This window comes from Ruegeria sp. YTSC003, from assembly GCF_059609785.1.
In genome coordinates, this window is the sequence record NZ_JBXWMK010000001.1 from 1 (window position 1) to 228,533 (window position 228,533).

Sequence of the window (228,533 nt, forward strand, 5' to 3'; positions counted from 1 at the left end):
GCCCGTTCGTCTATCGGTTAGGACGCCAGGTTTTCAACCTGGAAAGAGGGGTTCGATTCCCCTACGGGCTACCACTTCTCTGACTTACACCCCAAATTTTTCGCGGCAAAGATCCTGAATCTGTCCCCACAGCGATTTGAATTCCGGTGTATTTTCTGCAGCATAATGGAAATTCTTCATCAAACCGGTAAGCTGTGTAAAGACTTGACGGACTTCACCCTTATCCGCAAATTCCGCGGTCGATTGCGTGACATCGTAGACCAGTTTGAACGTCATCTTCTGACGCTCCAGCGGAACGGTGGCATCCACTTTGTCGAATGCGTCCTGCTGCAGATAGACCATGTCCACGAACAGGCCCTTTTGCTGGATCACGAAATCCTCGATCGTGACGCCCTCTTCACCAGTGACCTGCATCATCTGATCGACCTGCTCGCCTTTTTCGATCAGCGCCAGCAGATCGCCCACCTTGCCTGTCCAACCAGCCTCGGCGTTCTTGTCATACCAATCCGAGAGTTGTTCAGTATAGCGCGACCAACTGAGCAAGGGATCGACGGCGGGATAGAACCGTTTGTAGGCTCGTTCCGAGGACAGCCCAAGAAAGCACTTCACCGTTGACAGCGTGGACTGCGTCACTGGTTCGTCAAAATTGCCTCCCGCTGGTGACACAGTGCCGATCAACGTCAGGCTACCCAGGTCGCCATCGTTTGTTTTCAGCGCCCCAGCACGCTCGTACAGGCCCTTGATCGAACTCTCCAGGTAGGCAGGAAAACCCTCTTCACCCGGAATTTCCTCCAGCTTGCCGGAAGTCTCGCGCATGGCCTGCGCCCAGCGACTGGTACTGTCCGCGATCAGCAGAACATCATACCCCATCTGACGGTAGTATTCGCCCAGCGTGATTCCGGTGAAAATCGACGCCTCGCGAGCCGCAACGGGCATGGAAGAGGTGTTGCAAATGATGATCGTCCGATCCATCAGACTTCCGCCCGACATCGGATCGGTCATCTTGGGGAATTCGTGGATCGTTTCAACAACCTCGCCCGCGCGTTCACCACAGGCAACGACGATCACGATATCCACTTTGGAGTTCCGCGCGATAAGGTTTTGAAGCACAGTCTTACCCGCCCCGAACGGGCCGGGAATACAGGCCGTACCACCACGCGCGATGGGAAAGAACGTATCAATCAAGCGTTGCGAGGTCAGCACAGGTTCAGTCGGGTACAAGCGTTCGGACAGGGCACGTTTCAGAACCGTTTCAGGCAAGGGCCGCCGAACTGGCCACTTCTGACACAGCGTCAAAGTGTGCTCACCCCCCTGCTCGTCTTCAAGTCGGGCAACAATCTCATGGATTGACGCGGCCCCTTTCTGAACCCAAACGACCTTGTATTCGCCAACCCAATTGAAGGGCAGCATAATTTTATGGGTGAACCGGCCTTCCGGAACAGTTCCGATGCTGTCGCCTGCCGTGACTGTATCTCCAACCTTAACCGAGGGCGTGAAGGACCATTTCGCCTGATCGTCCAACGGTGCTACATCGGCCCCCCGCGGCAAGAAGGTTCCAAATTCGGAAGCAACTTTGGGCAAAGGCGATTGCAGGCCGTCAAAGACCTGACCCAACAGCCCCGGCCCCAGTTCTACAGACAGCAACTGACCCGATTGTTCCACCGGATCGCCAACGGCCACGCCGTCTGTGCTTTCATACACCTGTACATCAGCTGTGTCCCCGCGCACGCGCAGCACCTCGGCTTTGAGCCGTTCCTGACGCCCGCCCGGTCCAGCACGGGTCGGCAGGATGAACACCACCTCGTTTTTGACCAATTGGCCCGGAACTCCGGCGGCATCTTGGTTGGCCTGAATCTGCACCAGCCCTTCCTGGACCGAGACGACACGGGCGGTTGCGGTTTGAACCGGTGGTGTTTGGGCAGTCATGCGCTTACTCTCTCAAAATCGAATTCTGCGACATTGGCCATGGCCTGCTGGGCCAGTTTCTCAAATCTTGTGGCTGCGTCCTGAGCGTTGCTTTGCGCCCATCGATCAAAAATGTTCCAGATCAGGACGTATATTGCCACGGCCTCAAAATCGAACAGGTGGCGGGCGGCGTACCGTTTCAGTTGCTTATGGCTGACCGATAACAACAGTCGCTCCAGCCCCAAAGGGTCCTCGGCTTCTAACAGCTGACGCGCGTCCTTGATCCACGGCATCGGCACCAAAAGTCGGAAATCCGGGTCCCCCCAGTTGGCTGGAATATGGCGGCTCCAACGTCCAATGCCGTACGCTCCCGAGGGCGGATTGCCTCCACGCGCGCGCAGGCGCAGTGCAGCAACTACAGTGCGCAAGTCCATCCGCTCAAGGAACAGTCTACGCAAGGTTGGTTGCGGAATTTTGCCCAACGCCTGATTGCATCGCTGTACTGCCTGCGCATCCGTGACATCCATGTCATATGCACTCCAGTTCAGCGCCTGCTCCAACGCTTTCAGAACACGCGCATCCTCAGATGCAAGCGCGGTCAGGCGACGATCCAACCGCAGCCGTGACAGCGGTGGCTGCTTGGCCACAAACAGCCGTTCAGATCCCGGCAGGCTGCTGATCAGCGCGATATAGGCGTCAGGGTCTGACATCTCAGCGGATCACACCTTCCAGCACGGCACGGAACCGCGGCTGAAGATGCTCCATCAGCAGTGAGGCGACCGCCTTGTCCGTCAGGTCCAGCACAACGCCCTGATCTTCGGCCCGAACGCGGATACCATCTTGGTTGTCGTCCGATGCATGCAGCTCTACCTGTTCGCGCAACATTTCAGCTGTCAGCCCAAGAACATATTTGGTCAGCTTGCCAGACTGGATGTCATCCGCGTTCTGCTTGATGTCTTCCTGCGTCGCGACTTTGGCAGGCAGAATGACCTGGACCTTGCCATCCAGATTGACGCCATCAGCCTCTTGACCGACGACCTCCAAAATCATCTGTTTCAGCAATTTCGGGTCAGCCATTTCCTTGGTCACCAGACGTTCGACATCTTCACGAAACCGGTCGGTCAATCCACCTTTCATGGTCAGAACTGCATCACGCATGGCGGTATTCAACGCCTCTTCTCCCGCCGCGCGGTATTTGTCGGAATCGCTGCGCGCCTTTTTCTGATAGTCGTCCGCTTCGCGTTTCGCGTCAGCCAAGATTTTGGCGGCTTCGGCCTTGGCCTCTGACCGCAGTTTTTCAGCGTCAGCCTGACCAGCCGCCACGCCATCATTTCGCAGCTTATCGATCAGGGCATCCACACCGTGTGAAATCATGCCATCCTGCGCCATCAGCTGATCCCCGCGCTGATCACCAGAGCAAAGACAAAGGCAAAGACGCCGAACCCTTCGATGATCGCCGCCGGAGCCAGTGCCAGGCCAAAGATCTCGGGCTTTTCCTTGGTGGCGTTGATCGCCGCAGCACAGGCCCGACCCTGCCAGATCCCGCAATACATCAATGCGATGCCTGACAGGATACCTATCCCGAACAAGCCGCCCGCGTTTTCGGGTGTCACATCTCGGTTCAAGGTAAACATGATGACGATGCCGTAAATCACCATGGTCGACGGAAAGGCTGATACGCCAACAAAGCGCCCATAGCCGCCTTCAGTTTCTGTCATGGCGCCAATACTGGCCATGCCGGCGATGGAGCACCCGATCGCGCTGGAGGCCGCGCCCAACGCCATAGGCGCGTAAATGCCCAGCCAACCCAATGTCAAAACAAGCTCATTCATTCCTGAACCTCCTTGCGGGCGAACGGGCGAAAGACAACGCCTTCGTCCGGCAGACCCCATTTAAAGAATTCGATGTAATTGAGACGTAATCCGTGGACGACGCCGCTCATCATGGCGAGGGCGAAGTTGAGAATGTGGCCAGTGATCAGGATCAGCAGCGCAAAAAGAACGCCCAGCCCTTTGAGCGAATGCATGACTGAAACCGCCAGATCGTTGAAGGTGATCGCCAATGAGGCTGAGGCCAGACCTAACGCAAACAGGCGCATGTAGCTTAGCACGTCTCCGAACGCCCCCATGGCCCCGGCAAGGCTTTGCAGCCCTTCGATCAGGCACCAAACCCAGTCGGTTGGTTTCTTGATGACCCGCTCGCTTGAGAACCAGACGATGGCCAGAACCCCGATCCCCATCAAGGCCGCACCCGGCACCGGAGAATTGCCCTTCATGTAGCTAAGCCACAAAATGAATCCTCCAATCAGCGCCGCGATCCAGCCCAGATTGGCAATGGCGTTTCGGTGCCCCCAAGCCGCGCGGGCGGCAAGCGCATTGGCCAGCACCAGATGCAATACGCCAACGACAATCGAAACCATCATCATCGCGCCGAAATTGTTCAGGTCGAGCAGTTTGAGCTTGGACCAGAACGACCCCTCAGTTGGCGATACGCCGAAATAGCTGCCGACCAATATGCCGTACAGGATCGTCGCCCCCGAGATGATCACGCCAAAGCGTCGCCAGGAACGCTCATGTGGTGTGCGATCAAGGCGTTTCCAAAACAACAAGAGCCCCGCCAAGATAATTGCCCCGTACCCGGCATCGGCCACGATCATCGCAAAGAAGATCGCGAACGAAACGGCGACGATGACGCTAGGGTCCCAATCCTTGTAACCCGGCACTTGATAAAACAGTGCCAAGTCTACAGCAGCACTGCGCTTTTCTGGTTGTTCTAACAAGGTGGGCGGGCTGTCTTCGGGGCCGGGTTCTTCGATCAGCACAGCGGCATCCTTGGCGTTTGCCATGTCCAGAACCGCATCTATACGATCCTCGGGCACCCAGCCCTGAAGGGCAAACATCGCCTCTTCGTCGCGCACCTTTTGGGTAGCATGGGCCAGCTCAGCCGCACTTTCGGCAACCGACAGGTTCCGGCGCATCAGTGTCAGGTATCGGGTCTGCGCGACGCGCTCAGCCTCAAGCGCTTCGATGGCGATCTCAGCCTCTTCCAGTTGCGCCTCAAGCTCGTGAATGGGCAGCGATCCTGTGTGCGTGCGCGGGACTGGAAGGATATCGTCATCCGGCTCATCCGGGTCGATCAGCACGGCATAGATGAACCTATGGTCCTGCTCGAGTATAGCCCAGGGCATATCCAGGGCTTCCAACGCATCGCGATGCTTGAGCGGCAGTTGATAGAACCACAATCGGTTCCCTGCTAATACATCGTCGGGTGGAAAATCCAGGTCACCCCAAGGGCGAACCTGCGCGATCCGGTTGGCCAGAAAATCCCTTTGGTCCGTCATGTCACGGGTCCGTTGCATCAGGTCCAGCACATCCTTGACGAACTGCTCCATGTCAAAACCGGGGTCGCGCTGGATTTGTCGGCGCGGTTCGGACACGTCATGCAGGAACCGCAGCGCCTTATAGGCGTCCCGCGCACCACGCTCGCTGATCTTTTCCGGTTCAGAGGGCGGCGGGACCAGCGGCAGGACGTGCATGCATCCCAATTCCTGCAGCGCCTCAAGCGTTTCGGTCTTTTGATTTGATCGCCCGACCAGTGACAGTTTCTTGAGGCGCGCGACACTCATGACACCGCCTCCTGCGCATGTTTGCGCTTTGAGATTTTCGACCGGACCACGGCCTGCATCTGTTCATCACTCAGATAAATGCGGATTTTCTTTATGTTCGCTTTGGCGCGCGGGATCAGAACCTTTTCGAACAGATTGACACGCTGGGTGATGGTGGCCACAGCCCTATCGAATATCTTCACCCGCTCTTCGGCCACTTTGACCCGTAGACGCGCCTCGATCATATCGTGCAGCAACCGGGCCGCCGCATCGACCCAATGAGGTTTGGCCAGATAGGAATACAGACGCACCGCGACCTCGATCCGGTCTAGCGCAGGCATCTTTACGCCCACGACGTTGACCTCTTTGACTTTGTAGTCTTTCAGCGCGACCAACCCGTCCAGATCAACGCCTTGCTGCGCCAGCATCGGCAGTTTTTCTCCAACCTTTTGCGCCAGTTCCTGCACCTCATCCTGAAGGCGCTGCACATCTTCGCGCGCCTTCGCGCGCTCGGCCATCAATTGCTGACGCTTAAGGTCCAGCGATGGCAAGAACCGCTCATAGCTTTTCAGCTGCGTCTGCTCGCGCGCGAGCGACGATTTATTCAGCTGCAACCGCGCCATCGGCATCCTTTGGGAAATACTTTTCGATCAGGGCCTGTTTCATCAGTAGCTGCTCAGGTGCGAAACACTCGGCCAGAGTTTTCCACCCCAAATCCAGCGCATCTTCCAGCGAGATTGAAACGTTGATGTCCATGAACCGGGTCTTGAACAGGTCACCAAACTTCAACAACTGATGGTCGTAATCCGAAAGGTCGAACGCCATTGCCTGTTTCTGCGCGGCGTCGCGACTTTCGGAATAGAACCGGATCATCGTGTTCATGATCTGCCCGTGATCCTCGCGCGTCGTCTTGCCGATCACGTTCTGCTTGAGCCGCGAGAGGCTGCCGAACGGGTCAATCACTCCCGAGTGCAAATAGATCTGCCCCTCGGTGATATAGCCCGTGTTGTCGGGCACCGGATGGGTCACGTCATTGCCGGGCATCGTCGTAACGGTGAGCACAGTGACCGATCCGCCCTTGGCATAGTCGCAGGCTTTTTCGTATCGGCGGGCCAGCTGGGAATAGAGGTCGCCCATATAGCCACGCTGCGACGGTACGCGCTCTTGGCTGATACCAACTTCCTTCATCGCGTCGGCATAAGCGGTCATATCAGTCAGTAGAACCAGCACGCGTTTGCCCTCTTCCACCGCGAATTTTTCGGCCACGGCCAGCGCCATATCGGGTACCAGCAGCCGTTCGACCAGCGGGTCCATCGCCTGGTTGACGAACATCACTGTCCGGGAAAATACGCCCGCATCCTCGAAGGACGTCCTGAAAGTAAAGTAGTCGTCAAAGATCAGCCCCAGCCCGCCAAACACCACGATATCCGCATCCGCCTGAATACCAATTCTGCTGAGGAACGCGTTGAACGGCTCACCCGAGACCGAAAAAATCGGGATTTTCTGACTTTCGACCAACGTGTTGAACACGTCGATCATCGGCACATCCGTTCGGATCATCTTGTTGGGAACGGCGCGTTCCGCAGGGTTCACGGTCGGCCCGCCAATATCCACGCGCGGTTCGGATGACAGGTCGGGTCCGCCATCGATTGAAACGCCCGCGCCATCAAAAACGCGGCCCAGAATGTTCTGCGAATACGGCGTCTGCATCGGGTGGCCCAGAAACGTCGCCGTCGCCTCGGTCGAGATGCCCTTGGTGCCGGAAAACACCTGCAGGGTGACAACATCTCGGTCAATGAAAATCGCCTGCGCAAGTGTCTTGTGGCCGTCCACGGTTTCGATCACGGCCAGATCGTTGAAACGCACCGCTGCGTCGGTCGATCCGCCCAGAGGCACCCTGACTTTGATCGTGTCTCCAACAATCTCAAGAACACGCGTGTACTTCAAAAGACTTCCGGACATTGCTCATCCTCGGTCGTTAAAGGTGTTTTTTGAAGTCAACGCCCCGAAATAACTTGGCGTTTTTTGCAATCATAAGCTCAGCTTACAACGAATTCATAAATTGGCAAACGAGGATGTCTTCGTTGCGACAAAGGAGACGAAAACCGCCCCTGGTGACCAAAACCGTTGGTATTCAAACGCGCTGGGAGGGCTCACCACCCCCTTCGCCCGAACAGGGATTGCAGCCGGCTTTGCCCGGCAAAAGGATCGACCTCTGATGGCGCAGTCAGGCCCGAGACAACGCGGCGCACCATTACCCAGCAGATTGCAGCAAATATCACACCGCCCAGCGCCTGCCCCAACAACACTCCCGGAGCGCCTGCGAAATAGGCTCCGGCCACTGCAAATGGCCACGTGCCCAGCGTATGTCGCCCCCAGTTAACCCACGTGGAGTAAATGGGATAGCCAAGGTTGTTGAAGCTGGCATTCGCAACAAAGATCACCCCGTTGAAGAAGGACGCAAGGGCCAGCGGCCCGCAAAACAGATAGATCAGCGCCCGCGTCTCGCCCTGGGCCTGAAACAAGTTGGCGATGGGGGCACGCAGTATGAACAACACCGCCGCCATCAGAACCACATAGACGGCAGTAAATTTCACGCCCGCCAGGAATGCGCCCTTCACCCTGTCATACTGCCCTGCCCCAAAGTTCTGCCCGACAATCGGGCCTATGGCCCCGGACAGTGCAAACACGACGGAAAAGGCGACAGGCATCAACCGCCCTATTACCGCCATGCCAGCCACGGCGTCTGTTCCAAACTGTGCAACCTCACGGATCACGATGGCGTTGCCGACCGGCGTGGCGACATTGGTCAGAACTGCCGGTATTGCAATCGCCCGAACCGGTTGGAGGTCATCCATCACTTGCCTCAGCGACGGTCGCGCAAATCCATGGTGCACGCGCACTGCGGGCCGGACCGCCGCTATCAGCATACAGATACGTGCAATAACCGAGGCAATCGCCGCCCCGTCCAGGCCAAGACCGACAGCGAAAATCAGGATCGGATCCAAAATCGCGTTGGCCAGCCCGCCGTAAATCGTGGCCTGCATGGACCGGCGCGCATCGCCATGTGCACGCAGCACGGCCATACCCGTCATTGCCACTGCCATAACCCACATGGTTGGCAGAATAATGCTGACATACCGTGCGGCCAGTTGCAGAACTTCGCCCTGCGCGCCCAGCAAGGACAGAAAAAACTTGATATTGATCATGACGATAGCAGACACAATCAACCCAATCAGAATCCCAAGAAGGGCAACGCTGGTCCCAAATTGCCGGGCTTTTTCGGGCCGCCCGGCCCCCAACTCGCGGGCGACTAGAGCCCCGGCTGCGATGGACAGCCCCACATTGATCGAGTTGGTGAAAAACAAAAGCGTGCCCGCATAGCCGACCGCTGCGGCCAAGGCGTCATTGCCCAGCATTGAGATGAACACCATGTCCACGAAATCCACGGCAAAGATTGCCATAAGACCAATGCTGGTGGTCAGCGACATTCGGGTCACATGCCCCATCAGACTGCCGGTCAAAAAGACAGCCATGCCCGTGGATTGTTGTGTCATTGGCTGGTCCGTCCCTTTGTCCTGGAAATCAATCTGCCCGCCATGGGCACCAGTCAGCAACCTCAAACTTGTGCAGTGCGCGACGAATACTGCCCTACCTTTTTGGCAATCCGCATTTTGCGCCGCTGCGATGATGTTGCAGTACGAAAATCCTTGCCGCTTTGCATATCGGCATCCAGCGCTGCGTCCACTGGCGCCTCGCATCCAGCATTCTAAGTCAACGATTTTGCCGGAAATGCCTGATCGACGGGAAGGTTGCCGTTCTCAACGAACAGGACAAACTCACCCATCCCGGCGCGTACTACCTTTTCGGCGCATACGTTTGCGCAGTGTATGTCGAGGGCGGGCACGCATGTGGCCGCCGTGTGAAACGGTCGATGGCGGTGAGGTACTCTGACCGCGGGTACCGCCATGCGGGGTACCAGCCTGCACTGGACGCGGGTCTCATGGTAGAAAAATCAGTACCAAAACTCGCTCAATACATTATAAGAAATGAATATACTGAGTTTACGATATTCGATTAGCGCGAAGACCTGGGGAGGATTCAATGCTTCGACTTACAACCTGTTTGATCTCTTTGCTGACACTACCAGCGCTTGTTTGGGCAGACGCGGTCCCCAGCAAAGAGGCTGCTGAAGGCACCTTTGCTGACCGCCCATATTCGCCCTACGCCAACCGATCGTTCCCCGAACGGCCGCTTTGGGGTGATACACACCTGCACACCGGTTTGTCGCTGGATGCGGGCGCATTCGGAAACACCTTGCTTCCTGATGAGGCATGGCGGTTCGCAAAGGGGGAACAAGTTATTTCGTCAACCGGTCAGGCCGTCAGGCTGGCGCGGCCCCTGGATTGGATGGTGCTGACGGATCATACTGATTTGATGGGTTTCGCCCCGGACCTGCAGGCCGGTAAACCTGGCGTTATTGGTGACCCAAAAGGCTTGGAGTGGTACGAGGGATACAAAGCAGGCGGTGAAGAAGCCGGGAAAGCGGCCTTCGACATTATTACAAATTTCTCTCAAATGACCCTGCCGGAAATCCTACTTGAGTCATACAGCCCGGGCGCGGACGCATTCGCATTTACATGGGAAAACATCGTTATGGCAGCGGAACGGCACAACGACCCCGGCAATTTCACCGCCTTTATTGGGTTTGAATGGACGTCCGTTCCCAAGGGGTTCAACCTGCACCGCAATGTCATGCTACGTGACGGGCCAATTCGGGCACTGCAAATGGTGCCACCCGTGACTCAGCCTCCTTACGGCGACACCGACCCCAAGGCGCTTTATGCGTGGCTTGAAGAATATCAGGGTAAAACCGGCGGTCGCGCGGTTGCTTTTGCACATAACGGCAACCTGTCAAATGGCTGGATGTTCCCCACTGAAGATACTTATCACGGCGGCAAGGTAGACGAAGAATACGTGCAGAACCGCGCCAAGTGGGAGCCGCATTATGAGGTCACCCAAATCAAAGGCGACGGAGAAGCACACCCCTTCCTAAGCCCGGAAGACGAATTTGCGGACTATGAAAACTGGGACGTCGGCAACCTCGACATTACCGAGCTGAAAACGGAGGACATGCTGGCCGGTGAATATGCCAGAGAAGCCTTGAAACGTGGCCTAATGCTGGAAGAAAAATTCGGGGTGAACCCTTATAAGTTCGGAATGGGTGGGGCAACAGACAGCCACACATCGCTGGCAACAGCTGAAGAGGACAACTTTTTCGGAAAATCCGTCAGCGTTGAACCGTCGGCCACAAGAATCCAGCACCCCTTCATCGCCAATGATCTTGGCGAAATCCCCGGCGACCTTCTTGTCGCATCTGGTTACACTGCCGTCTGGGCCACCGAGAACACGCGTTCGGCGATCTTTGATGCTTTCAAACGGCGTGAAACCTATGCCACGACTGGTCCTCGGATCGGTCTGCGGTTCTTTGGTGGATGGGAATTTGACGAAGCAGATCTTGAGACCCGGTTCCTTGCGGACGTTGGCTACACCAAAGGCGTTCCGATGGGCTCGGACTTACGCCCTAACGAAGGTGATGGAGCGCCTTCATTCCTGATTGCAGCGCTACGCGATCCGGTTGGGGCCAATCTGGACCGGGTACAGGTCGTAAAAGGGTGGCTCGATGGCGAAGGAGAATTGCACGAGAAAGTCTACGACGTTGCATGGTCGGATGACCGGGCTGCTGATGAAAACGGCAAAGTCCCGGCTGTCGGCAACACCGTCGATATCGAAACCGCCAGCTGGAGTAACACGATTGGCACCGCCGAGCTTGTGTCGGTTTGGGCCGATCCAGACTTTGATCCAAATGCGCGGGCCTTCTACTATGTCCGGGCGCTTGAAATTCCCACACCCCGTTGGGTCCTGTACGACAAGGTCCGGTTCGGTATTGAATTGCCGGAAGAGGCGCAGCTGATCCATCAAGAGCGCGCGTATTCGTCGCCAATCTGGTACACACCTAGCGAGTAACCGAACAATACACTAAAGACATTGCCGGGCGGCCAACCCCGCCCGGCAATATTGCGACACGACATTGAGAACCCGCATGCAAATTCTAAAACAACCTTTAGTCCACTTCATTTTGATCGGGGTTGCCATTTTCGGTTGGTTTGCATGGATTTCCCCGCAACAGGACATCGTTGAAGAAACCGACACGATCACAGTTGATGGTAACGATGTCGCCCTTCTGAAAACACGTTTCCAAAACAGCTGGAACCGCCCACCGACGGAAGACGAGTTACAGGCCCTGATTGACGGGGCGATCCGCGAAGAAGTTCTTGTGCGTGAAGCACGCAAGCTGGGCCTGGATCAAGGTGATCAGGTCATCCGTGCTCGCCTGGCGCAGAAGATGGATTTTCTGACTGACGCAATCGCGGCTTCGATCGAACCCGAGCCCGAAGTGTTGCAGACCTTTCTGAACGAAAACCCGGAACGGTTTACCAAACCGGCACAGATTGCTTTTGATCAGATCTACCTGAACGAGAACGCTGAGCTGGATGCCATCGAAAGCGCGATTGAGGCTGCAAACACTCAGCAGGACTGGAGCAGCATCGGATCGACAACTTTGCTTCCAAAGTCGATGCCTCTGACAGTAGTGCGCATGGTGGACGCAAACTTTGGCACTGGCTTTTCGGCGGCTCTGAATTCGTTGGAGCCAGGCAACTGGTCCGGCCCAGTCCGATCCGCATATGGCATCCACGTCGTTCGCGTTACAGACAAACAAGACCCCATATTGCCAAAGCTGGAAGATATCCGCGATACCGTTTTACTGGAATGGCGCCGCGAAGCCGGGTCGGACCTGGCGCAGGCGCAATATGAAAGCCTGGCGTCGAATTACCAGGTCGAAACACCCGACATGGACAAGGCAGTCGAATGAAGCGGCTCTTTTGCCTGTTATTCTCGGGCTGGCTGATGTTCGCTGCACAAGCGGGACATGCACATGCACTTGACCCCGGTTATTTGGACCTGCGGCAATTGGCGAGCAACACCTGGCAAGTGCTATGGCGCAAGCCTGATGTGAATGGCCGCCCCATGGGTATCGATGCCATATTGCCCGCTCACTGTGCCCAAAACCGAGGACCCGAGCCACGGTCCGACGGAACAGCTTGGATCGCGACCTGGGTTCTTGAATGCGAGGACGATATCGCCGGTCACACCATCACCATTGAAGGGCTGGAGCAACAACGAAACGACGTTCTGCTGCGCATCCAACCCATATCGTCGGAACCATCCACTTTGCGGTTCACACCCGAGACGCCTGCTTTGGTCATACCAGAACAGCCAACGACCTGGTCGGTTCTGAGCAGTTATTTCCGCCTTGGGTTCGAGCATATCCTGGAGGGTTGGGATCACCTTCTGTTTGTTTTCGCTTTATTTGTGCTGGTGCGCGACCCATGGCGGTTGGTCGGGGCGGTTACAGCCTTTACCGTCGCGCATTCCATTACGCTGGCGCTTGCCACGCTGGGCGTTCTGAACGTGCCCGGTCCACCGGTCGAAGCCGTGATCGCCTTGTCGATCGTGTTCCTCGCTTTGGAAATCCTCAACCGAAAGGATGGTGAGCTGCGCCTGTCCGAACAATATCCCTGGATCGTCTGCTTTTGCTTCGGATTGTTGCACGGACTGGGATTTGCTGGCGCCTTGGCCGATATCGGAGTTCCAACCGAGGATATCTTCGCGGCACTGCTGGCCTTCAACATCGGGGTCGAGGCCGGTCAGCTTCTGTTCATCGCCGCACTGTCGGCCCTGATCCTGTTATGGCGTCTTGCGCTGCCAACGATTTCGCAAAAGGCTGGCGTCGTCGCCGTACCCGTCACCGGATATGCCATCGGCTGCGTGTCGCTGTACTGGTTGGTTGAACGCGTCAGCGGGTTTTGATTGGCCAGTCCGCTATTTCGCGGTCTCTTGCAGCTGCAGTAAACACGCCTGAACCCGGTCCGTTTCGGCCTGCGCCCAGCCTTGGTTTGTTAGTTTCTGGTGCTGGCGCGCCTCGATCAACACCTGCCGGGCGACCTCGGGATCACCGGCTTTCAAAATCAGTTCGGCGATCAAAGTCAACGGGTACGGTTTGTAGTTCCCTGCACCACTGTCCCACCAAGCCTCGGCCGTCTGACGCACCCCACTGATGTTGTCAAAGGTCGGCGCATCATAAACAGTCGCCTATCTGCACCCGGGAAATCGCAATTTCTGGTCCTGTTACCGGCGTCAACGACGGGGCTTGTCACCATCAAGGACGACACCAAAGCTCTGGTCAAGTGCAACGACAAGGGCGGGTCGACGGGCGCATATGGTCGGAACCTACGCGACGGAAAGGTGGCAACCAAAGCCGATACGCTCTTAACTCAGACGAAATCCGGAGAGAAACGGGAGGGGGCCGGTACGACCGGTTCAGAAAATCGATTGATCATCAAGGCGCTGAAAATTATCGCGGGCACGCTTATTCTGGGTGTCGTCGCAATTGTGGGCTATCTGCTGATCGCCCCGCCTGACCTTTTGAAGGTGGGAACAAACTATTCGGCCAAGATCGTCTGCTCCAATGTCTTCATTGCCGGGCGCGACCCGGAAGAGGTTTTGACCGTCGATGTTCAGGCCCCGGGGCATCCATTGCTTAAGCAGATATCGATCGACGTGGACGCCGAGGCCCAAACCGTGACAACGCGGATATTCCGGTTCTTTGCCCCCGCGACCTCGCAATATCGCGAGGGGCTTGGCTGCACCAATCTCCATGACGCGACACTCAGCACTGCGACCTTAGCCGCAATCGAGCCCTTGCCTGCTGGTCTCTGGCCCGCCGGCAACGAAGTTCAATTGTCACAAGACCCGGAAATTGCGCGCATCCTGGCGGATAGCACCCTGCTGGGCGAAGGATACCGCGCCGTGGTAGTCGTGCGGGGTGGGCGTATCGTTGGCGAGACCTATGCGGAGGGGTTTGACGAAAACACGCCTTTGCTTGGATGGTCGATGACCAAGACAGTTACTGCAGGCCTGATCGGCACCCTGATCGAATCCGGCCAGATGTCGCTGGATGATACGTTGACCGACAGCTATCCGGACTGGGCGCAGGATAGGCGCAAAAGCATCACCCTTAAGGACATGCTGGCCATGTCCAGCGGTCTGCAATGGAATGAGGAATATGGCGACGTCTCGGACGTGACCAAGATGCTGTATCTTAATGATGACATGGCAGGTTTTGTCTCGGGCCGTCCGGCGGAAAGTGAGGTTGCGGCGGACTTCAACTACTCATCGGGGACGACCACAGCCTTGTCGCGCGTCTGGCAGAACAAGCTGACCGATGGCAGCCTAACCTATCCGCAAGAGGCTCTGTTCGAACCATTGGGCATGACATCCGTCGTACTCGAGACCGACGCGGCGGACACATTCGTCGGGTCCAGCTATATGTATGCCACTGCGCGTGACTGGGCGCGTTTTGGGCAACTGCTATTGCAGAAAGGCGAATGGAACGAACAACAAATCCTGCCCGAGGGCTTTACGGACTGGATGTTTGAGCCGGTTGCTGCATCTGACGGGATGTATGCCAAAGGTCATCTGTGGCTGGACTCTCCGGGAGGGTTGCCGCCCTATGAGGACGCCGTCTGGCTTCAGGGGCATGACGGGCAGTTCATCGGTGTATTCCCATCCCAAGACATGGTCGTTGTGCGGTTGGGTTTGACGCCCTCCCGGCACGGATATTCCTCGTTACCGCTGGCCGAGGCGCTCATCTCTGCCTTGCAGAATTGATAAGAACGGCCCGCTGGTCGGGCCTTTGCGCTATTCCAGAATTTGCGTTGCAATACCGGTGCTTGCCAGCTCATCTTCTACAAGGGCCTAGATCTGATCCGGCGGCGTGTTCAGAGAATAAAGCATCAAAGCAGGATCGACGCCCAATTCGATCAGTTGCTGCATTGCTTCGCCTTGCCCCTTTTGGATGCTTTCAACGGCAAAGACCACGGGGATCAGGCGTGGTTGGTCTTAGTAATGCTGATGAAGTCCGACAATGCCTTGCAATGACACGATACGCGCGACCCCATCGGCCAGAACATATGGACAGGCGGACGTGCAGACCGCGCCCGGCTGTACAGCCGATGACAACCCGGTCTCGCGAATCTGCGCGCCGATCAACAAAGCTTCGGACACGTGGCCGCCCGGGCTGAGCAGCGCGACCATGTCGGGTTGTTCTTGCATCTCGGACAAATAAGTTTCGAACCTTTCGGCATCGCCCGTTTCGATCTGACCACTCATCAGAAGGACACGCCGCAGATCACCGGCTTACTCCAGCTCAGCCAGATCTTCGAAGCTTTGACGCGCGCGCTCGACCTCTTGCCCCAGCGCCTGACCGCTAAGTGCAATGTCATGCGCTTGCTCAAGCGCTGCCTGGTAGTCGCGCACGGTGTTTTCCAAGTGCTGTTCGACCGCTGCGGCACCAGCCAGTGCAGTGGCGTTAAGCCAGCTGGACATGGCTATAATTGCAACGGATCCAACGATCGTCGACAACGTCAGGCCAACGAACCGCTGGCCGTGCAAATCGACGGAAGTAACCGCAGCATATGGCTCCAGAACAAAAAGATGCCGACGGACACCGCGATCGAGTATGCGACCGCTGCGAAAAAGATTACCGCGCCATTGTCTTCCAACAGTAACGAAACACCAAGGTAAGTGTAGATTCCCTAAGCGATCGCCAAAACACCCAAAGCGGCTGGCGTGAACGTGTCCAACCAGGCCAGATGCGCCTCAAGCTCTTTGGCCGTCCGCAGCCCCCTCGCCTCCTCCGCGGTCAGGCGGTCCCTTTTCTCTGTCATGTCACCCCACGCTCCCAATCGATAAACTTGGATAATCACTAGATAATAACGCATGCGACCATTTGATTTGGTCCCATGCGTAACTTCAAGTTGAGCGGGTTGGGGCGAAGTGTTGTGATCGTTCCAAGATTACCGCGACGGGTTCAAAACACCGGCGAGCCCAGCATGACAGAACTGCAACAGGTTCCCGATTGCGCCCTCGGCGTCGCGTTTTTGGTCAGGGCCGGAAAGTGCCCCAATCCGCCACTCCGACGTGCACAACGCCAGCATGGACGACACTGAAAAGACCAACGCCCCGGCAACGTTCGCCGGGTCGGCCTTGGGATATTTTGTGCACAGCTTGTGAACGACCAGCGAAGCGACGGGATCAAAATGGGTTTTGGCCAGCGCATGCCAGCGCGCATCAGCGGAAACAATCGCCACAATGCGCGCGTACGCCAGCCACTGCGGGTCATTACTGAATGCGCGGGTCAACAGCGGCCGCATGAAGGCTGACATCAGGTCCGCGGCGTCCCAATCGCCGCGATCCTCCAATCGGCTGATGGCTTCACGACGCTCTTGCGATAGCTCGCTGGCGCGGCGTGCCACGATGCGTTCAAAAAGCTCATCCTTTGGACCACCGTGAAAGTTCACGTTGGCCTTCTGAACCTGCGCCCGTTCGGCGATGTCGCGAATCGAGGCACCGTCGAATCCCTGCTCGGCAAAGACAAGTTCCGCAGCGTCAAGAATACGTTCTCGTGCCGCAATGGATCGCTGCGAGGGCGCCCTTTTTCTTTCTTTTACAGCGTGTTGTGCCATTTCAAAAACTAATTTGCCTTATTTCGAACGATCGTTCAAGATAAATAATGTCGCAGGAGGAGAGACGGATGGAACAGGTGCAAGTCGGAGCGGGCCAGCCGGTCACGGTGAAGGCCCGCCCGGAAGAGTGTTTTGCTCTGATCGGAGCTGGGCCCATGGGTCTGGCGATGGCCAAGACACTTGTCGAGCAGGGAGTGCCATTTCAAGGATTTGAATTGGCTGATGATGTGGGTGGTCTGTGGAACATCGATGCCCCTCGGTCTACGATGTACGAGACCGCCCACCTCATATCGTCTAAGAAAATGACCGAATTCACCGACTTCCCTATGCAGGAAGAAACGGCGGAGTATCCATCACATCGCGAGCTCAAGACGTATTTCCACGACTTCGCGAACGCATTTGACCTGTACCAGCACTATCATTTTGGTGCCGAGGTCCTGAGTACCACACCGCTGGACGCAGGCGGATGGGAGGTGAAGTGGCGCGACAAGGCAGGCACTGAGCACTGCCAGATCTTTGCGGGTGTTCTGATCGCCAACGGCACCTTGTCCGAACCCAATCTACCCAAGTTTGAGGGAGAATTTACCGGCGAGTTGATCCACGCTTCGGATTACCGTTATCCGACGCGATTCACAGGTAAGAGGGTTCTGGTTATCGGGGCCGGAAACTCGGGCTGCGACATCGCGGTTGACGCCATTCACCACGGGCAGTCTTGTGACATCTCGATGCGCCGGGGGTACTATTTTGTACCCAAATACGTCTTCGGTGTTCCGGCTGACACGATGGGCGGGAAGATCAAATTGCCCATGTGGCTGAAACGTAAAGTGGACGGGGCAATTCTGAAATGGTTCGTGGGTGATCCGCAGAAATATGGCTTTCCCAAACCGGATTACGCCCTCTACGAGTCCCATCCCGTCGTCAATTCGCTGATCCTATTCCACGCCGGGCATGGCGATTTGAAGGTGCGCCCTGACGTTGAACGTTTCGACGGCAAGACCGTCCATTTCCGTGATGGCACCAGTGCTGAATACGACATGATTCTGGCCGCGACCGGTTATAAACTGCACTACCCGTTTATCGACAAGTCGCACTTGAACTGGCAGGGCGACGCCCCGCACCTGTACTTGAACTGCATGCACCCAACCCGCGATGACCTTTTCGTCCTGGGTATGATCGAAGCATCCGGTCTGGGGTGGCAGGGACGGCATGAACAGGCCGAGATGGTGGCGCGCTATATCGCAGGGCTAAGATCCGGAAACTCTGCCGCAAAGGCCATTCACGCGACCAAATCCGAAAAATTCGAACGCGCGACTGGCGGCATGAACTATATCGACCTGCCCCGGATGGCCTATTATGTCGACAAAGCGACCTACCGCGGTGAAGTGACCCGACAGATCGCGGCGTTAAAAGCGGCCCAGTCATGAACGGGATCGACGATGTCGCGCTGAACTTCGATGCAGGCAACCTAAAGCTGCTGAACGTCATCCTTGCCGTCGTGATGTTCTCAATCGCGCTGGATCTTAGGATGGATGACTTTCGCCGGATCCTGCGCGGACCGAAACCGTTGCTTGTTGGGCTGGCGTCCCAGTTTTTGGTTCTACCCGCACTCACGTTTCTGATGCTGCTGGTGGTCAATCCACTACCGTCGGTCGCGATGGGGCTGATCCTTGTAGCGGCCTGCCCGGGAGGGAACATCTCGAATTTCATGACGCACCGTGCTGGCGGAAACGTGGCGCTTTCGGTGTCGATGACAGCTTTCGCAACCGTCGGCGCGATCATCATCACGCCCGCTAATGTTGCGTTGTGGGGGAATCTTTACGCCCCAACACGAGAAATCCTGCAAAGGACAGAAATCGACCCGGTCGCAGTGGCCATTACGGTCGGCTTCATGCTGATCCTACCGCTGATCCTTGGCATGCTGGTCAATGCGCGCTTCACAGCCGTCGCCGATAAAATCCGCCGCCCGATGCAGTGGCTCTCGATGGCGATCTTCATCACATTCATCATGGTTGCGCTCGCCGCGAACTGGGCAATTTTCCAGCATTTTGCGACCATGATCATCGGGATTGTTATTCTGCATAACGCGCTGGCTTTTATGGGCGGGTATCTGACCGCGACGGCAGCTAATCTGTCGGAACGCGACCGCCGGTCTGTCACAATCGAAACTGGGATTCAGAACTCGGGCCTTGGCCTCATCCTGATTTTCGCCTTTTTCGGAGGGCTTGGCGGCATGGCGGTGGCCGCCGCTCTTTGGGGCATCTGGCACGCAATCTCGGGGTTGGCTCTGGCCGCCTTCTTCGCAAGACGAGAGGTGCCCGAATGCGCCACATCCTGATCACCGGAGCTGCGGGCTCGGTGGGCACTGCCCTGCTGCATCGGTTGGGCGATCGTGCCGACATCACGATCACCGCAACCGATATTCAAGAACCCGCCAACTTGCCGAAAAATGCACGGTTCGTACGAATGGATGTCACCGGCAACGCGCCTCTCAACGTCATTCTGGCCGAAGAACCGGACACCATCGTTCATCTGGCGTCCATCGTGACCCCCGGTCCCAACTCGACCAGAGACCATGAATATCAGGTTGATGTCGAAGGTACCCGAAATGTGCTGAATGCGGCGATTGCCGCCGGGGTCAAGCGTCTGGTGGTTACCTCTTCGGGGGCCGCTTATGGGTATCATGCCGATAACCCGGTTCCCTTGCGCGAAACGGATACGATACGAGGCAATAAGGAGTTTGCCTATTCCTGGCACAAGCGGCTGGTCGAAGAAATGCTGGCCGAAGCCAGACAAAGCGCGCCCGACCTCGAACAGGTTGTTCTGCGCGTGGGCACAGTATTGGGGCCCAAGGTCGAAAACCAGATAACGGCTCTGTTCCACAAGCCCAGTCTGCTGGGCTTGAAAGGCTCCGACAGCCCTTTCGTGTTCATTTGGGACGAAGACTTGGCCGATATACTGGTTCGTGCGGCCACGGACGGGCCTGCCGGCGTTTTCAACGTTGCGGGTGACGGCGCGCTGACCATCTCACAGATCGCGTCACAAATGGGCAAATCGGTGCGTTGGCTGTCCCCTGCGGTGGTCAAGATCGCCCTGTCCATTGCCCGCCCGCTGGGTCTGTCGCGCTATGGGCCAGAACAAGTGCGTTTCCTTCTATACCGTCCCGTGTTGAACAATGCCGCGCTGAAAGGCGAATTCGGCTATCACCCCAAATTCACAAGTGCCGAGGCGTTTGATCGCTGGTGGGAGGCTGCCCAATGAAACCAACCGCTGTCATCACCGGAGGCGCTGGCGGTTTGGGCCGTGCGCTGTCCGCCGCGCTGAGGGCCGACGGCTGGCACACGGCGTTGATCGATTTACCGGGGCCAGAGCTTGACGCGCTTGCCAATCAGGATGACGTCAGCATCTATGCCTGTGATCTGACCGACGCTGATCAATGCAAAGACACCTGCACCCGGATCATTGCGGCAAGGGACTCCATAGATCTGGTGATCTACAATGCAGGCGTCTCGCAGATTTCCGCGTTTTCGGACAGCGATATGCGCTCGCACCGAAACTTGTTCGAAATCAACTATTTCGCTGCGGTTTCTTGCGCTCAGGATTTTCTGGACGCGGTCAGGAAGGCCAAGGGTACGCACCTCGCGATCTCTTCCGTTGCAGGTTTTGCACCCCTCATTCATCGAACCGCCTATGCAGCCAGCAAACACGCGATGGAGGGGTTCTTTAAGTCCCTTCGCGCCGAGGAATCCGCCCACGGGGTTCGTGTTTCCATCGCCGCGCCATCCTTTGTGGCGACCAATATCGGGCGACCGGAGGCCGCAGACGCTGGGTTCGTTCGTCCCGGCTCTGCCTCGGATGGTATCGACTACATGGAGCCGGAAGCGGCGGCGCAAGTAATCTTGCAAGGTTACCGGCGACGTAAAGACTACATCCCTGTCGGGCGGATCGCACAGATCGCCAATCTGCTGAACCGTCTGGCACCAAAGCTCTATTTCCGTCAGATGATGCGGACGGTAGGTAAGCGACGAACGCCCTGACCTGTCAACTGACCGAAGCCTCTAACACGGATTTTAGCTTTTGTGCATCAATCGGCTTTTGCAGCAAAAGGTAGCCTGCCGTTTTGCAAGAGGTCGCCAATTCGGTCGAACGATCAGCGGAAATGATGCAACCGGGCAGTTGCCCGAATTCGCGTGTCAGTTCGGCAATGGCTTCGGTACCGGCCTTTCCGCCGTCCAGTTGAAAATCGGCGACAATGACATCCGGTAAAATCCCGATCTCGTGCAGCAGGTTTGCCGCCTCATCTTTGCTGGCCGCTTCCAATACCTGAACGCCCCAGTTTTCCATCGTCATGCACAGCGCCCCGCGCAGGTTGTCATCGTTTTCAATCAGCAAGGCAACCGTCCTGTGCAGCACGTCCGAGCGCGATTGTATCGACGGCTCACCACTATTCAGCGCATCGCGTGCCTGGCCTGCTGATGGAACCGTGATTGAAAAAACGGTTCCGCGCCCCAGTTCGGACTGCAAATTTATCGGATGTTTCAGCAAACCACAGGCGCGTTCCACAATGGCAAGGCCCAAACCCATCCCTTCGGCCGCACTGGCGTCTGAATGAATACGTTTAAATTCTTGAAAAACAACGTCTCTTTGGTCAGGTGCGATCCCAATGCCGGTATCCCAGACCTGAATCGATATGGTTTTCCCCAGTCGTCTTACACCGACCAGAACCCTGCCCGTTTCCGTGTACCGGATCGCGTTCGACAAAAGGTTTTGCAGAATACGCCGCAAGTAACTGGCATCGCTTCTGACAACCGCATCGGTACCCACAAATCCCAATCCAAGCCCTTTTGCTTGCGCCATAGGCCGAAAGGCGTCCTCCATCTGGGAAAAAAGCTCTCCGACCGGGACGGAAGACAAGTGAACCGATGCCCGCCCGGAATCCAGTTTCGAGATATCCAGCAGCGCCTCAAGAATGTGTTCGACACTGTTAAGAGCGCTCTCTGCTTTCACCGCGACTGCGCGTGCGTCAGCCTTGTCCAATCCGCTGCCCAGTGTCGAGATGTAGAGTTTTGCAGCCGACAGAGGTTGCAGCAGATCATGGCTGGCCGCCGCAACAAAGCGCGATTTTGATGCGTTCGCGCGTTCTGCCTCGTTCAGCGCGTCCGCAAGCTCCATTGTTCGCGATGCAACACGCTGTTCCAACAGTTCCTTTGCTTCGACAAGAGCTTGCGCGGATTTTCTGTCTTCCGTCACATCAGTGAAAGAAATCACAAATCCCTGATCCGGCATTTCCTGCGCAAAGACTGACAAAATCTTGGCACGACCGCTGTGCATCTGGAATTGTAGCGGCGGACGTTCGGTCGAGCGGTTGACCCAGGCCAGAAGGTCAGCGTCGCTCACGCCGCTCTCAAAACTGATTGTCGCGCTTAACCGGTGAAACAACGTCTGGAACGGTGCCCCCTTCTGAAATTGCGCATTGGGAATGGCCAGAAGTTCGCTGGCGCGGTTGTTCCACCCGACCAGACGCAGCTTGCTGTCAAAGATACAGACCCCCTGATCGATATGTTCCAGTGTCGCGCGGATCAGGCGCGCTTTGTCATCAAGGATACGGTCCCGTTCCTGCCGCTCGAACCGCATGATGTCGGTCACATCCGTCTGCAGGATCACCGTGCCGCCATCCGGCGTCCGGTGTTCGGATACCTGCATCCAGCGGTTGCCGCTAAGGCGGATGTTAAAGACAACGTGATCTTCAGCATGGCGCGCCATGCGCCGCTGTACCCACTCCTTTGGGGAAACGACCCCGGGCAAGGACAGGAACCTGGACTGGCTGACCAACCCGACATAATCGGTGAACCGCAACCCCGGTGTCAGCTTGGTCTGAATGTCGGGCATATGCAGGCCAAAGCGGCTATTGCACAGGACCATTTCTTCATCCCGATTGAACAGCGCAAACCCTTCCTGTACCGCCTCGATCGCATTGGCGAGGTTTGCGCGGGCGGCTTCGGTTTCCTGATTGGCCTGCGCCAAGCGCGCGTTCGAGTCGTTGAGCAAGTCCAACGCCCGCTCAAGGTCATCTGTTCGGGCCCGCACTTCCTGTTCAAGCATGGCAGCCCGCTGAAACTGTGCGTAAGCCGCGCCCGAGGCGTCAGTGGATTCCTCGACCCGCCGCATCAGGGCCGCGACGATCTTCAGCAGCTTTTCATTCTGCCGATCAAGCGGATCATTGGGGTCGGTCAGGGATTCAATCATCGCCTACCCGTCTTCCGGAGGGTAAATCGCGACGCCGGTCAGCGTCTGATTCACATGGATCGAATTGAATTGCTCGCCATAGGTCGAAAACCCGACGACATGGTTCTCGGCCAGCAGGCGCGAAATTTCGCCCGTCTTTTGCTTTTCCTGTGCCTCCAGCCGGCGCAGGATGCAATCGCAGCCCAGGATCGTGTCCGGACGGGTGGTCTGTGTCAGCGCAGCGATTTCTTCCTCGAGATGCGAAACCATGTCGCGAGGTTCGGCCAGCGTCAGCACCAGCCCCTCATCAATCGCGGAAAAGAACACAAGATCACCATTGCCCGCGACGCGCTGAATGGCCCGCACATGATGCTGGCCGCCGATCTGCACAACCAGCGGGTGGGCCGCGAAGGTAAAGGTCGTCAGCTGTTCAGGGTCTTTTCCAAGTAGACGGGCATATTCGCGCGCGGCTGGCTCGGCGTTGATTTCCTGCACGATACGGTTTGCCGGATCGGCCTTGGTGACAACCATACGCCGCGCCGTTGGCACCAGGTGATCCGTCTTGAACACTTTGATCGGGCAGCGCGTGCGAACCTGCGTCAGGATCGCCGCGTTCTGCATGGCCTGACCGTCCATCAACACATAGGTCGCGCCGAAATGGGTTCCGTCCCCTGCGGACCCGCCGAACAAGGGCACCGGCCCCAGTCCAAAGGCGAGTTCCGACGTCAGCGCATCCTCTTTCGTCGACAACCCGTCGATCATCAAAAAGGAAAACTCGTGTTTCCAATCCGGTGCGGACGCCGCCATTTCGTTACGGTTGCGGATCATCTGGTCGATGATGTCCTGCGCCGAGAAATTCCCAAGGTCGGGCACCAGCAGAGTGCGCACCTCGAAATGCGAATACGGTAATCCGATGGCGACAATCTGATCTTCGCCATAGCCGCAATCTGCAAGCTCGCCCGCTGTGGTGCATCCGATTACCGGCGCTGGCGCAAAAGCATCGACTGCCTCGGAAATAACCGCCGCCGCATCCGCGCCGGAGCTCACGAACAGAATAACCAAGGACAAAAGATCATCGCCCAAGGATCCGGCGAGTTTTTCAATCGCCTGATCCGTTTCGCGATGTACAAAGCCCGTTTTGACGATACCTGGCGCACGGGCAGCAGCTGTCGCCCACCCGACTGCTTGGTTCATCCTGCCCTCCTCCCTGAAGCGCAACGTTTTCATATGATATGGCGCGAGGGCTTATTCTTGCAAGACGCTGGCAAGAGAAGCCTTCTTGGCAAGCAGAACGGCCTGCGTACGACTTTGCACCCCGAGTTTACGCATGATTGCAGTTACATGCGCCTTGACCGTGGTCTCGGCAATGGACAGATCAAACGCAATCTGCTTGTTCAGTTTGCCTTCACAAATAAGCTGCAGAATGCGCGATTGCTGATTGGTCAATGTGGCAAGCCGATTGGCGGCGTCGCTGTGTTCGGTATCTGCATCGTCGTCAATCAGTGCAAAACCGTCTGGCACGAAGACGTCCCCGGAATGAACTGTCTCGAAAGCTGTACGAAACACGTCTCGCTGGCTGTGCTTGGGGACATAGCCTGAGGCACCCGCACGGATCACCTGACTGATCACGCGGTTCTCTGAAATCGACGACACCACGATGACCGGTGCATCGGTGGCCGCTTTGACGCGCACCAAACCTTCAAGCCCGTCCACATCCGGCAGGTTGAGGTCCAGTATAACCGCATCTGGTCGCAACCCACCGGCAATCAGAGCAATCGCGTTTTCCAATCGATCTGCGGTGTGGATTTCACCGATACGAGTGACACTTTGCAGCGTCATCGACAAAGCATCACAAAACAATGGATGGTCATCGACGATCAGGACCTTGTCAAAATCAATCTGTCCGGCGGTTTTTGCAAACATGAAACTTGGCCTTCGCAATCTGTTTGTCCCAATCCTAGCAACCGTCGGGTGCCGCGCCTACTGGCGAAACGTCGTATAGCCGGAACCAAAGTTTGGCTATGCCTCGGGGCTTTGGGGCAAAATCGATTGACGTAAGATCGCTGTCACTTTGGCTCCGATCTGGGGGGCTTCACTTTCTCTGGGGCCAGCGATGTTCAATATCGTATTAGGGCTCGCCATGACCCATTGCTCTACTTGGCGCGCACACGCCTCAAGCCCCTGCCCTAGATCAACGACCAGATAAGGCTTTCCGATCTCTTGCGCAAAATCGATGGTCAACTGCGTTCCCGGACTGGTCGATCCATCCACAAACACCAGCAATGCGTCACAGGCCAAAACGTTCAGCTTTGTGCGTTCGGCGACATCCGCGGACTGTGTTTCATTCAAACCAGAGAAGCGATCCGGAATGCGGCCCGCCTCATTCAAGCGGCCTTTCGGAACCCAGCCGCCATAGGGAATCTCGTTTTCCAAAGCGAACTGGAAAGCCGCCAGATCAACGCCCGTTTGTCCGCCGGTCATGATTTTCACAAAACGCTCCTTGCCCTAAATCGGCGTCTCGCTAGCCCAACAGACCGATTTCATGCCCGTCAATGATAATCGCCAGGTCCCAGTATTTTCTGATTTCTTCCTCGGCGGCCTGGGCTGCAGCGGCCTCTTCGGGCACGCGTTCGACACGAAACCCGAACCGTTCAAGACCGCAATAGTCAACACGGCTGAGAATGACCGGAAAAACCTCCCGCTCCATCGCGGCGGCGGCCAAAAGCCTGGCGATTCGATACGGTATCTCTGGCGGTTCATGCACCCGCACGCCGATATGCACCGGACCACCGGGTTCGCGGTCCCACAGCATAAGCGACGGTGCCAGCCGCATGTTCGGAAAGACAACCTTGCCAAGCGGCTTGGCGCCGTGATCCTCATTGATCAGATCGTCCAGCGGCACGGGCCGATTTGGCGACGCTCGGCTGAGAATTTCGAACCATAGATCACTGGTCATATCCGGCCCCCAATTCGGTCAACAATTCGGCGGCCTTGACTGCCCCCGTTTTGGGCAGCTCAAAATCATTTAAAGCGGATCGGTATAATTCGGCTCCGTCATGATCCAACCAATCTGCGACCGTGCGTTCAAGCTTCATGAATTCGCGCTCGGTGATGGCGGCGCACAAGTCACGGTCGGCCATGGCTGTGGCGCGCCGTTCCTGATCGTCCAGATAGGGTGCTGACTGCGGAATAAATATCGCCGGGATGCGATGGTACAGCATCTCAAGGACCGAGTTGTAACCGGCTGCAGATATAACCACATCCGCGGCAAGACAAAGCTTGGTCGCCTCTAACGTCTGAACCACGTGGGTGTTTTTCCAACCAAATGTGGCAGGCTGAACCGTGCTTCCGGGCCACGTTACAACAAGGTGCAGGCAATCTTTGCGCGCCTCAAGCATGCCCGAGATCGCCTGCAATTGTGCAGACCTGTCCGAGGCAACCCCACCCCCTAACATGCTGACAACCAGTTGCTTGAAGTCGCGCCCGAAACGTTCCGCCAGCCGGGCCCTGAGCTGTTCTTTTTCCGCGGCGGATTGTTCCACCTGACGCACGATTGGCCCGACATAATGGACATGGTCACCATAGCTGTAAGCGTCGTTCAGCTCGTCAAATGCCTCGGAGGGCACGATGACACGGTCAAACACGCTTTCGCGGCGCAGCATGGTCTGCCTTGACCGGCCTTCGGGCCACAACCCGCGCCGGATCCAAGCCGCCGACAGTTTGCGTTCACGGATCACCCGGTAGACGGAGTCAAACACGTAGCCGCCGTCAAAAACCAGCGTGTCGTTTTCCTGAAGCACCCCACCAAGACGCCGATAAGTCAGCACGTCATTGCCATCTGAATTGGTCTTTGTATCGGTGCGCTGAACCAGAGGGATACAGCCGATACCCTCACGGCGAACAAGCGGGACACAGCTGGGAAAGGCCGCGAACATTTTTGTCATGGTGTCCGGCATTTCACGGGCAATGATACTGCACCGCTGCGCGTGGCCCAGCCCCACCCCGTTTGTCGGGAAAAACAGGGTTTTAGGCTTGTCCTGTTCCGTCTGACGCCGTTTCGGTTTCAGACCTGCAGCCGTTTCCAGACGAGAAATATCAACTGTGTGCAACCATTGCGATTTCGAGGCCTGTTCGACAATTTGCGGCACGTTCCCGATCACATTGCCGATCAGATACCCATCCAATGCGAAAGGAGTCTTGGGGCCCAGCAATGCAGGTGCGCCCGAGGACATCAGAACCTCATCGTCGGTACAGTCAATGGCAACGCCGCCCGTTGCAATCAGCTCAACCGCAAAAGCGGCCATGCGAACTCCGGCAATTCCATTACCGAACATCGCCAGAATATCCGTCGAAATTGCCAAAGTCAGCGGCGACAGTCCGGTATACAAGTAGGTCGGCAAATCGTGAAACGGCGACGCCTTGATCGCCTCGTTCTGTGCGCCGCTAACAATGAGTTTCAGGTTATAGCCACTCTGGCTGCTCATCCGGGAAAAACAAGACAGCGTCTCGGGGTTGTCCAACTCCATCGAACCCAGAACAACGGTCACGTTCGGCACCACCCGTTTGGACCGCCGCGATACTGGCCGAACATCCGCCACCAAAGGGCTGGAGGTAGATGGCAACACCGGTCGCGGTTGAAAATCTGTCAGGTCGATCACCTTGGCTTCGCGCCCAAGCGCATAGGCCAGCCGGGCCTTGGCCGCGATATAGCTTTGCTGAGTCATAAAGCGGCCCGTCGCAACAACCGGGACACTCGGGTCGAGCTGTTTGTTGCGCAACGACGCAAGAAGAAAATCATCGATCTCTTCTGCACCCAGTACGAATACACTCTGCGCCTTGTTCTCACCCGGGTCGACAAGGAACTTGGCTGCCTCGTAGATCCTGCCACGCCCTGCATCCTCGGGCAGATAATCGGCATCAATGCAAACATTGAAGCCACGTGCGGCAAGCTGCTCAGCAAAGATCAACTGCGTGTCAAACGACCGCAATGAGCGTGTGCCCACTTCGACATAGATCATTTGTTCACCCCGCTATCGGCGGACAAAACCCCCGACAGCATCGCCTTGAATTTCCCTGCAGAGTAGTTCTGCAGCGCCGATTGCGATCTGGCCACCTGATCATGATACTTCTGCGGTTGGGCGATCAGGTCGGCAATGATTGCGTCCACCTGTGATGGCTGGCAAGCCAAGACAGCATTTCCGAACGTAGCGCCAGTATCAGTGTTGGTTAGAACCACCTTACCCGCGGCAACCGCTTCGGCCACAACGCGACCAAAACTTTCCTGCCAGGTCGGCGCGGTGAAATATACAAAAAAGTCAATCATTCCAAAGAACTCTTGCACAGTTATGGCATCAAAGGGAAGCAAGGTCCAATGCGCGCGAAGAACACGGGCATTCAACAAAGCATCCGCCCCTAGAATTACATTGCACTGCGAATGGCTTGGAAAACAGCTGTCCAAATCAGCAACAACCGGGAACTTCTCGAATCCGGGTCGTGAATGACGCCCACGGCGGTCCTGTGGTGTTTCACATGGGGCGCTCATCTCAGTCTCGCAAATGTTGAACCAGTCAGAGCTCAAAACCTCCCACTGTCGCGCCACACGAGAGGTTGCCAACCAGTCGACTACGCCGCTTCGATTAAACGGTGATATCGGCGCGAGTGTTTTCCTCAGCGAAATTGTCGAGGCTTCGATCTGACTTAGACAGCTTGAAACATCAAACCCTTCCGCCCCGCCCGGACGCAGAAAATTCTCATGCGTGATCACGTACAGCTCGCGCGCAATGATCCTTGTGCCAAGCGTGTCCTGAAATTTCAAAAAAGACGGGTTGTGCAAAAACACGAAATCCGCGCTGATCCGGGGTGCATCCCAAATGATCGGAATGTTCAGCTCGTCCAGCACCTGCCGCAAAACCGGTGAAACGTGTTGGTTGGTGCCAAACGTCCTGGACGTGATCGCGTGCACGACCACCTGCCCGCATTCGGCGGCCACCGGCAATTCGGCCGCCACAGCCGCAGAAGTCCCGCCAGAGAACCGCGGCTCGATGACATAGGCGATCGTTGGTGTGTTCGATCGCCCGACGGCAAGCATTTCTGACATCCGACTCAGTGTTGCCGCGAGGCATCGAATGCCTCGTTAGCCGCACGGTTCTCGCTGCTGGCCGGTGCACTGGTGGCATAGCTGAAATCCAGATTGCCAACAGATGCGACCTCGTGAAAGCTCCGCAGCTCCAGCGACAGTTCATCTTCGCCGGTCAATAGCTCCGGGTTTTTGTCGAGGTAGGAATACAGTGCCTGAATGTCATTGGTGGACAGCATTTGGTCGATGGCCAGCAGATGCTCAAGCGTAATTTCGGCACGCGCGTTTTGGGTCGTCGATAAGAATAGCAGAGCAGTTACGATGCCGATAAGTCGTCTATCCGTCATTTTGGATACCTCGTCGGAAACAATTAACAGTACAAAATCTTGAATCAGCCTTTTCAGTATAGCTTAAAAATACAGTCATTGGGTCGTCGCTTTCTTAAGTTTGCTCAGGACCTGACTTTTCAGTTGATTGACGCGGTTAGGGGCTTGGGTTCTGGCCGTGCTGCGTGTGTTGGTTCGCTTGACACTGGCGACGCCAGAACCTTTTCCTGCCAACCATAACTCTACGATTCCACTAGGAGTTTTGTTGTTGGACCCTGTGAAATCCCGCAGCAATGCACCTGAGTCTCTGGCAAGGGTGGCGGCTCTTTCCTCGTCCTGCTTGTGATAGAAGCGAACGTTTGACTGGGTGATCTTAAACCCCACGCGGGCTTGCCCGTTAAGCTCATGTCCGGTCGAAGTCAGGTTGGACACAACAGAATCCACAACGCTCTGCGGAACATTGGTCGGCGCATAGATCCGGAAGGTCACGGACATGTTTGCCGGGGCAGGCTCTGGTTCCGGGGGTGTGATTGCATCATTCAGCAGAGCCGGTGTCCGAGGCAAGACCGGTGATTCCAGCGGGCTTGGTGTCACCGAAAGGACCGGTGCCCGTAAAGCCAATGATGTCTCGTAAGCGGCCGGTGTGATCAATGGGGCCGGCGCGTCGATTGGCTTTGGTGCGATTGGCAATGCCGCAAATTCGACAGGCTCGGGCTGGGGTTCATATGGCAACGGTTGCGCAATCTCGGCAGCAAGACTTGTGCCCTCTGGCCGCACGGCAATGTCCGAACCATTTACTTCGCTTGTCTGAAGACCCTGTTCCGGCTGAGAACCAACCTCAGGCTCGGTCAAGAGGACATCCAAAGATACTTGCGTCACGGTATAGTCCAGTACAACGGGCTGGATCGGAACTACAGGCGGACGCATTGTTTTTGGGGTTGCAGCTACGTTTACGCCTTTCAAAAACTCTTCGGGCTTTACCACAGTCACAGTTGTTTCAAGCAAAGCGACAGAAGTGCTGAAAATTTCCGGCGTGGATTGAAGCCGGACAAAACCAAGATTCAACTCTTCCCGAGGTCGATAGCTTAGCAGGGTTATCGGCAGTGGTGGCTGGGCAAAGGTCGGCACGAAAGACCGAACACTAGGTGCCAAGAGCGACAATTCTGGTTTGATACCGCCCGGTTGCTCGGACAAATCTGATAAGGGTAGCGACAACGAGGCCAAATCCTGTGACGCGGTTGTGTCACCGTCAGGCAAAATCGATTCAGATGGTATATCGAACACGGTTTCAGAAGTTACCGTCGGGTCCGCCGCATCACCTGTAATGTCGGACGGCGGCACCGATCGCTCGGCGAGTTCCGCGTCTGGTTGCATGATCGCGCCTGTTGCCGCGGTCTCTTGGCTCACCAAACCTGCATTTTCGGTTGGACCGGGGGCGTTCAACCCAGACAAAATCAAAAAAACCGACGACGACGCAACAACACCGATGCCGCATCCTGCCGCGACCAGTCCCAACCGCATCTTGAGACGCTTACGATTCTGATCGTCTGTTCTTTCCTGAAGGGTTCCGCGCAATCGATCCGCGAACCCTTCCTCGGGAAGCTTTTGACCTGATTTCGGGTCGGCTAGATCCTCTGGCGTGTTGTCGGGATGGATGCCCGGCGCGGGCCTGCCATCGGGCGGCACAGTGTGTGCTTCTCCTCGAGCATCGCGTGTCACGTTTTCAGTCGCGCGACTGTCATCATTGAAGGGTTGACTGTCAAATCGCCCTGCCGTCGCTTTTTGAACCGACTCACCAGATTGGTGAGAGCTGGTAGCTTGGGCAGACTTACCAAAGGCTCCCGACAGCCCCGCCGCTGCGTTTAGCGCGTTCGCTGGTTGCGCACCATCGGTTGAGTTCGTGGCTTTGGGTTGGTCTGGATCAGATGACTGTGAAGCAGCGGCTTTTGCCTTGCGAGTGGCGATGTTTATTTCTCGCTGTTTCCGAGCATTTTCAAGCATCTCCTGCCAGTCAGGAGATTGCACAAAGTCATAAACACCCGACACTGTATTAGCGTCATTTTTGGCAACTTCAGGGCGAGTTTTTGGATCGCTGGCCTTTGTCATCAATACCCCCGAACTGGCCGCCAGAACACGCTCTTTGCTGTCGCAACTCGGGCAAACCAAATACACTCGTGAACATCAAAAAATTCAAAAAAATGTACGAAGCAGTATAAAAAATTGACCGCTGGAACACAAGTAATCCGGTGTTCGTCGTGCAACTATTGCCGGTCTCGCAAGGGCAGAATGTGCCGTCGTTCGCCCCTTCTGTGCCCTGGCACCATTTGCGTCGGTGACGCGAATTCAGTAAAATTGGGTCCGTCAAATCATTGGTGATCAAGCTGATCAGGGCTGTTTCCGCAGATCAAAAATCTTGCCGTCGAACGGTTACAGGGACACAGGCGCGCAGCGCCACGCTGGGACGGTCAGCACACCGTTTCAGTCAGCCATTCGGAATCTGGTTAAACCCGCTTTACTGTCTCAGACCTCTAAATCCAGGACCAGAATTCCGTCGATGCCGCCCACGGCGTTTTCGACCAACTGCGCGCCCAGCGCTTTGTGCCTCTCGTTGCTTTGATAGCTTGCCAATGCGGCCCAATCATCGAAATCAATCACAAACCCATGCTTGTAACCGCGTTCGATCTGTTCAGGGCTTTCGCTGCGACCACCGGTAAACCCGCCTGCACCCGGCAGGGCGTCGGTTAGGTCCGACAGGCCCCTGTAAATCTTCCAGATGGTTTCGTCGGTCACGTCGGACCGGAATTTTGTCAGAACGATATGGCGGATCATAGTTAGTTGCCTTGATCATGATTGTAGGAGCGCAAGCGTCCGAAGAATTCGAGCGTCACCATAACTAAGGCGTTTGCAACCAGAATGTACCTAAGACTTCGAGCCTGCCCTAGATGGCCAAATACTCCTCGCGGAGGCCGGTGTCTTGAAGCACCTCGTTCGCCGTCCCATCAAATACGATGGTGCCGGTGTCCAGAATGATCGCGCGATCGGCTAACTCCAATGCTCGGACGGCGTTCTGTTCGACGATGATCGTGGTCATGCCCTGTTGCTTGACATGAGCCAGTGTTTTTTCAATCTCGTCGACAATGACCGGGGCCAGACCTTCGTAAGGCTCATCCAGAAGCAGGACCTTGATATCCCGTGCAAGGGCTCTGGCGATTGACAGCATTTGTTGTTCGCCACCCGATAACGTAATCCCCTCTTGTTTCCTGCGTTCGCCCAAACGCGGGAACAGTTCATACAACCGCTCCAGGGACCATCCAACTGGCGGCGCAATCTGGGCAAGCTGCAGGTTTTCCTCAACGGTCAGCCCTGGGATAATTCGTCTGTCTTCCGGTACAAGGCCAAGACCAACAGACGCCGCTTCGTAGCTTGTCATATTGTGTAGTGGCTGATGATCCAGCCAGATTTCACCGTGCCTTACTTCCGGATCGCCTACCCGCGCAATCGACCGGAGTGTCGAGGTTTTGCCAGCGCCGTTCCGTCCAAGCAGGGCCAGAATCTCGCCTTCGTGCACATTAAAGCTGACGCCCTGCACGATATAGCTTTCCCCGTAGTATGAATGCATGTCCCATACAGACAGGAACGCAGGCGCGGTGCTTGCCCTATTGGCGTTTTTCGAAAAGTCGGGTTTCTCGTTCATAGCTTTTCCTTACGCCGCCTCGCCCAGATAGGCTTCACGAACCTTGGGATGTCCACGGATTTTTTCTGGAGTATCTTCGACCAGCGGCGTCCCTTGCGCCAGCACTGTGATGCGTTCCGCAAGGCTGAAGACCACATGCATGTCATGCTCGATAATGGCGATGGTTATGTCGCGCTCATCCTTGATCTGTTTTAGCAAATCAATGGTGTTGTTGGTGTCCGCCCGCGCCATGCCCGCCGTAGGTTCGTCCAGCAACAACAGCCGCGGATTTTGACTGAGGCACATGCCAATCTCAAGTCGCCGCTTGTCGCCCCGGGACAGCGACGCCGCGTGCATTTCGCGTTTGTCGGCCATGTTCATTTCTTCCAGCATGACTTCGGCCTGTTCGACGACCTCACGTTCGCGAGCGATGGTCTCATAGGCATGCATCCGGAATGCCCCATCCCGCATCGCGAAGATCGGGATCAGCATGTTCTCCATCACGGTCAGCTCGCCAAAGATCTCAGGCGTTTGGAACACGCGGCTAATGCCCATCTGGTTGATCTGGAACGGCTCGAGTCCCAGAACCGAGTTGTTGTTGAACAACACCGACCCGGTGTCTGGCATCAGCTTACCCACCAGACAGTTCAGCAGCGTCGATTTTCCCGCGCCATTGGGGCCGATGATCGCATGAACCGAGTTCTCTTCGATATTGAGGTTCACATCTGTCAGCGCCTTAAGGCCACCGAAGCGTTTGCTGACGTCTTTGACTCTTAGAATTGCCATTTCTCGCCCCTTATTCCGCCGGTTCTGTTTTGCCCGACGGCGCATCGTCGGTGTCTTTTTTCTTGCGCTTGAAGCGCTTGAGCAAACGTTGTCCACCCTCAACAAGACCACCCGGCAGATAGATGACAACCAGCATGAACAGGATGCCCAGCGTCAGGTGCCAGCCTTTGCCGATGAACGGGTGGATCACGAACACCACGGCGTCCTCCAACCCGTCAGGCAGGAATGCGAACCAGCTATGCAGGACGTTGTCGTTGATCTTCGAGAAGATGTTCTCGAAATACTTGATGAAACCTGCGCCCAGAACCGGCCCGATCAACGTGCCCGTACCACCGAGGATCGTCATCAGAACCACCTCGCCCGAAGCGGTCCATTGCATCCGCTCGGCACCTGCCAGCGGGTCCATTGCGGCCATCAGACCACCGGCCAGACCGGCGTACATGCCAGAAATCACAAAGGCCGCGAGCGTATATGGCTTGGAGTTCAGACCCGTATAGTTCATCCGCTGCTGGTTCGATTTTACTGCCCGCAGCATCATGCCAAAGGGCGACCGGAAAATACGGATAGACAGGTAAAACACGACCATCATTATGATTGCGCACAAGTAGTAACCCGCGTTGAAGTCAAAGCTCCACGCGCCCACATCCATCGTGTACGTCGCGCGCATTGGCAATCCAAACAGATGCGGTAAATCCGGCGCGTTAGCGCCCTGCAGGATCTGCGGATCGTCCGCATAAACCTGCAGGCCGGTTTCCCCGTTCGTCAGGTTAAACTTGGGGTTTGACAGAACCGAGTAGGCCAGCGCAAAGCTCATTTGTGCAAAGGCCAGCGTCAGGATCGAGAAATAGATCCCCGACCGCCGCAGGCTGATGAACCCGATAAGTAGCGAGAACAGGCCCGCGACGACGACACTCAGCGCGATGGCTGGAATGACGTTGTAGCTGAGCAGTTTGAACATCCAAACTGCCGAGTATGATCCTACGCCCAGAAAGGCCGCGTGACCGAAGGACAAGTACCCGGTCAGGCCAAACAGAATGTTGAACCCGATGGCAAAGATCCCGAAAATCACGAACCTCTGCATCAAATCCGGGTAACCCGCGTTGAACTGCGCCATGGCGCTGCCCTCTGGAAACGGGTTCAGGATGAAAGGCGCCAGCAAGGTCAGGAGTGCGACGACGATCAGCAGGCTGGTGTCTTTTTTATTCAGTCCCAACATTGATTATTCCTCCATCACGCCCTTGCGCCCCATCAGCCCGCGCGGACGCGTCAGCAGCACGATGATGGCGACAAGGTAGATGATGATCTGATTGATGCCTGGGATCGTTGTGGTGGCCCAGGTGGTCGAGGCAAAGCTTTCCAGAATGCCCAGCAAAAAGCCTGCCAGAACGGCGCCTGGCAATGACCCCATTCCGCCAACAACAACCACGACGAAGCTAAGGACCAGAAAGTCCATTCCCATGTGGTAGTTCGGCGGGTTGAGCGGCCCGTACATCACACCGGCCAGTCCGGCGACACCGGCAGCAATGCCAAACATAATGGTAAACCGGCGGTCAATATTGATGCCCAGCAGGCCCACCGTTTCCCGGTCAGCCATCCCAGCACGGACAACCATCCCGAAGGTGGTGAACTGCAGGAAGGAAAACACTGCGCCAATAATGCCTACGGCAAAGCCAAAATAAACCAATCGCCAGATCGGGTAGATGATTGCATTGGGATCAAAACCAACCATGGTGCCCAGATCGACAGATCCGCTCAGCACATCGGGCGGCGGGGTCTGGATCGGGTTGGCGCCAAAGAAATACTTGACGATTTCCTGCAGAACGATCGCAAGACCAAAGGTCACCAGGATCTGGTCTGCATGCGGGCGCTTATAGAAGTGTTTGATCAGCCCGCGTTCCATCACATAGCCAACCAGCAGCATGATCGGGATCGCAAACAGGATGGCCAACGGGACGGACCAGTCGATGATCGTTGCGCCGACTTCGGGGCCGAACCAGGCCTCGATATAAGGGGTTTCGACCTTCAGCGGATTACCCAAAAAGTCTTTTTGGGTTTCATCGAGGGTCACGAAACTCAGGTTCAGCAGCTTTTGCAAAGTAACGGCGCAGAACGCGCCAATCATGAACAAAGCCCCGTGGGCAAAATTCACGACGCCGAGCGTCCCGAAGATCAGGGTAAGACCCAGCGCGATCAGCGCATAAGCCGAGCCCTTGTCCAGACCGTTAAGTATTTGCAGTAGGATGGCGTCCATTGGGCCCACCTCAGGGTTGGTCAGTGTGGATTGAGTGGTTGGGACCAGGCCCACAGGCCTGGCCGTAAGTCGTCTGACCGCCGAGAACGACGGTCAGACATTCGCCAAAAGGCTTACGCGCCCGGATTGCACTTGCCCAGTTCGCCACCGGCGAACATCGGGTGCTCGGGATCGTACTCGACCTGCGCACGCGGCGTGATCTCGACGATTTCAAGCGTGTCATACGCGTTGGTCGGGTTCTCGTTGCCACGTACAACCAGCACGTCCTTGAAGCACTGGTGATCGGCACCGCGATACCAGGTGGGACCATTGCCCAGCCCGTCGAACTCAAAGTCTTCCAGAGCTTCGGCAACACCACAGGGATTGAAGGTGCCCGCACGCTCACATGCATCCGCATAAAGCAGCACTTGTGCATAACAGGTCTGAGCAGAGTTGGACGGCGGCTTGCCGTATTTCTCACCAAAGGACTTCACGAAGGCCTTGGTGCCCTCATCCTGCAGCTGCCAGTTCCAGTTCATCGAACCCAGCACGCCCTTGATGTTCTCGCCCGCACCAGCGGCCATCAGCTCGGAATACAGCGGCACGACGATCTTGAAGTCCTTGCCGTTTGCAACCTTGTCGAGCAGACCGAACTGGATCGCGTTGGTCAGCGAGTTCACCATGTTGCCGCCATAGTGGTTCAGAACCAGCACGTCCGCGCCAGAGTTCAGAACCGGTGCGATGTAGGACGAGAAGTCGGTCGACGCCAGCGGTGTTTTGACCGTGTTGACCGTTTCCCATCCCAGGGCTTCGGTCGAGGCAACGATCGACTCTTCCTGGGTCCAGCCCCAGTTGTAGTCGGCCGTCAGGTGATAGGCACGACGCTCCTTGCCCATCTCAGCCGCTAGAACCGGCGCCAGCGCGGCACCCGACATGTATGCATTGAAGAAGTGACGGAAACCGTTGGCCTTCTTGTCCTTGCCCGTAGTGTCGTTTGCGTGCGTCAGGCCGGCCATGAAGATCACGCCCGCCTCTTGGCACAGGCCCTGAACCGCAACGGCCACGCCCGAGGACGAACCACCGTTGATCATGATCGCGCCGTCTTTTTCGATCATCGACTTGGCCGATGCGCGGGCTGCATCCGATTTGGTCTGGGTGTCGCCGGTGACGAACCCGACCTTCTTGCCCAGGATACCGTTCCCCTGCAGAGCCTTCGACGAGAAAGTGTTCAAGCAACCTCCGTCGCCCTCGCCGTTCAGATGTTCGACCGCCAGCTGTTGCGCCAGCAATTCGTCATTGCCTTCGTCGGCATAAGGTCCGGTTTGCGGAACATTGAAGCCCAGAGTGACAGACGCCCCTGTCGGCTCATTGGTAAAGGCAGCGGCCGACGAAGCCGTAAAGATCGTAGGCAGGGCCAGACCGGTACCTGCAACGGCACCGGACTTTAGCACGCCGCGGCGCGTGACATTATTCTTAGTCATGTATTCCTCCCATTTCCATTTTTCGTCCTTTGGCTCCTCTTCCAGCAGACGAAAGCGCACTTTTGTGCATTCCAATAATGGAAATCAGACAGAAAATTTCTCAATAAATTACTGGTCTTGAAATAAAATTTTGTAAATTTGTTCACGAAACTCGGGATTTTTTGTAAAGAAAGTAACAGTCAGCTATGCCCAGGCATTGTCGCGCAAATCACGGTGGAGGCTTATTTTGTGCCTCCAGCATGGTAGCCGGAGCGCTTTAGCAGTTGGGTTCAAGCTGAGCATGAGACCAGGAACTGGTCCCCCCTACGGAACTGCATCAAAGCAACGCGGCTCGCTGTCTGTTTCGATTAATCCTGATGTAAACCGGGCGCTCAGGCCAATCGGCAATGGGATTGGGTTGCGCGAATCCGGACTGCAGTGAATTTGCCGTCACCCGAAACGTGAAAATTCGAGCGCGCCGATATTTGGGTAAGGTCTTGCGGCGGAAAGCACATTTGAATTGAGGCGGGTATGAGTGGCGGTGCCGTCAGACAAATTCGAACTAGTCTCAGCTAAGCCAATATAGGTGCCCTTTATGCCATACCAAGTTCGCGCCACTCGGCAAGAGCGACGGTGCGTGTCAGCTTGAAGGTGTCTCGGCTGGCGACCGATCTTTCCTGGTTGAAGTGGTTGTAGACGGAGGAATGAACGGAGGCGAATTTCTGCAAACTTCGCATGCGCCTGAAACGTTGCATAGCGCGCTCTCTTCGTTGGAAAGGCAGGTGCGAATTCTCAACGCGGTTGTTGAGCCAACTGCCCGTCTGTTGTTTTTCGAGAGCACCCAAATCTCTGAGCGCTGCTTTGTAGGATGCAAACCGGTCGGTCACGACCTCCGCGGCGCAACCGTGCCGTTTCATCAATTTCTTAAGGAATTTCAGTGCTGCAGCTTTGTTTCGGCGTTTGGTGACAACGGCTTCCAGCACCTCGCCCTCGTGATCAACAGCCCGCCACAGATAGTGTCGCTTGCCATTCACCTTCACAAAGACCTCGTCGACGTGCCATTTCCATTTCGAGTGTGCTCGCAATTGCTGAACTCGCTTTTGTCTGATCTCGGAGGCAAACATCGGGCCGAACCTGTTCCACCAATATCGGACGGTTTCGTGGCTCACGTCGATGCCTCGCTCGTGCAGCAGATCTTCGACATTCCGAAGCGAGAGCGGGAAACGGATGTAAAGCATCACGGCCAAGCGGATGATCTCGGGACTGGTTTTTAAGTATTTGAAAGAGGCAGGTCTGGTCAGGGGCAAAAGCTACGCAACACCCCTACCCCGCTCAAGCAAAGTTCTTCTGACAAGACCCTCGAAGGGAGTCATTATACTCCGGCGAAGAGTATTTGTTTTTTGCGATCTGCATCCCTTTGACACAAAACGAAATCGTTCTCATGCAAAAAGCCCTGAGGGGAGGACGCAACTAAAAAATGCCCAAAATCATCTCGCCCTGCGACTAGCGCAACCAAAGTTTTCACCCTGTTTTGCTGTTTCATTGAGGGCTTTATGAAACGCAACGCCGCACCAATGCGTCTATCGTCTGTGTTATTGGGCCCTGATGCGTGAAAGAGATGCCCGTGATGCATTGATGCCTGCCCTGCACGCAATTCGGCAGCAACTGCATCTTTTTCGTTTACATCGACTGCGATTTCTTGCCCACGTGACAAGAGATTGTTTTCGCTGAAGGTGTCCACGTGAGGCACGATACGGCTTTTATGGCTGCCAGGAACAAACCTCATACACCCGCTTTGCTCAGTCGCTTCCGAAATTGCAACCCAACAGGTTACCTCTTCAGCATCATCCAAACCCCAATAGGTCAAGTCTTGATGCCACGAGACTATCTTCGATGATCGCGCTTCTTTTACGAAAAGTGCACCGCTCCAAACCATGAGGTCCGGCCCCAACACTGTTGAAGCAGCCTCAATCAGCTTCGGATGGCGAAGAAGTGCATCGAATGATGGTATCAGCCTGTCCGGATAAGAATATAGAAGCTTGAGTTTCTCTGGGTCGTCTCTGAGAATGCGCTCTGCTTTTTCAAAATCATCGCGCAGCGTTTGGACCTCGTAAGCTGTCAGGATATCCAGCGGAGCTACGAAACCGTCTCTTTCATAAGTCTTTGCAATATCACGCATTCGTCTATCCATCGTCATTTTCCGGAAACGTTAACTGCACTTTCATTGATTGGCTTCGATCAGACGCGACCTCAAAGGCAGTTACAGCCTCGCCAACTTCGAAGGAATGCGTCACCAACTGGTCGACGTTTATTAGTCCGCTTCGCATCATCTCGACCGCGACTGAGAACTCGGAATGGAAACGGAAAGACCCACGAAGCCCTATCTCTTTTGCAGTCAACGCCTGCATCGGCACAGTCATATCTCCACCCAGACCAAGCTGAACCAATGTTCCACCCGGTCGCAAGCATGCGACGCCAGAAGCCAGAGCCGATTGAGCCCCAGAACACTCCAGTTGGACATCAACCTGGCCCTTGTCGTTTTCAAACTGCTCCAGTTTTTGCGGATCGGCGTAGGTGTTGATGACATCGTCTGCCCCGCATTCACGCGCCAGAGCGAGGGTCTGGTCCGAGATATCCGTCGCCACTATTCTGGCCGCTCCAGAACGACGTACCGCCAAGATCGTGAGGCAGCCAATCGGACCGCATCCCGTGATAAGTACCGTTTTGCCTAAGAGGTTCCCGGCTTGTTTAATCGCGTGCAAACAGACAGCCAGAGGTTCGGCCATAGCGGCCTGCGCAGGGCTCAACCCATCTGCCGGAACACATTGACTGGCTTTCGCCACGAGTTTGCTTTGAAAAGCGCCTTGGATATGCGGGAACGGCATCGCGCTGCCATAGAACTTCATATCAAGACAGTGGTTTTGCTGCCCGTTCAGACAATAAATGCAGGCTTGGCAAGGGCGGGATGGAGAAACTGCAACCAGTTGGCCTAAGTGCAGCCCCTGCACACTTGACCCGACTTTCACGATTTCTCCGGCGACTTCATGTCCTAGCACCATCGGCTGACGCAACTTGATCGCACCGAAACCACCGTGGTTATAATAATGCAGGTCAGAGCCGCAAATCCCACCCGCGCGCATGGCAATCAAGACTTCGTCTGGCCCCACGTCGTGTACGTCCCGGTTTTCCAACCTCAGATCTTTTGCGGCATGGATAACAACAGCAACATTGGCCGAAGACATTGCACAGACTCCCTATACATATTGCCAAAAGATACGGATAGTCGGTGCTGACAACCAAGGGGTTTTTGCATGATGCTTGAAATGTTCAACCTAGAGGGAACACGCGCACTAGTAACAGGCTCTAGCCAAGGCATTGGATTTGCGTTGGCCCGTGGCTTGGCTGCCGCCGGTTCGCAAGTCGTTTTGAACGGGCGCGACACCGCGAAACTAGCGGCAGCAGCATCCGAGTTGAGCGAAACAGGCGCCTCGGTACGTGAACTTTCGTTCGATGCAACCGATCATGAAGGTGTCCGATCTGCCGTGGACAACTTTGAAGACAATGTCGGCCCCATAGACATCCTGATAAACAACGCCGGAATGCAACACAGGACGGAGCTACAGGATTTCCCCGCTGATGCCTTCGAGCACCTACTACAGACAAATGTAGCGTCCGTCTTTCATGTCGGTCAGGCTGTGGCACGGCACATGATTGAAAGAAAGTCAGGCAAGATCATTAACATTGCGTCGGTTCAATCCGCATTGGCAAGACCGGGTATTGCGCCTTACACGGCGACAAAAGGTGCCGTGACCAACCTTACAAAAGGAATGGCGACTGATTGGGCTAAGTATGGCCTAAACTGCAATGCCATTGCGCCTGGATATTTCGATACACCTTTGAACGCCGCATTGGTTGCTGACCCTGAGTTTAGTGCATGGCTCGAGAAACGCACCCCGGCCGGTCGCTGGGGCAATGTGGAAGAACTTGTCGGCGCCGCCATATTCCTTGCCTCCCCTGCATCCAGTTTCGTCAATGGACATACTCTCTACGTTGATGGCGGAATAACGGCGTCACTTTGATTTATGTCTTTCAACCGTCTGCTAGGTACGACTGACGCAGGCTTTGTTTAAAGCGCCGACGCCAAAGCAATCACCACAACAACCATCAATGAAGCCGCCATCGCAAAGTTGATCCTTTGATGTGATCTCTCACTTAAATCAAGGCTGCCTAGCTTTGCGCCAGCACCCAGCCAGATCATGTGCACTGGCACCCAAACCATATTGAATATTACGATTTTTATGACGACCTCCCAAACGGGCGCATCGGGCAAAAAGGCAAACCCTGAAAACAATGCAGTGCCGACCACGTAAGCCTTGGGATTAATGAACTGAAGTGTCAGCCCGTTCGCAAAACCAAGTGGCGAGACCGCGGGGGAAAACCCGACCTTTGAGCCAGCTCTTGCAATACGCCAGGCAAGAAATCCCAAATACCCAACAGAGGCAAATAGCAGCAAAGTTCTAAGTACCGGTATAGCCAAAGCTACTGCAGCGACTCCAGAGACAACAAACATCATGTTGATGAACCCGCCCAGCATCAAACCGGCCACAAAAGCGAGCCCAGCTCGAAAACCAAATGCTGATCCAATACCCGCAGTTGTCAAAACACCTGGGCCAGGCGTAATCAGCAGAAAGAAAACCGCAACGGCAAACTCAAACACTATTCAGATTGGCCTTCTACAGATCTCTGCATTCCGGCACAGCTGTGATCACCGATCCGTCCTTAAGGTGTTGCAGGAGATTGTCGACAGTTAGGTCACCCATAGCTGCACGTGTCTCAATAGTCGCGCTACCAGCGTGAGGGAGCAGAACGACATTGGACAACTCGCGCAATGCTTTTGGAACGCGCGGTTCGTCTTCAAAAACATCAAGCCCTGCCCACCCGAGCTCACCGTTTTGCAATGCATTGATTAGGGCAGTTTCGTCGACAACCGAACCTCGACTAACGTTTATAAGAGTGCCCCCTGCCCCCAACGCGCGCAACACCTCAGCGTTGACCAGCCTATTGGTCGACGGGCCGCCGGGCGTGATGCATATGAGGACATCCACATGTTCTGCCATTTCAACCAAACTGTCGAAATATCGGTACGGGACATCCTTTTGATTGCGGGTGTGATAAGAAATTTCGGGGGCCCACGGCTCCAACTTATCAACGATCGCCTGACCAATGCGACCAAGACCAAGAATGCCTATTCTTTGATTGTCCGCTGATCGTGTCAAAGGGGCATTACCTTCAACTTCCCACCGTCCGGACCGAACGTAATCGTCGTCACGTATGAGCTCTCGATAACATGACAGCAACAGCAGAACGGCGGTGGTTGCGACTTCTTTGTTCAAAACACTGGGCGTGTGCGTCACAACAATCCCGCGCTCAGCTGCTGCATTTGCGTCGACGGCGTCGTAGCCGACCCCATAGACACTGATCATCTTCAGATTACCGAGTGATGTCATCAGGTTATGCGGAACACCATCGTGCCCGTTCGTAACGATATGCGTAACATTTTCCGCGTTGAAATCGTCCAATTGATGAATGTCGAACGCTGCGGACAGGCGCTCTCGCATCCGTTCTGTGATCCTTCCGATTTGCAATAAGTCAGTCATCTTGACCGACCTTTTGCCGCTGAACACCAAGCCCATCGATGCGAAGCTCCATGACGTCGCCTTTTTTTAGGTAAACTGGTTTCGGTTTGATCCCCATTCCGACACCGGGCGGTGTTCCAGTTGAAATGACGTCACCGGGGTGCAATGTGAAAAGTTGACTTAGATGCTCAATGATCTCGGCAACCGAAAAAATCATCGTAGCAGTATTCCCGGTTTGCATGCGCTGACCGTTTACATCCAGTGACATACCAAGACTTTGAGGATCAGGCACTTCATCCCGGGTCACTAGCCACGGACCAGTAGGGCCAAATGTGTCGCACGACTTGCCCTTGGTCCATTGACCGGTCAGTTGAGTTTGAAAATGCCTTTCCGACACATCGTTTACGATGCAATAGCCCGCAACATGTTCGAGCGCATCGGCCTTGGAAACGTATTTGGCCGTCTTACCGATGACGACCCCCAGTTCGCATTCCCAATCGGTGCAGGTAGATCCGCGCGGCATGACAACATCGTCATATGCCCCTATGACCGCTGAGTTAGCCTTGAAAAAAAGTATCGGATGCTCGGGAATATCTGCGCCGGTTTCTGCAGCATGGTCCGAGTAGTTCAAACCGATGCAAAGAAATTTTCCGATTTCGCCGACACACGGTGCGATACGAGGATCACCCTCCACAATTGGCAGGTTGTTCGGATCCAACGAACGCAAATTATCTAGCGTTCCATCATCCAGCATATCCCCCGTAATATCGTTGATATGAGCTGACAGATCCCGCAATTGACCCTCAGAGTCGACCAACGCAGGCTTTTCCGAGCCCTCGGCTCCGTAACGAACAAGTTTCATTTCTGTTCCTTTTAGTGGTTATCGCGTGGCATGAAGCCTCGTGCGATATCGCGGTAGTTTTCTGCACCCTTGAGCGTCATACCGCGATCCAACCGATCTACTTTTTCGCGGAATATCTCCTGCCACGGGGATTGGTTGGGCGGCATTGAATACCCACCCTTTGCCTCCAGATCGCGAGCGCGTTCATGCAGCTCTTCGAGCGAAACCAGCATATCCGCTGTGCCTTTGCCAAGATCGATGCGCAGTCGGTCACCATTTCTCACTAAGGCCAACCCACCACCCTCTGCAGCTTCGGGTGAGGCATTCAGGATAGACGGACTTCCTGATGTACCGGATTGCCGTCCATCACCGATGCAAGGAAGAGCTTCGATGCCCTGTTTCAACAAATATGCGGGCGGCCGCATGTTCACGACCTCTGCAGCACCCGGGTATCCTTTTGGTCCCGCTCCGCGCATAATCAGAATACAGTTTGCGTCGATGTTTTCTGCGGGATCATCGATCCGATGGTGAAAGTCCTCAGGCCCATCAAACACAATCGCCCTGCCCTCAAACGCATTTGGATCATCCGGGTTCGACAGGTAGGTCTCTCGAAATGCCTTTGAGATCACAGATGTCTTCATAATCGCACTCTCGAACAGGTTGCCCGAGAGATTGATGAACCCCGCCTGTTGCTTAACCGGGCTACTGACAGGCTTGATTACGTCGCTATTCTGAGACCGGCGCGTCGAGCAGTTATTGCCCATCGTCTTACCGTTCACCGTTATCGCATCGGGATGCGGCAGCAATCCAGCATCAAGAAGCTCACCGACAACGGCGGGTACACCTCCGGCCTGTTGGTAATCTTCGCCCAGATACTCACCCGCTGGCTGCATGTTAACCAACAGAGGAACGTCGTGGCCAAGTTTCTGCCAGTCATCGTTGGTCAACGGAACACCAAGGTGCCGAGCGATCGCATTCAGGTGGATCGGCGCGTTCGTCGATCCGCCAATCGCAGAGTTGATAACAATCGCATTCTCAAAAGCTTGACGTGTCATCACATCGCTGGGGCGTAGATCCTCCCAGACCATGTCCACAATGCGTTTACCCGTTTCATAACTGATTTGACCGCGCTCTCTATACGGGGCTGGAATGGCTGCTGATCCGGGCAATTGCATACCCAAGGCCTCAGCAAGCGAATTCATGGTCGTTGCTGTTCCCATCGTATTGCAATAGCCCACCGAAGGTGCTGCGGCGGCTGCGATTTCCATGAACTCATCGGTGTCGATTTCGTCAGCCGCAAGGTCTTCGCGCGCTTTCCATATAACCGTGCCCGATCCAGCGCGTTCACCTTTCCACCAACCGTTGAGCATGGGGCCGACCGACAGGGCGATCGCCGGGATGTTGACAGTCGCAGCGGCCATAAGAAGTGCGGGCGTGGTCTTGTCGCAACCAATGTTGAGAACAACGCCATCAATCGGATACCCAAATAGACTCTCAACCAAGGACAGATAAGCCAGGTTGCGGTCGAGTGAGGCCGTTGGCCGTTTACCGGTCTCTTGTATCGGATGGACCGGTATTTCGATGCACGTTCCCCCGGCGGCGATGATTCCATCGCGAACACGTTTGGACAATTCGATATGATGCCGATTACAGGGGCTCAAATCACTGCCGGTCTGGGCAATGCCAATGATCGGTTTGCCTGATTGCAGTTCCTCACGGGTCAAACCGTAATTCAGGTATCTTTCCAGATACAATGCAGTCATCTCAAGGTTCTCAGAATTCATGAACCACTTGCGAGATCGCAAATCGTTTTTTGATACTTTTGTCATTGGCCTGACCAACCCCCGTCAATTATGTGCGTGTGTCCTGTGGTGAATGCACTTTCATCGCTCGCCAGATAGACGACCAATGCAGCAATCTCTTCTGCTTTCGCTACACGCCCCATAGGCTGTCGCGCCACAAATTGTGCAAGGGCCTCTTCTCTGCTGCCCAGTTGCTCGCCCAACGCATCTACGCGGTCACGCCAACTGGGACTGTCGACTGTTCCCGGACAAATGCAATTGCATCGGATTCCTTTTGTTATGAAGTCCACGGCCACCGATTTCGTCAGCCCAACAACAGCGGCTTTTGTCGTTCCATATACAAAACGATTTGGCGCACCGATTATGGAACCCAGTGCGGAAGACATATTGATTATCGAGCCTCCTCCGCGCTCTAGCATTCCCGGCAATACAGCCTTTGTCGTGCGCACCATTGAGCGCACATTAAGGTCCATGGCGAAATCCCACTCTTCATCGGTTGCATCCAGAATAGTTCCGTGATGCACGAACCCTGCGCAGTTGAACAAAACGTCCGGCTTCGCTCGCGCGACCCCATGATGAACGCTGTCATTATTCGTCACATCCATCTCGAATATTTCGAGATTTTCGAGATTCTGACCGCGAATCAAATTTAGTTTTTCAGGGTTAATATCCGTCGCATAGACTTTTGCACCCTCTCTTGCCATTGCAATTGCGCTTGCAAGTCCGATCCCTTGTGCGGCGGCTGTGACCAGGACGCTTTTTCCCTTAAGTCTTTCTGACATATAAATATTCCGACCTCAGAAGTGGCGACTGGACAAGTGTTACTTCGTCCCACAGATCAACCGAGAAGCAAAGAAACCTTGGCGGATTTGCAACGACTTCTGGCATGTGGGCACAGAGCCGTTAGCGTATGACAGAGATTTTGGTTTGGCCATAACCATGCGTGGCGCACCTTCGGAAGGACAGTAAATGATGGGCAAGCAGTTCAAAGTGGCTCTGTTGGGAACCGGCCTGATGGGTGCTCCCATGGCGCGAAATATTTTGCGCGCCGAGTTTCCGCTCACTGTATGGAACCGCAGCTTGAAAAAGGCAAAACCGTTGACAGCAGAAGGCGCGACATTGGTAGAAACTGCCCCGCTGGCGGTTTCGGGTGCAGACGTAATAATAACCATGCTCTCGGATGGATACGCGACCGGCGCGCTACTTGCTGACGAGGCTTTCCGCGAGCAACTCAAAACGGGGATGATCTGGATTGATATGTCGAGCGCCAAACCCGAACACGCAAGAGAGCAATCCGCGCAGCTTTCCTCGATGGGGGTGCGGCATCTGGACGCCCCGGTTTCCGGTGGCACCAAAGGTGCCGAAGCTGGCACCCTTGCGATCATGGTCGGTGGCGATCAGGACGTTATGGAGCGCGTGCGACCGGTTCTGACAGCAATGGGCCAGCCTGTGCATGTTGGCCCAAGTGGTTCTGGTCAATTGTGCAAATTGGCCAATCAAACAATTGTCGCTGTAACAATATCGGCAGTCGCCGAGGCGACTCTACTGGCTCAGCAAGGTGGTGCTGACCCCAGCGCGTTGAGGGCCGCACTGAAGGGGGGCTTTGCGGATAGTATTATCTTGCAACAACATGGCGAACGCATGTCTGATGGAAATTTTGCACCCGGAGGTTTGTCTAAGTTTCAATTAAAGGATTTGGACAACACGCTAGAAGAAGCGCGCAGCCTTGGCCTTGAGCTACCTAGCACCCGATCTGTGCGCGACCGTTTCGAATATCTGATAGACGAAATGGATGGGGCCGAGCTGGATCATTCGGCTTTGTATCTGGAACTCAAAAAACGGAATGGAATGCTGTGACGCGGATCCTTGTTATGGGCGGTGGAGGAATGCTGGGCCAGAAGCTGGCCCTACGCGTTTCGACCCAAGAAATTTTTGGAGCAGATGCTCAACTCTCACTGTTCGATCTCTCGTTCCCGCCAGACAGTGCGCCAGGCAATCAGATTGTGGGGAACTTGACTGCGGCAGGCATCGCCGAGTCGGTTGCAGCTAAACGCCCGGACGTCATATTCCATCTTGCAGCTATCGTTTCAGGCCAAGCTGAGACAAACTTTGCGTTGGGTTGGGATGTCAACCTTTTGGCGACCTGGGCACTGCTGAACGCACTCAGAGATGAACACGAGGCATCAGGAGGCGAGTACACACCTCGTCTGGTTTTCGCCTCGTCCATAGCAGTTTTCGGGGCGCCGTTCCCCGAAAAGATAAGTGATGAGTTCCTCTCGGCACCTTTGACCAGTTATGGAGCACAAAAAGCGGCGTCTGAATTGATGATCACGGATTTCAGCAGGAAAGGATATATCAATGGTGTTTCTTTGCGCTTACCCACTTTGTGTGTGCGCCCGGGCAAGGCCAACGCTGCCGCTTCCTCCTTCTTTTCAGGTATAATCCGAGAACCATTGAATGGGGATGAGGCGATCTTACCAGTTGCCGAAACTGTTCGCCACTGGCACGCCAGCCCTCGCGCCGCTGCGACTTTTTTGACCCATGCAGCAACTATGGACACGCAGCTTTTGAACGACAGACGCGCCTTGAACATGCCGGGCGTAAGTTGCACCGTCGCCGAACAAATCGAAGCGCTGCGCAATGTGGCCGGTCAAGATGCAGTGGGCTTAATTAGGCGAGAACCCGACGAGGCAATCGAAAGAATAGTCAAGAATTGGCCGCGCGACTTTCAAACAGATCGCGCCCTGGAGTTGGGGTTTAAGGCGGAATCAAGCTTCGACGAAATCATTCAGGTGTATTTGGAAGACGATTTTCGACTTTAGTCGCCCATCGTCTTTCCAGTTAGGTGGCGTTTCAGATGATCGTGAATTTTTTCTCGTGTTAACTGCTCATCCCCTGACAATGCTGCTTCAAGTATATCGGCATGGTGTCTTATGTTTTGAGAAATGAACTCAAAGTTCCGATCTGCCACCATCAACTGCTGTCTGAATTGCGCGTAAACTCGGCTATGCATTTGTTTTAAGGTTTCCGAGCCACAGGCAGAAATAAGCGTTTGGTGAAACTCCTTCTCCGAGGCAAACCATATCTCGATCAGGCCGCTCGGGTCGTCTGTGGAGTGTATGCGTTTTTCGATATGGCTAAGTTTGTGATGCGCGGCCGTCAATCTTGCTTCCCAATCCACTCCGCCATTGCGGATCGACATCGCAGTGCCTTCGGCCTCCAACAAAACACGGACGTGTGTCAGTTCGATAAGCTTCTGCGGCGAACGCATTGGCACACGGAAACCTTTTTGTTCCTGAAAGTCCACCAATCCAACAGCGGCTAAACGAAAAAGGACTTCCCGAACCGCACTCGCAGAACAGCCATACTCAATACGAAGTTCTTCGGCTCTCACCTTGGCTCCATGCTCGAATCCATTAGAGACTAGGCGCATTTTAAGATTTTGATAAATATCGATTTCTTCTTTCATCCCTGTGTGCGCCTTCAATTTTTGTCCAAGTAGCGTCGTAAGCAAATTTTCGAGTTTATGCAATAATCTCGAAATTTTTAGAAATTTCAAATTTTTCTTGTTGCATTCGATTCGTCGGCTTAACGTTTATCTGCGTGACAGCAGCGGAGGCGACAAGATCTCCCACTAAGCGCAATGCTCAACGTCTGGGAGGACACTATGAAAATAGTCAAGACAGCGGCCGTGGCGGCCGTAGCCACGACAATGGCAGCCGGTTTCGCGATGGCTGAAACAACGAAACTTAGAATTCAAACCCATTTTTCACCCGAAACTCTGTCTGGTCAGATGGCTGCAAAATACGTTGAAGACATTCAGGAGATGTCGAACGGCGAAATCGAAGTTGAAATGTTCTATTCCTCTTCGGTGGTCAAATCAGTTGAAACCTTCGATGCCGCAGCTACGGGAATTCTGGACTGCGACATGACGGGCGGCGGCTATCAGACGGGAAAAAATCCGGCCTTCCAGTTTGCGGGCGACCTGCTCGGCGGGTATCAGAACCCATATCAGCAAATGGCTTGGCTTCTTCATGGCGGCGGAAGAGAAGCTGTGAATGATCTATACAACGGCTATGACATGGAGTTCATCGGATGGTGGATTCCCGGGCCGGAGTCGCTTTCTTCGACCAAGCCGATTGCAAAAGTGGACGACTTCAAAGATTGGAAATTCCGCTCCCCTCCAGGCCTTGCGACCAAAGTGTTCGCGGAACTTGGTGCTTCTCCGATCGTTATGGACTTCAACGAAATCTTTACGGCTTTGGAAACCGGCATCATTGATGGCGCGGATGCCGCGAACCTGACTAACAACGTGGGACTGGGTCTGTACGAGATCGCAGGTCACACAAACTATCCCGGTTTTCACTCGATGCCTGCAGATCACCTAGCCTGTCGCAAAGACGTTTGGGAAGCGATGCCTGCGCACCACAAGAAGATCATGGAAGTCGCAATGGATAGCTTGGCATTGCACAATGCCACAATCAATGAAGTGCAGAACGCTCAGACTGCAAAAGACCTGAAAGCAAAAGGTGTTCAGTTGTACGAATGGTCGCCTGAAGACCTGGCAGCGTATCGCGCGGCCGTTCAGGTCGGTTGGACTGAGTTCGCGACGACCCCTGAGGCACAGGCGCTTTTGGAAAGCCACATCAACTTCCTGCGTGACCTGGGCGCAATGCAATAGTCAGACTTCGACCGAATTACGACGCACGGAGAGGCCGCATTAGCGGCCCCTCTGGATCGGCGTATGGATCCATAACTTCATGAAAATCAACAGAATAATAAGCCATGTACTGCAGTACGACATGCCGGAAGTTCTGGGCTACTCGCAACAGTATTATGACAAACGTACAACCCATCTGGTCGAGATTCGGACAGATGAAGGGGTAACCGGTTGGGGGGAGTGTTTTGGTCCCGGAAACGTAGCCATTGCCAACAAGTCCATCGTAGAAAAGGTAATCCAACCATTGGTTCTTGGCATGGACCCTTTGGACAAAGACGTGATCTGGCACAAGGTGTACAACCTTCTGCGAGACCATGGCCAAAGCGGAATGCCAATACAGGCTTTGTCCGGGGTAGACATCGCACTTTGGGACATCACCGGCAAAATCTCTGGCCTACCCCTTCATAAGCTTGTCGGCGGCGCGCATCGCACAAGCGTTCCTTGCTACGGCTACGGCATGATGCTTCGGGATGAACCGATTTCTAGTCTGGCCAGCCGTTTTGAGGAGGAAGCCGCGAAGATCAAGGAAATGGGATTTACCGCCACCAAAATGAAAACGGGCTTTGGCCCGAAGCCTGATGTGAAGTTGTGCGAAGCAGTTCGACGCGGAGTTGGTGACGACTTTCCTTTTATGGTCGATGCGAACCATGCCTATACGACTTCGGACGCATTTTTTGTCGGTCGGGCGCTGGAAGAGCTGGACGCATATTGGTTCGAAGAACCGGTCGCGCCAGAAGACATTGACGGGTACCGCGAACTGCGCACTTCGCTTAAAGTCAACATCTCGGGCGGAGAGGCGATATTCAATCGCTGGGCCTGGCGCAATCTTCTTGAAAATCGCGGCATTGATATAGCGCAGCCAGAAGTATGTGCTTTGGGCGGTGTTTCAGAGTATCTCAGGGTACTGGCCCTATGCCACGCACATTTCACTCCGGTCGTAAATCACGTCTGGGGCAGCGCCATCGCCGTCGCAACTAATCTACACCTACTGGCGGCCATGCCAGCAATTCCAGGCGGTTTGCATCCATGGGAGCCTATGCTGGAGTTCGACACAACGGACAACATGTTTCGGGACAATCTGCTGACCGTACCGCTGGAAATTCAAAATCAGGTCAAGGCCAACAACGGCCGTGTCATGATCCCGACTGGCCCCGGACTGGGGGTCGAGCCGGATCGAGACTTTATCGATCACTACAGGATCGAAGGATAGGGACGAGGGTTACGCGATGCACAAGAATTCAGGCGGACCAATTGAATGGCTTATACCGTTAGCCTTCGTCGCGACTGCCAGTTGGCTTGTTTGGCATCTCCCGGCATTCCTATTGGATTGGCTGCCTTACACCTCTGAATCCCTCAAAAGCCAGGTAACGGAAATATATCTGCGCAGCGACGTCACGCCCGAATTGCATGGCGTGTTCGGTGGGTATGTCGACATCATCGACGTGGCCGCGCTAGTACTTCTGCCGTTTCTTGCAGTGATTGGTACCAAGACCGTGCGCCCAGCGACGATGGAGTTCCAAGGCTCGACGATTATGGATCGTTTCGCCCTGTTCATAGGCCGAGTTACCATGATGATGATCGCAATCATGACTGTCGTCATGCTCTACGAAGTCTTCATGCGCTATATCTTGGAAAAGCCGACCGAGTGGGCCAACGAAATGACACTCTGGTTCGCCAGCTTTGTGTTTTTGATGTCTGGCTACTACGCCATGCAACAACGCAGTCACATTCGAATATTCCTGCTGTACGACGCAGTTCCACGTTGGCTTCAGCGTGTTTTTGATACGGTTTCGACAATCCTGATCGTACTGTTTGCCTTCTTTCTGGTCTACGGCAGCTACAAACAGGTGTTCGTCAACAAGCTCTATAAATGGGAGCTTTATGGCTCCGCCTTCAATCCTCCGATCCCGGCGACGTTGCAGCCGATGGTGCTGATCGTGATTACGCTCGTCGCAATGCAAGCAATTTTGAACTTGATCGCGGATTGGAACAAAGAACCGGAAATCCACACAGATGAACCGGACGAAGACGAAATTGAAATGATCAAACGAGCAGTGGGACAAGACTGATGGATATTGGAACAATCTCACTCATCCTGATGGTCGCCCTGATCGCGCTTCTGGCGATCGGGATGCCTTTGGGTCTGGCCTCGGCTTCCCTTGCGGTTCTGGTTCTTGTCCTGAAGTTCGAACCGACACTGCTTTTGAACCCATTTTCATTCGGCGACGGGGTTCTCACCGGTCGGCCAGGCACTGGGCCGCTCTATATCCTGGCGCAGAAGATATATGGGCTCTTAACGGACTACGTGCTCATATCAGTGCCATTGTTTATCTTCATGGCGTCGCTGCTAGAGCGATCCGGGATCGCGCGTGACATGTATTCGTCGCTGAATGTCTGGCTTTCCAGAACACGCGGCGGCATCGCGATCGTGACCTCGATCATGGCGGTGATCATGGCAGCCATGTCCGGCATAATTGGTGGCGAGGTTGTCCTGCTGGGACTTATCGCCCTGCCCCAGATGCTGCGCCTAGGGTACGATCAAAATCTCGCGATCGGCGTCATCTGCGCCTCGGGGTCGCTGGGCACCATGATCCCTCCCTCCATCGTTCTGATCATCTATGGCCTGATCACCGAAACCTCGATCAAGTCGCTGTTCACCGCGTCTTTCATTCCTGGCTTCATGCTGGCCTCGATGATCATCCTGTACATCATCATCCGCACGCAGTTGAATCCTCATCACGCTCCGCTGCCGGAACCGGATCCGAACGACCCCGAACCGGCCGAAAAACGCAAACTGTTTGGGGCCTTCATGAGCATCGTCGTCGCCGGGTTTTCCACCGTTCTGTTTATCCGGGCCGCGTTTTTCGAGCTCTCAGGCTCGAACGCTGCCAGCCAGGGCGAGCCCGCGAGGCTGGGAACGGCTGACTACCTGCCCTGGTTTGCCGGCATCACGATCGTTGCCCTTCTGCTGATCTTCTTCGTCTTTGGCAGAGAGCGCGCTAAAATCGGGTGGGAAATGGGCAAAGGCCTCGTCGCTCCGCTGGTCGTCATCGGCGTCGTGCTCGGCTCGATCTATGGCGGGATCACAGGCATCACCGAGGCTGCGGGCATGGGCGCCTTCGCCGTTCTCATTATCGCCATCCTGCGGGGCGAAGGATCGTTCGAGCTGGTTTGGGACAGCTTGATGCGAACCCTAAAATCCACAGGCACCATCATATGGGTTACGATCGGAGCCGCCGCGCTGGCGGGTGCCTATACCATTGCTGGCGGGCCCCAATACGTGGCCGACCTAATCGTCGGCCAGGAGCTGCCAACCATGCTGGTCATTCTGGTGATGATGCTGATCTTGCTGTTCATGGGCGCATTCATGGATTGGGTCGGAATCGTGCTGTTGATTATTCCGGTCTTTCTGCCGATCGTCCTGCGCCTTCCTATCGAAGAAATCGGAGTCTTTGGCCAGTTGGAGCCGAGTCATGTCGCCATCTGGTTCGGCGTCGTGTTCTGTATGAACATGCAGGTCAGCTTCCTCTCGCCCCCTTTTGGCCCGGCCGCGTTCTACCTCAAGTCGGTGGCCCCGCCACATATCAGTCTGACGGATATCTTCCGCGGCTTCCTGCCATTCATCGGGATCCAGTTGCTGGCGCTTTCCGTTCTTCTGATTTGGCCGGGCATCATCGCGCTGCTGTTGTGAGGTCGCACCCATGCTGACACAAGATCAGATTGGCAAGTTCCAGACGGACGGATACCTCGTGGTCGAGGATGTTATCCCTGCCGATGTCCTTGATCGGGTACAGATCGAATACTCGGATGTCCTGAGCCGGCTCTATGACGGTTGGTACGAAAGAGGGCTGGTCAAGGACGAACCGTCTGGAATGACCTTCTGGGACAAACTTCTGTCCGCCTATCAGGCCGGTTGCGACTATTTCCAGCCGCTGGACATCTCGTTGCCCGGCGATCGGATCATGGCGGACACACCTTTCCATATCGGGCCTGCAGTGTTCGACTTGCTAACGGCCCGGCCCATGCTTGACATTGTCGAGCAGTTGATCGGGCCAGAGTTGGTGAGCAATCCAATCCAGCACGTCCGGCTGAAGCCCCCCGTTCTCAAGCTGTCCAAGGATGAGGTGCGCGCGCACATCACAGCGACGGACTGGCATCAGGACCGGGCGGTTGCGTTGGAGGATGCGGATCAGACCGACATGGTCACGGTGTGGATTGCCGTCAACGATGCAACGGTCGAAAACGGCTGCCTGCAAGTGCTGCCAAAGGCACATGACCAATCCATCCTGCCGCATTGCGCGCGGACGCAGACTGGTATTGCCGACGGATTCATTGACGAAGGCCGGGCTGTGCCCCTTCCTGTCAAGGCGGGCGGGATCATCCTGTTTCACCCTCTGACGCCACATGCTTCGCTGGTCAATGAAACGGACCGGTTCCGCTGGTCGTTCGACATCCGCTTCAGTGCGGCAGGCCAGCCCACCGGTCGAGGCCATTTCCCCAGCTTCATCGCGAGGTCCAGATCGCGCCCCGAAACCGAACTGCGAGATTGGCGTGTCTGCAAATCTAATTGGGAAGCGGCGCGAGCAAGGCTGTCCGGACAACCGCACATAGATATTCACCGGTGGACATCGGACTCACCGTTCTGCGCCTAGCTGCTGCCGCCAGGAAAGCTGATTATGACTTTTGTACGTTTAGATCGAACGGATAGCGTGGTTGTTGCAACTCGGTCCCTGGAGGCCGGCAGTATGGTGGAGGATGTCATGACCAATACGCGCATCCCCTCGGGACACAAGGTCGCCACGCGGAATCTTGCACCCGGCGATCCTGTCAGAAAATACGCCCAGATTATCGGTTACGCCACCCAACCGATCGAACCTGGCGACCATGTGCACACCCACAATATCGAGTTCCGCAACACTAGTGTGGACTACGAGTTTGCGACGGATCACAGGCCCATGAAACCCGCCACCTCGGTCGATACGTTCATGGGCTACCACCGGGACAGTGGTCGGGTCGGCACGCGCAATTACATCGCGGTTCTGACCACAGTTAATTGTTCGGCGACTGCGGCCCGTATGATCGCCAACCACTTCACGCCGGACAAGTTGGCCGAGTTTCCGAACGTCGACGGCGTGGTGGCCTTTGTCCACGGAACGGGCTGCGGGATGGCCGATTCCGGCGACGGTTTCGAAGCTCTTCAACGGGTCATGTGGGGGTTTGCGAAACATCCCAACCACGCTGCCGTTCTGATGGTCGGCCTAGGCTGCGAGATGAACCAGATCGACTGGCTGCTGGACGCGTATGGGCTGAAGCAGAGTCCTACCTTCCAGACGATGAACATCCAGAACGTTGCCGGATTGCGCCGCACCGTCGAAATGGGCATCAGTAAGATCAACCAAATGCTGCCCATTGCCAATGAGGCGGGACGCAGTGAAGCCCCGGCGTCCGAACTTATGGTTGCGCTGCAATGCGGTGGATCGGACGCCTGGTCAGGTGTGACCGCCAACCCGGCGCTCGGGCATGCCTGCGACCTGTTGGTTGCCCAAGGCGGCACAGGGGTCCTTGCGGAAACGCCCGAAATCTACGGAGCCGAACATCTTTTGACCCGCAGCGCCCTTAGTCGCGCAACTGGGGAAAAACTGATCGGACTGATCGATTGGTGGCAGGACTATACCGCCCGCAATCACGGTTCGATGGACAACAACCCAAGCCCCGGCAACAAGCAAGGCGGTCTGACGACCATCCTTGAGAAGTCGTTGGGGGCAGCGGCGAAGGGCGGAACCACGCCTTTGACCGGTGTATTCAAATACGCCGAACCCATCACCGCCAAAGGCTTCACTTTCATGGATAGCCCCGGTTATGACCCGGCCTCCGTGACCGGGCAGATCGCGGCCGGCTGCAACCTAGTGTGCTTCACCACGGGGCGCGGTTCTGCCTTTGGGTCCAAACCGGCGCCTACGCTGAAAATCGCTACAAACTCTGAGTTGGCAGCGCGCATGCCAGAAGACATGGACGTGGATGCTGGCGACATTCTGACCAAAGGTGCCAGCGTCGAAGAGAAAGGACAGGAAATATACCGACGGCTGCTCCAAGTCGCCTCGGGCGCGCGAACCAAGTCCGAGGCGCAGGGCCTGGGCGACTACGAATTCGTTCCCTGGCAAATCGGAGCGGTGATGTGAAACGGATCCTTGTAGCCGGCGGTGGATTGATCGGTATCCGCCACGTGCGCGCCGTGATCGAGCACCCCGGCTGCGTGTTGGTCGGGTTGGCCGATCCAGATGGCTCGATCCAGATCGACGCGCCGCGTTTTGCCAGTATGGACAAGGTGAAGGGCCCGGTGGATGGCGTCATCATCGCGACGCCGACCCGCCTGCATGCCGAACATGGCATTCTGGCCGCATCCCGCGGTTGGCACATGCTGATCGAAAAGCCGGTTGCCGCATCGGTCGATGATGCCCAGCGCCTTAGGGCGGCCGTTCGCAAGGCCGATGTCTGCAGCCTTGTAGGCCACCATCGACGGTATCACACAACCTTGCAGCGCCTGAAAGAAGTGATCAAGCAAGGTACGATCGGACAAGTCATCAACGTCTCGTTGCTGTGGGCCATGCGTAAACCCGAGAGCTATTTTGAACAGAACTGGCGGACTTCCGATGGCAGTCCAGTCATGATCAATCTGGTGCATGATATCGATGTCTTGCGCTTTGTGATCGGGGAAATCTCGGATGTCGTCGCCCTGCCTGGCGCGTCGATCCGCGGATCGGATCGGATAGAAAGCGGGGCTGTTGCGATTGCGTTCGAAAACGGCGCGACGGGCACTATCAGTTTTGCCGACACCGCACCCAGCCCTTGGGGATTTGAAGCCGGAACCGGCGAAAACCCGAACATCGGCACGACCCATCAGGACATGATGTGGATCACGGGAACCAGCGGCGCTGTGAGTTTTCCCTCCATGACTCTGTGGCGTGGAAAGGATTGGGGCACTGCGGCCCAAAAAAACCAACTTACACGACCGGAACAACAACGCGCACCGCTTGAAGCGCAACTGGATCACTTCCTTGACGTGATCAACGGCGTCCCTCCACTAATCGATGTCGAGGATGCAGCCCGGACGCTCGAGGTCACATCATGGATCGAACAGGGGCTGAAGGCGCGAACGGCTCGAGCGCGGGCGCCGGCCTGATTGACATGCGGCCCGGCAAAATACCGGACCACCCAAAGACCAATGATTATCCGTCGGGCAATATGAGCATTCAAACTGCAAAGCCGCACGCGCCAGACACAAGAATGAAAACCAGACACATTCACGGAAAGGGAAACCAATGAGCAAACCATCAATCGGGTTTATCGGCTTGGGACTAATGGGCGGAGCCATGGTGAGCCGACTGTTGGACCAAGGATACTCGGTCGCTGTATTGGGAAACCGCGACCGCACATACCTGGACGCCGCGATTGACCGTGGCGCCCGCGAGATGCAAAACGCCCAAAAACTGGCTGAAGCCAGCGACATCGTGATGTTGTGCATGGGCACCTCGGAACAGGTCGAAAGCCGTATGCGCGGCACAGATGGAGTGATCGCGGGATTGAAACCCGGGGCGATCGTCATCGACTTTGGCACCTCGCTTCCAGGCAGCACACGCGCCTTGGCCGAGGAGGTTGCCGCAGCCGGCGGAAGCTATCTTGATGCGCCGCTTGGCCGTACGCCTACGCACGCGCTAGAGGGCAAGCTCAACATTATGACTTCCGGCGACAAGGCTGCCTTTAACAAGGCCGAGCCGACACTGAAAGACTTGGGCGAAAACGTTTTTTATCTTGGCCCCGTTGGGTCCGGACACACGATCAAGCTGATCAACAACTTCTTCGGAATGACCGTTGCGAACGCGATGGCCGAAGCCTTTGCCATGGCTGATATCACCGGTGTTGACCGTAAACAGGTGTATGACGTTATGGCCGCAGGGCCTCTGCATTCTGGAATGATGGATTTCGTCAAAGCCTACGGCGTTGAGAGCGACCCAAATCAGCTGGCCTTTGCCATCAAGAACGCGGCAAAAGACCTTGGGTATTATGACCGTATGGCACGCGATGCAGGCGTTTCCAGCGTGATGTCGCAGTGCGCGCTTTCGGCGCTGAATGATGCGCGCGACCACGGTCAGGCGGATGATATGGTTAGCCAGATGGTTGACTACTACGTCAAGCGTTTCAACACCTGATCGATGGCCGTCTCCGCCAACCCCACCGCTGACCTGCCGCGCCTTGGCATTGTGCTGATGCTGATGGCGTGGCTATTCTTTTCGTTGGTTGACCTTGGGGCCAAGTGGTTGGCGTTGGCCGGCGTGCCGGCATTTCAGTTGGCGTTCATGCGCTACGCGGGGCACTTTGTGATCTCTGTGGGTGTGATCGCCAAAGGCGGGATTGAGGCCAGCCGATTCAAGACCGACCATCCATGGCAGGTCATTAGCCGGGCCTTACTGCTGATCTCGGCGACCGTTTTCAACTTTTATGCCTTGCGGTTTTTGCCTCTGACCGTCGTGTCGGCAATCATGTTCTCAAGCCCGGTCATCGTGTGCTTCCTGTCCGTTTTCGTGCTGAAGGAGAGAGTAGGACCATGGCGTTGGGCGGCTATCATCCTGGGCTTTCTGGGGGTGTTGGTTGTCGTGCGGCCGTTTGGTTCGGCCTTTCATCCGACCATGCTGCTGATCGTCTATAACGCCACTGCGCTGGCCTTGTATTCGATCATGACGCGCAGGCTGTCCGGGGTTGTTGCGGTGGATACCATGCAATTCTACCTCGGGCTTACCGGGACGGTGGTCCTGCTGCCCTTCGCCATCTGGTTTTGGGTCCAGCCGGAAAACACCTGGAGTCTGATAGTCCTGATTAGCCTTGGCGTCTTTGGCTGGTGCGGGCATCAACTGCTGACTAACGCGCATCGGTTCGGAACGGCGAACCAGTTGATGCCATTCACCTATTCGTTCCTGATCTACGTTGCGATCTGGGGCTATCTGTTCTTTGACACTGTACCGGACGCATTCACGTTGGCAGGGGCTGCGCTGATCATGGTTGCCGGGCTCATCATCTGGAAAAGAGAAAAGAAATGACGCGAATTGCCTGCATCGGCGAAGCAATGATCGAATTGTCCATGCTGGAGACCGGCGCGAAGTTGGGCGTCGCCGGGGATACGCTGAACACAGCCATCTACATGCACCGCGCGGCTCCTGATCTGCAGGTGGAGTATGTGACATGTCTGGGCGACGACCCGTTCTCAGGGCGCATCGCGGACTTTGTCGCCAGCCATGGCATCGGGACATCCGGCATCCGCATCATTCCCAACGCTTCTCCGGGACTATACGCGATCACGACCTCTGCGGACGGTGAACGCAGCTTTACCTATTGGCGCAGCGAGGCGGCCGCCCGCCAGCTTTTTGCCGATCATGACTTCAGCTCGCTGAAAGGTTACGACGTGCTGTACTTGTCAGGGATTTCCGTGGCCATTCTTCCGCATTCAGTAAGGCTTGCGCTTCTGGACTGGTTCGAAGGCTCTTCAGTCCGGTTGGTCTATGACAGCAATTTTCGTCCGCGTCTTTGGGACAGCGCCGAACACGCCCGGCAGATCAACCAACGGCTTTGGCAGCGTGCAGATATTGCCCTACCATCCATCGACGACGAGATGGCACTGTTCGGGGAAAGCGCGGATCAAGTGGCGGCACGCTTTACCGATCATCACGGTGTCGGTGCATTGAAACGCGGAGAGGATGGCCCTCTGCCCATTGGTCAGAACATTGACCAAACCTATGAGCCTGCCAAAAACGTGCTGGATACCACAGCGGCGGGCGACAGTTTCAACGGTGGGTACCTCGCAGCCTTGCTGACAGGAAAATCGCAGGCCAAGGCCCTGATGGCCGGACACAATCTGGCGTCCACCGTTGTTCAGTTCCGCGGCGCGATCATTCCCGGATAAGTGACGCGAGATCCTCAGCGCCAACAAGGTCCAAAAGTGGCACTACCGGATCTGGCTGTTTGACAGCCGAGGCGATTTCCAACGCGCAAGGATCGTTCAGCGTCCTGCCCTTGGCGGTCTCGGACATGCAAAAGGAGATCCAGGCCCGCATCCCTGCAATCACCGCCTGAGAGCTGGTCTCACGGAGTGTGGGAACAAACCGATACGGCAGCTTTTGGCTGCCATCCATCGCGATTTGGTCCAGACGGTGCGCCAGCTCGAGGTTTTCAAAGCGGCGCAACAAAGCCTCGGCATAGTCCGGAACCTGTACTTGCAGTGCTGCGGGCAGCGTTGCGCCCGCATCCTTCATCAACTCGGAAACCAGCGGGCGCAAAACCGGGTCTCGAACCGCTTCGTGGACGTAGGTCAGGCCTCGCTCCAAGCCGCCATAAGCCAACAGGGAATGGGCACCGTTCAACATGCGCAGTTTTCGCATCTCGTGCGGGGCTACGTCATCGACCAGTTGCACGCCCGGCCAATCTGGGTGCGGACCGGCGAAACTGTCTTCGATCACCCACTCCGAGAACGCCTCGGTCGGAACAGCCATAGGATCGCCGCTGATTGCGCGAACGGCGTCCGTGGTAGCCGGGGTGATCCGGTCGACCATCGCGTTTGGAAAGCGAATGGCATTCCAATTCACGTCCAGGCCGGCTGCATTCGCAAAATCGGCAACTGCCGTTCCGAGCGTTTTGCCGTTTTCCATGCGATTGTCACAGCTTAGCACCGTTACTGGCTTGCACCGTTCCGCAAGGCCATAAGCTAAAAAACCGATCAGCGTCACAGGCCCTTGCCCTGCCAGATCGGCGGCAATCGCTGGGTCCTGAAGATTCAGATTGCCCGCGGCGTCCAAATGGTAACCTTTCTCGGTGACGGTCGCCGAGATGATCTCGGCATCCGCCATCACATCGAAAATCTCTGTGCGATCATTGGGCACGACCAGAACGTCACGCAGAGCTTTGATGCGCCGGACGCCCTGCCCCTGTACGCACAAATCGTACTCGAAACCTTGTTGGGCCAATCCATCCCGAACCGAGGATGAACGCAGGCTGACGCCGACAACGTCCCATCCGCCAGCTTGATCCGTGTAGTCCAGCAAATGCGCCCGGGCGAAGTTTCCAAGGCCGAAGTGAAGAATTGTACCCATCTAGCTTTGCAATCCGTAAACTTGTTTCGCCAAATCGACAGCCAGCAACCGCGCAAGATGCTCAGCACTATCCCGACCGAAATAGCCGCGCGCAACCTGATCGGCCAAATGAATCGCCACTCCCCGTCGCCACAGGTCGTGCCGTGCAGGAATGGACAGAAAAGCCCGCGTGTCGTCATTGAATCCGGCCAGATTGTAATATCCGGACGTTTCAACAATCTGATCGAAATACCGCGCTATACCGGCTGGGCTGTCGTGGAACCACCAAGGCGGCCCGATCCTAAGGCACGGCCAATGTCCCGCCATGGGCGCCAGTTCACGGGCATAGGTGCTTTCGTCCAATGTGAAGAGTATGATGCGCAGTTCCGCCGAGTTTCCGACCCGGTTCAAAAGCGCCTCAAGGCCCGTGACCCAATTCATCGCGATTGGAATGTCGGCCCCCTTGTCCCGTCCGAAGTCCCGCATTACCGCGTCGTTCGTGTTGCGCTTGCTGCCAGCATGTATCTGCATGGTCAGACCATCATCGATAGACATCTGCGCCATTTCGATCAGCATATGTCCATAGAACCGGCGCGCGCCTTGTTCTGTACCTTCCCGCCGTCTCAGCCGTTGGTACAGCGCATCCGGGTCGTCCAGCCACTCGGTCTGCACACGTTCGATACCGTGGTCGGTGGCCGTACAGCCCAGCTGGATGAAATAAGCCCGCCGCATTCGCAGCGCGTTGAGGTAGCCATCGTAGCTGCCCAGATCACAGCCCGTCAGCTCGGCCAACTTTTTCAGGTTTTGTACGAACTCCGGGTCCGCCCCATCCAAAACCCCGTCTGGGCGGAACGTCGGAACAACTCGCCCACCCCAATCGCTTGTACGAATCTCCCGATGCTCAACGAGGCTGTCGAGAGCGGAATCTGTGGTGGCCAGAACCTCGATCCCAAATCTGTCGAACAAAGCCCTCGGACGAAATTCAGGTCGCGCCAACTTTTCTGAGATCTTATCGTAAACCTGGTCTGCCGTGCGCGAAGACAACTCCTCAGACACGCCCAGCGTTTCATGCAGCACGTAATTCATCCAGATCCGGGATGGCGTTCCCAGGAACAGATGCCAGTGCTCGGCAAAAGTGCGAAAAACGGCGCGAGGATCCTTCTTTCGCCCCTCTTCCCCAATGCCAAGTTCGGACAAGGGAACGCCCTGCGAATAGAGCATACGGAACACGTAATGGTCGGGAACCACCAGCAGTTCTGCCGGGTTGGGAAACGGCGCATCGGTTGCAAACCACCCCGGATCGCAGTGACCATGCGGAGATACGATCGGCAGGTCCCTGATGCCCAGGTACAGGTCTTCTGCCATGCCATTCAAATTACCGGTCAATTCTGCCTCCGATACTGCTGCCCGAAATTGTTAACACAGTTTTTAGTGGTTGCATCTTTCCCGTTCGAACCCGCAGACTGACCGGGTGATCCGGGGGAATGAATGAATATTGCGCTGATTGGTTTGGGAATGGTTTCGGGTACGCATTTGGCTGCAATTCGGGCATCGGATCAAGGCCTCAATCTTGCTGGCGTCCTTGGGCGCAATCCTGAAAAAGCAGCTGAGTTCGCGCAGCGAAACGACACCCGCGCGTTCAGCTCGGTCGAGGAAATCGCAAACGACCCAAACGTCGACTTTGCGATCATCGCAACCCCGCCCGATCAGCGCACAGAGTTGGTTCGGGTTCTTTCGACCGCTTCGAAACCGATCCTGATGGAAAAGCCCATCGAAAGAACGCTGGCCGCCGCGACAGCCATTGTCGAGCAGTGCGAGGCCTCTGGCGTGCCGCTGGGTATCGTCTTTCAGCACCGCGCCCGCGCCGCCTCGCAGGCTCTGAAATCAGCCATTGAACAGGGTGAGCTGGGCTCGATCGCCACGGTGGAGATCCGTGTCCCTTGGTGGCGTGATCAGAGCTACTATGAAGAGCCGGGTCGCGGCACTTACGCACGCGACGGAGGCGGTGTCATGATCTCGCAGGCAATCCACACGCTTGACCTTGCGATGTGGCTGCTGGGGCCGATCTCGGGCATTCAAGCCATGATGAGAAAATCTCCGTTACACGATCTCGAGGCCGAGGATTGGGCAGGTGCAATCTTTGAAACAGATAGCGGCGCAGTGGGTACCTTGATGGCGACAACGGCCGAATATCCCGGGGCCGCAGAGTCCATCACCATCCAGGGCACGAACGCCAAAGCGAATCTGGAGTCAGGTGTCCTGACCTTGACCACTTTCGATGGTCAGAAATCCACGTTTGGCGAAACGTCCGCCACAGGCGGCGGGCCCGATCCCATGGCGTTCACCCATGAATGGCACCAGGCGATCATAGAGGATTTTGCCAACGCACTCGCCGGTGTAACGCGACCCATGGCCACCGGACGCAGTGCCCTTTTGACCCACGCCGTCATAGACGCGATGCAGATCGCCAATCGAACCGGCCAGAAAACACGAGTCATCTCATGAGCCTGACCTGCGTCGCCCTTGGCCTGGACCACCGCCATATCTATGGCATGACCGAAAACATGCGCAAAATCGGAGTGGACTGCGTTGGCTATTGGACAAAAGGCGATCCGGAAACGCTGGCGGGCTACGTCAAAAGGTTTCCCGATATTCTGCGGCTGGCCCGACTGGAAGACGCCTTAACTTGCGGGGCGGATCTAGCGCTGATTTCGGCAATACCGGCAGATAGGGCCGCTTTGACAATCCGCGCCATGCAAAACGGCATGGACGTCATGAGCGACAAGCCGGGCTGTACGACGTTCGAGCAACTCGACCAGATCAAACGGGCGGTTGCGGACACCGGTCGCATCTGGTCGGTGAATTTTTCCGAAAGGTTTGAAACGCCCGTCAGCACCCGGGCGACCGAGTTGGTCGAGGCCGGTGCCATCGGGCGCGTGATCCAGACGGTCGGACTTGGCCCGCACCGATTGAACCGGGCAACCCGGCCGGAGTGGTTTTTTAAACGTGAACGCTATGGCGGTATTCTGACCGACATCGCCTCGCATCAGATCGATCAGTTCTTGCACTACACAGGTTCGGAAACCGCGGAAATCACAAACGCTTGTGTGGCGAACTACGCAAACCCCAAAGATCCCGGATTGCAGGATTTCGGAGAGCTCAATCTACGAAGCGAGAACGGCACCGGGTACATCCGGGTTGACTGGTTTACGCCGGATGCCCTGCCAAACTGGGGAGATGGTCGCCTGACGATCCTGGGCACCGAAGGCTATATCGAGTTGCGGAAATACGTTGATGTGGGTGGAGCCTCGGGAACAGACCATCTGATCCTCGTCAATGGTGAAACCTGCCAAAAGATCGACGCATCTGACGCCGGCCTTCCCTACTTTTCGCGCCTGGCCGATGACATCCGTAACCGGACCGAAACCGCGATGATCCAAACCCACTGCTTTACGGTCATGGAACTGGCATTGCACGCGCAGGAAATGGCGGAACGCAAATGATCAACGTTGCGATCCTTGGCGCAGGTATCGGTGCGCAACATATAAGCGCACTGGAACGGCTTGACCGCAAATTCCGCGTAACCGCCGTGGTCGATCAGAATACGGACCGGATCGAACAGATTCGACAGAACTCGGATTTTCGATCTCTGACCAACATTCAAGACGCGCTGGATGATCCGGAGATTGATGTCATCGACATCTGCCTGCCGCCCCATCTACATGTGCCGACCACTCTTGCGGCATTGGCCGCAGGAAAACACGTTTTCTGCGAAAAGCCCCTTGCGACCTCGATGCAGGATGTGGATCGGATCGCGGCAGCCGCCCACAGCACGGGCAAGCATGTGTTTCCGGTTTTTCAATACCGGTGGGGCCCGTCACTGGCCCAATTGCGCCACCTGCAACGCGCCGGCCTGACCGGAGCGGTCCAAACTGCCGCGCTTGAAACCCATTGGTCCCGAGGGGCAGATTATTACGCGGTGCCGTGGCGAGGAACATGGGCCGGTGAACGCGGCGGCGCAGTGCTTGGCCATGCCATCCACAACCATGATCTGCTGACACATATCGCGGGTGATATCGCCTGGGTGTCAGCAATGACCACAACGCGGGTCAACCCGATCGAGACCGAAGACTGCGCCGCGATCTGCTTTGGCATGGCTTCCGGAGCTTTGTGCACAAGCAATATCACACTAGGCGCCGCCACGGACGAAACCCGCCTGCGGTTCGTCTTTGAAAAGGTGACCGCCACCTCTGGCACGGAACCCTATGCGCCGGGTCAAACGCCTTGGACATTCGTTGCGCGGGACCCGGTGGATCAAGCCGCTATCGACGAGGCCCTTGCAGCCGCCGCTGCCGAACCAACAGGTTTCGAAGGGTTCTTTACCGAAATCGGCAAGGCGCTGCGGTCCGAGGCAAATTCGGCCGCTACGCTGCAGGACGGCGCCGCGTCCATCGGCCTCGTGACTGCGATTTATTACGCGGCGCGCACCGGGCAGCGTGTTGCCCTTCCCATCAAGCCCGATCACCCGCTGTATGAAGGATGGCTGCCATGAAACAATACTGGCGTTGGTTCGGACCCGATGATCCGATCGCTCTGGCCGATCTACATCAAGTCGGGGTTCAGGGCATCGTTACTGCGTTGCATCACATCCCGCCTGGACTGCCCTGGGACGAACCGAGCATCGCCGATCGGCAGGCAGTTCTGGCCGCTGCCGGGTACAGTTGGGACGTTGTCGAAAGCCTGCCCGTCTCCGAGGCGATCAAGACGCAGTCCGCAGACATAGCCGAACATCTGCAGGCGTATAAGTCCAGCCTCAGGGCCCTGTCCGCCCGTGGCGTCAAAGTCGTGTGCTACAACTTTATGCCGATTCTGGATTGGACACGCACCGCCCTTCGCTCCCCGCAGCCGCATGGCGGAACGGCCATGCTGTTCGACCTGACTGATTTTGCAGTTTTCGACATATATATTCTCGAACGTCCGGGCGCGTCGGAAGACTATTCCAACGACGTCCAGCAAACGGCCGAGGATCGCTTCTTACGCCTGTCGGATGAATCCAAAGCCCAGTTGCAGCACAATGTCACTGCGGGGCTGCCCGGCGCCAACGATCAGTGGAGCGTGCAGGACGTGCGCTCTTTGTTGCGGACATATGCCGAGATAGACCGTGACCGGCTGCGCACAAACCTAATCGACTTCCTGTCTGAGGTCGCCCCGGTAGCTCAAGAATTGGGGTTGCGCTTGTGCTGTCACCCGGATGATCCACCCTTCTCGTTGCTCGGTCTGCCGCGGATCATGTCCAGTACTGAGGACTACGGCGCCGTGCTGGATGCGGTTGATATGCCCGCGAACGGCGCAACCTTGTGTACCGGATCGCTGGGTGTTTCCTCCGAATTCGATGGGCCGGACTTCGTACGCAGGCATGGCGGCCGGATTCACTTTGTTCACTTGCGAAATACCCGACGCATCGCGGGGTCGGACAGACAGAAGCCGGATTTCTATGAGGCTCCGCATCTGGAGGGAGACACCGACATGGTCGGCACCATTCGCGAGCTGATGAACGAACAACGCCGCCGCAAATCTCAAGGGCGGGACGACTGGCAAATTCCGATGCGACCCGACCACGGACAAGAGCTGCTGAGCGATCTGGGCGGACACAGCACTCCTGGCTATCCGCTGATCGGACGAATGCGCGGGCTGGCGGAACTGCGCGGCATCATGGCGGCGTTTTCCTGACACGTCGGATCAGGCTGTTTCTTTCCGTCCGTAACACTTCTTTGCTTGCCTGTGCGCGGTATTCTTCGTTTACTTACGGCACGTAAACGGGCAGCGGGGTGTCTTCCGGACTCGCCCGACGTCTGTTCAAGACGCGTGAAACTCCCGCGAAAACCGATGCCTTGAGGCATCAATTTTCGAAACGTCTGCCAGACGGCAAAGACGGAAGAACGGGAGGAGTCCAAATGAAAACCACAGGCGTAATAGGTCTTGGCGACATGGGCAGCGGCCTTGCCAAGAACCTGATCAAGAATGGCTTTGAAACATCCGGTTTCGACCTGAGCGAGACACGCATGGCGGCATTTACCGACATGGGCGGCCTGCCCAAGGACAGCGTGGGACAGGTCGGTCGTCACGCCGCCAGCGTGTTTGTCATGGTGATGCACGGAGATCAGGCCCGCGATGTCATTCTGGGTGAAAACGGACTGGTTGCGAACATGGCCGAAGGCGGAACTGTCATCCTGTCGGCGACCATTACACCGGCCGAAGCAAGCGCCATCGGGCATGACATGGAGGGCTCCGGCATCCACCTGATCGACACTCCGGTCTCGGGTGGGTTTCCCGGCGCGCAGAACGGCACATTGACGATGATGGCTGCCGGTGCCGCTGATGTGCTGGACCAAAACGCCAAAGTCATGCAGGCAGTGTCGGCAACCATTCACCGGGTCGGAGAAAACGCCGGTGACGGGCAAACCGTGAAAGCCTGCCTGCAATCCCTTATCGGGTCGATCTTTTCCGCCACATTCGAGGCTGCGGCCCTGGCGGCCAAAGCCGGTGTCACCGGTCAGGCATTGCATGACGTGTTCTCATCCTCCAGCGCGGGGTGCGGCGTCGTGAATACCGCCCTTGAAAACATCATTGATCGCAAGTTCGAGGCTACCGGTAGTCATATCGCAACTATGCACAAGGACCTGACGATCTCTCTGGCACTGGCCGGTGCGTTGGGCGTTCCTATGCACACTGCCTCGTCCGCAATGCAGATCTTTCACGCCGGAAAAACCAAATACCCGAACGGCGACAACTGGGTGTGTACCCGCGTCATCGAAGAGATCGTTGGCGCAGAATTGCATCGCTGAGAGGACAGGATATGAAACTAGGTGTGATTTGCGACGGCATTTCCCGCGATCTGCGGCAGGCCGTGGACGTAATGGACGAATTCGGCCTGGACTATGCAGAGCTACAGTTCGTGGGCGACACCGAGGTCGGGGACCATTCCCCGCAGGAAATTGCCGAGATCGACGCGCTCTTGCGCGACCGGGGCAAGCTTGTGTCGTGTCTGTCGCGCCATATCTTTGCGGGGATGACAGCTGCCAACAGGCCCGGCGACAACCTGCACACCCGACACATGGACGCCTTGAAACGCGTGATCGACATGGCGCATATCGTGGGGTCTCCGCTGGTTCGGATCATGACCCAACGAAAAGAGCAGATACTCTGGGGAAAAAACGGCGCCGAGAAGTGGAACGTGGCGCATGGGGTATGGGACTCGATGCCGCCGCTGATCGCGCCGGCGGTTGAACTTGCCAGGGCTGAGGGCGTGACGCTTGTCGTAGAAACCGGAAACGGCACGCTGGTCAATTCCAACTATACAGCCCGCAAACTGATCGACGAGTTGGATGCAAAGGATGCGTTGAAAATTCTTTGGGACCCCGGAAACAATTGCTGGTGCCATGAACTGGCATACCCGGACGGTTACGAAGAACTGCGCGGCGGCTATCTGGGGCACATTCACATCAAGGACGTAAAGGTCGACACGCCACGGGCAACGCTGGAAGTGCGCCGCATGGGGGAAGGTCAGCTTGCGCCTCTGTTCCAACCCATCGCGGACGCGCTCAGATCCGACGGCTATGATGGCGTGATTTCCTTCGAAAGCGTTTATCATCCCGGCAACGGAAATTTCGAAGATGGGTTTCGTCTGTGCATAGACAGGTTCAAAGGCCTGTTTGCATGAATGAAAGCTTTAGCGTGTTACAAATTAAATTCTTAAGCCTCAAAGTTGAATGCCGAATGGGGTGCGGAAAGCTGGGCGTATTCGCGCAAAATCAAGGAAAGGATCGGATGGATGAAGCAAGAGTTTTTTGACTTGTCCATTGAAACGCCCGGCAAATCCCTCACCGACATCAGCGGGGTGGTTCAGCGTACGGTGTCTGAACATGGATTTGGCTCGGGCCTACTGACCCTTTGGTGTGTCCATACAGGTGCCGCGCTGTTGGTACAGGCCAATGCCGATCCCGAGGTGGTCAAGGATATCGAGACGTTCTTCGAAGAACTGGTCCCCAAGTCACCAGGCAAATATCACCACCGCCCGACCGAAGACGACAACGCGCCATCGCATCTGCGCGCGCTGGTGACGCAAACGCAGGTGTCCATCCCGGTCGAACAGGGGCAACTTCCGCTGGGCCGCGTACAAAGCCTGTACCTGTTCGAACACCGCGAGGCACCCAAGACGCGGCGATTGAAGGTGCACTACATCGGGACGTGATGCCTTGGGTCCCGTGGCGCGTTGACGGTGTTACCGCCCCATCCAGCCCCCGTCGACAACAAGGATTTCACCGTTGACGTAGTCCGACGCTGCAGAAGCCAGAAAAACCACGGGTCCGGCAAAATCACCAGGCGTACCCCAACGGCCCTGGGGTGTTCGTTCCAGAATCGACTTCGACCGAACCGGATCGTCCTGCAAAGCTTGGGTATTGTCGGTCGCGATGTAGCCGGGGGCGATTGCATTCACGTTCACACCCTGCCCGGCCCATTCATTGGCCAAGGCCTTGGTCAGCTGTCCAATCCCACCTTTCGACGCCGCATATCCGGGAACGGTGATGCCGCCCTGAAACGTCAGCAGCGATGCGGTGAAGATGATCTTGCCCGAGCCGCGCGCCAGCATTTCCTTACCGATCTCGCGAGACAGAACGAATTGCGAGGACAGGTTGACCTCAATCACTTCGTCCCACCAGTCGTCCGGGTGTTCGGCGGCTGGCTTGCGTTTGATCGTGCCGGCATTGTTGACAAGGATATCAGGGGTTTGTCCGTCGGCCCTCAACTGATCAATGAACCCATGCAGCGCGGAGCGGTCCGAGAAGTCGCATTGGTAAGCCCGGAAACTGCGCCCCATCGCCGTGACGGCTTTTTCGACCTCCGAGCCGGACAGCTCGAGCGAGGCGGACACTCCGATAATATCAGCTCCGGCCGATGCCAATGCCTCGGCCATGCCGCGCCCGATGCCGCGTTTGCACCCGGTCACAAGTGCCGTTTTTCCCGTCAGGTCGAAACTTTGCAAAACACTCATGAACGCGGTCCTACTTCGATCAGGCTTTTCATTGCGGTTGGGCTGCGATCCAGTGCTTCGAACGCAGCCTGAATGTCTGACAGAGGGCTGACGTCGGTAATCACAACATCCGCGTCCACTCCGCCCGAAGCGACAACTGCGATCGCCTTCTCGTAATCCTCCGGCTCATAGACCCGAGCACCGATCAGTTGCAGCTCTCGCCAGAAGAATTGGAACAGGTCGATATGGGGTTTTTGAGCATGGATCGCGACCATCACGATCCGGGCCCGCGTCGCGGCAACCGCTGTCATCGCATCAACACCGGGCTGCGTTCCCGATACCTCGAAAACTACATCCGCCCCTTTGTCGCCCGTGCGCCCGTTGATCGTGGCCACCAGATCGGTTTCGATTGGGTTGATCGTGTCAAAACCAAGCTTTTCGGCAATGGCCAAGCGGTTTGGGTTCACTTCGGAAATCACGACGTTTCCGCCCGCGTCCCGCGCAACCATGGCAACCAGGATGCCGATCGGGCCGCCGCCGATGACGACGACGTCCTCGCCAGGTTGCAGGCCAGACAAGCGCACATCGTGGCAGGCAACGGCGACCGGCTCGATCAGCGCCGCGTGATCCATGCGCAAGTCATCCGGTAGAACGTGCAAGGTGTGGGCCGGAACGGTCCAGATCTCTTGCATGGCACCATCGGTATCGAGGCCGAGAAACTTGAGGTTCTGACAGATATGCTGATGCCCCCGTTTGCAGACCGGGCATTCTCCGCAGTGATCCAGCGGTCGGACCACGACCTTCTGGCCGGGTTTTACCGTATCGACGCCCTCGCCCACCGCTTCGACGACACCTGACATTTCATGTCCAATCACCCGATTCAGGCCGACACGGGCATCCATGTTGCCGTGGTAGACGTGCATATCCGTCCCGCAAATCCCACAATAGGCAACGCGAACAGCAGCCTCGCCGGGGCCCGGATCCGTCGCTTGGGCTTGCTCTACAACAAAGCTCTTGTTGCCCCTGTAGTATGCCGCACAGATCGTCTCGGTTGTCATGTATGCATCTCCATGTGTTCCGCATTCAGTTTGTCCCAGTCGAATTCCACTCCGGTTCCCGGTGTATCCGGGGCCACGGCCATACAGTCTTCCACAACCAGCGGACGGGTCGTGTACTGATCTATCGGGAATGAGTGTACTTCTAGCCACCCTGCGTTGGGTTGCGCGGCAACAAGGCTGACGTGCAGCTCCTGCATCCCATGACTGCAAACCGGAATGTCGTACTGTGCGCTTAGCCCGGCCACGCGCAGCCAACCGGTGATCCCACCGCAGTTTGAGGCATCGGGCTGGATGAAACTCAACTTCGCGTCATCAAAGGCGTATTCGAATTCGTGAATCGTGTGTAGGTTTTCACCCATGGCAAGGGGAACGCCCGTGGCTTCGGCAATTCGGCCATAGCCTTTGTAATCGTCTGGAATTGTCGGCTCCTCGAACCACAGGATATCGCAGTCGGCGAACCCTTGGGCGGCCTCGATGGCCTGCTCGACGCTCATGGAGTAATTCGCATCGACCATGAAGAACCGGTCCGGCCCCAGCATCTCGCGCACTGCCCGGGCACGTGCAAGATCGTCGACCAGATCCGGTTGCCCAACCTTGATCTTGACCGCGTTGAACCCACGCGCAAGGTAGCCTTCGGTCTGCCGCAGCAGTTTCTCCAACGAGAAATTCAGGTCGATCCCGCCGGCATAGGCCTTGCACCGTTTGGACGCTCCACCAGCCATTTGCCACAGTGGTGCATTCTGCGTTCTGCCACGAATGTCCCAAAGGGCAATATCCACGGCCGAGATAGCGAACGAGGCGATCCCGCCCCGTGCAACGTAGTGCACATGCCACTGCATGGCATCGTACAGGCTTTCGATCTGTTCGGCGTCTTGCCCAACCAGGAACGGCGCCAGGTCATGCTGGATCATCGCCAGAATGGCATGACCGCCCTTGCCGCCCGTATAGGTATACCCAACCCCCTCGACCCCATCCGTCGTTTGAATGGTGACGGTGATCAATTGAAAGAACGTGTGATCCCCATGTTTGGCATCGACCAGGACTTCGGCGAGCGGGACGTTGAACAGCCGCGCTGAAACACTTTTTATGCGATTCACGAACCCAAGACCTTCTGCTGCCTGGCAATAACCCGAGACTGTAAAAGGATGACCGCAAAAAGAAAGCCTCCGCGTATGACCATCTGCCAATAGGCGCTGAAACTGATGGTGCCCTGACCGTTTTCAAAGTTCAGAACGTTGAACACCAGACCCAGCAAAAGCGCTCCGGCCACGGTCGCAGGGATCGACCCCATCCCACCTGTCAACAAGGTGCCGCCCACAACGACGGACGCGATGGCCGACAATTCCCATCCGATGCCCTCAAGGGGTTGTCCGGCTCCAAAGCCCGAGGCCAGAAAGACGCCAGCCAGCCCTGCGCAGCCCCCTGACAGCAGGTAGACGAAAGCCTTGGCGCGATTGACTTTCAGGCCCATTAGGTTCGAGGCATCCTCGCTGCCACCGATCGCCAAGACGGTCCGCCCGATGGTTGTTCTTTCCAGCACCAGCCAAAGTGCCAGCGTCAGTCCGGCTACGATGACGATTGCCCATGGAAACAGGCCAAACGCCTGCCCCATGCCAAGCTTGGTGAAGTTCGACCCCCAATCGACCGAAATTGTCTGAGCGCCCGAAATCACCAATGCGCCGCCTTTGGCGGCTAGCATGGTTGCCAGTGTGGCGATGAAGGGCGGGATCCGAAGGATGATTATGCAAAAGGCGTTGATCGCTCCGAAGCCAACGCCGGCAAGAACGGCCCCCGGCAGCGCAATCTGAATCCCGTAGGGGCTGAGATAGGCCGCAACAACCGACGTAAAGGCCGCCACGGATCCGACCGACAAATCAATCCCGCCGGTCATGATCACGAAGCACATGCCCAGCGCGATCGCAATGAACATCGCGTTGTAATTCAGGAAAGACGAGAAATTGTAGGCGCTTCCAAAGTTGTCATAGCGCATCAGCCCAAACAGGATCAAAGTCAGCAGTGCGATCCACACCGTCACCGAAGCCGAATTGCGCCGAAGGTATTTTCGCAGGTCAAAAGCCGTTTCATCCAACACCAATCATGCCCTCCGGAATTGCTGGACCCAAACGGCCAGGATAATGATGACGGCTTTGGCGATTAGTGCAACTTCGTCCTCTACCCCGTTGGCCAACAACGTATATTTGACCAATTGGATGATAACGGCTCCCAGTATGGCACCGAAGATCGGCGCCCGCCCGCCTTGCAAAAGAGCCCCGCCAACAACCGCGGCCGCGATGGCATCAAGCTCCATAAGATTACCGTTGCGCGCCGCGTCCGAAGCCGAGTTGATAGCAACGACGATCAGCCCCGCCAGACCCGCAAGCACGGCGCAGATGACATAGGCCCCAATCTTGACCCGCCGGACAGGACCGCCCGACAGATAGGCCGCGCGTTCATTGCCGCCGATAGCCAGCAGGTAACGACCCCAAGTGGTTCTGGTGATAGCCCAAAACAGAACACAGGCAATGACCAGCGCCAGCCACCCTTGGAACGGCAAGCCAAGCACTTTGCCGGTTCCAAGATAACTGAATGAAGGGTTGGAAAACGTCTGCAGGTTCCCGTTCGTCAAGACTTGGGCAATACCGCGACCCGAGATAAAGAGAATGAGCGTCGCAATAATGGGTTGCACATTCAACACGGCAACCATCACACCGTTGAACACCCCGCATAGCCCGGCGATAAACAGCGGTAGGACAATGGCCAAAGTGACGCCCAGCATCGGATAGGCAGCGCCCAGATCCGACAGGAAAATCAGCGGAGCAACTGCCCCCGCCAGTGCCATGACCGCACCGACCGAAAGATCGATACCACCCGTGGCGATCACCAGCGTCATGCCCATGGCCACGATGGCGATCGTGGCAACCTGGCTGATATTCACGAACAATGTTTGCAGTTGCAGGAAATTGGGGGTGAAAAACGCGTTGAACACCAATAAGGCGACCAACGCGGCGATGCCGCCGTGAAAGCGGAAGGGCATTGAGGCGACCCGTTGCGGCAACTTCATTGCTCGGTCCATGAACCAGATCCTCCTTCATGATGCGCAAGCGCGCGCACCAGTATGTTCTCGGTAATCCCGGGGTTGGTCAGTTCCTTGACCGAGCGCCCCTCGTGCATGACCACGATGCGGTCGGCGCCTTCTACCAGTTCTTCGAATTCTGAACTGATGAGGACCACGCCAAACCCCTTCTCGACGTAAGACCGAATGAACGATTGGATCTCTCGCTTGGCGCCGACATCCACGCCTCGGGTCGGCTCATCGAGTATCAGGATGTCGGGCTGCGTCGCCAGCCAACGGGCAAGCAGCACCTTCTGCTGGTTGCCGCCGGACAACTCGCGAATGGGTTGGTCCATATGCGCCGCCTTGATGCCCAGATCGTCGATGAAGGCCTGAACGATCTCGCGCTCGCGGGCAAAATCGATCTGACCACGGCTGGCTAGTTTCGGCAACAGGGCCAACGTTATGTTCTCACGCACGGACATGTCGGGAATAATCCCTTCGGCCTTGCGATCTTCGGTCAGAAAGCCGACCCCGTTTGCTATCGCTTCACCCGGTCCGGACGGTTGCCCGACCGCACCGTGTATCTCGATTGCGCCGCTGAGTGCTCCGTCCACTCCGAACAAGGCCCGCGTCGCCTCAGTCCGGCCTGAGCCCAGCAGCCCGCCCAGCCCAACAATTTCCCCGCGGTGGAGCGTGAGGTCGAAATGCGTCAGTCGTGGGCCAGTCGAAACAGAGTCGGCCCGCAGAACGATATCGCCTTTCTTAGCCTTGGCGCCGGCGAAGTCCGTCAAACCGTCTGCCGCAATCTCGTCCTTGTTGCGGCCCAGCATGTCCGCGATCATTTCCAGCTTGGTCGTGTCCTGGACATTGCGAGTGCTGACAGTGCGCCCGTCGCGCATCGTTGTGACCCGATCGCAGATCTGGAACAGCTCATCGAGGAAATGCGAGACATACAGAACGGACACGCCCTGTTTCTTCAACTCGCGCACCACACCGAACAAAACCTCGACCTCGCTGGCATCAAGCGACGACGTCGGCTCGTCCATAATGACCAGCTTCGCGTCCAGCGACACCGCTCGCGCTATCGCGACCAACTGCTGGATCGCAGTCGAGAAATTCCCCAGAGGCTCGGTTACGTCGATATCTATGCCAAAGCGCGCAAGAACCTCGCGTGCGCGCCTGTTACACTCGCGCCAGTCGACCAGAAAGCCCAGGCGTTTGGGCTCGTACCCCATGATGATGTTCTCGGTCACTGACCGCAGCGGCACCAGGTTGAGCTCTTGATAGATTGTGGCAATTCCGTATTTCTGCGCTTCGCGCGGGGTAGAAATGCGGCTTGGCGCGCCCGTCAGATAGACGTCACCGGCATCCCGGCCGTAAACTCCGGTAAGGACCTTGATCATCGTCGATTTGCCGGCACCGTTCTGCCCGATGAGTGCGTGAACTTCGCCGGGAGCTATTTCCAGACTGGCCTGGCTGAGTGCTGGAACCTCAGCAAAAGACTTGTCGATCCCCGACATCGAAACGAGCGCGTTCATGATATCTCGTACTCCAATTGCTTGCGGGCAGCGCTGACACTCAGCCAGCACCACCCAACAGGGAGAATCAATAGGCTTCGTCGATGTGATCAGCGGCGTTGTCTTGCGTAAAGATCCGGTCTTCGACCTTTACCCACTCAGGGATCTGCTCGCCCGCCGCATACTTCTTCATGACATCACAAGCCAATGGGCCAAAGAAGGGGGAGCTTTCTACGGTCACGCCCATCTTGCCATCGATAATTGCCTGAAGCGCATCACGCGTTCCATCAATCGAAACGATGGTCACGTCCTCGCCTGGCTTGCGGCCGGCCAGTTCCAGAGCCTGGATCGCGCCGATCGCCATCTCGTCATTGTGGGCGTAGACCACGTTCACGTCGGGGTGCGCCTGTAGCAGGGTTTCCATCACCTGACGACCCAGATCGCGCGCAAAGTCACCGGTCTGAGAAGCCACGATCTCAAAGCGGTCGTCCGCTGCGATCGCGTCGTCGAAACCCTTTTTACGGTCATTTGCAGGTGAAGAACCAGTTGTGCCCTCCAACTGGACGATAACGCCCTGGTCGCCGTCAAAATTGTCCATCAGCCATTGCGCGGCCCGGTTGCCCTGATCAATGAAGTCCGATCCTAGGAATGCTACGAAATGCTCGCCTGGCTTGGCGACGGCCGGATCAACCGAGCGGTCCACGAGAAAAGTCGGAATGCCGGCGGCGCGTGCTTTCATAACGGCCGGAATCAGTGGCTTTTCTTCCCTTGGAGGCAGAAACAGAACGTCGATGCCTTGTGCGATCATGCTGTCCACATCTGCTACCTGCTTGGCCGCTGATCCAGCTGCATCCGTCGCGACAAGGTCCCAGCCGCAGGCCTCGGCCGTGTCATGGAACGATTTGGTCTCGGCAATACGCCACGGATTGTTCGACTCCATCTGCGCAAAGCCGACTTTGTAGCGCTCCTTCTGCTCAAGCTGTGGCAGATCCTGCGCTATCGCAGTCGTGCCCAACAGCGCACCCGCGACAACCGTCGAGATCAAAAGAGTTCTGCGTTTCATGGTTATTCCTCCTCCATTGGTGCGGTCGCCTCCGTTTTGACCGCGAGTTTTAGGTCATGCCCAATTCATGTAAGTCGTCTGCTTCCTCAGATAGCCATCGAAGCCATAAGCGCCGTCTTCACCCCCAACCCCGGACATACCCCAACCGGTATGAAATCCCTGCACGGCCTCGCCATTGGAGCGGTTCAGGTACAATTCGCCGAACTTCAAACGGCTCGGGGCTTCCATCAATCGCCGGTGCGATGCCGTAAAGAGATAGGCAGACAGCCCGAATGATGTGTCATTCGCTGCGTCTATCGCCTGATCAAAATCATCGACTCGCATTGCTGTCGCCACGGGGCCAAAGACCTCCTCTTGCATCGCGGCATTGCCGTTGTCTGAGACCTCAAGAACCGTCGGGGACATCCAGTGCCCCTTATGGTGCGCCCCGTCCGTCAGGGGCCCGCCTGCAAGATGAACCGTGGCGCCTTCGGCGATGCTGCGCTGGATGATCTCGACGACCTTGGTCACTTCGGCCTTGCTGACTTTGGGACCCAAATCGCAGTCGTCCATCGGATCCCCGATCGACAAAGCGCGGGCCGCGGACACGAATTTTTCCAGGAACTGATCCGCAATGCCGCGATGCAGATACATACGCTCGTTGCAGGTGCAAATCTGGCCGCAATTGGCAAACCGGGCGGCAATGGCGGCCGAAACGGCGGCGTCAATATCCGCATCCTCCATCACGATGAACGGAGCCTTACCGCCAAGCTCGAGCCGGACAACCTTGATCCGGTTGGCCGCAGCGCGAAAAATCTCTTTCCCGGCGCGTGTGCTGCCGGTCATTGTAATCAGTGAAGTATCGGGGTGTTCGACCAACCGCTGCCCTACCACCGGCCCCTTGCCTGTCAGAACATTAAGAACACCAGGCGGAAACCCGACCTTGTTGGCAAGCTCGGCGACCGCAAGACCGGACAGCGGCGTGATTTCGTGCCCCAACAGAACAACGGTGTTGCCCGCGACCAGCGCGGGTCCGACCTTCCTGGCGGCCAATGCCAACGGATAGTTCCAGGCTGTCAACGCAACAACAACGCCATAAGGATGACGCCGGATCTGGATTTCCTCGGACTCGTTGTCCGATGCAACTATGTCACCCGAAATCCTCCGGGCCTCTTCAGCCGCATGGCAAAGAAAGGTGACGGCAGCATCCACTTCACCTCGGGCTTGCGAGATCGGCTTGCCCTGCTCGGCGGTTATCAGAGCAGCCAAACGACCGGCGTCGACCCGGACGGCCTCAGCGAGTCTCAGGACCAGCCGAGCCCGCTCGATCGCCGGGCGCGAGGACCACGAGCCAAAAGCCCGATGGGCCGCCTCGACCGACGCATCCGCGTGAGCGGCGGCGCCATCTGGAACCAGCGCAACGATCTCTTCATTTGCAGGGTTTTCGACAACAACCGTGTCCGCGTCAAAGTCGACAAAGCGGCCATCGATGAACATCGAATGCCGAACGACTGGACCCAGCTCCCCTACTACAGACCGCAATTTCGCCTCCCGCGCTTGCTCGGTCAAACCACAATGGCGACCGCACCACCGATCAAAACACTAATAATATTATTTCGTCAACACTAATATTAATTACTATCAACTAATATTAGTTGCACGTCCTCCGCATAGTCGATAAAAAGGATACGAACAAAAAGGTTGAACGATGAACGATCAAGCGAACAAGGCCGGGCAACACAGGGGTGTAGGACGAGTCGCGGGCCGGCAGCGCATAACGATGCACGACATTGCACGCGTCGCCGGATGCTCACAAACGACAGTATCGCTGGTTCTGAACAAGAACGATTCCGTCAAAATCTCCGAGGACACAAAGCAACGAGTCCTGGATGCCGCCAACACGCTTGGATACGCCATGCCCTCTCAACTCAGGAAACCCCAGGACAGCGCGCGCCGGCCCGCGGCGCTGGACGGGACCATCGCTTTCGTCGTGGATGATCTGGCGTCAAGCCCCGAAATGGTGAACGCTTTTAACGGGGTGAAACAGGCCGTTCGGGACACCGGTAATCTTGTATTGCTGGCAGAAACCCAAAACGACCCCGAGGTCGAGCCCAATACGCTCCGGTATTTCCTCGACCAACAGGTTGCGGGCATCATTTACGCAACCGTTTTCACCCGGCGGGTGGTCGTTCCGGAAATCCTCAGGCAGACCGCAACCCCGGTTATGCTACTGAACTGCTTTTGCGACGACCTCTCCTTTCCTGCGGTGATCCCCGGCGAAGTCGCTGCTGGACATACGGCGACCAACGCCCTGATCAAGGCCGGGCACAAACGGATCGCCACAATAACCGGTGAGCCGTTCATGGAATGCGCCGCTGGACGAACGACCGGGTACAGAAACGCCTTGGCTTCCGCCGACATTCCGTTCGACGAGGACTTGGTTGTCGAAGGCAATTGGTTGCCCAGCGCCGGATATGCCGCCACGCGTGAATTGATGGATCTGCCCTCTCCGCCAACCGCCATTTTCTGTCAGAATGACCGCATGGCAATCGGTTGCTATGAGGCACTCAAGGAACTTGGCCTTTCAATCCCCGAGGACATCTCGGTCATCGGATTTGACGATGACGAAACCGCGCGGCACCTGTCGCCACCCCTGACCTCGATGATCCTTCCCACCCGGGCGATGGGACGCTGGGTCGTCGAACAGCTATTCCACGGGCCGACGGATGGTCAGAGGCACCCACTCGTAAAGCTTGAATGCGAACTGGTCGAGCGCGACTCGATCAGCGAACCCAAACGCCGGACCTGAAGGCGAAATCATGACGGAAACCTTCGATCACATCGTAATCGGCGGCGGCTCTGCCGGCGCCGCAGCTGCAGCGCGACTGGTCAACCAGGGCAAGTGCAGGGTTCTGTTGCTGGAGGCCGGGCATTCGCACCGCCATCCGTTGCTGGACATGCCGCCGGGTATCTTCAAGATGATCAACGGGTCCAAGTTCATGACCTATCACCAGACCGAACCGCAGGACCACCTTGACGGCCGCGTGCATGACATTCCGCAGGCCAACGTACTTGGCGGCGGGTCGTCCGTGAATGCGCAGGTCTATATGCGCGGTCGCCCTTCCGATTATGACGCTTGGAACGACCTACTCCGAAATACCAACGACAGGGTTGGTTGGGGATGGGACGATGTGCTGCCCTATTTCCGCAGGATGGAAGACAACAACAGACTTCACAATGACCTGCATGGCAGCAACGGTCCGCTGCAGGTCTCGGATCCGGGGCATATCGACGAAATGTCCCGTTGGTTCGTTCAGTCGGTGCAGGCCCTTGGCGAACCATTCAACACTGACTTCAACGGCGCAACACAGCGCGGTGTCGGCTTCTATCAATTCACCAATCGCGCCGGAAAGCGCAGCTCGTCAGCTTATGCTTTCCTCGACCCTCTCGAGAAAAACTCTAATTTGATCGTCCGGCTTGGCGCAACGGTCAGCAAAGTCATTGTCGAAAACGACAGGGCTGTCGGTGTGCAGTATCGCGACAAACACGGGTTCCACACCGTCCAGTGTGATGGTGAGATTGTCCTTGCGGCGGGCGCTCTGGTCACGCCGAAAATCCTATTGCTGTCGGGTATCGGACCGGATGCACATCTTGCCGAACACGATATTCCCGTGGTCTGCTCAGTGCCTGGGGTCGGCCAGAACTTGATCGACCACCCCGAAGTTCCAATCACCGCCTTTGCAAACGGTCCATACGGATATTTCAAACAAGGTGAAGGCTGGCGGATGCTGCGAAACGGCATACAGTTCAAACTGTTCGGCAGCGGCCCCGTGACTTCGGCCGGGGTCGAAGCCGGCGCGTTCGTCAATCCTTCGGCTCCTGATGGAGAACCAACCATCCAAGCCTTTTGCGTTCCCATCGTATATCTGGATCGCGACGCGCTGGACGAGGTGCAGGATGACTTTGGCCTGACCGTTACGACCGTCGTGGTCAAACCGAAATCACGCGGAGAGGTTCAGCTTCGTTCGAACGATCCTCTCGCCATGCCTGTGGTCTCGCCCAACCTTCTGAAGCATGAAGACGACATGCAAGAGATGATCCGGGGACAGCGGTTCTTTCGCCAGGCATTCACGTCCGGCCCGCTTGCACAAAGGATCCGCGAAATCGTCATTCCGATAGCGGACGACGAACAGACGCTGCGAGCACATTGTAAGAGATTCGTAAAAACCAACTATCACCCGGCGGGCACTGCCAAAATGGGCCGGGACGGCGACGGTATGGCAGTGCTGGACGCCAGAATGCGTGTGCGCGGGATCGAGCGCTTACGGGTTTGCGACATGTCCGCAGTGCCTGACATCAACGCCGGCAACACAAACGCACCTGCCATGATGCTTGGCGAACGATGCGCCGACCTGATCCTTGGCATCGGATCAGCACGCGAGGGACGCAATTCTTAACCTAAGCTGCGGCGTCGTCCGTCATTGATCCGATTTCTGGCGCAAAAAATGGCGTCGCGCTGCCCGCCCGACCGAAAACGGATTTTCCTAGATGTTTTCCGACTAATTCGAACTAGCCTCAGTTTGCCGCGGAAACCGCGAACCTATCCGGAACAAAGTTGACGCCACTCTCTAAGGGCGGCGGCGCGGGTCAGCTTGAATGTATCTCTGCTGGTGAGATCGCTCCTTGTTAAAGTGGTTGTAGACGGAGGAATGGACGGAGGCGAATGTCTGTAAACTTCGCACCCGCCTGAACCGCTGCATTACGCGTTCGCGTCGTCGAAACGGCAGGTGCGAATTCTCGACGCGGTTGTTGAGCCACCTGCCCGTCTGTTGTTTTTCAAGCGCGCCCAGTTCTCTGAGAGCGGCTCTGTATGAGGCAAAGCGATCCGTGACGATGGTTTCCGCTTTGCCGTGTCGCTTCATCAATTTCTCAAGGAATTTCAATGCTGCAGCATTGTTTTGGCGCTTGGTGACAACAGCTTCCAGTACCTCGCCTTCCTGATAAACGGCCCGCCAAATATAATGCCGCTTGCCATTTACCTTCACGAAGACCTCGTCGACGTGCCACTTCCATTTGGAGAACGCGCGCAGCAGCTGAACACGTTTCCGCCTTATATCAGCAGCAAACATCGGGCCAAACCTGTGCCACCAAAATCGAACAGTTTCGTGGCTCACGTCGATGCCTCGCTCGTGCACCAGATCTTCGACATTCCGAAGCGAGAGCGGGAAAGGATGTACAGCATCACCGCAAAGCGGATGATCTCGGGACTGGTTTTGAAGCATTTAAATGGTGATCGTCTTTCCATCCACAAAGGCTATGAATGCCCCCTGCCCGCCTCAAGCCAAGTTCTTCTGACAAAATCTACATTGCAGCGATTCAGACATCAGTCAGAGAGCCTTGCGCGCCAGACCTCAAATCGTTCAAGAACGTCTGGGTCGGTTGCAGGATAAAGTCCGATTACGGGGGTGTTTTTTCGCACTTCTTCCAGAACGAAGCGTTCGAACAACTCCATTGGGCCTGCCTCGATCGCAATGTCATCGGCGAGGTGACGTGGGATAATCATGACACCATCGCTGTCACCCAGAACGATGTCACCAGGATAGACCGCCACGCCGCCACACCCGATTGGCAAACCGACATCAACCGCATGATGTTTCGTAAGGTTGGTTGGGGCAGATGGTTTTGCGGCAAAGACTGGCATCTCAAGTGCTGCGGCACCGTCGGCGTCGCGAATGCCACCATCCGTGACAACGCCCGCTGCTCCGCGCATTTCTAGTCGCGTCAAAAGGATCGAACCTGCCGAGGCCGCCGATGCATCCTGCCGACAATCCATGACCAATACCGCGCGTTCAGGACATGTTTCCACGGCCACGCGCTGCGGGTGATCTGGCTCACGAAACGCCTCGATCGGGTCGGTGTCAGGCCGTGCAGGAATGTAGCGCAGTGTAAAAGCCGGGCCGACAAGGGAGTGCCTACCCTTGCCCAATGGGGCAACGCCTTGAACATAGGCGTTTTGATAACCGCGTTTGTAAAGCAGCGTGGCTACAGTCGCTGTGCTGACCTTTGACAAGCGATCAAGCGTATCCGGATGCAGTTTGATCATTTCGGCAGGCTGAGGGTTCGGCAAGGGCTGGATCCTTCTGCTAAGGCTGTAGGCAACTATCGAGCAGGCTTTGGTTGATGGGAACAAGTGCACCTTTGCCTTGCACGACATGCCCTGCCAGTTTGCAGGCCAGTGCTAAGCTGTCAGGTAAGGGTGTATCCGTTGCCAGCCCCGCCAGAATGCCAGCGTTGAAACTGTCGCCTGCAGCAGTCGTATCCACAACCGAGGCCAGAGGCGGAACATGGACAGAGCCCTCTGCGCCGCGAGTACGATAAAGGACCGTTTCTGCGCCATTCTTGACAACGATCGTTTCCGCGCCCGCCCTTGCATAGCGCTGCAAAGTGGCCGCGGGTTCCTGGTCGCTGAACCAACGTGCCTCGTCCTCGAACGATGGCAAAGCGATATCGCTAACTGCGGCGGCCTGCATGATGTTCTCGGTCATCTCAGAGGGGCTGTCCCAAAGATGCGGGCGCAGATTGGGGTCGAAGGCAATCCGTTTTCCGGCGCGCCGCGCTGACTGAGCAACGTCGAGCAAGGCGGCGCGCCCTTCAGGGTTCAAGATTGCCAGAGTGATGCCCGAGAAATAGATGAGATCTGATTGCGTCATGGCGCGGGCAAGTGCTTGCTTGTCTTGGGCCAACAGGCGTGCGGCCGACTGGCCGCGCCAATAGGTAAAGCTGCGTTCTCCATTGTTTAGCGTGATAAGATACAACCCCACTGAACGGTTTGGCACGATCCGCACCTGCTGGGTGTTGACCCCGCTTTCGCGCATCGCAACCAGCATCCGGGACGAGATGGCATCATCTCCGACGGCGGTAAAATAGGACAAGGGCGTTTCGGGTGTGAGTTGGGCCAGATACCAAGCTGTATTGAACGTGTCTCCGGCGAACCCCATTTGATACGTGCTTGGCGCGTCAGTTGGAGCCATTTCGGCCATGCATTCACCTATCGCGAGAATTCGCATATTCCGGTTTCCAGTACTTCGAAGTTTGACAAACGGTAGCGTTCGACAATTAGGTAACCTGTTCTGCAGTGGTCACGAGAACAGCATCCCACCATTAATATCGACATTGGTCCCGGTCAGATAAGCCGAGTCCTCGCTTGCCAGAAACGCCACGAGGTTCGCAACGTCCTGAGACTGGCCTTGCCGCTTGAGCGGCGCAGCAGCTTCTAGCCCCCGACGGCCTGCATCGGGAGTATGTATGTTATGGAAATCCGTGTCGATCATGCCTGGGCAGATTGCGTTGACACGGATATCAGGACCCAGTTCTTTTGCAAGACTACGGGTGAGCGTCATGACCCCGCCTTTTGACGTTGCATAAGCCGACGCACCCGGGCCACCACCGTCGCGACCCGCCTGACTGGCGATGTTTACAATGGCCCCGGATTTCATATGCAGCAGTGCCGCTTTGACCATAAGAAACGTGCTGGTCAGGTTGAGATCCATGACAGCCTGCCAATGCTCAAGCGACATCTCGGCGATTTTCTTGCGCGCGATCAAACCTCCGGCATTGTTCACCAGAATGTCCAGGCTGCCATAGGTATCGACCGTCTTGGCGATCAACGCATCGACCTCTTCGGGTTTGTTCAGGTCGCCTTGCATTGCAAACGCCTGTCCACCGATCTTTTTGATCTCGGCTACGGTTTCCTCGGCGCCGGCACTACTGGCGAAGTAGTTCACCGCGACATTCACCCCTTCGGAGGCGAGTTTGACAGCGCAGGCGCGCCCGATATCGCGGCCACCACCCGTGACAATTGCGGTCTTTCCCTGAAGTTTCATGGTTGCTTTTCCCGTTCAATTGGTGCTGCTATGCGTGACTGATGGATCTGACGCTAAAGCTTGGCAAAATAGTCGAAGATTTCCGGCACGTTGCCGTCGCCCATGCCTGCGTCCGCGGCTGCCTGAAGGTTGTTCGCGGTTCCTTCAGCGATCTCGGCACGAGTGCCCACGTCCTCGGCCAGCTTCAGGAAGTAACCAAGATCCTTGTTGGCGTTGTTAATCGAAAACCCCAAATCGCTGACACCATCCACCGCGTAGTTCTTACAAAAGTGCATAAAAGGGGAATTGGACGGTCCAGCTGACATGATGTCAAAAAGCTGCTGTTTGTTTACACCTGAGCGTTCAGCCACAGCAAAGGCTTGGCTCATGGTGCAAGCTGTCGTCATGCCCATATAATTGTTGATGAGCTTGGTCACATGGCCCGCACCCAGCTCGCCGAGGTGAAAGACATTTTCCCCCAGTACATCCAGGACAGGTTTCACCTTCTCAAAGGTGGATATATCGCCCGCTGCCATAATGTTCAGCAAACCATCCTTGGCGTGCGCGGGTGTGCGTCCCAGCGGCGCATCAATCATACCAGCACCTTTTGCGGCCAAGTCTGTGCCGATTTTGCGTGTGGACGCTGGGATCGAGGTACCAAAGTCAATGACCACAGCACCATCTTTGATGCCTGCCAGGATGCCGTCATCGCCGTAGATCAGGCTCTCGACGACATCCGATGTTGTTACACAAAGCATCACGATATCGCTGTTTTCAGCAAGCTCTCGTGGCGTTGTAACCTCTACAGCACCGCGGTTGACTGTGGCTGCGACGGCTTCCTTGTTCCGACCCATAACAACCAGATCAAAACTGTTGTTTTGCAGGCACTCTGCCATGTTACCGCCCATAAGACCGAGGCCGATGAAACCGATGACGGGTTTTGTCATATCTGACTCCTTAAACTCTTTCCAATTAGGCTTCGCAGAGTGCCGTGACCCCTGCCTGTGCAACTTCGAGATCTTGAGCTGGCGAACCCGAGCTGACACCAATCCCCCCAACCACCTGTCCGTCGACCGTCACGGGAAGGCCACCTGCAACGGTCACCATTCGTCCGCCCAGCGTTGAGGATATTCCGTGTGCGGCCATGCCAGGCTGATTTGCTTCACCAAGAGCATCGGTTCCTTTTTGGATACCGGTTGCAGTGAAACTCTTGTCGATGGCCAAAATGATGCTGGTAATCTTGCCACCATCCATCCGCTCAAACGCGATGAGGTTGCCGCTTTCGTCTGTGACGGCAATACACATCGGTACACCAATTTCCTGCGCCTTGGCTCGCGCTCCTGCGATCAACTTGCCCGCGTCATCTATGTCCAGGCGTCTTAGTGTCAGCATCGCCTCATTCTCCTTTGATTTAGGGACCAATGATCAAGTTCGGCAGTGTCAGCGATATTGCCGGTACAAAAGTGATCAGCATGAGCGCGGCAAAGATGGCGAGGTAGAAAGGCCAAATCGTTTTGACCGCTTTCTCCATCGGTAGTTTTCCAACAGCACACCCCACAAAGAGACAGGTCCCGACAGGTGGTGTGCAAAGACCAAGACCGAGGTTCACCAAAAGGATCATGCCGAACTGTAGCGGGTCGATGCCCAGCATGTTCATCACCGGCAGGAAAATCGGTGTGCAGATCAGGATCAACGCGGCCATGTCCATGATCATCCCTAAGAGCAACAGCACAGCGTTGATCATCAACAAGATCAGGATCGGGTTTTCTGTGATACCCAACAGGAATTCGACTGTTTTTGTCGGCACCCGGTTGAACGTCAGCATATAGGCAAAGGCACCGGCACAGGCGATCAGGATCATCACCATAGACGTTGTGCGCACCGAAGAGATAACGGCGGTTTTGAAGTTTTCCCAGGACAGGCTGCGATAGACAATAAGCGTCACCACAAAGGCATACATTGCCCCGAACGCGCCGGATTCAGTGACCGTAAAGACGCCTGACAAGACCCCTCCAACAATGATCACGGCCGTCAACAAGCCAGGGATCGATCCAACAAAGGCGATGGCCAGTGCGGTCCAACCCGGAAACTGTTCGGCCTGATAGCCGCGCTTGACCGCCACGACATAGGCGGCAATCGCAAGGCAGCAACACATAAGGACACCGGGCACAACTCCGGCCAGGAACAGTTTTGAGATTGAAACTGCACCGCCTGTTGCAAGGGCAAAGATGATCATGTTGTGGCTGGGAGGGATGATGATCCCGGCAATTGATGATGTCACTGTGACGTTCACCGCATAGTCGGCATCATAACCTTTGTCTTTCATCACCGGGATCAGGATTGACCCAAGCGCCGAGATATCTGCAATTGCCGATCCGGAAATGCCACCAAACAACATGGACGAGAAGACATTGACGATACCAAGCCCACCGCGCACAGCGCCTACGGCGGCCTGCGCAAACCGAACCAACCGGATCGCGATTCCACCGTGAAACATCAGCTCGCCCGCAAAGATAAAAAACGGGATCGCCATTAGGGAAAAGACGTTGATCCCGGACACGATACGCTGGAACCCAACAAACATCGGCAATCCTTCAAACCAAAAGGAAGCCAATGCAGCGATACCAAGGGCGTATGCCACTGGAGCGCCGATGATGACACATAGGGCAAAAACCCCCAACAGAATCATGAGTCCCATGACTATCCCTGATCTATGTTGTCTTGGCGTTCGTCTCGGCCCAGAAACAGGCGGATCAGATGGCCAGTGGAAAAAAGGAACACCAACGCGCCGCTGATTGTCAGTGGCAAGGAGCGCAAGCCCTCTGACCATTGGATGAGCGGGATCAGGGTGTTCCATTTGAATATTGTCAGCTCGATCCCGTACCAAAACATCATGCCACCGAAACCTGCCATCAGGACATCAGTGAGCACGACGAATACCGTTCGCACAGAGGGTGGGACTAAATTGCGGAACACGACAACAGAGAGGTGCGTGTGATTGTGCACACCCGCAGCCGCCCCGAGAAACGCGATGACCATAACCAAAAGCAGTGAAACCTGCTCAACCCAAGTGGGCGTGTTGTTCAGAACGTAGCGCCCGAACACCAGCCAGGCAAAGATCGCAGTCATAAACACAATGGCGACGCCAGACAGCAACATGCAAACTCGTGCGAGCAGATCAAGAATCCTGTCCATGTTGCGCATGGCGGCAGGGGAGGTATCGGGCTCTTGCATTGGATTTCCTCTGAGACAAAACGCCCGGCATCCAATTGGCGGAGCCGGGCGCTCAAAGTTGAACTGTTAAGACAACTTATTCAGTGGCTTGCGCCATTTCTACCAACGCTTTCATATCAGGATTTGCAGCCAAGTAGTCTGCATAAACCGAATCCATTGCGGACTGGAATGGGCCTTTGTCGGCGATTTCATTTACGGTGATGCCGGCCGCTTCAACATCTTTACGCGCTTGTTCAGAACCAATTGCCCAAAGCTCACGCTGGACCAATGCGGCTTCTTCTGCGGCACCGCGCACAGCGGCTTGCAATTCAGGAGAAAGTGCATTGAATTTGGTCGTGTTCACGCAGATACACTCGGGGATAATCAGGTGTTCGGACAAAGAATAATTTGTGGTCACTTCATAGTGACCGACATTCTTGAACGACGGGAAGTTGTTCTCCGCACCATCAACAACGCCGGTTTTCAGCGCTTGCTGAACTTCGGAGAATGCCATTGGAGACGGGTTACCGCCCATAGCTGAAATCATAGATGTATAAAGATCGTTGTTCATCACACGGATTTTCAGACCTTCGACATCTGCGGGCGTGTTGATCGGCTTTTGGCTGTAGAAAGAACGCGCACCGGCATCGAACCATGCCAGTGGCAGAACACCTGCTTCACCCATCGCAGCTGAAACAACCTCACCGGCGTCGCCGTCCAGCACGCGGAACATGTGCGGCACATCTTTGAAGATGAAAGGAAGCGATACAAGGTTAGCTTCTTTCACCATTGGGCCAATGGGACCGAGGTTGAAGTTACCAACCTCGATTGCGCCGATACGAACCTGTTCTAGGGCATCCGGTTGGGAACCAAGAACACCACCGTGGAACACATCGACGGTAACTTCGCCGTCTGTAGCGGCGTCAACCAGTTCGGCAAACTTGTCCATTGCAGCCGTGTTGGGATGGCCGTCGTTGTGGATATTCCAGGCACGCCAGGTGTCAGCTGAAACTGACGTTGCAATGAATGCCACAGCGGTCGCAGTCGCAAAGAACGATTTCGTGAAAGTCATGGGTTCTCCTCCCCGGTTATTTTTGGACAGGATTTGGCTTTCATGGAATTTCAGAGACCGTAAGCCACGTAGCTTTCGATTTCCCCCAAGAACCAGAATCGCTGCTGCCCTTAAAGGGACACTAGTATCCAAGTTATGTCAACTGTAGGCTTTTAGTATGTCAGATTGCTTGACAGTCGAAAGCGCAGGGCATTTGATAGGTGACAGGCCTACATTGGTTCACTCAAGCAAAACAAAATAGAATATTCTATTTGTTTCAATGCCATAACAGTGGATCTGTAATTTGAAACGTGACTAAGACAGAGGGCGCAAGCAACATACCGTGGAAGAAATTGTCAGACGAACCACAACCGATGCGGTCTATGAAGCGCTACACGACGAGATCGTTTCGCTTGAAATTCTTCCCGGTACAAAGCTATCCGAAACAGAGGTAGCCAGCCGATTCGGCGTATCACGCCAACCGGTTCGCAACGCATTCACAAGGCTCGGCAACGAAGATCTGCTCTTAATACGACCACAAAAGGCGACCGTAGTTCGAGGGTTTTCTATGGAGCGTGTGGCTCTCGCTCGATTGGTTCGAATGGCGGTGGAGCTGGAGATCGTCCATCGAGCAATGGAAGTCTGGGACGCAACACGTGAAGCAAAACTTGCGGAAAATCTCGCCTTACAAGAGCAGGCGATCAGTAACGGTGATCTATCGGCGTTTCACGCGCTGGACTATGATTTTCACAAACTGATCTACGTGCTCAGCGGCAATCCGATGGCATTTGATGTAATGCTAGAATCCAAGCAAAAGGTTGACCGGCTTTGTATGCTCAGTCTTGAAAAGGGCAGTGCCGCAGACGCCATCCTCGCCGATCACCGAGAGATTGCACAGGCCATGGCGGCAGGAGACCATGATCAAGCGCAAGCCGCTGTCAGAACACACCTGTCCCGCCTCGACGAAACCATCGACTTCATTCACAAGACGCACCCAGGCTACTTTGAGTAACCGAGGCCATGCGATCTGTTGGTCTCAGGCCGTTCCTCGTTCCGGACGGTCATTATCAATATTGAATTTCATGCCGTCCAAAAGCTCTTCCAAATCGGGGCGTGCTGCTGGGCCGTTTGAGATATCGACCAACATCAGCGTCCCGTTCGGACGGATACCAAACGCACCAGGTTCGGCGAATAGACCTGTAGTTTCTGCATCAGACAGAGGTGATGACACAAAAAGACCAAGCGAGCGCATTTGCGCTTCGGTCATTCCATAACAAAGATCAAAATCCCAGCCAAATTCTGCTTTGTCCGCCGCAGCTTTTTCTTTGGTGTCGGCAGAGACAACGATAACGTCCATAACGTCAGCCCATGCTGACAGCGCCGCATTCAACTTGTTCAAGAAGCGCTTGCAGCGAGGACAATGCTTGCCTCGATAAACAAACAACATGGTCCAGCGGTCTTTTTGTTGACCGATCGTAACCTTGCCCTCAGACCCCAGCCTAAAAAAACTCATTTGCTCGATTTGCGCGCCAACATTTGGTTTGGCTGAGGTCATGAGTCGTTCCTTTCTTCTACAAACAAAGGCTTTGCGCGGATACCGTTAGCTTAGTTCATGTCACGTCAAGGCAATTATTGAAACCAAGATCGCGATATTATTTAGTGCTTGAAAGGCACGCTCGATCTAAGATTGCTGTCAGTTAACGAGGAATCACCGATACTTACCCGCCGTCACTCTACGGCCCTCGTTGCAGCCGCGCTTCTAATGCCGTAACAGGTGTGAGCGCAACCAGCGTACTTGTGTCGAATTCAACGCGAGCTGATCACCTGTGGCCCCCAAGAAACCTTTACAATCGAGACCAGAACGATCAAACGATCTGCCTGGTGAAATCCACAACGTCACCGTTACTACTTAACTGTAACTTTAGGCTCACCGCAGTCATTGGACCGATTCTCTCAAACGTCAGCTTTGACGCGTTGAGCTGCCGTTCACGACCGGAAATTCGAAGTTTTTGTCCTGAACGACTGCTTTCACCAAAAGCGGACACTTACGGAAAACCGGTCCACTTCCGCTGTGCGGACGAAGCGGTCCTTCATAAGCGTTGCTTCAATGTTAGCTTTGCCCCGCCAAGCTTCCGTTAGCAATCTCTTGCGGATACCAATTCCTCAAGACGGGACTCCGGCTTTTTGCAAGCTATCGAGAACCAGTCGCCGCGCCTCGGCACTCCTAATTGGCAGTACTTGCTCGTATCGCGTCGTCGTCACATCTGGGTGTTTTCCTAGCAGTTCTTCAGCAGCATTTTTTGCATCATCTAGTCGTTCGAGCTTCGCGTAAATTGTTATCAAGACCCAATAAGTAGAATCCCATCCAGAGCTCATCGCCAGAGCACGCTGTGCCAGTTCCAGTGCTCGTTCTGGTGCACCTGCAACCAGGTGACCAAAGGCAGTGACAGTTAGGTAGCCGAAATAATTCGGATCTTTCGGGCAAAGATCAAGTGCACGGCCCAGTAGATCAAGGCCGTCGCTGAGTTCGTCGCCAAATACAAGAGCGCAGCCTGCCATCGCATTGACGAAACCGGAACCCGGATTGATTTCCACGGCCCGCTTTACGGCGTCTAAGCCTGACAAATAGTCCGTGCCAGTCATAGCAAGGACGAACCCACCAAGAACAATCGAATGCGCATCATCGCTTTCGTTGGTTAACACTCGGCGAGCCTTTGAAACCGCCAGGCCAACATCATCATCACCAAATGGCGCCCACAGTCGAGTCGCACGCTGCACTAAACACCAGCCGATGTGTGCCAAGGCAGGCGAAAAATCTGGATCTATGTCGGTCGCCTTGGTCAACAACTCAAGCGCTTTAAGGTTGGCATCAGAATGAGATGCATAGACATGAGGCAGCGCCTGGAGATAGAGATCGTAAGCCGCCATGTGCTCCACCGGTTTTCGGCGTGCGCGTTCAATTTCAGCTTTACGTATCGTCGGTTCTAAGGCGCCTACGACCTTGGCGGTGACTTTGTCTTGAAGTGCAAAGACATCATTGAACACTCCGTCAAACTTCTCGGCCCAAAGGTGATTTCCCGTCTTTGCGTCAATTAATTGACCTGTAATCCGAATTCGGTCACCCGATCTTCGGGCGCTGCCTTCCAGCACATATCTCACGCCGAGATCGCGTCCAACCTGCGTTATGTCAACGGCGCTGCCTTTGTAAACGAAACTGGAGTTCCTCGCGATTACAAAAAGCTGCTCGAATCTGGACAAAGCCGTGAGGATGTCTTCTGCCATTCCGTCCACGAAGTATTCCTGATCGGCGTCTCCAGACATATTTGAAAAAGGCAGAACTGCGATAGATGGCTTATCAAGAGCATTCCGGACATTATTGGCATATTCGCCGGTTGGAGGGTCAGCGGGACTTCCGACTTCCAACGCATAGACCTTTAAGGGTTCGCTGATGTTCTTTAGCGATTTCGTTCCCAAGTCCGTAACTGACAAGTCGAGCCGGGCCCGAACCTGACGATAGGCGTCTTCAGATATGCAGATGGCACCAGGATCAGAAATACTTTCCAGACGCGCAGCGATGTTGACGCCGTCCCCCATAAGATCACCGTCGCCTTCTTCGACGACATCTCCGAGATGAATCCCCATCCGGAAGTCTACGCGGCGCTCCTGAGGTACACCGGCATTTCTTTCGTTCATCGCACGTTGGATTGCGATAGCGCATCTTACAGCCTCTACCACACTTCGGAATTCAATGAGCGATCCGTCTCCGGTTCGCTTCACCAGGCGACCTTTGTGTACATCGATTGCCGGCTCGACGACCTCGCTACGAAGGGTTCTTAGTCGGGCGAGAGTGCCTTCTTCGTCAGCACCCGTCAGACGACTGAAACCAACTATGTCAGTTACCAAGATCGCTGCAAGCTTGCGATTCTCCAGCATTGCTTCGCACCCCACCGGTTCGTTTGGAGTTCTGGATTAAACTCAACAAGAACAACGTCTAGCGCGCTGCTGTGCGCGACCTTTTCCGAGGCTTCGCAGTCACGGTTTGCGATCACTCGGTGATGCCTGATCAGCCCTGTTGGCTACCGGACATAATCCATCGGGCACATTCCACTCCAAGTTGAGTTTTTGCAGTCTCTTCATACTTATCTATGAGGGATTGCGGCAATGTATCCCGCCACCGGCCATTCATCCCTTTGTGAATAAATGTGCGGGCGCCTCCCTGCCAAAATGCACCTCCTAAAGGCGCCGATTGAGCTGCGTTTGTTTTCATATAGTCGAACGAGCAGTGTTCAAGAGCGCGTTCCATTGTCTCTTCGTCAACGGTCACATCGATGAAGTCGGCTATCCGAGACATTTGTCCTTCCAGATCAGCCTTCAAATCAGAAAAATGAACCAGCAACACATTTGGCAGGTCCCTTATCTCCCACCACGAGCGGACGCTTTCCCAGAATGACCAAAACGGCGCGCCGTCGTTTTCCAACCAATGCTGGAAATACTCGATCTCTGAGCGTGCAGGCGCGCCAATAGCCGGCCCTACGCGCCCCGGCGAATTGTTCAGCGCGTCGTACCAAGCTTCGTTTGCGTTTGCATGATGGTTATACAACGACCAGACAATATCGCGCCCGTCGCGCCCAACATAAATGTACTTGCATTTGTCATGGAACACGAGCGCATCGACGGGTAAATGCGTTTTCATAAAGCGGCGATGGGTCTGCGCCTCGATCATTGCGAGTTTCACTTCTTTTGGCGGGACGCGCAGGTCGACCCAAGGGCTCATTTCTGAAACGGCAATTCCTTCTTGTGCATCAAACAAAAGCTGACCCACGATCTGTTGCATCCAAGTGGTTCCTGACTTTGCATAAGTCCCAATGATGATGTCGTCGTCGCGAAACCTTACGTCTTCCCACACTGTGCTATCGATGTGATGATTATGAATGTCTCGGTTTTTTTCCGGTAAGCCGCGCACTGCAGGATCCTCGCAAGTTCAACAGTTGGGTGCTAGGATACCTACAAGCCCCCTCTGCACAAATACAGAATAGTGATGTGCTATTCTGCATTCCTGCAGACTGACGTGTGAGAGACCGGCGATGTTCAATTGGAATGACATTAGAGTTTTTCTCGCGGTAGCTGAGGAAGGGTCGACACTCGCAGCAGCCAGTGTTGTTGGACTGAACCAAACAACAGTAGCTCGCCGTATTGATGCGCTTGAGCACTCTTTGAAGTTAAAGCTATTTGATCGTGACAATCGCGGATATGAAATAACAGCTCAGGGCATGGTGCTACTGGATGTAGCTAGAACCATGCGGAATTCAGCAACATCGGTAATTTCGACCGCCGAACAGCTGACGCGTGATGATCAAGGTGTGATCCGTTTTGCCGGTAACGCTGAGGCTATGCAGCGATTTGGCGTTGGTTTGGTATCAAGCTTTCGGGAAAAGAACGCGGACATTGCATTTGAGTTGATGATCGACGTCGCTTGGAAAAAGGATCAGCCACCTCTCGAGACCGGAAAGGCCGATCTGGCACTTCGACCATTGGACGAGATTTCGGGTGATGCGCTCGTCGCCAAGAAACTTGCCAGGTTCCCCTTAGGCGTTTACTGCAGCCAGTCCTACGATCAAAAATACACGGCGCCAAAAACACTTAAAGAGATAAAAAACCATAAGTTCCTAGTTTATTCAAACGATGTCGCGAAAGTTATGAAAGCGGTCGATTGGTTAAACCTGCAACTCAAAGACAGTCAGGTTCTTTATCAGGTTAACGCCGTAGCCAGCATGGTTGCGGCTTTGCAAACAGGGGTCGGTCTAGGGTTGCTACCATGTGTGACAGGTGATGCGCATCCCGATCTCGTGCGGTGCTTCCAGCACGATGAGCTTCACCATACTCTTTGGTTGGTCGCTTCTCAGGAAAGTTACAGACGCCCGGCGGTTCGAAGCTTCATGGCTTTTGCCGGCCAACACTTTAAAAAGTTTGAGCGTAATTAATGTTCGGTTAGATCAATGTAGAAGGCAGCATCTTTTTGGATTTCATAAATTGGTCCAATACGTATTGAGCGGCAAGGCCTGCAGCTGAGCTTCGCATCCCGAAGACGCACCGGTGCTGTCAGACGAATTCGAACCAGTCTCAGTTTGCCGCAGAAACCGTGAACCTATCCGGAACAAAGTTGACGCCACTCGCTAAGTGCGGCGGCGCGGGTCAGCTTGAAGGTGTCTCGGCTGGCTAGCGATCTTTCCTGGTTGAAGTGGTTGTATACGGAGGAATGGACGGAAGCGAATTTCTGTAAACTTCGCATGCGCCTGAAACGTTGCATAGCGCGTTCTCGTCGTCGAAACGGCAGGTGCGAATTCTCAACCCGGTTGTTAAGCCACCTGCCCGTCTGCTGTTTTTCCAGAGCGCCCAAATCTCTGAGCGCAGCCTTGTAGGATGCGAAGCGATCTGTGACTACTTCTTCAGCTTTGCCGTGGCGTTTCACTAATTTCTTAAGAAATTTCAACGCTGCAGCTTTGTTTCGGCGTTTGGTAACAACCGCTTCCAGCACTTCACCTTCGTGATCGACCGCACGCCAGAGATAGTGGCGTTTGCCATTCACCTTCACAAAGACCTCGTCCACGTGCCACTTCCATTTTGAAAAGGCTCGGAGTTGCTGAACACGCTTTCGTCTGATCTCGGCAGCAAACATTGGGCCAAACCTGTTCCACCAATTTCGGACAGTTTCGTGGCTCACGTCGATGCCTCGCTCATGCAGCAGATCTTCGACATTCCGAAGCGAGAGTGGAAACCGAATATACAGCATCACCGCCAGGCGGATGATCTCAGGACTGGTTTTGAAGTACTTGAAGGTGGCAGGTTTGGTCATTCCTAAATGCTATGCACCCGCCCTGCCCCGCTCAAGCAAAGTTCTTCTGACAAGACCCCCGGCGCCTTTATCCGTACCTGCGCTCAGCTCGCCTTTCTCTCACCGAAGATTCAGGCCGCGATTCTCGACGGCAACCAGCCGCCCGAACTCACACTCAAGCGTCTGGTCAGCAAGACCCACCCACTTGATTGGACCGAACAGGAGCGACAGCTCGGTTTCTGACACCTCCAGATCCGGCGTCCCTGATACAGGGTTCGCCCTCCCTGATCCGTCAGCACAATTCCCTGTTCCCACGAGAAAATTCCCTGTTCCACCTTTTAGGGAATTTGCAACATAAACCTCTGCAAAACATGCATTTCCGATAGGAGAAATGACGGAACTCAGACCTGTTCAACGAATATTCCGTGTAAATCGCCGCTTATCAGGGAAATCCCGCCCAAAGCGACCCCGCCGAAATGCGCCACTGAGACTGCCACCGGAAGTGCGCTCTGAGTGTACGGTCTGCTCTGTCTCTGATTGAAAGCGCATGCTCCAACTCGCGGGAATTGCGGCACAATTCCGGGTCAGAAAACACAACTAAACTGAGACGGGTATGAGTGGCGGGGAGACAGGGATTCGAACCCTGGGAACGCTCTCACGTTCAACGGTTTTCAAGACCGCCGCATTCGACCACTCTGCCACCTCCCCGCGTGGGGCCGGGTCTAAGGCCATAGCGAACCGGTGGCAAGACCAAATAGGGAATTCTTGCCGAAGCGCCTGCTGCGGTCTTTCCATGACACATTGGCCGCGTTATGATCCGCAGGAAAGACCGAAGCAGGCTGGCAATACAGAACCAGCAATCGGCAGCGGGTCTCGGGAAACGAGGCCCAATCAGGCAAGGGATGACAAGATGAAGCGAGCGACAGAGACACGCGCACATCCGCGAGCGTTAGCGGCTTTGGCCGTTATGTCCGTGGTTTTGGCTGGTTGCGATGAGGTGCTTTCCCCCGACAATGTCTCAGCAGATAGCCAAAGTTCTGATACCCAAGCAGACGGCCGGACCGACCTTTTCCCCATTCCTGACGGCAGCCCGAAAGATGATGTCGAAGCCCCTGAGGTGTTTCAGCTGTCTGAGGCAGGCTTATGGGACGGCCGCCCGTCATTGGGGGGCATTTGGATTGCCCACCCGGATGTGACACAGCCCGAACGTGTGCGCGTCAAAAATCCCAAGAACAACAAAACGGTCACTGCCGCGCTATTCCGCCGCGAGCGAAACCTGCCGGGACCCGAACTGCAGCTTTCCTCTGCTGCGGCCGAAAAGCTGGGTATTCTGGCTGGTGCACCTACAAATGTTGATGTCGTCGCCCTGCGTCGCAAAGCGCCCGAACCGAAACCTGAGCCGGTCGAAGAAAAGCCCGCAGCCGAAGAAACCCCTGTCGAAGAAACGCAAACCGCAGCAGCGGATGAGTCCAAGACCGTCATCGCCGAAAATGAGGCCGCGGAAGCTGAACAGCCAGCTAAGCTCAAGTGGTGGCAACGCAAAAAACCTGCTGCAGCGGCCGGTGCCGCGACTGCGGCTGCTGTAGCCACAGATGCCGCGACCGACACGGCAACCGACACAGCGGCGGAAATAGCCACCGAGGCAGTCGAAAACGTCACAGAGACTGAAAAACCGGCCAAGCCCAAATGGTGGCAGCGCAAAAAACCTGCCGAGGCGGCCGTGGCCGTTGATGCCGCAACCGATACGGCGACCGACACAGCGACTGAGGTGGTAGAAACGACCGCAGAAGCAGCATCGGCTTCACTGGTGGACCCTGAGGTTACCCCGCCGACTGAACAACCAGCCAAACGTAAATGGTGGCAAAAGAAGAAGCCCGATGAAATCACCGAAACGCCGCTGGATCCGATCGCGGGCGCGGCTGCGGCGATTGACGCAGCCGAACCCACACCGGTCAACACCCCCTCTGCCACAACCGCCGACGCATCGGTAGCCACCGCGGCCACGGTGTCGTCTTTGTCAAAGCCGTTTGTTCAGGTCGGCACTTTCGGGGTTGAAACCAACGCCAATAGCGCTGCCAACAAGATCCGCCGCAACGGAATGCCTGCCGAAGTGCGAGAACTGACCTCGGACGGCAAAACGGTCTGGAGGGTCCTGGTCGGCCCAGCAACGTCGCGTTCGGAACGCAATGCCATGCAACGCGATGTCAAAGACCTGGGCTTTAACGACGCGTTCACCGTCAAAAACTGAAACAAAGGAGGCCCCCATGCTGTCCTCACTGCGATCATCTGTTTTGACCCTCGGGCTGGCGCTGATTGCCCTGCCCGCACACGCTTTCGAAACAACCGCCCGCGCGGCCTATGTGATCGATCAGACGACCGGAACGGTTCTGCTGTCAAAAGAAGCCGACCAGCCCCTGCCGCCTGCGTCGATGTCCAAACTGATGACGCTCTACGTCGCGTTTGAGGCGCTGCGCGATGGCCGCCTGACCCTGGGGGAAACCTTGCCCGTGTCGGAACACGCCATGAGCTATGGTGGGTCGACCATGTTCCTGAACACGCAGGATCGTGTCAGCGTCGAGGATCTGCTGCGTGGCATCATCGTATTGTCTGGTAACGACGCATGCGTGGTGATTGCCGAGGCGCTAAGCCCCGATGGGACCGAGGCCGGGTTTGCCCGCTACATGACACAGCGCGCCAAGCAGATGGGCATGGACAACTCGAACTTCGCCAACTCGAACGGATGGCCGGCGGCGGGCCACATGATGTCGGTCCATGACCTTGCCGTATTGGCCAACCGACTGATCAGCGACTTCCCCGAATACTACCCACTGTTCGCAGAAGAAGAGTTTGAGTTTGATGGCCGTGCGCCGTCTAACAAACGTAACCGCAATCCGCTGCTGAAACTGGGGATCGGAGCCGACGGCCTGAAAACCGGGCACACGCAAGAGGCGGGTTACGGCCTTGTCGGCTCGGCCAAGCAAGGCGACCGTCGGGTTGTCTTTGTCCTGACCGGCCTCGATAGCACCGCCCGTCGCGCAGAGGAGGCTGAGGCCGTGGTTAACTGGTCGTTTCGCAATTTTGTCGAGAGGACCATTGCCGACGCCGAAACGCCGATAGCCGAAGCCCAGATTTGGATGGGCGCCGAAAAAACTGTTGGGCTGGTGCCCGAAGGTGATCTGACCTTGTTGTTCCCAGTTCTCAATGACAAGGACGTCAAAGCTGAGGTCGTCTACGAAGGTCCGATCAACGCGCCTGTGGAAAAGGGGCAGAAACTGGCTGAGCTGGTGATCACACCAGAAGGCTTGCCGGAAATCCGCCGCCCACTGTTCGCGGCCAAAGATGTGCCTGTGGGCGGGTTTGTCGTGCGCATGAAAACCGTAGGCGGTATTGTTCTGGAAGACGTGATCGGCAATCCGCTGGAGGCAATGTGACGAAGGCTGGGTTGTTTCTGACCTTCGAAGGCATTGACGGGTCCGGGAAATCATCACAAGCGCGCATGCTTGCAGATCATTTGCGCGGCCTCGGTCACGATGTGGTTCTGACCCGCGAACCCGGAGGGTCCGCAGGCGCTGAAGAAATCCGAAGCCTCGTTCTGGAAGGCGACCCGGATCGCTGGTCAGCGGAAACGGAAATTCTGCTGTTCACTGCTGCGCGCCGTGATCATCTGGAACGCACGATCAGGCCCGCGCTGGCCGAAGGCAAAGTTGTGATCTGCGACCGCTTCGCTGACAGCACCCGGATGTATCAGGGCCTGTCGCGCGGCGATCTGCGGGGATTGGTCGATCAATTGCACGACCTGATGATCGGGCGCGAACCCGACATGACCATTTTGATTGACATGGATCCCGAAACCGGGCTGTCCCGCGCCAAGGGGCGTCAGGGAACAGAAGAACGGTTCGAAGATTTCGGTCTGGATCTGCAGCAGCAGATGCGTGCGGGGTTTCTGGCCCTTGCGGATGAGTATTCCGACCGTTTCCGCGTGGTTGATGGCAACCGGGACATGGACAGTGTTGCACAGGATGTGACAGATATCGTTCTGCAAGCTTTGCGATAGACGATAGATGAGCGACGACACCCCAACCCCGGATCAGGCACCCGGTGCCCCACACCCGCGCGAGACACTGCGCCTGTTTGGTCAGGACGCGGCGGAACAGGCTTTTCTGAGCGCCTATACCTCGGAACGTCTGCACCACGGCTGGTTGATTACCGGTCCACGTGGCGTTGGCAAGGCGACGCTGGCCTGGCGGATCGCACGGTTTCTGCTGGCAACACCTCCGACCGAGGAGGATGGGCTGTTTGGCGCACCGCCACCGCCCGATAGCCTTGAGATCGATCCGGAACACCCCGTCGCGCACCGTATTCAGGCTGGGGCCGAGCCCGGCTTGGCGGCAATTACCAGATCTCTGAATGATCAGGGGCGGTTGCGTAGTGAGATTGTGGTTGATGATATCCGCAAGCTTGGCAAGTTCTTCGGCCTCTCCTCAACTGACGGTGGACGTCGCGTTGTGATCGTGGATGCCGCAGATGAGATGAACGTCAGCGCGGCCAACGCGTTGCTGAAAATGCTTGAAGAACCTCCGGCCCGTACCACACTGCTGCTGATCTCGCACCAGCCGTCGCGCCTGCTGCCGACAATCCGGTCGCGGTGCCGGACACTGCGCCTGTCTCCGCTGGGATCTGAGGATATGGAAGCCGCGCTGATGCAGACCGGCACAGAAATGCCGGGAAAGGCGGATCATTTGGCTGCACTGGCTGCCGGGTCCGTGGGTGATGCGGTGCGCCTGATCAATCTGGGCGGGCTGGAAATCTACGCCGAGCTGATTGCCATTCTGGGTACCCTGCCCCGAATGGACCGTCAGCGCGCGCTGGCCTTGGCCGAGGCTGCTGCCCAACGTGGCGCGTCCGAGCGGTTTGATCTGTTACTGACGTTGATCGACGTCGCCCTGTCCCGGCTTGCGCTGACCGGTGCAACCGGCGCGGCCCCGATGCCCGAAGCCGCTCCGAACGAGGCAGAAACCCTTGCCCGCCTGTCTGCCTCACCGCAGCAGGCCCGCAAATGGGCAGAGGTCGCTGCAGTGATCACCGCACGCGCGCGTCATGGGCAGGCGGTGAACCTTGACCCTGCCGCTCTGGTCCTAGATACGGTGTTCAAGATACAAGAAACCGCCGGTCAGAGCAGATGAGCAATACGCCCGAAATCACCGACAGCCATTGCCATCTGGACTTCCCCGATTTCGAAGGTCAGCTAGATCAGATCGTGGCCAATGCCGCCGTGGCTGGCGTGACCCGCATGGTAACAATTTGCACCCGCTTGCGGAACGAACCAACCGTCCGCGCCATCGCCGAGACCCACGCGCCGGTCTTCTACGCTGCCGGTACCCACCCGATGAGCGCCGCTGATGAGCCGATGGCATCGGTCGATGAACTCGTCGCCTTGTCCCGGCACCCCAAATTTGTAGGTATCGGCGAAACCGGGCTGGACTATCACTATACCGCTGACAGCGCAGAGGTGCAGAAGCAATCCTTGCGGGTTCATATCGAGGCCGCCCAACGCACCGGTCTGCCCCTGATCATCCACGCCCGTGCCGCCGATGACGACATGGCCCGCATTCTGGCTGAGGAACACCGCAACGCGCCCTATTCCTGCGTGATGCATTGCTTTTCGTCCTCTGCCGAACTGGCCAAAGCCGCCCTTGAGCTGGGGTTCTATTTGTCGATGTCCGGCATCACAGCATTCCCCAAAAGCCAGGAGCTGCGCGACATCTTTGCCAGCGCCCCAGTCGACCGCATCCTTGTTGAAACCGACGCGCCATACCTGGCCCCACCCCCGTATCGCGGCAAGCGGAACGAGCCCGCCTATACCGCCCACATAGCGCGCAAGGGGGCCGAGGTGTTTGGGATGGACTACGTCGATTTTGCTGCCCAAACGCAGGCAAATTTTGACCGGTTGTTCACCAAAGCAGCGACCTACAAGGCGGCTGCATGACCGAATTGCGATGCACCATCCTTGGCTGCGGATCATCCGGCGGCGTCCCCCGGCTGGGCGGGCATTGGGGCGATTGCGACCCCAAGAACCCCAAAAACATCCGTCGCCGCTGTTCAATGCTGGTGGAACGGGACGGGCCGGACGGTACAACCTCGGTGCTGATTGACACCACCCCCGACATGCGTAGCCAATTGCTCGACAGCGGGACCGGGCGGCTGGATGGCGTGATCTACACCCATTCGCACGCGGATCATGTTCACGGCATCGATGACCTGCGTATGATCGTGTTTAACATGCGCGAACGAGTGCCCGTGTGGGCCGATGGCGACACGCAAAACGCCTTGCTGGGACGGTTCGGTTACGCCTTTGTCCAGCCCGAAGGCTCGCCCTATCCGCCAATCCTTGACCTGAAGTCCATCGACGGCCCGTTCGAGGTAGACGGCCCCGGCGGCCCGATTCCGTTCCATCCATTCAAGGTCAACCACGGCTCGATCGACTCGCTTGGTTTCCGGATGGGTAACTTGGCGTACCTGCCGGATGTGGCGGAAATCTACGAAGAGGCCTGGCTGATGATGGAAGGGTTGGATTGCCTGGTCATCGACGCGCTGCGTCGGAAACCTCACCCGACCCATGCACATCTGGAAAGGACGCTGGGCTGGATCGAACAACTGAACCCCAAGCGCGCGGTCCTGACCAACATGCATATCGATCTGGACTATGCCACGGTTGACGCGGAAACCGCCGACAACATCACCCCTGCCTATGACGGAATGGTGATCCATCAGGCGCTCTAAGACCCCACGCAACCGACCTGAGACGCAGCAATCCTGCGTCGGCCCAGCCTGCAAAGCGGTGCTATGCTTCAAAGTCTGATCGACGTCATTCTACCGGTTTTCCTTGTGATCGGAGCAGGTTATGCCTCGACCCGGTTGGGGTATTTCAAGGAAATTCACATCGATGGATTGATGAAGTTCACCCAGGGCTTTGCAATCCCATGCCTTCTGTTCCTTGCAATCTCGCATCTGGATCTGAGTGCCAGTTTTGATCCTCGGCTTCTGGTCAGCTTCTACTCAGCGGCTGGATTATGCTTCACGGCCGGTCTGTTCGGTGCACGGTTTATCTTTGGCCGGGATTGGGAAGATTGCGTCGCCATCGGGTTTTGCTGCCTGTTCTCGAACTCTGTCCTTTTGGGACTGCCGATCACCGAACGCGCCTACGGCCCCGAAAACCTGACCGGCAACTATGCGATCATCGCCTTCCATTCGCCCTTTTGCTACGGCGTTGGCATCACGGTGATGGAGGTTATTCGAAATCGCGGCCAGGGCGGTCCCCGCATGGTCAAATCCATCTTGTCGGCCATGTTCCGCAATGCACTAATCCTTGGCATCGCGCTGGGTTTTGCAGTGAACCTGTCTGGTATTGGCATACCTGCGGTCGTGGACGAAGCCCTGGGCCTTGTGACCCGCGCCGCCCTGCCCGGGGCGCTGTTCGCGCTTGGCGGAGTGCTGGTGAAATACAGGCCCGAAGGCGACCTGCGCGCCATCGCCTTTGTTGGCGCGATATCACTGATGCTGCATCCCAGTCTTGTCTGGCTATTCGGCTCAACAGTTGGCCTGCCACAGGACCTGTTCCGCTCAGGTGTGCTGACGGCAGCGATGGCGCCTGGTTTCAATGCTTACATCTTTGCCAATATGTACGGACGCGCAAAACGGGTCGCGGCCTCGTCCGTTCTGGTCGGAACCGGCGTCTCGATCCTGACAGTCTGGCTTTGGCTGACATTATTAGGATAGCGTGACGTCCCATGGATTGACTTTGCACCAGCCGGACACACCTAACTGAAAAGCCACAGGATACTCCTAAATGCCGCACGCCCTGATCGTCGCCCACGGCCAACCCTCGGACCCGGCCCCTGCTGAAGCGGCGCTAGCTTCCTATGCGGCAGAGGTCGATGCGTATTGCGATGGCGTCAACGTTCAATCAGCTACACTTGCTGCGCCTGGAATGCTGGAGGCTCGTTTGGATGAACTGCCCGACGACACTGTCATCTATCCCCTTTTCATGGCCAAGGGGTGGTTCGTGACACGTGCGCTGCCCAAGCGTCTGGGTGATAGAAATATCCGAATTCTGGACCCGCTGGGCGTTGACTCTAAACTCCCCGCTTTGGCTGCGGGCGCGTTGCAGGATACGCTGTTGAGCAAGGGGTGGGACGCGGACAAAACCGATCTGGTTCTGGCTGCACACGGATCGGGTCGCAGCCGCAACCCATCAGCTGTCGCCATTGAATTTTCTAAGGAATTGGCCGGGTGCGTGACCTTCCAATCCATCCGCGTCGGGTTTGTGGAAGAGGCCCCGTCCATTGCTGAAGCCGCGACCGGGGCTGGCGATCAATCTCTGTGCCTGCCCTTCTTTGCTTGCACGGGCGGGCATGTTTTGGAGGACGTGCCACAGGAGCTAGAGCGAGCGCGGTTCAATGGGCACGTGATGCCGGTTGTCGGAGAGCTTCCCCCAATCAAACGCCATATTGCGAGAACTCTGACACGTGCTTTTACGCAGGATTAGCCTAAATAACTGACCGCGTGGGATCAGATGTTATTACGAACTGGCCGATTTCAGCCCATAGGCCGCAAGCTCCGAGAACAGACAATGCCGCGACCGTCCCTGCCGCTTTGCCTCGTACAGCGCCTGATCGGCTGCATTCAGCAGCTCTGCCGCTTCCGGATTGCCGAACTGCGTGGACAAGGCCGTTCCGATGCTTGCCGAAATCCTACACGGGGCACCCTGAAACATCATGGGTTGGCATAGCCGACTGATCAGGCGTCCTGCTATGTCAGAGAGGACATTTTCGTCGACCAGACCTTTAAAAATTATTACAAACTCATCACCACCGACCCGAGCGACCGTGTCCTCATTTCGGGTCTCTTCCTCCATTATGCACGCAGCCTGTTGCAACACAAAGTCCCCCGCCGCATGGCCAAGGCGGTCGTTGACACTTTTGAAGAAGTCCAAGTCCAAATGCATAAGCGCAAAGGCGCAATTGCCCGAGATCAGGTGGCCAAGGACCACGTCCATCGCGCGGCGGTTTTTCAACCCGGTCAACATGTCTGTCACCGCCTGCTCTTCAGCGGCCAACATGGCCCCCTGCAGCCGCAGGTTCAGTGAGCGCGACGCCTCCATCGCGGCTGTTTTCGCCTCAACCAGATACAGCAGTTCAATCGACAGATCCGTGCCAGAGAAATCCGCGCTGGTCAGAGCATAGTCACGAACAGCGTCCAGGATAGAAATCCCGAAGGACAGGTTGATGATTGCCCCGCTCTCCTTTGGCAAAGGAGCGACCAGCCCCGTCAGCGCGGTCCGGGGTTCGTCGTGAAACTTCAGATGCACCTTGCCACCGGGCAGAGACAGCAGCGCGGAAATCGTTGTCACTGCTCGTGGTCTTACCAGTTCAAAAACGTCCAGAAAACCGCGACCCCGCATCGGATGGTCCGGGCGAAGCTTTTGCAGCGTTGGTCCCGCGTTTACGATCCTGCCTTTGTTGTCCACCATCACGAACATGGGGCACAACGTGTCCAAAAGAGCCGAGAGTTCAGAGGCTTGCATCATGACTTGCGCGCCCCAAGATCGAAATGACGCCCTTCGGCAAAGGCACTTTCCACGAGGACGATTGTGATGACTTCAGCCTCGCCCTGCGCCCCTTCATGCGACAGCATGGCCAATGCGCCATAGTCATCCGCTATGGCCCGCAATACGCCCACCATCACGCTGGAATAGCCCGGCAGGCCAGAATAGCAGTGCAGACGATACTCTGCTGGTGACACCTCTTGCAGCTCCAGCATCGGCAGGCGCAGATCCGAAACCGCTAGTCGGGCACGGTCTGACAGGTCATCCAGTGAGTGCAAAAACTCGACATATGTCACACCGCCGAATCGAAGCAGTCGGCGCAAACCTTCCATATTCGGGTGCGACACCAAATAGGTTCCAAGATCTTCCAGTATCTCGGCCCGTGGGCGATTCAAGTCAGCACTTAGCGCGTCCAAAACCTGCGCGGTCATGGCGTCGTCATAAAGCAGCATTGCCTCAAACTCGGAAAAACCCAGGCCCGCGGCCTCGGTCACCCGCTGCCAGCAGGGTTGTCCATAGGTCGCGCAAACAAATGACTGTATTGCCCGATTGATCAGACCATGCATGAGATGCCCCAAATTGGTTACACCCCAATCTGCTCAGATAATCCTTAACAAATACCCAAAAAACACGATGCGTGGATGACTATCCGACAGAGTCTCAATCTGGAAGTTATTGTTGTTACATTAGAAATCCGTCGGCGCGCCACCCTCGTCCTTTCGGCGGGCAACAAAATCCTCCAGCTCTTCACGAATCCCGTCATCTATCGGCGGGGGCTCAAAGCTGGTTACGATTTCCTTGAACATGTGGTGGGCGCGCTCGGCCGTCCAGATACCACCTGCAACGTCCCAGCCTTCGTAATTTTTCCAATCGCTTAGGAACGGCTGATAGAACGCGGTCGTGTAGCGGTCCTGGGTGTGCTGAATACCAAAGAAATGGCCATCGTTCCCAACGGCCTTGATTGCATCCAGCGCGATTTCGTCCGGGCCTGTCGCTGTGATCTCGGGCTGCATGTATCGCTGGATTTGCTGCAGAATTTCGCAATCCATGATGAATTTTTCGGGGCTAGCAATCAGCCCGCCCTCAAGCCACCCGGCCGCGTGGTACACCATGTTGCTACCCGACTGCACCGCAGCCCAAAGTGAGTTCGACGTCTCCCACACCGATTGCCCATCCGGCACGTTTGCCGCACACACACCTGACGACCGCATCGGCAAACCATAGTAACGTGCCATCTGGCCGGTCATCTGGGTTGAGCGCATATATTCGGGCGTTCCAAACGCAGGTGCGCCAGATTTCATGTCAACGTTGGACGTGAACGTCCCGATAACACAGGGAATTCCGGGCCGGACATATTGGAACAGCGCAATTGCGCACAATGCCTCGGCCAGAGATTGCGCAACCGCGCCCGCCATCGTGACTGGCGCCATCGCACCTGCCAGTGTGAACGGCGTCACGACAATCGCCTGCCCGCGCCGCGCTAGGCGCAAACAGCCGTCAATCATCGGATGATCATGTTTCAACGGCGAGGTCGAGTTGATGTTGGTATACATCCGCGGAGTCGCCTCGAACTCTTCATGGCTGTGACCCCCAGCGATCCGGACCATTTCCATCACGTCCTCGACCCGTTCTTTGCCCAGCGAATAGGCATGCATTGCCTTGTCGGTCAGCGTCAGCTTGTCATAGAGAACGTCCAGATGCCGAACGCTGGCGTGGATATCGACCGGCTCGACCGGGTAGCCCCCGGCAAAGTGGATACAGTTGAAATACTGTGTCAGCTTCAGCAGATTCCGGCACATCTCGCGATTACCTGCCACCTTGGTGCCGATCTCAAGATCCCAGTAGTTCGGCGGAGAGGAGACGTTCCCGAACAGCAGGGTTTTGCCACCAACCTCAATCGTCTTGTCAGGATTCCGTGGAGTGATCGTGAACTTTGATGGCGCTTTGGCCACCATTTCCATCACAAAGTCACGACCCATACGAACGTTGTCGCCATTGATCGTACAGCCCGCCTCTTTCAGGATACCAAGCGCTTCTTCGTTGTAGAACTCGATCCCGATCTCTTCGAGGATGCGCATGGCCCCCTCGTGGATCGCTTCGATGCCAGCTTGATCCAACGGTTCGGTGGGTTTGTCGATGTTGATCGGCGGATTCCACGGCATTTGGTCGATCACCGCGCTGCCCCTGCGTGCCGCCGCACCTGCCCGTCCCCCTCCGCGCCGTTTGCGAGTTTGTGTGTCAGCCATTGGAACCCTCCGGAACTTGCTTTCTTCAAGCAAGCCCCGAAGTCGGCCCAGTGGCCGCTCTATCTGCGACAAGGTTTGTCGGTTTTATTACTTGGGCAGTCGAATTCAGCCGAAGCTGGATCAGTTTTCAGCCAACCAGGCGGGAATGTGACCGATGTCCGGCAGCACGACATCCGCCATCGGCGCAAGTGCCTCGGCCGGGGCCAGCCCGGTTAGTACCCCAATTGTGGTCATTCCCGCTGCACGCCCGGCCTGCAGATCATGCAGGCTGTCCCCCACCATGGCCACGCGTGACGGGTCGACACCAACATGGGTCGCAAATGCAATCAATTGCCCGGGTCCGGGTTTGAACCCATGGCCGCTGTCGTAGCCAGCAACAAAATCGAAGTGGTCGCGAATCCCGACTGAGGCGAGATGTTGCAGCGCAGGCATCTCTCCGTCGTTCGTGGCTACACCTAGTTTTAAACCCGCCTGCCGCAAAGCATCGAGGAAGGGAACCAGAGGAACAGCCGGCGCCTGTGTCGCCGTCGCCGATTCCGTGTTCAGAATGTCGATCAGCTCATCGCTGGGCATATCCGGGAAATAGGGTGCAAGGGCTTCGGCGATCTCTTCAACGGTCCCCGCAATCACGATGCTGTCGTCAGCATATTCTTCCGAAACCGGATCAAACCCTATGGCCTGGCCCAGTTCGGCAGCCCGCTTTTGGTCGCCATCTGACAGCTTTTCCAACACGCTGCGCCCGAAACCACCCCATGTGTCCGCAAAGTCAAACAGTGTTCCGTCCTTGTCGAACAAGATCGCATCGATGGGCATTACATGCTCCTGTCAGTGAATTGAATCAGGTCCAGTGAACGTCGCCACCGGACAAAACAGCCCGCGCCTGACCCGGCAGATCATAGGGCACGGAATTGGCGTCACAAAAGGCGATCACCCACGAATCGTCAAGCATCAAGAATTCAAGAACCGAACTCAGAAACTCCGACTCTGATGCGCGAACCCGCAGATCCTCGGTGGATGCACCCGTCGAGCCCAAAAAGATCGGCAGCAATTCGTCATTCCCGACCAGCCAGCCAAGGACGTTCAGGGCAAGCGTTTCGGCGGATTGGGCGGTGATCGGCATAAAGAGGCCTCGGGTATGCACTTGGAAAGGGTTTGTTAACCAGACTCATAAACACTTTGGCAACGCATGCAATCAACGGTGATAGATATGTCCGTGCAGGGAACCATTCTTGTCCTCGACGGGACTTCGACCAATCGCATTATGCTAAAAGTTCAGCTGACGGCGGCGTGGTATCACGTGGTTCAGGCCGAAAAGCTGCAGGGGCTGGCCGGGCTGCTAAGTCGTACGCGCCCCGATCTGGTGCTGGTGGCACAAACGCTGCCTGATGGCTCGGCTGCGGACGTCAAAAGACTGGTGATGGCCAATCCGGAACTGGCCGATGTACCGGTCGTTGCAATCGCGCCGCAGAACGACAAGGCGGCAAGGTTGCAGGCATTGTCGGATGGGTTGGACGACGTGTTGGCAACCCCGTTCAAGGACACCCTGCTTCTGGCGCGAGTTCGCAGCCTGCTGCGCGCGCGCGCAGATACGCAAGAGCTTCAGCTGGGCGGCGGATCACATCCAGTCGGATTTGCAGAACCCGCGACCGTGCTGATTACGCCGTCGAAATCGGCCCATGTGGCCATACTGACCCAAAGCGCCCGGATCGGGACATTGTGGAAATCCGCGTTGTCCGAGAAATCGCATCACAGCCTAAGCACGCATGCAGCTTCGAACATGCGTGCTTTGCTGTCAGGGCCAGTGCCAGACGCGATCCTAATCGAAATAGATACGACGGCCGCGGGCCTGAATACGTTGGCGGACCTGAAGTCACGCGGGGCAACTCGGCGTACCGTATTGATCGCCGTCTTGGCCGATGAAAATGCAACAATGGCGAGCGAGGCGCTGGATCGTGGCGCTGACGCCGTGTGTATGGGGGGGTTCTACGTCGAAGAGGTTCAACTACATCTGGATAACCAGATCACGCGAAAGGCCCGAATGGACCAAATGCGCGCCTCATTAAAGCGCGGGCTGGCCGAGTCGTGGGTCGACCCCCTGACTGGGTTGCACAACCGTCGCTATGCTATGCAAGCTATGGATCAGATGGCACGACAACCATCGCATACCGGTCACGGTTTTGTTGTCATGCTGGCAGACTTGGATCATTTCAAAACCATCAACGACCGTTTTGGCCATGTCAGCGGCGACCAGGTTTTGACCGAGGCCGCTAGGCGAATGAAACGCACGGTTGGCGCGGCGGGTTTTGTCGCGCGCATCGGGGGAGAGGAGTTTATGATAGGTCTGCCTGACAGCTCTCAGGCTGGGGCGATGGATCTGGCTAAAACCCTGCGCGACTGTATCAGCAAGACACCATTTTCCCTGCCCGATACCTCGGCCCCTGTGCCAGTCACCATTAGCATCGGCCTGACGGCGCCGATCCCGCCCCTGCCCCCTGGTGACCCGGTGGAGCGGTTGCTGAAATCCGCCGATACTGCGCTTTATGCAGCCAAGAAGGCTGGTCGCAATCAAGTAAGGATCAGGCAGAGCGCCGCCTGAAACCCTCAGTCCTTTTTCTTGTGGCCACGCGGGCCTCGTTTAACAACCTCCTCCAGCCGGTCGGCATAGACCAGACGCTCTTCATCGCTCATGGCTTCAACCCGGGCCAACCACTCTTGCTGCAGGGCATCCTGCAGGTCCGCCATGGACTGCGCTTGTTGGTCCAGCAGGGCCTGAACCGCTACTGCGTCAAAGGGATTTGCCCGCAAAGCAGTGCTGAGTTGGGCAAAATCCTGGGATCGGTTGTGTGCACCCTTTTTGTGTCGGTCGAACAGCTCGCCCCGCATGGCTTTACGCTCTTCCTTTGGCAGCGCACGATACAGCGCCGAACCAAAACCTGGCGGAGATTTTGCATGATCCCCCCCTTTGACCCGCAGCGCGGTCCCCAGGGCAACGCCGACGATCAACAGGTTCAAGGCCAGCGAGATGACCAGCAGAACCGACATCCAGCGGTTTTTGGGTTTGGGACTATCGCTCATTCGGCGTCCTCCAGAAAACTCGTATCCAGACTTAGGTCAGCGACCACGAAACTAACATCCTGCGCGTAAATGTAATTGGCAGGATCAGGCAGAAATGCCGGTGCTGAAAAGCCGATCCAGACACCCGCCATACTGGCAGCAACCAAACCGCCCATTCCCTGCCAGCCGCCAAACCCGGCCAGAAGGCGCGCCCAAAGCGAGTTTGTCTTTGGCTCATCTGGCTTCAGGCGACCCAGCCGAACAGATTCCGCGTCGGTGAGAATGCGCACAGCCAGATCATCCGGCAACTCATGCCGATCCTGCCGGGCTTGGGCGAACAACAGATCCAGATTGTCTTTGTCGTCAGTCATCGTCGTACCCCAGTTCATCTCGTCGCCCGGCCAGAATTGCCGCTAACGACCGTTTTCCTCGTGCCGTAAGGCTTTCCACCGCTTCCACCGAAATACCCATGATCCCAGCGATTTCAGGGTTGGGCAATTCCTCAATATGCCGCAAAACAACAGCTTGCCGCTGACGTTCGGGCAGTTGTGATAGTGCCATTTGCAGTGCATCCTTTCGGGCTGCGTCCTGTAGACGGTCGGCTGCACTGGCCTTTTCATCTGCTGGCTCTGGCACATCCGCCAGCCGGTCCGGCGTCTTTTTGCGGCGCAGATCAACACACAGATTCAGCGTCACGCGATAAAGCCACGTCGATACTTTAGCCTGACCAGGTACCCAATCAGGTGCCATCTGCCACAGGCGCATCATCGCATCTTGTGTCACATCTTCAGCCTCGGCGCGGTTGCCCAGAAACCGAAGGGCCACTGATAAGCTGCGCGGCGCAAGCCGATCGGTGAGAACGCGCGCCGCCGCGGCATCGCCATTGGCAAACTGCCTGAGCAACACATCGTCGCCCAACTCGTCCGCGGCGTAATCCACGCCGCGAACGTATTGTGGAGCAGAGGTCAGGTCCTCCATCCCGCGTCAGCTGTCGTCAGAGTCCGCTTTCCCATGTTTCTTGTGGCGCTTCCCCATTCTGTCTTTTGCATCGGCAAATTCCTCTTCCGAGATAGCGCCGTCCTCGTTCGCGTCGATCCGGTCAAACATCTTGTCAGCACGGCGCGGCTTGGGCAACTCGTCCTCGCTCAGAAACCCGTCCTTGTTGGCATCGTTGCGTTCAAACATCTTCGTAACACGGTCGTTGGCCTTCTTTTGACCTGCTGCCTGCATCTCTTCGACGCTCAGCTGGCCGTCGCCGTCGGTGTCGGCATTGGTGAAACGCTGATTCCGATGAGCCTGCATTTCTTCCTTAGTCACCTGCCCGTCACCGTTCGCATCGAGCTGTTGAAAGGTCACAGGTTCGCGATCTTTACCGCCTGCGGCGAAAACGGATGTGCCAGTGATTGCCAGTGCTGACACAATGATTGCCGGAATGAATTTGGCGCTTTTCATAACGTTTTTCCCTTGTTTTCGCGGCGCCATTGCCGCTGCTTACATAGGTTCAAACGGGGCAGGCATCCCATTCCGTCGCAGGAAGTGAAACTTTTTTAAAAACGTCATGGCGATGCAAAGCGACGCACCCCCTTTCCCGAAGCCACAAACAAGCGTTATATCCTCATCATTGGAACGCGCGAGTATCAACATGACAGATCAGACGATCGAAACCCACGATGTAGAAGACCGCCCGACAAAGCCAGCACTGGTCAAAGGGTTCCGTTGCCGTTGCCCAAATTGCGGCGAAGGCAAACTGCTGCACAGCTACCTCAAGGTTAACAACGAATGTTCGAATTGCGGACAGGAGCTGTTTCACCATCGCGCCGATGACGGGCCGGCCTATCTGACCATTCTTCTGGTGGGTCACCTGCTGGCACCGGCGCTTCACTTATCTTATGTCCATTGGCGCCCTGAGCCCCTGACGATGTTCTTGGTTTTAGCATTTGGCTGTACTGCCCTGTCACTATTCCTGCTGCCACGATTGAAAGGGGCCGTTGTCGCCTATCAATGGGCTCGTCGCATGCACGGCTTTGGCCAGTCCGCGTGATCTTGGACCACAAGTTGAGCGACGGATGACGGTGGACAAAACAGCCATACGCGACGCGGCGACAGTCATTGTCCTACGGGATCGTCTGACCAATCCATCCATCCTGATGGGGCAACGCGGCGCAAAAGCCGCGTTCATGCCCAACAAGTTTGTCTTCCCAGGCGGCGCTGTCGATACATCTGATGCAGATGTTGCACTGTCAACAGATCTGCCCGCTGTGTGCTGTGATCGCCTTGCGGAGCGGTCACAAGCCGGGCTGCAAAATGCCTTGGCGGCGGCGGCGATCCGAGAGCTTTGGGAAGAAACCGGACTGATTTTGGGCCAACCAGGTGATTGGGCGGGCCCGCGGACCGAAGATTGGGCGACATTTGCGCAGATGGGATACCGCCCATCGGCACAAGCACTTCAGTTCGTTTTTCGTGCCGTCACCCCGCCTGGGCGACCCCGCCGGTTCGATGCACGCTTTTTCCTGGTAGACGCCGCCGCAATACAGGGCGATCTGGATGATTTCAGCCACGCCTCGGACGAGCTGTCACATCTGCAATGGGTGCCGCTGGATCGGGCGCGCGAATTCGACCTGCCGTTCATTACAGAAGTCGTGCTGGCCGAAATCGCTGCTCGGGTGACAGACCCAACGCCCCCTGAAACTGTTCCGTTCTTTCTGAACAGTGAGGAGGAAAGCCTTTTCCTCAAGCTTCGCGGTTATCCCATGCCAGAAGCAGACTGAGGGCCGGTGGCCCTCAGACACGTTATTTCATGCGGCTGATTACCGTGGTGACTTCGGGCTTTTTCCCAATCTCGGTCTTTGCTGTTTGGCGAACGATCCGGCGTATTGCCTCTTCCAGTTTGTCATCATCGCGCAGGGTCTTGGCATCGGCCCGCATCAGGAACTGATTCAGGTCTTCTTCTAGAACTTCAACCAATGCAGCCCGGGACGATCCAATCTCGGACAGACCCATCGTATCGCACCACGGCTCGCCCAGTGGTTCGTCCTCTTCGTCCAGAATGACCGTGACAGTGACGTGCCCGTTCAGCGCCATGCGAATCCGGTCACGCACCACCCCATCCAGGGCGCCAACTTTGACCGTGCCGTCCAGGTAGGTCCGACCGGTTTCGACATAGTCGACAACTCGCGGCGCATTCCCTGTCAGATCCAGCATGGTTCCGTTTACGGCCAGAATACCAGTACGCCCACCAGCTTCCGCCAGTTTGGCATGCTCGCGCAGGTGACGATGTTCACCGTGCATCGGAATAATCATCTGCGGATCGACCAGCCCGTGTACTTTCTCAAGATCCGGACGGTTGGCGTGACCGGACACATGGTACAGGCCCGCACTGTCATCGACCACATCCACGCCCTTTTCACTGAGCTGGTTCATGATGAAAATCACGCCGCGCTCGTTGCCTGGGATGGTTTTGGACGAGAAGAGAAACAGATCGCCCTCTTTCAGTTCCAAACCGCGGTATTTGCCCCGCGCAAGCTGCGCGCTGGCCGCGCGGCGTTCTCCCTGGCTGCCGGTGACGATCAGCATCAGGTTCTGGCGCGGCATCTCCACAGCCTCTTCGGCGCTGACGACGCGTGGAAAGCTGGTCAGAATGCCCGTTTCGGTCGCGGCTTCGATCATCCGGCGCATCGCGCGACCCAGCAGAACGACCGAGCGCCCCGCCCGTTCACCCGCCTCGGCCAGCGTCTTAACCCGTGCGACATTCGACGCAAATGTGGTGGCGACAACCATACCGCTAGCTTCTTCAACCAGCCTGGTGATCTCGGGACCGACCTCGGACTCCGAGCGGCCCGCATGGGGGGAAAACACGTTCGTGCTGTCACACACCAGCGCTTTGACGCCAGACTTGGCAACCTCAGCCCAGAGATTGGGGTCAAAAGGTTCACCAACGATCGGATTTTCATCCAGCTTGAAGTCGCCGGTATGGACGATCCGCCCCTCGGGCGTGTCGATCACCAGGGCAGCGCTTTCGGGGATCGAATGCGAGACCGGCAGGAAACCTACCTTGAACGGACCAACGGAAATCTGTTCGGGCCAGGCCGATGCAGTATGTACGGCATCCTCGGGGTGTCCGTGCTCTTCCATCTTGCGGCGCGCGATGTTGGCGGTGAAGGCCCGTGCGTAGACAGGCGCACCCAGCGCCTCATAGCAATGCGCCACAGCGCCCACGTGGTCCTCGTGTGCGTGGGTGACGAACACGGCCTCCAGCCTGTCGGCACGTTCGCGCAGCCACGAGATGTCGGCATGAATCAGGTCAACGCCTGGGGTGGTGTCCATGTCGGGAAATGTCACGCCCAGATCCACAAGGATCAGCCGTTCCTGTCCGGGTTTGCCATAGCCGTAGACATAGGCATTCATGCCAATTTCGCCGGCACCACCCAGCGGTAGGTAGATCAATCTTTCGCTGCTCATGTCGAGCCATTGTCCTTGTTATAGCGATGAATCACGGTAAGCCCGTGCATCGTCAGATCATCTTCGATTGCGTCAAACCCCACGTCCGCCTGATCGAACAGCGGCGCGAGCCCACCGGTTCCAACGACTTTCATCGGCATTCCGTATTCCGCCTTGATCCGGGAAATCAGCCCCTCGATCAATCCGGAATAGCCCCAATACACGCCGGATTGGATACAGCCAACCGTATTCGTGCCAATCACATTTTCAGGGCGGGTGATATCAATATGCGGCAGGGCAGCCGCGCCCTGGTGCAACGCCTCGAGGCTGAGGTTTACGCCCGGCGCAATGATCCCGCCGACATAGGCCCCATCCGCCGCAACCACATCAAAGTTCGTCGCCGTGCCAAAATCCACAACAACCACGTTGCCGCCATGCCGGTCAAACGCAGCCACCGCGTTGGCCAGTCGATCCGGGCCGGGTACTGTCCCCTCGTCAACACGCGGATTCATCGGCAACAGACAATCGGGCTTGCCCACGACAAGCGGCCGACATCCAAAGAACCGATCAGCAAAGACCCGCAGGTTGAACACAACCCGAGGCACGGTCGAGGCGATGATCACATCAGTAATTTCAGCCTCGATCCCATAGTGTTTCACCAGCGTCGAATACCACGTGAAATAGGCATCCGCCGTGCGCGCATGGTGGGTCGATGTGCGCAGGGTGCAAAGAAACCTTTCACCGTCCCAGATCGAGAACACAGTATTCGTGTTACCGCAGTCGATAGCCAGAAGCATCTGAGCCTCCTTCAGAAAAACACATCCGCCGCCGGAATACTGACGCGGCCTTTGGCGGTGTTTAGGACAAGGTTGCCCCTTGCGTCCACCGTTTCAAAGGTTCCAACCGTTTCCGACGCTGCGGTACGGGCGGTGATGACCTCACCCAACTTGGCGGCCCGGGCCAACCACGCGGTCCGAATCGGTTCAAACCCGTAAGTCACGAATTGGTTCTCGTATCTGGCATAGGCGACAGCAAGTTCTGTCAGGAAATCCTCGGGCGTTACGTTGGCTCCGGCCTCCGATAATAGGGAAACCGGTCGGACGGCGCCGGGTTCTACCTGATCTGCTCCGGGTGCCTCTGACAGGTTCACGCCGATGCCGATGGACAAGTGCGAGACGCCGTGCCCCTGCCCTGTGCTTTCCAGCAGGATACCAGCCAGTTTGCCGCCGTTCAGCAATACATCGTTGGGCCATTTTAGGGACAAACCCGTCGCCCGTCCGGTCACTGCAACGCAGGCGTCAAACAGCGCCAGCGCAGCCACAAAGCTGCGCAGTGCGGCCTGTTCCGGATTTCCCTGTGGCCGCATCAAAAGGGTCGCGGCCAGATTTCCCTTGGGATTGGCCCACGCCCGACCCCGTCGCCCACGCGCCGCCGTCTGGTGATGCGCCATGATCCAAACCGGACCGGTCGTGGTCGGGGCCATGCGGGTGGCCTCGTTCAATGTGCTGTCGACCTCTTGCAGCACATGCAGGCCGTATCCCTGTGGCCAGTCTGTCATGTCAAAAAGGCCCGGTCCGCTGACCGAGCCCCCAAATTTGATGTGTTAAGTGGATCAATTGACAAGAGTAGCCGCCGCAGCTGCAGCCGCGCCTTCAATACCGAACTGATAGAACACACCCACCAGCATCAACGCGGCCGAGCCCATTAGAGCAACCCACAGAACCGGCGAAGAATGCGTTTCGATCGGGTCGTCGTTTTCAGCTCCGAAATACATGTAGAACACGATCCGCAGATAGTAAAAGGCACCAATAACAGACGCGATGGCTGAGGCGATCACCAGCCCGGTCAGGCCCGCGCTTACGCCGGCCTGCCAGACACCGAATTTGGCGAAAAAGCCCAGCATTGGTGGGACGCCCGCCAGGCTGAACATCAGGATCAGCACCGCCAGCGCCTTGCCCGGTTCGCGTTTGGAATATTGGCGCAGGGCGTCGATGTCCGTGACCGGTTTACCGTCCCGCTCCATCATCAGAATGAAAGCGAAAGTGCCGATATTCATCGTCACATAGATGGCCAGATACATCAGCATAGCCTTGATGCCCAACTCGGTCCCCGCAGCCAGTCCGATCAGCGCATAGCCCATATGGGCAATCGACGAAAACGCCATCAGCCGCTTGATGTCACGCTGGCCAATCGCTGCAACCGCACCCAGCAGCATCGACAGAACAGAAAGCAAGACAATCACCTGTTGCCAGTCCTTGATCACGCCTCCAAAAGCGTCGTGCATAACGCGTGCGAACAGAGCCATGGCAGCCACTTTCGGCGCTGTGGCAAAGAATGCGGTGATAGGCGTGGGCGAGCCTTCGTACACATCCGGCGTCCACATGTGGAATGGCACGGCGGACACTTTGAACGCCAGTCCCGAGATCAGGAACACCAGACCAAACAGCAGGCCAACCGAAATCTCACCATCCTGAACCGTTTGGATGATACCCGAGAACAGCGTGGTGCCTGTAAACCCATAAACCAGCGAGGCACCGTACAGCAGCAAGCCCGAGCTCAGCGCACCAAGCACGAAGTACTTCAAACCGGCCTCGGTCGATTTGGCACTATCCCGGCGCAGCGCGGCCACGACGTACAGCGACAGTGACTGCAGTTCCAGCCCCATATAAAGCGACATCAGATCGCCCGCGCTGACCATCATCATCATACCGACAGCGGCCAGCGCAACCAACAGAGGGAATTCGAACCGCAACAGATCGCGACGCGCCATATATTCTTGGCTCATCACCAGAATGGCCGCCGCGGACAGCAGGATCGCCACCTTCGAGAACCTGGCAAACCCGTCATCGACAAACATGCCATTGAACGCGACATTGGTACCATCGCCGTTGGTCGCGATCCCAATCGCCAGTAGTGCCATCAACCCAGCGGTTGTCCAGACCAGCAAAGGTGCCACCCCGTCTTTCGTCGTGTAGACAGCCGCCAACAGCGCCGCCATCGCATATACGGCCAGAACAATCTCTGGCAGGATTATCGTCAGATCAGCCTGGATCATGTCTCCAAAGCCCCCTTAATGCGATGCGGCTGACTGGGTCGCGGCCTCAGCCGCGGCCAGAGCCATGTCATAGTTCGAAATCAACGCGGCGGTCGAGTTGCCGATCACATCGGTCACCAGCGACGGGTAGACGCCCAGCAGGATGGTCATCACGATCAGCGGCGCAAAGATCAGCCGCTCGCGCGAGCTCATATCCGTCATCGCCTTGAGGCTTTCCTTGATCAAATCGCCAAAGACCACTCGGCGATACAGCCATAGCGCATAAGCTGCCGAGAAGATCACGCCAGAAGCCGCCAAAGCCGTCACACATGTGTTGACCTGGAAGGTTCCCATCAGTGTCAGGAATTCTCCGATGAATCCACTGGTGCCCGGCAGACCTACATTGGCCATGGTGAACAACATGAAGACCAATGCATAGGCTGGCATGCGAATGACCAAACCACCATAAGCCTCGATGTCACGAGTATGCATACGGTCATAGATCACGCCAACACACAGGAAGAGCGCGGCTGAGATGAACCCGTGGCTGAGCATCTGGAAGATCGCACCGTCAATGCCTTGCTGGTTCGCAGCAAAGATGCCCATGGTCACAAAGCCCATATGCGCGACCGAGGAATACGCGATCAGCTTTTTCATGTCTTCCTGCACCAGCGCCACCAGCGAGGTGTACACAACGGCAATCGCTGACATCCACAACACCAGATCAGTCATCACTGCCGAACCCACCGGGAACATCGGCAGGCTGAACCGCAAGAAGCCATAGCCGCCCATCTTCAACAGGATCGCCGCAAGAACGACCGACCCGGCGGTCGGCGCCTGAACGTGCGCATCCGGCAGCCAGGTGTGTACCGGCCACATTGGCATCTTCACCGCGAAGGATGCAAAGAACGCCAGGAACATCAGTGTCTGCATACCGCCGACAACATAGATGCCCAGCACGCTGAACCCTTCGGACGAGAAGTGATGGCTCATCAGTGCTTCGATATCGGTAGTGCCCGCGTCCGCATACATCGCGACCATCGCCACCAGCATCAGCACCGATCCAAGGAAGGTATAGAGGAAGAACTTGAAGCTGGCGTAGATGCGTTCTTTGCCGCCCCAGATGCCGATGATCAGGAACATCGGGATCAGACCTGCCTCAAAAAACAGATAGAACAGGACCAGATCCAGCGCCATGAAGACGCCCAGCATCAGCGTCTCCAGAAGCAGGAAGGCGATCATGTATTCCTTGACGCGGTCCGTGACGTGCCAGCTGGCCAGAATGGTCAGGGGCATGATGAAGGTGGTCAACAAGACAAACAGAACGCTGATACCGTCCACGCCCATCTTGTATTTCAGACCCAGCAGCCATTCGCCTTCTTCCACCATCTGGAAGCCGGTGTTGGACGGATCAAACCCCGTATAGATGCCGATCGAGACCAGGAACGTCACCGTGGTTGCCACCAGTGCGACCCATTTGGCATTGCGCTGTGCGGCCGCGTCCTCGCCATGCAGGAACAGGGCCAGAATGCCTGCTGCCACAGCGGGGATGAAGGTGACGATGGAGAGGATATTATCCATTAGTGTGCGCCTCCGCCGATCGAAATCCAAGTGACAAGGGCAGCGATACCCAGAACCATCCAGAAGGCGTAAGTAAAGATGTAGCCCGTCTGCGCCTTGCCAGCGAGGCGGGTAAAGAAGGGTACAACACCCATGGCCACGCCGTTGAGGAAACCGTCAATGGTGTTGCCGTCACCCCGTTTCCACAGGAATCGGCCAAGGGCGACGGTGGGTTTGACGAAGACCGCATCGTAGATTTCGTCAAAGTACCACTTGTTCAGAAGGAACAGGTACAGAGGACGTTGGTTCTGCGCCAAACGCGCCGGTAGCGACGTGTTCACGATGTAGAACCAATAGGCCACGATAAAGCCCAAAGCCATGGCGACAAAGGGCGAAACCTTGACCCACTTGGGGGCAGCATGCGCATCGTCCAGAACATGGTTATCCGGCGCGATGTAAATCGCGCCCTCGCCCGGCTCACCCGCGAAGACGTAATGGTGCTCGTCGCCGTGAGCCGCTTTTTCTTCGTGTCCGGCGTCATCACCATGGCTTTCATCCGCATGCGTATCGTCACCATGGGTTGTATCGGTTGTACCGTGATCACCGGTCTCGGCATGCTCGGACGCCTCAGCCACCGGTATACCGTAGAACTTGCCGACCTTGTCTGTGTGACCAAAGAAGTTGCCATACCAGATCATCCCGGCAAACACCGCGCCCAAGGACAGAACACCCAGCGGCACCAGCATGGTCATCGGACTTTCATGCGCGTGCTCATGCGTATGCTTGTCGCCACGCTCTTCGCCATAAAAGGTCAGGAAAATCAGACGCCAGCTGTAGAATGACGTGAACGCCGCCGCGATCACCAGCATCCAGAAGGCATATCCGGTGCCGCCGGCAAAGGCGCTTTCGATGATGGCATCCTTGGACAGGAACCCGGCGAACCCGATTTGGGTCAACGGGATCCCGACGCCTGTAATCGCCAGGGTTCCGATCATCATCGCCCAGAATGTATAGGGGATCTTCTTCCGCAGACCGCCGTATTCGGTCATCTCCTGCTCGTGATGCATCGCGTGGATCACCGAACCTGCGCCAAGGAACAACAGCGCCTTGAAGAAGGCGTGCGTCAGCAAGTGGAACATCGCTGCCGAATACATGCCAACACCCGCGGCCACGAACATGTAGCCCAACTGAGAACAGGTCGAGTAGGCAATGACGCGCTTGATGTCGGTCTGAACCAGGCCAACGGTCGCGGCGAAAAACGCGGTCGAGGCCCCAAGGAAGGTGATGAACCCGGTGGCACCCGGCGCAAATTCCATCAATGGCGACATTCGGCAGATCAGGAACACACCCGCAGTCACCATGGTTGCAGCGTGGATCAGCGCCGACACAGGTGTCGGGCCTTCCATCGCGTCCGGCAACCAGGTGTGCAGGATCAGCTGCGCCGATTTGCCCATCGCGCCGATAAACAGCAGGACGCAGATCACCTCGATTGCGGTCCACTCACCCCACAGGAAGTGCAACTTCTCTTCGGCCAGCGCAGGGGCCGAGGCAAAAATATCCGAGAAGTTGATGCTGTCCGTCAGGAAGAACAGCGCAAAAATACCCAGTGCAAAGCCAAAATCCCCGACCCGGTTTACAACAAAGGCCTTGATCGCCGCCGCGTTAGCCGAAGGCTTGCGATAATAAAACCCGATCAACAGGTAGGACGCGACCCCCACGCCTTCCCAGCCAAAGAACATCTGTACAAGATTGTCCGCTGTCACCAGCATCAGCATGGCGAAGGTGAAAAAGGACAGATAGGCAAAGAAACGCGGCTTATAGCTCTCGCCCTCGCGCCACTGTGGATCGTGATCCATGTAGCCGAAGGAATAGAGGTGCACGAGCGCCGAGACGGTCGTCACCACGATCAGCATGATCGCGGTCAGACGATCCAGTCGAACGGCCCAGCTTGTCGACAGCGAACCGCTTTCGATCCAGCGCATGATCTCGATCTGCTGGGTCACACCGTCGAACGAGAAGAACACGATCCAGGACAGCAGACAGGCCAGGAACAGCAGGCCAGTGGCGGTCCACATGGCGGCTTTCTCGCCAATGAACTTCCAGCCGAACCCGCAGAGCAGCGCGCCCACCAGCGGGGCAAAGAGGATGGTGGTTTCCATATTCTCTTACCCCTTCATCATATTGACGTCTTCAACCGCGATGGTGCCACGGTTGCGGAAGAAGCAAACCAAAATGGCCAGCCCGATCGCCGCCTCGGCCGCCGCCACGGTCAGTACAAACAGCGTGAACACCTGCCCGACCAGATCGCCGAGGAAACTGGAAAACGCCACGAGGTTGATATTCACCGCCAGCAGCATCAGTTCGATGCTCATCAGCAGGATGATGACGTTCTTGCGGTTCAGGAAGAGACCGAAGATGCCGATGACGAACAGCGTCGCCGCGACCGTAAGATAGTGTTCAAGTCCGATCATAGCTTCGCTCCTGGCGAGTCGGGGTAGTAGAGTTTGCAGCCGCAATTTGCTTTTGGTCTGCGATTAATGGGGAAATCCTCGAACTGCTCAGAAATAGTCTCAGATCTGAATTGAACTCCATTTCGTTCAGCAGATTCAGCCAATTGTGACAAAGTCGAAGACTGAGACATTTGCAGTAGGCCATCCGTACGATCAAAACACTCGACGGTGCTGAAAGGGATTGTCAGAATCGGGCCACCACAAGTCGTTCCAAAAAAAGTAACTAATTCCCCTGTCTCACAATCAGAGACCCGAATTTCCTCATCTTTGCCACACCCGAAGGTGGTAAGCTTTTGGGCAACGAGTGAACCCCCAAACGCGGTAACTGGCCCGCCTTCCGTAGTCCATCTCCAATTGCCCGCATTTTCGAACCGGCATTGATCGCCGGTTGTCATAGGAGCGCGGCCTAACGCGTCTCTAAACCAGTTTGGAAGTCCGCACTCAGCTATTGCGCTTCCGGTCCAAAGCATCAACGCAAACCCAGATATTAAAGATCTTCTGATCACAACCCCTGCCCCGGTTTCACGTCCTTCAACTCCATCGCCTTGGCCGGGTCGCGCATCATCTGGCCGACGATGTCCTGACGCTTGATGTCCTTTCGGTGGCGCAACGTCAAAACAATGGCGCCTATCATGGCCACCAGCAGGATCAGGCCCGCCAGTTGGAACAGAAGGAAGTATTGATCATAAAGGATAACACCTAGGGCCTCGGTGTTGTGCCGGTCCACCGGGATCGGCTGTGCCAGATTGGCCGCTGCACCCTGCGCGCTGTCCCATGCCCCAAAGGCCATGACGAACTGCATCAGGATGACCAGACCGATCAACAGGGCCAGCGGCATATAGCGCGCCATCTCGGCCTTGAGCTCGGCAAAGTCCACGTCCAGCATCATCACCACGAACAGGAACAGCACCGCGACCGCGCCGACATAGACGATGATCAGCAGCATCGCTACGAACTCGGCACCCAGCAACACAAACAGCCCCGCCGAAGACAGGAAGGACAGGATCAGCCACAGCACCGAATGCACCGGCTGACGGCTGATCACCGTAAACAGCCCGCCGGTGATGGCGCTGATGGCAAACAGGTAGAAGGCAAAGACGGTCATTGATCCTCATCCTCGTTGTCGCCCAGGACCTCTTGCGCCAATTCCAGCGCGCGGGTCATGGCCGGGATGCCGGCAAAGACCGACATCTGACCGATCGTTTCCACGATCTCTTGTTTCTTGGCACCGGCCTCCAGCGCATGGCGCACGGTCTGACGCACCGCCGCATCCGCCTGCGCGCCCTGACAAGTCAGTCCGGCCAGCGTCAGCAGCAGGCGGGTCTTGGCATCCAGTCCGTCCTTGTTGACGGTGTTGCCGAACATCATTTCCATGACCTCTTTGGGCATGGTCGGCCACAGCGCCTCGAACCCCTTGGGCGAGAAATTCTCCATCGCCGGGTTCATCGCCTTGGCCATGTCCTGCGCCTGCTTCATCATCAGGTCGAACGGATTTTGGGGCGTGTCACTCATCTGTACGGCGCGTCCATTTCCAGATTGCGGGCAATCTCGGCTTCCCAGCGTTCGCCGTTATCCAGCAGTTTTTCCTTGTCGTAGAACAACTCTTCGCGGGTTTCTGTCGCGAATTCAAAGTTCGGACCTTCGACGATGGCATCGACCGGACAGGCCTCCTGGCAAAAACCGCAATAGATGCACTTGGTCATGTCGATGTCATACCGCGTGGTACGGCGGCTGCCGTCTTCGCGCGGTTCGGCGTCGATGGTGATGGCTTGCGCCGGGCAGATCGCCTCGCAGAGTTTGCAGGCGATGCAGCGTTCCTCGCCGTTCGAGTAACGTCTCAGGGCATGCTCACCACGAAAGCGTGGGGAGAGAGGGCCTTTTTCGTGCGGGTAGTTGATGGTGGCTTTGGGGGCGAAGAAATACTTCAGTCCCAGTTTCATGCCGACCCAGAAGTCTTGCAGAAGGAAGTATTTGGCGGCACGAGTGTAATCGATTTGGGTCATGGCTTAGGAATCCTTCTCGCAGCGTCCAATTGTGTCTTCTGCAATCGCCGACATCTGATCCACGATATCTGGCGTATCAGGATCGAGCGCTAATGTGCGACGGTCAAACTCTCTCATACGCGTGCATTCCGACATATCTGTCGCGCTCAGCAACTGATCCACCTTCATATCGCTCGGAAACTCACCGTTTTCGATTCCCCAATTGACGAACTCTTCCAAGTGAGCACGGTCTTCCTGTGTGATCCAAAGGCAATCAACCAGACCCAACAAAGCGATAGATTTGTTGTGCATCCCCTCTGAAATCGGATCACCATTGGCTAGGTGGCTCCGATAAACCGCCATGTCGCCAACCTGGATCGCGTTAACAAGGGCACCAATGGCAAACTTATCGAAGGCAGAATGCTGGTCCACATCAACCCTCGGGTCCAACCCACCTGTGTTATTTGCGAGAATGCCTAGAACCTTATCGTCGATAGCGGATACAGCGTCAATTTCGGATCCACAGAACCCGCGTGCCAAATCAAGCATGTTCCGCAGCTCCAATGGCTCAGCTTTATCAGCCGCGACAGGACCGCTTCCAGCAGCCACCGTGCAAGCCACCAACAGATTTAGAAGACTTATCCTCATCCCCCTACGCTCCAACGGGCAAACGCGCCCCAGAACCAGTCGAACCTCGCCGCGAAGGCCACAAAGACCACCCAGGCTAGCGAGAACGGCAGGAAGACTTTCCAGCCCAACCGCATCAGCTGGTCATAGCGGTAGCGGGGCGTGATCGCCTTGACCATCGCGAAGAGGAAGAAGAAGAACGCCATTTTGGCTACCATCCACAGCACGCCGTCCGGTAGACCTGGGATCGGGGACAGCCAGCCGCCGAAGAACAGCAGCGTGGTCAGCGCACACATCAGGAAGATAGCGATGTATTCACCCGCCATGAACAGAAGGAAGGGTGTCGCCGAGTACTCGACCTGGTAACCGGCGACCAGTTCCGATTCCGCTTCGGGCAGGTCGAAAGGTGGCCGGTTGGTTTCGGCCAACGCCGAGATGAAGAACAGAAAGACCATCGGGAAATGCGGCAGCCAGTACCAGCTGAAGAAACCGAACCGACCGTCCTGCGCCTCGACAATGTGGCCGAAATTCATCGAACCGGTCGAGATGATTACGCCGATAATGATCAAACCGATGGAGACTTCATAAGAAATCATCTGCGCGGCAGAGCGCAGTGATCCGAGGAACGGGTACTTTGAGTTCGATGCCCAACCACCCATAATTACGCCATAAACTTCCAACGAGGATACGGCGAAGACGTACAGGATGGCGACGTTGATATCCGACAGCACCCAACCATCGTTGAACGGGATCACAGCCCAGGCGATCATCGCCAATACGAATGAGGTCAGCGGAGCAAGTATGAACACTGTGCGGTCGGCCCCGGCGGGAATGACCACCTCCTTGACCACGTATTTCAGAGCGTCGGCCACAGATTGCAGCAGGCCATAGACACCAACCACGTTAGGGCCGCGGCGCATCTGAACAGCCGCCCATATCTTGCGGTCGCCGTAGACAAGGAACAACAGCGAGATCATCACAAAGGCAACAACGGCAATCACTTGCGCCAGAATGGTGATGGCTATTCCGCCTGGGGTGTTAAAGAAATCAGCCATTGGTCCTCACACCGTGGGTATTCCGTTTTCCGCGCGTGATGTTCAGGCCAAGTGCCTGCGCATATTGCGGTTTGGTCGGCGCGTAGGTGTAAATAGCATCTACAGCCTTCGCGCTACCTTTTTCATTGCGTTTCATGCGCAATTCCCTGATCCCCACACCGCAGGCGGCGGTGTTGGCTTCTGAAAGCGATATGAAACGTGCTGTATTCATTCCGCCGCGATCTTCCCGGCGTTCCGTGCCTGCGCCTGAGCGGACAGCTCGGCCATCAGTTGCGACGCCCGTGCAATCGGGTTGGTCAGGTAGAAGTCTCTAACCGCAGCGCGGAACGTAGCCTGACCCAGAGGACCGACATCCAGTGGCTGGACCTCATTCTCAATCACTTGGTCGATCTGGGCCAGATGTGGAACGGCTTCGATCAAAGCAGTACGCAGTTGCGCAAGTGAGTCGAAGGGCAGTGTTGCGCCCAATTCCGCTGACAAAGCCCGCAGGATGGCCCAGTTTTCCTTGGCCTCACCGGGGGCAAATCCAGCCCGCATCGCCAGTTGTGGTCGGCCTTCGGTATTCACGAACAGCCCGTTTTCCTCGGTGTATGCGGCACCCGGCAGGATCACGTCGGCACGATGCGCGCCGCGATCACCGTGGCTGCCCTGATAGATCACAAAGGCCCCTTCGCCGATTTCGATCTCATCCGCGCCGAGGTTGTAGATCACGTCAGCCGCACTTACGGCATCCATGCCATTTTCGTTGGTGGCATCCACATCCATCGCACCCACGCGAGAGGCCGCGGTATGCAGAACAAGCAGTCCACTTTCGGTATTGGCCGCAATGGCTTGCGCTGCGGCCAGGACAGCTGCACCATCCGCCTCAAGCAAAGCACCCTGCCCGACGATGACCAGCGAGGCTTTGCCCTTGATCTCATCATCGCCGCCCATGTCGAGGACCTTCTGCAATGCTGCGCGGTCTTCTCCCATATGGTGATACGCGTAAGTCAGATCGGCTGCAGGCCCGACCAAAGCCACCTCGGCGCCATGTGCCCAGGCCTTGCGGATACGCGCGTTCAGAACCGGAGCTTCGTCGCGTGGGTTCGTTCCGATCAGTAGAATACGTTCTGCCGCATCGATATCCTCGATCGTTGCCGTCCCGGCATAGGCCCCGCGATTGCCTGCAGGCAGTTTGGCCCCATCAGTCCGGCATTCAACAACACCGCCCTGCCCTTCGATCACCTGCTTCAGCGCAAAAGCAGCCTCGACCGGAGCCAGATCACCGATAAGTCCGGCCGGCTTTTTAGCCCCTTTCAGCGCCTCGGCCGCCTTGGTCAACGCCTCGGGCCACGAAGCCGGTCGCAGCTTGCCGTTTTCACGTACGTAAGGCTTATCCAAACGCTGGCGACGCAGGCCATCCCAGACAAACCGGGTCTTGTCGCTGATCCATTCCTCGTTCACGCCGTCATGGTTGCGCGGCAGAAAACGCATCACTTCGCGCCCTTTGGTATCGACCCGGATGTTCGAACCCACGGCGTCCATGACATCGATGCTCTCGGTCTTGGTCAGTTCCCACGGGCGCGCTGTGAACGCATAAGGCTTCGAGGTCAGAGCTCCAACTGGGCACAGGTCAATTATGTTTCCCTGCAAGTTCGAATCCAGCGTCTGGTTCAGGTACGAGGTGATCTCGGCATCTTCCCCGCGCCCGGTCTGACCCATCTGTGTGATCCCGGCGACCTCGGTCGTAAAGCGCACGCAACGGGTGCAGCTGATGCAGCGGGTCATCGCGGTTCCGACCAGCGGCCCCAGATCCAGATCGTCTACGGCGCGCTTGGCTTCCTTGAAGCGCGAGCCCGACACACCATACGCCATCGCCTGATCCTGCAGATCGCACTCGCCACCCTGATCGCAGATCGGGCAGTCCAGCGGGTGGTTGATTAGCAGGAACTCCATCACCCCTTCACGGGCTTTCTTGACCATGGGCGAGTTCGTCTTGACCTCGGGCGCCTGTCCTTCCGGCCCTGGGCGTAGATCGCGTACCTGCATCGCACACGACGCTGCAGGTTTGGGCGGGCCGCCAACAACTTCGACCAGACACATCCGGCAATTCCCGGCAATCGACAGACGCTCGTGATAGCAAAAGCGCGGCACCTCGACCCCGGCCTGTTCACAGGCCTGGATCAGCGTCATCGCACCATCGACTTCGATTTCCTGCCCGTCGATATTCACTTTGCGGAGGTCAGACATGGTCTAGTTCGCCCTCAAATACACGCCAATGGCGCTGTTTCTTTCAATCTCTGACTGCCCCAGCGTGCAGAAAGATTTGGGATTGTCATAAGACACACCGTTCGCGGCCAGATACGTCTCGCCTTTGGCACGCATCCGGTCCTTTTCGGCATCCGATTCCACGTAAGCGCGGATTTCGCCGTCCGAATACCCCAGACTGTTCGCTTTGGACTTGAGCCCCCACATCACGCCAATCGCCTTCAACCTGCGCCCGCTGATCGACGGGCAGTAATCCGAAATCTCGTTTGCGATAGCGATGTAATAGAGTTCGTCGTCAATCTCTTTGACTTCGCGCAAGGGCGGTTTGGCCTCGACCGCGACAGGGAACGTCAGAACAGACAACGCAATAAGCAGTTTCACACCAGACATGACAAATCCTTTTGTTTTGGACAGGCCAAAACGATCCGGTGCCGGAGTGCTATTCAATAACACGTCCTGCGTCATGGGCTGATATGCAAAAAACCGCATCATGGTCGCTGGCAGGTTCCTGCAAAGGTCAATTTATTGTCGGTAATGCGCAGGTTTTGCGGCTCGGTGTCGGGTCCGACTTTCCAGTTGATTTTTGAAGTCCCAAAGGCGTCGATACAGAATTTGGTTCCTTCATGCCTTCCCGCTTCGCGCGCGCCATCCAAAGACGCGGACACGCCGTTCACCACAACAGTGAAATCCGTGGGCGCGTTCTTCTTGTCGACAGCTTTCGCTTTGGCCCGGAAGGCTTTGCCATCAAAGAGGATTCGGTCACTGGACGACGTGCCGCAGGCCGCGACAAAAACTGCAGCACCCAAGGCGGCGGTCAGCACCACACGTCCCATCCTGAATTTTGATCCAGTCAACGGATAAGTACCTTTCTTTTCCATTAGAACGCCGCCACCAATGCCATGAAGCCCATCACAACCATGCAGGCCCATCCGACAACGTAGGATACGGACCGAACGCCGCTGTGCGGTTGTCCAATACCATGCATGTGAATAACCAGCATGACGATGCGCGCAATCAGAGCGACCGATGCCAATAGGTTCACCCAAAACGGGCTGACCCCAAGCAACATGGCCGCGACCGTGACAGCGACATAGGCCGGCAACGTCTCGGTCCCGTTCAGATACGCCCGGTTCAGACGATACGCCTTGTCGGAATAGTCCTGTTCAGGCGTCGCCCCGGGAGCCAAGCCCTTGCTCTGTTTGGCCAGCGCTGAAAAAGGCGCAAGCGCCAGAATGATCAACGTAAAGACCACGAGGGATGCGATTGCATGTGAATACTCAGCAAAAGTTTCCATTAGTTCAACTCCCTGATCTCAACTTGGTTTGGGTTTGATCCGATATCCCGCAACTTGATCACTCCGCCGCCATCGCGCCCATACGGCCCGATTTCTGGGCCTTGATACGGTCTTCAATCTCTTCGCGGAAGTTGCGGATCAGGCCCTGGATCGGCCAGGCTGCCGCATCGCCCAAAGCACAGATTGTGTGGCCTTCGACCTGCTTGGTCACGTCAAACAACATGTCGATCTCTTCCAGTTCGGCCTCACCCCGCACCAGACGGTCCATCACGCGCATCATCCAGCCGGTGCCTTCGCGGCAAGGAGTACACTGACCACAGCTTTCATGTTTGTAGAACTTCGACAGCCGCCAGATCGCTTTGATGATGTCCGTGGATTTGTCCATCACGATCACCGCCGCCGTCCCAAGGCCCGAGCCCAGATCATTGCGCAGGTGGTCGAAATCCATGATGGCGTCGCGCATGTCTTCACCGCGCACACAAGGCACTGAAGAACCACCGGGGATCACCGCCAGCAGGTTGTCCCATCCACCGCGAATGCCGCCGCAATGCGTTTCGATCAGTTGCTCAAACGGGATCGACATCGCCTCTTCTACTACGCAGGGATTGTTTACGTGGCCCGATATTGCAAACAGTTTGGTGCCCGCGTTGTTTTGGCGGCCAAAACCGGCAAACCAGTCGGCACCACGCCGTAAGATGGTCGGCACAACGGCGATAGACTCCACATTGTTCACGGTGGTCGGACAGCCATAGAGGCCCGCCCCCGCCGGGAACGGAGGTTTCATACGCGGCATGCCCTTCTTGCCCTCAAGGCTTTCGATCAGGGCTGTTTCCTCACCGCATATATACGCCCCGGCCCCGTGATGCAGAAACAGGTCGAAATCCCAACCCGACCCAGCAGCGTTCTTGCCCAGCAATCCCGCATCATATGCCTCATCAATTGCGGCCTGCAGCGCCTCCCGCTCGCGGATGTATTCACCGCGAAGATAGATGTAGCAGGTATGCGCATTCATCGCGAAAGACGCGATCAAACAACCTTCGATCAACGTATGCGGATCGTGGCGCATGATCTCACGGTCCTTGCAGGTACCGGGCTCGGATTCGTCCGCGTTCACAACCAGATAGGCTGGGCGACCGTCGCTTTCTTTGGGCATGAACGACCATTTCAAGCCGGTGGGAAAACCAGCACCGCCGCGACCGCGAAGCCCTGAGTCCTTCATCGTCTGGATGATCCAGTCACGCCCGTTTCCGATCAGGCCAGCTGTGCCGTCCCAATGCCCGCGGGTCTGCGCGCCTTTCAGCGTACGCTCATGCATCCCGTAGATATTGGTAAAGATCCTGTCCTGATCCTTCAGCATCATGTCTTACCTTCAGCTGTCCTGACGCATGCGCCAGAGTTGAAAAATGTTCACGCCCGCATAGATAAAAGCCGCCAAAGCGGCGAAATCAAACAGCAGCGCATAGCGCCCGGGCAATCCCAGTGCCGGGCCGATGAACAACGAAATGGCAAGCCACAACAGCATGGTCACCGCGATGACCACCCCGATATGTCTGCCCTTGCGGGCCATGGCCTGTTCTTTTTCTTTGTCCATCTCACCTTGATGCCCTGAACGGGCACCGTCCTATTCAGTCTTTGTAGGTGCCGTCTTCTTTGGCACGTTTTGCAAATTCGGTTTCTTCGCCTGTCGCCAGTTGGGCTGCTTGTTCGATCCAACCGTCCCGCTCGATCCGGCCCTTGAATTTTAGCCGCGCATCTACCCAGGCCACCTGTTCCGGCGTCCATGCTGCGATCTGGTCAAAGTGGAAAAAGCCAAGTTCGTTCAGCGTCTGTTCAAGCTTGGGGCCAACACCTTTCAGCATCTTGAGGTCATCCGCTTTCCCCTCCCGCGCGGCGGTCAAAGTTTCGGGCTGATCCTCTTTGATCAGCGCCTTCTTTGCCTCTTCCGCCTGCTTCACGGCGGGTTTGGCGGGTGCCGGCGCCTTTGGTGGCTTTGGAGCGGCCTTGGTCGCCGCAGCCTTGCCGTCTTTGCCCAGCCATGGCGTCAGGATCGGAACCTCGGTCCCGTCGATGCGCTTGACCGTATCACCAAGTTCTTCGGCCAGTTCAACACTGGCATTGTACTGCGGTTTTCCGGCATCGTAGTCCGTGAGGCTGGTCAGACCGCTCAGCGGTTCTGCCGCGTATCTGCCATTCTGCGGACCCGGTGTCGGCACCTTGCCTGCGGCCAGATCGTCAATGATCTTGCCAAAACTGTCAGCGGTCAGATCTTCGTAATAGTCCTTGCCGATCTGCGCCATCGGCGCATTGGTGCAGGACCCAAGGCATTCCACCTCTTCCCAACTCAATTTACCATCAACTGAAAGCTCATGCGGTTTGGCGGCGATCTTTTCCTGGCAGACCGCGATCAGGTCTTCGGACCCGCAGATCAAGCAGGAGGTCGTTCCGCAGACCTGAATATGCGCGACAGATCCAACCGGTTGCAACTGAAACATGAAGTAGAACGACGCAACCTCGAGCACCCGGATGTAGGCCATGCCCAGCATGTCGGCAACGGATTCAATCGCCGGACGGCTAAGCCAACCCTCTTGTTCCTGCGCGCGCCACAAAAGCGGAATGACCGCGCTGGCCTGACGGCCATCGGGGTATTTAGTGATCTGTGCTGTGGCCCACTGCTGGTTGGCTGCGGTGAAGGCAAAGCTTTCAGGTTGTTCGGGGTGCAGACGGCGCAGCATTAGCAGGCATCTCCGATAACGATAATATAGGGGTCTTCCTGATGCGCGCGACCTTGATCGACAAGGCGGGCAATCAGGTCAGACGTTTCGGCCTGTGTGAAACCAGCGGGGCGCAATTTGATCTGGGCCTCTTCTTCGACCATGCGGCACCCGTTCAGACGTACAAAATCATAAAGCGCATCGGCACGGCCCGCCGCATCCTCGGAAGCCAGCCCGTGCGCACCGCAAATCGCAGGCGCGATCTCGAATACAGAACCGTCCAGCCCGGCCAACCCCTGTTCAGCCCAGGAGTTTATCACAGCGCTGACATCTTCTGGTCGCAAGTCATGGGCAGAAAAGGCTTCCTCGGCGCGCGATACATCCAGCCGGCAGCCGTTTTCGCGCATCACTTCAAGCACTTTTGCCGTCGAATGGGTCGAGGCGGCCTGCAACGGTGTGGCGGCTGCAAGCGCCAGGATCAAAACAAGGCGTCTCACCGGTCAATCTCTCCGAACACGACATCCATGGTGCCGATGATCGCGGCGACGTCGGCTAGTTGGTGCCCCCCGGCAATATGGTCCATGGCTTGCAGGTGCAAGAAGCCTGGCGCGCGCAGCTTGGCGCGGTAGGGTTTGTTGGTGCCGTCTGCAACCAGATAGACTCCGAACTCACCCTTTGGGGCTTCGACGGCGGCATAAACCTCACCTGCAGGGACGTGGAAACCTTCGGTGTAAAGCTTGAAGTGGTGGATCAGGCTTTCCATCGAGGTTTTCATGTCCGAACGTTTCGGCGGAGTGATCTTGCCGCGTGCCAGGACGTCACCGGGGCAGTCACGGATTTTGACAATGGCCTGCTGGATGATCGACAGCGATTGACGCATCTCTTCCATTCGGACCAGGTAACGGTCATAGCAGTCACCGTTTTTGCCGACGGGGATCTGAAACTCGAACTCGTCATAGCATTCATAGGGCTGCGCGCGTCGCAGGTCCCATGCCAGACCCGATCCACGCACCATCACGCCCGAGAAGCCGTATTTCTGGATGTCATCCTCGGTCACGACACCAATATCGGCATTGCGCTGCTTGAAGATGCGGTTTTCGGTCAACAGACCATCGATATCATTCAGAACAGAGGGGAACTCGTGGCTCCACGTCTCGATATCGTCCAGCAGTTCCGGCGGCAGGTCCTGATGGACACCGCCGGGTCGGAAATAGGCCGCGTGCAGGCGGGCACCGCAGGCACGCTCGTAGAACACCATCAGCTTTTCACGCTCTTCAAAGCCCCACAGCGGCGGAGTCAACGCGCCAACGTCCATCGCCTGTGTCGTCACGTTCAGGAGGTGGTTCAGAATACGCCCGATCTCGGAATACAAAACCCGGATCAACGAGCCGCGACGCGGCACCTCGACGCCGGTCAGCTTTTCGATGGCCAGACACCAGGCGTGCTCCTGGTTCATTGGCGCCACATAATCCAGACGGTCGAAATACGGCAGGTTTTGCAGATACGTTCGGCTTTCCATCAGCTTTTCGGTGCCACGGTGAAGCAGGCCGATATGCGGGTCACAGCGTTCAACGATCTCGCCGTCCAGCTCGAGCACAAGACGCAAAACCCCGTGCGCCGCAGGGTGTTGCGGGCCGAAGTTGATGTTGAAATTGCGGATCTTCTGTTCTCCGCTCAGCGCGTCAGTGCTGCCGTCATCGTATCTTGAGCCGTCCATCAACGCCCCCGTTTCTTTTTCGCATCAGCCCGAACCCGGACCTTTTCCGCTTCGACAGCCTTGGCCGCAGCCCCTGCCAGCAAGACCCCCAGCGCACCCAAAGCGATCAGTTCCCCCAGCAGCATCAGCATCTTATCGGCGCTCCAACTCTTGTAGTTTCAGCCCGACCCACCACAGCAACGCGATCGTGCCGAATGGAACCAGACAAAGAAGGCACCAGAATTTATTGATCCCGAAAAACGGCAATATCTTCACCATCGGGATGATGGTCAGCGCAGACAGGATCAGCCACCAAATGCCACCCATTATTCAGCATCCTGCTTTTCATCACCCGGCAGTATGTAATTCGCGCCCTCCCACGGGGACATGAAATCGAACTGACGGTATTCCTGGACTAGCGACACCGGCTCATACACAACCCGCTTTTGGGCCTCGTCATATCGAACTTCGGTGTATCCTGTGGTTGGGAAATCCTTGCGCAGCGGATAGCCACGGAATCCATAGTCGGTCAGGATGCGCCGCAGATCCGGGTGGCCTGAGAACAAGATGCCGAACATGTCGAACACTTCGCGCTCAAACCAGTTGGCCGATGGATGTACGTCCACGATTGAGGGCACCATGTCCTCTTCGCGGATCGAGACCCGCAGGCGGATGCGCTGGTTCTGATACATCGACAGGAAGTGATAAACCACGTCAAAACGCTTGGCCCGTTCCGGGTAGTCGACGCCGGTGATATCGACGAGCGTGGAAAACTGGCAGCTGCGGTCAGACTTCAGGAATTCAATGAACTCCACAACGTTCGACAGCGCCACATCTACAGTCAACTCACCATGGGTTACGTCCCAGGACAGAACACAATCAGTTCGCTTCAACTCCAGCTGGGTGCCGAGTTCTTTGAGTGCTTCGCTCATCAACCCCCTCCTCAGCGCACGATGGTGCCGGTACGGCGGATTTTGCGTTGCAACTGCATCAGACCGTACAACAGCGCCTCAGCGGTCGGTGGGCAGCCGGGGACGTAGATGTCCACTGGAACAATACGGTCGCAGCCACGCACGACTGAATAGGAGTAGTGGTAATAGCCGCCGCCATTGGCGCATGAGCCCATTGAGATCACATAGCGCGGCTCGGGCATCTGGTCATAGACCTTGCGCAGTGCCGGTGCCATTTTGTTGGTCAGGGTGCCTGCCACGATCATCACGTCTGACTGACGGGGGGAAGCACGGGGCGCGATGCCAAACCGTTCCGCGTCGTAACGCGGCATCGAGGTGTGCATCATCTCAACCGCGCAGCAGGCCAGACCGAAAGTCATCCAGTGCAACGATCCGGTGCGGGCCCAGTTGATGATGTCCTCGGTCGAGGTCAGCAGAAACCCTTTGTCCTGCAGCTCGGCATTCAGGGCCTGGGTGGCGACTTCTTTGTCGACGCCGGCGGTGTTTGCACCCGTCATCACTCCCATTCCAGGGCCCCCTTCTTCCATTCATAGGCAAAGCCGATGGTCAGAACGCCCAGGAACACGATCATGGACCAGAAGCCAACATCGCTGATGTCCTTGAAGCCGACAGCCCAGGGGAACAGAAACGCGATTTCCAGGTCGAATATGATGAACAGAATCGCGACCAGATAGAACCGGACGTCAAACTTCATCCGCGCATCATCGAACGCGTTGAAACCACATTCATATGCGCTGACTTTCTCGGGGTCGGGATTGCGGACCGCCAGAACGACTGCCGCCAGAATCAAAACGATTCCAAGGCCCACAGCTACGGCCAGAAACACCAGAATCGGGAGATACTCCCGCAATAGGTCTTCCACGTACAGCTCCTTTCCTGCGCATACCCTTAAAGGGAGCGCCGTCAATTGGCGTGTTGACTGGACATTCTCTATCCCTGCGGGGTCAGAGGGTCAACCGAACACAAACGCACAGGGGGTTAATATTCGACTTATCGAAGCTCTGTCACGGAAGGCCACCCACACAATCGCGTCCACTTCACAAGTGGCGCCTAAACCTTACTAATCCATGCAGGTTTTCTTTTTTCAAAGAATGCGCCGATTCCCTCCTTGGCCTCTTCGGTTTCCCACCTGTCAACCAGCTCGCGGATCGTGTGGTCGATCACGGCATCGTCAATGCGCGGCCCCAGCTGGCGAACCAATTGCTTGGCCGATGCCACCGCGCCGGGTGCACAGGTAAGATAGGGCAGGACTTCGGCCTCAACCGCATCATTCAGATCGGCAGCGGGCACAATTCTGGCCAGCAGGCCCAGCTCTACAGCTTCTGCGGCTTCGAAGACCCGGGCCGACATGAACACGCGCCGCGCGCGGGCTTCGCCCATGCGGGCGATGACATAGGGGCCAATCGTGGCCGGGATCAGCCCCAGCTTGGTCTCTGTCAGCCCCATTTTGACCGTTTCCACTCCGATCGCTACGTCACAAACCGACGCCAATCCCACACCGCCGCCAAAGGCATTGCCGTGGATCGCGCCGATTAGCGGTTTGGGCAACGTGTTCAGCGCCTGCAACATTTCGGCCAGCTTACGCGCCTCGACAAACCGGGTCTCGGATTCTGCCGCCATCTGAGATTGCATCCACCCAAGATCACCGCCAGCACAAAAGCTTTTGCCCGCACCGGTCAGTACAACAACACGCACGGCGTCGTCGGTTCCAAGCTGGTGCGCGGCTTGCGTAAGATCGGTGATCATCTGGGCCGACATGGCGTTGTGCTTGTCGGCACGGTTCAGGGTCAGAGTGGCCACACCACGCGCGTCCGTGGTCACCGCAATCGTTTCAAACATGTCTGCTCCTTACTGGGATCGCATGGCGCGTGCCATCTGCGCGGCCTCTTCGATGACCGCAAGGTCGAGGCCAGTCTGATATCCAAGCCGCTCCAAATGAGCCACAACAGCTTCGGTGGCGACGTTTCCGGCAGCGCCCGGCGCGTAAGGACACCCACCCAAACCTCCAACGGCGCTGTCGAACACCCGAACGCCCAGCGCCAGCGCAGCGTCGATATTGTCGATGGCCCGTCCGTTGGTGTCGTGGAAATGCCCCGCCAGCCGCGTCATCGGAACGCGTTCGCGCACGGCCAGCAGCATATGGGCAATGGTGTCGGGCGTGCCCTGCCCGATCGTGTCCCCCAGCGATACTTCGTAACATCCCAACGAGAACAGCCGGTCCGCAACTTCAGCCACTTTCTCAGGCGGCGTTGGTCCGTCATAGGGGCAATCAGTCACGCAGGACACATACCCACGTACCGGCAGGTCGATGTGGCGCGCAGCTTCAAGAATCGGGGCAAAGCGGTCGATGGATTCTTCAATAGTCGCGTTGATATTGGCTTTTGAGAACCCTTCCGAAGCCGAAGCGAATACCGCGATCTCATCCGCCTTTGCGGCCAAAGCGTCTTCGTATCCCTGCATATTTGGTGTCAGCGCTCCATACCGGACGCCGTCGGCCCGTTTGATCCCGGCCAACACGTCCGCGCTGCCCGCCATTTGCGGCACCCATTTTGGCGAGACAAAACTGGCCACTTCGATGCGGTTGAAACCAGCCTTGCTCAGGCAATCGACCAGCGCCACTTTTTCCGCCACGGCAATTTCGCGCTTTTCGTTTTGCAGACCGTCGCGCGGACCCACTTCGAAGATTTCGACCCGTTCACCCATTGCTGTGTCCTTCTCTGATTGCCGCATTCGATCCGATTGTGCCACGTTGTTCGAAAAGGGGACAGTTCATTCCTCCTCCAGCCGGACCAACGCGGCCCCAGCCTCGACCTGCGCCCCGGCATCCGCCAGCACTTCGGCAACGATACCGTCACGGGCGGCCAGCAGGGAATGTTCCATTTTCATGGCCTCAAGGATTGCCAGCCGGTCGCCTTCCTGCACGGCTTGACCCACCTGCGCAAAGACTGCTTTGACCAGACCCGGCATCGGGGCCTCAATCACATTGGTGTCGCCAGCGGCATCAGCATCGCGGTCCAATGGATCAACAATTTCCAGGACTTGACCATAGTTTTCAAAAACTGTGATCTGCGAACCCGAGACAGACACGCGCGGCATAGGGGCTCCGCCGATCATCCAACCGCCCGGACCGCGCTGGGCAAGGATCGTGTGTTCTCCGACCTGCCAGACCTGACGGTTCTGACCTTCTACCTGAACGTCCAGATCAATATCATCACCTGCCCGCAACTGGACCGCGCGATGCAATGGGGCCCATAGCGAAAACCCGGTTTCCTCATCGGTATCCACCAGCTCCAAAGCTGTCATCGCGGCCGCGACGATCGAAGACGCCGGGATCGGCACTGCACCGGCCAGCGCGTCCAGATCGCGACCAATCAGGCCAGTATCAACATCACCGGCCGCAAAGCCAGGATGCCGTGTCAGTGCGCCCAGAAAGCCAAGGTTCGTGACCGTCCCAGCAACCTCGGTGCCTTTAAGGGCGCGGTGCAGCTGTTCCAATGCGACAGCGCGTGTGGGGCCGTGCACGATCACCTTCGCGATCATCGGATCGTACCAGGGGCTGATTGTGTCACCCGCGCGCACGCCGCTATCGGCGCGGCATGCTGCCGGGAAGCGCAGATGGGTCAGTGTACCGGTCGCCGGCAGAAAGCCCTTTGGCACGTCCTCAGCGTACAGCCGTGCCTCGAATGCGTGGCCCAGGATCGACAGGTCACTCTGTTTCTTAGGCAAGCTCTCGCCCGCTGCAACACGCAACTGCCATTCGACGAGGTCGACGCCGGTGATCGCCTCGGTCACCGGGTGTTCAACCTGCAAACGCGTGTTCATCTCCATGAACCAGAACCGGTCCGGACGCAGCCCGTCCGAGGCATCCACGATGAATTCAACCGTCCCCGCGCCTTTGTAACCGATGGCCTCGGCGGCACGCACGCCCGCCTGGCCCATCGCGTCGCGCATCTCAACGGTCATGCCCGGGGCCGGCGCTTCTTCAATCACTTTCTGGTGCCGCCGTTGCAGCGAGCAGTCGCGTTCAAACAGATGCACCGCATGGGTACCGTCGCCAAACACCTGAACCTCGATATGGCGGGGCTTGGAGACGAATTTCTCGACCAGAACAGCATCATTGCCAAAGGCGGTGCGGGCCTCACCCCGGGCGCTGTCCAATGCCTCGGTAAAATCTGCGGGCCGCTCGACCAGCCGCATACCTTTGCCACCGCCACCCGCGACGGCCTTGATCAGGACCGGATAGCCAATCGTGTCGGCCGCACCCGCCAGATGCTCGGGGTCCTGATTGTCGCCGTGATACCCCGGAACAACCGGCACGCCCGCCTGCTCCATCAATACCTTGGCCGCGTCTTTGAGACCCATCTTGCGGATCGCATCCGCCGAAGGGCCAATGAAGGTCAGGCCAGCCGCCGCGACCGCATCCACGAAATCGGGGTTTTCCGAGAGAAATCCATAACCCGGATGGATCGCCTGCGCCCCGGTATCGAGCGCGGCTTGAATGATCACGTCGCCCTTGAGATAGCTCTCAGCCGGCGCCGCACCACCAATATGAACAGCCTCGTCCGCCATCTGCACATGCCTGGCCGACGCATCGGCATCAGAATACACAGACACGCAAGTTACGCCCATTTTCTGAGCGGTTTCCATCACCCGGCAAGCAATCTCGCCCCGGTTGGCAATCAGGATTTTATTGAACATAGTTTAGCCCTTATCCACCAGGTCTTCGATCAGGCGGAACCGTTCGCAAAGCAATTCCATCTCGGGATCAAACCCGCCGTTACGCTCAAAGTAACGCCGGTGATCCTCGCGCCACCCGTCTAACGTTTCGTTTTCACCTTCGGCCAAGGCGAAGTCTTCGGTCATGTCGCAATAGCGGCAGATCGAAACCTCGATCGTCTCAATCACCAACGCTGGGCGATCATCCCATTCAAGAGCAATGTCGCGCCGCCCAACAACCGGGGTATCAAGGCTGCCTTCGGGATAATCGCGCAGAGCGCCGCAGGTTGCCGTTTTTTGCCCTGCCCGAACCAGCGCTAAAAGCTCGGCACTCAGGATTGCACTGTCGCCGAATTTGAACGTCTGTGCATCGGGGTAACGCGCTTTTATTATTTCCAGGTCGGTGCTCATCTTACATCCTGAACACGCCAAAGCGTGTCTCCTCAATCGGCGCATTCAGTGCCGCGTTCAACGACAAGGCCAGCACGTCCCGGCTTTTGCGCGGGTCGATAATTCCGTCGTCCCACAGTCGAGCCGAGGCATAGAGCGGGTGGGATTGTTCTTCGAACATCTCCAGCGTGGGGCGCTTGAATTCGGCCTCTTCTTCCGCCGACCAAGTTCCGCCCTGACGTTCAATCCCGTCGCGTTTTACAGTGGCCAGAACACCTGCCGCCTGCTCTCCACCCATCACGGAAATGCGCGAGTTTGGCCATGTCCACAGGAACCGCGGTTGGTAGGCGCGGCCTGACATGCCGTAATTCCCTGCTCCGAACGAGCCACCCACGAGCATCGTAATTTTGGGCACATTGGTCGTCGCGACCGCAGTCACCATCTTGGCCCCGTGCCGCGCAATACCTTCGTTTTCGTATTTGCGACCCACCATGAATCCGGTGATGTTCTGTAGGAATACCAACGGGATTTTGCGCTGCGAACACAGCTCGACAAAATGCGCGCCCTTCTGTGCGGCCTCGGAAAACAGCACGCCGTTATTGGCGATGATCCCGACCGGGCAGCCTTTGACATGAGCGAAACCGGTCACCAGCGTTTCACCAAAGCGCGGCTTGAATTCGTCAAAGCGCGAGCCATCGACCAACCGCGCGATCACCTCGCGAATGTCATAGGGCGTGCGCAGATCGGCGGGGACGACGCCCAGAATTTCTTCGGGGTCATAGGCCGGATCCTCGGGGTTGGCCCAATCCACCGTCTGTGGCTTGCGCCGGTTCAGCGATCCGACAGCCCGCCGCGCCAAAGCCAGCGCGTGGGCGTCATCCTCGGCCAGATAATCAGCCACCCCGGACAGGCGCGTATGGACATCTCCGCCCCCCAGATCTTCGGCGCTGACCACCTCACCCGTCGCGGCCTTAACCAAAGGTGGTCCGGCCAAAAAGATGGTGCCCTGTTCCCGGACAATTATCGTTACATCCGACATCGCGGGCACATAAGCTCCACCTGCCGTACACGACCCCATCACCACAGCGATTTGCGGGATGCCCTTCGCGCTCATCCGCGCCTGATTATAGAAGATGCGGCCAAAGTGATCGCGATCGGGGAACACCTCATCCTGATTGGGCAGGTTCGCGCCGCCACTGTCGACCAGATAAATGCACGGCAGTTGGTTTTCTTCAGCAATCTCTTGCGCGCGCAGGTGCTTTTTGACTGACATCGGATAATAGGTGCCGCCCTTCACGGTGGCATCGTTGCACACCACCATGACCTCTTGCCCCTGCACCCGGCCAATCCCTGCAATGACCCCGGCACAGGGCGCAGCGTCGCCATACATCCCGTGCGCCGCCGTCGCGCCGATCTCAAGGAACGGCGACCCCGGGTCCAGCAAGTTCGCCACCCTACGCCGCGGCAGCATCTTGCCCCGCGATTCATGCCGTGCGCGGGATTTCTCGCCTCCGCCCATGCGTGCGACGTCGGCGGCGTCGGCGATTTGCGCCAACGCGTCGAGATGAGCCGCGCGGTTTTGTTGAAAACCTTGAGACGAAGGCAGAGCAGCAGATTGCAGCTTCATTCAGAGTACTCTCTTATCAAGTCGCGAAATGGATTCTCACCCGAGCCAAGTTCCTGCAAAAGCTCGCCATAGCCTCGGGATACGTTTTGAGGGCAGACAGCGTTCAGCTTTTCGATCTCTGGATCCTCAGAAATCGTGTCAACGCCCATCAGCGGGTAAATCAGGTAATAGTCGAACGGCAGCATCTCAGCAGCACGTTCAATAGAGGCTTGCGCACTTGCCTGGTCACCGCGACACAAATAGGCAAGCGCAAGAGTATGGAACGCACTTTCCAGCCCCTCAAAGTCGCTCTCGACTTCGTACTGATGCACCGCGAGGTTAAGCCGCCCGATGACCTGGGCATCAAAGAATGCATCGTCTCCGCGGGCCTCCGGCAGGAACATCGAGACGTATGCGAGGTATTCATCATGCCAACCGTCGGTCTGCATTTCGGTACTGAATACATCTTTAAGCAACCGGATTTCCGGTTCGTATTTCAAGGTGTTATCTGACTGCGCAACCGCGTCCAAATAGTTGTCATAAAATGCAATTTTGCGTTTGTTGCCGCCTTCAAGACCGGAAATTCTATCGCTGATCAGCTTGAGTTCTGAGATGGCCTCGTCCGGATAGCCATAATAAACCAGAAGGTCAGCCAGTTGCAGTTGCTCAAGTATGACAACCTTGTTTTCGACCGCGTTATCGATCGTGTCCTGCATCCAGTTTTCGAAATACGCCTTGCCTGCCCATACAGCGCCAATGACCGCAATTGCGGTGGCGCTAAATTCAATTCCCGTTCTGACGCTGGATTTATCCGGCATGACATTCCTCCTCAGACGCGCGACGTTTCAATTCCTTTCGGATTACTTTTCCGGTCACGGTCAAAGGCAACTCTTGCACAAAAGCCACTTCACGAGGGTAAGAATAATGCGCAAGGCGAGATTTAACCCAGTCTTGCAACTCTCGTTCCTCAGCCTCAGCATTCGGTTTCAACACCACATATGCCTTGACGATCTCGGTCCGCAGCTTGTCAGGTTTTCCGACCACACCGACCGTCGCCACCGCCGGGTGGGTCAGCAGGCAATCCTCGATCTCTGCCGGGCCGATACGATAACCGGACGAGGTGATGACATCATCGTCGCGCCCTACGAAACGCAGGTACTCACCCTCCCAAACGCCACGGTCGCCGGTGATCAGCCAGTCGCCACGAAACTTCTCAGCCGTTGCCTCGGGTCGGTTCCAATATTCCAAAAGCATTGAGGCCGAGCCTCGCCGGATGGCCACGTCACCCTCATCAGCGGTCCGGTTACCGTCCTCGTCGATCACCGCAATTTCGTGGCCCGGGACCGGTTTGCCTATGCAGCCGGGCCGCACCGGGAAGTCATCTGAGCAGGAAGAGACAACCATGTTGCATTCGGTCTGCCCGTAGAATTCGTTGATCGTCAGACCAAACGCCTGTTGCCCCCAGGCTAACATCTCGGCCCCCAGCGGCTCCCCTCCCGACGCTACAGAGCGTAGCCCGGAAATCGCCTGATCTGAGGCCTTGAGCATCCGAAGGGCCGTTGGGGGAAAGAACACGTTCCGCACACTGCCGCGCGCGATCACATTGGTGCAGGCTTCGGGGGTGAACTTGTCCAGCCGGGCCGCCACAACCGGAACGCCCAGCGCAAGACCAGGCATCAGCACATCGAACAACCCACCGATCCAGGCCCAATCGGCCGGTGTCCAGAGGCAGTCGCCCTCTTGCAGGTTGTTATGGCTAATCGAAACCCCCGGCAGGTGGCCGGTCAGCACCCGGTGGCCATGCAACGCGCCTTTCGGGCTGCCCGTGGTCCCGGACGTGTAGATCAACACCGCCGGATCCTCTGGCCCGGTGTCGGCAAAAGGCACAACGCCCCCGTCTTCACCAATCTGGTCCGCCATGAGCGGTTCTGCCAAGTTGCCTACCAGCGTCGCGCCGTCCGGGTCGGTCAGCACAACCTGCGCCCCGGCATCACCCACTCGGGATCGCAAAGCATCCTGCTTGAACAGTTTGAACAAGGGAACCGAGATGGCGCCGATCTTCCAGATCGCCAGATGCGCCGCCGCACACCACGGTGACTGGCTGAGCAGCACGCCCACGCGATCCCCCGGCTGCACTTTCTTCGACAGTGCGCGCGCGATGCCGTCTGTCATTTCAGCAAGCTGCCCGTAGGTGACGCGCCGCTCTTCGATTCCGGTCAAGTCGATCACTGCAACCTGATCCGGTGCGTGATCAAGACACTGGCGCGCCATGTTCAAACGAGATGGCACGTCCCAGCCCCCCGCTGAACGCAAACCCGGTATGCGATTAGCTTCTGGCACGCTGCAATTCCCTTATTTTCAAGGGCCTTACCGGAGAAGCCTCCGATGACCCCGTCACACAAACTTGATGCAGATCAGAGTGCGCGGACCGCGCGGCTGTCAATTCGATCTCATCAACTGAACCAAAGGCAAGACCATGACCAACAAACTCGCCGCTTTGACACTTTCCACCGCGCTGGTGGCGCTTGCCGCCCCCGCCTTTGCCCAATCGCAGGGGGATTGGACCGTCGGTGTCGGTGTCGGTTACCTCAACCCCAAATCCGACAATGGCACGTTGGCCGGACAAAAGGCCGAGATCGACTCGGACACCCGCCCGATCTTCACCGCCGAGTATTTCATCCGTGACAATCTGGGCATCGAACTGCTGGCCGCGACACCGTTCAAGCACACTGTGACCTTGGGCGGAAGCGCCGAGGCCGGAACCGTCAAGCACCTGCCGCCCACCTTGTCGCTGAACTATCACTTCCCGACCAACAGCGCATGGAAGCCCTATGTCGGCGCCGGTCTGAACTACACCATCTTCTTCGACGAGAAATCCGCACTGGGCGATCTGAAGGTTGATGACTCTTTCGGTGTCTCGCTGCAGGCCGGTCTGGACTACATGGTCTCGGACAATGGTGCTGTCCGTCTGAACGTACGTTGGTTTGATATCGATACTGACGTCAAACTGAACGGAACCAAGATCGGCAAAGCCGATATCGATCCCTTCCTTGTCGGTGTATCCTACGTTCATAAGTTCTGATCCTTACAAGGAAAGCGCTTCGCAGTTCCCTCGTCTGCGAAGCGTTTTCTTCTCTCAGCGCATCTCGTTCATCAGTTCACGCCCGATCAACATCCGGCGGATTTCGCTGGTGCCCGCGCCAATCTCCATCAGCTTTGCGTCGCGGAAGATTCGGCTGACCGCCGAGTCGGACAGAAAGCCCGCCCCGCCCATCGCCTGAACGGCCTGGTGCGCCTGCGACATGCCCTGTTCTGAAGCATAAAGACAGCACGCCGCCGCATCCTGACGGGTTACATCCCCCCGGTCACAAGCCTTGGCAACCTCATAGACATAGGCCCGCGCCGAGTTCATCGCGGTGTACATATCGGCGATCTTGCCCTGCATCAGTTGAAAGCTGCCGATCGGTTTGCCGAACTGCTTACGCTCGGCCAAGTAGGGCATGATCTCATCCAGACAGGCCGCCATGATGCCGGTCCCGATCCCGGCCAGAACCACACGTTCGTAGTCCAGCCCGGACATCAAAACCGCAACGCCTTTGCCCTCTTCGCCCAAAACGTTTTCGAACGGCACCTCGACATCTTCAAAGATCAGCTCGGCCGTGTTCGACCCGCGCATCCCCAGCTTGTCGAAATGAGGCGAGGTCGAGAAGCCCTTCATCTCTTTTTCAATCAGAAACGCGGTGATGCCCTTCGATCCGGCCTCCGGGTTGGTCTTGGCATATACGACCAGCGTATCCGCGTCCGGCCCGTTGGTGATCCAGTATTTGTTGCCGTTCAACCGGTAGTGATCATTGCGTTTTTCAGCACGCAACTTCATCGACACAACGTCGGATCCGGCGGAAGCCTCGGACATGGCCAACGCACCAACATGTTCGCCCGAGATCAGGCGCGGCAGGTATTTCGCCTTTTGCTCGTCACTACCGTTCAGCTTGATCTGATTGACGCACAGGTTCGAATGCGCGCCGTAAGACAGAGAGACCGAGGCTGACGCACGCGCAACCTCTTCCACCGCAACGGTGTGGGCCAGATAGGACATCCCTGCCCCACCGTATTCCTCGGACACAGTGATGCCGAGCAAACCCAGATCGCCCATCTCTTTCCAAAGCTCGTTTGGAAATGCGTTCGCGGCATCGATGTCAGCCGCCATCGGCTTGACCCGCTCCTGCGCCCAACGGTGCACCATTTCGCGCAGGGCATTCACGTCCTCGCCCAGATCAAATTGCATGGCCGCCGTGAACATAAGCGATCTCCTCTTTCGCATTAATGAACAGTTGTTCAATAAATAGCAGCGAATCTGAATTGGGTCAACGACGGCGTCCCAAAAACAAACCGCCGCCCTGATCGGGGCGGCGGTTTCATACAAATAAAGCGTGCGCGTCGCGCGCACTCGATTGGATTACGACTGAAAGACAGCGCTGACTTCGGACCGAATAATCCGTGCGATCAGCACACAATCCTCAAGCGAAAAGGTCAGCGGAACACGCATGTCGACGATCCCGGCGAGGATTCGATCACTTTTGGGCATAGGCGCGCTGTCGGCATATCGCCAGCTGTCATAGCGCGACGTAAAACCGCTCGGCTCAGCCCCGCCGAACCACTTAAGTTCGACCCCGCGTGCCGCGCATCGCTGGATAACCTCGTTTACCCGCTCTGCCGACCAATCGAGCAGCAGGAACTGGATCGAGGAACCGACAAACGTCTCGGCCTCTGGCCGGTCAACAACGCTCAGACCCGGCGTATCGCGCAGGCCTTTTTCGATTTCAAAATAGCGCTCGTTCCAGCGTTCGATCTGCCGATCCAGATCGCGCAATTGCGGGCGAAGGATTGCGGCCCGCAGATTGTCCATCCGACCCGAGACATTCGGGGTGTGATATTTGATCCGCTCGAACACCTCGGGGTCTGGTGCCGCCAAGTGCCGTTCGTAGAGCATATATGACCCTGATAACATCGTCGCCTTCGCCGCCAGCTCCTCGTCATCGGTGACCAGCAATCCGCCCTCGCCCGAGTTGACGTGTTTGTAAGTCTGGCAGGAATAGCAGCCAATCGCGCCTTGCCGGCCCGAAACCTGCCCACGCCATGCAGCGCCCATTGTGTGGGCGCAATCCTCGATCACCGTGACACCTGCGGCATCGCACATCTGCATCAGCCGATCCATGTCACACAGATGGCCACGCATATGGCTCAGCATCAAAACGCGGGCCTGATCCAGTTTGGTTTCGAGATCGTCCAGATCAATCGTAAGGTCTTCGGTCACGCCCACAAAAACCGGGCGCGCACTGACCGAAGCAATAGATCCGGGCACAGGTGCCAGAGTGAACGTGTTCGTCAGCACCGGGTCCCCCGGTTTGACCCCCACGGCCCGCAGCGCCGTTGCCATCGCATAGCCGCCCGAGGACACGGCCAGACAGTATTTGGCACCTGTCTGGCCGGCAAATTCCTGTTCCAGCAAGGCGGTTTCGCCCAATTCGCCAGGTACGACGTTATAACGATGCAGACGCCCGTGGCGCAGTACGGCCAGAGCGGCCTCAACCGCCTCTTCTGGGATGGGTTCCTGCTGGGTGAAACTGCCAGTGAATATCTCGGTCATAAGAGTGTTCTGGTCCTGCAAAACGTTCGGGTCAAGGGATTACGCGGCCAAGCCAATCAACTCTGCAACCAATTCTGGCAAATCATGGAAATGGTGCAGCAGAGCTTCGGGTTCCAGCGCGGCCATATCATCGCCGGACGGGCCGAAGGTAACCAATACCGACGGCACACCCGCGGCACGGGCCGTGTTTCGGTCAGTGTCGGAATCGCCTATCAGAACACATAAATCAGGATGACCACCCGCCCGGCGTGCAGCTTCGCGCAACGGCTCCGGATCAGGCTTGCGCACCGACAGCGTGTCTGCACCAACTAAAGAGGCAAACAGGTCACGCACTCCCATCTGCGTGAGCAACTGATGGGCCAAGGCTTCAGGCTTATTGGTACAGATGCCAACCCCGTAACCTGCGGACTTCAACTTTTCCACTGCGTCCAGCGCGCCAGGGTAGAAATGGGTATGCGTGTCGATATCGTCGGAATACGCTTCAAGCAGCATCGGGTAGTAGTCTTGAACCGTTGCATCGTCATAAGCGCCCACCCGTTTCAACCCATGGGTCAGCATCATTCGGCCACCGCGCAGCGCAACGCCCGCATCTTCGCCGTGAACCAACACATCCCCATGCCCCATATGCCGAAAACAGTGGTTGGCGGCGGCCAGCAAATCGCCCGATGTATCGGCCAAGGTCCCGTCCAGATCGAAGATAACCGTACGCATTTTGCCCCCTAATTCGGCGAGACTTCGCCATAAGTGTTGCAAACGGCAATCTTGTTTGATGCCCGAACCGCTTGCGACTTTGAACTCAGCGGATAAAACGGGCCGCAACAAAACACAAAGAGAAATCGTTTTTATGACCATCGCCCTTGTTATCCTTGCCGCCGGAAAAGGCACCAGGATGAATTCGGATACCCCGAAAGTTTTGCACCCGATTGCCCAAACGCCGATGTTGGTGCACGCGATGCGCGCCGGTGCGGTGCTGTCACCCGAACGAACCGTTATTGTCACTGGTCACGGCTCTGAGGAGGTTGCTAGGACCGCCACTTCCGAGGATGAAGCCGCGCAGATTGTCGTTCAGAAAGAACAGCTTGGAACAGCGCATGCAGTTGCGCAGGCGCGGGATGCACTGGCCGATTTCGATGGCGATGTGATCATCCTTTACGGCGACACGCCCTTTATCGACCCCAGAACACTGGAGCGTATGATTGAGGCGCGCGCATCCTTTGATCTGGTCATGCTGGGCTTTGATATTGCCGAAGTTCAGCCCCGCTATGGCCGATTAATCATGGATGGCGAAAAACTGGTCGAAATCGTCGAGTACAAAGACGCAACCGAAGAACAGCGCACCATACGCTTTACCAACAGTGGATTACTGGCCTGCAACGCAAAAGTACTGTTCGAATTGATTGACGCGGTCGGCAACGATAACGCCTCGGGTGAATACTACCTGACCGAAATCGTGGCACTGGCAAATGCGCGCGGTCTGTCGGCAACTGCCATCAAATGCGATGAGGCTGAAACGCTGGGCGTGGACTCTCGTGCTGATCTGGCTGCGGCCGATGCCGAGTTTCAGACCCGTGCGCGCAATGAGTTGTTGGCTTTGGGCGTGACGCTGATGGCCCCCGAAACGGTTTATCTGTCCGCTGACACGATCGTAGGTCGAGACACGGTGATCGAACCCAACGTCGTCTTCGGCCCCGGCGTTACCGTCGAAAGCGGCGCGACGATCCGTGCATTCTCACATCTGGAAGGCTGCCATGTTAGCCGCGGCGCCATCGTCGGCCCCTACGCGCGCCTGCGCCCAGGTACAGAACTGGCCGAAAACACCCGTATCGGCAATTTCGTTGAGACAAAGAATGCCCAGATCGCTGAAGGCGCTAAGGTCAACCACCTCAGCTATGTCGGCGACGCCTCTGTTGGAGCGTCGACCAATATCGGCGCGGGGACGATCACCTGTAACTATGACGGCGTGATGAAGCACCAGACGACCATCGGAGAGAACGTCTTTATCGGCTCCAACACTATGCTAGTTGCCCCCGTTTCTGTCGGTGACGGCGCGATGACCGCAACAGGTACAGTCGTCACGCGGGATGTAGAACCCGACGCGCTGGCCGTGGCACGTGCCAAGCAGGACAACAAGCCCGGCTATGCGCGCAAATTGATTGAGATGTTGAAGGCGAAGAAGGCTCGCCGCAACAAGGGAGCCTGAGTTATGTGTGGAATTGTAGGTGTACTGGGTGAGCATGAGGCCGCGCCAACTTTGGTCGAGGCGCTAAAACGTCTTGAATATCGTGGCTATGACAGCGCCGGAATTGCCACGGTCAATGGTGGTACGCTTGGACGTCGTCGGGCGGTCGGCAAGCTGGTCAACCTAAGCGATCTGCTGGTGCACGACCCGCTGCCCGGTAAATCCGGTATTGGTCATACCCGTTGGGCTACCCATGGCGTACCGTCGGTGACCAACGCGCACCCGCATCAGGCCGGCCCTGTGGCGGTTGTTCATAATGGTATCGTCGAAAACTATCGTGAGTTGCGGGCAGAACTGGCCGAACATGGCATCGGTTTCGCGACCGAGACGGACACCGAAACCGTCGCCCTGATGACGGAGTATTACCTGAAGATAGGCCTGTCGCCGGTTGAGGCCGCCTTCAAGACCATCGATCAGCTCGTTGGTGCGTTTGCGCTGGCCTTTCTGTTCGACGGTCAGGACGATCTGATCGTCGCCGCGCGCAAGGGATCACCTTTGGCTATCGGTCACGGAGATGGTGAGATGTACGTGGGCTCAGACGCCATTGCGCTGGCCCCGCTTACGGATCGCATCACCTATCTTGAGGATGGCGACCGGGCTGTTCTGACCCGAACCTCTCTGGAAATCCGCAACGAAGCCGGTGAATTGGCTAATCGCGAGACTCGCCAGATCAAACTGGACCACACACAGACCGAAAAGAACGGCCATAAACACTTCATGGCCAAGGAAATTGCCGAACAACCCATCGTGATTGCCGACGCGATCCGGTCATACCTGCCAAGTGGTGGTGATCAGGTAGTTCTGCCTGGCGCCGATCTGGATTTCACCAAACTGGATCGTTTGACCATGGTGGCCTGCGGTACCGCATTTTACGCCTGCCTGACGGCGAAGTACTGGTTCGAGCAATTGGCCCAAATGCCCGTCGAGGTCGATATCGCCAGCGAGTTCCGCTATCGCGAACCTCCGATCACGGGGCGCACGATGGCGCTGTTCGTCAGTCAGTCGGGTGAAACTGCCGACACTCTGGCGGCACTGCGCTATTGCGAAGGCAAGGCGGACAAAATCGTCTCGGTCGTCAACGTCCCCGAAAGTTCGATCGCCCGCGAAAGCGATATCGCCCTGCCCATCCATGCAGGCGTTGAGATCGGCGTGGCTTCGACCAAGGCGTTCACGTGTCAACTGAGCGTTCTGCTGATGATGGCGCTCAAGGCGGCTGCGGATCGTGGTACGCTGACCGACGACGAGCTGGCCGACCACTATGCTGCGCTACGCGGCCTGCCAACGGTGATGAATGCAGCGCTGGATCAGAATCCGGCCATCAAGACGTCCGCACAACGCCTGTCCGAAGCCCGCGACGTTCTGTTCCTGGGTCGCGGCCTGATGTATCCGCTGGCGATGGAGGGGGCGCTGAAGCTCAAGGAAATCAGCTATATCCACGCCGAAGGTTATGCTTCGGGTGAGCTGAAGCACGGACCGATCGCCCTGATCGACAAGAATATGCCTGTGGTGGTCATGGCCCCGCGCGACGCCGTGTTCGACAAAACGGTGTCGAACATGCAAGAGGTGATGGCGCGCAAGGGCAAGGTCATTCTGGTCTCGGACGATGACGGGATTGCCGAGGCTGAAGATGGCGTCTGGAGCATCATCCGGATGCCGCATGTCCACCCCAGCCTGGCGCCGATCCTCTACTCGGTCCCGGCGCAACTGCTGGCCTATCACACGGCGGTGGCCAAAGGCACGGATGTAGACCAGCCGCGCAACCTGGCAAAATCGGTTACAGTGGAGTGAGACATGGCCAAGCAATTTCCGGAACTGGACGACGGGCAGCGTAAATTCATCGAAGAACAGCACATGTTCTTCGTCGGCACTGCGGCACCCAACGGACGGGTCAACATCTCGCCCAAGGGCATGGATTCGCTGCGCGTTCTTGGCCCGAACCGGATTGCCTGGATGAACCTGACCGGCAGCGGCAACGAAACCGCCGGTCATCTGCTTGAAGCGAACCGCATGACGCTGATGTGGTGTTCGTTCACAACCCGCCCCATGATCCTGAGAACGTATGGCACCGCGCGCACGCTGCATGTGGGGGATGAGGGCTGGGATGAATTGGCTGGCCTGTTCCCCGATCACCGTAGTGCGCGTCAGATCTATGATCTGGATATCGATGTGGTCCAGACTTCGTGCGGCTATGCCGTGCCGTTCATGGAATATCAGTCCGAACGCGACACGATGCAGAAATGGGTCGATGGCAAGTCCGACGAGCAGATCCAATCCTACTGGGTTGAAAAGAACCATCAAACCATTGATGGCAAACCCACGCGCACCCGACCCTGAGTTTATTGATGATTGAAGCCTATCTGGACCAGATCAAAGCCCATTCCGATCCCGAGCGCGCCGAACAAATGGCGGCCTACCACAAGGCCGACCGCCCCCATCTGGGCGTGGCAAACCCGATCCTGAATGATCTGACCAAAACCTGGCGACAGGAGTTGGATTTGGCAGCGCGCGTCGAACTCGCAGATGCGCTGTGGCAAACCAATATTCACGAAGGACGTCTTGCCGCCGCAAAACTGCTGACACAGGCGCGCATCCGACCGGATGATACCGTTTGGGACCTGCTGCAAAGCTGGTTGCCGGATTTTGATGCCTGGGCCGTGGCGGATCACGCCTGCATGGCGATGCAAAAGCGCCTGTCAGCCGACCCTTCGCGGCTGGATCAGGTGGAAAGCTGGACAAAATCGGACCACATGTGGACCAGGCGCGCGGCGCTGGTGGCGACCCTGCCCTGGACCAAACAGAACCACCCCAAACCGGAAGACCTGCAACGCCGAGACCGCATTCTGGGCTGGGCTGCAGGCTATGTGCCCGACCGCGACTGGTTCATCCAAAAAGCCGTCGCTTGGTGGCTGCGCGAATTGTCCAAGCACGACCCGGACCGGGTCATCGCCTTTTTGAAAACACGCGGCGACGCGATGAAGCCATTTGCGCGAAAAGAGGCCGGCAAGTATTTGAAAGGTCAGTTGGAATAAACTTCCAGCTCAACCAGTTCATCAAATGGCAGCAGCAGGGCCCGCATCGCATCCAGCGAAAGGCGGCTGCCGCCCCCGGTTGGCCCGGATGCCGGAATCAGCGTGATATAGGCCTGCGCGCCCGTCCGCGGTACAACCACGCGCCCGGTGAATTCAGTCTCCACTAAAGACGTTTCCAGCCAACGGCCGGGTGTTGTGGGGTCTCCCAGACCGGCAATCGTGGTTTTTGGACCAACCCAACCAGTGGCGGCTACCGCGACAGGCTGCGGCTCGACCACCTCTTCTACAACGGCGGGTTCTGCCTCTTCAGGGGGCTTGTCACCACCAAAGACACGATCGGTGGTCGACCGCACGGTGTCACATCCCGCTACCAGAACACAAAAAGCCAAAAGCGCATATCTCATGACGCAAACCTAACCCCCTGCGTGCATCTGTTCCAGCGCAAAGCGCAGTTCGCCCTTGTCGGAGGGCGGTTGCAGCTTTACCTATGTCGCATGACAGCTCCGCTTATCGACCCGTTCGCACGTGCCATCACCTATCTCCGCGTTTCCGTTACGGATCGCTGCGATTTCCGCTGTGTCTATTGCATGTCCGAGGACATGACCTTTCTGCCAAAGAAAGACCTGCTGACACTGGAAGAACTTGACCGCATGTGCTCGACCTTTGTGAACATGGGCGTGGAAAAGCTGCGCATTACTGGCGGCGAGCCACTGGTGCGCCGCAATATCATGACGTTTTTCAATTCGATGACCCGTCATCTAGACAGCGGCGCCCTGAAAGAGCTGACGCTGACCACCAATGGCTCGCAACTGCACAGATTTGCCGATGATCTCTACGCTGCCGGTGTTCGTCGCGTGAACGTATCGCTGGATACGCTGGACGAAGACAAATTTGCCAAGGTCACCCGTTGGGGACGCCTCAAGCAGGTGCTGAACGGGATCGACGCCGCGCAGAAAGCGGGTCTGCGGGTAAAGATCAATGCGGTCGCCTTGAAAGGGTTCAATGAACCCGAATTGCCAAAGATCACCGAATGGTGTGCCGAGCGTGACATGGATCTGACCTGGATTGAGGTCATGCCCATGGGTGATATAGGAAACGAAGACCGCCTGGACCAATACTGGTCTCTCGAAGATGTGCGCAAGGAATATGAAAACCACTATTCCGTGACGGATCTGGCCGAACGTACCGGTGGACCTGCGCGTTATGTACGGCTTGAGGATACGGGCCAGAAAATCGGCTTTATCACACCGCTGTCGCATAACTTCTGCGAAAGCTGCAACCGCGTGCGCCTGACCTGCACCGGTGAGCTGTACATGTGCCTTGGGCAAGAGGATATGGCCGACCTGCGCGCGCCGCTGCGCGATCATCCCGACAGTGATAAATCATTGGAAGAGGCAATCAGGTCCGCGATCACCCTCAAGCCCAAAGGGCATGATTTCGACTATTCCCGTCAGGCGGTCGACGGCCAGATGAGCCGCCACATGAGCCACACGGGCGGCTAAAGTGCCAAACAACCCCGACCAGCCAACGCTGCTGTACAAGCTGTATTGCGGCCTGACTTCCGTTGCCGCCCCGCTGGCATGGCGCACGGTTCGCAACAAGCTGCGGGCGGCGGGCGTTCCGGAAACGCGCCAGCAGGAACGCCTTGGCCACGCCACGCAAACCCGCCCGGATGGGCAGCTGATCTGGTTCCACGCCGCCAGCGTTGGCGAAACTCTGTCGGTCATCAGTCTCATCAAGCGTCTGGGCGAACGCCTGCCCAAGGCTGAGTTTCTGATTACCTCCGGAACCCCAACTTCGGCCGCGCTGATCGAAAAACGAATGCCACCGCGCGCACGCCACCAATACCCACCACTGGACACAGCCGGACCGGTGAAGCGGTTTTTGGATCACTGGCACCCGGACGCCGGTGTCTTCGTCGAAAGTGAAATCTGGCCGCGCCTAATTGTCGAAGCATCCCGGCGCGAGGTTCCGCTGGCGCTGCTCAACGCGCGCCTTTCGGATCGCTCGGTCGATGGGTGGAAGAAGCGACCCCAAACCGCGCGATTTATTCTGGACCATTTTACACTGTTCCTAACCCAGAATGACAAGACGGCAGCAAATCTAGTCGACATGGGCGCACGCTCCGATCGGGTACAGCCCGGCACCAACCTCAAGGCGATGTCGGACCCGCTGCCGGTCGATCAGACAACGCTGGGCGATATCCGCGCTCAGATCGCCGACCGCCCGGTCTGGATCGCCAGTTCGACCCATGCAGGTGAGGAGGAAACGGTTCTGGACGCGCATGCCAAGCTGTTGCAGCGCTGGCCCGATCTGCTGCTCCTGCTGATCCCCCGGCATCCCGAACGACGGTCAGAGGTTGCAAGTCTGCTGGAGTCCGCCGGACAGTCCGCTGCTTTCCGAACCAAGGGCAACAAGATCGCGCCTCAGACTCAAGTTTACGTCGCTGACACACTGGGCGAAACCGGCACATGGTACGCATTGTGCCCTATTGTGTTCCTGGGCGGCTCGCTCAAGGAAATCGGCGGTCACAACCCGTTTGAGCCCGCACAGGCCGGTGCCGCTGTGATCACTGGTCCGGGGTACTTCAATTTTTCTGAAACCTTCGCGCCACTAATCGAAAGCGGTGGCGCGGCCGAGGTCAACTCCGCCCCGCAACTCGCGGATGCCGTTGCAAATTTGTTGTCAGACGACACCGCGCTGGACAAAGCGCAGGCTGGTGCGAAATCCTGCGTAAATCTCCAGAAATCCGCGTTGGACGATGTGATCAACACCTTGTGCGAGACACTCAACCTCGCCTGACGCAGTAAGGGTCCACCTTCAAGCCAAAAATAACCCGGTGAGCGCGAGGGGCTGGTCCCTCGCGCTCACCACCTCTTTATCAGGCCGCGGGCATCCGTTGTTCCACGATCCCGGCCCACCAACTGCATCCAGCCGGAATAGCTTCGTCGTTAAAATTGTATTCAGGATGATGCACAGCAGCTGTGTCGCCGTTGCCAACCAGGATGTACGCTCCGGGCCGTTCTTCCAGCATAAAGGCAAAATCCTCACCGCCCATGATCAAGGGCGCTTCGTCACAGTTTCCAGACACCGAGCGCGCGACATCCGCGGCAAAATCGGTCTGCTCGTCGCTGTTCACCATCACCGGATAGCCTCGATAATAGGTCACCTCGGCCTGACCACCAAAAGTGGTGGCGATACCTGCGCAGATTTCCTGAACGCGCTTTTCAGCCAAGTCGCGCATTTCCTTGCTCATCGTGCGCACGGTCCCTTTGATCTTCACCGATTGGGGGATCACATTGAACGCGTTTGACGATGTCTCAAACGACGTGACCGAGACCACAAGACGATCAATCGGGTCAGCATTGCGCGATGCAATGGTCTGCAGCGCCAAGACAGCCTGAGCCGCCATCACAGTGGTGTCGACCGTTTCATGAGGCTTGGCGGCGTGCCCGCCTTTGCCTTCGAAAGTGATGTCGAACTGATCTGTAGCCGCAAAAAAGGCCCCAGGCCGAATGGCGAAACTGCCCACCGGGCGGCCGGGCCAATTGTGCATGCCGTAGACCTCTTGAATGCCCCAGCGGTCCATCATGCCGTCTTCGCACATCTCGCGCCCGCCACCGCCGCCTTCTTCAGCGGGCTGGAAGATCACAACCACGGTGCCGTCAAAATTGCGCGTCTCGGACAGGTATTTCGCGGCCCCCAACAGCATGGCCGTATGCCCGTCATGCCCACAGGCATGCATCGCGCCATCGGTTTTTGAGGCATAGTCCAGCCCGGTCGCCTCGTGGATCGGCAGCGCATCCATATCCGCCCGTAGCCCGATCACCTTGCCGCTTGTGTCCGTCTTGCCCTTGATCACGCCGACAACTCCGGTTCGGCCGATACCTGTCACCACTTCATCACAGCCAAAGTCCCGCAACCTGTCGGTGACCAGGGCACTGGTGCGGTGGGTTTCAAACAGGATTTCCGGGTTTTCATGAATATCGCGTCGCCACTCGGTGATTTCACCCTGCAACTCGGCGAACCGGTTTTTGATCGGCATGTTGGTCTCCTAACTGTTGGTTTTCCGGCCTGCTGCTCTGCTATGGCTCCGCCATGACTTCAATCTGTTTCGGCGGGTCGCAACGAACCCGCCAACAGGACAATGAATACGGCCAGCGGCAACAGCGCCGTGAATGCTATGCGCAATGTAAGCATCTCTGCGAGAAACCCAATAAGCGGTGGGCCAATCAACAGGCCTCCGTACCCCAGCGTGGCGACGCTGGCGATCGCCTGCCCCGGCGGTACGCTGGGATCACTTGCCGCCCGGCTGAACGCCAACGGCATGATCACCGCGTACCCGATCCCCATCATCGCAAAACCTACCAATGCCAACCCTGCCTCGGCAGCGGACACAACACAGAACACACCCAAAGCGGCGCAAGCCCCGCCAAATCGCGCTGTCACGACCGGTCCAAAGCGCGCAATGACAAACCCGCCTGCCAAGCGGAAAGCAACCATGGCCACGGAGAATACCGCATAACCCAGGGCCGCAATGCTTTCGGCGGCGTCGGTCACATCCCGTAGGAAAATCGCACTCCAATCCGCCACAGCACCTTCCCCCAAAGCTCCGCACAAAGCGGTGAAGCCCACAAGGATCAATACGCCTGAAGGTAATGCAAAAACCTTGCCTCCGGACACAGCCGCGCGGCGCGATTCCCACCGCACCCAAGCCAGTGCCAATGCCAGCCCAACGACGATCCCGCCTGCCAGTAGAAAATGTTGGATCACCGTCAGCCCCACTTGCACCGCAGCAAATCCGCTGAGGGCGCCCAACCCTGCCCCAAGGCTCCACATCGCGTGGAAGGATGACATCACGGGTTTCGTGTACGCCTGCTCAACCTCCGCCGCCCAGGCGTTCATCGCTACATCCATCGAGCCATGGAAAGCCCCGAATACAAATAAAAAAGCCGCAAGCGACCAGAAGCCACCCGCGAGGGCCAGAAGGATCAAGGAAACCGTGTAAAAAACGGCAATGTACCGCGTCAGGACCACCGCTCCGAACCTGTCGGTCAGCCGGCCCGTGATCGGAAAAGAACACACAGCGCCCGCCGCCATGAACAAAAGGCCATATCCCAGCGTCTCATGCGTCAGGTCCAGTTTGTCCCGAACCGCTGGAATTCGCGATGCCCAGATGCCGAACAATGCGCCATTCAATATGAACATGGCGGCCACTGCCCGCCACGCCGACACGATTCCAATCACAGAGAATTCCCCGACCCAGGTGTCAAACGCGTTTGTTGTACAGCGCGCGGGTCCAAAGGCAAATACGGATCTACCCCAACCGCTTTCGAATCCTGCGAACGGCAAACCATACCGCCAGGACAACCGGAATCGTCACCGCTGCGCTTAACATCCCTTTACTGATCCCGACACCTGTCAGGGGGTAGAGCAGATAGCTGACCAGCGATACGGCGTAATAGCTGATCGCGACCACGGAAAGCCCCTCGACCGTGTGCTGCAGACGCAGCGCCAGATCGGCGCGGCGATCCATGCTTTCCAACAGGGCCTGGTTCTGCGCGCTGCGCTCAACATCGACACGGGTTCGCAGCAATTCCCCTGCACGGATGGCCCGATCAGACAGGGCTTGCAGGCGACGTTCCGTGGATTTCACCGTGCGGATCGCCGGGTCGTATCGGCGCATCATGAAGTCCGCAAAATTCTGACCGCCTTCAAAACGCTCTTCGCGCAGGACCTCAATCCGCTGATTTACGATGGCCTCATAGGCACCCGTGGCTCCGAACCGAAACGAACACTGCGCGGCCAGAGTTTCCAGTTCGATCGAGGTCGACAGCAAATCCTGAAGCAATTCGTCGGGCTGGGCAGAATTGTCGGTCATCTGCCCCATCAGTCGAGTCAGCTTTTCATCCAGCTTTCCGATGCGAGGCATCAGTTGTTTGACCCGCGCAAAACCCAGCATGGACATTGCCTTGTAGGTCTCGATCTCACACAACCGCTGGACGATCCGTCCCGTCCTGCGCCGACCGGTGCCATTCGCGACAAACAGCGCAAACCGCATGTGCCCTGCCGGATCGATACGAAAATCACTTGCGCAAACAGCTGCGTCATCCAGCACCCGAGCAACAGCCAGGCTTTCTGGTTCGAACCAATCCAGCAGCTTGGATTTGATCACCTCGTCGCCTTCGCGTTCGACAACACGCACCATGGCCGACGTGACCCTCTGACCGGGGCTGGCCATCAACCAGTCGGGGGGAAAAACCTCAAAATCAGCCGGGTTGAACGCACGCTCGCTGACGTTCTGGGCGATGGCCGTATAGGTCACGAACTCGGTATGTTGTTCCCACTTCAACCAATGGCGGCCGATTTGTCCGGCATAGTGCGTGGCGTCCGGCTGCGGATGCTGTGCACCGTGGCGGTCGAGAAGATCGATCAGGTGGTCCAGATCTTCGCGGCGATCCCGTGCGACGGCGGCGACAGATTTCTTGATCGCAAGAAAGACCACAGTACAGGGCATTGCCGCCACCGGAAACGGACGGGCGTGCAATTCATTGGCCAGCGCATAGCGCAGCGGATGGTCATCTATCGGCGTCATCTTGGGCTCCGTTTCGTCCGAGGCACTATACGACACCTATAAAATTCATCAATTCTCTTTTTATTTCATATACTTACAAGGATACTACGGTATACAAACCCGCTATCTCATTGATTTGGCTGCCACAGCTCGATCGGGTTGCCCTCAGGGTCATGGATGCGCGCGAACTTGCCAACCTCACTGTCCCACTCTGCGTTAGTTTCAACCTTGATCCCTGCGGCTTCAAGCTGTGCAATCATGGTGGCCAGATCATCGACACGAAAATTGATCATCCACTGCTGCTCGGATCTTCCGAAGTACGCGGTGTCCTGCGCAAAGGGGGCGAAGACTGTGTAACCCTCGCGCTGTTTCCATGGCTCTGGGACATAGTGATTTACGCCCAGGTGCTTTTCGTACCACGCGCTCAAGGCCTCGGGATCACGAGCGCGAAAGAACACGCCGCCTATGCCGTTCACTTTTTCCATCGGGCACCTCCTTTTCAATTCAGGATACACCAAAAACAGAAAAGGCGCCCACTGGGGCGCCTTTCCGATAGTTATCCTGACCCGGCTTATTCGATCATAGGCAGTAGTTTGTCGAGGCTTGCCTTTGCATCGCCATAGAACATGCGGGTGTTTTCTTTGAAGAACAGCGGGTTTTCGATGCCCGAGTACCCGGTGCCCTGGCCGCGTTTGGACACGAAGACCTGCTTGGCCTTCCAGCATTCCAGAACCGGCATGCCGGCGATGGGGCTGTTCGGGTCTTCCTGCGCCGCTGGGTTCACGATGTCGTTCGAGCCGATGACGATGGCCACATCCGTTTCGGGGAAGTCGTCGTTGATCTCGTCCATTTCCAGCACGATGTCGTATGGCACCTTTGCCTCGGCCAGCAGCACGTTCATGTGGCCAGGCAGACGACCCGCAACCGGGTGGATCGCAAAGCGCACATTCTTGCCCTGTGCCCGCAGCTTGCGGACCAGTTCGCTGACCGATTGCTGTGCCTGCGCCACCGCCATGCCGTAGCCGGGGATGATGACAACGCTGTCAGCGTCGTTCAAGGCCGCAGCCACACCGTCGGCTTCGATGGCGATCTGCTCGCCCTCAACCGCCATCTGTTCACCCTGTGGGCCGCCAAAGCCGCCCAGGATCACACTGACAAAGTGACGGTTCATCGCCTTGCACATGATGTAGGACAGGATCGCACCCGACGAGCCCACCAGCGCGCCAACCACGATCAGCAGGTCGTTGCCGAGGCTGAAGCCGATTGCCGCAGCTGCCCAGCCCGAGTAGCTGTTCAGCATCGACACAACCACCGGCATGTCGGCGCCGCCGATGCCCATGATCAGGTGATAGCCGATGAACAGCGCTGCCAGCGTCATCAGGAACAGCGGGAAGAAGCCGCCCGATGCAGTGTACCAGATCAGACAGATCAACGAGAGACCCGCCGCTGCCGCGTTCAACGCATGACCGCCTGGCAGCTTGGTTGCCGCAGACGTCACCTTGCCCGCCAGCTTGCCATAAGCCACGACCGAGCCGGTAAAGGTGATCGCACCGATGAAGACGCCCAGGAACAGTTCGACATGCAGGATCGACAATTCCGCCGGGGTTTTCTTGGCGATCAGTTTGGCAAATCCTCCGAGACCCGTGTACAGAACTTCTTTCGATGCATCCGAGACCGCCATCACCTCGGCGACGTTCAGAACTTCAAAATGCGCGTTGTATCCGACGAACACAGCCGCCAGACCGACCAGCGAGTGCATCGCGGCCACCAGCTGCGGCATCTCGGTCATCTGCACGCGCTGTGCGACGTACTGACCGATCAGACCACCGCCCGCGATCAACAGCAGCGACAGCAGCCACAGACCGGAACCGGGGCCGACCAGCGTGGCGAAGACCGCCAGCGCCATACCGACGATGCCATACCAGACCGCGCGCTTGGCGCTTTCCTGGTTCGACAGGCCGCCGAGCGAAAGGATGAACAGAACAGCCGCAACAACGTAGGCGGCAGTAGTGAAGCCAAATTCCATGTGCCCGGCCTCCTTAAGATTTCTGGAACATGGCGAGCATGCGCCGGGTTACGAGGAAGCCGCCGAAGATGTTGATCCCGGCCATGAAGATGGACAGCGCCGCCAGCAGAATGACCAGGATCGACCCCGATCCGATCTGCATCACAGCCCCAACGATGATGATCGACGAGATCGCGTTGGTGATCGCCATCAGCGGTGTGTGCAGGCTGTGCGCGACGCCCCAGATCACCTGGAAGCCCACAAAAATGGCCAGCACAAAGACGATGAAGTGCTGCATGAAGCTGGCCGGAGCGATCAGCCCCACCAGCAGCATCAGCGCGCCACCGACACCCAGCAGGGTGAACTGCTGCTTGGTCTGCGCCTTGAAGGCCGCAATTTCCTGCGCCTTTTTCTCTTCCGGGGTCAGTTCCTTGACTTCCGGTTTCTTCTGAGCCGCGATCGCCTGCACTTTAGGCGGCGGCGGCGGGAAGGTGATGTCGCCTTCAAATGTCACAGTCGCACCGCGGATCACGTCATCTTCCATGTCGTGATTGATCTGACCGTCCTTTTCAGGCGTCAGGTCGGTCATCATGTGACGGATATTGGTCGCGTACAAAGACGAGGACTGCGCCGCCATCCGGCTGGGGAAGTCGGTATAGCCGATGATGGTCACGCCATTGTCGGTCACGATCTTCTCATCCGCCACGGTCAGCTTGCAGTTGCCGCCCTTTTCCGCCGCAAGGTCAACAATGACCGAGCCCGGCTTCATCGCCTCAACCATATCCTTGGTCCAAAGCTCGGGCGCTTCGCGGTTCGGGATCAGCGCGGTGGTGATCACGATGTCTATCTCGGGTGCCAGCTCGCGGAACTTGGCCAGCTGCGCCTCGCGGAATTCCTCGGATTGAACGCTGGCATAACCGCCGGTGGCGGCACCGTCCTGCTGATCCTCACTGAAATCCAGATAGACGAACTCGGCCCCCATCGATTCGACCTGTTCGGCCACTTCGGGGCGCACGTCGAACGCGTAAGTGATCGCGCCCAGAGAGGTCGAGGTGCCGATGGCCGCCAGGCCAGCCACACCGGCCCCAACGATCAGCACCTTCGCAGGCGGAACCTTACCGGCAGCCGTCACCTGACCGGTGAAAAAACGGCCAAAGTTGTTGCCCGCCTCGATCACCGCGCGGTAACCGGCGATATTGGCCATCGACGACAGCGCGTCCATCTTCTGCGCGCGGCTGATCCGCGGCACCATTTCCATGGCGATGACATTGGCACCCTTGGCCTTGGCCGCTTCCATCCCCTCTTCGTTCCCCGCAGGGTTGAAGAAGGAAATCAACGTCTTACCCTTGGTCAGACGCTTCAGCTCAGCCTCGTTCGGTTGACGCACCTTGGCAACAATGTCGGCCTGCTTCCACAGCGACGCAGCCGTCTTGACGACCTCAACCCCCGCTGCCTCATACGACGCATCCGAAAACCCGGCCGCAGCACCAGCACCCTTCTCAATCAGACACTCATAGCCCAATTTCTGAAGCTGCAACGCTGACTCCGGCGTCATCCCAACACGGTTCTCACCGTCATAATTCTCTCTCGGTGTGCCTATCTTCACTGGCAGTCCCCCTAATTTTCACTCTGACCGAGCGGGTGGTCGGTATTGTTTGTTAAGCAAAGGTGTATCCTGCGCAACATTATTTCGCAAGCGCAGCATATTTACGTTGTGTCATTACCACATCACTTCATACCCATCGGCGGGTTTGGCGTTCATATCGGGCAAAGTCGGCGCGAAAAGTTCTGCGTAAACGGTCCTCTTCGGGCATGATGAAACGACGTTCCAAAAGCCACACGAAAATCGGAATCAGAACCAGTGATGCAACCGCATCAAACCTTAGTATCAGGCCGGACAAGATCAGCACATCGCCAACGTATATGGGGTTTCGGCTACGCTTAAATATCCCCGATTGCACCAGCGATGTCGGCGTTTCATGCGGGATAATCGTGGTGCGATGACGGCGAAATTCGGCTGCGGCCAGAACGATCATGATGACACCGCCACCGATCAGCACGCCGCTGAGCAAATCAACAAACCCATTGTCGAGCGACAGCCCCATCGGCATATGCCGCGCCTGCAGCCATGCCAGCACCGCAAAGCCCAGCAACCACACCGGAGGGACGTCGATTTTTCGCATGTCAGGCAGTCTTTCATATCCGGGCGGGACAAAATGTCGCTTTTGTCCGATGACCTACCGCTTTTCGCTGGAAAAAGCAAAATCACAGTTGGTCGCAGCCGTGCAATCGGCTCGCGTCCGGACATGGTTGCAGAGAGGTCCTTCGATGATGGACAGCTGCTTTTGGATCAGATAGCCATTTTGCATCAACAATTGCCCACACAATGATGAGAAAACGATGACCGACTTTGCCGCGACCAAAGCCATGTTCAACCTTCCCCAAGGCGTCGTTTATTTGGACGGCAACTCGCTTGGACCGCTTCCCCGAGCGGCCGGAGTTCGGGTTAATGACATGATGGTTCAGGAATGGGGGCAGATGCTGATCACCGGCTGGAACAAGGCCGGTTGGATGGCGTTGCCGACCAGTTTGGGTGATCGTGTCGGGCGGCTTATTGGCGCTGAACCCGGTAGTGTCGTTACCGGCGACACTCTGTCGATCAAAGTCTATCAGGCCGTCGCCTCGGCGCTGGAACTGTGCCCGGATCGCAAGGTCGTTCTGTCAGACAGCGGTAATTTCCCATCCGATTTATATATGGTGGATGGCCTGCTGCGCTCGCTCGGGCCGGAATATGAATTGCGCGTTGTCGCGCCAGAAGATGTCGCGGCCAATGTGACCGAAGATGTCGCCGTTCTGATGCTGACCGAGGTAGATTATCGCTCGGGCCGGATGCATGACATGAAGGCACTGACGGAACTGGCCCATGCAAACGGCACTATTACGGTTTGGGACCTGGCCCATTCAGCTGGTGGAATTCCCGTCGATCTGGCGGGGTGTAATGCAGATTTCGCGGTTGGCTGTACCTACAAATACCTGAATGGTGGCCCCGGAGCGCCCGCATTCATCTATGTCTCCCCACGTCTGACGGATCAGGTACGCCCCGCATTGTCTGGGTGGTTGGGCCACGAAGCGCCTTTTGCCTTTGATCTGGATTACCGCGCCGGAAATGGCATCGAGAGAATGCGCGTCGGAACCCCTCCTATCCTTCAGATGACTGCCTTGTCGGCTGCGATGGACATTTGGGATATGGCCGACATACGGGACGTCCGAGCCAAGTCAACTGAGCTAACAGAGCTGTTCATCAAACGGGTCGAAGCCACCTGCCCCGACCTGCAACTGGCAAGCCCACGCAATCCCGCCCAGCGCGGCAGTCAGGTGTCTTTCCGATTTGCCGATGGCTATGCCGCTATGCAGGCCCTGATTGCGCGCGGCGTGATCGGGGACTTCCGGGCGCCTGACATCATGCGGTTTGGCTTTACGCCGCTATACATAGATGAACAGGATGTGGAAAACGCGGCCGAAATCCTGACCGATATCATGCAGAACCGGCTGTGGGACGCGCCAGAATACAAGGTGCGCCAGCATGTTACCTGACCTCTAACCCAGCTCCTATCAGTGCGGCAAACTGGGCAACACGCGTTTCGTATTCCTCTGCGCCAATGGCGCTTGCCTTCAGCCCCTTAAGAGTAGCCGTTATCGTTTTGCCCGTCTCGTCGGCATCCGCCAGTAATCTGACGCGCCCGGCTTTATGTTCGCGTGTCAACCACTCGGAATACAGTCGGGCCAATTCAGCCTCGCCTTGCGAAATGATATCTGACGACATGGACTTGGTCGCATCCAGCATTTCAAGCCCGTGGGGCGATGCAAGGATCATTGCCATCCCCTCGGTTTGCGCTTGAACGGCATCCTTCAACACGTCCGAAACCGAACCCGACACAGTCAGCGCCGCAGCGACGGCGGCGATCTTCTCGGCATAGTAATGCTCGGTCAGGCTGGTGACGATCGCTTCTTTGTTCTTGAAATGCAGATAAACGGCCGGCCGGGACATCCTCGCGCCCCGCGCTATGTCATCCATTGAGGTTTTTCGGAATCCATAGGTGGCGAAGGCCTGAAAGGCTGAGTTCAGGATCGCCTGCTGCCGTGAGTCTTCTGCTGCATCTGCCATTCTTAAACTCGTGACATTTTCTGTTTATTTTGTCAATTGACATACTGACATTTTCCACCAATTATGTCAGAAACCAGCCACAGCTACGAGAGGTGCGCCATGGCGACCGACTTGAAGATCAACGGAAACCAACACCAAATCGACCTTCCCGATGACGTACCCCTTCTTTGGGTTCTGCGTGATGAAGTCGGACTGACGGGCACCAAATTCGGCTGCGGCGTTGCTGCCTGCGGGGCGTGCACAGTGCACATTGATGGCGAAGCAGTTCGGTCATGCCAGGTTGCGCTGTCAGATGTCTGGGGGGATGTTACCACGATTGAAGGGATTGGCACGCCGGACGCGATGGCTGCAATTCAACAGGCCTGGGTGGATCATCAGGTAGCGCAATGTGGTTACTGCCAGTCAGGCCAGATCATGCAGGCTGCCGCTCTGTTGGCAGAAAACCCTGCACCTTCAGACACAGAAATCGATGATGCCATGCAAGGCAACCTGTGTCGCTGTGGCACCTACCCCCGCATCCGCGCAGCTATCCACGACGCTGCATCCAAGCTGAAGGAGGCATAAACGATGGCATCCGTTGGAAAAATCCTCCGTCGTACTTTCTTGATCGGCTCAGCAGCGATTGTCGGGGGCGTGGCCTTTGGCGCTTACTACGTCAGCCGCCCGGCCGCCAATCCGCTGAAACCAGCAGAGGGCGAAACCGCACTCAGCCCCTTTGTTCTAATCGACCAGCAAGGCGTCACTCTATTCGCCCCGCGAGCCGAGATGGGACAGGGCGTGATGACCACGTGGGCGGCATTGATCGCCGAAGAGCTGGACGTGGAACTGGACCAGATCCGCGTTTTACATGGGCCAGCGGCTGCGGCCTACTATAACTCGGCACTTGTTGGTGAAGGGTTGCCGAACAAGGGCTATGACATCTCTGACTTCCAGCACAATCTCGGTGAGGCTCTGGGCGTTCTTGGCCGAACGCTGAGCTTGCAGGTCACTGGCGGGTCGACTTCGATGAAGGACGGGTTCGAGCGTATGCGCGAGGCCGGAGCGACCGCACGCGAAACGTTGAAGCAGGCGGCAGCCGATCGGCTGGGCGTGGATCGTTCCGAACTGAAAACCGAAAAAGGCGCAGTGATTGCGCCTGATGGAACTCGCATTCCGTACACCGAACTGGCGGAAGCCGCGGGTCAGATCGAACCTCCGCAGGTCGAGCTGCGTGATCCGTCCAACTGGCGTTTGCTCGGGCGGAACCTGCCGCGCGTTGATGTGGTCGGAAAATCCACCGGAACAGCCGAATTCGGCATTGATGTGCGCCCCGAGGGTCTGAAATTTGCCTCGGTCCGCATCAATCCCAAACTGGGCGGCGAGATGAAGGGCTTTGATGCCAGCGCAGCCGAGCAGATGTCGGGCGTGGAAAAGGTGGTTGATCTGGGCAATGGCGTGGCTGTGATTGCCAGCAACACGTGGCTGGCCATTCAGGCGGTCGAGGCAATTGACGTGGACTGGGGCGATGCGCCCTACCCACCGGAAACCGACGCTGTATTTGCGGAAATCGCGAAGGCTTTCGACGCGTCACCCAATTCGACAATGCGTGATGATGGGGATGTGGACACCCTGCCCGACGGTGCCACCGAGGTCACGGCTGAATACACGGTGCCCTATCTGGCCCACGCAACAATGGAGCCGATGAACGCCACCGCGCTTTTCACAGGCTCGGCGCTGGAGTTGTGGTGCGGCAACCAGGCACCGACACTTATTCAGATACGCGCGGCCAATACCGCCAACCTGGATAAAGAGGCCGTTCAGATCCACACCACCTATCTGGGCGGAGGGTTTGGCCGCCGGGGCGAGCTGGACTTCGGCGAGATCGCCACAAAGGTCGCAATGGCCATGCCCGGCGTCCCCGTCCAGACCACCTGGAGCCGTGAAGAGGATATGCGCCACGACTATTACCGCCCTGGCGCGATGGCCCGCATGCGCGGCGCAGTGAAAGACGGTCAGGCCGTTCTGATTGACGGCAAGGTCGCGGCGCAATCCTGCACGCAACAAGCGGTTCAGCGCTATACCGGCCTGCCGGCTGGCGGCCCTGACAAAGTGCTGGTCGAAGGGTTTTTTAACCAACCTTACGCGGTGCCAAACTACCGCATGAGCGGGCACATCGCAGATCTGGATATTCCGGTCGGTTTCTGGCGCTCGGTCGGGAACAGCCACAATGGCTTCTTCCACGAGACCTTCATGGATGAGATGGCCCATGCCGCAGGACGAGATCCGCTGGAGTTCCGTTTGGAATTGGCCAAGGCCGAGCACGCTCCATCGGCAGGCTGCCTACAAGCCGTGAAAGAGATGTCCGGCTGGACCGGAGAAACCCCTGATGGTGTCGGGCGCGGTGTGGCGATGACCTACAGCTTTGGCACCCCTGTTGCACAAGTGATTGAGGTCGTCGATGAGGACGGCACTATCCGTATCGCCAAGGCATGGATCGCCTGTGACGTGGGTCTGGCCCTGGACCCCGGCACAGTCGAGGCGCAGATGTTCGGTGGCATGATCTATGGCTTGTCGGCAGCCGTGATGGGTGAGATCACATTTTCGGACGGAGAGGTCAAACAGTACAATTTCCCCGACTACGACGCTCTGCGGATCCACAATGCTCCGGTGACCCAGGTGGAAATTCTGGAAACCAACCACCACATGGGTGGCGTTGGCGAACCGGGGACACCCCCGTCCATGCCCGCGCTCGGCAATGCCCTGTTCGACTTGACGGGTGAGCGCGCGCGCACCCTGCCTTTGATCAATCAGTTCAATCTGCTGGTTTGATCGCGCTGCGCCGGTCCGGACCCTCTCTCTCGGATCGGCGCAGGAGTTACGCGGATTGTTGGACCAACGCCCTATCCGAACCGGTTGCCCATGCATGTACAGCAGCACCGAACGCCTTGAATAAAGGGCGGGACACGGGATCATTTTCAGCATCCCATTCCGGGTGCCATTGCACTGACAACGTGAATCCGGGCGCGTCCTGAATGTATATCGCCTCGGGCGTTCCATCGGGGGCTTGACCATCAATCACAACCCGACGCCCAACCGATTTGATCCCCTGCCCGTGCAACGTGTTTGTCATCACTTCGGTCGCGCCCATCAGGCGGTGGAATACACCGCCCTCGTTTAGCGCAACGACATGACGCAGGGCAAATTTCTCTTCCAGGGTCCCATCGGGCGGCATGCGGTGGTTCATCCGACCCGGCAGCTCGCGGATTTCCGGGTACAGTGTCCCGCCCATCGCCACGTTGACTTCTTGGAACCCTCGGCAGATGCCAAAGAAGGGCTGGCCACGCTCCACACAGGCGCGCACCAGCGGCAATGTGATCGCGTCGCGCGCCCGGTCAAATTCACCATGGGCCTCAGTTGCGGGCTCGCCGTATTCTTCAGGGTGAACGTTCGGGCGCCCGCCGGTCAGCAGAAATCCGTCACAGACCTCTAGCAGCTCATCAACCGAGACATAGCGCGGATCGGCTGGGATCAGCAGCGGCAGACAGTCCGACACATTGGCAACCGCGTCCGAGTTCATCGTCCCACCGGCATGGGTCGGATATTGATCATTCATCAAATACGAGTTGCCGATGATACCGACGACGGGTCGAGACATGCTGCGTTCCTGCGTTTTCTGTTTGTTTTCCAAAAACTATCGACGGCAAGAACAGCGCGCAATAGCACAGGCCCTGCGTGTCAGCGCAAGCTCTTGTTCAACTGTGCACATGATGGAATATGAACGCGCTTTGTCTGGTACTTTGGCCATTGCCCGTTTTTGTGGCGTTGCACGAACATCGCATTGGGTCAGAGAGCCCAAAAGGCTCTCCGCCAGTCATCAGGTTCAGATCTCGCCAATCAAGCCAGCGGTTTCGATCCCGGCCAATGCCGCTGCGGCATCATTGTCAGACGTATCGCCGGTTACGCCGACCGCACCGATCACCGCGCCCTTTTTGTCGCGCAGCAACACACCACCCGGAACCGGCACGACCTGCCCACCATAGACGCCATTCACCGCTGCCATGAAATAGGCCTGCGCTTCGGCCCGCTGCATCTGCGCGGTGCCCGCCATGCCCAGCATCACTGCGCCATAGGCCTTGCCATGCGCAATCGCGAACCGACCCGGGGCCGCGTCGTCTTCGCGTTCGAAAGCGATCACATGACCGCCTGCATCAAGAACGACGACAGAAAGGGGTTTCAGCTCCAATTCGTGCCCCTTCTCAAGGGTCTTTCGGATGATGGTGCGGGCTTTGCGGAGGGAAACTCCCATGTCGTGTCCTATCGTTCCTGATCGTTTAAAGGCTGGCTTTCAGTTCCAGACGGCGAGCATGCAGGACCGGCTCGGTATAGCCCGAGGGTTGCACACGCCCCTTGAAGACCAGATCACAGGCCGCTTGGAAAGCAATTCCGTCGAAACCGGGTGCCAACGGGCGATAGTCTGCGTCGTTTTCGTTCTGGCGATCCACCACTGCGGCCATTTTTTGCATAGCAGCCATGACCTGCCCTTCCGAGGCAACTTCATGGTGCAACCAGTTGGCCAGCGCCTGAGATGAAATCCGGCATGTCGCGCGATCCTCCATCAGGCCGACATCGTTGATATCCGGCACCTTCGAACAGCCAACCCCCTGATCAACCCAACGCACCACGTATCCAAGAATGCCCTGCGCGTTGTTCTCGATCTCGCGGGTGATCTCGTTCTCGCTGAGGTTTCGACCGCCCAGCAACGGAATGGTCAGCAAATCCCCCAGCGTCCCCCGCGCGCCACCGGCAGCCAGTTCATCCTGGCGGGCCAGCACGTCAACCTTGTGATAATGCGTCGCGTGCAATGTCGCAGCTGTCGGCGACGGCACCCAGGCGCACGTCGCGCCGGATTTCGGGTGGCCGATCTTCTGCTCCAGCATATCACCCATCCGGTCGGGCATCGCCCACATGCCCTTACCAATCTGCGCCTTGCCCTTCAGACCGCAGGCCAAACCAGTATCTACGTTGCGATCTTCATAAGACGCAATCCACGGCGTGTTCTTGATGTCGCCCTTGGGCAGCATTGGCCCAGCTTCGATCGAGGTGTGAATCTCATCCCCAGTCCGGTCAAGAAAACCGGTGTTGATGAAAGCCACCCGCGATTTCGCAGCGCGGATGCATTCCTTGAGGTTGACCGACGTGCGGCGCTCTTCATCCATGATGCCCAGCTTCACGGTATTGCGCGGCAGGCCAAGGATGTCTTCGACCATGTCAAAAATCTCGACCGAGAACGCGACTTCTGCCGGTCCGTGCATCTTGGGCTTGACCACATAGACCGAGCCTTGGACCGAATTTCCGCCGTCTCGCTTGAGATCGTGCATGGCGATCAGCGTCGTGCAGAGCGCATCCATCAACCCTTCGCCGATCTCATTGCCCTGTTCATCCAACACAGCAGGGTTTGTCATCAAATGCCCGACGTTGCGGATCAGCATCAGCGAACGACCCTTCAGGCTGGCTGCCCCACCGGATGCTGCAGTAAAGCTCAGGTCCTGGGCCAGTTTACGGGTAAAGGTCTTGCCACCTTTCGCGACCTCTTCTGTCAGGTCGCCCTTCATCAGACCCAGCCAATTGCCATAGGCAACAACCTTGTCCTCGGCATCGACACACGCAACCGAGTCCTCGCAATCCATGATCGTGGACAGGGCGGATTCCAGATAAACATCGGAAATGCCAGCAGGATCCGCCGCCCCGATGTTGCTGGACGGGTCGATCACGATCTTGATGTGCAGACCGTTGTTTTTCAGCAGCACAAAATCGGGGTTCTCAGTCGAACCGCCATAGCCAACAAATCGCGAAGCGTCCGTCAGTGCGGGCACCAATGCCCCCTCTTCAACCCGCAGTTCAGGCGCATTCGCCCACGAGCCATTTGCCAATGGAACGGCGTCATCCAGAAACCCCTTTGCCCAGGCAATCACCCGCGCGCCGCGCGCCGCGTCGTAGTCGCCAGCCGCAGGCAAATCACCCATAGCGTCCGTTCCATAAAGCGCGTCATACAGACTGCCCCAACGTGCATTGGCTGCGTTCAGTGCAAATCGCGCATTGGTAATCGGAACAACAAGCTGCGGTCCGGGGATCGAGGCGATCTCGGGGTCGACATTGACGGTTTCAATCTGGAAATCTGCACCTTCTTCGACCAAATAATCGATCTCGCGCAGGAAAGCCTGATAGGCCTCGGCGTCGTGGTCCTGCCCTTGACGCTCAAGATGCCATGCATCGATCTTGCCCTGAATGTCCTGCCGCTTGGCCAGAAAGGCGCGATTCTTGGGGCCCAGTTCGGCGACCATGCGCGCAAGACCATCCCAGAATGCGTCGGCTGTGACACCTGTACCCGGCAGGGCTTCGCCTTCAATGAACTCGGCCAGAACCGTATCCACCTGCAATCCGCTGCGCGCCTGTCTGCTGCTCATTTTGTTTCTCCCGGGAATGTGCACGACTGTATGCCGTCAGCATTTAGGGCGAAAGTTTCCGATAGGCAACGTGCGTCGCAGCGTCGCGGTCAAAAAGACTTACCAAAATCAGACTTGAGGCATTCCGGCGCGCGGATCGCACCGCTTGCAGCCAACCGCCACAGCCCATACGTTCGCGCAAACACAAAATCACGCGAGGCCCCTGATGCGCGACGCTGCCCCCACGACGATCTATCTGAAAGACTACACGCCCTTTGGCTATCTGGTGGACAGCGTGCACCTGACGTTCGATTTGGCCGCCCACGCAACCCGCGTCACCTCTCGCATCGCATTTCGCCCGAACCCGGAGGCCAGCGACAAGACGTTCTTCCTGCACGGTGAGGACCTCAAGCTGATCCGCGCATCCATTGATGGTGCGGAAATCACCCCCGAGATTACCGACAAGGGCCTGACCGTTGCTGCCCCCGACGCGCCGTTTATCTGGGAAGCCGAGGTTGAGATCGATCCCGGCAATAACACGGCGCTCGAAGGCCTGTATATGTCGAACGGCATGTACTGCACCCAGTGTGAGGCTGAAGGGTTCCGCAAGATAACCTATTACCCCGACCGCCCGGACGTAATGTCCACCTTTACCGTGCGCATCAACGGCGACCTTCCTGTACTGCTGTCCAACGGCAACCCTTCGGGCCAAGGCGAAGGCTGGGCCGAATGGACCGATCCGTGGCCTAAACCCGCTTACCTGTTCGCGCTGGTCGCGGGCGAGCTGATCGCCCATCCCGGCCAGTTCACCACCATGTCGGGTCGCGATGTGGAGCTGAACCTCTGGGTCCGTCCCGGTGACGAAGGCAAATGCGATTTCGGTATGGAAGCCCTGAAGAAATCCATGAAGTGGGACGAAGACGTCTATGGTCGGGAATACGACCTAGACGTGTTCAACATCGTGGCCGTAGACGATTTCAACATGGGTGCGATGGAGAACAAGGGGCTGAACATCTTCAACTCATCTGCTGTTCTGGCCAGCCCTGAAACCTCGACCGACGCCAATTTTGAACGGATCGAAGCGATCATCGCGCATGAGTATTTCCACAACTGGACCGGCAACCGGATCACCTGCCGTGACTGGTTCCAACTGTGCCTGAAAGAAGGGCTGACCGTTTTCCGGGATGCGCAGTTCACCTCGGACATGCGCTCGGCCCCAGTAAAGCGGATTGAGGACGCCATCGACCTGCGCGCGCGGCAGTTCCCCGAGGATAACGGGCCCTTGTCGCATCCCGTCCGGCCTGAGAGTTTTCAGGAAATCAACAACTTCTACACCGCCACCGTCTACGAAAAAGGTGCCGAGATCATCGGTATGCTGAAACGTCTGGTTGGTGATGAGGCCTACACCAAGGCTTTGGATTTGTATTTCGATCGTCACGATGGGCAAGCCTGCACCATTGAAGACTGGATCAAGGTGTTTGAGGACACCACCGGCCGCGACCTGAGCCAGTTCAAGCGCTGGTACAGCCAATCCGGCACGCCGCGCGTAACAGTGAGCGAAGATTGGAATGACGGCACATATACGCTGACACTGGCGCAGCACACCGAAGAAACACCTGGGCAGTCCGAAAAGCTGCCGCAAGTGATCCCAGTCGCTGTAGGTCTGCTTGGCCAAAACGGGGACGAGGTGCGCGCAACCGAGGTTCTGGAACTGACCGAAGCGCAACAAAGATTCCAATTCACCGGGCTGGCGGCAAAACCTGTGGCCTCGATCCTGCGAGATTTCTCGGCCCCTGTGATCCTTGAGCACGATCACACCGACGCCGAACGCGCCTTCCTTCTGGCCCACGACACCGATCCTTTCAATCGGTGGCAGGCGGGACGGTCTTTGGCGCAGGACACGCTGTTGCGCATGATCCTGGAAGACGCAACGCCGGGTGCGGATTACCTGGACGGGGTGTTGGCCGTTCTCCGCGACGGCGATTTGGACCCGGCGTATCGCGCCCTGATGCTGGGTCTGCCTTCGCAATCCGAGCTGGCGGCCGCGTTGTCCGACCGGGGCGAAACACCTGACCCGATGGCGATCTGGACAGCGGTAGAGACACTGCGACAGGCAACAGCCCAGCACGTCCAGGACCTGCTACCGCGTTTGCACAGCGAAACCTTGATCGAGGCAACATACAGTCCCGATGCAGACCAAGCCGGCAAACGTTCGCTTGGCAATGCCGCACTGGCCCTAACATCCCGGCTTGATGGTGCGGCAATGGCGGCCGAGCAATACGCGGCGGCTGGCAACATGACACAGCAGCTAAGCGCGCTGTCCTGCCTGCTGCGCGCAGGCAAAGGCGAGGCCGAACTTTCTGCGTTCTACGAACAATGGCAGCACGACCGCCTGGTGATGGACAAATGGTTTGCCCTTCAGGTCGGGATGGCCTCGCCGGCGGCCACGGCAGACATCGCCCGCACCCTGACCGAGCACGCCGATTTCAACTGGAAAAACCCCAACCGGTTCCGGGCGGTGATGGGTGCGCTGGCGATGAACCACGCCGGTTTCCACCGCGCAGATGGTGCGGGTTATGCGTTGCTGGCCGACTGGCTGATCAAACTGGACCCTGTCAACCCGCAGACCACGGCGCGGATGTGTTCGGCCTTCCAGACCTGGAAACGCTATGACGCGGACCGTCAGGACCTGATCCGCGCACAGCTGACCCGCATCGCAGAAACGCCTGACCTGTCACGCGACACGACCGAAATGGTCTCACGCATTCTCAACGCATGACGGAATATGAATTTACGCGTCAGAACCGGGCACCGCGCACTGTTGGTGTTCTGATCTGCGTCTATGCGGCCTTGTTGGCACTTGTAATCCTGTTCGACGCGGCATGGTGGCTGGTGGTGCTGTTGGCGTTGCCTACGTTACCGGCCATTTGGGATATTACTCAGAACACCAGCGCAGGGCTGGTTCTTGATCAGAACAAACTGAGCTGGTTTACCGGCACCCGTGAGGCCGAAATTGATCGTTCGGACATTGATTATATCCGCTTCGACACGCGTTGGGATTTCTCGGTGCGCGTTTCATTGGTTCTGACATCCGGCAAGCGGATTCGGCTGCCTGATGAGTCGTCTCCACACCACAGGGACTTCGAACAGGTCCTGCAACAGGCTGGTTTTCGAATTGAACGTCATCACTTCGTCGCATTTTGAAACAATAGGTTCATTTTTGAAAAATTAGAGGCAAATATTAACCAGTCCCCTTCAAAGACCTTGAATTTGACACCGATTGCGGCAAAGCTCTTACCCTCAAGTTTCTGGTTTGTTTGTTTCGAGTGCCGCCATGTTCTGGTTTTTGAGGGACCGTTGGTCCCGTTCCCGATCTTCTACTACTCATCCCGCTGCATCCGGCGCGTATTTCGCTGACCCGGCTGTTTCGCCCGTGTTGCCGGACCAAGGGCAACTGAACATACCATTGGCTGATGTTCAGGCCCAGGATGAGATTGGGCGCAGCTCGATAGAAAAAGGCCGTTTCCTGGCCAGGCAGGATCGCTGGGCAGAATTGTCCGACCTGATGCGCAAAGCAGACGACGCACGGGACACTGCACCCGACGGAATGCCCGTCGCCGAATTGCTGGCGTTTGGGGCACGAGCCGATGTGGTTCTGGCCGCAGAGCACGCGCTGTCTGACGCCAAAGCGCTATCAGAATTTGATGTCATGAACGGCATTTCCGAATTGGAAGACGAGATGCGCGCGCACTCGGGCGACCCGATGATCGCCTTGGTTGTCGCTTTGGCCCACATTGACATGGCATGGGCATGGCGCGGGACAACGAACGAAGCAACCCTTCCCTCGCTGCACCAATCCCGCTGCGCCGCCCATTTCGATCGGGCAGCTGCAATCCTTCCCGATTGTCGCGAGGCCGCAGCGGAGAGCCCCATTGTCGCCTCGGCTGGCTGCGCAATTTTGGCGGGTCAGCGTAGAGCAAACACACGGGTAGCGGATGAATACGAGCGGTTGATCAAGCTCGACCCGATGAACCATCGACACATGCGCGCGATGGGCACTCACCTGCTGCCGCGCTGGTTCGGAAGCTATGGCGAGCTTGAGGTCCAGGCGCTTCGTATGGCGGCCCAGACCCGGGACATCTGGGGGGCCGGAGGCTATACTTGGGTTCAGTTCGATGCAATTGCTCTGGACGAAGAGGCCTGCGCGCGTCTGGATGTCGATTTCTTCCTGGAAGGCATGCACGATATTCTGCGCCTTCGCCCTGACCAGCAAACCGTCAACATGCTGTCGGCATACTGTGCCATCACGATCCAGAACGGCGCTGGCCAATGCGACAAGGCTGATCTGGTGCGCAGCCAGATACACCAGGCTGCAAACTGGCTGATCCGCGACCACCTGACCGAATTGCACCCGTTGATTTGGGCCCATGCAGCAAATGGGTTCAACAACAGTGTTCGGATCAATTCACCTGAACGGTTTGCGGCTCGCGGGCAACGCGATGCTCTGCGTGCAATTGGCGATCTGTTCCGTGATGAGCTGCGCAGCGGATTGGATGTGACCTTTACTCCGACGGGTTTGCGCCTATCCGGGCACTGATTCCCCCTTGCCCCTAGGCCGTGCCGGGCCTAATACGCAGGCTTAGACTTCTGCGGAAATGAGGCGCGCCATGCTCGACCTGACATACGAAATGCCCAAACCCAAAACCATTGCCGGGGCCAAGCACGATTGGGAACTGGTCATCGGGATGGAGGTGCATGCGCAGGTCTCGTCCAATGCCAAGCTGTTCTCGGGCGCATCGACCCAATTCGGGGCTGAGCCGAACTCGAATGTTGCATTCGTGGACGCCGCGATGCCGGGAATGCTGCCGGTGATCAATGAATATTGTGTTGAACAGGCGGTACGAACCGGTCTGGGCCTGAAGGCGGATATCAACCTGGTATCGGCCTTTGACCGCAAGAATTATTTCTATCCCGACCTGCCGCAGGGTTACCAGATTTCTCAGCTGTACCAGCCCATCGTGGGCGAAGGTGAAGTGCTGGTGGAAATGGGCGACGGCACAGCACGCATGGTGCGGATTGAACGCATCCACATGGAACAGGACGCAGGCAAATCGATCCATGACATGGACCCGCATATGTCCTTTGTCGACCTAAACCGGACCGGTGTTTGCCTGATGGAGATCGTCAGCCGCCCCGATATTCGCGGCCCCGAAGAGGCGGCAGCCTACATCGCCAAGATGCGCCAGATTCTGCGTTATCTGGGCACCTGCGATGGCAACATGCAAAACGGCAACTTGCGGGCGGACGTCAATGTTTCGATCTGTCTACCCGGTGCCTATGAAAAGTATCAGGAAACGCAGGACTTCTCGCATCTGGGCACCCGTTGCGAAATCAAGAATATGAACTCGATGCGCTTTATTCAGCAAGCGATCGAAGTCGAAGCGCGTCGTCAGATTGCCATCGTTGAAGGTGGCGGCAAGGTCGATCAGGAAACCCGGCTATATGACCCGGACAAGGGCGAAACACGGTCGATGCGGTCCAAGGAAGAGGCGCATGACTATCGCTACTTCCCTGACCCAGATCTGCTGCCGTTGGAGATTGAGCAGGCATGGGTGGACGACATCGCCGCCAAACTGCCCGAACTGCCCGACGACAAGAAGGCGCGGTTTATCAGCGAGTTCGGCCTGACGGATTATGACGCATCTGTTCTGACAGCCGAGGTGGAATCGGCTGCCTATTTCGAAGAGGTCGCCAAAGGCCGCAACGGCAAGTTGGCCGCAAACTGGGTCATCAACGAACTGTTTGGTCGCCTGAAGAAAGAAGACCACAGCATCACCGACTCGCCGGTTTCGCCTGCGCAGTTGGGCGGGATCATCGATCTGATCGCCTCAGACGCCATTTCTGGCAAGATCGCCAAGGATCTGTTCGAGATTGTCTACACCGAAGGCGGCGACCCGGCACAGATCGTTGAAGAACGCGGCATGAAACAGGTCACCGACACCGGTGCCATCGAAACTGCGCTGGACGAAATCATCGCGGCCAACCCATCGCAGGTCGAAAAAGCCAAGGTGAACCCCAAACTGGCAGGCTGGTTTGTTGGTCAGGTCATGAAGGCAACTGGCGGCAAGGCGAACCCCAAAGCCGTCAATGAGTTGGTCAGCAAAAAGCTGAGCTCGTAAACCTTTCGGTTCAAGAAACTGCAACGGAGTGGTCCGTGCATCTGGCGCGGACCACTCCGGCCCCGCGCGCGGGGCGCAACAGACAAAACAGAATTTGCCCAATGGGCGATGATGACTGTTCGAAACCCGACAACATGTTAGATTGCCAGGGATCGGCAACCAGGAAAATCTGATGCAGCGCTACGAATACAAAGTTGTCCCCGCCCCGCTGAAAGGCACCAAGGCCAAGGGCGTCAAAACTGCCGAAGGGCGGTTTGCAGTGTCGATCGAACAGATCCTGAATCAGATGGGGCAGGATGGCTGGGAATACCAGCGTGCGGAACTTCTGCCCAGCGAGGAACGCGCTGGCCTGACCAGTTCCACCGTGAACTGGCGCAACGTTCTGGTGTTTCGGCGTGAGATTGCAGCTGAATTTTCTTCGGAGCGTGAGGCGGTTGAGGACAGCGACGATGCCCCCGTGGCTCAGCCGGTGCCTGGACCAGAAGAAGTGCAGGCCCCTGCACCGATTTCAGAAGAGGTCAAAGATCCGCCATTGACCCTGAAGCCCACGGACCTGTCCGAAAAGGACAAAGAGCAGACCTAAGCGGTCTGCTCCGTGTTTTCATACCCTGCAGCTGAATTACTCGGCCGCGCTTGCTGCTTGGCTCAGATCCTGCGCCAGCATCAGTGCATTGCCGTCCGGGTCGTAGAACGTTGCGGTGCTGACCATGCCCTCGATCGTTTCAGTCGCCCCATCGAACCTGACGCCCGAGGATTCGAGCGCCTGACGCGCCGTCGCAATATCCGACACCCCGAACACCGGCACCGTATTGCCAGGCGCAGGCTCGGCCTGTTCACCCAGGCCCAAGGTCACACCGTCGGTTTTGGTCTTCATCTCGCTCCAACCGGCCTCGTCAATATGGTGGATCAGCTCAAACCCCAGCTTGGCCTGATACCATTCGGCACTGACATGCCTGTCTTGCACGGACATGGCGAGCGTGATCGTGTTTTCCAGTGAAACGAGTGGCATTGAACTATCCTTTTGGCGAAAATTAAAGTAACTATACTTTATGGACATAACGATTCTTGTCAAGCTTACATCCCGCGCCTGGTCCCTGAACATTCTGGCGTTGATGCATGAAGGCACGCCGGGACGACAGGCACCGCTACTGGCTGCGACAAGCGCCGGCAGAACCGCTTTTGCACAAAGCCTTGACCATTTGATTCAATTGGGTTTTCTGGAACGGAATCCCGGCCACGGTCATCCGTTGCGTCCCGAGTTTCGATTGACCCAAACGGGTGAAACTGCGGCCGAAATCGCCAGCCGAATCGTGAATGCCGTGCCAGATGACGCTGATTTCGCGTTACTCAGACGCAGTTGGACGGCACCTATTCTGGCGTTGACCGACAGGCCCCAACGGTTCTCGACCCTCAAATCCGGTCTGATCACGATTTCCGATCGCGCACTTTCGACGTCGCTTCATCGCCTGGAAAAGCAAGAGTGGATACAGCGAGACATTGATGCGACGCACCGGCTGCCTTTTCCCACCTATCGCGCGGTGAATCAGGGAATCGCGGTTAACAGGGCCATTTCTCTGGTCGCCTAGGCACCGGCCAAAGGGCCTGTTCAGGTATCAATATCCAGCGCCAGCGCATGAATGCGGGGCACGATGTCTCCCAGTGCCTTATGTACGGCCCGGTGGCGGGCGACGCGGGATTGACCCTGAAAAGCGCTGGCACGAATACGGACGTTGAAATGGCTTTCGCCGCCCTCTTGAAACCCGGCGTGTCCTCGGTGGCTTTCGCTGTCATCCACGACTTCCAGCTCACGCGGTTCAAAGGCTGCCATCAGGCAGGTTCGGATCTCATCGGTCACGGTCATTTTTTTGCTCACGGGCGAAAATTTTACCGCCCCCCCTCTTCTACTTTCGGCTGCTTAGACTAAACTGCTGCCTCCGAGTCGAAAAGATGCGTTCTTAAGGATGAGCACATGGTGAAGTCAGACCCCTTCGGATTTGATATGTCCGTATCCACTTCCAAGAAAAAGAACCCGCGGGGGCGTCGCGGAATGTCGGGCGCGTCTGAAACCTCGACGCGTATCTGCGATCACGAAGGTTGCGAAGAACCGGGCAAGTTCCGTGCACCCAAGGCCCCTGACGTTCTGGACGACTTTTTCTGGTTCTGCCAGCAGCACGTTCGCGAATACAACAACAAATGGAACTTCTTTGACGGCACCACCGAGGCCGAGCTGAACGCCCAGCGCTCCAAGGACAAAGTGTGGGAGCGCGAGACCAAGCCAATGGGCGATCCCGAAGCGCGCGCATGGGCGCGTCTGGGCATCGAAGACCCGCATCAGGTACTTGGCGCAAACAGCACCCAAAACAAAGGGCGCACGTCAGGTGGTGGCGGTCGTCGCCTGCCCCCCACGGAACGCCGCGCGATCGAAATTCTGGAAGCCAACGACAGCTGGACCAAGGCCGAGGTGCGCAAAGCGTACAAAAAGCTGATCAAGGTGCTGCACCCTGACATGAACGGCGGCGACCGTTCCCAGGAAGAGCAGTTGCAAGAGGTCGTCTGGGCGTGGGATCAGATCAAGGACAGCCGGAACTTTAGGTAGTCGTCTTATCGACGACCGTACATGCGCAAAAGCGCCTCTGTTTCGGGGCGCTTTAGGCACCGCACGCGAGTTTGTTCCAAAGTGGGTTTAAGGCTGAAACGATCCGGGAATAGCATACCAAGCTCCTCGACATCTTCGCGATCGAATGACAAAAGCGCCATGTCACCCAGAAACAAGCTTTCTGTCGGCAAACCATGCGAAATCAGTATCGCATGGCGATCACAGGCAACGTGGAAATACGTCACGGCCTCATCGGGCCGCACTTGTCGAATTGTTTTGTCATTGACCAAATGAATTGCCGCAGCAAAAACTCTGGGCTCTCCAAACAGCAATTCGGCGCGCCACCCTTCGAGAACAATCCTATGCTGTGGGGACACGTATAAATCACGATCAGGCAAACCGTCCCCGATTGCCCCTTTCTGGATGCAAACAGGGCGCAATCGCGGGTTTCGCTGCAACGCTTCCGCGCTCATGGTCTTTTTGCCAATCCAAAGGATAGGCAACAGCGCACCGCTGGAAACGCGAACTTTGTCCCCAACCGACAGTTCTTCGACAGGGCGAGGGCCTTTTTCGGTTTCTATCAAAGTGCCCTTTACGAAACATGGCACTGTTCCGGCAGGAAGGTCGACTGTCACACTGAGAGAGGCATTGTTACCATTTCCCGGATTTCCCGTCGTCGCGCGTATTAGAACCGTGAGTTGCGTATTCGGGGGAATGTCTGCCCCCTCAGTAAGCTCAACGTTCAGAACTCCGCTCGGTGAAATCGAAACAGTGTAGTCGGAAGGATCCAATCCACCATTGCCAGTTACGGTCACGCTCCACGTCACAGCTTTGGTCGCGGTATACTGCTCCGCAACCGAGGTCGACCCACTGGGGATCGAGATAGAAGTCGGACCTGAGATTACTAACGACATTTTTACCTACACTCTTAAAAACAAAATCGGGAACCGCTTTTGCACAATCATTTATGCATATTTAACTCATCATATCTTACTATTGCAATGTTAATGCTTCACGGGACTGCGTGGCGACGTTCTGGACCCAAAATTCGTGCTGTCCAAGATTTGAAAGATTAGCTCGAGACATTGGACGCAACGTCGATAAGGCCAGTTTCAAAGAAACATCCGCCTAAGTACCTACCAGCACGGCTTTCCCTTGCCCTTGCCCGCAATATGTTGCACCACACACGAGTTCAAACCCGGCAACGCGGGGCAAAGGATAAGGACAAGGCGAATGGCTGACGGATCGATCGACGTAAACGCAAAACCCACCGAAGAAATTTCGGTCCGTGACGTGTTCGGTATTGAAACCGACATGGCGATCAAGGGCTTTGCTGACCGCAGTGACCGCGTACCCGCGATCGACCCGACCTACAAGTTTGACCCGGAAACCACACTGGCCATTCTGGCAGGCTTTTCCCACAATCGTCGTGTGATGATCCAAGGCTATCACGGCACAGGCAAATCGACCCATATCGAACAGGTCGCAGCCCGCCTGAACTGGCCCGCCGTGCGTGTGAACCTCGACAGCCACATCAGCCGGATCGACCTGATCGGCAAGGACGCCATCAAACTGCGTGACGGCAAACAGGTCACCGAGTTCCACGAGGGTATCCTGCCCTGGGCGTTGCGCAATCCTGTCGCCATCGTGTTCGATGAATACGACGCGGGCCGTGCCGACGTGATGTTCGTGATCCAACGTGTGCTGGAACACGACGGCAAGTTGACCCTGCTGGACCAGAACGAGATCATCACGCCGAATCCCAATTTCCGCCTGTTCGCCACGGCAAACACTGTGGGCCTGGGCGATACAACTGGCCTCTATCACGGCACGCAACAGATTAACCAGGCTCAGATGGACCGCTGGTCGCTGGTCTCGACGCTGAACTACCTCAGCCATGATGCCGAAACGATGATCGTTCTGTCCAAGGCGCCGCACTACAATACCGAGAAAGGCCGCAAGACCGTCAGCCAGATGGTCACTGTTGCCGACCTGACCCGGACCGCCTTCATGAACGGTGACCTGTCCACAGTTATGAGCCCTCGGACCGTTATCAACTGGGCCCAAAACGCCGAGATTTTCCGTGATGTGGGTTACGCTTTCCGCCTGTCCTTCCTGAACAAGTGTGATGAGCTTGAGCGCCAGACCGTGGCCGAGTTCTATCAACGTTGTTTTGATGAGGAACTGCCGGAAAGTGCAGCGAGCGTAAGCTTGGGGTGAAAGCCTTTTTTGTCATAGCATCGATCTGGGTCGTTTTTGATTCATTTTGGCTATTTGACAAAGTAGGTTGGAAAAAGTCGGCGCCTTCAGACATGACGGCGTCGCAATATGTTCACCTGATACGGCTGCGTTGGGAGTACGCAATACTTTTCCTAGCAGCAATGATCTGGAGTACGTTCATTGTCTAAACCTAACGACAACCCCGCCGATCCGTTCAAGAAGGCCTTGGCCGAGGCCACCAAGGTTATGGCCGACGATCCAGAGCTGTCTGTAAGCTATACGGTCGACCCCTCGGGGCTGTCGGGCGAGTCGATGCGTTTGCCGCAGGTTTCTCGGCGGATGACTCGCGAAGAGGTTTTGCTGGCGCGCGGTACGGCGGATGCTTTGGCGCTGCAGCGCCGATATCATGACGATGCGACCCATAATCGCTATGCACCTCCGGGTGATATGGCGCGGGATCTTTATGAGGCCATGGAAGTTGCCCGGTGTGAAGCGATGGGCGCGCGGGATATGCCCGGCACCGCATCAAACATCGATGTCAAGATCGGGCATGAGGCGCTGCGCCGTGGGTACGACCAGTGCAAGCAACCCGCAGATGCCCCCTTGTCGGTGGCCGCGGGTTATCTGATCCGCCACTTGGCAACCGGACGCGACCTGCCGCCTGCGGCCGAGAACATCATGAACCTCTGGCGTGGCTTCATCGAAGAGCAGGCTGGTGGCACGCTGGAAAACTTGCAGGACATCCTTTCGGATCAGGCCGAGTTTGCCAAATTTGCCCGCCAGATGATCAAGGATCTGGGGTATGGCGACCAGTTGGGCGAAGACCCGGACGAACTGGACGAAGATCAGGAAGATCAGGCTGAGGACGACGCCGAAGAACAGCCCGATCCCGACAGCACCGGTCAGGATGATCAGGACGAACAGGACGCCGACGCGACCCCTGAGCAAACTCAGGAAGAGCAGCAGGATCAGTCCCAGGCCCAGGTCTCGATGGACGAGATGGCCGAGGATGAGATGGGCGAAGAGGCCGAGATGCCCGAGGGCGAGGCACCGTTGGAGCCACCTGCCCCACCGCCAGCGTCCGAGGCCGACCCGGATTATAAGGTTTACCTTGGAACCTTTGACGAAGAGATCGCAGCCGAAGACCTGGCCGAGCCTGCCGAATTGGAACGGCTGCGCGCCTATCTGGATCAGCAGCTTGAGCCGCTTAAGGGTGCCGTCAGCCGTCTGGCGAACAAACTGCAGCGCCGTTTGCAGGCGCAACAGAACCGCTCTTGGGAGTTTGACCGCGAAGAAGGTATTCTAGATGCCGGGCGACTGGCGCGTGTTGTGGCCAACCCGACCACGCCGCTGAGTTTCAAGGTCGAAAAAGACACTGAGTTCCGCGATACGGTGGTGACACTGCTGCTGGATAACTCGGGCTCGATGCGCGGTCGTCCGATCTCGATCGCGGCGATCTGTGCCGATGTTCTGGCCCGGACGTTGGAACGTTGCAACGTGAAGGTCGAAATCCTTGGCTTTACTACGCGCGCTTGGAAAGGTGGCCAGGCACGTGAGGCATGGCTGAATGACGGTCGCCCGCAACAGCCGGGGCGTCTGAACGATCTGCGCCACATCATCTATAAAGGCGCGGATGCCCCGTGGCGTCGCGCGCGACCCAACTTGGGTTTGATGATGAAAGAAGGCCTGCTCAAAGAGAACATCGATGGTGAGGCGCTGGAGTGGGCGCATCGCCGGATGCTGGCGCGACGCGAACAGCGTAAGATCCTGATGGTGATCTCGGACGGCGCGCCGGTTGATGATTCAACGCTCAGCGTTAACCCCGCGAATTACTTGGAAAAACACTTACGCGACGTGATCGGAATGGTCGAAAAACGTAAGATGGTCGAGCTTTTGGCCATTGGTATCGGCCACGATGTAACCCGATACTACGACCGCGCGGTAACGATCACGGATGTCGAACAGCTGGCAGGTGCGATGACTGAACAGCTGGCGGCATTGTTCGACAGCGATCCTCGGGCACGTGCACGCGTGATGGGGATGAAGAGGGCCAGCTGACGCTGGCCCTGCCTCCGGCAGAAGTATTTTTCAAAAGATGAAGGGGCAGCCCCCCGTTTGCGAGAGGTGTCACATGTTTCAATCCTTTGCAGTCACTGCGCGTCCGGAACAGGGACCGCCCAGGCTGGCCGCTTTGCGATCCCAGATGGCACAGGATGGGTTGGACGGTTTTCTGATCCCACGCGCAGATGCGCATCAGGGCGAGTATGTGGCCCCACGCGATGAACGTCTGGCATGGCTGACGGGTTTCACCGGGTCGGCCGGTTTCTGCGCAGTGCTGTCCGATATTGCCGGCGTTTTCATCGATGGCCGGTATCGCACGCAGGTCAAGGCTCAGGTTGCGGCGGATTTCACGCCTGTGCCCTGGCCTGAAACCAGTTTGGGCGTGTGGCTTAAAGAACAGCTGCCCAACGGCGGCAAGGTTGGTTTTGATCCTTGGCTGCATGCAGCAGGGCAGATTACCAGTCTGAAGAAAGAGTTGAACGCAAGCGGCGTCGAACTTGTTCGTAGCGACAATCTGGTGGACAGGGTGTGGTCGGATCAACCGGACGCCCCGATGAACCCGGTCAAGGCGCACCCGATTGAGTTTGCAGGGGAAACAGCCACAAGCAAAATTGCGCGGGTGGCGGAGGATCTAAAACAGAACGGGTGTGATGCGGCCATCATTACATTGCCGGATTCGATCATGTGGCTGCTTAACATTCGTGGATCAGATATCGGGTATAACCCGGTAGCGCATGGGTTTGCCATTCTACACGTCGATGGTCGGGTTGATCTGTTCATGTCGGCGCAAAAACTGGCCGGGGTGTTAGATCACCTTGTCGAGCAAGTTCAGGTTCACGACCCTCGGTTTTTTCTGGATGCGGCCGCGGATTTGGGCGGCGCGGTTCAAGTCGATTTGGGAACCCTGCCGCAGGCAGTTGCGGATGTGCTGGGTGACAAAATGATGGATGCAGGTGATCCCTGTGCCCTGCCCAAAGCTCGCAAGAACGCCGCCGAAATCGCAGGCAGCGCCGAGGCGCATCTTCGTGACGCGGTTGCTGTTATTGAAACCCTGTGCTGGTTGGACGCACAGACCCCGGGCACAGTGGCGGAAACGCAGGTGGTCACGCAGCTTGAGGAAAACCGCCGCCGGGATAACGCGCTACAGGATATCTCGTTCGACACGATTGCGGGCACCGGTCCCAACGGCGCGATCATGCATTACCGGGTGACCGAAGAAACCGACAGCCGGCTGGAGAATGGTCACTTGTTGGTTTTGGATAGCGGAGGTCAGTATCTGGATGGCACAACCGACATCACCCGCACCATTGCAATCGGAGAAGTGGGCGTTGAGGAAAAAGCCTGCTTTACCCGCGTGCTGAAAGGGATGATCGATCTGTCCATGCTGCGCTGGCCCGCCGGGCTGGCCGGACGAGACATTGAATGCATCGCACGCGCCCCCTTGTGGGCAGCGGGGCAGGATTTCAATCACGGGGTCGGCCACGGGGTCGGCGCATACCTGAGCGTCCACGAAGGGCCGCAGCGCTTGTCGAAGGTCAGCCATGTTCCGCTTGAGCCGGGGATGATCCTGTCAAACGAGCCGGGATATTACCGCGAAGGCGCATTCGGCATTCGCATCGAGAACCTTGTTGTGGTTCAAGATGCCCCTTCCTTGCCCACGGCGGACACCGAGCGTGCGATGCTGAACTGGCGGACGCTCACATACGTTCCAATTGACCGGCGGCTGATTGTAGTCGATATGCTTACGACAGAAGAACGCGCGTGGCTTAACGCATACCACCGCGACGTTGCGGAAAAAGTTCGTCCAAGGCTGGGCGACAACGCTCAACTGTGGTTGGATGCCGCAAGTGCGCCGATCTGACACTGGACTGTCACATAAACCGGGCAGAGGAGTGATCCGTACTAAAGACGAGGGAAGAAGCAGAGATGACAGACATAACGATCCGCAAAGCAGCTGGTAAATGGAGCGTTCGTTCCGGGGGCGCCGTTCTCGGAGAGAGCATGAATGCGCTGGAGCTGCTGGAAGGTGATCTGGAGCCGGTGATCTATTTCCCTCGCGCCGATATCGGAATGGCATTTCTGGACCGTACAGAAAAAGTTACGCACTGCCCGCACAAAGGCGATGCGACGCATTTCTCAATTGTCAATAAATCATCCGTGACCGAAAACGCAGCGTGGAGCTATGAGGACCCGGTCGCCGCAATGGCCGAGATCAAGGGTTATGTCGCGTTTTACCGCGTCGATTCCGTTAAGGTCGAACAGATTTAAATCCCTCAGATGGCCTCTCTGACCCGCTCGGTCGCGGCCATGTCGTGACGCACACGCCCATAGGCCTGTGCCATGGATGCCAGTGATCTTAGGTGGGCTGCTGCCGTTCGTACGCGACCAAGAAATCCCTGGCCGGGCCTCCCTGGCATGGCCAGAATTTCGAACCCATTGCAAAATTTATCGTTTTTGGCATCGTGACAAAAAATATCTGTGAATTTTTTTGGATACGACTAACCGGCAAATTTCACGATAACATGCAAGCATATAGTCTTCGCAGGTAGCTCAACAGCGCGCTCGCAACTGACAAGGCTTGATCACGATCCAATCACGGGGCTGTTGCATGCATTTGAGGCATCAAGCGTGCACAATGCCACCAAACACCGCCCAGAGGATGCCATGTCACTTACCCGTCGCAGTTTCGCTGGATCATTGGGGGCCGCGCTCTTGTTGCCTAGCGCGTTGTCCGCGCAACAAGACCCCGTGCTTGAAGCTGTGCGTTCCACACTGTTTGGAAGCAACGCAGAGTTTGAGCAAGGCATGGCCTTTCTCGTACAACGCGGCAACCCGGATGTGGTGCCTGCTTTGCTGACCGGTATGCGATACGCCAGACGTCGCAGCAGCGACATCGTGAAAGTCATGCAGACCCTGACTGGTGAGAATACCGGTCAAGACTGGTTTGAGTGGATGCTCTGGCAGGAAAAGAACCCGCAAATCGTGCCACACCCCTCGCTCATCCCGTTCAAGCGCGAGGTTCTTTTGGGAATTGATACGAATTTCGATGACTTCCTGAAACCAAAGTATTTGCAGCGCGACAAGATGAAGATCCGGCTTGAAGAGATCGCGTGGGGTGGTGTGAACAAGGACGGTATCCCATCGCTGGACAATCCGGCTCTGATCCCTGCCGCGCGTGCAGATTACCTTAAGGACGATGACCTGGTCTTTGGCGTTTCGATCAACGGGGACGAACGAGCTTACCCGCTGCGGATCATGGGCTGGCATGAAATGTTCAACGAGGTGATTGGCGGAGTTCCGGTGGCCTTAGCCTACTGTACACTGTGCGGATCCGGAATTCTGTTTGAAACGCAAGTGCCGGGTCGCAGCAAACCCCTGATCTTCGGCTCATCGGGGTTTCTGTACAGATCGAACAAACTGATGTTCGATCGTCAGACGCATTCCCTGTGGAACCAATACACCGGCAAGCCAGTCGTCGGCGCGCTTGTCGGCAGCGGTATCGAATTGAAACAACGCCCGGTGGTCATCACCACATGGCAAAGCTGGAAAGCATCTCACCCCAAGACGAAGGTCCTTTCAATGAACACCGGTCACCGGCGGAATTATGGATCGGGTGTCGTGTATCGGGAGTATTTCGCTTCGTCCGAATTGATGTTTCCGGCGCTGGTCGATCAGTCCAGTCACAGACAGAAAGATTATGTTTTTGCCATCCGGCAATTTGGCGCGGCGCGAGCATGGCCCCTGGACGCGTTCGGCAAGAGCCGAGTAATCAACGACGCCATCGCCAACCGGCCGCTGGTGCTTATCGGAAACGACGAAAAGCGCGCAGTGCGCGCCTATGAACGCGCATCCCACAAGTTCGCTGCGTCTGGCGGCGATTTGGTGGACGAAACGGGTCAGAAGTGGACCATGACCGAAGAGGCGCTGGTTGGACCGGGAGGCGCGGAGTTGCCCCGGGTCGCAGGCCATATTTCGTACTGGTTTGCTTGGGACAACTACCTGGGCGATACCGCGACCGTGTATAAACGCTAAGAGTGCTCTTCAGCCGCAGTGGCAGCCAAGGCGCGGTTATACGCCTTCAGTGCATCGACGTGGTAAAGCGCTCCGACCGGGTTTTCACTACCATCCTCTTCGACAATCACCACCGGAATACAGGGGATGTCATCCCTGTCGAAATAGGGCATCGCTGCCTCTAGTGTAGCGCTAGCCTGAACACAAAGCCCCTGTTCGATCAATTCGACCGCCTGTTCTTTCGTGATCGAGCGCGGGTCGCCCAAGGGGCGCATGACTGCCCCGGTCCGCAGCATCGCCAGCAGATAGGCTTGCGGGCCGGCGGCCAGATGCACGTTGCGACGTTCCAGCTGGGTCAAGAAGAAGGACCGATCCACAAGACGCGAGGCCAGCGCTGTCGACATCGACACCGAAACCATCACAGCCAGGCCGATTTGCCAATCTCCGGTCAGTTCAAAGACGATCATCGTTGTCGAAATCGGCGCGCCCAGAACCGCGGCAGCAACGGCCCCCATTCCGGCAAAGGCATAAAGCGTATGCGTGCCCGACACATCCGGCAGCAGCCCGGTTGCGATCAGGCCAAAGGCCAGCCCGGTCAACGCCCCAATCATCAGCGATGGGGAAAACACCCCGCCGCCCATACGCCCGCCCATGGTGATCGCCACGGCAACCGTCTTGATCACCGCAAACAGGATGGCAAAACTCAGGGTCAGGTCACCTGCCAAAGCGCGGATCGTCGTTTCATACCCGACGCCGATGATATGCGGGAACCAGATCGCCAGCAGCCCCAGCATCGCACCTGAAACAGCTGGGCGCAGCCAGCCAGGCAAGGCAAGCCGGTTCTGGATATGGTTGCCGATATCTTCGGCAAAAAAGATCGACCGCATGAGCAGAAGCGAAACCAGGCCGCAGATCAGGCCAAGTAGCAGAAAGGCAGGCAGTTCCACGTAGAATTGCAGGGAACCGGGTGTATCCAGAACAAACTCGGTCACATCGCCATATTCCAGCCGGTTGATTACTGTCCCGGCAACCGAAGCAATCACGATTGGCGCAAATGCATGCACTGCAAAGTGACGCAGCACGACCTCAAGCGCGAACAGCGCACCTGCGATCGGTGAGTTAAAACTGGCCGAGACGGCGGCGGCGACAGCGCATCCCAACAGGTCGCGCCCGGTGATGCCATCAGCATGGATGCGGTTACTGACCCAGGTTGAGATCACACCAGCCATGTGCACGACCGGCCCCTCTCGGCCCGTGGACCCGCCTGTGCTGAGCGTGACGAGCGAGGCAAAGAAAGACGCGATACCCGCCTTGCTTTCCACGCGACCATCGGTCACCGCGGCCCCTTCGATGACGTCAGCGACGGATCGCACGCGTCCGTCGTCGGTGAACTTATTCAGGATCACGCCCACGATAAGCCCGCCGATGATGGGAATGATCAGGATCAGAAACCAAGGCAGCTTTTCCGCGTGGCTGTGCAAAAGCAAAATGTCATCCGTATCATAGACATAGGCCTGCAGCGACCGGATCGCCTTGCGAAATCCCAATGCCATGAAACCTGCCGCGATCCCGATCGCCAGCGCGATGAACCAGAATTGAATCTGGCTGGGCCCACGCCGCCGCATCACCCGCCAGGCGTCCTTTATCGCGGCCAGAGCCTGATTGAGCTGGTTGCGCAGAACGGTGCGGGTTGATTGGGTCATTTGCCCTCGGGGATCACGTCTTTCCCCTTAGTAAGCCACGGAGCGCCCTTATAAAAGTGGGATCGCGACGGATTGAACACAGGAAAGCGGCAGAATTACCTCAGGCCTGCAAAAGGGCTCGGGCCGCAGCGCGGGCCTCGTCCGTTATTGTGTCACCTGCGACCATACGGGCGATTTCATCCACGCGGTCGGGTTCGGCCAGCGGCACAACGGTCGACAGGGTATGCCCGTCGGTGACGTGTTTTTGAACCCGCCAGTGATGCGCCGCGCGGGCCGCCACCTGCGGAGAGTGGGTCACAACCAGCACCTGACCGCCATGCGCTAACGACGCAAGGCGCCGCCCGACAGCATCAGCTGTCGCGCCGCCGACACCTCGGTCGATTTCGTCGAAAATCATCGTGCGCGCGCTGTCATCACCGGCCAGACAGACCTTGAGCGCCAAAAGAAAACGACTGAGTTCACCGCCTGAGGCGATCTTGTTCAGCGGTCCCGAAGGCGCGCCGGGGTTGGTGGCAACCGTGAACGCCACAGCGTCAATCCCCTCGGGGCCCGGGTCTGCCACCGTGATTTCGGTTTGGAACACAGCGCGTTCCATCTTCAACGGGGCGAGTTCGGTCATCACGGCGGCATCGAGTTGCCCGGCGGCCTTTTGCCGCGCAGCACTCAGTTTGGCCGCTGCGTCGTCATAAGCCGCCTGTGCCGCGTCTACCGCCGCCCTCTGATCGGCCAGATCCGCATCGCCCGCGTCAAGCCGGTTCAGGCGGTCGCGCAAAGTGTCGGCGAAGGTGCCCAGATCATCTGGCACGACGTCATGTTTACGAGCCAGCGCACGAATAGCGAACAAGCGTTCTTCGGCCTGCTCCAACTCAGACGGGTTAAAGTCCAGTTTCTGCAGGCAGGCATCGACACCATCCTGCGCCTCACCCAACTCGATCAAGGCGCGTCCCAATGCGGCGATCGGCTCTTCCAATTGGCCGCCCGCACTATCCGACACCCCTTCGAGCCAGCGCACGGCGTCAGCCATCGCCCCCTCGGCCCCGTCCCCACCCAGCAGAGCGAAGGCACGGGCAACGTCATCGCGGATACGCTCGGCCCCCTGCATCATGCGACGACGGGCGTCGAGCTCGGCGTCCTCGCCCGGCTGCGGGTCCAGCTGATCCAGTTCGGATACCGAATGCCGCAAGAATTCCTCTTCTGCACGCATGGCTGCTAGGGCCGATTCCGTCTGCGCAAGAGCTTTGCGCGCACGTGACATCTCGGACCATGCTGACCGCACCTTTACTAGATAGGATTCTGCTCCGGCGTAATCATCCAGCATTGCCCGGTGACCTCGCGGGTTCAACAGGCCGCGATCATCGTGTTGGCCATGCAGTTCGATCAGGGTCTCGGACAATGCCCGCAGCACCTCGCCCGAACAACGACGATCATTGACCCACGCGGTCTTACGCCCCTCGGCCGTATTCACCCGCCGCAGGATCAGCTCTTCTCCGTCGGGCAGGCCCGCTTCGGCCAGAATTGCATGTGCGGCGTGATCTTCGTTCAATTCGAACTCGGCCACGACTTCACCCTGAGCGGCGCCCTGACGGACCAGTTCTGCCCGACCACGCCAGCCCAGAACAAATCCCAGCGAATCCAGAAGAATCGACTTGCCCGCACCGGTTTCACCGGTCAACGCATTCAGGCCCGGCTGAAACGTCAGTTCCAGCCGATCGATGATCAGCATGTCACGGATATCGAGGGCGCGCAGCATCGGGTCTTAGCGTCCCACCCCATTGGCCATGGCGATTACAACCACTCACCTTTGACAGTCTGACGGTAGATCGTGCTGAGCCAGTTGTTGCCACGGCTCTTGAGATCCAATCCGCGTGACGTCAGCAGCGAATAGCCCGCATCGTACCATTCGGACGACTGATAGTTGTACCCCAGAATGGCCCCCGCCGACTGTGCCTCATCCACAAGACCCAGTGCCAGATAGGCTTCAATCAAGCGGTACAGAGCTTCGGCGGTGTGAGATGTGGTCTGGAAGTCTTCAACCACCACACGGAACCGGTTGATGGCTGCAGTATAATGGTCCTGGCGCAGATAATAGCGTCCAATTTCCATCTCTTTGCCAGCCAGGTGGTCAAAGGCCAGATCGAATTTCAGCACCGCAGAGGTCGCGTATTCGCTATCCGGGTAGACCTCGATCACGGTGCGCAGCGATTGCAACGCCTGAAAAGTCAGGCCCTGATCGCGCCCGACCTCGTCAATCTGGTCATAATAGCTGAGCGCCAGAAGATATTGGGCATAAGCCGCATCTTCGTCCGTCGGGTAAAAGTCGATGTACCGTTGTGCGGCGCCTCGGCTTTCTTCGTAGTTTTTGTCCGAGTGGTATGAGAATGCCTGCATGATCAGCGCACGCTTGGCCCAATCGGAATACGGATACAGACGTTCAACTTCTGAAAAATACCACGCCGCATCATCCGAACGATTCTGCGACAGCTCATATTCGCCGCGCGTGAATATCTGTTCAGGAGTGAACCCTTCCAGGTTCTGATTGCGGTCTGCGCCTTTTCCAGCGCATGCCGTCAAAACTGCTGTCAGAAGAATCGCGCTTGCGAACCTGACTGCCGCTTTGGTGCCAACCATTCCGCCTATCCTTGTCGTATTACTTGACGGGGTTAAGCCCCGATTTAGGCCAAGGTCTAGCACATAAAATTCCGGTGCAAAACGCCTTATGCGCCCGTTCGCAGAATTGTCGGAAGAGTTGATCCAATCAAGCGACTTCCGGGATTTCGTCCCGGACCAGGCCCTGCCCCGGAAGGCGGGCTGCCTGTTCAGGCGTGCACAGGATCGGACGGACCGCACCCGGCGTCTCGAACAGCTTGCGCAGCAGAGTATTGGTCATTGAATGGCCGGATTTGTCACCGGTAAAGTGACCAAAGATCGGACCGCCTGCCAAATACAGGTCACCAAGGGCATCCAGCATCTTGTGGCGCACGGCCTCGTCCGCGCGGCGGAAACCACCCGGCGTAAGGACTTCGTCACCCTGAACAACGACGGCATTTTCCAGCGTGCCGCCCAAAGCCAGCCCGTTTTCGCGCATCGCCTCAACATCAGTACGGCGGCAGAACGTCCGGCAGTCACACAGCTCACGTGCGAACGAACCGTTGCGCATATCCAAGGTCTTGGTCTGGTTGCCAATGGCACCGTCTTCGAAGTCGATATGAAAGTCGATGATCAGACCGTTTGCAGGCGCAATCGAAGCGCTAGCACCTTCGCGCACAGCGGTCACCGGCTTAAGAACCTCATAGGCCAGAACCGGGCTGGCTTGGCGACGCACGCCCTTCGCCATGATACCGCGAACGAAATCAATCGAAGACCCATCCATGATCGGAACTTCGGGACCATCAATCTCGATCAGCGCGTTATGTATTCCGCAACCGGCCAACGCGGCCATGATGTGCTCGACCGTGGACACAGACACACCCGCGTCGTTGATCAGGCGGGTGCACAGCGGGGTGCGCTCGACCACATCATAGATCGCAGGGACAAGGGCATTGCCCAGCTCAATATCCGTCCGTTTGAACCAGATGCCGTGACCGGCGGCTGCCGGTTTCAGGACCATCGTCGCAGGCTTACCGCTATGCAGTCCGACGCCTGTAAACGTGACCGGAGATTTGAGCGTATGTTGCAAGGTGAACCTCGAAGAGTGGTGTCCGGCCTCGGTTGGCCGTGTTGGACACTCAGTTAAGGAAGGCGGCGTCAAGGCTCAACTCACTCTTTGCAACCGAATGAAACATGTATGTGACAGATCGGCAAATCCCTGCTTACACTTCCTCAAACATTTGTAAAACAAAAGAAAAGGGCCGCCCTTTGGCGACCCTTTGCATTCACTTTGTTACCGCGATCAGTTGGCCTGACGCCGCAAAAAGGCGGGAATTTCGATCCGGTCCTGTTCGGGGTCGACCTCATCCCTTGCAGGTGCCGTAGCGTCAGATTGGCGCATAACGGGCTGCTGGCGGGGTGGTTGCGCCGGAGTATCTGCTGCGTGGCCGGTCATCCGGTCGATCAGGCGGTTAAAGCCAAACCGGGGACGATCATGCGCTTCTTCCTGCGGCACAGCGGTCGGCTGCGGGGTCGCGGGGCGGACCATCGAAGGGCTCCGCTCGGACGGCGGAACGTTCTGGACCGCGGCCTGCAAGCGCTGCAGTGCTTCGGGCGACGGTGTTCCCGCTGCCGGTTGAGGCTGCGGTGCGACGTAGTTTTCGGACGCAGGCTCAACCGGTTCGGGGGTCGGCTCGAATTCGGCAACGCGCGGCTGATAGGCCGGCGGTGGCAAACCATCATCATCCTGTTCGACACGAGACTGGAATTGTGGCTGTGCAGGCTCTGTCGGTGCTTCAAACAGCGAGGGTTCGCGGTTCATCTCTTGCTGAGGTGCTTGCTCAGCGACTTCTGCAGCAACCGGGGCCTCTTCCTGCACCGACTCTTCTGCTGAAACGGTGCGGGTCAGCGGTGCCGACATTGAACGGCGCGCGACAGGGATATCTTCCTGCTTTTCACTGGCATCGATACCGGTTGCGACAACCGATACACGCATGCCGCCTTCCATCACAGTATCCAGGGTCGAACCGACGATGATGTTGGCCTCGGGATCTACTTCTTCGCGGATGCGGTTGGCGGCTTCGTCCAGTTCGAACAGGGTCAGGTCGTGCGAGCCGGTGATGTTGATCAGAACGCCCTTGGCACCTTTCAGGCTGATTTCGTCCAATAGCGGGTTGGCGATCGCCTTCTCGGCGGCCTGAACCGCGCGATCTTCGCCGGTGGCCTCACCGGTTCCCATCATCGCTTTGCCCATCTCGTCCATCACGGCGCGAACATCTGCAAAATCGAGGTTGATCAGGCCCGGACGGACCATCAGATCGGTCACGCCTTTTACGCCCTGATAGAGAACATCGTCCGCCATCGAGAACGCCTCGGTAAAGGTGGTCTTTTCGTTGGCCAGACGGAATAGGTTCTGGTTCGGGATGATGATCAGAGTGTCGACGACCTTTTGCAGCATCTCAACGCCGTCTTCGGCCTGACGCATCCGCTTGGCGCCTTCAAACTGGAAGGGCTTGGTCACAACACCAACAGTCAGAACACCCAATTCCCGCGCGGCCTGCGCGATGATCGGAGCGGCGCCGGTGCCAGTACCGCCACCCATGCCGGCGGTGATAAAGCACATATGCGCGCCGGCCAGGTGATCAACGATCTGCTCAATGCTTTCTTCGGCTGCTGCCGCACCCACGGTCGGACGGGCCCCTGCCCCCAGACCTTCGGTGACTTTCACGCCCAGTTGAACCCGTGCCGAAGACTGGCTTTGTTGCAGTGCCTGCGCATCGGTGTTGGCGACCACAAAATCGACGCCGTCCAGCTGTTTCTCAATCATGTTGTTGACAGCGTTGCCGCCTGCACCACCAACGCCAAATACTGTGATCCGAGGCTTCAGTTCGTCGTGCCCGGGCATCGAAAGATTCAATGTCATGCTCTGTCCGCCTGTTTTTTTGTTCCCGCCAAAGCGGTGTTTTTCTTACCTATCCACTAACAATCCTACCGTTTGAAACAGCAAACGTCACGCCAAAAATCGCGTAATTCCACAAAATATGGAGGAATTAAGGCGCTGACCGGCAGTATTTCGCAAATACCGCCAGATGTTGTGTAAAGATCTCAATGTAGCACAAAACAGGCGATTTTCACGCGGCACTCAACCGACGCATCACCAAAGGGACTCATAAACTGTCAGACTGCGGAAAACTGCTCAGGTCCTGCCGCGGGCCTCTGTTGGGCCTTGTGGATATCTTGCGGGATAAACGAGTCAGCTGCAACCCATTTCTTTAGCTGATCGGGGCACTTGGACAATTCAAACCGTCCTCGGTGATGCTGCGCACCTCTTGGATTTCGCTGTCTGCAAAAGTGGCCAGTCGCACCATCAACTTGCCCTTATATTCGAAAGGCCACCAGCAGACCGGGATACCATCCGGGTCATCATCATAAAGAAAGCAGATTTGACCATCAGGCGTGGTGATCTGACCATAAACGCACCCGCGCCCCACCATGCGCCAGACCGACAGCACGGGGCTGAGAAACTCTTCAGTTCCTACTAGCTCGCCCGTTGAAAAGTCGTGGAACGTGACAGTCTTGCCCTTAACTGCATCCAAAAACGCCTCAGGTGTGATCCGGGTTTGCGCCTGAGTGGTCAGCGGTACCAGGGCCAGCAGCGCTGCGACACCCAGCTTACCAATTGTCACGGAACCAACGCACGGCCCGCTTGAACGGGCGCGCGGCATAGGTGTCGACCGGGATTTCAAAATCCCACCATTCGTCCTGCGGATGCGCCGCAAACAGGCTAAGCCCCACTGCAGATGAGAACCCCGGCCCGGTCGCCGATTGAGGCAGGCCATGCACACGCAGCGGCCGGCCAAGACGGACACGCTGCCCAAGGATGCGGGTAGCCAGTCCGTCCAGCCCCATGATTTGGCTGCCGCCGCCGGTCAGGACGATCTGCTGGCTCGGCATATGCTCGAACCCGGCGGCATCCAGACGAACACGCACCTCTTCAAGGATCTCTTCAACACGGGGACGCATGATCCCGATCAGTTCAGCTCGGCTGACCGTGCGGCGATCATGTTCCCAATCGCCAGTATCCCCGCCGATGTCGATCAGGTCCCGATCATCCGCGCCAGTTGCGTGAACGCCGCCGTTAAAGGTTTTGATCCGCTCGGCGACCGATGCGGGAATGCCCAACCCCATCGAAATGTCCGAGGTCACATGATCACCACCCATGCGCACGCAGTCGGCATAGATCATGTGCTTTTTCATGAAGATCGACACGCTGGTCGTTCCGCCGCCCATGTCGATACAGGCGGCACCCAGCTCTTGTTCATCCTCGACCAGCGCGGAAACACCGGACACATAGGCCGAGTTCGCAATTCCGGCCAATTCCAGATCGCAGCGTTTGATACAGCGTACGATGTTCTGGATCGCGGTCGCGTCGACGGTCAGCATGTGCATGTCGACGGCAAGGCTCTGCCCCATTTGGCCGCGCGGGTCGATCAGTCCCGAGCGGTTGTCCAAAGCGAAGTTGACCGGTTGGGCATGCAATACCTCACGCCCTGCCCCGTAGTCCGGCACATCACAGGCGTTCAGGACACGCCCAACTTCGGCCTCTGTCACGACCTGACCCTCAAGATCGACCTGTGCATCCAACCCGTAAGAGCGTGGATTCGCACCCGAGAAACTCGCGATCACGTGATCGACCCGGATATCAGCCATCTTTTGCGCCGCTTGCAACGCGGTCCGGATCGCCCGTTCCGTTTCCTGCATGGCGGTGACTTCGCCGAACTGTACACCCCGCGACCGAGTGGTTGCAGCACCGATCACACGAAAGCCGGTCTGCCCGGCCATCGACCCGATGGTGTTGTCCTCGCTCAGGCGGCCGGTCCCGTCAAAGCGCAGTACAAGACAGGCAATCTTGGAGCTGCCAACATCGAGAATGGCGACAACACCGCGTTGCATGGCTTGTCTGCGCATCTGCCGCATGGCGCGCTGGGACTGATAAAGATCGGTCATCATGGTCGTTACTGCTCGCTACCCACTGTCACTTTTGTATTCCACCAGTCTTCGCTGGCAGCTTTGGTCATTCTTATTGTCGGACGTTGCCCAAGGCGCATGTCGACCACCGCGACGTCGCGTTCCAAAAGGTCCTGCACCTCATTCACGGCCAGAACGCGTTCCAACGCGCGTACGGGGCGTTCGGTTGGCAACATGATGCGCTGGCCGCGGTCCATAACCAGGTCCCAGCGACGTTCACCAATCCGGACCAGCCCGCGCACACGACCGCCGAGGCTGCGGGCGGTTGTCAGCAATTCAAGCGCCTCACCTACGTGACCGTCTGCACCTTTGCCCGCGATCAGAGGTAAATTAGAGTGATCCTTGCGCGACGCGATGCGTTCCACATGCGCGCCGGTCTCATCCAGCAATTCGATCCCACGGCGCGTACGCCAGACGATGACGGGCTGACGCTCGACAACATCCACCTGCAGAATGCCGCCCGGGCGCACCCGTACCGTGGCGGATTTGACCGGATTCAGCCCGGTAATCGTGTCGCGGATTTGCTCAACATCCAGATCCCATGAGCTGACAGGGAAATCCAGCGGTACGACCTCACGAATATCCTCGGACAGGTTGGTCCCTGCCCCGTCAATGGCCATCAGATTGACCATGAACTCTGGCCGTTGCTGGATCGAAGTCTTGATGTCGATGACATAGGCCACTACCGCATCGCGACGCTCTTGCGAACCGAAATAGATGCCAACTGCGGCGCAAACGGCAAACACCGGCAGGCCAATCTTTAGGCTGCGCCGAACGCCCCGCGTCAGCATCCAGCGCTGCAGGCGGTAGCTGAGACGAGACGGGGCCGGGTCGAGGCGATCGCCCTTGCCACCAAACATACCACGCAGCCGCAATTTGGGTTCGACTCCGGTATGTGCGCCGGATTCGAAATCAGCATCGGGACCGGTCAGTTGTTTGGGCCGGTGAACCACAGGCGCTCGGGTGGCTCTTAGCGGTCGCATGATGCGTCCTCCACCATCCAGGCGCATAGCTGCCCGAAACTCATCCCCAGATGTGCGGCCTGTTCAGGCACCAGGGACGTCGGCGTCATGCCGGGCTGAGTGTTGGTCTCGAGAAGGAAAAGCCCATCGGCACCCATACTGTCATCCCAGCGGAAATCCGTACGGCTTACGCCCTTGCATCCCAGCGCAGAATGAGCGCGCAATGCGTAGTCCATGCACAGGGCAAAAATTTCGGTCGGTACGTCAGCGGGCAAAACATGCCACGATCCGCCGGGCTTGTACTTGGCGTCATAATCGTACCAACCGCCATCGGTCATGATCTCGGTAACCGTTACGGCCTTGTCGTTCATCACCGTTACAGTCAACTCGCGTCCGGCAATGTATTTCTCGACCATAACCTGATCGGGCATTTCATGCGACAGCTGCGGAGGGCCATTAGACCCTTCATGCACGATGTAGATCCCAACGCTGGAGCCTTCGTTGTTGGGCTTGGCCACGTAAGGAGGCTCCATCACATGAACCTTAACTACCTCAATCTTTGGTACGATCACGCTGGCAACAACGGGTAGGCCTTCGGCCTCAAACACTTCTTTGCTGCGCTGCTTGTCCATCGCCAGCGCCGAGGCCAGAACACCAGAGTGCGTGTACGGAATGCGCATCCATTCCAGCAGACCCTGAACGCAGCCATCCTCACCCCAGCGGCCATGCAGGGCGTTGAACACAACGTCTGGTTTGATTTCCAAAAGGCGCGCATAGAGGTCAGGACCTGCGTCCAGCTCAACTACTTCAAAGCCTTCTCCCACAAGGGCGGCCGCGCATTCGCGCCCAGAGCTGAGAGACACCTCGCGTTCCTTCGAGGGTCCACCCATCAATACCGCCACTTTGGGGTTTGTCCTGCTCGACATACCCAACGTGCGCCTCAATGTCCCCGGACCTTATGTGGTGGTCCGTACTGCGTTTATCTCCTTGATCCGTCGCCTTAATTTGCCTGTTATGGTCTGACGGTCAGGGCTTTATTCTGTCAACGGATCACCGACCCGCATGATTTCCCACTCTAGCGTGATGCCGCTTGTTTCGTAAACCTTTTTTCGCACCTCTTCGCCCAGACCTTCGAGGTCCGCGGCAGAGGCATCACCGGTATTGATCAGGAAATTCGAGTGCTTTTCGCTCATCTGTGCTCCGCCGCGCGTCGCGCCGCGCATGCCCGCATCGTCAATGACCTTCCATGCCTTAAGGTCGTGTACATCATCCGCCCGCCCGGTCGAAGAAAACCCTGCCGGGTTGCGGAAGGTTGACCCGGCGCAACGGTCTTTGGTCGGCTGGGTTTCGTCGCGTTTTTGCAACTGCGCGGACATCCGGGCGTACAGCTCTTCCGGATCGCCGGATGGACCTTCGAAAGTGGCCGAGATTAGTACCGCGCCTTCGGGCAGATCGGACTGGCGATAACGAAAATTCAGGTCTTCCGGAGTCAGTTCCACAAGCTCTCCCTGCCGGGTGACAATGGTCGCCTTGCGCAGCACGTCTGCCGTGTAGCTGCCATAACACCCTGCGTTCATCCGCACCGCACCGCCGATTGAGCCCGGGATGGTGCGCAAAAAGGTCAGGTCCACACCCTCATCCGCCACCTTGCGCGCCACATGCGCATCCAACGCGGCAGCTCCGGCGGTGACGATGTTTCCCTCAACCGAGATAGCATTGAACCCCCGCCCCAATCGGATCACAACTGCGCGCAAGCCGCCATCGCGAACGATCAGGTTTGACCCGACGCCCATGGGAAAGACCGAGACGTCGCCGGACAGATCACGGAGAAAATCCTGCAAATCCTCGGTGTCAGCAGGTTGAAACAAATAGTCAGCCGGGCCGCCAACACGCAGCCAAGTCAAGTCATTAAGAGCCCGTTTTTTCGAGAGTTTGCCGCGTGGCTTGGGAAGCAATTGATCCATGGTGCTCTGGTAATCTGCTTGAACGGTTTTGTCACCCAATTGCTTAGAATTGTTCTTCCACCGCGCCAGAACGCGGTGCAGTCCCCCGGTGACAAACCCAACGCATAAGGCGGCAATCAACGGAATGGAGACCGCAAGCACGTAGATCACAATCCAAGCGTCTATCGTTGCGGTTTGTTTATCGATAGATACTGGCTCGAAATGTATACGGGTAACAAAGCCGTAAAGTCCCGACGCGATCAAAAACAAAATCAAAATGAGTGGGCCGCGAAGTTTGCCTGCTTTCGTACGTAGATGCGAATACATCGCGACCATAACAGAAACTAAGGTAAGCCCGCAGAGAAACGCGAATATTCTGGGGTCCAATTCTATTCTCCGACCATACGCCGCACCCACCGCCCCAGATAGATCACAGGCCAACGCAGTACCGACATACCCGCCGCCAGAACGATCAGCCCGATCCACGGGCCGTTCTGCAAAGTGACGTAACCCAGTATTGGAATCCCCACAGCGATCAGGACATAAGCGCGGGTCCAATGGTTGTCCTTGCTGGGGATCATCGCCAGCACATTTGCGGCGATCCCCCACAGAGCGGCAAGGGCGATCGACCAGTTCACTCCTCGACCTCCTGCCCGGTCCAGCGGCGCCAGTAATAGCGAATGGGATTGCGGAACATGGATGCAAAGGCGGCGAAAGCCAGCACCGAGAAAAACCAGCCAAAGTCATGGCCCAGCCAGACGATCAGCGCAGGTGCAGAAATGAACAGCACAATGCCCGGCGGAAATTGCAGGCGCATTGGCAGCATGGCGACGATCGTTGAGGCCAAAACCCACAAGCCAGCAAAAAGCACTGAATATACCAACTGCCCCTCCGAGGACGATCATTGCTGCAACTGCAAAATCACACTTTAAAGTTGCAGTGCTAGAGAGTCCATTCCATCAAACGGCTTGTTTTTGTCGCAGCCTTTCAGGCAACCCATTGGCCCAGGCGCTAATTGTACCGGCGCCAAGGCAAACAACCATGTCACCGGGACGGGCCTGTTCACGAACAAGGCGCTCCAGATCGTTTTCGTTCAGCAATGCACGCGCGTGGCGGTGACCGTGACGGATCAGGCCTTGCACCAGATCATCTCGGCTGGCTCCTTCGATCGGGTCCTCTCCGGCAGAGAAAACATCGGCGATGGCGACAACGTCCGCGTCATTGAAGCAGGTGCAGAAATCGTCAAACAGATTGGACAGGCGCGAGTACCGGTGCGGTTGGTGCACGGCGATCACGCGCCCATCGGTGGCCTGGCGCGCAGCTTTAAGAACGGCTGCAATCTCTACCGGATGGTGGCCGTAATCGTCGATAATGGTGACGCCATCGACCTCGCCGACCTTAGTGAAGCGGCGGTTGACGCCGCCAAAATTAGCCAGCGCATCACGGATTTCCGAGGCCTTCATACCCAGATGGCGGGCGACGGCCACTGCAGACAGCGCGTTTGAGACATTGTGGTCGCCGGGCATCGGCAATGTGCAGCCCTCGATCATCTTATCTTCGTACTGAAGGTGGATGTCGAAATGCGCCACGCCGCCCCTGTAGGTCAGGTTCAACGCACGAACATCAGCCTGCGCATTGAACCCATAGGTCCGGACCCGGCGGTCGGTGATACGTCCAACCAACGTCTGCACCTCTGCATGGTCCGTGCAGCACACAGCCAGACCGTAGAATGGCAGGTTCGAGACGAACTCGTAGAACCCGTCGCGCAGTTGGTCGAAGTCACCCCAATGCTCCATATGCTCGGGGTCGATATTCGTAACAATGGCAATGGTCGCGGGCAGTCGGTTGAACGAACCGTCGGATTCGTCGGCCTCGACCACCATCCATTCACCCTGCCCCATCCGTGCGTTCGAACCGTAGGCATGGATGATGCCGCCATTGATGACGGTCGGATCGAAATCGCCGGCCACCATCAGCTCGGCCATCATGGTGGTCGTGGTGGTCTTGCCGTGGGTTCCGGCAATGGCGATGTTGGATTTCAGGCGCATCAGCTCGGCCAGCATGTCGGCGCGACGAACAACCGGCAGGCCTTGCGCCCGGGCGCCGTCCAGCTCGGGGTTGCCAGGCTTGATCGCGGTCGACACCACAACAACGGCCGCGTTTTCAAGGTTTTCGGCACGCTGGCCGACAAATATCTCAGCCCCAAGGCTCGCCAGACGATCAGTGATCTTGGACGCCTTCAGGTCGGACCCCTGCACGCGGTAACCGAGGTTCAGCAAAACCTCGGCAATGCCCGACATCCCAATTCCGCCGATCCCCACAAAGTGAATCGACCCTACGTCTTGCGGCAGTTTGGTTGCAGGATTCATGTGGTCTCCTTCTGCGCCAGTTGTTCGACAAGGGCCGTCAGACGTTCAGTTGCGTCGGGGGCACCGGTCGAGAGGGCGGCATGGGCCATCTTTTGGGCGGCTTCGGGGTTGGTAAGAACGGCGGTGACTTGCTCTGTCAGCGCGGGAACGTCAAGTGCGTTTTCCGGGATCATAATCGCGCCGCCTGCCTGAACCAATCCTCGCGCGTTCGCAGTTTGATGGTCGCCTGCGGCTGCGGCGAACGGGATCAGGATCGATGGACGTCCGATGACCGAGATATCCGCCACGCTGGATGCGCCGGACCGGCTGATGACAAGTTGTGCATCCGACATGCGACGCGGAACGTCGTCAAAGAAAGGTTTGACCTCGGCCCGGATACCATGTTCGGCATAGAACGCCGTAACACGTTCCCCATCCTCGTCGCGGGCCTGATGTGCAACACGGATATGGCTGCGCAAGTCGTCAGGCAAGGCAGCAATCGCGCCAGGGACAATATCGCTGAGAATGCGCGCACCCTGACTGCCGCCCATAACCAGAATAGACATAGGATAGTCGCCCGGTGGGATGTAACCTGCGGCCTCGCGCTCAAGCACGGCGGCGCGGACCGGGTTTCCGGTGTGGATTCCATTGGCCCCTTCGGGCAGATCGGTTGGCCAGACACCACAGGCGACGTTGGCAACACGCGTGGCAAACAATTGGTTCACGCGCCCCAGAACCCCATTCTGTTCGTGGATCATGCGCGGAACTTTCAGCATCGTCGCGGCCCCCAAAGCCGGGATCGACGGGTATCCGCCAAAGCCCACGACAACGTCCGGTTTGTCCCGCATCATCTGGAACGCCATGCTGCTGACGCCGCCCGCAATCCTGGGGCCGACCAATGCCTTAGCGGCCAGCCCGCCGCGCGCGAAAGTGGCAGAGGCGACCTCGACAATCTCAACCGTTTGCGGAAAGGCGCCTGTGTAGCGCGCGCCTCGCTCATCCGTGGACAGGCGCACGCGCCAGCCTTTATTCAGCATCGCTTCGGCCAGCGCCTGCGCCGGGAACATATGGCCCCCGGTGCCGCCAGCCGCAATCAACAGGTAAGGTTTCCCCATTATCCTCTTCCGCGCAGAATATCGCCAAGTTCGCCCTGTGGGCGGCTTCTGGTGAAGGCCAGCAGCATGCCAACAGCGATGCCACCTGCAATCAGCGACGACCCACCATAGCTGACAAAGGGCAGCGTCATGCCCTTGGCGGGCAGCAGGCGCACGGCCACACCCATGTTGATCATGGCCTGAACGCCAAACATGCAGGCCAGACCGGTCCCGGCCAGGCGGATGAACATATCGCGCTCGCGCATCAGCCGAAGCAGTGAGCGTACAACGATCAGTGAATACAGCGCGATGATGATCAGCACCAGGATCAGCCCGTATTCCTCGGCCGCAACGGCGATGATGAAATCCGTATGGGCATCGGGCAAGGACCATTTCACCTGCCCCTCACCCACGCCGACACCGAACAGACCGCCTTCGCGGATGGCGTTCGTGGCATAGCCAAGCTGGGTGGTCGGGTCGACCTCCTGGTTCAGGAAGCCATCAATACGGCGGGCAAAGTGTTCCGAATTCGAATAGGCGAACATACCCCCCAGGACAACGACGCCCGCCATGCCAACCAGCAGCAGCATCGGCGCGCCGGCCACAAAGTACATCACACCCCATCCAAACAGGATCAGGCAGGCCTGACCGAAGTCAGGTTGCAAAACCAGCATCGCCACAATTGCAATGCACAACGCAAATGACCACAACCGACCCGGAGGGCCGTTGATCTGTTGCGACGCAGCCAGCAGCCACGCGGCCACGACGACAAATCCGGGTTTCAGAAATTCCGACGGCTGCAAAGATGCAAAGCCCAGCGAGTACCAGCGCACTGCCCCTTTTCCGAAATCCGTTCCGAAGACGGGCAGAAAGGCCAGCGCCACAAACGAGGCAAGGAACCCAAGTACTGCCAAACGGCGCACCAGTGTCGGCGACATCATCGACGTCAGCAGCATCGCAATCAGCGCCAGTCCGCCGAACAGTGCCTGCCGTTCGACATAGTGGAACGGATCAAACCCGTTGCGCCCTGCCAGCGGTGGTGATGAGGCCAGCCCCAGCAACAATCCGATGACAAACAGGATCAGAACGCAGGACATCGTCCAGCGATCAATTGTCCGCCACCATTTCGGAAGAATCGGTTCTCCGCGCTGGTCCTGGACCGCGCCATACACCATCTCAGTCATGAGATACCGCCACTATCTGCCTCGTTAACGTCCCGTTTTTCAGGATCTGACTGAGAGTCTACAGGCATTTTTGCGTTTGGGCTAGCGGAATGACACGGCAACAGGGGAAATTGACACCTTCAAGCCGGTGATCCGACCCGGGCTTTCCCTTCCAAGATGTACGGATCACCTAGGTTACAAGATCGTAGTGCTTTATCGTTCTGGATTCGACCAACTCGGCCTCTGCCGGATCGATATGTGGACTTTGGTAATCGTCACCAACAAAAGCTACTAATGCGTCCAGGCTGCTCCAAATCATAACAAAACTGAACTCACGCGGTGAATCCGAACGCGGAGCACCCGGCAGGACCTGAACAATGCCTTCGGTGCTTTGCATCAAAGGGATCGCAGTCTCGTGGAAGAACTTTGAAAATTCCGCCTCTTTGCCCGGTCGAACTGTGACTTGGAAAATGCGCATGATCATTGAACCGCCCTCCTGTGCTGTGCATCAAGATGAGTTTTCTTTCCGCGAGCATTCTAACACATGATATCGCGGCCAAATTCGCAAAGGCCTCAGCGACCGCTTTAAATCCCTTTCCCAGAACTGGCAAAAAGGACAAGGACTCACCACCAAACAGACTTACACGACTTGTGTTTTCGTCTAGCCCTTGCCTTCCCAATTAATCCAAGCCATGCGCAGCACATGACTTATGACACGATCATCCTTGGTGCCGGTGCAGCCGGTATGATGTGCGCCGCCTATTGCGGCGGGCGCGTTTTGGTGATCGACCACGCCAAAGCTGCCGGAGAGAAAATCCGCATCTCAGGAGGTGGGCGCTGCAACTTCACCAATATGTACGCGGGACCGGGAAATTTCCTGTCGCAGAATCCGCATTTCTGCAAATCCGCGCTGGCGCGGTACACGCAGTGGGATTTCATTGATCTGGTCGACCGACACGGCATCGCGTGGCATGAGAAAACGCTGGGGCAACTGTTCTGCGACGGATCGTCAAAACAGATCATTCAGATGTTGCTGGATGAGATCGAGCGTGCCGGGGCCGAATTGTGGATTCGGACCGACGTAAAAGACCTGCGCAAGACCGATGGCGGATTTGCTGTGGACCTCGAACGTGAAGGGCAGCGGCTTAGCCTAAGCTGCACCAACCTCGTGCTGGCTACTGGCGGCAAGTCGATCCCCAAGATGGGCGCGACCGGGCTGGCCTATGAGATTGCGCGCCAGTTCGGATTAACGATAACCGAAACGCGGGCCGCGCTCGTGCCGTTTACGTTTTCGGATGGTAAATTCAAGGACCTGTCTGGCGTATCCCTACCCGCGCGGCTGTCGAATGACCGGACCAGCTTTGACGAGGCTCTGCTGTTCACCCATCGCGGGCTTAGTGGACCATCGGTTCTGCAGTTGTCTTCCTATTGGCGCGAAGGCGAGGCGGTCCGCGTAAACCTGATCCCGGATCTGCCGCTGTTAGATTTGCTGCGGGATCAGCGGCAAAGCGGCGGACGCAAGGCGCTGACCACGGAACTCGCGCGCCACCTGCCCGGGCGTCTGGTCGAGTACCTGAGCCATCATATCCCCATGCCAGGCAATCTGGCCGATCAGTCGGACACCGCGCTGTCCGAACTGATCGCAGCACTGTCCGACTGGCAGCTCACCCCCTCGGGCACCGAAGGGTATCGTACAGCCGAGGTGACGCTGGGCGGGATCGACACTGATAGCCTGTCGTCAAAAACGATGGAGGCCAGGGATGTCCCTGGCCTCTATGCGATTGGCGAAGCGGTGGATGTCACCGGTTGGCTGGGCGGCTACAACTTCCAATGGGCGTGGTCCTCGGGCCACGCCGCAGGAATTGCAATCGCCGGGCAGAGTTAGCCGACGACGTTGTAGCCACGTCCGCGCATGCAGTTGCGCACGATAACTTCTTTGTTCTGGTTTTTGTTAATCACGTCTGCGCCGGCGCCAACAAGCGCACCGGCAACTGCCGCACGGCCCAGATTGTCGCTGCTGTCCTGAACAATCCCGGTTACAGCCGCCGCACCTGCCGCGCCTATCGCTGCGTTTCCTGCGGTAGAGCCATCAACGCTGGCTTGTGATGCCGCCAGTTGTTGGCACTGCTGAAGGTCTACGTTGTAGTTCGGGCCGATCGGGCCGTCGACGATTGGTTGATAATTGGCACCTGTGTTGGTGCAGGCACCGGCAACGAGAATGGCAGGCAGGATCAGAGAAAACTTACGAAATGGCATAGTCATAACCTCGTGTTGAATTTGCAGGCAAGCAAAACCAATAATGATGGCGCGTCAAGCTGATAGCATCGCAGCTTGGCCCAACCGGCGGTCTATTGCAAATGGCTATTCCGGAAGCCGTTGCCTGACTTCCGCTACAAAGTCCTCTCCGCGCTGCTCGAAATTGTCGTATTGGTCGAAACTGGCCGCGGCTGGCGCAAGCAGGACTGTCTCGCCGGGTTGGGCATCCTTCATGGCTTGCTCAACAGCCTCGGACATGGTGGTGCAAACCAGCGCATCGGCCTTTAGTTGCATGGCGAAATTCGCGGCCTCGCGACCAATGACATAAGCTTTGACCACCTGGTCTGCGGCTGCGTTCAGAGCGGCGACACCGCCTTCCTTCTCAAGCCCCCCACAGACCCAGCGGACCTTCCTGAAGGCGCTCAACGCCTTGAGAGCGCTGTCCACATTGGTGGCTTTTGAGTCATTCACATAAGTAATACCGCCTACCTCGGCGATGATCTGACTGCGATGCGGCAGGCCCGGATAGCTGTGCAGCGCGTCTTCGATCACGCGCGGTGCCAGCCCAAGCGCGCGACAGGCGGCATAGGCCGAACAGGCGTTTTGGTGGTTATGTGCGCCGGGAAGGCCCGTGATTCCGCGCAGGTCAATCGAGCCCGCTTGCCGTCCCTTGCGGTATTCCGACAAGAACCCTTTACGGGCAAACACCTGCCACCCGGGTCCCGTCAGCTTGCGCGCAACCGACACGCGGATGACGCGATCATCCGCGCGGCCTTCGGCAAGTTGACCGGCTAGAAACGCGCCCTCTTTCTCGTCAATGCCAATCACGGCGCGGTCCGGGCCGCCCTCGGCGAACAACCGACGCTTGGCGGCAAAATAGCCCCCCATCCCGCCGTGGCGGTCAAGATGGTCGGGCGACAGGTTGGTGAAAACGGCCACGTCCGGGGTCAGGGCGCGGGCCAGTTCTGTCTGATAGCTGGACAGTTCCAGCACAACGACCGAACCGTCACCGCCCGGATCAATATCCAGCACCCCACGCCCGATATTTCCCGCCAGCTGTGCCTCGCGGCCGGCTTCGGTCAGGATATGGTGAATCAAAGCTGCGGTGGTCGACTTCCCGTTCGACCCGGTCACTGCGATCACACGCGGCGGAGAGTCATAATTGTTCCACTCAGGCCCTGCAAAGGATCGGAAAAACAGCCCGATGTCGTTATCGATCGGGACACCGGCCTCAAGCGCCGCAGCCACAATTGGATTGGGGTCAGGATAGAGATGAGGAATACCGGGCGAAACGATCAGCGTGGCGATATCGTCAAAAGCGCCATGACGGCGCAGATCGACGCAGACGAACCCCTCGGCCTTGGCCTTTTCCTGGGCGGCAGGATTGTCATCCCAACACACAGGCTCAGTTTTGCCTGCCTGCAGGGCACGCGCCGTGGCCAGCCCCGACCGGCCTAGCCCCAGAACCGCAACCTTCTGCCCTGAAAACCCTTTGACCGGGATCATACTGCCCACCTTTTTTGACGTAAATTTAGCCGCCACACTGCACCGAAGAAATCACTGATGGCAAGGGTGGCAAAAGGCTCGCGCGTCAGCGCGAGCCGGGCCCAACAGGTGGCAGGCGGACCGCAGGTCCGCTGAACCTGGCGGGAGCTTTACCGGATCTTCAGCGTTGCCAGACCGATCATCGCCAGGATCAGCGAGATGATCCAGAACCGGATCACGATCGTCGGCTCAGCCCATCCCTTTTTCTCATAGTGATGATGGATCGGCGCCATCAGGAACACGCGCCGCCCGGTGCGTTTGAAGTACAGCACCTGGATGATCACGCTCAACGCTTCGACCACGAACAAACCGCCGACGACTGCCAGCACCAGCTCATGTTTGGTGGCCACCGCAATGGCACCCAAAGCACCGCCTAACGCAAGCGACCCGGTGTCGCCCATGAACACCGCAGCCGGAGGTGCGTTGTACCAAAGGAACCCAAGGCCCGCGCCAAACAAAGCCGAGGTAAAAATGAAAATCTCACCGGTTCCCGGCACGTAATGAACGTCCAGATATTCGGTAAAGTCGACCCGTCCCACGGCGTAGGCAATCACGCCTAGCGTCGAGGCCGCGATCATCGCCGGCATGATGGCCAGACCATCCAGACCATCGGTCAGGTTCACCGCATTGGCCGCGCCAACGATCACGATGATCGAGAAGGGAATGTAGAATATGCCTAGATTGATCAGTGTATCCTTGAAAATCGGCAAAGCCAGCTGGTTTTGCAGCGCCTCGGGATGATGCAGCGTAGCCCAGGCCGAGGCCAAAACTGCGATTATCACCCCTAGCGCCATACGCATTTTGCCCGAAACGCCCTTAGTGTTCTGCTTCGATACCTTTGCATAGTCATCTGCAAACCCGATCGCCGCATAGGCCAGTGTTACAAATAAGACCATCCAGACGTAAGGGTTGTCCCACCGAGCCCAGACCAGGGTCGATGTCACCAGCGCGCCTACGATCAAAAGCCCGCCCATTGTCGGTGTGCCCGCCTTCGAAAAATGCCCCTCTGGGCCGTCATCCCGAATAGGTTGGCCTTTGCCCTGTTTTTTGCGCAGTACATTGATCAGCGGCTTCCCGAAAAGAAAACCAAAGATCAACGCAGTCAAAAAGGCGCCGCCAGCGCGGAACGTGATGTATCGGAAGAGGTTAAAAAAATCCCCTCCGTCCGACAGGGCGGTCAACCAATAGAGCATTACAAAACCTTTCTCACACTGAGGTCGCGGGCGCGGTCATCAATCAAGCGCGCCCCCTTGCCCCATTTTACGCAAACCGTCAACAATCTGTGCCAATGCCATGCTCAGCGATCCCTTGGCCAACACAGTGTCACCGGTCTGAACAAGCTCTGACATATGCACGGCCATCTCGGTGCTGGTCTCGAACCAAAGCCCGCGTTTGTCCGCCGAAAGTGCATCGTGCAGCGCCTTCATCAGCGGACCAACGCAATGCACTTTGTCCACGCGTTGCATGGCCGAAACATCCGCCATCGCCGCATGCATGGCAATTTCCTCCGGCCCCAACTCCTTCATATCCCCAAGAAAAGCGATACGACGCTGACCTTGCGCGGCGGCCAGAACGTCCAGTGCGGCCTCCATCGACGTCGGGTTAGCGTTATAGCTGTCATCCAGCAATTCGATCCGACCGCCATCGGTCAAAGCGATCTGTTCGCGCACCCCGCGCCCCTTGACCGGCGACCATCCGCTGAGACCTGCAATGGCTTGATCCAGATCGACGCCCATTTCGACACATGCAGCCAATGCCCCCAGTGCGTTCATGGCGAAATGCGTGCCGGCTGACTGCACGTCAAACGCAAACGGGCGCCCTGCGACTGTTGCCTTTGCATGAACCGAGTCAGCCTCTTGGATTACATCGGTCAATGTGTAGTCGGAGCCATTGCGGCCGAAATCCACCGTTTTCGCGCCTAAATCTCGCGCACAGTCGCGCAGGATGTCCACATGCTCGATATCTGCGTTCAGGATGGCCGCACCGTCCTCCGTCAGACCGTCAAAAATTGCGGCCTTCTCATGTGCAATACCGGCCACCGATTCAAACGCTTCGAGGTGTACTGCCGCCACAGTCGTGACCAGCGCCACATGCGGGCGGGCTTGCTGCGCCAGCGGCGAAATCTCTCCGGGGTGGTTCATACCGATTTCGATCACAGCAAACTCAGTATCGCGCGGCATCCGCGCCAATGTCAGGGGAACCCCCCAATGATTGTTGTAGCTGGCAACGCTGGCATGGGTTTTCCCCTGCGTTTCCAATATGGTGGCCAGCATTTCCTTGGTTGACGTCTTGCCAACGCTGCCTGTGACGCCCAGCACACGCGCTTCGGTTCGGGCACGACCCGCCCGACCCAGCGCTTCCAGCCCGGTCTGGACATCTTCGACCACCAACAAGGGCGCGTCTTCAGCCACGCCTTCGGGAATGCGGGATACCAAAGCCGCACCTGCGCCTTTCTCCAAAGCTTGCGCTACAAAATCATGCCCGTCCCGCGCAGCCTTTAGCGCAACGAAAAGATCGCCGGGCTGGATGGTGCGCGTGTCGATCGACACACCATTGACCGCCCAATCCGAAGTGACGCGTCCACCGGTTGCCTCGGCGGCCTCGGCTGCAGTCCACAATGTCATGCCACCCTCCCGTCCAGTGCGGCCACGCTGATGCTGGCCTGTTCGACATCATCAAATGGCAGAACCTGATCGCCAACGATCTGGCCGGTTTCATGCCCTTTGCCCGCAATCAAAAGCGCATCCCCGGGTTGCAGCGCGTCTATCCCGCGCAAGATGGCCTCGGCCCGATCGCCGACCTCGGTGGCCTCAGGCGCCCCACCCATCACGGCGGCGCGTATCGTGGCCGGATCTTCACTGCGCGGGTTGTCGTCGGTGACGAAAACAACATCTGCGTGGTTGGCGGCGGCTTGCCCCATCAGCGGGCGCTTGGTCGCGTCGCGATCACCACCCGCGCCGACAATAGCTATCAGGCGGCCCATCACATGCGGGCGCAGTGCCTTGAGCGCGGTCGCCACTGCGTCAGGTGTATGAGCGTAATCTACAAAAACCGCTGCCCCATTCTCTCGCGTCGCGGCCAGCTGCATGCGTCCACGAACCGTCGTGAGATGCGGCAGGGTTTCGAAAACGTGTTCAGGCTCTTCCCCTGCAGCAATAACCAAACCGCAGGCCAACAAGATATTTTCAGCCTGAAAACCGCCGATCAGATTCAAACGGGTTTGGAATATCTTGCCCTGCCAAGAGAACCGCAGGTCCTGACCTGTTGCGTCAAACCGCTGATTCATCAGGCACAGGTCTGCTTCCCCAAGCCCAACGGTCAAAACCTTCTGCCCCCGGTCTTTGGCAATCCGGAGGACCCGAGCCCCCTTGGGATCGCTCATGTTGACGACAACGGTGCCGTCTTGCGGCAGGACCCGATCAAACAGACCTGCCTTGGCGTTGAAATACGCTTCGAACGTTTCGTGGTAGTCCAGATGGTCCTGAGTGAAGTTCGAAAACCCCGCCGCAGCCAGCTGTACCCCATCCAAGCGACGCTGTTCCAACCCGTGCGAGGATGCCTCCATCGCAGCATGAGTCACTCCGTTCTCTGCAGCCTTGGACAGGCAACGATGCAAAGTGATTGGTTCGGGCGTTGTATGGGCTAGTGGTGCGGTCCATGCGCCCTCGACCCCTGTCGTCCCGAGGTTCACCGCGGCGTGACCAAGTTCAGTCCAGATCTGGCGAACAAATGTCGCGACCGAGGTTTTGCCATTGGTGCCGGTAACCGCAACGATGGTCTTAGGCTGCGCTCCGAACCACAGCGCGGCGCACCCGGCCAACGCCTGACGCGGGTCCTCGACCACGATCAGCGCCGCATCTGATGCGGCCAGTTCGTCGGTTGCGATCTCTGCCCCTTCAGCATCCGTCAGGATGGCCGCGGCCCCCATACGCAAAGCGTATTGAATGAACTCACCGCCATGAACACGTGTACCGGGAAGTGCCGCAAAGAGGAAACCGTCTTTGACTTCGCGGCTGTCGACCGCCAGCCCTGTGACATCAGGATTGGTGCCACCTCGGGCGGTCAGGGCCAGTTGGCTCAGTTTCTTTGTCCTTGCGCCCATGACCCACCTCGTTTGGACAGCCTAATTTGAGGTCAGCGTTATAGCAGCGCCGGCCTCAGGCTCAACCCGAGGACGCAGGCCCAGCAATGGTGCAATGCGCCCGATCAATTCTGCGGCCACAGGAACCGCTGTCCAGCCTGCCGTACGGCGCTTTTCGCCATAAGCAAGGATGGATGGTTCGTCCAATGTTACGATCAGGACGTATTTTGGGTCATAAGCGGGAAAGAACGTCGCAAAGGTCGCAATCACCTTGTCGTCGTAATAACCACCACGCGGCTTGGGCTTATCCGCGGTGCCGGTCTTACCGGCCACATCATAGCCTGCCACATCGCCAAAACTGGCGGTGCCATCTGTTACCACCCGGCGCAACATGTTCTGCGCCTGGTTTGCCGCGTTGTCAGACATCACCCGAGGACCGTATTGTGGCCCATTTTTGCGCAGGATCGTCGGGCTTACATAGTGCCCGCCATTGGCAATCGCCGCATACCCCGCCGCCAGGTGCATGGGGCTGGTCGACAGACCATGACCGTATGAGATGGTCACCGTGCTCAGTTCGCCCCATTTTTTGGGCTTCAGCGGTTCACCACCCTTGGCTTCGACGATTTCGAACGGGGTGGGATCGAACATACCAAGAGATTCCAGGAAATCCTGCTGCCGTTGCGCGCCGATCTGCAGCGCCAGTCGCCCGGTGCCCCGGTTCGAGCTGTGGACGATCACATCCGCGACGCTGATCTTACCGTAATTCTTGCCGTTGAACTCACCAATCGGGAAACGGCCGATCTTCATTGGCCCTGAGGTATCGATGATCGTATTTGAATTCACCAAACCCAGCTGAACCGCCTGCGCAGCGGTGAAAATCTTAAACACAGATCCCAGTTCATAAACGCCCTGAACATAGCGATTGAACAGTGGGCTGTCTGAGGGATCGAACCCCGAGGTCGGTGGGCGTGGGCGATCATTGGGATCGAAGGACGGCAATGAGGCCGCCGAGATCACCTCGCCCGTATGCGCGTTCATAAGAACCGCCGACGCCCCCTTGGCGTTCATGATCTTCATGCCGCCAAACAGCACCTGCTCAACCGCGGCCTGAACGGTCAGGTCCAGCGAGAGCTGCAGCGGCTTAGTCCCATTCGCGGGATCACGCAGATAGTCGTCGAATTGTTTTTCAACACCGGCCACACCGATCACTTCGGCAGCACTGACACCTTCGCGCCCAAAGCTTGACCCGCCTAGGATATGCGCCGCCAGACGGCCATTCGGGTACAACCGCATCTCACGCGGGCCGAATAGAATGCCCGGGTCACCGATATCGTGCACGGCTTGTTTCTGCTCGGGCGAGATACGCTTTTTGATCCACAGGAATTTGCGATTCCCAGTGAAATCCTTGACTAGGCGTTCTTTTTCCAGATCGGGGAAGATCGCGACAAGCTGATCAGCGGCAGCAATCGGGTCGATCATCAGCGGCGGCTGCGCATATACAGAATAAGTATCCAGATTGGTCGCAAGAATGCGTCCTTCCCGGTCGACGATGTTGGCCCGCTGCATCGCAATGGCTGCACCCGGGGCCGAGGCCACAGGTTCTTGCGCTTCGGACGTGGCCAACATGCCCATCCGGACGCCTACGACCGAAAAAGCGCAGAAAAAGAACAGACCCAGCACCAACAAGCGGCCTTCAGCACGAGTGCGGCTGCGGTCTTTCATGTCTTCGTGACGCTTGCGGATATTTTCGCGCTCAATGGCTTTGGGATTCTCGCCCCGCGAACGCGCGTCAAGGATTCGGGCCAGAGGGCGCAGTGGCGTGCGGGTCATGGGATCTGCACCTCACCCAGCGCCTGAATATTGGTGATGGCCTGCAGCTCGATCGGATCGACGATTGGCAGGTCAGGATCTTCCGCATAGGCAATCTGATCGGCGCGACCGAACTGCTCGGCCCGCAGGGGCAAAAGGCCCAGCCGTTCAAAGTTCAGATCAGCAAGCTCACGCAACCTGTCGGGGCGGTTCAGATAGGCCCATTCGGCGTTCAAAACCGCCAGCTTCACCTGCGCCATACCAATTTCGCGCTGCAGCTTCTGCGTTTCCTTCACCACCTGCTGCGTGCGATAGTTTTCCTGATACGCCCACAGCGCCAGTCCGAACACGGACAGAGCAGTCAACACATACAAAACACTCTTCATTTTGCTCTTCCCCCTAGTTGCGGCATACCAACGGCGCGGGCATCAATTTCCCCCGACGGCGCATCCGTTCGAATTGCAACGCGCAGCTTTGCCGAGCGTGAACGCGGATTTTCCTGCAGCTCCTGATCATCCGGCCCCACGGCTTTACGAGTCTTGAGCGTGAACTGCGGCAGCTCCTGTTCAATCTCGGGCGCATACCGATTGGCCCGGCCCGTCTTGCCCGCACGAGACTGAAAGAACCGTTTGACCATCCGGTCTTCGATCGAATGAAACGTCACGACTGCCAGTTGCCCGCCCGGCTTCAACGCACGTTCCGCAGCCATCAGTCCTTGATACAGCTCTTCATATTCAGCATTCACTGCGATCCGCAGACCCTGAAAACTCCGCGTTGCAGGGTGGGACTGCCCGGGCTTGGGTCGCGGCAAACAGGATTCGATGACCTGGACGAGGCGCAGAGTCGTTGTAATCGGCTCTTCCGCACGCGCTTTGGCGATGGCCTTGGCAATGCGGCGGCTGGCACGTTCCTCGCCATAATGATACAGGATATCGGCAAGTTGTTCCTCGGTCGCGGTGTTGACCAAATCAGCCGCGCTTTCGCCTTCCTGACTCATTCGCATGTCGAGCGGGCCGTCTTTCATGAAAGAAAAGCCGCGTTCCGCCAGATCCAGCTGCATCGACGACACGCCCAGATCCAGAACGACACCATCCAGATCCTGTGCGTATTCGTCCATGCGTGAGAATACACCTTGCTGCATCACAAGCCGGTCGCCATAATCTCCGACCCAATCCGCCGCCATTTCAAACGCCAACGGATCACGGTCCACGCCGATGACCTTATCTGCACCAGCCTCCAGCAGGCCCCGTGTATATCCGCCTGCTCCAAACGTTCCGTCCAGCCAGACACCTGACACGGGCGCCACAGCTGCCAGCAATGGACGCAGCAGAACGGGAATATGAGGTTTATCGGAAGGGATGTTAGCGCCGGCCATGCCGTTACGCATCCCCGGTGCCGTCAAGGAACTCCAAAGGATCGAAATCCTCGGGCTGTTCGTCCAACCACTCTTCGGCTGCAGCGAGTTCTTCGGATTCGTAAGTTTCCGGCTTCCAAATCTGGAACGTGTCACCCGCGGCGATAAAGAATGCCTCACCTTCAAGGCCAATCTTGTTACGCAGCTTTGCCGGCAGCACCAGTCGGCCGGTTTCATCCACTGTGGTCGGGAAGGATTGACCGTGGAACATGCGCTGCAACATCTTCCGCTGCATAGATCCGCGCGGCAGCGCGTCGATCTTGGCATCGACCTCTTCGATCGCTTGCATGGTATAGCATTCCAGGAATTTGCGACGGTGGTCGCCGTAGACAATTACAAGCTCAGGTGTGTCGCCGGGCTGCCAGTTCGGGTCCGAGGATTCAAGCACACGGCGAAACGAGGCCGGGATCGATACCCTGCCCTTCGTATCCACCTTATGGTGGCTTTCACCTCTAAACCTGCGCGCCAAGACGACTGTCCCTTCCGCTTGCGCCCCACTTAAAATTCACTCCCCCAGATGAAAAACGGCGGGTTGATCTGCTGCCACTGATCAACCCGCCGCATTGACCCGCTGTGCGGGATGTCCAGCTGCGCGCGCCACCTGGGGGGATGTCTGCTCGCCCGCGCGCCGGATCTCTTGATTGATGAAAGCGAGATGCCTGTATGAAACCTGATTTTTGTTGTTTCGGGGTCGTTTGGTGCCCCATGTGCCTCGTCCTCATCGGATGAATTAGGGATGACATGGGAATTCATGGAAATCAACAAAAAATTTGCAGATCTTATGTTCAGACTTGCAGTTTAGCCAACGCGATTGAGAAAGAAAACCACCCTGTGGACACCAATTGTAGATAATTTCGGCAATGGCTGCACTAAATAAGCCAATTTTGAACCCACTCCAACTATTCCCATAATTTCCCAGATATTTCTTCAAAGGGTGAAGGTTTATGATGAGCGTAGCGAAAATGGGCCACTTGATTAGCGAATCACTCCAGCTTTAAACCTCAACCACATGTGGATTCTTCGCCGCTCCAGCTGACGCCCATGAATTCCCACGAACCGAAATCAACATGTCAGCCGCCGCGCGCCTGGCCCATCCAATACACAAAGCGCACAAGAATTGACAAACTCCGCTCAAAAGACGCGCAAACACGAAAATCCAGAAAATCTTGTTGAAACCTTCCTTTGGGGAAGCATCATCTGAAGGCCTTATTTTACTGGCCCTTCCCAACCCTCATCGACAACCAGTTGATATCTATGCACTTGCTGCATAGCAGCATTGACGTTGTCGGGTATTGTGCAATTGCAGCATTTGCTTATTTTCAGTCTCAAGCAAGCGCCGGACAACACCGGCAACAACGAATACATCGAGTAAAGCAAATGGCTGCAGCAACACATAACACCGCGCTCAAAGGCGCACCGGCAACTAGCCTGGCTTCGCTATTCGAGGCGGCAAAGACCCGGTTCATCCAATATCGCGTCTATCGCCAGACAGTTCACGAACTGTCTGATCTGTCGAACCGCGAACTGGCTGATCTGGGGCTTCACCGCTCGATGATCCGCCGCCTGGCTCAGCAAGCGGCCGAAGAACACGTCGCACGTTAAGCGACACAGAAACACCGAGATCAGGTCCTTCCTCCTCCCTTTTGGACCTGTATTTCAGCGGCGGCATCTCTCCTCCTCCCTGATGTCGCCGCCCCTAATACCGGCCCTGATCGCCGGAAGCAGACACACCGGGTACTCCTCCTCCCTTTCCCGGTGTTGAAAGCGCGCGGCGACGTCTCTCCTCCTCCCTGACGTCGCCGCGTCTTCCTCATACCGGGATCAAACCCGGGTTCGGATACATCGGGGCTCTCCTCCTCCCTGCCCTGATGTTGAAAAGAACGGAGGTTCCCTCTCCTCCTCCCTGCGAACCGCCGTTTTTGTTTTTCGTACCGAGATGTAAACTGAAGCCCTGACCAGAATTTCAGGAGTTTCCGATGGCCGCATATTTCATCGCCCAGATTTCCATTCACGACCCTGACGGGTACCAGAAATACCTTGAAGGTTTCATGCCGATCTTTGACCGGCACGGAGGTCGCCTGCTGACGATATCCTCCAAGCCCGTGGAACTGGTCGAGGGCGTATGGCCCGAAGACGGAATTGTGTTGATGGAGTTCCCATCTCTTGCTGCGGCCAAGGCGTGGAAAGACGACCCAGACTATATCAAGCTGGCGGAAATTCGGCACAAAACCGCGACGGCGAACATGGTACTGGTTGAAGGGCTATAGCGTTTAGAACGGCACATCATCCTTGGCGGACAGAAAGCGAGAAACCACTTTTTTCAATCCAGCTTTTTCGAAATCGACCTCAACCTTGTCACCTTCGATGCCGATCACCGCGCCATAGCCGAATTTCTGATGAAACACGCGCTCGCCAAGGGTGAAACTGGCAACAGCAGTCGTGTCGATCACCGTATTGCGGCTTTCGCGGGGTTGGGACGTTCCATACTGCCCCTGCCGGGCCTGCAACCGCCGCCAACCGGGCGAGTTATAGACATTGGCCTCGGCCGCACGGGTTTCGATACCGGCAGTCGGCTGACCACCCCCGTACAGCCCTGGCGGCGTCAGAACTTCGACATGATCTTCAGGCAACTCGTCAATGAACCGCGACGGCATCGCGTTTTGCCATTGACCAAACACCCGACGATTGGCCGCAAAGGAGATCGTACAGATCTCTTCCGCGCGGGTGATGCCCACATAGGCCAATCGCCGTTCTTCTTCGAGGCCCTTGATCCCGGATTCGTCCATTGATCTCTGTGACGGGAACAGCCCGTCTTCCCACCCCGGCAAGAACACGGCCGGAAACTCAAGCCCCTTTGCCGCGTGCAGCGTCATGATGGAAACCTTGGCCCCGTCACCCTCTTGCTCATTGTCCATGACCAGGCTGACATGCTCAAGAAACCCTTGCAGATTCTCAAAGTTGTCCAGCTGATTGACCAATTCCTTGAGGTTTTCCAACCGACCCGGAGCTTCGGGTGTTTTTTCGTTCTGCCAGTGTGCCGTGTAGCCGGATTCGTCCAATATGATCTGTGCCAGTTCGATATGTGAGACCTCGGGCTCACCAAACCGCATCGGAGCGGAGCCGTCATCAATCACAGAATCATCGTCGACTTCGATCCGGGGCCCGCGCGTCATCGCGTTCCAACGCGCCAACCCGTCGATCAACTCGCGTAGTGCTTTGCCGCCTTTGCCTTTGATCAGCCCATTATCGACAGCGATCCGGGCGCCATCGACCAGCGACACGCCATTTTCCCGCGCCGTCATCTGAATCGTCTGCTGCGCCTTGTCACCCAGCCCGCGTTTCGGAGTATTCACGATCCGCTCGAATGCCAGATCGTCACCGGGGCTGACCACCAGCCGGAAATAGGCCATCGCGTCGCGGATCTCCATCCGCTCATAGAATCGTGGGCCGCCTATGACCTTGTAGGGCAGACCGATGGTCAGAAAACGGTCCTCAAACGCGCGCATCTGATGGCTGGCCCGCACGAGAATCGCAATTTCATCCAGATTAAAGGGCCGCGCACCACGCGTTCCCCCCTGCATCGCGTCGATCTCTTCACCGATCCAGCGCGCCTCTTCCTCGCCATCCCAATGACCGATCAGGCGGACCTTTTCACCGTCCTGCGCATCGGTCCACAATTCCTTACCCAGCCGACTCTCATTGCCACGGATGACATTGGACGCAGCCGCCAAAATATGGGGGGTCGAGCGATAGTTCTGCTCTAACCGAACGACATAAGCCCCTGGAAAATCCTTTTCAAACCGCAGGATGTTGCCCACTTCGGCCCCGCGCCAGCCATAAATTGACTGATCGTCATCTCCCACACAACAAATGTTCTTGTGCGCCCCAGCCAGCAACCTCAACCACAGATATTGGGCAACGTTGGTATCCTGGTATTCGTCCACAAGGATGTAGCGGAACCAACGTTGATATCGCTCCAACACATCCGGATGGGTCTGGAAGATCGTGACCATGTGCAACAGCAGGTCGCCAAAATCCACCGCGTTCAGCTCGCGCAGCCGGGTTTGGTACTGAGCGTAGATCTCAATTCCCTTGTGGTTATAGGCGCCGGCATCGGCAGCAGGCACCTTGTCGGGCGTAAGCGCCCGGTTCTTCCAGTCATCAATGATTCCGGCCAACATGCGCGCAGGCCAGCGTTTGTCATCGATATTGGCCGCCTGAATCAGCTGTTTGAGCAGCCGCAACTGATCATCCGTATCCAGAATGGTGAAATTCGATTTCAGATCGACCAGTTCCGCGTGACGCCGCAGCAACTTGACGCAGATCGAGTGGAACGTGCCCAGCCAAGGCATCCCCTCGGCTGGTTGCCCCAACAAACGGCCCACGCGGTTCTTCATCTCGCGCGCGGCTTTGTTGGTGAAAGTCACCGACAATATCTCGTTCGGACGCGCCCGCCCGGTACTAAGCAGATGCGCGATACGCGCGGTCAGTGCCTTGGTTTTGCCCGTACCTGCGCCTGCCAGCATCAGGACAGGCCCATCCAGTCGCTCGACCGCGTCACGTTGCGCCGGGTTCAGCTCGTCCAGATAAGGCATAGGGCGCGCGGCCATGGCGCGCGCGGACAGGGATGCGCCCTCAAAGGCGTCCATTTCGTCGAAACTGCTCATCTTTCCAAACTACGCTGGATGTTGACCGAGGGAAAGGGTTTGTTCACGCCTTGTTCGCACAGTTTTTGATGCTCTGTTACGATCAATTCTAATCAAGCGACTTGGACTGAGAACGATTTCATTAACCATCTGTAAAACACCCGCCGCGATGATCAGTAAATTGCTGTGGGAGCGCGAAGGTATGACTCAGGATAATCGGGGGGCCGTAAATCACCGGCTGAAATGGATCGGTGTCAGCATGTTGCTGATTTTTCTGACAATTGGATGCGGCTGGGGAATTTACAAATTACCTGCGCCGCTGGTCGACAGGATGCTAAAGGTCGACATTCTCAAGCAGGCCGAACTGTGGAAGCGCCGCGTAGTATTGCATCTAGAAGACCCCGAGACCGCGCTTAAGACGGGCGTGATTGATGCGCATGACGCCGAATTTCTGGCCGCGATGCCCGAAGCTTCTGATGTTTACCGCTTCAAATTGCTCGACTCGAATAGGCGTGTCACTTGGTCGACTCGTCCGACAGAGGTAGGCAGTGTTGAAACCCGTGATTTCTTTCGCAGCGACGTTGCCAGAGGAATGATTCACTATATTCAGGAAGTAGTTCCACTGTCCGAGATCGACGGGCTTGATCTGCATACCGACAATATCCTGAACGCAACGCAGCACCATGTTGCCGAAGTCTTTATGCCGGTGGCCAAGAATGGGCGTTTCATCGGTGCCATTGAATTCTTTACTGATATCTCCGACTTGCGCACCACGTTCATCTCGCGGCTCAGGATTTCTTTGACCGTTCTAAGCGTCATCGCCTTGCTTGCGCTTGTTGCTGTGTCCTTTGCCAGCTACAGGGCGAACCGCTTGCAATTGCAGGCCCTGCAAAAACAATCCGCCAAAGAACGTGATCTGATGGAAGATCAACTGCGCCTGGCCCGCGAAGTCCGATTGCTGGGCGAATTGAACGAGTGGTTGCAATCCAGCCGGTCCTTGGACGAGCTGTTCGATATGGTCTCGCGCTTCATGACCCATATCCTACCCGAGGCTGAGGGCAGCGTTTACGTATATTCCAACTCGCGCGACGTCCTGGATGGCTGTGCCAGTTGGAATGGCGGGACCCATAAGGCGCACATCCATCCCGAAGGGTGTTGGGGGCTTCGGCGTGGCCGAACCTATGAATACGGCGCGTCCGAGATCGACTTTGTCTGTGAACACGCCGAACCACACGACGGGCGACCTTATTTCTGCTTTCCGATACTGGCGCATGGGGAAACGGTCGGCCTTCTACACCTCCGCGCCCTTGAGGGTACAGATGAGGCGTTTCACACGAGTAAAAAGCTGGCACATCTCAGCGCCGAACAGATCAGCATGGCGATTGCCAATGTACGGATGCGCGATCAGTTGCATGACCAGTCCGTCCGGGACCCGTTGACCGGGCTGTTCAACCGGCGGCATATGCTTGAAACCCTGCGCAAATCCATCAATCGCAGTCAGCAAACCGGAGCGCCGCTCAGCCTGATTGCCGTGGATATCGATCATTTCAAGAAATTCAACGACACCCATGGGCATGATGCCGGTGACATGGTGTTGCGTGCAGTTGGTGCCGCTTTGGAACAGGGCTGCGACCGGGATGAAGTTGCCTGCCGCATTGGTGGTGAAGAATTTATGCTGATCCTGCCCGACAATACCTCGGACGACGCAATCACCCGCGCCGAACAATTGCGGCAAGCGGTCGAGGCCGTCTCGGTGCGCTACGGTGAGAAATCCCTGCCCCGTATCACGATCTCGGTTGGGGTTTCGCATTATCCGGCACATGGCACCATGCCGCAGGATCTGATGCGCGCTGCCGATGATGCGTTGTATGCGGCAAAGGACAAAGGTCGCAATCAAGTGCAGGTCGCCGGCAGCGGAAGTGACTCACAGCAGATTTCCCAGCTCAAAAAGCCGGTAAAAGCCATTGGTGGGAAATCAACGGCTTAAAATCCTTGCCGAATCGCGCCTTTGGTCCGATCAATCCCCATGGACCTTCATAGTCGCTTTCCCGGCATCGCCGATCTGAAACACCGCGCCCAGCGCAGGATTCCTCACTTTGTCTGGGAGTATCTGGACAGCGGAACCGGGGTTGAAGCCACGCTGCGCCGCAATCGCGAGGGATTGGACCGCGTCGGTTTCCTGCCGTCTATCCTGCACGGACCATTGGAATTTGACACTTCGACCGAGTTCCTGGGTCAGACCTACCCATTACCGTTCGGCGTTGCCCCGATCGGTATGGCCGGCCTGATTTGGCCTGATGCCGAAGCTCATCTTGCCCGCGCTGCCGCAAGCGCCGGTCTGCCGTTTACCCTATCCAACGTTGCCTGCCTAAGCCCCGAGGACGTCGCGCCGCATCTGGGTGACAACGCGTGGTTTCAGCTTTATCCGCCAAAGGACCCGGACATTCGCAAGGACTTGCTGGATCGGGTTCGGAACGCTGGTTTTACGACGCTGGTGATGACGGCAGACGTCCCGGTTGCATCCCGGCGCGAGCGCCAAACACGCTCGGGTCTGACCAATCCACCGCGGTTGACGCCACGCCTTCTGGCCCAGATCGCGATGCGGCCGGAATGGGCGCTCGGAATAGCGCGCAGCGGGCCGCCGCGGATGCGGACACTGGACAAGTATACGGACAACTCCAGCAACCTGCCCCCGACAGCCCATGTTGGGTACCTGCTGCGGACGTCCCCGGATATGGAATATGTGCACTGGCTGCGCGATGCCTGGGATGGCCCGCTGATCGTGAAAGGCGTCCAGCGTCCTGAAGATGCCGAACCGTTGCAGCAAGCGGGAGTGGACGCTCTCTGGCTTTCGAATCACGGCGGTCGGCAATTTGATGGTGCCCCGGCCAGCATCGAAGCCCTGCCCACCATCCGTGCGGCTACGGACTTGCCCCTTATCTTCGACAGTGGGGTCGAAGGTGGTTTGGACATATTGCGTGCTAAGGCCCTTGGCGCCGATTTCGTGATGATGGGGCGCGGCTTCATGTATGCCCTCGCCGCCCTGGGTGCCAAAGGCCCTGCCCACCTCATCGACATTTTGCGGCAGGACATGCACGCAAACATGGGCCAATTGGGCGCCGAGTCGCTGAATCACCTTCCGCCCACTACACCGCTTGTTCATGCCGCGATGCAGCGCTATTAGAAAGATAGCGCTAACAGGGGGCGTTTGCGAGCGTTAACATGCCGGTTCTACCCAGAACGACTGATATACGTACGCGTATTGTCCGCCTATCAACACGGCCAAACAAGTAGGACCGGGACCCGACATGACTGATTTCAACAAGATCCTGATCGCCAACCGCGGCGAAATTGCCATCCGCGTGATGCGCGCCGCCAATGAGATGGGCAAACGCACCGTTGCCGTCTTTGCCGAAGAGGACAAGCTGGGCTTGCATCGCTTCAAGGCGGACGAGGCCTATCGCATCGGCGAAGGCATGGGGCCTGTTGCCGCCTACCTAAGCATCGATGAGATCATCCGCGTCGCTAAAGAGTGCGGAGCAGATGCGATCCACCCCGGCTATGGCTTGCTGTCCGAGAACCCGGACTTTGTTGATGCCTGCGTTCAGAACGGCATCACCTTCATCGGTCCCAAAGCCGAAACCATGCGTGCACTGGGCGACAAGGCCAGCGCACGCCGCGTGGCCATCGCGGCAGGTGTGCCGGTGATTCCGGCGACCGAGGTGCTGGGCGATGACATGGATGCGATTCGCGCCGAAGCGAAGGAAATCGGCTATCCTATGATGCTCAAAGCCTCCTGGGGCGGCGGTGGACGCGGCATGCGCCCGATCCTGTCAGAAGATGAACTGGAAGAGAAAGTTCTGGAAGGCCGTCGCGAAGCCGAAGCCGCGTTCGGCAATGGCGAGGGCTATCTGGAGAAAATGATTATCCGCGCCCGCCATGTCGAGGTGCAGATCTTAGGCGACAAGCATGGTGAGATCTATCACCTGTACGAACGCGACTGCTCGGTCCAGCGCCGGAACCAAAAAGTTGTCGAACGCGCCCCTGCCCCTTACTTAAACGAAGATCAACGCGCCGAGATCTGTGAGCTGGGCCGCAAAATCTGCGCGCATGTGAATTATGAATGCGCAGGCACGGTTGAATTCCTGATGGATATGGAAACCGGCAAGTTCTACTTCATCGAAGTGAATCCGCGCGTGCAAGTCGAACACACGGTTACTGAAGAAGTCACCGGTATCGACATCGTTCAGGCTCAGATCCTGATCGCCGAGGGCAAAACCCTAGCCGAAGCCACGGGTGCTGCCAGCCAGGCAGACGTGCATCTAACCGGCCACGCGTTGCAGACCCGGATCACTACCGAAGATCCGCAAAACAACTTTATCCCCGACTATGGCCGCATCACTGCGTATCGCTCGGCTACCGGCATGGGCATCCGTCTGGACGGTGGTACGGCTTATGCAGGCGGGGTGATCACGCGGTACTATGACTCGCTGCTGACCAAGGTGACCGCCAAGGCACCAACGCCCGAAGCGGCGATTGCCCGGATGGACCGCGCCCTGCGCGAGTTCCGTATTCGCGGCGTCAGCACCAATATCGACTTTGTCATCAACCTGCTGAAGCACCCGACTTTCCTGTCGAACAAGTATACGACCAAATTCATCGATACGACGCCGGACTTGTTCTCCTTTAAGCGCCGCCGCGACCGGGGCACCAAGGTTCTGACCTATATCGCCGACATCACGGTGAATGGTCACCCCGAGACCAAGGACCGCCCAGAACCACGCGCCGATCTTAAAGACGCAAAGCCTCCGGCACCGAAGTCCGAACCGCAGATGGGCGCACGCAACCTGCTGGAACAAAAAGGCCCGCAAGCCGTTGCTGATTGGATGAAGGCGCAGCGCCAGCTTCTGATCACCGACACAACCATGCGCGACGGCCACCAGTCTTTGCTGGCGACCCGGATGCGGTCGATCGACATGATCAAGGTCGCGCCAACCTATGCAGCTAACCTGCCGCAGTTGTTCTCGGTCGAATGCTGGGGCGGTGCAACTTTCGACGTGGCCTATCGGTTCCTGCAAGAATGCCCTTGGCAGCGTCTGCGCGACCTCCGCGAAGCGATGCCGAACCTGATGACCCAGATGCTGTTGCGCGGTGCGAACGGGGTCGGCTACACCAATTACCCTGACAACGTTGTGCAAGAGTTCGTACGTCAAGCATCGCAGAACATCGATGTGTTCCGTGTGTTCGACTCGTTGAACTGGGTTGAGAATATGCGCGTCGCGATGGACGCCGTGGTTGAGAACGGCAAAATCTGTGAGGGCACCGTCTGTTACACCGGTGATATTCTGGACCCGGACCGCGCCAAGTATGACCTGAAATACTATGTCGGCATGGCGAAAGAACTGCGCGATGCGGGTGCTCATATTCTTGGCCTCAAGGACATGGCGGGGCTATTGAAACCAGCCTCGGCGCGCATCTTGATCCGTGCACTGAAGGAGGAGGTTGGGCTACCGATCCACTTCCACACACACGACACAGCCGGCATCGCCAGCGCGACCATCCTGGCCGCATCCGAGGCAGGTGTGGACGCGGTGGATTGCGCGATGGACAGCTTTAGTGGCAACACATCACAGGCGACTTTGGGCACAGTGGTCGAAGCGCTGCGGCATACCGAGCGTGACACCGGGCTGGACATCAAATCCATCCGCGAGATCAGCGATTATTTTGAGGCGGTCCGCGGGCAATATGCGGCCTTCGAATCCAGCCTGCAGGCTCCGGCTTCTGAGGTCTACTTGCACGAGATGCCCGGCGGTCAGTTCACCAACCTCAAGGCGCAGGCGCGTTCGCTGGGGCTGGAAGAACGTTGGCACGAGGTCGCTCAGATGTATGCTGACGTGAACCGGATGTTCGGTGACATCGTGAAGGTGACACCGTCATCCAAGGTGGTCGGTGACATGGCGCTGATGATGGTCAGCCAGAACATGACCCGTGAACAGGTCGAAGACCCGAATACAGATGTGGCCTTCCCCGACTCGGTGGTCGACATGATGCGCGGCAATCTGGGTCAACCTCCGGGCGGTTTCCCCGACACCATCGTCAAGAAGGTGCTCAAGGATGAAGCCCCTAACACCAATCGCCCCGGCAAAGACGTCCCAGCAGTCGACTTGGAGGCGACCCGGGCGGACTTGTCCAAACAGCTTGAGGGCAAAGAAGTCGATGATGAGGATCTGAACGGCTATCTGATGTATCCCAAGGTGTTCCTTGACTACATGGGGCGTCACCGGGCTTACGGACCTGTACGCACACTTCCCACGCGCACCTTCTTCTATGGCATGGAACCGGGCGAAGAGATCACGGCTGAGA

At 57.2% G+C, this 228,533-nt stretch carries 218 protein-coding genes, 1 tRNA gene and 3 pseudogenes (1 of these 222 running past the window's edge); 72 read left to right on the forward strand and 150 right to left on the reverse strand.

The features are described from left to right. Positions 1-84: 84 nt before the first annotated feature. The 9 genes from AC2FFH_RS00005 to AC2FFH_RS00045 all read right to left on the reverse strand — a co-directional run bounded on the left by AC2FFH_RS00005 (position 85) and on the right by AC2FFH_RS00045 (position 9,257). Positions 85-1,926 carry a V-type ATP synthase subunit A gene (locus AC2FFH_RS00005; RefSeq protein WP_496769698.1) on the reverse strand — a complete coding sequence of 614 codons (1,842 nt, stop codon included), beginning with the start codon at positions 1,924-1,926 and terminating at the stop codon, positions 85-87. Further along, positions 1,923-2,615, reverse strand: coding sequence for a hypothetical protein (locus AC2FFH_RS00010; protein WP_496780489.1), 693 nt, complete (start codon positions 2,613-2,615; stop codon positions 1,923-1,925). The genes AC2FFH_RS00005 and AC2FFH_RS00010 overlap by 4 nt, the downstream gene beginning before the upstream one ends. A 1-nt stretch (position 2,616) precedes the next feature. Continuing rightward, positions 2,617-3,294 carry a hypothetical protein gene (locus AC2FFH_RS00015; protein WP_496722054.1) on the reverse strand — a complete coding sequence of 226 codons (678 nt, stop codon included), beginning with the start codon at positions 3,292-3,294 and terminating at the stop codon, positions 2,617-2,619. After that, positions 3,294-3,737: an ATP synthase subunit C gene (locus AC2FFH_RS00020; RefSeq protein WP_050602715.1), complete on the reverse strand. Its 444-nt coding sequence runs from the start codon at positions 3,735-3,737 to the stop codon at positions 3,294-3,296. Before AC2FFH_RS00020 ends, AC2FFH_RS00015 begins: the two co-directional genes overlap by 1 nt. Continuing rightward, complete coding sequence (locus tag AC2FFH_RS00025) at positions 3,734-5,530, reverse strand: V-type ATP synthase subunit I (RefSeq protein ID WP_496843482.1); 1,797 nt, start codon at positions 5,528-5,530, stop codon at positions 3,734-3,736. The genes AC2FFH_RS00020 and AC2FFH_RS00025 overlap by 4 nt, the downstream gene beginning before the upstream one ends. After that, a complete protein-coding gene (locus AC2FFH_RS00030; RefSeq protein WP_496722050.1) occupies positions 5,527-6,132 on the reverse strand; it encodes a V-type ATP synthase subunit D in 606 nt (201 codons plus the stop codon). The genes AC2FFH_RS00025 and AC2FFH_RS00030 overlap by 4 nt, the downstream gene beginning before the upstream one ends. After that, complete coding sequence (locus AC2FFH_RS00035; protein WP_496843483.1) at positions 6,110-7,471, reverse strand: V-type ATP synthase subunit B; 1,362 nt, start codon at positions 7,469-7,471, stop codon at positions 6,110-6,112. Before AC2FFH_RS00035 ends, AC2FFH_RS00030 begins: the two co-directional genes overlap by 23 nt. A gap of 191 nt (positions 7,472-7,662) precedes the next feature. Then, positions 7,663-9,066 carry an MATE family efflux transporter gene (locus AC2FFH_RS00040; RefSeq protein WP_496843484.1) on the reverse strand — a complete coding sequence of 468 codons (1,404 nt, stop codon included), beginning with the start codon at positions 9,064-9,066 and terminating at the stop codon, positions 7,663-7,665. A 62-nt stretch (positions 9,067-9,128) separates the two neighbouring features. Beyond that, positions 9,129-9,257 carry a hypothetical protein gene (locus AC2FFH_RS00045; RefSeq protein ID WP_496843485.1) on the reverse strand — a complete coding sequence of 43 codons (129 nt, stop codon included), beginning with the start codon at positions 9,255-9,257 and terminating at the stop codon, positions 9,129-9,131. 356 nt (positions 9,258-9,613) lie between these two features. Here AC2FFH_RS00045 and AC2FFH_RS00050 point away from each other — a divergent pair, with 356 nt between their 5' ends. The 3 genes from AC2FFH_RS00050 (at position 9,614) to AC2FFH_RS00060 (ending at position 13,441) form a co-directional block, all read left to right on the forward strand. Then, positions 9,614-11,536 carry a DUF3604 domain-containing protein gene (locus AC2FFH_RS00050; RefSeq protein ID WP_058274781.1) on the forward strand — a complete coding sequence of 641 codons (1,923 nt, stop codon included), beginning with the start codon at positions 9,614-9,616 and terminating at the stop codon, positions 11,534-11,536. A 76-nt stretch (positions 11,537-11,612) separates the two neighbouring features. Further along, a complete protein-coding gene (locus tag AC2FFH_RS00055; protein WP_496843486.1) occupies positions 11,613-12,443 on the forward strand; it encodes a peptidyl-prolyl cis-trans isomerase in 831 nt (276 codons plus the stop codon). Continuing rightward, the gene (locus AC2FFH_RS00060) at positions 12,440-13,441 is read left to right on the forward strand and encodes a HupE/UreJ family protein (protein WP_496843487.1); all 1,002 of its coding nucleotides are present in this window, start codon (positions 12,440-12,442) and stop codon (positions 13,439-13,441) included. The genes AC2FFH_RS00055 and AC2FFH_RS00060 overlap by 4 nt, the downstream gene beginning before the upstream one ends. A 12-nt stretch (positions 13,442-13,453) precedes the next feature. Here the strand turns inward: AC2FFH_RS00060 and AC2FFH_RS00065 are convergent, their stop codons facing one another. After that, positions 13,454-13,681 (reverse strand): hypothetical protein, encoded by a 228-nt coding sequence (locus AC2FFH_RS00065; protein WP_496843488.1) that lies wholly within the window; start codon positions 13,679-13,681, stop codon positions 13,454-13,456. Between the two features lie 195 nt (positions 13,682-13,876). Here AC2FFH_RS00065 and AC2FFH_RS00070 point away from each other — a divergent pair, with 195 nt between their 5' ends. Continuing rightward, the gene (locus AC2FFH_RS00070; protein WP_496843489.1) at positions 13,877-15,301 is read left to right on the forward strand and encodes a serine hydrolase domain-containing protein; all 1,425 of its coding nucleotides are present in this window, start codon (positions 13,877-13,879) and stop codon (positions 15,299-15,301) included. 87 nt (positions 15,302-15,388) lie between these two features. On the opposite strand, the gene AC2FFH_RS00075 is transcribed toward AC2FFH_RS00070, so the two are convergent. From AC2FFH_RS00075 to AC2FFH_RS00090, 4 genes and pseudogenes are all read right to left on the reverse strand, one after another. Continuing rightward, complete coding sequence (locus AC2FFH_RS00075; RefSeq protein ID WP_496722036.1) at positions 15,389-15,511, reverse strand: hypothetical protein; 123 nt, start codon at positions 15,509-15,511, stop codon at positions 15,389-15,391. Positions 15,512-15,532: 21 nt separating this feature from the next. Further along, positions 15,533-15,802, reverse strand: a complete 270-nt coding sequence (locus tag AC2FFH_RS00080) for a hypothetical protein (RefSeq protein ID WP_496722034.1) — start codon at positions 15,800-15,802, stop codon at positions 15,533-15,535. A 30-nt stretch (positions 15,803-15,832) separates the two neighbouring features. Beyond that, a pseudogene (locus AC2FFH_RS00085) lies at positions 15,833-16,359 on the reverse strand (hypothetical protein); the annotation flags it as partial. Between the two features lie 129 nt (positions 16,360-16,488). Continuing rightward, positions 16,489-17,157, reverse strand: a complete 669-nt coding sequence (locus AC2FFH_RS00090; protein WP_496780479.1) for a TetR/AcrR family transcriptional regulator — start codon at positions 17,155-17,157, stop codon at positions 16,489-16,491. A 68-nt stretch (positions 17,158-17,225) separates the two neighbouring features. Here AC2FFH_RS00090 and AC2FFH_RS00095 point away from each other — a divergent pair, with 68 nt between their 5' ends. Genes AC2FFH_RS00095 through AC2FFH_RS00110 form a run of 4 tightly spaced genes read left to right on the forward strand, consistent with a single transcriptional unit; the run spans position 17,226 to position 21,191 of the window. Beyond that, entirely contained in the window at positions 17,226-18,581 is a 1,356-nt protein-coding gene (locus AC2FFH_RS00095; protein ID WP_496782952.1) for a flavin-containing monooxygenase, read from the forward strand. Continuing rightward, positions 18,578-19,492: a bile acid:sodium symporter family protein gene (locus tag AC2FFH_RS00100; RefSeq protein WP_496769717.1), complete on the forward strand. Its 915-nt coding sequence runs from the start codon at positions 18,578-18,580 to the stop codon at positions 19,490-19,492. Before AC2FFH_RS00095 ends, AC2FFH_RS00100 begins: the two co-directional genes overlap by 4 nt. Then, positions 19,477-20,415, forward strand: coding sequence for an SDR family oxidoreductase (locus AC2FFH_RS00105; RefSeq protein ID WP_496769718.1), 939 nt, complete (start codon positions 19,477-19,479; stop codon positions 20,413-20,415). Before AC2FFH_RS00100 ends, AC2FFH_RS00105 begins: the two co-directional genes overlap by 16 nt. Next, entirely contained in the window at positions 20,412-21,191 is a 780-nt protein-coding gene (locus AC2FFH_RS00110) for an SDR family NAD(P)-dependent oxidoreductase (RefSeq protein ID WP_496769720.1), read from the forward strand. The genes AC2FFH_RS00105 and AC2FFH_RS00110 overlap by 4 nt, the downstream gene beginning before the upstream one ends. Before the next feature lie 4 nt (positions 21,192-21,195). On the opposite strand, the gene AC2FFH_RS00115 is transcribed toward AC2FFH_RS00110, so the two are convergent. The 18 genes from AC2FFH_RS00115 to AC2FFH_RS00200 form a co-directional block, all read right to left on the reverse strand. Continuing rightward, a complete protein-coding gene (locus AC2FFH_RS00115) occupies positions 21,196-23,400 on the reverse strand; it encodes a PAS-domain containing protein (RefSeq protein WP_496769722.1) in 2,205 nt (734 codons plus the stop codon). A 3-nt stretch (positions 23,401-23,403) separates the two neighbouring features. After that, positions 23,404-24,573: an FIST N-terminal domain-containing protein gene (locus AC2FFH_RS00120; protein WP_496769724.1), complete on the reverse strand. Its 1,170-nt coding sequence runs from the start codon at positions 24,571-24,573 to the stop codon at positions 23,404-23,406. A gap of 51 nt (positions 24,574-24,624) precedes the next feature. Next, entirely contained in the window at positions 24,625-25,302 is a 678-nt protein-coding gene (locus tag AC2FFH_RS00125; protein WP_282150869.1) for a response regulator, read from the reverse strand. A gap of 96 nt (positions 25,303-25,398) precedes the next feature. Continuing rightward, positions 25,399-25,860, reverse strand: a complete 462-nt coding sequence (locus AC2FFH_RS00130; protein ID WP_496843771.1) for a putative molybdenum carrier protein — start codon at positions 25,858-25,860, stop codon at positions 25,399-25,401. A 40-nt stretch (positions 25,861-25,900) separates the two neighbouring features. Then, entirely contained in the window at positions 25,901-26,335 is a 435-nt protein-coding gene (locus AC2FFH_RS00135) for a hypothetical protein (protein ID WP_496769729.1), read from the reverse strand. Next, positions 26,325-28,397, reverse strand: a complete 2,073-nt coding sequence (locus AC2FFH_RS00140) for a glycosyltransferase (protein WP_496769730.1) — start codon at positions 28,395-28,397, stop codon at positions 26,325-26,327. The genes AC2FFH_RS00135 and AC2FFH_RS00140 overlap by 11 nt, the downstream gene beginning before the upstream one ends. Beyond that, entirely contained in the window at positions 28,394-29,467 is a 1,074-nt protein-coding gene (locus AC2FFH_RS00145) for a hypothetical protein (protein ID WP_496843490.1), read from the reverse strand. The genes AC2FFH_RS00140 and AC2FFH_RS00145 overlap by 4 nt, the downstream gene beginning before the upstream one ends. Positions 29,468-29,481: 14 nt before the next feature. Beyond that, complete coding sequence (locus tag AC2FFH_RS00150) at positions 29,482-29,802, reverse strand: hypothetical protein (protein ID WP_282150864.1); 321 nt, start codon at positions 29,800-29,802, stop codon at positions 29,482-29,484. Between the two features lie 75 nt (positions 29,803-29,877). Next, positions 29,878-31,887: a hypothetical protein gene (locus tag AC2FFH_RS00155; protein ID WP_496843491.1), complete on the reverse strand. Its 2,010-nt coding sequence runs from the start codon at positions 31,885-31,887 to the stop codon at positions 29,878-29,880. A 414-nt stretch (positions 31,888-32,301) separates the two neighbouring features. Further along, positions 32,302-32,610, reverse strand: a complete 309-nt coding sequence (locus tag AC2FFH_RS00160) for a Dabb family protein (protein WP_496769738.1) — start codon at positions 32,608-32,610, stop codon at positions 32,302-32,304. A 109-nt stretch (positions 32,611-32,719) separates the two neighbouring features. Then, on the reverse strand, positions 32,720-33,475 hold the full coding sequence (locus AC2FFH_RS00165; RefSeq protein ID WP_058274761.1) for an ABC transporter ATP-binding protein: 756 nt from the start codon (positions 33,473-33,475) through the stop codon (positions 32,720-32,722). A 9-nt stretch (positions 33,476-33,484) separates the two neighbouring features. Beyond that, positions 33,485-34,240, reverse strand: coding sequence for an ABC transporter ATP-binding protein (locus AC2FFH_RS00170; protein WP_058277369.1), 756 nt, complete (start codon positions 34,238-34,240; stop codon positions 33,485-33,487). 10 nt (positions 34,241-34,250) lie between these two features. Further along, a complete protein-coding gene (locus tag AC2FFH_RS00175; RefSeq protein WP_496694899.1) occupies positions 34,251-35,456 on the reverse strand; it encodes a branched-chain amino acid ABC transporter permease in 1,206 nt (401 codons plus the stop codon). A gap of 3 nt (positions 35,457-35,459) precedes the next feature. Beyond that, complete coding sequence (locus AC2FFH_RS00180) at positions 35,460-36,491, reverse strand: branched-chain amino acid ABC transporter permease (RefSeq protein ID WP_109311932.1); 1,032 nt, start codon at positions 36,489-36,491, stop codon at positions 35,460-35,462. A 113-nt stretch (positions 36,492-36,604) separates the two neighbouring features. Continuing rightward, positions 36,605-37,951 carry a substrate-binding protein gene (locus tag AC2FFH_RS00185; protein ID WP_108859119.1) on the reverse strand — a complete coding sequence of 449 codons (1,347 nt, stop codon included), beginning with the start codon at positions 37,949-37,951 and terminating at the stop codon, positions 36,605-36,607. 572 nt (positions 37,952-38,523) lie between these two features. Beyond that, positions 38,524-39,237: an IS6 family transposase gene (locus AC2FFH_RS00190; protein ID WP_496769740.1), complete on the reverse strand. Its 714-nt coding sequence runs from the start codon at positions 39,235-39,237 to the stop codon at positions 38,524-38,526. Between the two features lie 65 nt (positions 39,238-39,302). Further along, positions 39,303-40,109, reverse strand: coding sequence for a phytanoyl-CoA dioxygenase family protein (locus AC2FFH_RS00195; RefSeq protein WP_496769742.1), 807 nt, complete (start codon positions 40,107-40,109; stop codon positions 39,303-39,305). A gap of 4 nt (positions 40,110-40,113) precedes the next feature. After that, positions 40,114-41,172 (reverse strand): L-idonate 5-dehydrogenase, encoded by a 1,059-nt coding sequence (locus AC2FFH_RS00200; RefSeq protein WP_496843492.1) that lies wholly within the window; start codon positions 41,170-41,172, stop codon positions 40,114-40,116. 69 nt (positions 41,173-41,241) lie between these two features. Here AC2FFH_RS00200 and AC2FFH_RS00205 point away from each other — a divergent pair, with 69 nt between their 5' ends. Beyond that, entirely contained in the window at positions 41,242-42,009 is a 768-nt protein-coding gene (locus tag AC2FFH_RS00205) for an SDR family oxidoreductase (RefSeq protein ID WP_170777660.1), read from the forward strand. 47 nt (positions 42,010-42,056) lie between these two features. Here AC2FFH_RS00205 and AC2FFH_RS00210 read toward each other — a convergent pair whose 3' ends face one another. The 5 genes from AC2FFH_RS00210 to AC2FFH_RS00230 are packed head-to-tail and all read right to left on the reverse strand — an operon-like array spanning position 42,057 to position 46,991. Beyond that, positions 42,057-42,647 carry a LysE family translocator gene (locus AC2FFH_RS00210; protein WP_496769748.1) on the reverse strand — a complete coding sequence of 197 codons (591 nt, stop codon included), beginning with the start codon at positions 42,645-42,647 and terminating at the stop codon, positions 42,057-42,059. 16 nt (positions 42,648-42,663) lie between these two features. Continuing rightward, positions 42,664-43,587, reverse strand: a complete 924-nt coding sequence (locus tag AC2FFH_RS00215) for a 2-hydroxyacid dehydrogenase (RefSeq protein WP_496843493.1) — start codon at positions 43,585-43,587, stop codon at positions 42,664-42,666. Continuing rightward, the gene (locus AC2FFH_RS00220; protein ID WP_496721907.1) at positions 43,580-44,428 is read right to left on the reverse strand and encodes a fumarylacetoacetate hydrolase family protein; all 849 of its coding nucleotides are present in this window, start codon (positions 44,426-44,428) and stop codon (positions 43,580-43,582) included. Before AC2FFH_RS00220 ends, AC2FFH_RS00215 begins: the two co-directional genes overlap by 8 nt. 11 nt (positions 44,429-44,439) lie before the next feature. Further along, the gene (locus tag AC2FFH_RS00225) at positions 44,440-46,236 is read right to left on the reverse strand and encodes an IlvD/Edd family dehydratase (RefSeq protein WP_496769754.1); all 1,797 of its coding nucleotides are present in this window, start codon (positions 46,234-46,236) and stop codon (positions 44,440-44,442) included. Beyond that, complete coding sequence (locus AC2FFH_RS00230) at positions 46,233-46,991, reverse strand: SDR family oxidoreductase (RefSeq protein WP_496843494.1); 759 nt, start codon at positions 46,989-46,991, stop codon at positions 46,233-46,235. Before AC2FFH_RS00230 ends, AC2FFH_RS00225 begins: the two co-directional genes overlap by 4 nt. Before the next feature lie 190 nt (positions 46,992-47,181). Between AC2FFH_RS00230 and AC2FFH_RS00235 the strand changes: the two genes are divergently transcribed. Next, complete coding sequence (locus tag AC2FFH_RS00235) at positions 47,182-48,066, forward strand: NAD(P)-dependent oxidoreductase (protein ID WP_496843495.1); 885 nt, start codon at positions 47,182-47,184, stop codon at positions 48,064-48,066. A gap of 14 nt (positions 48,067-48,080) precedes the next feature. Next, on the forward strand, positions 48,081-49,031 hold the full coding sequence (denD, locus tag AC2FFH_RS00240) for a D-erythronate dehydrogenase (RefSeq protein WP_496843772.1): 951 nt from the start codon (positions 48,081-48,083) through the stop codon (positions 49,029-49,031). Here the strand turns inward: denD and AC2FFH_RS00245 are convergent. Then, on the reverse strand, positions 49,028-49,678 hold the full coding sequence (locus AC2FFH_RS00245) for a GntR family transcriptional regulator (RefSeq protein ID WP_496780462.1): 651 nt from the start codon (positions 49,676-49,678) through the stop codon (positions 49,028-49,030). The genes denD and AC2FFH_RS00245 overlap by 4 nt on opposite strands. 198 nt (positions 49,679-49,876) lie before the next feature. Between AC2FFH_RS00245 and AC2FFH_RS00250 the strand changes: the two genes are divergently transcribed. The 10 genes and pseudogenes from AC2FFH_RS00250 to AC2FFH_RS00295 all read left to right on the forward strand — a co-directional run bounded on the left by AC2FFH_RS00250 (position 49,877) and on the right by AC2FFH_RS00295 (position 60,881). Then, complete coding sequence (locus AC2FFH_RS00250) at positions 49,877-50,890, forward strand: TRAP transporter substrate-binding protein (RefSeq protein WP_496769763.1); 1,014 nt, start codon at positions 49,877-49,879, stop codon at positions 50,888-50,890. Between the two features lie 79 nt (positions 50,891-50,969). Next, a complete protein-coding gene (locus AC2FFH_RS00255) occupies positions 50,970-52,139 on the forward strand; it encodes a mandelate racemase/muconate lactonizing enzyme family protein (protein WP_496769764.1) in 1,170 nt (389 codons plus the stop codon). Positions 52,140-52,155: 16 nt separating this feature from the next. Continuing rightward, complete coding sequence (locus tag AC2FFH_RS00260) at positions 52,156-52,998, forward strand: TRAP transporter small permease subunit (RefSeq protein WP_472723380.1); 843 nt, start codon at positions 52,156-52,158, stop codon at positions 52,996-52,998. Then, complete coding sequence (locus tag AC2FFH_RS00265; RefSeq protein ID WP_496843496.1) at positions 52,998-54,620, forward strand: TRAP transporter large permease; 1,623 nt, start codon at positions 52,998-53,000, stop codon at positions 54,618-54,620. Before AC2FFH_RS00260 ends, AC2FFH_RS00265 begins: the two co-directional genes overlap by 1 nt. Positions 54,621-54,630: 10 nt before the next feature. Beyond that, positions 54,631-55,581 carry a phytanoyl-CoA dioxygenase family protein gene (locus tag AC2FFH_RS00270; protein WP_496843497.1) on the forward strand — a complete coding sequence of 317 codons (951 nt, stop codon included), beginning with the start codon at positions 54,631-54,633 and terminating at the stop codon, positions 55,579-55,581. 24 nt (positions 55,582-55,605) lie between these two features. After that, positions 55,606-57,108, forward strand: coding sequence for a UxaA family hydrolase (locus AC2FFH_RS00275; protein ID WP_496843498.1), 1,503 nt, complete (start codon positions 55,606-55,608; stop codon positions 57,106-57,108). After that, positions 57,105-58,109, forward strand: a complete 1,005-nt coding sequence (locus AC2FFH_RS00280) for a Gfo/Idh/MocA family protein (RefSeq protein ID WP_496843499.1) — start codon at positions 57,105-57,107, stop codon at positions 58,107-58,109. The genes AC2FFH_RS00275 and AC2FFH_RS00280 overlap by 4 nt, the downstream gene beginning before the upstream one ends. Positions 58,110-58,209: 100 nt before the next feature. Further along, positions 58,210-59,136, forward strand: a pseudogene (locus tag AC2FFH_RS00285) (NAD(P)-dependent oxidoreductase); the annotation flags it as partial. Between the two features lie 3 nt (positions 59,137-59,139). Beyond that, complete coding sequence (locus tag AC2FFH_RS00290; protein ID WP_496780457.1) at positions 59,140-60,021, forward strand: DMT family transporter; 882 nt, start codon at positions 59,140-59,142, stop codon at positions 60,019-60,021. Beyond that, entirely contained in the window at positions 60,018-60,881 is an 864-nt protein-coding gene (locus AC2FFH_RS00295) for a sugar kinase (protein WP_496843500.1), read from the forward strand. Before AC2FFH_RS00290 ends, AC2FFH_RS00295 begins: the two co-directional genes overlap by 4 nt. On the opposite strand, the gene AC2FFH_RS00300 is transcribed toward AC2FFH_RS00295, so the two are convergent. Then, positions 60,868-62,064 carry a mannitol dehydrogenase family protein gene (locus AC2FFH_RS00300; protein ID WP_496843501.1) on the reverse strand — a complete coding sequence of 399 codons (1,197 nt, stop codon included), beginning with the start codon at positions 62,062-62,064 and terminating at the stop codon, positions 60,868-60,870. The genes AC2FFH_RS00295 and AC2FFH_RS00300 overlap by 14 nt on opposite strands. Next, positions 62,065-63,408: a glucuronate isomerase gene (gene uxaC, locus AC2FFH_RS00305; RefSeq protein ID WP_496843773.1), complete on the reverse strand. Its 1,344-nt coding sequence runs from the start codon at positions 63,406-63,408 to the stop codon at positions 62,065-62,067. It abuts the gene before it with no gap. A 123-nt stretch (positions 63,409-63,531) separates the two neighbouring features. Between uxaC and AC2FFH_RS00310 the strand changes: the two genes are divergently transcribed. The 7 genes from AC2FFH_RS00310 to AC2FFH_RS00340 all read left to right on the forward strand — a co-directional run bounded on the left by AC2FFH_RS00310 (position 63,532) and on the right by AC2FFH_RS00340 (position 70,294). Next, positions 63,532-64,548, forward strand: a complete 1,017-nt coding sequence (locus AC2FFH_RS00310) for a Gfo/Idh/MocA family protein (protein WP_496843502.1) — start codon at positions 63,532-63,534, stop codon at positions 64,546-64,548. After that, positions 64,545-65,546, forward strand: a complete 1,002-nt coding sequence (locus tag AC2FFH_RS00315; RefSeq protein WP_496769779.1) for a Gfo/Idh/MocA family protein — start codon at positions 64,545-64,547, stop codon at positions 65,544-65,546. The genes AC2FFH_RS00310 and AC2FFH_RS00315 overlap by 4 nt, the downstream gene beginning before the upstream one ends. After that, positions 65,543-66,595 (forward strand): Gfo/Idh/MocA family protein, encoded by a 1,053-nt coding sequence (locus AC2FFH_RS00320; protein ID WP_496843503.1) that lies wholly within the window; start codon positions 65,543-65,545, stop codon positions 66,593-66,595. Before AC2FFH_RS00315 ends, AC2FFH_RS00320 begins: the two co-directional genes overlap by 4 nt. Beyond that, on the forward strand, positions 66,592-67,773 hold the full coding sequence (gene uxuA / locus AC2FFH_RS00325) for a mannonate dehydratase (RefSeq protein ID WP_496843504.1): 1,182 nt from the start codon (positions 66,592-66,594) through the stop codon (positions 67,771-67,773). The genes AC2FFH_RS00320 and uxuA overlap by 4 nt, the downstream gene beginning before the upstream one ends. 224 nt (positions 67,774-67,997) lie before the next feature. Beyond that, the gene (locus AC2FFH_RS00330; protein ID WP_496769784.1) at positions 67,998-68,888 is read left to right on the forward strand and encodes an NAD(P)-dependent oxidoreductase; all 891 of its coding nucleotides are present in this window, start codon (positions 67,998-68,000) and stop codon (positions 68,886-68,888) included. Between the two features lie 11 nt (positions 68,889-68,899). Then, on the forward strand, positions 68,900-69,763 hold the full coding sequence (locus AC2FFH_RS00335) for a sugar phosphate isomerase/epimerase family protein (RefSeq protein WP_058274695.1): 864 nt from the start codon (positions 68,900-68,902) through the stop codon (positions 69,761-69,763). Positions 69,764-69,874: 111 nt separating this feature from the next. Beyond that, positions 69,875-70,294 (forward strand): secondary thiamine-phosphate synthase enzyme YjbQ, encoded by a 420-nt coding sequence (locus tag AC2FFH_RS00340; protein WP_496780454.1) that lies wholly within the window; start codon positions 69,875-69,877, stop codon positions 70,292-70,294. 30 nt (positions 70,295-70,324) lie between these two features. On the opposite strand, the gene AC2FFH_RS00345 is transcribed toward AC2FFH_RS00340, so the two are convergent. From AC2FFH_RS00345 to AC2FFH_RS00380, 8 genes are all read right to left on the reverse strand, one after another. After that, a complete protein-coding gene (locus AC2FFH_RS00345; protein ID WP_496713107.1) occupies positions 70,325-71,095 on the reverse strand; it encodes an SDR family oxidoreductase in 771 nt (256 codons plus the stop codon). After that, on the reverse strand, positions 71,092-72,132 hold the full coding sequence (locus AC2FFH_RS00350; RefSeq protein WP_496713105.1) for a zinc-dependent alcohol dehydrogenase: 1,041 nt from the start codon (positions 72,130-72,132) through the stop codon (positions 71,092-71,094). The genes AC2FFH_RS00345 and AC2FFH_RS00350 overlap by 4 nt, the downstream gene beginning before the upstream one ends. Continuing rightward, entirely contained in the window at positions 72,129-73,229 is a 1,101-nt protein-coding gene (locus AC2FFH_RS00355; RefSeq protein ID WP_496843505.1) for a mandelate racemase/muconate lactonizing enzyme family protein, read from the reverse strand. The genes AC2FFH_RS00350 and AC2FFH_RS00355 overlap by 4 nt, the downstream gene beginning before the upstream one ends. Continuing rightward, positions 73,226-74,224, reverse strand: a complete 999-nt coding sequence (locus AC2FFH_RS00360; RefSeq protein WP_496843506.1) for an ABC transporter permease — start codon at positions 74,222-74,224, stop codon at positions 73,226-73,228. The genes AC2FFH_RS00355 and AC2FFH_RS00360 overlap by 4 nt, the downstream gene beginning before the upstream one ends. A 3-nt stretch (positions 74,225-74,227) precedes the next feature. Next, complete coding sequence (locus AC2FFH_RS00365) at positions 74,228-75,205, reverse strand: ABC transporter permease (protein ID WP_496769793.1); 978 nt, start codon at positions 75,203-75,205, stop codon at positions 74,228-74,230. After that, the gene (locus tag AC2FFH_RS00370) at positions 75,190-76,725 is read right to left on the reverse strand and encodes a sugar ABC transporter ATP-binding protein (RefSeq protein WP_496769795.1); all 1,536 of its coding nucleotides are present in this window, start codon (positions 76,723-76,725) and stop codon (positions 75,190-75,192) included. Before AC2FFH_RS00370 ends, AC2FFH_RS00365 begins: the two co-directional genes overlap by 16 nt. A 67-nt stretch (positions 76,726-76,792) precedes the next feature. Beyond that, entirely contained in the window at positions 76,793-77,767 is a 975-nt protein-coding gene (locus AC2FFH_RS00375) for an ABC transporter substrate-binding protein (RefSeq protein ID WP_496769796.1), read from the reverse strand. A gap of 54 nt (positions 77,768-77,821) precedes the next feature. Further along, positions 77,822-79,288: an aldehyde dehydrogenase family protein gene (locus tag AC2FFH_RS00380; RefSeq protein ID WP_496769800.1), complete on the reverse strand. Its 1,467-nt coding sequence runs from the start codon at positions 79,286-79,288 to the stop codon at positions 77,822-77,824. Positions 79,289-79,526: 238 nt separating this feature from the next. Here AC2FFH_RS00380 and AC2FFH_RS00385 point away from each other — a divergent pair, with 238 nt between their 5' ends. Together AC2FFH_RS00385 and AC2FFH_RS00390 are read left to right on the forward strand one after the other, a co-directional pair. Next, positions 79,527-80,555, forward strand: a complete 1,029-nt coding sequence (locus tag AC2FFH_RS00385; RefSeq protein ID WP_496843508.1) for a LacI family DNA-binding transcriptional regulator — start codon at positions 79,527-79,529, stop codon at positions 80,553-80,555. Between the two features lie 10 nt (positions 80,556-80,565). Continuing rightward, on the forward strand, positions 80,566-82,203 hold the full coding sequence (locus AC2FFH_RS00390) for a GMC family oxidoreductase (protein ID WP_496769804.1): 1,638 nt from the start codon (positions 80,566-80,568) through the stop codon (positions 82,201-82,203). A 143-nt stretch (positions 82,204-82,346) separates the two neighbouring features. Here AC2FFH_RS00390 and AC2FFH_RS00395 read toward each other — a convergent pair. From AC2FFH_RS00395 to AC2FFH_RS00435, 9 genes and pseudogenes are all read right to left on the reverse strand, one after another. Further along, positions 82,347-83,051, reverse strand: a pseudogene (locus AC2FFH_RS00395) (IS6 family transposase). Positions 83,052-83,129: 78 nt separating this feature from the next. Beyond that, positions 83,130-83,849 (reverse strand): ribonuclease activity regulator RraA, encoded by a 720-nt coding sequence (locus tag AC2FFH_RS00400; RefSeq protein ID WP_496843509.1) that lies wholly within the window; start codon positions 83,847-83,849, stop codon positions 83,130-83,132. Positions 83,850-83,889: 40 nt separating this feature from the next. After that, positions 83,890-84,813: a sugar kinase gene (locus AC2FFH_RS00405; RefSeq protein ID WP_496843510.1), complete on the reverse strand. Its 924-nt coding sequence runs from the start codon at positions 84,811-84,813 to the stop codon at positions 83,890-83,892. A 72-nt stretch (positions 84,814-84,885) separates the two neighbouring features. Further along, entirely contained in the window at positions 84,886-85,629 is a 744-nt protein-coding gene (locus AC2FFH_RS00410; RefSeq protein WP_496780446.1) for an SDR family NAD(P)-dependent oxidoreductase, read from the reverse strand. Positions 85,630-85,682: 53 nt separating this feature from the next. Further along, positions 85,683-86,618, reverse strand: coding sequence for an NAD(P)-dependent oxidoreductase (locus AC2FFH_RS00415; protein ID WP_496843774.1), 936 nt, complete (start codon positions 86,616-86,618; stop codon positions 85,683-85,685). Further along, complete coding sequence (locus AC2FFH_RS00420) at positions 86,581-87,000, reverse strand: GlcG/HbpS family heme-binding protein (RefSeq protein WP_496721849.1); 420 nt, start codon at positions 86,998-87,000, stop codon at positions 86,581-86,583. Before AC2FFH_RS00420 ends, AC2FFH_RS00415 begins: the two co-directional genes overlap by 38 nt. A 19-nt stretch (positions 87,001-87,019) precedes the next feature. Further along, on the reverse strand, positions 87,020-88,306 hold the full coding sequence (locus AC2FFH_RS00425; RefSeq protein ID WP_010437285.1) for a TRAP transporter large permease: 1,287 nt from the start codon (positions 88,304-88,306) through the stop codon (positions 87,020-87,022). 2 nt (positions 88,307-88,308) lie between these two features. Next, complete coding sequence (locus AC2FFH_RS00430) at positions 88,309-88,842, reverse strand: TRAP transporter small permease (protein ID WP_496843511.1); 534 nt, start codon at positions 88,840-88,842, stop codon at positions 88,309-88,311. Positions 88,843-88,918: 76 nt separating this feature from the next. Continuing rightward, positions 88,919-89,893, reverse strand: coding sequence for a TRAP transporter substrate-binding protein (locus AC2FFH_RS00435; RefSeq protein ID WP_496769811.1), 975 nt, complete (start codon positions 89,891-89,893; stop codon positions 88,919-88,921). A 322-nt stretch (positions 89,894-90,215) separates the two neighbouring features. Between AC2FFH_RS00435 and AC2FFH_RS00440 the strand changes: the two genes are divergently transcribed. Further along, positions 90,216-90,884, forward strand: coding sequence for a GntR family transcriptional regulator (locus AC2FFH_RS00440; RefSeq protein ID WP_496843512.1), 669 nt, complete (start codon positions 90,216-90,218; stop codon positions 90,882-90,884). A 24-nt stretch (positions 90,885-90,908) separates the two neighbouring features. On the opposite strand, the gene AC2FFH_RS00445 is transcribed toward AC2FFH_RS00440, so the two are convergent. The 3 genes from AC2FFH_RS00445 to AC2FFH_RS00455 form a co-directional block, all read right to left on the reverse strand. Next, a complete protein-coding gene (locus AC2FFH_RS00445) occupies positions 90,909-91,427 on the reverse strand; it encodes a redoxin domain-containing protein (protein WP_496769812.1) in 519 nt (172 codons plus the stop codon). 608 nt (positions 91,428-92,035) lie between these two features. Next, entirely contained in the window at positions 92,036-93,805 is a 1,770-nt protein-coding gene (locus tag AC2FFH_RS00450; protein ID WP_496843513.1) for an adenylate/guanylate cyclase domain-containing protein, read from the reverse strand. Between the two features lie 130 nt (positions 93,806-93,935). Beyond that, entirely contained in the window at positions 93,936-94,835 is a 900-nt protein-coding gene (locus tag AC2FFH_RS00455) for a sulfotransferase domain-containing protein (RefSeq protein WP_496843514.1), read from the reverse strand. Positions 94,836-94,956: 121 nt separating this feature from the next. Between AC2FFH_RS00455 and AC2FFH_RS00460 the strand changes: the two genes are divergently transcribed. Further along, a complete protein-coding gene (locus AC2FFH_RS00460) occupies positions 94,957-95,853 on the forward strand; it encodes a LysR family transcriptional regulator (RefSeq protein ID WP_496843515.1) in 897 nt (298 codons plus the stop codon). A gap of 164 nt (positions 95,854-96,017) precedes the next feature. On the opposite strand, the gene AC2FFH_RS00465 is transcribed toward AC2FFH_RS00460, so the two are convergent. Then, positions 96,018-96,725 carry an IS6 family transposase gene (locus AC2FFH_RS00465; RefSeq protein ID WP_496843516.1) on the reverse strand — a complete coding sequence of 236 codons (708 nt, stop codon included), beginning with the start codon at positions 96,723-96,725 and terminating at the stop codon, positions 96,018-96,020. Between the two features lie 6 nt (positions 96,726-96,731). Between AC2FFH_RS00465 and AC2FFH_RS00470 the strand changes: the two genes are divergently transcribed. Beyond that, positions 96,732-96,947, forward strand: coding sequence for a hypothetical protein (locus AC2FFH_RS00470; RefSeq protein WP_496843517.1), 216 nt, complete (start codon positions 96,732-96,734; stop codon positions 96,945-96,947). Positions 96,948-97,322: 375 nt separating this feature from the next. Here AC2FFH_RS00470 and AC2FFH_RS00475 read toward each other — a convergent pair. Continuing rightward, a tRNA-Ser gene (locus AC2FFH_RS00475) sits at positions 97,323-97,412 on the reverse strand. Between the two features lie 202 nt (positions 97,413-97,614). On the opposite strand from AC2FFH_RS00475, the gene AC2FFH_RS00480 reads away from it, so the two are divergent. From AC2FFH_RS00480 to AC2FFH_RS00515, 8 genes are all read left to right on the forward strand, one after another. Further along, positions 97,615-98,952: an SPOR domain-containing protein gene (locus AC2FFH_RS00480; protein WP_496768097.1), complete on the forward strand. Its 1,338-nt coding sequence runs from the start codon at positions 97,615-97,617 to the stop codon at positions 98,950-98,952. A 16-nt stretch (positions 98,953-98,968) separates the two neighbouring features. Further along, positions 98,969-100,135, forward strand: coding sequence for a D-alanyl-D-alanine carboxypeptidase family protein (locus tag AC2FFH_RS00485; RefSeq protein ID WP_496843518.1), 1,167 nt, complete (start codon positions 98,969-98,971; stop codon positions 100,133-100,135). Next, complete coding sequence (gene tmk / locus AC2FFH_RS00490; RefSeq protein WP_496768093.1) at positions 100,132-100,758, forward strand: dTMP kinase; 627 nt, start codon at positions 100,132-100,134, stop codon at positions 100,756-100,758. The genes AC2FFH_RS00485 and tmk overlap by 4 nt, the downstream gene beginning before the upstream one ends. A 7-nt stretch (positions 100,759-100,765) precedes the next feature. After that, entirely contained in the window at positions 100,766-101,887 is a 1,122-nt protein-coding gene (locus AC2FFH_RS00495) for a DNA polymerase III subunit delta' (RefSeq protein ID WP_496843519.1), read from the forward strand. Then, positions 101,884-102,690 carry a TatD family hydrolase gene (locus AC2FFH_RS00500; RefSeq protein WP_496768090.1) on the forward strand — a complete coding sequence of 269 codons (807 nt, stop codon included), beginning with the start codon at positions 101,884-101,886 and terminating at the stop codon, positions 102,688-102,690. Before AC2FFH_RS00495 ends, AC2FFH_RS00500 begins: the two co-directional genes overlap by 4 nt. After that, a complete protein-coding gene (locus AC2FFH_RS00505) occupies positions 102,687-103,484 on the forward strand; it encodes an MBL fold metallo-hydrolase (protein WP_496768088.1) in 798 nt (265 codons plus the stop codon). Before AC2FFH_RS00500 ends, AC2FFH_RS00505 begins: the two co-directional genes overlap by 4 nt. Positions 103,485-103,547: 63 nt before the next feature. Next, on the forward strand, positions 103,548-104,480 hold the full coding sequence (locus AC2FFH_RS00510) for an AEC family transporter (protein WP_496768084.1): 933 nt from the start codon (positions 103,548-103,550) through the stop codon (positions 104,478-104,480). Between the two features lie 70 nt (positions 104,481-104,550). Continuing rightward, entirely contained in the window at positions 104,551-105,249 is a 699-nt protein-coding gene (locus AC2FFH_RS00515) for a CbiX/SirB N-terminal domain-containing protein (protein ID WP_496768082.1), read from the forward strand. Between the two features lie 33 nt (positions 105,250-105,282). Here AC2FFH_RS00515 and AC2FFH_RS00520 read toward each other — a convergent pair whose 3' ends face one another. The 5 genes from AC2FFH_RS00520 to AC2FFH_RS00540 all read right to left on the reverse strand — a co-directional run bounded on the left by AC2FFH_RS00520 (position 105,283) and on the right by AC2FFH_RS00540 (position 109,674). Further along, positions 105,283-106,290, reverse strand: coding sequence for a diguanylate cyclase domain-containing protein (locus tag AC2FFH_RS00520; protein WP_496768080.1), 1,008 nt, complete (start codon positions 106,288-106,290; stop codon positions 105,283-105,285). Continuing rightward, positions 106,287-106,874 (reverse strand): heme NO-binding domain-containing protein, encoded by a 588-nt coding sequence (locus AC2FFH_RS00525; RefSeq protein WP_496724526.1) that lies wholly within the window; start codon positions 106,872-106,874, stop codon positions 106,287-106,289. Before AC2FFH_RS00525 ends, AC2FFH_RS00520 begins: the two co-directional genes overlap by 4 nt. A 120-nt stretch (positions 106,875-106,994) precedes the next feature. Next, a complete protein-coding gene (locus AC2FFH_RS00530) occupies positions 106,995-108,554 on the reverse strand; it encodes a trimethylamine methyltransferase family protein (protein ID WP_496737975.1) in 1,560 nt (519 codons plus the stop codon). A gap of 120 nt (positions 108,555-108,674) precedes the next feature. Beyond that, positions 108,675-109,367: an HAD family hydrolase gene (locus AC2FFH_RS00535; RefSeq protein WP_496768078.1), complete on the reverse strand. Its 693-nt coding sequence runs from the start codon at positions 109,365-109,367 to the stop codon at positions 108,675-108,677. A gap of 25 nt (positions 109,368-109,392) precedes the next feature. After that, on the reverse strand, positions 109,393-109,674 hold the full coding sequence (locus AC2FFH_RS00540; RefSeq protein WP_058279646.1) for a DUF3572 domain-containing protein: 282 nt from the start codon (positions 109,672-109,674) through the stop codon (positions 109,393-109,395). An 87-nt stretch (positions 109,675-109,761) separates the two neighbouring features. Here AC2FFH_RS00540 and AC2FFH_RS00545 point away from each other — a divergent pair, with 87 nt between their 5' ends. Next, positions 109,762-111,150 carry a diguanylate cyclase gene (locus AC2FFH_RS00545; protein WP_496768073.1) on the forward strand — a complete coding sequence of 463 codons (1,389 nt, stop codon included), beginning with the start codon at positions 109,762-109,764 and terminating at the stop codon, positions 111,148-111,150. Between the two features lie 5 nt (positions 111,151-111,155). On the opposite strand, the gene AC2FFH_RS00550 is transcribed toward AC2FFH_RS00545, so the two are convergent. From AC2FFH_RS00550 to AC2FFH_RS00565, 4 genes are read right to left on the reverse strand one after another with little or no spacing between them, the layout of a single operon-like run. Continuing rightward, entirely contained in the window at positions 111,156-111,629 is a 474-nt protein-coding gene (locus AC2FFH_RS00550; protein ID WP_496768071.1) for a periplasmic heavy metal sensor, read from the reverse strand. Next, entirely contained in the window at positions 111,626-111,979 is a 354-nt protein-coding gene (locus AC2FFH_RS00555; protein WP_109310457.1) for a hypothetical protein, read from the reverse strand. Before AC2FFH_RS00555 ends, AC2FFH_RS00550 begins: the two co-directional genes overlap by 4 nt. Next, positions 111,972-112,586 (reverse strand): RNA polymerase sigma factor, encoded by a 615-nt coding sequence (locus AC2FFH_RS00560; RefSeq protein WP_496768069.1) that lies wholly within the window; start codon positions 112,584-112,586, stop codon positions 111,972-111,974. Before AC2FFH_RS00560 ends, AC2FFH_RS00555 begins: the two co-directional genes overlap by 8 nt. Before the next feature lie 6 nt (positions 112,587-112,592). Further along, complete coding sequence (locus tag AC2FFH_RS00565) at positions 112,593-113,060, reverse strand: EF-hand domain-containing protein (protein ID WP_058279674.1); 468 nt, start codon at positions 113,058-113,060, stop codon at positions 112,593-112,595. Positions 113,061-113,250: 190 nt separating this feature from the next. Between AC2FFH_RS00565 and AC2FFH_RS00570 the strand changes: the two genes are divergently transcribed. Both AC2FFH_RS00570 and AC2FFH_RS00575 read left to right on the forward strand, forming a co-directional pair. Continuing rightward, entirely contained in the window at positions 113,251-113,649 is a 399-nt protein-coding gene (locus AC2FFH_RS00570) for a DUF983 domain-containing protein (protein WP_113788484.1), read from the forward strand. A gap of 25 nt (positions 113,650-113,674) precedes the next feature. Next, positions 113,675-114,376: an NUDIX hydrolase gene (locus AC2FFH_RS00575; protein ID WP_496768067.1), complete on the forward strand. Its 702-nt coding sequence runs from the start codon at positions 113,675-113,677 to the stop codon at positions 114,374-114,376. Between the two features lie 22 nt (positions 114,377-114,398). On the opposite strand, the gene AC2FFH_RS00580 is transcribed toward AC2FFH_RS00575, so the two are convergent. The 34 genes from AC2FFH_RS00580 to AC2FFH_RS00745 form a co-directional block, all read right to left on the reverse strand. Further along, positions 114,399-116,066, reverse strand: a complete 1,668-nt coding sequence (locus AC2FFH_RS00580; RefSeq protein WP_496768065.1) for a ribonuclease J — start codon at positions 116,064-116,066, stop codon at positions 114,399-114,401. Then, positions 116,063-116,842, reverse strand: coding sequence for a type III pantothenate kinase (locus AC2FFH_RS00585; RefSeq protein WP_058274409.1), 780 nt, complete (start codon positions 116,840-116,842; stop codon positions 116,063-116,065). Before AC2FFH_RS00585 ends, AC2FFH_RS00580 begins: the two co-directional genes overlap by 4 nt. An 11-nt stretch (positions 116,843-116,853) precedes the next feature. Then, a complete protein-coding gene (locus tag AC2FFH_RS00590; protein ID WP_496768063.1) occupies positions 116,854-117,603 on the reverse strand; it encodes a biotin--[acetyl-CoA-carboxylase] ligase in 750 nt (249 codons plus the stop codon). Positions 117,604-117,657: 54 nt separating this feature from the next. Next, positions 117,658-119,100, reverse strand: coding sequence for an NADH-quinone oxidoreductase subunit NuoN (nuoN, locus tag AC2FFH_RS00595; protein ID WP_496843520.1), 1,443 nt, complete (start codon positions 119,098-119,100; stop codon positions 117,658-117,660). Between the two features lie 15 nt (positions 119,101-119,115). After that, positions 119,116-120,660 (reverse strand): NADH-quinone oxidoreductase subunit M, encoded by a 1,545-nt coding sequence (locus tag AC2FFH_RS00600; RefSeq protein ID WP_496843521.1) that lies wholly within the window; start codon positions 120,658-120,660, stop codon positions 119,116-119,118. Then, positions 120,660-122,798, reverse strand: a complete 2,139-nt coding sequence (gene nuoL, locus AC2FFH_RS00605; protein ID WP_496768059.1) for an NADH-quinone oxidoreductase subunit L — start codon at positions 122,796-122,798, stop codon at positions 120,660-120,662. The genes AC2FFH_RS00600 and nuoL overlap by 1 nt, the downstream gene beginning before the upstream one ends. A gap of 6 nt (positions 122,799-122,804) precedes the next feature. After that, positions 122,805-123,110, reverse strand: coding sequence for an NADH-quinone oxidoreductase subunit NuoK (nuoK, locus tag AC2FFH_RS00610; protein ID WP_005984024.1), 306 nt, complete (start codon positions 123,108-123,110; stop codon positions 122,805-122,807). A gap of 541 nt (positions 123,111-123,651) precedes the next feature. Beyond that, positions 123,652-124,254, reverse strand: coding sequence for an NADH-quinone oxidoreductase subunit J (locus AC2FFH_RS00615; RefSeq protein ID WP_281994868.1), 603 nt, complete (start codon positions 124,252-124,254; stop codon positions 123,652-123,654). Further along, complete coding sequence (locus AC2FFH_RS00620; RefSeq protein ID WP_281994869.1) at positions 124,251-124,661, reverse strand: carboxymuconolactone decarboxylase family protein; 411 nt, start codon at positions 124,659-124,661, stop codon at positions 124,251-124,253. Before AC2FFH_RS00620 ends, AC2FFH_RS00615 begins: the two co-directional genes overlap by 4 nt. Then, positions 124,658-125,152: an NADH-quinone oxidoreductase subunit NuoI gene (gene nuoI / locus AC2FFH_RS00625; protein ID WP_496843522.1), complete on the reverse strand. Its 495-nt coding sequence runs from the start codon at positions 125,150-125,152 to the stop codon at positions 124,658-124,660. Before nuoI ends, AC2FFH_RS00620 begins: the two co-directional genes overlap by 4 nt. 3 nt (positions 125,153-125,155) lie before the next feature. Further along, complete coding sequence (locus AC2FFH_RS00630) at positions 125,156-125,680, reverse strand: hypothetical protein (RefSeq protein ID WP_496843523.1); 525 nt, start codon at positions 125,678-125,680, stop codon at positions 125,156-125,158. A 95-nt stretch (positions 125,681-125,775) separates the two neighbouring features. After that, positions 125,776-126,813, reverse strand: a complete 1,038-nt coding sequence (nuoH, locus tag AC2FFH_RS00635; protein WP_496768054.1) for an NADH-quinone oxidoreductase subunit NuoH — start codon at positions 126,811-126,813, stop codon at positions 125,776-125,778. Continuing rightward, a complete protein-coding gene (locus AC2FFH_RS00640) occupies positions 126,806-126,949 on the reverse strand; it encodes a hypothetical protein (RefSeq protein WP_496768052.1) in 144 nt (47 codons plus the stop codon). Before AC2FFH_RS00640 ends, nuoH begins: the two co-directional genes overlap by 8 nt. A gap of 71 nt (positions 126,950-127,020) precedes the next feature. Continuing rightward, positions 127,021-129,042 (reverse strand): NADH-quinone oxidoreductase subunit NuoG, encoded by a 2,022-nt coding sequence (gene nuoG, locus AC2FFH_RS00645; protein ID WP_496768051.1) that lies wholly within the window; start codon positions 129,040-129,042, stop codon positions 127,021-127,023. A gap of 3 nt (positions 129,043-129,045) precedes the next feature. Then, a complete protein-coding gene (locus AC2FFH_RS00650; protein WP_496778105.1) occupies positions 129,046-129,552 on the reverse strand; it encodes a DUF5333 domain-containing protein in 507 nt (168 codons plus the stop codon). Then, positions 129,549-129,938: a hypothetical protein gene (locus AC2FFH_RS00655; protein ID WP_496843524.1), complete on the reverse strand. Its 390-nt coding sequence runs from the start codon at positions 129,936-129,938 to the stop codon at positions 129,549-129,551. The genes AC2FFH_RS00650 and AC2FFH_RS00655 overlap by 4 nt, the downstream gene beginning before the upstream one ends. Beyond that, complete coding sequence (locus AC2FFH_RS00660; RefSeq protein ID WP_496843525.1) at positions 129,938-130,354, reverse strand: MAPEG family protein; 417 nt, start codon at positions 130,352-130,354, stop codon at positions 129,938-129,940. Before AC2FFH_RS00660 ends, AC2FFH_RS00655 begins: the two co-directional genes overlap by 1 nt. A 58-nt stretch (positions 130,355-130,412) precedes the next feature. Then, positions 130,413-131,711, reverse strand: coding sequence for an NADH-quinone oxidoreductase subunit NuoF (nuoF, locus tag AC2FFH_RS00665; protein ID WP_058274474.1), 1,299 nt, complete (start codon positions 131,709-131,711; stop codon positions 130,413-130,415). A 12-nt stretch (positions 131,712-131,723) separates the two neighbouring features. Next, complete coding sequence (locus AC2FFH_RS00670; protein ID WP_496843526.1) at positions 131,724-131,945, reverse strand: DUF5337 domain-containing protein; 222 nt, start codon at positions 131,943-131,945, stop codon at positions 131,724-131,726. Positions 131,946-131,979: 34 nt separating this feature from the next. Beyond that, complete coding sequence (gene nuoE, locus AC2FFH_RS00675) at positions 131,980-133,086, reverse strand: NADH-quinone oxidoreductase subunit NuoE (RefSeq protein WP_496843527.1); 1,107 nt, start codon at positions 133,084-133,086, stop codon at positions 131,980-131,982. Continuing rightward, the gene (locus AC2FFH_RS00680) at positions 133,086-133,562 is read right to left on the reverse strand and encodes a hypothetical protein (RefSeq protein ID WP_496768039.1); all 477 of its coding nucleotides are present in this window, start codon (positions 133,560-133,562) and stop codon (positions 133,086-133,088) included. Before AC2FFH_RS00680 ends, nuoE begins: the two co-directional genes overlap by 1 nt. Continuing rightward, positions 133,559-134,782, reverse strand: coding sequence for an NADH-quinone oxidoreductase subunit D (locus AC2FFH_RS00685; RefSeq protein ID WP_496768037.1), 1,224 nt, complete (start codon positions 134,780-134,782; stop codon positions 133,559-133,561). The genes AC2FFH_RS00680 and AC2FFH_RS00685 overlap by 4 nt, the downstream gene beginning before the upstream one ends. Beyond that, a complete protein-coding gene (locus tag AC2FFH_RS00690; RefSeq protein ID WP_255415356.1) occupies positions 134,782-134,913 on the reverse strand; it encodes a hypothetical protein in 132 nt (43 codons plus the stop codon). Before AC2FFH_RS00690 ends, AC2FFH_RS00685 begins: the two co-directional genes overlap by 1 nt. 1 nt (position 134,914) lies before the next feature. Then, positions 134,915-135,088 (reverse strand): hypothetical protein, encoded by a 174-nt coding sequence (locus tag AC2FFH_RS00695; RefSeq protein WP_058274391.1) that lies wholly within the window; start codon positions 135,086-135,088, stop codon positions 134,915-134,917. Next, on the reverse strand, positions 135,088-135,693 hold the full coding sequence (locus AC2FFH_RS00700; RefSeq protein ID WP_496843529.1) for an NADH-quinone oxidoreductase subunit C: 606 nt from the start codon (positions 135,691-135,693) through the stop codon (positions 135,088-135,090). The genes AC2FFH_RS00695 and AC2FFH_RS00700 overlap by 1 nt, the downstream gene beginning before the upstream one ends. Before the next feature lie 11 nt (positions 135,694-135,704). After that, on the reverse strand, positions 135,705-136,238 hold the full coding sequence (locus AC2FFH_RS00705; RefSeq protein ID WP_037307875.1) for a NuoB/complex I 20 kDa subunit family protein: 534 nt from the start codon (positions 136,236-136,238) through the stop codon (positions 135,705-135,707). Next, positions 136,229-136,594: an NADH-quinone oxidoreductase subunit A gene (locus AC2FFH_RS00710; protein ID WP_058274389.1), complete on the reverse strand. Its 366-nt coding sequence runs from the start codon at positions 136,592-136,594 to the stop codon at positions 136,229-136,231. Before AC2FFH_RS00710 ends, AC2FFH_RS00705 begins: the two co-directional genes overlap by 10 nt. A 188-nt stretch (positions 136,595-136,782) precedes the next feature. Further along, positions 136,783-137,571: a crotonase/enoyl-CoA hydratase family protein gene (locus AC2FFH_RS00715; RefSeq protein ID WP_496768033.1), complete on the reverse strand. Its 789-nt coding sequence runs from the start codon at positions 137,569-137,571 to the stop codon at positions 136,783-136,785. A 9-nt stretch (positions 137,572-137,580) separates the two neighbouring features. Then, positions 137,581-138,435 (reverse strand): hydroxymethylglutaryl-CoA lyase, encoded by an 855-nt coding sequence (locus AC2FFH_RS00720; protein WP_496768031.1) that lies wholly within the window; start codon positions 138,433-138,435, stop codon positions 137,581-137,583. A 66-nt stretch (positions 138,436-138,501) separates the two neighbouring features. Then, positions 138,502-140,430, reverse strand: coding sequence for an acetyl/propionyl/methylcrotonyl-CoA carboxylase subunit alpha (locus tag AC2FFH_RS00725; RefSeq protein ID WP_496843530.1), 1,929 nt, complete (start codon positions 140,428-140,430; stop codon positions 138,502-138,504). Between the two features lie 3 nt (positions 140,431-140,433). Further along, on the reverse strand, positions 140,434-140,859 hold the full coding sequence (locus tag AC2FFH_RS00730) for an ASCH domain-containing protein (RefSeq protein WP_496768027.1): 426 nt from the start codon (positions 140,857-140,859) through the stop codon (positions 140,434-140,436). 1 nt (position 140,860) lies between these two features. Next, positions 140,861-142,465, reverse strand: coding sequence for a carboxyl transferase domain-containing protein (locus AC2FFH_RS00735; protein WP_496738001.1), 1,605 nt, complete (start codon positions 142,463-142,465; stop codon positions 140,861-140,863). Next, a complete protein-coding gene (locus AC2FFH_RS00740) occupies positions 142,462-143,262 on the reverse strand; it encodes a hypothetical protein (RefSeq protein ID WP_496768025.1) in 801 nt (266 codons plus the stop codon). The genes AC2FFH_RS00735 and AC2FFH_RS00740 overlap by 4 nt, the downstream gene beginning before the upstream one ends. Further along, entirely contained in the window at positions 143,252-144,715 is a 1,464-nt protein-coding gene (locus AC2FFH_RS00745; protein ID WP_496778170.1) for an AMP-binding protein, read from the reverse strand. Before AC2FFH_RS00745 ends, AC2FFH_RS00740 begins: the two co-directional genes overlap by 11 nt. A 205-nt stretch (positions 144,716-144,920) precedes the next feature. On the opposite strand from AC2FFH_RS00745, the gene AC2FFH_RS00750 reads away from it, so the two are divergent. Continuing rightward, positions 144,921-145,526 carry an OmpW/AlkL family protein gene (locus AC2FFH_RS00750; protein WP_496768024.1) on the forward strand — a complete coding sequence of 202 codons (606 nt, stop codon included), beginning with the start codon at positions 144,921-144,923 and terminating at the stop codon, positions 145,524-145,526. A 54-nt stretch (positions 145,527-145,580) separates the two neighbouring features. Here the strand turns inward: AC2FFH_RS00750 and AC2FFH_RS00755 are convergent, their stop codons facing one another. The 3 genes from AC2FFH_RS00755 to AC2FFH_RS00765 all read right to left on the reverse strand — a co-directional run bounded on the left by AC2FFH_RS00755 (position 145,581) and on the right by AC2FFH_RS00765 (position 148,802). Next, a complete protein-coding gene (locus tag AC2FFH_RS00755; protein WP_496768021.1) occupies positions 145,581-146,744 on the reverse strand; it encodes an isovaleryl-CoA dehydrogenase in 1,164 nt (387 codons plus the stop codon). 156 nt (positions 146,745-146,900) lie between these two features. Next, complete coding sequence (locus AC2FFH_RS00760; protein WP_496768020.1) at positions 146,901-148,091, reverse strand: DegT/DnrJ/EryC1/StrS family aminotransferase; 1,191 nt, start codon at positions 148,089-148,091, stop codon at positions 146,901-146,903. A 39-nt stretch (positions 148,092-148,130) separates the two neighbouring features. Then, entirely contained in the window at positions 148,131-148,802 is a 672-nt protein-coding gene (locus AC2FFH_RS00765) for an HAD-IA family hydrolase (RefSeq protein WP_109310446.1), read from the reverse strand. Between the two features lie 133 nt (positions 148,803-148,935). Between AC2FFH_RS00765 and glmU the strand changes: the two genes are divergently transcribed. Genes glmU through AC2FFH_RS00785 form a run of 4 tightly spaced genes read left to right on the forward strand, consistent with a single transcriptional unit; the run spans position 148,936 to position 153,359 of the window. Beyond that, a complete protein-coding gene (glmU, locus tag AC2FFH_RS00770; protein WP_496768018.1) occupies positions 148,936-150,291 on the forward strand; it encodes a bifunctional UDP-N-acetylglucosamine diphosphorylase/glucosamine-1-phosphate N-acetyltransferase GlmU in 1,356 nt (451 codons plus the stop codon). A gap of 3 nt (positions 150,292-150,294) precedes the next feature. Then, complete coding sequence (gene glmS, locus AC2FFH_RS00775) at positions 150,295-152,118, forward strand: glutamine--fructose-6-phosphate transaminase (isomerizing) (protein WP_496843531.1); 1,824 nt, start codon at positions 150,295-150,297, stop codon at positions 152,116-152,118. Between the two features lie 3 nt (positions 152,119-152,121). Then, on the forward strand, positions 152,122-152,664 hold the full coding sequence (locus AC2FFH_RS00780; protein ID WP_496724457.1) for a pyridoxamine 5'-phosphate oxidase family protein: 543 nt from the start codon (positions 152,122-152,124) through the stop codon (positions 152,662-152,664). 8 nt (positions 152,665-152,672) lie between these two features. Continuing rightward, complete coding sequence (locus AC2FFH_RS00785; protein ID WP_496768015.1) at positions 152,673-153,359, forward strand: DNA alkylation repair protein; 687 nt, start codon at positions 152,673-152,675, stop codon at positions 153,357-153,359. On the opposite strand, the gene AC2FFH_RS00790 is transcribed toward AC2FFH_RS00785, so the two are convergent. Next, positions 153,347-153,763 carry a hypothetical protein gene (locus AC2FFH_RS00790; protein WP_496738010.1) on the reverse strand — a complete coding sequence of 139 codons (417 nt, stop codon included), beginning with the start codon at positions 153,761-153,763 and terminating at the stop codon, positions 153,347-153,349. The two genes, AC2FFH_RS00785 and AC2FFH_RS00790, sit on opposite strands and share 13 nt — an antisense overlap. A 90-nt stretch (positions 153,764-153,853) precedes the next feature. Here AC2FFH_RS00790 and moaA point away from each other — a divergent pair, with 90 nt between their 5' ends. Both moaA and AC2FFH_RS00800 read left to right on the forward strand, forming a co-directional pair. Next, positions 153,854-154,861, forward strand: a complete 1,008-nt coding sequence (gene moaA, locus AC2FFH_RS00795) for a GTP 3',8-cyclase MoaA (RefSeq protein ID WP_109310462.1) — start codon at positions 153,854-153,856, stop codon at positions 154,859-154,861. A 1-nt stretch (position 154,862) separates the two neighbouring features. Further along, positions 154,863-156,161 carry a 3-deoxy-D-manno-octulosonic acid transferase gene (locus AC2FFH_RS00800; RefSeq protein ID WP_496768013.1) on the forward strand — a complete coding sequence of 433 codons (1,299 nt, stop codon included), beginning with the start codon at positions 154,863-154,865 and terminating at the stop codon, positions 156,159-156,161. Between the two features lie 79 nt (positions 156,162-156,240). Here the strand turns inward: AC2FFH_RS00800 and AC2FFH_RS00805 are convergent, their stop codons facing one another. The 7 genes from AC2FFH_RS00805 to AC2FFH_RS00835 form a co-directional block, all read right to left on the reverse strand. After that, positions 156,241-157,404 carry a M20 aminoacylase family protein gene (locus AC2FFH_RS00805; RefSeq protein ID WP_496768011.1) on the reverse strand — a complete coding sequence of 388 codons (1,164 nt, stop codon included), beginning with the start codon at positions 157,402-157,404 and terminating at the stop codon, positions 156,241-156,243. A 59-nt stretch (positions 157,405-157,463) separates the two neighbouring features. Then, positions 157,464-158,567, reverse strand: coding sequence for an MFS transporter (locus AC2FFH_RS00810; RefSeq protein WP_496843532.1), 1,104 nt, complete (start codon positions 158,565-158,567; stop codon positions 157,464-157,466). 109 nt (positions 158,568-158,676) lie between these two features. After that, positions 158,677-159,954, reverse strand: coding sequence for a DUF3422 family protein (locus tag AC2FFH_RS00815; protein ID WP_496768006.1), 1,278 nt, complete (start codon positions 159,952-159,954; stop codon positions 158,677-158,679). 107 nt (positions 159,955-160,061) lie between these two features. Further along, complete coding sequence (locus AC2FFH_RS00820; protein WP_496768004.1) at positions 160,062-160,418, reverse strand: VOC family protein; 357 nt, start codon at positions 160,416-160,418, stop codon at positions 160,062-160,064. Between the two features lie 86 nt (positions 160,419-160,504). Beyond that, complete coding sequence (locus tag AC2FFH_RS00825; RefSeq protein WP_108862192.1) at positions 160,505-161,959, reverse strand: NAD(P)(+) transhydrogenase (Re/Si-specific) subunit beta; 1,455 nt, start codon at positions 161,957-161,959, stop codon at positions 160,505-160,507. A 13-nt stretch (positions 161,960-161,972) separates the two neighbouring features. Continuing rightward, a complete protein-coding gene (locus tag AC2FFH_RS00830) occupies positions 161,973-163,544 on the reverse strand; it encodes a Re/Si-specific NAD(P)(+) transhydrogenase subunit alpha (protein ID WP_496768002.1) in 1,572 nt (523 codons plus the stop codon). A 127-nt stretch (positions 163,545-163,671) separates the two neighbouring features. Then, positions 163,672-164,121, reverse strand: coding sequence for a methyltransferase family protein (locus AC2FFH_RS00835; RefSeq protein WP_496843533.1), 450 nt, complete (start codon positions 164,119-164,121; stop codon positions 163,672-163,674). A 217-nt stretch (positions 164,122-164,338) separates the two neighbouring features. Here AC2FFH_RS00835 and kynU point away from each other — a divergent pair, with 217 nt between their 5' ends. After that, positions 164,339-165,532 carry a kynureninase gene (gene kynU / locus AC2FFH_RS00840; RefSeq protein WP_496767998.1) on the forward strand — a complete coding sequence of 398 codons (1,194 nt, stop codon included), beginning with the start codon at positions 164,339-164,341 and terminating at the stop codon, positions 165,530-165,532. On the opposite strand, the gene AC2FFH_RS00845 is transcribed toward kynU, so the two are convergent. Continuing rightward, complete coding sequence (locus AC2FFH_RS00845; RefSeq protein WP_496767996.1) at positions 165,525-166,103, reverse strand: TetR/AcrR family transcriptional regulator; 579 nt, start codon at positions 166,101-166,103, stop codon at positions 165,525-165,527. The genes kynU and AC2FFH_RS00845 overlap by 8 nt on opposite strands. Before the next feature lie 99 nt (positions 166,104-166,202). On the opposite strand from AC2FFH_RS00845, the gene AC2FFH_RS00850 reads away from it, so the two are divergent. Beyond that, on the forward strand, positions 166,203-166,667 hold the full coding sequence (locus tag AC2FFH_RS00850; RefSeq protein WP_480793332.1) for a (2Fe-2S)-binding protein: 465 nt from the start codon (positions 166,203-166,205) through the stop codon (positions 166,665-166,667). 3 nt (positions 166,668-166,670) lie between these two features. Then, complete coding sequence (locus tag AC2FFH_RS00855; RefSeq protein ID WP_496767993.1) at positions 166,671-168,911, forward strand: xanthine dehydrogenase family protein molybdopterin-binding subunit; 2,241 nt, start codon at positions 166,671-166,673, stop codon at positions 168,909-168,911. 46 nt (positions 168,912-168,957) lie between these two features. On the opposite strand, the gene AC2FFH_RS00860 is transcribed toward AC2FFH_RS00855, so the two are convergent. The 3 genes from AC2FFH_RS00860 to AC2FFH_RS00870 form a co-directional block, all read right to left on the reverse strand. Continuing rightward, the gene (locus AC2FFH_RS00860; RefSeq protein WP_496704586.1) at positions 168,958-169,737 is read right to left on the reverse strand and encodes a gamma-glutamyl-gamma-aminobutyrate hydrolase family protein; all 780 of its coding nucleotides are present in this window, start codon (positions 169,735-169,737) and stop codon (positions 168,958-168,960) included. A 225-nt stretch (positions 169,738-169,962) separates the two neighbouring features. Beyond that, positions 169,963-170,388: a GlcG/HbpS family heme-binding protein gene (locus AC2FFH_RS00865; RefSeq protein WP_496778072.1), complete on the reverse strand. Its 426-nt coding sequence runs from the start codon at positions 170,386-170,388 to the stop codon at positions 169,963-169,965. 25 nt (positions 170,389-170,413) lie between these two features. Then, the gene (locus AC2FFH_RS00870; RefSeq protein WP_496767989.1) at positions 170,414-172,546 is read right to left on the reverse strand and encodes a malate synthase G; all 2,133 of its coding nucleotides are present in this window, start codon (positions 172,544-172,546) and stop codon (positions 170,414-170,416) included. Between the two features lie 205 nt (positions 172,547-172,751). Between AC2FFH_RS00870 and pepN the strand changes: the two genes are divergently transcribed. From pepN to AC2FFH_RS00895, 5 genes are all read left to right on the forward strand, one after another. Next, positions 172,752-175,304, forward strand: coding sequence for an aminopeptidase N (gene pepN, locus AC2FFH_RS00875; RefSeq protein WP_496843534.1), 2,553 nt, complete (start codon positions 172,752-172,754; stop codon positions 175,302-175,304). After that, the gene (locus AC2FFH_RS00880; RefSeq protein WP_496843535.1) at positions 175,301-175,729 is read left to right on the forward strand and encodes a hypothetical protein; all 429 of its coding nucleotides are present in this window, start codon (positions 175,301-175,303) and stop codon (positions 175,727-175,729) included. Before pepN ends, AC2FFH_RS00880 begins: the two co-directional genes overlap by 4 nt. Before the next feature lie 262 nt (positions 175,730-175,991). Beyond that, positions 175,992-177,122 (forward strand): hypothetical protein, encoded by a 1,131-nt coding sequence (locus tag AC2FFH_RS00885; protein ID WP_496843536.1) that lies wholly within the window; start codon positions 175,992-175,994, stop codon positions 177,120-177,122. 70 nt (positions 177,123-177,192) lie between these two features. After that, positions 177,193-178,704 (forward strand): Asp-tRNA(Asn)/Glu-tRNA(Gln) amidotransferase subunit GatB, encoded by a 1,512-nt coding sequence (gene gatB / locus AC2FFH_RS00890; protein ID WP_496738026.1) that lies wholly within the window; start codon positions 177,193-177,195, stop codon positions 178,702-178,704. Positions 178,705-178,876: 172 nt separating this feature from the next. After that, complete coding sequence (locus tag AC2FFH_RS00895; RefSeq protein WP_496767983.1) at positions 178,877-179,287, forward strand: DUF4177 domain-containing protein; 411 nt, start codon at positions 178,877-178,879, stop codon at positions 179,285-179,287. A 36-nt stretch (positions 179,288-179,323) separates the two neighbouring features. On the opposite strand, the gene AC2FFH_RS00900 is transcribed toward AC2FFH_RS00895, so the two are convergent. Next, positions 179,324-179,713 carry a VOC family protein gene (locus AC2FFH_RS00900; protein WP_058274355.1) on the reverse strand — a complete coding sequence of 130 codons (390 nt, stop codon included), beginning with the start codon at positions 179,711-179,713 and terminating at the stop codon, positions 179,324-179,326. Positions 179,714-179,753: 40 nt separating this feature from the next. On the opposite strand from AC2FFH_RS00900, the gene AC2FFH_RS00905 reads away from it, so the two are divergent. After that, positions 179,754-180,290 (forward strand): winged helix-turn-helix transcriptional regulator, encoded by a 537-nt coding sequence (locus AC2FFH_RS00905; RefSeq protein ID WP_496738028.1) that lies wholly within the window; start codon positions 179,754-179,756, stop codon positions 180,288-180,290. 20 nt (positions 180,291-180,310) lie between these two features. Here the strand turns inward: AC2FFH_RS00905 and AC2FFH_RS00910 are convergent, their stop codons facing one another. Further along, entirely contained in the window at positions 180,311-180,565 is a 255-nt protein-coding gene (locus AC2FFH_RS00910) for a BolA family protein (RefSeq protein ID WP_058279592.1), read from the reverse strand. A gap of 108 nt (positions 180,566-180,673) precedes the next feature. Here AC2FFH_RS00910 and AC2FFH_RS00915 point away from each other — a divergent pair, with 108 nt between their 5' ends. Next, positions 180,674-181,300: a J domain-containing protein gene (locus AC2FFH_RS00915; RefSeq protein ID WP_058274352.1), complete on the forward strand. Its 627-nt coding sequence runs from the start codon at positions 180,674-180,676 to the stop codon at positions 181,298-181,300. Between the two features lie 5 nt (positions 181,301-181,305). Here the strand turns inward: AC2FFH_RS00915 and AC2FFH_RS00920 are convergent, their stop codons facing one another. Continuing rightward, complete coding sequence (locus tag AC2FFH_RS00920) at positions 181,306-182,214, reverse strand: Hint domain-containing protein (protein WP_496843537.1); 909 nt, start codon at positions 182,212-182,214, stop codon at positions 181,306-181,308. Positions 182,215-182,533: 319 nt separating this feature from the next. Between AC2FFH_RS00920 and cobS the strand changes: the two genes are divergently transcribed. The 4 genes from cobS to AC2FFH_RS00940 all read left to right on the forward strand — a co-directional run bounded on the left by cobS (position 182,534) and on the right by AC2FFH_RS00940 (position 187,849). After that, positions 182,534-183,520 carry a cobaltochelatase subunit CobS gene (gene cobS / locus AC2FFH_RS00925; protein WP_058274350.1) on the forward strand — a complete coding sequence of 329 codons (987 nt, stop codon included), beginning with the start codon at positions 182,534-182,536 and terminating at the stop codon, positions 183,518-183,520. Positions 183,521-183,700: 180 nt separating this feature from the next. Beyond that, positions 183,701-185,578: a cobaltochelatase subunit CobT gene (cobT, locus tag AC2FFH_RS00930; RefSeq protein WP_496767977.1), complete on the forward strand. Its 1,878-nt coding sequence runs from the start codon at positions 183,701-183,703 to the stop codon at positions 185,576-185,578. A 73-nt stretch (positions 185,579-185,651) separates the two neighbouring features. Then, positions 185,652-187,442 carry an aminopeptidase P family protein gene (locus tag AC2FFH_RS00935; protein ID WP_496767976.1) on the forward strand — a complete coding sequence of 597 codons (1,791 nt, stop codon included), beginning with the start codon at positions 185,652-185,654 and terminating at the stop codon, positions 187,440-187,442. A gap of 65 nt (positions 187,443-187,507) precedes the next feature. Continuing rightward, on the forward strand, positions 187,508-187,849 hold the full coding sequence (locus AC2FFH_RS00940) for a DUF427 domain-containing protein (protein WP_058274347.1): 342 nt from the start codon (positions 187,508-187,510) through the stop codon (positions 187,847-187,849). A 5-nt stretch (positions 187,850-187,854) separates the two neighbouring features. Here the strand turns inward: AC2FFH_RS00940 and AC2FFH_RS00945 are convergent, their stop codons facing one another. Continuing rightward, positions 187,855-187,998: a hypothetical protein gene (locus AC2FFH_RS00945; RefSeq protein WP_496767974.1), complete on the reverse strand. Its 144-nt coding sequence runs from the start codon at positions 187,996-187,998 to the stop codon at positions 187,855-187,857. 247 nt (positions 187,999-188,245) lie between these two features. Between AC2FFH_RS00945 and AC2FFH_RS00950 the strand changes: the two genes are divergently transcribed. Next, the gene (locus AC2FFH_RS00950; protein ID WP_496843538.1) at positions 188,246-189,613 is read left to right on the forward strand and encodes a DUF3179 domain-containing protein; all 1,368 of its coding nucleotides are present in this window, start codon (positions 188,246-188,248) and stop codon (positions 189,611-189,613) included. Here AC2FFH_RS00950 and AC2FFH_RS00955 read toward each other — a convergent pair. The 16 genes from AC2FFH_RS00955 to AC2FFH_RS01030 all read right to left on the reverse strand — a co-directional run bounded on the left by AC2FFH_RS00955 (position 189,610) and on the right by AC2FFH_RS01030 (position 206,903). Beyond that, a complete protein-coding gene (locus tag AC2FFH_RS00955; RefSeq protein ID WP_496767970.1) occupies positions 189,610-191,295 on the reverse strand; it encodes a chloride channel protein in 1,686 nt (561 codons plus the stop codon). The genes AC2FFH_RS00950 and AC2FFH_RS00955 overlap by 4 nt on opposite strands. Positions 191,296-191,395: 100 nt before the next feature. Continuing rightward, positions 191,396-193,045, reverse strand: a complete 1,650-nt coding sequence (gene recN / locus AC2FFH_RS00960; RefSeq protein ID WP_496724416.1) for a DNA repair protein RecN — start codon at positions 193,043-193,045, stop codon at positions 191,396-191,398. Positions 193,046-193,080: 35 nt separating this feature from the next. Then, on the reverse strand, positions 193,081-193,923 hold the full coding sequence (locus AC2FFH_RS00965; RefSeq protein WP_496724414.1) for an outer membrane protein assembly factor BamD: 843 nt from the start codon (positions 193,921-193,923) through the stop codon (positions 193,081-193,083). A 127-nt stretch (positions 193,924-194,050) separates the two neighbouring features. Further along, positions 194,051-194,971 carry a UDP-3-O-acyl-N-acetylglucosamine deacetylase gene (lpxC, locus tag AC2FFH_RS00970; RefSeq protein ID WP_496724412.1) on the reverse strand — a complete coding sequence of 307 codons (921 nt, stop codon included), beginning with the start codon at positions 194,969-194,971 and terminating at the stop codon, positions 194,051-194,053. A gap of 213 nt (positions 194,972-195,184) precedes the next feature. Further along, a complete protein-coding gene (ftsZ, locus tag AC2FFH_RS00975; protein WP_496843539.1) occupies positions 195,185-196,804 on the reverse strand; it encodes a cell division protein FtsZ in 1,620 nt (539 codons plus the stop codon). A 349-nt stretch (positions 196,805-197,153) separates the two neighbouring features. Then, a complete protein-coding gene (locus tag AC2FFH_RS00980; RefSeq protein ID WP_496843540.1) occupies positions 197,154-197,567 on the reverse strand; it encodes a hypothetical protein in 414 nt (137 codons plus the stop codon). After that, on the reverse strand, positions 197,554-198,888 hold the full coding sequence (gene ftsA / locus AC2FFH_RS00985) for a cell division protein FtsA (protein WP_058279582.1): 1,335 nt from the start codon (positions 198,886-198,888) through the stop codon (positions 197,554-197,556). Before ftsA ends, AC2FFH_RS00980 begins: the two co-directional genes overlap by 14 nt. 8 nt (positions 198,889-198,896) lie before the next feature. Then, positions 198,897-199,892: a cell division protein FtsQ/DivIB gene (locus AC2FFH_RS00990; RefSeq protein ID WP_496767966.1), complete on the reverse strand. Its 996-nt coding sequence runs from the start codon at positions 199,890-199,892 to the stop codon at positions 198,897-198,899. Beyond that, on the reverse strand, positions 199,880-200,803 hold the full coding sequence (locus AC2FFH_RS00995; protein ID WP_496734171.1) for a D-alanine--D-alanine ligase: 924 nt from the start codon (positions 200,801-200,803) through the stop codon (positions 199,880-199,882). The genes AC2FFH_RS00990 and AC2FFH_RS00995 overlap by 13 nt, the downstream gene beginning before the upstream one ends. A gap of 102 nt (positions 200,804-200,905) precedes the next feature. Further along, complete coding sequence (gene murB / locus AC2FFH_RS01000; protein WP_496843541.1) at positions 200,906-201,835, reverse strand: UDP-N-acetylmuramate dehydrogenase; 930 nt, start codon at positions 201,833-201,835, stop codon at positions 200,906-200,908. Between the two features lie 368 nt (positions 201,836-202,203). Continuing rightward, on the reverse strand, positions 202,204-202,452 hold the full coding sequence (locus AC2FFH_RS01005; RefSeq protein WP_496724400.1) for a DUF2484 family protein: 249 nt from the start codon (positions 202,450-202,452) through the stop codon (positions 202,204-202,206). Next, complete coding sequence (locus AC2FFH_RS01010) at positions 202,449-202,697, reverse strand: DUF2484 family protein (protein ID WP_496843542.1); 249 nt, start codon at positions 202,695-202,697, stop codon at positions 202,449-202,451. The genes AC2FFH_RS01005 and AC2FFH_RS01010 overlap by 4 nt, the downstream gene beginning before the upstream one ends. 76 nt (positions 202,698-202,773) lie before the next feature. Further along, positions 202,774-204,183: a UDP-N-acetylmuramate--L-alanine ligase gene (murC, locus tag AC2FFH_RS01015; protein WP_496724396.1), complete on the reverse strand. Its 1,410-nt coding sequence runs from the start codon at positions 204,181-204,183 to the stop codon at positions 202,774-202,776. Then, positions 204,180-205,277, reverse strand: coding sequence for a UDP-N-acetylglucosamine--N-acetylmuramyl-(pentapeptide) pyrophosphoryl-undecaprenol N-acetylglucosamine transferase (locus tag AC2FFH_RS01020; RefSeq protein ID WP_496843543.1), 1,098 nt, complete (start codon positions 205,275-205,277; stop codon positions 204,180-204,182). Before AC2FFH_RS01020 ends, murC begins: the two co-directional genes overlap by 4 nt. After that, positions 205,277-206,440 (reverse strand): putative lipid II flippase FtsW, encoded by a 1,164-nt coding sequence (gene ftsW / locus AC2FFH_RS01025; RefSeq protein WP_058279575.1) that lies wholly within the window; start codon positions 206,438-206,440, stop codon positions 205,277-205,279. Before ftsW ends, AC2FFH_RS01020 begins: the two co-directional genes overlap by 1 nt. A 169-nt stretch (positions 206,441-206,609) precedes the next feature. Further along, positions 206,610-206,903 carry an antibiotic biosynthesis monooxygenase family protein gene (locus tag AC2FFH_RS01030; RefSeq protein ID WP_496767962.1) on the reverse strand — a complete coding sequence of 98 codons (294 nt, stop codon included), beginning with the start codon at positions 206,901-206,903 and terminating at the stop codon, positions 206,610-206,612. Positions 206,904-207,122: 219 nt separating this feature from the next. On the opposite strand from AC2FFH_RS01030, the gene AC2FFH_RS01035 reads away from it, so the two are divergent. Further along, the gene (locus AC2FFH_RS01035) at positions 207,123-208,304 is read left to right on the forward strand and encodes a BaiN/RdsA family NAD(P)/FAD-dependent oxidoreductase (RefSeq protein WP_496767960.1); all 1,182 of its coding nucleotides are present in this window, start codon (positions 207,123-207,125) and stop codon (positions 208,302-208,304) included. On the opposite strand, the gene AC2FFH_RS01040 is transcribed toward AC2FFH_RS01035, so the two are convergent. The 9 genes from AC2FFH_RS01040 to mraZ form a co-directional block, all read right to left on the reverse strand. Beyond that, positions 208,301-208,681, reverse strand: coding sequence for a glycine zipper family protein (locus AC2FFH_RS01040; RefSeq protein ID WP_058274332.1), 381 nt, complete (start codon positions 208,679-208,681; stop codon positions 208,301-208,303). The two genes, AC2FFH_RS01035 and AC2FFH_RS01040, sit on opposite strands and share 4 nt — an antisense overlap. Before the next feature lie 99 nt (positions 208,682-208,780). Continuing rightward, the gene (gene murD, locus AC2FFH_RS01045; RefSeq protein WP_496767958.1) at positions 208,781-210,181 is read right to left on the reverse strand and encodes a UDP-N-acetylmuramoyl-L-alanine--D-glutamate ligase; all 1,401 of its coding nucleotides are present in this window, start codon (positions 210,179-210,181) and stop codon (positions 208,781-208,783) included. 149 nt (positions 210,182-210,330) lie between these two features. Beyond that, complete coding sequence (mraY, locus tag AC2FFH_RS01050) at positions 210,331-211,413, reverse strand: phospho-N-acetylmuramoyl-pentapeptide-transferase (protein WP_108859445.1); 1,083 nt, start codon at positions 211,411-211,413, stop codon at positions 210,331-210,333. A 39-nt stretch (positions 211,414-211,452) separates the two neighbouring features. Continuing rightward, on the reverse strand, positions 211,453-212,844 hold the full coding sequence (locus tag AC2FFH_RS01055) for a UDP-N-acetylmuramoyl-tripeptide--D-alanyl-D-alanine ligase (RefSeq protein ID WP_496767956.1): 1,392 nt from the start codon (positions 212,842-212,844) through the stop codon (positions 211,453-211,455). Continuing rightward, the gene (locus tag AC2FFH_RS01060) at positions 212,841-214,322 is read right to left on the reverse strand and encodes a UDP-N-acetylmuramoyl-L-alanyl-D-glutamate--2,6-diaminopimelate ligase (RefSeq protein ID WP_496843544.1); all 1,482 of its coding nucleotides are present in this window, start codon (positions 214,320-214,322) and stop codon (positions 212,841-212,843) included. Before AC2FFH_RS01060 ends, AC2FFH_RS01055 begins: the two co-directional genes overlap by 4 nt. A gap of 21 nt (positions 214,323-214,343) precedes the next feature. Beyond that, on the reverse strand, positions 214,344-216,131 hold the full coding sequence (locus AC2FFH_RS01065) for a peptidoglycan D,D-transpeptidase FtsI family protein (protein ID WP_058274327.1): 1,788 nt from the start codon (positions 216,129-216,131) through the stop codon (positions 214,344-214,346). Further along, the gene (gene ftsL, locus AC2FFH_RS01070) at positions 216,128-216,496 is read right to left on the reverse strand and encodes a cell division protein FtsL (RefSeq protein ID WP_058274326.1); all 369 of its coding nucleotides are present in this window, start codon (positions 216,494-216,496) and stop codon (positions 216,128-216,130) included. Before ftsL ends, AC2FFH_RS01065 begins: the two co-directional genes overlap by 4 nt. Beyond that, complete coding sequence (gene rsmH, locus AC2FFH_RS01075; RefSeq protein ID WP_496767953.1) at positions 216,493-217,485, reverse strand: 16S rRNA (cytosine(1402)-N(4))-methyltransferase RsmH; 993 nt, start codon at positions 217,483-217,485, stop codon at positions 216,493-216,495. Before rsmH ends, ftsL begins: the two co-directional genes overlap by 4 nt. A 4-nt stretch (positions 217,486-217,489) precedes the next feature. Next, positions 217,490-217,957, reverse strand: a complete 468-nt coding sequence (gene mraZ, locus AC2FFH_RS01080) for a division/cell wall cluster transcriptional repressor MraZ (protein ID WP_496843545.1) — start codon at positions 217,955-217,957, stop codon at positions 217,490-217,492. Positions 217,958-218,901: 944 nt separating this feature from the next. Between mraZ and AC2FFH_RS01085 the strand changes: the two genes are divergently transcribed. After that, positions 218,902-219,126, forward strand: coding sequence for a DUF1127 domain-containing protein (locus tag AC2FFH_RS01085; RefSeq protein ID WP_108859440.1), 225 nt, complete (start codon positions 218,902-218,904; stop codon positions 219,124-219,126). A 374-nt stretch (positions 219,127-219,500) separates the two neighbouring features. Further along, positions 219,501-219,791 (forward strand): DUF1330 domain-containing protein, encoded by a 291-nt coding sequence (locus AC2FFH_RS01090; RefSeq protein WP_496734148.1) that lies wholly within the window; start codon positions 219,501-219,503, stop codon positions 219,789-219,791. Positions 219,792-219,794: 3 nt separating this feature from the next. Here AC2FFH_RS01090 and AC2FFH_RS01095 read toward each other — a convergent pair whose 3' ends face one another. Then, a complete protein-coding gene (locus tag AC2FFH_RS01095; protein ID WP_496843546.1) occupies positions 219,795-222,191 on the reverse strand; it encodes an ATP-dependent helicase in 2,397 nt (798 codons plus the stop codon). Between the two features lie 181 nt (positions 222,192-222,372). On the opposite strand from AC2FFH_RS01095, the gene AC2FFH_RS01100 reads away from it, so the two are divergent. From AC2FFH_RS01100 to AC2FFH_RS01110, 3 genes are all read left to right on the forward strand, one after another. After that, positions 222,373-224,157, forward strand: a complete 1,785-nt coding sequence (locus tag AC2FFH_RS01100; protein WP_496843775.1) for a sensor domain-containing diguanylate cyclase — start codon at positions 222,373-222,375, stop codon at positions 224,155-224,157. Positions 224,158-224,196: 39 nt separating this feature from the next. After that, the gene (locus AC2FFH_RS01105; protein WP_496843547.1) at positions 224,197-225,354 is read left to right on the forward strand and encodes an alpha-hydroxy acid oxidase; all 1,158 of its coding nucleotides are present in this window, start codon (positions 224,197-224,199) and stop codon (positions 225,352-225,354) included. Between the two features lie 124 nt (positions 225,355-225,478). After that, positions 225,479-228,533, forward strand: partial view of a pyruvate carboxylase gene (locus tag AC2FFH_RS01110; RefSeq protein WP_496767945.1) — the 5' portion only. 383 nt of this gene lie beyond the right edge of the window; the window shows 3,055 of its 3,438 coding nt (coding positions 1-3,055); the start codon lies at positions 225,479-225,481; its stop codon lies beyond the right edge, outside the window.

What these genes read in the sequence shown, in the direction of transcription:
- AC2FFH_RS00005 (WP_496769698.1), bottom strand. Translation starts at nt 1,926, where the DNA reads ATGACTGCCCAAACACCACCGGTTCAAACCGCAACCGCCCGTGTCGTC.
- AC2FFH_RS00010 (WP_496780489.1), bottom strand. Translation starts at nt 2,615, where the DNA reads ATGTCAGACCCTGACGCCTATATCGCGCTGATCAGCAGCCTGCCGGGA.
- AC2FFH_RS00015 (WP_496722054.1), bottom strand. Translation starts at nt 3,294, where the DNA reads ATGGCGCAGGATGGCATGATTTCACACGGTGTGGATGCCCTGATCGAT.
- AC2FFH_RS00020 (WP_050602715.1), bottom strand. Translation starts at nt 3,737, where the DNA reads ATGAATGAGCTTGTTTTGACATTGGGTTGGCTGGGCATTTACGCGCCT.
- AC2FFH_RS00025 (WP_496843482.1), bottom strand. Translation starts at nt 5,530, where the DNA reads ATGAGTGTCGCGCGCCTCAAGAAACTGTCACTGGTCGGGCGATCAAAT.
- AC2FFH_RS00030 (WP_496722050.1), bottom strand. Translation starts at nt 6,132, where the DNA reads ATGGCGCGGTTGCAGCTGAATAAATCGTCGCTCGCGCGCGAGCAGACG.
- AC2FFH_RS00035 (WP_496843483.1), bottom strand. Translation starts at nt 7,471, where the DNA reads ATGTCCGGAAGTCTTTTGAAGTACACGCGTGTTCTTGAGATTGTTGGA.
- AC2FFH_RS00040 (WP_496843484.1), bottom strand. Translation starts at nt 9,066, where the DNA reads ATGACACAACAATCCACGGGCATGGCTGTCTTTTTGACCGGCAGTCTG.
- AC2FFH_RS00050 (WP_058274781.1), top strand. Translation starts at nt 9,614, where the DNA reads ATGCTTCGACTTACAACCTGTTTGATCTCTTTGCTGACACTACCAGCG.
- AC2FFH_RS00055 (WP_496843486.1), top strand. Translation starts at nt 11,613, where the DNA reads ATGCAAATTCTAAAACAACCTTTAGTCCACTTCATTTTGATCGGGGTT.
- AC2FFH_RS00060 (WP_496843487.1), top strand. Translation starts at nt 12,440, where the DNA reads ATGAAGCGGCTCTTTTGCCTGTTATTCTCGGGCTGGCTGATGTTCGCT.
- AC2FFH_RS00080 (WP_496722034.1), bottom strand. Translation starts at nt 15,802, where the DNA reads ATGAGTGGTCAGATCGAAACGGGCGATGCCGAAAGGTTCGAAACTTAT.
- AC2FFH_RS00090 (WP_496780479.1), bottom strand. Translation starts at nt 17,157, where the DNA reads ATGGCACAACACGCTGTAAAAGAAAGAAAAAGGGCGCCCTCGCAGCGA.
- AC2FFH_RS00095 (WP_496782952.1), top strand. Translation starts at nt 17,226, where the DNA reads ATGGAACAGGTGCAAGTCGGAGCGGGCCAGCCGGTCACGGTGAAGGCC.
- AC2FFH_RS00100 (WP_496769717.1), top strand. Translation starts at nt 18,578, where the DNA reads ATGAACGGGATCGACGATGTCGCGCTGAACTTCGATGCAGGCAACCTA.
- AC2FFH_RS00105 (WP_496769718.1), top strand. Translation starts at nt 19,477, where the DNA reads ATGCGCCACATCCTGATCACCGGAGCTGCGGGCTCGGTGGGCACTGCC.
- AC2FFH_RS00110 (WP_496769720.1), top strand. Translation starts at nt 20,412, where the DNA reads ATGAAACCAACCGCTGTCATCACCGGAGGCGCTGGCGGTTTGGGCCGT.
- AC2FFH_RS00115 (WP_496769722.1), bottom strand. Translation starts at nt 23,400, where the DNA reads ATGATTGAATCCCTGACCGACCCCAATGATCCGCTTGATCGGCAGAAT.
- AC2FFH_RS00120 (WP_496769724.1), bottom strand. Translation starts at nt 24,573, where the DNA reads ATGAACCAAGCAGTCGGGTGGGCGACAGCTGCTGCCCGTGCGCCAGGT.
- AC2FFH_RS00125 (WP_282150869.1), bottom strand. Translation starts at nt 25,302, where the DNA reads ATGTTTGCAAAAACCGCCGGACAGATTGATTTTGACAAGGTCCTGATC.
- AC2FFH_RS00130 (WP_496843771.1), bottom strand. Translation starts at nt 25,860, where the DNA reads ATGACCGGCGGACAAACGGGCGTTGATCTGGCGGCTTTCCAGTTCGCT.
- AC2FFH_RS00135 (WP_496769729.1), bottom strand. Translation starts at nt 26,335, where the DNA reads ATGACCAGTGATCTATGGTTCGAAATTCTCAGCCGAGCGTCGCCAAAT.
- AC2FFH_RS00140 (WP_496769730.1), bottom strand. Translation starts at nt 28,397, where the DNA reads ATGATCTATGTCGAAGTGGGCACACGCTCATTGCGGTCGTTTGACACG.
- AC2FFH_RS00145 (WP_496843490.1), bottom strand. Translation starts at nt 29,467, where the DNA reads ATGCTTGCCGTCGGGCGATCGAACACACCAACGATCGCCTATGTCATC.
- AC2FFH_RS00150 (WP_282150864.1), bottom strand. Translation starts at nt 29,802, where the DNA reads ATGACGGATAGACGACTTATCGGCATCGTAACTGCTCTGCTATTCTTA.
- AC2FFH_RS00155 (WP_496843491.1), bottom strand. Translation starts at nt 31,887, where the DNA reads ATGACAAAGGCCAGCGATCCAAAAACTCGCCCTGAAGTTGCCAAAAAT.
- AC2FFH_RS00160 (WP_496769738.1), bottom strand. Translation starts at nt 32,610, where the DNA reads ATGATCCGCCATATCGTTCTGACAAAATTCCGGTCCGACGTGACCGAC.
- AC2FFH_RS00165 (WP_058274761.1), bottom strand. Translation starts at nt 33,475, where the DNA reads ATGAACGAGAAACCCGACTTTTCGAAAAACGCCAATAGGGCAAGCACC.
- AC2FFH_RS00170 (WP_058277369.1), bottom strand. Translation starts at nt 34,240, where the DNA reads ATGGCAATTCTAAGAGTCAAAGACGTCAGCAAACGCTTCGGTGGCCTT.
- AC2FFH_RS00175 (WP_496694899.1), bottom strand. Translation starts at nt 35,456, where the DNA reads ATGTTGGGACTGAATAAAAAAGACACCAGCCTGCTGATCGTCGTCGCA.
- AC2FFH_RS00180 (WP_109311932.1), bottom strand. Translation starts at nt 36,491, where the DNA reads ATGGACGCCATCCTACTGCAAATACTTAACGGTCTGGACAAGGGCTCG.
- AC2FFH_RS00185 (WP_108859119.1), bottom strand. Translation starts at nt 37,951, where the DNA reads ATGACTAAGAATAATGTCACGCGCCGCGGCGTGCTAAAGTCCGGTGCC.
- AC2FFH_RS00195 (WP_496769742.1), bottom strand. Translation starts at nt 40,109, where the DNA reads ATGCGTGATATTGCAAAGACTTATGAAAGAGACGGTTTCGTAGCTCCG.
- AC2FFH_RS00200 (WP_496843492.1), bottom strand. Translation starts at nt 41,172, where the DNA reads ATGTCTTCGGCCAATGTTGCTGTTGTTATCCATGCCGCAAAAGATCTG.
- AC2FFH_RS00205 (WP_170777660.1), top strand. Translation starts at nt 41,242, where the DNA reads ATGATGCTTGAAATGTTCAACCTAGAGGGAACACGCGCACTAGTAACA.
- AC2FFH_RS00215 (WP_496843493.1), bottom strand. Translation starts at nt 43,587, where the DNA reads ATGACTGACTTATTGCAAATCGGAAGGATCACAGAACGGATGCGAGAG.
- AC2FFH_RS00220 (WP_496721907.1), bottom strand. Translation starts at nt 44,428, where the DNA reads ATGAAACTTGTTCGTTACGGAGCCGAGGGCTCGGAAAAGCCTGCGTTG.
- AC2FFH_RS00225 (WP_496769754.1), bottom strand. Translation starts at nt 46,236, where the DNA reads ATGACAAAAGTATCAAAAAACGATTTGCGATCTCGCAAGTGGTTCATG.
- AC2FFH_RS00230 (WP_496843494.1), bottom strand. Translation starts at nt 46,991, where the DNA reads ATGTCAGAAAGACTTAAGGGAAAAAGCGTCCTGGTCACAGCCGCCGCA.
- AC2FFH_RS00235 (WP_496843495.1), top strand. Translation starts at nt 47,182, where the DNA reads ATGGGCAAGCAGTTCAAAGTGGCTCTGTTGGGAACCGGCCTGATGGGT.
- denD (WP_496843772.1), top strand. Translation starts at nt 48,081, where the DNA reads ATGGGCGGTGGAGGAATGCTGGGCCAGAAGCTGGCCCTACGCGTTTCG.
- AC2FFH_RS00245 (WP_496780462.1), bottom strand. Translation starts at nt 49,678, where the DNA reads ATGAAAGAAGAAATCGATATTTATCAAAATCTTAAAATGCGCCTAGTC.
- AC2FFH_RS00250 (WP_496769763.1), top strand. Translation starts at nt 49,877, where the DNA reads ATGAAAATAGTCAAGACAGCGGCCGTGGCGGCCGTAGCCACGACAATG.
- AC2FFH_RS00255 (WP_496769764.1), top strand. Translation starts at nt 50,970, where the DNA reads ATGAAAATCAACAGAATAATAAGCCATGTACTGCAGTACGACATGCCG.
- AC2FFH_RS00260 (WP_472723380.1), top strand. Translation starts at nt 52,156, where the DNA reads ATGCACAAGAATTCAGGCGGACCAATTGAATGGCTTATACCGTTAGCC.
- AC2FFH_RS00265 (WP_496843496.1), top strand. Translation starts at nt 52,998, where the DNA reads ATGGATATTGGAACAATCTCACTCATCCTGATGGTCGCCCTGATCGCG.
- AC2FFH_RS00270 (WP_496843497.1), top strand. Translation starts at nt 54,631, where the DNA reads ATGCTGACACAAGATCAGATTGGCAAGTTCCAGACGGACGGATACCTC.
- AC2FFH_RS00275 (WP_496843498.1), top strand. Translation starts at nt 55,606, where the DNA reads ATGACTTTTGTACGTTTAGATCGAACGGATAGCGTGGTTGTTGCAACT.
- AC2FFH_RS00290 (WP_496780457.1), top strand. Translation starts at nt 59,140, where the DNA reads ATGGCCGTCTCCGCCAACCCCACCGCTGACCTGCCGCGCCTTGGCATT.
- AC2FFH_RS00295 (WP_496843500.1), top strand. Translation starts at nt 60,018, where the DNA reads ATGACGCGAATTGCCTGCATCGGCGAAGCAATGATCGAATTGTCCATG.
- AC2FFH_RS00300 (WP_496843501.1), bottom strand. Translation starts at nt 62,064, where the DNA reads ATGGGTACAATTCTTCACTTCGGCCTTGGAAACTTCGCCCGGGCGCAT.
- uxaC (WP_496843773.1), bottom strand. Translation starts at nt 63,408, where the DNA reads ATGGCAGAAGACCTGTACCTGGGCATCAGGGACCTGCCGATCGTATCT.
- AC2FFH_RS00310 (WP_496843502.1), top strand. Translation starts at nt 63,532, where the DNA reads ATGAATATTGCGCTGATTGGTTTGGGAATGGTTTCGGGTACGCATTTG.
- AC2FFH_RS00315 (WP_496769779.1), top strand. Translation starts at nt 64,545, where the DNA reads ATGAGCCTGACCTGCGTCGCCCTTGGCCTGGACCACCGCCATATCTAT.
- AC2FFH_RS00320 (WP_496843503.1), top strand. Translation starts at nt 65,543, where the DNA reads ATGATCAACGTTGCGATCCTTGGCGCAGGTATCGGTGCGCAACATATA.
- uxuA (WP_496843504.1), top strand. Translation starts at nt 66,592, where the DNA reads ATGAAACAATACTGGCGTTGGTTCGGACCCGATGATCCGATCGCTCTG.
- AC2FFH_RS00330 (WP_496769784.1), top strand. Translation starts at nt 67,998, where the DNA reads ATGAAAACCACAGGCGTAATAGGTCTTGGCGACATGGGCAGCGGCCTT.
- AC2FFH_RS00335 (WP_058274695.1), top strand. Translation starts at nt 68,900, where the DNA reads ATGAAACTAGGTGTGATTTGCGACGGCATTTCCCGCGATCTGCGGCAG.
- AC2FFH_RS00340 (WP_496780454.1), top strand. Translation starts at nt 69,875, where the DNA reads ATGAAGCAAGAGTTTTTTGACTTGTCCATTGAAACGCCCGGCAAATCC.
- AC2FFH_RS00345 (WP_496713107.1), bottom strand. Translation starts at nt 71,095, where the DNA reads ATGAGTGTTTTGCAAAGTTTCGACCTGACGGGAAAAACGGCACTTGTG.
- AC2FFH_RS00350 (WP_496713105.1), bottom strand. Translation starts at nt 72,132, where the DNA reads ATGACAACCGAGACGATCTGTGCGGCATACTACAGGGGCAACAAGAGC.
- AC2FFH_RS00365 (WP_496769793.1), bottom strand. Translation starts at nt 75,205, where the DNA reads ATGGACCGAGCAATGAAGTTGCCGCAACGGGTCGCCTCAATGCCCTTC.
- AC2FFH_RS00370 (WP_496769795.1), bottom strand. Translation starts at nt 76,725, where the DNA reads ATGAACGCGCTCGTTTCGATGTCGGGGATCGACAAGTCTTTTGCTGAG.
- AC2FFH_RS00375 (WP_496769796.1), bottom strand. Translation starts at nt 77,767, where the DNA reads ATGAAACGCAGAACTCTTTTGATCTCGACGGTTGTCGCGGGTGCGCTG.
- AC2FFH_RS00385 (WP_496843508.1), top strand. Translation starts at nt 79,527, where the DNA reads ATGCACGACATTGCACGCGTCGCCGGATGCTCACAAACGACAGTATCG.
- AC2FFH_RS00390 (WP_496769804.1), top strand. Translation starts at nt 80,566, where the DNA reads ATGACGGAAACCTTCGATCACATCGTAATCGGCGGCGGCTCTGCCGGC.
- AC2FFH_RS00400 (WP_496843509.1), bottom strand. Translation starts at nt 83,849, where the DNA reads ATGATCAAACTGCATCCGGATACGCTTGATCGCTTGTCAAAGGTCAGC.
- AC2FFH_RS00405 (WP_496843510.1), bottom strand. Translation starts at nt 84,813, where the DNA reads ATGCGAATTCTCGCGATAGGTGAATGCATGGCCGAAATGGCTCCAACT.
- AC2FFH_RS00410 (WP_496780446.1), bottom strand. Translation starts at nt 85,629, where the DNA reads ATGAAACTTCAGGGAAAGACCGCAATTGTCACGGGTGGTGGCCGCGAT.
- AC2FFH_RS00420 (WP_496721849.1), bottom strand. Translation starts at nt 87,000, where the DNA reads ATGCTGACACTAAGACGCCTGGACATAGATGACGCGGGCAAGTTGATC.
- AC2FFH_RS00425 (WP_010437285.1), bottom strand. Translation starts at nt 88,306, where the DNA reads ATGGGACTCATGATTCTGTTGGGGGTTTTTGCCCTATGTGTCATCATC.
- AC2FFH_RS00430 (WP_496843511.1), bottom strand. Translation starts at nt 88,842, where the DNA reads ATGCAAGAGCCCGATACCTCCCCTGCCGCCATGCGCAACATGGACAGG.
- AC2FFH_RS00435 (WP_496769811.1), bottom strand. Translation starts at nt 89,893, where the DNA reads ATGACTTTCACGAAATCGTTCTTTGCGACTGCGACCGCTGTGGCATTC.
- AC2FFH_RS00445 (WP_496769812.1), bottom strand. Translation starts at nt 91,427, where the DNA reads ATGACCTCAGCCAAACCAAATGTTGGCGCGCAAATCGAGCAAATGAGT.
- AC2FFH_RS00450 (WP_496843513.1), bottom strand. Translation starts at nt 93,805, where the DNA reads ATGCTGGAGAATCGCAAGCTTGCAGCGATCTTGGTAACTGACATAGTT.
- AC2FFH_RS00460 (WP_496843515.1), top strand. Translation starts at nt 94,957, where the DNA reads ATGTTCAATTGGAATGACATTAGAGTTTTTCTCGCGGTAGCTGAGGAA.
- AC2FFH_RS00465 (WP_496843516.1), bottom strand. Translation starts at nt 96,725, where the DNA reads ATGACCAAACCTGCCACCTTCAAGTACTTCAAAACCAGTCCTGAGATC.
- AC2FFH_RS00470 (WP_496843517.1), top strand. Translation starts at nt 96,732, where the DNA reads ATGCTATGCACCCGCCCTGCCCCGCTCAAGCAAAGTTCTTCTGACAAG.
- AC2FFH_RS00480 (WP_496768097.1), top strand. Translation starts at nt 97,615, where the DNA reads ATGAAGCGAGCGACAGAGACACGCGCACATCCGCGAGCGTTAGCGGCT.
- AC2FFH_RS00485 (WP_496843518.1), top strand. Translation starts at nt 98,969, where the DNA reads ATGCTGTCCTCACTGCGATCATCTGTTTTGACCCTCGGGCTGGCGCTG.
- AC2FFH_RS00495 (WP_496843519.1), top strand. Translation starts at nt 100,766, where the DNA reads ATGAGCGACGACACCCCAACCCCGGATCAGGCACCCGGTGCCCCACAC.
- AC2FFH_RS00500 (WP_496768090.1), top strand. Translation starts at nt 101,884, where the DNA reads ATGAGCAATACGCCCGAAATCACCGACAGCCATTGCCATCTGGACTTC.
- AC2FFH_RS00505 (WP_496768088.1), top strand. Translation starts at nt 102,687, where the DNA reads ATGACCGAATTGCGATGCACCATCCTTGGCTGCGGATCATCCGGCGGC.
- AC2FFH_RS00510 (WP_496768084.1), top strand. Translation starts at nt 103,548, where the DNA reads ATGCTTCAAAGTCTGATCGACGTCATTCTACCGGTTTTCCTTGTGATC.
- AC2FFH_RS00515 (WP_496768082.1), top strand. Translation starts at nt 104,551, where the DNA reads ATGCCGCACGCCCTGATCGTCGCCCACGGCCAACCCTCGGACCCGGCC.
- AC2FFH_RS00520 (WP_496768080.1), bottom strand. Translation starts at nt 106,290, where the DNA reads ATGATGCAAGCCTCTGAACTCTCGGCTCTTTTGGACACGTTGTGCCCC.
- AC2FFH_RS00525 (WP_496724526.1), bottom strand. Translation starts at nt 106,874, where the DNA reads ATGCATGGTCTGATCAATCGGGCAATACAGTCATTTGTTTGCGCGACC.
- AC2FFH_RS00530 (WP_496737975.1), bottom strand. Translation starts at nt 108,554, where the DNA reads ATGGCTGACACACAAACTCGCAAACGGCGCGGAGGGGGACGGGCAGGT.
- AC2FFH_RS00535 (WP_496768078.1), bottom strand. Translation starts at nt 109,367, where the DNA reads ATGCCCATCGATGCGATCTTGTTCGACAAGGACGGAACACTGTTTGAC.
- AC2FFH_RS00540 (WP_058279646.1), bottom strand. Translation starts at nt 109,674, where the DNA reads ATGCCGATCACCGCCCAATCCGCCGAAACGCTTGCCCTGAACGTCCTT.
- AC2FFH_RS00545 (WP_496768073.1), top strand. Translation starts at nt 109,762, where the DNA reads ATGTCCGTGCAGGGAACCATTCTTGTCCTCGACGGGACTTCGACCAAT.
- AC2FFH_RS00550 (WP_496768071.1), bottom strand. Translation starts at nt 111,629, where the DNA reads ATGAGCGATAGTCCCAAACCCAAAAACCGCTGGATGTCGGTTCTGCTG.
- AC2FFH_RS00555 (WP_109310457.1), bottom strand. Translation starts at nt 111,979, where the DNA reads ATGACTGACGACAAAGACAATCTGGATCTGTTGTTCGCCCAAGCCCGG.
- AC2FFH_RS00560 (WP_496768069.1), bottom strand. Translation starts at nt 112,586, where the DNA reads ATGGAGGACCTGACCTCTGCTCCACAATACGTTCGCGGCGTGGATTAC.
- AC2FFH_RS00565 (WP_058279674.1), bottom strand. Translation starts at nt 113,060, where the DNA reads ATGAAAAGCGCCAAATTCATTCCGGCAATCATTGTGTCAGCACTGGCA.
- AC2FFH_RS00570 (WP_113788484.1), top strand. Translation starts at nt 113,251, where the DNA reads ATGACAGATCAGACGATCGAAACCCACGATGTAGAAGACCGCCCGACA.
- AC2FFH_RS00575 (WP_496768067.1), top strand. Translation starts at nt 113,675, where the DNA reads ATGACGGTGGACAAAACAGCCATACGCGACGCGGCGACAGTCATTGTC.
- AC2FFH_RS00580 (WP_496768065.1), bottom strand. Translation starts at nt 116,066, where the DNA reads ATGAGCAGCGAAAGATTGATCTACCTACCGCTGGGTGGTGCCGGCGAA.
- AC2FFH_RS00585 (WP_058274409.1), bottom strand. Translation starts at nt 116,842, where the DNA reads ATGCTTCTGGCTATCGACTGCGGTAACACGAATACTGTGTTCTCGATC.
- AC2FFH_RS00590 (WP_496768063.1), bottom strand. Translation starts at nt 117,603, where the DNA reads ATGACAGACTGGCCACAGGGATACGGCCTGCATGTGCTGCAAGAGGTC.
- nuoN (WP_496843520.1), bottom strand. Translation starts at nt 119,100, where the DNA reads ATGATCCAGGCTGATCTGACGATAATCCTGCCAGAGATTGTTCTGGCC.
- AC2FFH_RS00600 (WP_496843521.1), bottom strand. Translation starts at nt 120,660, where the DNA reads ATGGATAATATCCTCTCCATCGTCACCTTCATCCCCGCTGTGGCAGCA.
- nuoL (WP_496768059.1), bottom strand. Translation starts at nt 122,798, where the DNA reads ATGGAAACCACCATCCTCTTTGCCCCGCTGGTGGGCGCGCTGCTCTGC.
- nuoK (WP_005984024.1), bottom strand. Translation starts at nt 123,110, where the DNA reads ATGATCGGACTTGAACACTATCTTACGGTCGCGGCGACGCTGTTCGTC.
- AC2FFH_RS00615 (WP_281994868.1), bottom strand. Translation starts at nt 124,254, where the DNA reads ATGACCGTCTTTGCCTTCTACCTGTTTGCCATCAGCGCCATCACCGGC.
- AC2FFH_RS00620 (WP_281994869.1), bottom strand. Translation starts at nt 124,661, where the DNA reads ATGAGTGACACGCCCCAAAATCCGTTCGACCTGATGATGAAGCAGGCG.
- nuoI (WP_496843522.1), bottom strand. Translation starts at nt 125,152, where the DNA reads ATGACCCAAATCGATTACACTCGTGCCGCCAAATACTTCCTTCTGCAA.
- AC2FFH_RS00630 (WP_496843523.1), bottom strand. Translation starts at nt 125,680, where the DNA reads ATGCTTGATTTGGCACGCGGGTTCTGTGGATCCGAAATTGACGCTGTA.
- nuoH (WP_496768054.1), bottom strand. Translation starts at nt 126,813, where the DNA reads ATGGCTGATTTCTTTAACACCCCAGGCGGAATAGCCATCACCATTCTG.
- AC2FFH_RS00640 (WP_496768052.1), bottom strand. Translation starts at nt 126,949, where the DNA reads ATGAAACGCAATGAAAAAGGTAGCGCGAAGGCTGTAGATGCTATTTAC.
- nuoG (WP_496768051.1), bottom strand. Translation starts at nt 129,042, where the DNA reads ATGTCTGACCTCCGCAAAGTGAATATCGACGGGCAGGAAATCGAAGTC.
- AC2FFH_RS00650 (WP_496778105.1), bottom strand. Translation starts at nt 129,552, where the DNA reads ATGATGCGGTTTTTTGCATATCAGCCCATGACGCAGGACGTGTTATTG.
- AC2FFH_RS00655 (WP_496843524.1), bottom strand. Translation starts at nt 129,938, where the DNA reads ATGGAAAAGAAAGGTACTTATCCGTTGACTGGATCAAAATTCAGGATG.
- AC2FFH_RS00660 (WP_496843525.1), bottom strand. Translation starts at nt 130,354, where the DNA reads ATGGAAACTTTTGCTGAGTATTCACATGCAATCGCATCCCTCGTGGTC.
- nuoF (WP_058274474.1), bottom strand. Translation starts at nt 131,711, where the DNA reads ATGCTGAAGGATCAGGACAGGATCTTTACCAATATCTACGGGATGCAT.
- AC2FFH_RS00670 (WP_496843526.1), bottom strand. Translation starts at nt 131,945, where the DNA reads ATGGACAAAGAAAAAGAACAGGCCATGGCCCGCAAGGGCAGACATATC.
- nuoE (WP_496843527.1), bottom strand. Translation starts at nt 133,086, where the DNA reads ATGCTGCGCCGTCTGCACCCCGAACAACCTGAAAGCTTTGCCTTCACC.
- AC2FFH_RS00685 (WP_496768037.1), bottom strand. Translation starts at nt 134,782, where the DNA reads ATGGACGGCTCAAGATACGATGACGGCAGCACTGACGCGCTGAGCGGA.
- AC2FFH_RS00690 (WP_255415356.1), bottom strand. Translation starts at nt 134,913, where the DNA reads ATGCTGATGCTGCTGGGGGAACTGATCGCTTTGGGTGCGCTGGGGGTC.
- AC2FFH_RS00695 (WP_058274391.1), bottom strand. Translation starts at nt 135,088, where the DNA reads ATGGGTGGCATTTGGTGGCTGATCCTGTCTGCGCTGACCATCATCCCG.
- AC2FFH_RS00700 (WP_496843529.1), bottom strand. Translation starts at nt 135,693, where the DNA reads ATGAGCGAAGCACTCAAAGAACTCGGCACCCAGCTGGAGTTGAAGCGA.
- AC2FFH_RS00705 (WP_037307875.1), bottom strand. Translation starts at nt 136,238, where the DNA reads ATGGGAGTGATGACGGGTGCAAACACCGCCGGCGTCGACAAAGAAGTC.
- AC2FFH_RS00715 (WP_496768033.1), bottom strand. Translation starts at nt 137,571, where the DNA reads ATGTTTGAAACGATTGCGGTGACCACGGACGCGCGTGGTGTGGCCACT.
- AC2FFH_RS00720 (WP_496768031.1), bottom strand. Translation starts at nt 138,435, where the DNA reads ATGGGTGAACGGGTCGAAATCTTCGAAGTGGGTCCGCGCGACGGTCTG.
- AC2FFH_RS00725 (WP_496843530.1), bottom strand. Translation starts at nt 140,430, where the DNA reads ATGTTCAATAAAATCCTGATTGCCAACCGGGGCGAGATTGCTTGCCGG.
- AC2FFH_RS00730 (WP_496768027.1), bottom strand. Translation starts at nt 140,859, where the DNA reads ATGAGCACCGACCTGGAAATAATAAAAGCGCGTTACCCCGATGCACAG.
- AC2FFH_RS00735 (WP_496738001.1), bottom strand. Translation starts at nt 142,465, where the DNA reads ATGAAGCTGCAATCTGCTGCTCTGCCTTCGTCTCAAGGTTTTCAACAA.
- AC2FFH_RS00740 (WP_496768025.1), bottom strand. Translation starts at nt 143,262, where the DNA reads ATGCCGGATAAATCCAGCGTCAGAACGGGAATTGAATTTAGCGCCACC.
- AC2FFH_RS00745 (WP_496778170.1), bottom strand. Translation starts at nt 144,715, where the DNA reads ATGGCGCGCCAGTGTCTTGATCACGCACCGGATCAGGTTGCAGTGATC.
- AC2FFH_RS00750 (WP_496768024.1), top strand. Translation starts at nt 144,921, where the DNA reads ATGACCAACAAACTCGCCGCTTTGACACTTTCCACCGCGCTGGTGGCG.
- AC2FFH_RS00755 (WP_496768021.1), bottom strand. Translation starts at nt 146,744, where the DNA reads ATGTTCACGGCGGCCATGCAATTTGATCTGGGCGAGGACGTGAATGCC.
- AC2FFH_RS00760 (WP_496768020.1), bottom strand. Translation starts at nt 148,091, where the DNA reads ATGACCGAGATATTCACTGGCAGTTTCACCCAGCAGGAACCCATCCCA.
- AC2FFH_RS00765 (WP_109310446.1), bottom strand. Translation starts at nt 148,802, where the DNA reads ATGCGTACGGTTATCTTCGATCTGGACGGGACCTTGGCCGATACATCG.
- glmU (WP_496768018.1), top strand. Translation starts at nt 148,936, where the DNA reads ATGACCATCGCCCTTGTTATCCTTGCCGCCGGAAAAGGCACCAGGATG.
- glmS (WP_496843531.1), top strand. Translation starts at nt 150,295, where the DNA reads ATGTGTGGAATTGTAGGTGTACTGGGTGAGCATGAGGCCGCGCCAACT.
- AC2FFH_RS00780 (WP_496724457.1), top strand. Translation starts at nt 152,122, where the DNA reads ATGGCCAAGCAATTTCCGGAACTGGACGACGGGCAGCGTAAATTCATC.
- AC2FFH_RS00785 (WP_496768015.1), top strand. Translation starts at nt 152,673, where the DNA reads ATGATTGAAGCCTATCTGGACCAGATCAAAGCCCATTCCGATCCCGAG.
- AC2FFH_RS00790 (WP_496738010.1), bottom strand. Translation starts at nt 153,763, where the DNA reads ATGAGATATGCGCTTTTGGCTTTTTGTGTTCTGGTAGCGGGATGTGAC.
- moaA (WP_109310462.1), top strand. Translation starts at nt 153,854, where the DNA reads ATGACAGCTCCGCTTATCGACCCGTTCGCACGTGCCATCACCTATCTC.
- AC2FFH_RS00805 (WP_496768011.1), bottom strand. Translation starts at nt 157,404, where the DNA reads ATGCCGATCAAAAACCGGTTCGCCGAGTTGCAGGGTGAAATCACCGAG.
- AC2FFH_RS00810 (WP_496843532.1), bottom strand. Translation starts at nt 158,567, where the DNA reads ATGTTCATATTGAATGGCGCATTGTTCGGCATCTGGGCATCGCGAATT.
- AC2FFH_RS00815 (WP_496768006.1), bottom strand. Translation starts at nt 159,954, where the DNA reads ATGACGCCGATAGATGACCATCCGCTGCGCTATGCGCTGGCCAATGAA.
- AC2FFH_RS00820 (WP_496768004.1), bottom strand. Translation starts at nt 160,418, where the DNA reads ATGGAAAAAGTGAACGGCATAGGCGGCGTGTTCTTTCGCGCTCGTGAT.
- AC2FFH_RS00825 (WP_108862192.1), bottom strand. Translation starts at nt 161,959, where the DNA reads ATGGAATTTGGCTTCACTACTGCCGCCTACGTTGTTGCGGCTGTTCTG.
- AC2FFH_RS00835 (WP_496843533.1), bottom strand. Translation starts at nt 164,121, where the DNA reads ATGCGAAAAATCGACGTCCCTCCGGTGTGGTTGCTGGGCTTTGCGGTG.
- kynU (WP_496767998.1), top strand. Translation starts at nt 164,339, where the DNA reads ATGACCGACTTTGCCGCGACCAAAGCCATGTTCAACCTTCCCCAAGGC.
- AC2FFH_RS00845 (WP_496767996.1), bottom strand. Translation starts at nt 166,103, where the DNA reads ATGGCAGATGCAGCAGAAGACTCACGGCAGCAGGCGATCCTGAACTCA.
- AC2FFH_RS00850 (WP_480793332.1), top strand. Translation starts at nt 166,203, where the DNA reads ATGGCGACCGACTTGAAGATCAACGGAAACCAACACCAAATCGACCTT.
- AC2FFH_RS00855 (WP_496767993.1), top strand. Translation starts at nt 166,671, where the DNA reads ATGGCATCCGTTGGAAAAATCCTCCGTCGTACTTTCTTGATCGGCTCA.
- AC2FFH_RS00860 (WP_496704586.1), bottom strand. Translation starts at nt 169,737, where the DNA reads ATGTCTCGACCCGTCGTCGGTATCATCGGCAACTCGTATTTGATGAAT.
- AC2FFH_RS00865 (WP_496778072.1), bottom strand. Translation starts at nt 170,388, where the DNA reads ATGGGAGTTTCCCTCCGCAAAGCCCGCACCATCATCCGAAAGACCCTT.
- AC2FFH_RS00870 (WP_496767989.1), bottom strand. Translation starts at nt 172,546, where the DNA reads ATGAGCAGCAGACAGGCGCGCAGCGGATTGCAGGTGGATACGGTTCTG.
- pepN (WP_496843534.1), top strand. Translation starts at nt 172,752, where the DNA reads ATGCGCGACGCTGCCCCCACGACGATCTATCTGAAAGACTACACGCCC.
- AC2FFH_RS00880 (WP_496843535.1), top strand. Translation starts at nt 175,301, where the DNA reads ATGACGGAATATGAATTTACGCGTCAGAACCGGGCACCGCGCACTGTT.
- gatB (WP_496738026.1), top strand. Translation starts at nt 177,193, where the DNA reads ATGCTCGACCTGACATACGAAATGCCCAAACCCAAAACCATTGCCGGG.
- AC2FFH_RS00895 (WP_496767983.1), top strand. Translation starts at nt 178,877, where the DNA reads ATGCAGCGCTACGAATACAAAGTTGTCCCCGCCCCGCTGAAAGGCACC.
- AC2FFH_RS00900 (WP_058274355.1), bottom strand. Translation starts at nt 179,713, where the DNA reads ATGCCACTCGTTTCACTGGAAAACACGATCACGCTCGCCATGTCCGTG.
- AC2FFH_RS00905 (WP_496738028.1), top strand. Translation starts at nt 179,754, where the DNA reads ATGGACATAACGATTCTTGTCAAGCTTACATCCCGCGCCTGGTCCCTG.
- AC2FFH_RS00910 (WP_058279592.1), bottom strand. Translation starts at nt 180,565, where the DNA reads ATGACCGTGACCGATGAGATCCGAACCTGCCTGATGGCAGCCTTTGAA.
- AC2FFH_RS00915 (WP_058274352.1), top strand. Translation starts at nt 180,674, where the DNA reads ATGGTGAAGTCAGACCCCTTCGGATTTGATATGTCCGTATCCACTTCC.
- AC2FFH_RS00920 (WP_496843537.1), bottom strand. Translation starts at nt 182,214, where the DNA reads ATGTCGTTAGTAATCTCAGGTCCGACTTCTATCTCGATCCCCAGTGGG.
- cobS (WP_058274350.1), top strand. Translation starts at nt 182,534, where the DNA reads ATGGCTGACGGATCGATCGACGTAAACGCAAAACCCACCGAAGAAATT.
- AC2FFH_RS00935 (WP_496767976.1), top strand. Translation starts at nt 185,652, where the DNA reads ATGTTTCAATCCTTTGCAGTCACTGCGCGTCCGGAACAGGGACCGCCC.
- AC2FFH_RS00940 (WP_058274347.1), top strand. Translation starts at nt 187,508, where the DNA reads ATGACAGACATAACGATCCGCAAAGCAGCTGGTAAATGGAGCGTTCGT.
- AC2FFH_RS00945 (WP_496767974.1), bottom strand. Translation starts at nt 187,998, where the DNA reads ATGCCAGGGAGGCCCGGCCAGGGATTTCTTGGTCGCGTACGAACGGCA.
- AC2FFH_RS00950 (WP_496843538.1), top strand. Translation starts at nt 188,246, where the DNA reads ATGTCACTTACCCGTCGCAGTTTCGCTGGATCATTGGGGGCCGCGCTC.
- AC2FFH_RS00955 (WP_496767970.1), bottom strand. Translation starts at nt 191,295, where the DNA reads ATGACCCAATCAACCCGCACCGTTCTGCGCAACCAGCTCAATCAGGCT.
- recN (WP_496724416.1), bottom strand. Translation starts at nt 193,045, where the DNA reads ATGCTGCGCGCCCTCGATATCCGTGACATGCTGATCATCGATCGGCTG.
- AC2FFH_RS00965 (WP_496724414.1), bottom strand. Translation starts at nt 193,923, where the DNA reads ATGGTTGGCACCAAAGCGGCAGTCAGGTTCGCAAGCGCGATTCTTCTG.
- ftsZ (WP_496843539.1), bottom strand. Translation starts at nt 196,804, where the DNA reads ATGACATTGAATCTTTCGATGCCCGGGCACGACGAACTGAAGCCTCGG.
- ftsA (WP_058279582.1), bottom strand. Translation starts at nt 198,888, where the DNA reads ATGACCGATCTTTATCAGTCCCAGCGCGCCATGCGGCAGATGCGCAGA.
- AC2FFH_RS00990 (WP_496767966.1), bottom strand. Translation starts at nt 199,892, where the DNA reads ATGCGACCGCTAAGAGCCACCCGAGCGCCTGTGGTTCACCGGCCCAAA.
- murB (WP_496843541.1), bottom strand. Translation starts at nt 201,835, where the DNA reads ATGGATCAATTGCTTCCCAAGCCACGCGGCAAACTCTCGAAAAAACGG.
- murC (WP_496724396.1), bottom strand. Translation starts at nt 204,183, where the DNA reads ATGAATCCTGCAACCAAACTGCCGCAAGACGTAGGGTCGATTCACTTT.
- AC2FFH_RS01020 (WP_496843543.1), bottom strand. Translation starts at nt 205,277, where the DNA reads ATGGGGAAACCTTACCTGTTGATTGCGGCTGGCGGCACCGGGGGCCAT.
- ftsW (WP_058279575.1), bottom strand. Translation starts at nt 206,440, where the DNA reads ATGACTGAGATGGTGTATGGCGCGGTCCAGGACCAGCGCGGAGAACCG.
- AC2FFH_RS01030 (WP_496767962.1), bottom strand. Translation starts at nt 206,903, where the DNA reads ATGATCATGCGCATTTTCCAAGTCACAGTTCGACCGGGCAAAGAGGCG.
- AC2FFH_RS01035 (WP_496767960.1), top strand. Translation starts at nt 207,123, where the DNA reads ATGACTTATGACACGATCATCCTTGGTGCCGGTGCAGCCGGTATGATG.
- AC2FFH_RS01040 (WP_058274332.1), bottom strand. Translation starts at nt 208,681, where the DNA reads ATGACTATGCCATTTCGTAAGTTTTCTCTGATCCTGCCTGCCATTCTC.
- murD (WP_496767958.1), bottom strand. Translation starts at nt 210,181, where the DNA reads ATGATCCCGGTCAAAGGGTTTTCAGGGCAGAAGGTTGCGGTTCTGGGG.
- mraY (WP_108859445.1), bottom strand. Translation starts at nt 211,413, where the DNA reads ATGCTCTATTGGTTGACCGCCCTGTCGGACGGAGGGGATTTTTTTAAC.
- AC2FFH_RS01055 (WP_496767956.1), bottom strand. Translation starts at nt 212,844, where the DNA reads ATGACATTGTGGACTGCAGCCGAGGCCGCCGAGGCAACCGGTGGACGC.
- AC2FFH_RS01060 (WP_496843544.1), bottom strand. Translation starts at nt 214,322, where the DNA reads ATGGGCGCAAGGACAAAGAAACTGAGCCAACTGGCCCTGACCGCCCGA.
- AC2FFH_RS01065 (WP_058274327.1), bottom strand. Translation starts at nt 216,131, where the DNA reads ATGACCCGCACGCCACTGCGCCCTCTGGCCCGAATCCTTGACGCGCGT.
- ftsL (WP_058274326.1), bottom strand. Translation starts at nt 216,496, where the DNA reads ATGAAGAGTGTTTTGTATGTGTTGACTGCTCTGTCCGTGTTCGGACTG.
- rsmH (WP_496767953.1), bottom strand. Translation starts at nt 217,485, where the DNA reads ATGGCCGGCGCTAACATCCCTTCCGATAAACCTCATATTCCCGTTCTG.
- AC2FFH_RS01085 (WP_108859440.1), top strand. Translation starts at nt 218,902, where the DNA reads ATGGCTGCAGCAACACATAACACCGCGCTCAAAGGCGCACCGGCAACT.
- AC2FFH_RS01090 (WP_496734148.1), top strand. Translation starts at nt 219,501, where the DNA reads ATGGCCGCATATTTCATCGCCCAGATTTCCATTCACGACCCTGACGGG.
- AC2FFH_RS01095 (WP_496843546.1), bottom strand. Translation starts at nt 222,191, where the DNA reads ATGAGCAGTTTCGACGAAATGGACGCCTTTGAGGGCGCATCCCTGTCC.
- AC2FFH_RS01100 (WP_496843775.1), top strand. Translation starts at nt 222,373, where the DNA reads ATGACTCAGGATAATCGGGGGGCCGTAAATCACCGGCTGAAATGGATC.
- AC2FFH_RS01105 (WP_496843547.1), top strand. Translation starts at nt 224,197, where the DNA reads ATGGACCTTCATAGTCGCTTTCCCGGCATCGCCGATCTGAAACACCGC.